Annotated in this window: 164 protein-coding genes and 4 pseudogenes (1 of these 168 only partly in view); 47 read left to right on the top strand and 121 right to left on the bottom strand. The window is 36.6% G+C overall.

Annotation, left to right across the window (positions count from 1 at the left end):
- Nucleotides 1-304 precede the first annotated feature (304 nt).
- The 4 genes from Q5760_RS03060 to Q5760_RS03045 all read right to left on the bottom strand — a co-directional run bounded on the left by Q5760_RS03060 (nucleotide 305) and on the right by Q5760_RS03045 (nucleotide 2,989).
- Nucleotides 305-682 carry a VOC family protein gene (locus Q5760_RS03060; protein WP_428910808.1) on the bottom strand — a complete coding sequence of 126 codons (378 nt, stop codon included), beginning with the start codon at nucleotides 680-682 and terminating at the stop codon, nucleotides 305-307.
- 81 nt (nucleotides 683-763) lie between these two features.
- Complete coding sequence (locus Q5760_RS03055) at nucleotides 764-2,035, bottom strand: FtsW/RodA/SpoVE family cell cycle protein (protein ID WP_428910807.1); 1,272 nt, start codon at nucleotides 2,033-2,035, stop codon at nucleotides 764-766.
- A gap of 7 nt (nucleotides 2,036-2,042) precedes the next feature.
- Nucleotides 2,043-2,450: a PadR family transcriptional regulator gene (locus Q5760_RS03050; RefSeq protein ID WP_428910806.1), complete on the bottom strand. Its 408-nt coding sequence runs from the start codon at nucleotides 2,448-2,450 to the stop codon at nucleotides 2,043-2,045.
- 5 nt (nucleotides 2,451-2,455) lie between these two features.
- Nucleotides 2,456-2,989, bottom strand: coding sequence for a sigma-70 family RNA polymerase sigma factor (locus Q5760_RS03045; protein WP_428910805.1), 534 nt, complete (start codon nucleotides 2,987-2,989; stop codon nucleotides 2,456-2,458).
- 284 nt (nucleotides 2,990-3,273) lie between these two features.
- Between Q5760_RS03045 and Q5760_RS03040 the strand changes: the two genes are divergently transcribed.
- From Q5760_RS03040 to Q5760_RS03020, 5 genes are all read left to right on the top strand, one after another.
- Nucleotides 3,274-3,735, top strand: coding sequence for a hypothetical protein (locus Q5760_RS03040; RefSeq protein ID WP_428910804.1), 462 nt, complete (start codon nucleotides 3,274-3,276; stop codon nucleotides 3,733-3,735).
- 98 nt (nucleotides 3,736-3,833) lie between these two features.
- Nucleotides 3,834-3,962 (top strand): hypothetical protein, encoded by a 129-nt coding sequence (locus Q5760_RS03035; protein ID WP_428910803.1) that lies wholly within the window; start codon nucleotides 3,834-3,836, stop codon nucleotides 3,960-3,962.
- A 300-nt stretch (nucleotides 3,963-4,262) separates the two neighbouring features.
- The gene (locus tag Q5760_RS03030; RefSeq protein WP_428910802.1) at nucleotides 4,263-4,658 is read left to right on the top strand and encodes a VOC family protein; all 396 of its coding nucleotides are present in this window, start codon (nucleotides 4,263-4,265) and stop codon (nucleotides 4,656-4,658) included.
- 72 nt (nucleotides 4,659-4,730) lie between these two features.
- Nucleotides 4,731-5,105 (top strand): nuclear transport factor 2 family protein, encoded by a 375-nt coding sequence (locus tag Q5760_RS03025; RefSeq protein ID WP_428910801.1) that lies wholly within the window; start codon nucleotides 4,731-4,733, stop codon nucleotides 5,103-5,105.
- Between the two features lie 140 nt (nucleotides 5,106-5,245).
- Complete coding sequence (locus Q5760_RS03020) at nucleotides 5,246-6,130, top strand: 50S ribosomal protein L11 methyltransferase (protein ID WP_428910800.1); 885 nt, start codon at nucleotides 5,246-5,248, stop codon at nucleotides 6,128-6,130.
- 127 nt (nucleotides 6,131-6,257) lie between these two features.
- Here the strand turns inward: Q5760_RS03020 and Q5760_RS03015 are convergent, their stop codons facing one another.
- From Q5760_RS03015 to Q5760_RS03005, 3 genes are all read right to left on the bottom strand, one after another.
- Entirely contained in the window at nucleotides 6,258-7,982 is a 1,725-nt protein-coding gene (locus tag Q5760_RS03015; RefSeq protein ID WP_428910799.1) for a glycine betaine ABC transporter substrate-binding protein, read from the bottom strand.
- A complete protein-coding gene (locus Q5760_RS03010; RefSeq protein WP_428910798.1) occupies nucleotides 7,983-9,191 on the bottom strand; it encodes a quaternary amine ABC transporter ATP-binding protein in 1,209 nt (402 codons plus the stop codon).
- A 260-nt stretch (nucleotides 9,192-9,451) separates the two neighbouring features.
- Nucleotides 9,452-11,734, bottom strand: a complete 2,283-nt coding sequence (locus Q5760_RS03005; RefSeq protein WP_428910797.1) for an MMPL family transporter — start codon at nucleotides 11,732-11,734, stop codon at nucleotides 9,452-9,454.
- Between the two features lie 313 nt (nucleotides 11,735-12,047).
- Between Q5760_RS03005 and Q5760_RS03000 the strand changes: the two genes are divergently transcribed.
- Nucleotides 12,048-12,734, top strand: a complete 687-nt coding sequence (locus tag Q5760_RS03000; protein WP_428910796.1) for a TetR/AcrR family transcriptional regulator — start codon at nucleotides 12,048-12,050, stop codon at nucleotides 12,732-12,734.
- Nucleotides 12,735-12,754: 20 nt separating this feature from the next.
- On the opposite strand, the gene Q5760_RS02995 is transcribed toward Q5760_RS03000, so the two are convergent.
- The 3 genes from Q5760_RS02995 to hisC form a co-directional block, all read right to left on the bottom strand.
- Nucleotides 12,755-13,609 carry an AraC family transcriptional regulator gene (locus tag Q5760_RS02995; protein WP_428910795.1) on the bottom strand — a complete coding sequence of 285 codons (855 nt, stop codon included), beginning with the start codon at nucleotides 13,607-13,609 and terminating at the stop codon, nucleotides 12,755-12,757.
- Nucleotides 13,610-13,771: 162 nt separating this feature from the next.
- Entirely contained in the window at nucleotides 13,772-14,350 is a 579-nt protein-coding gene (locus Q5760_RS02990; protein ID WP_428910794.1) for a DUF4256 domain-containing protein, read from the bottom strand.
- Nucleotides 14,351-14,826: 476 nt separating this feature from the next.
- Nucleotides 14,827-15,921 (bottom strand): histidinol-phosphate transaminase, encoded by a 1,095-nt coding sequence (hisC, locus tag Q5760_RS02985; RefSeq protein WP_428910793.1) that lies wholly within the window; start codon nucleotides 15,919-15,921, stop codon nucleotides 14,827-14,829.
- Between the two features lie 495 nt (nucleotides 15,922-16,416).
- Here hisC and Q5760_RS02980 point away from each other — a divergent pair, with 495 nt between their 5' ends.
- The 3 genes from Q5760_RS02980 (at nucleotide 16,417) to Q5760_RS02970 (ending at nucleotide 17,820) form a co-directional block, all read left to right on the top strand.
- Nucleotides 16,417-17,364, top strand: coding sequence for a bile acid:sodium symporter family protein (locus Q5760_RS02980; RefSeq protein ID WP_428910792.1), 948 nt, complete (start codon nucleotides 16,417-16,419; stop codon nucleotides 17,362-17,364).
- 178 nt (nucleotides 17,365-17,542) lie between these two features.
- Nucleotides 17,543-17,749, top strand: a complete 207-nt coding sequence (locus tag Q5760_RS02975; protein ID WP_428910791.1) for a hypothetical protein — start codon at nucleotides 17,543-17,545, stop codon at nucleotides 17,747-17,749.
- Nucleotides 17,737-17,820, top strand: coding sequence for an SHOCT domain-containing protein (locus tag Q5760_RS02970; protein WP_428912481.1), 84 nt, complete (start codon nucleotides 17,737-17,739; stop codon nucleotides 17,818-17,820). Before Q5760_RS02975 ends, Q5760_RS02970 begins: the two co-directional genes overlap by 13 nt.
- 78 nt (nucleotides 17,821-17,898) lie before the next feature.
- Here the strand turns inward: Q5760_RS02970 and Q5760_RS02965 are convergent, their stop codons facing one another.
- Nucleotides 17,899-19,632 carry a hypothetical protein gene (locus Q5760_RS02965; RefSeq protein ID WP_428910790.1) on the bottom strand — a complete coding sequence of 578 codons (1,734 nt, stop codon included), beginning with the start codon at nucleotides 19,630-19,632 and terminating at the stop codon, nucleotides 17,899-17,901.
- Between the two features lie 135 nt (nucleotides 19,633-19,767).
- Here Q5760_RS02965 and Q5760_RS02960 point away from each other — a divergent pair, with 135 nt between their 5' ends.
- Both Q5760_RS02960 and Q5760_RS02955 read left to right on the top strand, forming a co-directional pair.
- Nucleotides 19,768-21,024 (top strand): DNA cytosine methyltransferase, encoded by a 1,257-nt coding sequence (locus Q5760_RS02960; protein WP_428910789.1) that lies wholly within the window; start codon nucleotides 19,768-19,770, stop codon nucleotides 21,022-21,024.
- Nucleotides 21,025-21,278: 254 nt separating this feature from the next.
- Nucleotides 21,279-21,578 carry a hypothetical protein gene (locus Q5760_RS02955; RefSeq protein WP_428910788.1) on the top strand — a complete coding sequence of 100 codons (300 nt, stop codon included), beginning with the start codon at nucleotides 21,279-21,281 and terminating at the stop codon, nucleotides 21,576-21,578.
- 101 nt (nucleotides 21,579-21,679) lie between these two features.
- Here Q5760_RS02955 and Q5760_RS02950 read toward each other — a convergent pair whose 3' ends face one another.
- The 3 genes from Q5760_RS02950 to Q5760_RS02940 form a co-directional block, all read right to left on the bottom strand.
- Nucleotides 21,680-22,105, bottom strand: coding sequence for a DUF4275 family protein (locus tag Q5760_RS02950; protein WP_428912480.1), 426 nt, complete (start codon nucleotides 22,103-22,105; stop codon nucleotides 21,680-21,682).
- Nucleotides 22,106-22,203: 98 nt separating this feature from the next.
- A complete protein-coding gene (locus Q5760_RS02945; protein WP_428910787.1) occupies nucleotides 22,204-22,863 on the bottom strand; it encodes a hypothetical protein in 660 nt (219 codons plus the stop codon).
- Between the two features lie 233 nt (nucleotides 22,864-23,096).
- Nucleotides 23,097-25,028 carry an LTA synthase family protein gene (locus tag Q5760_RS02940; protein WP_428910786.1) on the bottom strand — a complete coding sequence of 644 codons (1,932 nt, stop codon included), beginning with the start codon at nucleotides 25,026-25,028 and terminating at the stop codon, nucleotides 23,097-23,099.
- Between the two features lie 544 nt (nucleotides 25,029-25,572).
- Between Q5760_RS02940 and Q5760_RS02935 the strand changes: the two genes are divergently transcribed.
- The gene (locus Q5760_RS02935; protein ID WP_428912479.1) at nucleotides 25,573-25,800 is read left to right on the top strand and encodes a SelT/SelW/SelH family (seleno)protein; all 228 of its coding nucleotides are present in this window, start codon (nucleotides 25,573-25,575) and stop codon (nucleotides 25,798-25,800) included.
- Nucleotides 25,801-25,962: 162 nt separating this feature from the next.
- Here Q5760_RS02935 and Q5760_RS02930 read toward each other — a convergent pair whose 3' ends face one another.
- The 3 genes from Q5760_RS02930 to Q5760_RS02920 all read right to left on the bottom strand — a co-directional run bounded on the left by Q5760_RS02930 (nucleotide 25,963) and on the right by Q5760_RS02920 (nucleotide 29,266).
- Nucleotides 25,963-26,922, bottom strand: a complete 960-nt coding sequence (locus Q5760_RS02930) for an ROK family glucokinase (RefSeq protein ID WP_428910785.1) — start codon at nucleotides 26,920-26,922, stop codon at nucleotides 25,963-25,965.
- A 495-nt stretch (nucleotides 26,923-27,417) separates the two neighbouring features.
- Nucleotides 27,418-28,233, bottom strand: coding sequence for a methyl-accepting chemotaxis protein (locus Q5760_RS02925; protein WP_428910784.1), 816 nt, complete (start codon nucleotides 28,231-28,233; stop codon nucleotides 27,418-27,420).
- On the bottom strand, nucleotides 28,220-29,266 hold the full coding sequence (locus Q5760_RS02920; protein WP_428910783.1) for an EAL domain-containing protein: 1,047 nt from the start codon (nucleotides 29,264-29,266) through the stop codon (nucleotides 28,220-28,222). Before Q5760_RS02920 ends, Q5760_RS02925 begins: the two co-directional genes overlap by 14 nt.
- 184 nt (nucleotides 29,267-29,450) lie before the next feature.
- Between Q5760_RS02920 and sda the strand changes: the two genes are divergently transcribed.
- Nucleotides 29,451-29,615, top strand: a complete 165-nt coding sequence (sda, locus tag Q5760_RS02915) for a sporulation histidine kinase inhibitor Sda (protein WP_428910782.1) — start codon at nucleotides 29,451-29,453, stop codon at nucleotides 29,613-29,615.
- Between the two features lie 86 nt (nucleotides 29,616-29,701).
- Here sda and Q5760_RS02910 read toward each other — a convergent pair whose 3' ends face one another.
- Together Q5760_RS02910 and Q5760_RS02905 are read right to left on the bottom strand one after the other, a co-directional pair.
- A complete protein-coding gene (locus Q5760_RS02910) occupies nucleotides 29,702-30,265 on the bottom strand; it encodes a cupin domain-containing protein (protein ID WP_428910781.1) in 564 nt (187 codons plus the stop codon).
- 71 nt (nucleotides 30,266-30,336) lie between these two features.
- Complete coding sequence (locus Q5760_RS02905; RefSeq protein WP_428910780.1) at nucleotides 30,337-30,534, bottom strand: hypothetical protein; 198 nt, start codon at nucleotides 30,532-30,534, stop codon at nucleotides 30,337-30,339.
- 342 nt (nucleotides 30,535-30,876) lie between these two features.
- Here Q5760_RS02905 and Q5760_RS02900 point away from each other — a divergent pair, with 342 nt between their 5' ends.
- Nucleotides 30,877-31,212, top strand: a complete 336-nt coding sequence (locus Q5760_RS02900) for a hypothetical protein (protein WP_428910779.1) — start codon at nucleotides 30,877-30,879, stop codon at nucleotides 31,210-31,212.
- Between the two features lie 259 nt (nucleotides 31,213-31,471).
- Here Q5760_RS02900 and Q5760_RS02895 read toward each other — a convergent pair whose 3' ends face one another.
- The 3 genes from Q5760_RS02895 to shc all read right to left on the bottom strand — a co-directional run bounded on the left by Q5760_RS02895 (nucleotide 31,472) and on the right by shc (nucleotide 36,613).
- Nucleotides 31,472-33,757 (bottom strand): EAL domain-containing protein, encoded by a 2,286-nt coding sequence (locus Q5760_RS02895; RefSeq protein WP_428910778.1) that lies wholly within the window; start codon nucleotides 33,755-33,757, stop codon nucleotides 31,472-31,474.
- A gap of 318 nt (nucleotides 33,758-34,075) precedes the next feature.
- Nucleotides 34,076-34,507 (bottom strand): hypothetical protein, encoded by a 432-nt coding sequence (locus tag Q5760_RS02890; RefSeq protein ID WP_428910777.1) that lies wholly within the window; start codon nucleotides 34,505-34,507, stop codon nucleotides 34,076-34,078.
- 216 nt (nucleotides 34,508-34,723) lie between these two features.
- Complete coding sequence (gene shc, locus Q5760_RS02885; RefSeq protein WP_428910776.1) at nucleotides 34,724-36,613, bottom strand: squalene--hopene cyclase; 1,890 nt, start codon at nucleotides 36,611-36,613, stop codon at nucleotides 34,724-34,726.
- An 82-nt stretch (nucleotides 36,614-36,695) separates the two neighbouring features.
- Here shc and Q5760_RS02880 point away from each other — a divergent pair, with 82 nt between their 5' ends.
- Nucleotides 36,696-37,835, top strand: coding sequence for a DUF2515 domain-containing protein (locus Q5760_RS02880; RefSeq protein ID WP_428910775.1), 1,140 nt, complete (start codon nucleotides 36,696-36,698; stop codon nucleotides 37,833-37,835).
- Nucleotides 37,836-38,024: 189 nt separating this feature from the next.
- On the opposite strand, the gene Q5760_RS02875 is transcribed toward Q5760_RS02880, so the two are convergent.
- The 3 genes from Q5760_RS02875 to Q5760_RS02865 all read right to left on the bottom strand — a co-directional run bounded on the left by Q5760_RS02875 (nucleotide 38,025) and on the right by Q5760_RS02865 (nucleotide 41,865).
- Nucleotides 38,025-38,249: a phage holin gene (locus tag Q5760_RS02875; protein WP_428910774.1), complete on the bottom strand. Its 225-nt coding sequence runs from the start codon at nucleotides 38,247-38,249 to the stop codon at nucleotides 38,025-38,027.
- A 131-nt stretch (nucleotides 38,250-38,380) separates the two neighbouring features.
- On the bottom strand, nucleotides 38,381-39,331 hold the full coding sequence (locus tag Q5760_RS02870) for a calcium/sodium antiporter (protein ID WP_428910773.1): 951 nt from the start codon (nucleotides 39,329-39,331) through the stop codon (nucleotides 38,381-38,383).
- A gap of 272 nt (nucleotides 39,332-39,603) precedes the next feature.
- The gene (locus Q5760_RS02865; RefSeq protein ID WP_428910772.1) at nucleotides 39,604-41,865 is read right to left on the bottom strand and encodes an ATP-binding cassette domain-containing protein; all 2,262 of its coding nucleotides are present in this window, start codon (nucleotides 41,863-41,865) and stop codon (nucleotides 39,604-39,606) included.
- Between the two features lie 685 nt (nucleotides 41,866-42,550).
- Here Q5760_RS02865 and Q5760_RS02860 point away from each other — a divergent pair.
- Nucleotides 42,551-42,877 carry a hypothetical protein gene (locus tag Q5760_RS02860; protein ID WP_428910771.1) on the top strand — a complete coding sequence of 109 codons (327 nt, stop codon included), beginning with the start codon at nucleotides 42,551-42,553 and terminating at the stop codon, nucleotides 42,875-42,877.
- A 54-nt stretch (nucleotides 42,878-42,931) separates the two neighbouring features.
- Here Q5760_RS02860 and Q5760_RS02855 read toward each other — a convergent pair whose 3' ends face one another.
- The 5 genes from Q5760_RS02855 to Q5760_RS02835 all read right to left on the bottom strand — a co-directional run bounded on the left by Q5760_RS02855 (nucleotide 42,932) and on the right by Q5760_RS02835 (nucleotide 47,142).
- Nucleotides 42,932-43,129, bottom strand: coding sequence for a hypothetical protein (locus tag Q5760_RS02855; RefSeq protein WP_428910770.1), 198 nt, complete (start codon nucleotides 43,127-43,129; stop codon nucleotides 42,932-42,934).
- A gap of 82 nt (nucleotides 43,130-43,211) precedes the next feature.
- Complete coding sequence (locus Q5760_RS02850) at nucleotides 43,212-44,507, bottom strand: TRAP transporter large permease (RefSeq protein ID WP_428910769.1); 1,296 nt, start codon at nucleotides 44,505-44,507, stop codon at nucleotides 43,212-43,214.
- 85 nt (nucleotides 44,508-44,592) lie between these two features.
- Entirely contained in the window at nucleotides 44,593-45,072 is a 480-nt protein-coding gene (locus Q5760_RS02845; RefSeq protein WP_428910768.1) for a TRAP transporter small permease, read from the bottom strand.
- A gap of 73 nt (nucleotides 45,073-45,145) precedes the next feature.
- Nucleotides 45,146-46,159, bottom strand: a complete 1,014-nt coding sequence (locus Q5760_RS02840) for a TRAP transporter substrate-binding protein (protein WP_428910767.1) — start codon at nucleotides 46,157-46,159, stop codon at nucleotides 45,146-45,148.
- A gap of 32 nt (nucleotides 46,160-46,191) precedes the next feature.
- Entirely contained in the window at nucleotides 46,192-47,142 is a 951-nt protein-coding gene (locus tag Q5760_RS02835) for a sugar kinase (protein WP_428910766.1), read from the bottom strand.
- A gap of 341 nt (nucleotides 47,143-47,483) precedes the next feature.
- Here Q5760_RS02835 and Q5760_RS02830 point away from each other — a divergent pair, with 341 nt between their 5' ends.
- Complete coding sequence (locus Q5760_RS02830) at nucleotides 47,484-48,503, top strand: LacI family DNA-binding transcriptional regulator (RefSeq protein WP_428910765.1); 1,020 nt, start codon at nucleotides 47,484-47,486, stop codon at nucleotides 48,501-48,503.
- Nucleotides 48,504-48,894: 391 nt separating this feature from the next.
- Here Q5760_RS02830 and Q5760_RS02825 read toward each other — a convergent pair whose 3' ends face one another.
- A complete protein-coding gene (locus Q5760_RS02825; protein WP_428910764.1) occupies nucleotides 48,895-49,491 on the bottom strand; it encodes an NADPH-dependent FMN reductase in 597 nt (198 codons plus the stop codon).
- Nucleotides 49,492-49,706: 215 nt separating this feature from the next.
- On the opposite strand from Q5760_RS02825, the gene Q5760_RS02820 reads away from it, so the two are divergent.
- On the top strand, nucleotides 49,707-50,111 hold the full coding sequence (locus tag Q5760_RS02820; protein WP_428910763.1) for a DUF1259 domain-containing protein: 405 nt from the start codon (nucleotides 49,707-49,709) through the stop codon (nucleotides 50,109-50,111).
- Between the two features lie 201 nt (nucleotides 50,112-50,312).
- On the opposite strand, the gene Q5760_RS02815 is transcribed toward Q5760_RS02820, so the two are convergent.
- From Q5760_RS02815 to Q5760_RS02770, 10 genes are all read right to left on the bottom strand, one after another.
- Nucleotides 50,313-51,122, bottom strand: coding sequence for an ABC transporter permease subunit (locus Q5760_RS02815; protein ID WP_428910762.1), 810 nt, complete (start codon nucleotides 51,120-51,122; stop codon nucleotides 50,313-50,315).
- On the bottom strand, nucleotides 51,119-51,994 hold the full coding sequence (locus Q5760_RS02810; protein WP_428910761.1) for an ABC transporter ATP-binding protein: 876 nt from the start codon (nucleotides 51,992-51,994) through the stop codon (nucleotides 51,119-51,121). Before Q5760_RS02810 ends, Q5760_RS02815 begins: the two co-directional genes overlap by 4 nt.
- Nucleotides 51,995-52,008: 14 nt before the next feature.
- Nucleotides 52,009-52,455, bottom strand: a complete 447-nt coding sequence (locus tag Q5760_RS02805) for a hypothetical protein (RefSeq protein ID WP_428910760.1) — start codon at nucleotides 52,453-52,455, stop codon at nucleotides 52,009-52,011.
- Between the two features lie 14 nt (nucleotides 52,456-52,469).
- Nucleotides 52,470-52,910, bottom strand: coding sequence for a LytTR family DNA-binding domain-containing protein (locus Q5760_RS02800; RefSeq protein ID WP_428910759.1), 441 nt, complete (start codon nucleotides 52,908-52,910; stop codon nucleotides 52,470-52,472).
- A 450-nt stretch (nucleotides 52,911-53,360) separates the two neighbouring features.
- On the bottom strand, nucleotides 53,361-54,176 hold the full coding sequence (locus tag Q5760_RS02795) for an inositol monophosphatase family protein (RefSeq protein ID WP_428910758.1): 816 nt from the start codon (nucleotides 54,174-54,176) through the stop codon (nucleotides 53,361-53,363).
- 34 nt (nucleotides 54,177-54,210) lie between these two features.
- On the bottom strand, nucleotides 54,211-55,155 hold the full coding sequence (locus Q5760_RS02790) for a ComEC/Rec2 family competence protein (RefSeq protein WP_428910757.1): 945 nt from the start codon (nucleotides 55,153-55,155) through the stop codon (nucleotides 54,211-54,213).
- Nucleotides 55,156-55,180: 25 nt separating this feature from the next.
- Complete coding sequence (locus Q5760_RS02785) at nucleotides 55,181-56,278, bottom strand: ABC transporter ATP-binding protein (protein ID WP_428910756.1); 1,098 nt, start codon at nucleotides 56,276-56,278, stop codon at nucleotides 55,181-55,183.
- Between the two features lie 11 nt (nucleotides 56,279-56,289).
- Complete coding sequence (locus Q5760_RS02780; RefSeq protein WP_428910755.1) at nucleotides 56,290-57,900, bottom strand: ABC transporter permease; 1,611 nt, start codon at nucleotides 57,898-57,900, stop codon at nucleotides 56,290-56,292.
- Between the two features lie 84 nt (nucleotides 57,901-57,984).
- Nucleotides 57,985-59,058, bottom strand: coding sequence for an ABC transporter substrate-binding protein (locus tag Q5760_RS02775; protein ID WP_428910754.1), 1,074 nt, complete (start codon nucleotides 59,056-59,058; stop codon nucleotides 57,985-57,987).
- Nucleotides 59,059-59,257: 199 nt separating this feature from the next.
- Nucleotides 59,258-59,971: a GntR family transcriptional regulator gene (locus tag Q5760_RS02770; protein WP_428910753.1), complete on the bottom strand. Its 714-nt coding sequence runs from the start codon at nucleotides 59,969-59,971 to the stop codon at nucleotides 59,258-59,260.
- 345 nt (nucleotides 59,972-60,316) lie between these two features.
- On the opposite strand from Q5760_RS02770, the gene Q5760_RS02765 reads away from it, so the two are divergent.
- On the top strand, nucleotides 60,317-61,666 hold the full coding sequence (locus tag Q5760_RS02765; protein WP_428910752.1) for a C2 domain-containing protein: 1,350 nt from the start codon (nucleotides 60,317-60,319) through the stop codon (nucleotides 61,664-61,666).
- A 177-nt stretch (nucleotides 61,667-61,843) separates the two neighbouring features.
- Here the strand turns inward: Q5760_RS02765 and Q5760_RS02760 are convergent, their stop codons facing one another.
- The 18 genes and pseudogenes from Q5760_RS02760 to Q5760_RS02675 all read right to left on the bottom strand — a co-directional run bounded on the left by Q5760_RS02760 (nucleotide 61,844) and on the right by Q5760_RS02675 (nucleotide 76,015).
- Complete coding sequence (locus Q5760_RS02760) at nucleotides 61,844-62,239, bottom strand: YidH family protein (RefSeq protein WP_428912478.1); 396 nt, start codon at nucleotides 62,237-62,239, stop codon at nucleotides 61,844-61,846.
- A 635-nt stretch (nucleotides 62,240-62,874) separates the two neighbouring features.
- Nucleotides 62,875-63,651, bottom strand: coding sequence for a sulfite exporter TauE/SafE family protein (locus Q5760_RS02755; RefSeq protein WP_428910751.1), 777 nt, complete (start codon nucleotides 63,649-63,651; stop codon nucleotides 62,875-62,877).
- A gap of 53 nt (nucleotides 63,652-63,704) precedes the next feature.
- A pseudogene (locus Q5760_RS02750) lies at nucleotides 63,705-63,930 on the bottom strand (sulfurtransferase TusA family protein).
- A 16-nt stretch (nucleotides 63,931-63,946) separates the two neighbouring features.
- Nucleotides 63,947-65,068 carry an MBL fold metallo-hydrolase gene (locus Q5760_RS02745; protein WP_428912477.1) on the bottom strand — a complete coding sequence of 374 codons (1,122 nt, stop codon included), beginning with the start codon at nucleotides 65,066-65,068 and terminating at the stop codon, nucleotides 63,947-63,949.
- 215 nt (nucleotides 65,069-65,283) lie between these two features.
- Entirely contained in the window at nucleotides 65,284-65,859 is a 576-nt protein-coding gene (locus tag Q5760_RS02740; RefSeq protein WP_428910750.1) for a sulfurtransferase TusA family protein, read from the bottom strand.
- Between the two features lie 50 nt (nucleotides 65,860-65,909).
- Nucleotides 65,910-66,206, bottom strand: a complete 297-nt coding sequence (locus tag Q5760_RS02735) for a rhodanese-like domain-containing protein (RefSeq protein WP_428910749.1) — start codon at nucleotides 66,204-66,206, stop codon at nucleotides 65,910-65,912.
- Between the two features lie 21 nt (nucleotides 66,207-66,227).
- Nucleotides 66,228-66,590 carry a rhodanese-like domain-containing protein gene (locus tag Q5760_RS02730; protein WP_428910748.1) on the bottom strand — a complete coding sequence of 121 codons (363 nt, stop codon included), beginning with the start codon at nucleotides 66,588-66,590 and terminating at the stop codon, nucleotides 66,228-66,230.
- A 47-nt stretch (nucleotides 66,591-66,637) separates the two neighbouring features.
- Nucleotides 66,638-67,117, bottom strand: coding sequence for a DsrE/DsrF/DrsH-like family protein (locus Q5760_RS02725; RefSeq protein ID WP_428910747.1), 480 nt, complete (start codon nucleotides 67,115-67,117; stop codon nucleotides 66,638-66,640).
- A 64-nt stretch (nucleotides 67,118-67,181) separates the two neighbouring features.
- Complete coding sequence (locus Q5760_RS02720) at nucleotides 67,182-67,409, bottom strand: sulfurtransferase TusA family protein (RefSeq protein ID WP_428910746.1); 228 nt, start codon at nucleotides 67,407-67,409, stop codon at nucleotides 67,182-67,184.
- An 84-nt stretch (nucleotides 67,410-67,493) separates the two neighbouring features.
- The gene (locus Q5760_RS02715) at nucleotides 67,494-67,757 is read right to left on the bottom strand and encodes a metal-sensitive transcriptional regulator (RefSeq protein WP_428910745.1); all 264 of its coding nucleotides are present in this window, start codon (nucleotides 67,755-67,757) and stop codon (nucleotides 67,494-67,496) included.
- Nucleotides 67,758-68,091: 334 nt separating this feature from the next.
- Nucleotides 68,092-68,475: a DUF302 domain-containing protein gene (locus tag Q5760_RS02710; RefSeq protein ID WP_428910744.1), complete on the bottom strand. Its 384-nt coding sequence runs from the start codon at nucleotides 68,473-68,475 to the stop codon at nucleotides 68,092-68,094.
- A gap of 127 nt (nucleotides 68,476-68,602) precedes the next feature.
- Nucleotides 68,603-69,295: a Na-translocating system protein MpsC family protein gene (locus Q5760_RS02705; protein ID WP_428910743.1), complete on the bottom strand. Its 693-nt coding sequence runs from the start codon at nucleotides 69,293-69,295 to the stop codon at nucleotides 68,603-68,605.
- 411 nt (nucleotides 69,296-69,706) lie between these two features.
- Nucleotides 69,707-70,363: a PAS domain S-box protein gene (locus tag Q5760_RS02700; RefSeq protein WP_428910742.1), complete on the bottom strand. Its 657-nt coding sequence runs from the start codon at nucleotides 70,361-70,363 to the stop codon at nucleotides 69,707-69,709.
- Nucleotides 70,364-70,734: 371 nt separating this feature from the next.
- Entirely contained in the window at nucleotides 70,735-71,835 is a 1,101-nt protein-coding gene (locus Q5760_RS02695; protein WP_428910741.1) for a GerAB/ArcD/ProY family transporter, read from the bottom strand.
- 28 nt (nucleotides 71,836-71,863) lie between these two features.
- Nucleotides 71,864-72,085: a hypothetical protein gene (locus tag Q5760_RS02690; protein WP_428910740.1), complete on the bottom strand. Its 222-nt coding sequence runs from the start codon at nucleotides 72,083-72,085 to the stop codon at nucleotides 71,864-71,866.
- Nucleotides 72,082-73,281 (bottom strand): Ger(x)C family spore germination protein, encoded by a 1,200-nt coding sequence (locus tag Q5760_RS02685; protein WP_428910739.1) that lies wholly within the window; start codon nucleotides 73,279-73,281, stop codon nucleotides 72,082-72,084. The genes Q5760_RS02690 and Q5760_RS02685 overlap by 4 nt, the downstream gene beginning before the upstream one ends.
- The gene (locus Q5760_RS02680; RefSeq protein ID WP_428910738.1) at nucleotides 73,278-74,855 is read right to left on the bottom strand and encodes a spore germination protein; all 1,578 of its coding nucleotides are present in this window, start codon (nucleotides 74,853-74,855) and stop codon (nucleotides 73,278-73,280) included. The genes Q5760_RS02685 and Q5760_RS02680 overlap by 4 nt, the downstream gene beginning before the upstream one ends.
- A gap of 341 nt (nucleotides 74,856-75,196) precedes the next feature.
- On the bottom strand, nucleotides 75,197-76,015 hold the full coding sequence (locus Q5760_RS02675; RefSeq protein WP_428912476.1) for an EcsC family protein: 819 nt from the start codon (nucleotides 76,013-76,015) through the stop codon (nucleotides 75,197-75,199).
- Nucleotides 76,016-76,489: 474 nt separating this feature from the next.
- Here Q5760_RS02675 and hpaB point away from each other — a divergent pair, with 474 nt between their 5' ends.
- The 3 genes from hpaB to corA all read left to right on the top strand — a co-directional run bounded on the left by hpaB (nucleotide 76,490) and on the right by corA (nucleotide 81,495).
- Nucleotides 76,490-77,932: a 4-hydroxyphenylacetate 3-monooxygenase, oxygenase component gene (gene hpaB, locus Q5760_RS02670; protein WP_428910737.1), complete on the top strand. Its 1,443-nt coding sequence runs from the start codon at nucleotides 76,490-76,492 to the stop codon at nucleotides 77,930-77,932.
- A 275-nt stretch (nucleotides 77,933-78,207) separates the two neighbouring features.
- Nucleotides 78,208-80,187, top strand: a complete 1,980-nt coding sequence (locus Q5760_RS02665) for a bifunctional 2',3'-cyclic-nucleotide 2'-phosphodiesterase/3'-nucleotidase (RefSeq protein WP_428910736.1) — start codon at nucleotides 78,208-78,210, stop codon at nucleotides 80,185-80,187.
- A gap of 348 nt (nucleotides 80,188-80,535) precedes the next feature.
- Nucleotides 80,536-81,495 (top strand): magnesium/cobalt transporter CorA, encoded by a 960-nt coding sequence (gene corA / locus Q5760_RS02660; RefSeq protein WP_428910735.1) that lies wholly within the window; start codon nucleotides 80,536-80,538, stop codon nucleotides 81,493-81,495.
- Nucleotides 81,496-81,695: 200 nt separating this feature from the next.
- Here the strand turns inward: corA and Q5760_RS02655 are convergent, their stop codons facing one another.
- From Q5760_RS02655 to Q5760_RS02640, 4 genes are all read right to left on the bottom strand, one after another.
- Nucleotides 81,696-82,664 carry a tRNA dihydrouridine synthase gene (locus Q5760_RS02655; protein WP_428912475.1) on the bottom strand — a complete coding sequence of 323 codons (969 nt, stop codon included), beginning with the start codon at nucleotides 82,662-82,664 and terminating at the stop codon, nucleotides 81,696-81,698.
- 436 nt (nucleotides 82,665-83,100) lie between these two features.
- A complete protein-coding gene (locus tag Q5760_RS02650; protein WP_428910734.1) occupies nucleotides 83,101-83,199 on the bottom strand; it encodes a YjcZ family sporulation protein in 99 nt (32 codons plus the stop codon).
- Between the two features lie 238 nt (nucleotides 83,200-83,437).
- On the bottom strand, nucleotides 83,438-83,569 hold the full coding sequence (locus Q5760_RS02645) for a hypothetical protein (RefSeq protein ID WP_428910733.1): 132 nt from the start codon (nucleotides 83,567-83,569) through the stop codon (nucleotides 83,438-83,440).
- 199 nt (nucleotides 83,570-83,768) lie between these two features.
- The gene (locus Q5760_RS02640) at nucleotides 83,769-84,476 is read right to left on the bottom strand and encodes a nucleotidyltransferase domain-containing protein (protein WP_428910732.1); all 708 of its coding nucleotides are present in this window, start codon (nucleotides 84,474-84,476) and stop codon (nucleotides 83,769-83,771) included.
- 514 nt (nucleotides 84,477-84,990) lie between these two features.
- On the opposite strand from Q5760_RS02640, the gene bglX reads away from it, so the two are divergent.
- The gene (gene bglX, locus Q5760_RS02635; protein WP_428910731.1) at nucleotides 84,991-87,165 is read left to right on the top strand and encodes a beta-glucosidase BglX; all 2,175 of its coding nucleotides are present in this window, start codon (nucleotides 84,991-84,993) and stop codon (nucleotides 87,163-87,165) included.
- Nucleotides 87,166-87,531: 366 nt separating this feature from the next.
- On the opposite strand, the gene Q5760_RS02630 is transcribed toward bglX, so the two are convergent.
- The 5 genes from Q5760_RS02630 to Q5760_RS02610 form a co-directional block, all read right to left on the bottom strand.
- Nucleotides 87,532-89,013: a GMC oxidoreductase gene (locus Q5760_RS02630; RefSeq protein ID WP_428910730.1), complete on the bottom strand. Its 1,482-nt coding sequence runs from the start codon at nucleotides 89,011-89,013 to the stop codon at nucleotides 87,532-87,534.
- A gap of 208 nt (nucleotides 89,014-89,221) precedes the next feature.
- Nucleotides 89,222-90,640 (bottom strand): MFS transporter, encoded by a 1,419-nt coding sequence (locus Q5760_RS02625; RefSeq protein WP_428910729.1) that lies wholly within the window; start codon nucleotides 90,638-90,640, stop codon nucleotides 89,222-89,224.
- A 438-nt stretch (nucleotides 90,641-91,078) separates the two neighbouring features.
- Nucleotides 91,079-91,822 (bottom strand): GntR family transcriptional regulator, encoded by a 744-nt coding sequence (locus tag Q5760_RS02620; protein WP_428910728.1) that lies wholly within the window; start codon nucleotides 91,820-91,822, stop codon nucleotides 91,079-91,081.
- A 394-nt stretch (nucleotides 91,823-92,216) separates the two neighbouring features.
- On the bottom strand, nucleotides 92,217-92,621 hold the full coding sequence (locus Q5760_RS02615; protein ID WP_428910727.1) for a hypothetical protein: 405 nt from the start codon (nucleotides 92,619-92,621) through the stop codon (nucleotides 92,217-92,219).
- 82 nt (nucleotides 92,622-92,703) lie between these two features.
- Nucleotides 92,704-93,417: a hypothetical protein gene (locus Q5760_RS02610; RefSeq protein ID WP_428910726.1), complete on the bottom strand. Its 714-nt coding sequence runs from the start codon at nucleotides 93,415-93,417 to the stop codon at nucleotides 92,704-92,706.
- A 302-nt stretch (nucleotides 93,418-93,719) separates the two neighbouring features.
- Between Q5760_RS02610 and treB the strand changes: the two genes are divergently transcribed.
- The 3 genes from treB to gltS all read left to right on the top strand — a co-directional run bounded on the left by treB (nucleotide 93,720) and on the right by gltS (nucleotide 97,620).
- Nucleotides 93,720-95,186, top strand: coding sequence for a PTS trehalose transporter subunit IIBC (gene treB, locus Q5760_RS02605; RefSeq protein ID WP_428910725.1), 1,467 nt, complete (start codon nucleotides 93,720-93,722; stop codon nucleotides 95,184-95,186).
- A 121-nt stretch (nucleotides 95,187-95,307) separates the two neighbouring features.
- The gene (gene treR, locus Q5760_RS02600; RefSeq protein ID WP_428910724.1) at nucleotides 95,308-96,021 is read left to right on the top strand and encodes a trehalose operon repressor; all 714 of its coding nucleotides are present in this window, start codon (nucleotides 95,308-95,310) and stop codon (nucleotides 96,019-96,021) included.
- A 387-nt stretch (nucleotides 96,022-96,408) separates the two neighbouring features.
- Entirely contained in the window at nucleotides 96,409-97,620 is a 1,212-nt protein-coding gene (gene gltS / locus Q5760_RS02595) for a sodium/glutamate symporter (RefSeq protein WP_428910723.1), read from the top strand.
- A 166-nt stretch (nucleotides 97,621-97,786) separates the two neighbouring features.
- Here gltS and Q5760_RS02590 read toward each other — a convergent pair whose 3' ends face one another.
- The 5 genes and pseudogenes from Q5760_RS02590 to Q5760_RS02570 form a co-directional block, all read right to left on the bottom strand.
- Nucleotides 97,787-97,957 (bottom strand): hypothetical protein, encoded by a 171-nt coding sequence (locus Q5760_RS02590; RefSeq protein WP_428910722.1) that lies wholly within the window; start codon nucleotides 97,955-97,957, stop codon nucleotides 97,787-97,789.
- Between the two features lie 57 nt (nucleotides 97,958-98,014).
- Nucleotides 98,015-98,224, bottom strand: a complete 210-nt coding sequence (locus Q5760_RS02585) for a hypothetical protein (RefSeq protein WP_428910721.1) — start codon at nucleotides 98,222-98,224, stop codon at nucleotides 98,015-98,017.
- Nucleotides 98,225-98,449: 225 nt separating this feature from the next.
- Complete coding sequence (speG, locus tag Q5760_RS02580) at nucleotides 98,450-98,965, bottom strand: spermidine N1-acetyltransferase (RefSeq protein WP_428912474.1); 516 nt, start codon at nucleotides 98,963-98,965, stop codon at nucleotides 98,450-98,452.
- Nucleotides 98,966-99,258: 293 nt separating this feature from the next.
- Nucleotides 99,259-100,032 (bottom strand): LysR substrate-binding domain-containing protein, encoded by a 774-nt coding sequence (locus Q5760_RS02575; RefSeq protein WP_428912473.1) that lies wholly within the window; start codon nucleotides 100,030-100,032, stop codon nucleotides 99,259-99,261.
- A gap of 39 nt (nucleotides 100,033-100,071) precedes the next feature.
- Nucleotides 100,072-100,122: pseudogene (locus tag Q5760_RS02570) on the bottom strand (hypothetical protein); the annotation flags it as partial.
- A 252-nt stretch (nucleotides 100,123-100,374) separates the two neighbouring features.
- Here Q5760_RS02570 and Q5760_RS02565 point away from each other — a divergent pair.
- On the top strand, nucleotides 100,375-101,406 hold the full coding sequence (locus tag Q5760_RS02565) for a YeiH family protein (RefSeq protein WP_428910720.1): 1,032 nt from the start codon (nucleotides 100,375-100,377) through the stop codon (nucleotides 101,404-101,406).
- A 552-nt stretch (nucleotides 101,407-101,958) separates the two neighbouring features.
- On the opposite strand, the gene Q5760_RS02560 is transcribed toward Q5760_RS02565, so the two are convergent.
- The 5 genes from Q5760_RS02560 to Q5760_RS02540 all read right to left on the bottom strand — a co-directional run bounded on the left by Q5760_RS02560 (nucleotide 101,959) and on the right by Q5760_RS02540 (nucleotide 106,705).
- Nucleotides 101,959-102,474 (bottom strand): hypothetical protein, encoded by a 516-nt coding sequence (locus Q5760_RS02560; protein WP_428910719.1) that lies wholly within the window; start codon nucleotides 102,472-102,474, stop codon nucleotides 101,959-101,961.
- Nucleotides 102,475-102,552: 78 nt separating this feature from the next.
- Entirely contained in the window at nucleotides 102,553-103,422 is an 870-nt protein-coding gene (locus Q5760_RS02555) for a hypothetical protein (RefSeq protein ID WP_428910718.1), read from the bottom strand.
- Between the two features lie 1,429 nt (nucleotides 103,423-104,851).
- Entirely contained in the window at nucleotides 104,852-105,316 is a 465-nt protein-coding gene (locus tag Q5760_RS02550; RefSeq protein WP_428910717.1) for a group I intron-associated PD-(D/E)XK endonuclease, read from the bottom strand.
- A 3-nt stretch (nucleotides 105,317-105,319) separates the two neighbouring features.
- The gene (locus Q5760_RS02545) at nucleotides 105,320-106,153 is read right to left on the bottom strand and encodes a group I intron-associated PD-(D/E)XK endonuclease (protein WP_428910716.1); all 834 of its coding nucleotides are present in this window, start codon (nucleotides 106,151-106,153) and stop codon (nucleotides 105,320-105,322) included.
- A 69-nt stretch (nucleotides 106,154-106,222) separates the two neighbouring features.
- Complete coding sequence (locus Q5760_RS02540; protein ID WP_428910715.1) at nucleotides 106,223-106,705, bottom strand: hypothetical protein; 483 nt, start codon at nucleotides 106,703-106,705, stop codon at nucleotides 106,223-106,225.
- 405 nt (nucleotides 106,706-107,110) lie between these two features.
- Between Q5760_RS02540 and Q5760_RS02535 the strand changes: the two genes are divergently transcribed.
- Nucleotides 107,111-107,371 (top strand): DUF3888 domain-containing protein, encoded by a 261-nt coding sequence (locus tag Q5760_RS02535; protein WP_428910714.1) that lies wholly within the window; start codon nucleotides 107,111-107,113, stop codon nucleotides 107,369-107,371.
- 1,603 nt (nucleotides 107,372-108,974) lie between these two features.
- On the opposite strand, the gene Q5760_RS02530 is transcribed toward Q5760_RS02535, so the two are convergent.
- Together Q5760_RS02530 and Q5760_RS02525 are read right to left on the bottom strand one after the other, a co-directional pair.
- Nucleotides 108,975-110,120: a RepB family plasmid replication initiator protein gene (locus Q5760_RS02530; RefSeq protein WP_428910713.1), complete on the bottom strand. Its 1,146-nt coding sequence runs from the start codon at nucleotides 110,118-110,120 to the stop codon at nucleotides 108,975-108,977.
- A gap of 766 nt (nucleotides 110,121-110,886) precedes the next feature.
- Nucleotides 110,887-111,048 carry a hypothetical protein gene (locus tag Q5760_RS02525; RefSeq protein ID WP_428910712.1) on the bottom strand — a complete coding sequence of 54 codons (162 nt, stop codon included), beginning with the start codon at nucleotides 111,046-111,048 and terminating at the stop codon, nucleotides 110,887-110,889.
- 911 nt (nucleotides 111,049-111,959) lie between these two features.
- Between Q5760_RS02525 and Q5760_RS02520 the strand changes: the two genes are divergently transcribed.
- From Q5760_RS02520 to Q5760_RS02510, 3 genes are read left to right on the top strand one after another with little or no spacing between them, the layout of a single operon-like run.
- Nucleotides 111,960-113,162 (top strand): ABC-three component system protein, encoded by a 1,203-nt coding sequence (locus Q5760_RS02520; protein WP_428910711.1) that lies wholly within the window; start codon nucleotides 111,960-111,962, stop codon nucleotides 113,160-113,162.
- Nucleotides 113,159-113,650 (top strand): three component ABC system middle component, encoded by a 492-nt coding sequence (locus Q5760_RS02515; RefSeq protein WP_428910710.1) that lies wholly within the window; start codon nucleotides 113,159-113,161, stop codon nucleotides 113,648-113,650. The genes Q5760_RS02520 and Q5760_RS02515 overlap by 4 nt, the downstream gene beginning before the upstream one ends.
- Complete coding sequence (locus Q5760_RS02510; protein ID WP_428910709.1) at nucleotides 113,647-115,587, top strand: DUF3732 domain-containing protein; 1,941 nt, start codon at nucleotides 113,647-113,649, stop codon at nucleotides 115,585-115,587. Before Q5760_RS02515 ends, Q5760_RS02510 begins: the two co-directional genes overlap by 4 nt.
- Nucleotides 115,588-116,800: 1,213 nt before the next feature.
- Here the strand turns inward: Q5760_RS02510 and Q5760_RS02505 are convergent.
- From Q5760_RS02505 to Q5760_RS02470, 8 genes are all read right to left on the bottom strand, one after another.
- Nucleotides 116,801-117,571, bottom strand: a complete 771-nt coding sequence (locus Q5760_RS02505) for a hypothetical protein (RefSeq protein WP_428910708.1) — start codon at nucleotides 117,569-117,571, stop codon at nucleotides 116,801-116,803.
- 418 nt (nucleotides 117,572-117,989) lie between these two features.
- Nucleotides 117,990-118,133: a hypothetical protein gene (locus tag Q5760_RS02500; RefSeq protein ID WP_428910707.1), complete on the bottom strand. Its 144-nt coding sequence runs from the start codon at nucleotides 118,131-118,133 to the stop codon at nucleotides 117,990-117,992.
- A gap of 16 nt (nucleotides 118,134-118,149) precedes the next feature.
- Complete coding sequence (locus tag Q5760_RS02495; RefSeq protein ID WP_428910706.1) at nucleotides 118,150-118,452, bottom strand: hypothetical protein; 303 nt, start codon at nucleotides 118,450-118,452, stop codon at nucleotides 118,150-118,152.
- Entirely contained in the window at nucleotides 118,428-118,646 is a 219-nt protein-coding gene (locus tag Q5760_RS02490) for a hypothetical protein (protein ID WP_428910705.1), read from the bottom strand. The genes Q5760_RS02495 and Q5760_RS02490 overlap by 25 nt, the downstream gene beginning before the upstream one ends.
- Nucleotides 118,647-118,951: 305 nt before the next feature.
- Nucleotides 118,952-120,616: a toxin-antitoxin system YwqK family antitoxin gene (locus Q5760_RS02485; RefSeq protein WP_428910704.1), complete on the bottom strand. Its 1,665-nt coding sequence runs from the start codon at nucleotides 120,614-120,616 to the stop codon at nucleotides 118,952-118,954.
- 458 nt (nucleotides 120,617-121,074) lie between these two features.
- On the bottom strand, nucleotides 121,075-124,419 hold the full coding sequence (locus tag Q5760_RS02480) for a DEAD/DEAH box helicase family protein (protein ID WP_428910703.1): 3,345 nt from the start codon (nucleotides 124,417-124,419) through the stop codon (nucleotides 121,075-121,077).
- A gap of 43 nt (nucleotides 124,420-124,462) precedes the next feature.
- A complete protein-coding gene (locus Q5760_RS02475) occupies nucleotides 124,463-125,608 on the bottom strand; it encodes a restriction endonuclease subunit S (RefSeq protein WP_428910702.1) in 1,146 nt (381 codons plus the stop codon).
- A 1-nt stretch (nucleotide 125,609) separates the two neighbouring features.
- Nucleotides 125,610-127,085, bottom strand: a complete 1,476-nt coding sequence (locus Q5760_RS02470; protein ID WP_428910701.1) for a type I restriction-modification system subunit M — start codon at nucleotides 127,083-127,085, stop codon at nucleotides 125,610-125,612.
- A 332-nt stretch (nucleotides 127,086-127,417) separates the two neighbouring features.
- Here Q5760_RS02470 and Q5760_RS02465 point away from each other — a divergent pair, with 332 nt between their 5' ends.
- The 7 genes from Q5760_RS02465 to Q5760_RS02435 all read left to right on the top strand — a co-directional run bounded on the left by Q5760_RS02465 (nucleotide 127,418) and on the right by Q5760_RS02435 (nucleotide 133,615).
- Nucleotides 127,418-127,543, top strand: a complete 126-nt coding sequence (locus Q5760_RS02465; protein ID WP_428910700.1) for a hypothetical protein — start codon at nucleotides 127,418-127,420, stop codon at nucleotides 127,541-127,543.
- Between the two features lie 176 nt (nucleotides 127,544-127,719).
- Entirely contained in the window at nucleotides 127,720-127,851 is a 132-nt protein-coding gene (locus tag Q5760_RS02460) for a hypothetical protein (RefSeq protein WP_428910699.1), read from the top strand.
- Between the two features lie 73 nt (nucleotides 127,852-127,924).
- A complete protein-coding gene (locus Q5760_RS02455; protein ID WP_428910698.1) occupies nucleotides 127,925-128,095 on the top strand; it encodes a hypothetical protein in 171 nt (56 codons plus the stop codon).
- Nucleotides 128,088-128,492 (top strand): recombinase family protein, encoded by a 405-nt coding sequence (locus tag Q5760_RS02450; protein ID WP_428910697.1) that lies wholly within the window; start codon nucleotides 128,088-128,090, stop codon nucleotides 128,490-128,492. The genes Q5760_RS02455 and Q5760_RS02450 overlap by 8 nt, the downstream gene beginning before the upstream one ends.
- 131 nt (nucleotides 128,493-128,623) lie before the next feature.
- On the top strand, nucleotides 128,624-130,036 hold the full coding sequence (locus Q5760_RS02445; RefSeq protein WP_428910696.1) for a recombinase family protein: 1,413 nt from the start codon (nucleotides 128,624-128,626) through the stop codon (nucleotides 130,034-130,036).
- Between the two features lie 284 nt (nucleotides 130,037-130,320).
- Nucleotides 130,321-131,790: a recombinase family protein gene (locus tag Q5760_RS02440; RefSeq protein ID WP_428910695.1), complete on the top strand. Its 1,470-nt coding sequence runs from the start codon at nucleotides 130,321-130,323 to the stop codon at nucleotides 131,788-131,790.
- A 235-nt stretch (nucleotides 131,791-132,025) separates the two neighbouring features.
- A complete protein-coding gene (locus Q5760_RS02435; RefSeq protein ID WP_428910694.1) occupies nucleotides 132,026-133,615 on the top strand; it encodes a recombinase family protein in 1,590 nt (529 codons plus the stop codon).
- On the opposite strand, the gene rlmD is transcribed toward Q5760_RS02435, so the two are convergent.
- Entirely contained in the window at nucleotides 133,574-135,019 is a 1,446-nt protein-coding gene (gene rlmD, locus Q5760_RS02430; RefSeq protein WP_428910693.1) for a 23S rRNA (uracil(1939)-C(5))-methyltransferase RlmD, read from the bottom strand. The two genes, Q5760_RS02435 and rlmD, sit on opposite strands and share 42 nt — an antisense overlap.
- Before the next feature lie 150 nt (nucleotides 135,020-135,169).
- Nucleotides 135,170-136,390 carry a hemolysin family protein gene (locus Q5760_RS02425; RefSeq protein WP_428910692.1) on the bottom strand — a complete coding sequence of 407 codons (1,221 nt, stop codon included), beginning with the start codon at nucleotides 136,388-136,390 and terminating at the stop codon, nucleotides 135,170-135,172.
- Between the two features lie 329 nt (nucleotides 136,391-136,719).
- Between Q5760_RS02425 and treP the strand changes: the two genes are divergently transcribed.
- From treP to Q5760_RS02395, 6 genes are all read left to right on the top strand, one after another.
- Entirely contained in the window at nucleotides 136,720-138,645 is a 1,926-nt protein-coding gene (gene treP / locus Q5760_RS02420) for a PTS system trehalose-specific EIIBC component (protein WP_428910691.1), read from the top strand.
- A gap of 93 nt (nucleotides 138,646-138,738) precedes the next feature.
- A complete protein-coding gene (gene treC / locus Q5760_RS02415; protein WP_428910690.1) occupies nucleotides 138,739-140,400 on the top strand; it encodes an alpha,alpha-phosphotrehalase in 1,662 nt (553 codons plus the stop codon).
- A gap of 12 nt (nucleotides 140,401-140,412) precedes the next feature.
- A complete protein-coding gene (treR, locus tag Q5760_RS02410; RefSeq protein ID WP_428910689.1) occupies nucleotides 140,413-141,120 on the top strand; it encodes a trehalose operon repressor in 708 nt (235 codons plus the stop codon).
- Between the two features lie 86 nt (nucleotides 141,121-141,206).
- Nucleotides 141,207-142,889, top strand: a complete 1,683-nt coding sequence (locus Q5760_RS02405) for a glycoside hydrolase family 13 protein (RefSeq protein ID WP_428910688.1) — start codon at nucleotides 141,207-141,209, stop codon at nucleotides 142,887-142,889.
- A 184-nt stretch (nucleotides 142,890-143,073) separates the two neighbouring features.
- A complete protein-coding gene (locus tag Q5760_RS02400) occupies nucleotides 143,074-143,451 on the top strand; it encodes an SET domain-containing protein (RefSeq protein WP_428910687.1) in 378 nt (125 codons plus the stop codon).
- A 349-nt stretch (nucleotides 143,452-143,800) separates the two neighbouring features.
- Nucleotides 143,801-144,388, top strand: coding sequence for a hypothetical protein (locus Q5760_RS02395; RefSeq protein ID WP_428910686.1), 588 nt, complete (start codon nucleotides 143,801-143,803; stop codon nucleotides 144,386-144,388).
- 60 nt (nucleotides 144,389-144,448) lie between these two features.
- Here the strand turns inward: Q5760_RS02395 and Q5760_RS02390 are convergent, their stop codons facing one another.
- Together Q5760_RS02390 and Q5760_RS02385 are read right to left on the bottom strand one after the other, a co-directional pair.
- Nucleotides 144,449-145,366, bottom strand: a complete 918-nt coding sequence (locus tag Q5760_RS02390) for a diacylglycerol kinase (RefSeq protein WP_428910685.1) — start codon at nucleotides 145,364-145,366, stop codon at nucleotides 144,449-144,451.
- A 428-nt stretch (nucleotides 145,367-145,794) separates the two neighbouring features.
- Nucleotides 145,795-147,138 (bottom strand): hemolysin family protein, encoded by a 1,344-nt coding sequence (locus Q5760_RS02385; RefSeq protein ID WP_428910684.1) that lies wholly within the window; start codon nucleotides 147,136-147,138, stop codon nucleotides 145,795-145,797.
- 268 nt (nucleotides 147,139-147,406) lie between these two features.
- Here Q5760_RS02385 and plsY point away from each other — a divergent pair, with 268 nt between their 5' ends.
- Entirely contained in the window at nucleotides 147,407-148,009 is a 603-nt protein-coding gene (gene plsY / locus Q5760_RS02380; protein WP_428910683.1) for a glycerol-3-phosphate 1-O-acyltransferase PlsY, read from the top strand.
- 64 nt (nucleotides 148,010-148,073) lie between these two features.
- On the opposite strand, the gene Q5760_RS02375 is transcribed toward plsY, so the two are convergent.
- Nucleotides 148,074-148,634: a thioredoxin family protein gene (locus Q5760_RS02375; RefSeq protein ID WP_428910682.1), complete on the bottom strand. Its 561-nt coding sequence runs from the start codon at nucleotides 148,632-148,634 to the stop codon at nucleotides 148,074-148,076.
- A 259-nt stretch (nucleotides 148,635-148,893) separates the two neighbouring features.
- On the opposite strand from Q5760_RS02375, the gene putP reads away from it, so the two are divergent.
- Entirely contained in the window at nucleotides 148,894-150,387 is a 1,494-nt protein-coding gene (putP, locus tag Q5760_RS02370; protein WP_428910681.1) for a sodium/proline symporter PutP, read from the top strand.
- A 350-nt stretch (nucleotides 150,388-150,737) separates the two neighbouring features.
- Here the strand turns inward: putP and gatB are convergent, their stop codons facing one another.
- The 15 genes and pseudogenes from gatB to Q5760_RS02295 all read right to left on the bottom strand — a co-directional run bounded on the left by gatB (nucleotide 150,738) and on the right by Q5760_RS02295 (nucleotide 168,906).
- Nucleotides 150,738-152,165, bottom strand: a complete 1,428-nt coding sequence (gene gatB, locus Q5760_RS02365; protein ID WP_428910680.1) for an Asp-tRNA(Asn)/Glu-tRNA(Gln) amidotransferase subunit GatB — start codon at nucleotides 152,163-152,165, stop codon at nucleotides 150,738-150,740.
- A gap of 12 nt (nucleotides 152,166-152,177) precedes the next feature.
- Nucleotides 152,178-153,635 (bottom strand): Asp-tRNA(Asn)/Glu-tRNA(Gln) amidotransferase subunit GatA, encoded by a 1,458-nt coding sequence (gene gatA, locus Q5760_RS02360; RefSeq protein ID WP_428910679.1) that lies wholly within the window; start codon nucleotides 153,633-153,635, stop codon nucleotides 152,178-152,180.
- Nucleotides 153,636-153,649: 14 nt separating this feature from the next.
- Nucleotides 153,650-153,940, bottom strand: coding sequence for an Asp-tRNA(Asn)/Glu-tRNA(Gln) amidotransferase subunit GatC (gatC, locus tag Q5760_RS02355; protein ID WP_428910678.1), 291 nt, complete (start codon nucleotides 153,938-153,940; stop codon nucleotides 153,650-153,652).
- A 361-nt stretch (nucleotides 153,941-154,301) separates the two neighbouring features.
- On the bottom strand, nucleotides 154,302-154,745 hold the full coding sequence (locus tag Q5760_RS02350) for a YueI family protein (RefSeq protein WP_428910677.1): 444 nt from the start codon (nucleotides 154,743-154,745) through the stop codon (nucleotides 154,302-154,304).
- A 97-nt stretch (nucleotides 154,746-154,842) separates the two neighbouring features.
- Nucleotides 154,843-155,091, bottom strand: coding sequence for a hypothetical protein (locus Q5760_RS02345; protein WP_428910676.1), 249 nt, complete (start codon nucleotides 155,089-155,091; stop codon nucleotides 154,843-154,845).
- Between the two features lie 32 nt (nucleotides 155,092-155,123).
- On the bottom strand, nucleotides 155,124-156,410 hold the full coding sequence (gene aceA / locus Q5760_RS02340; RefSeq protein ID WP_428910675.1) for an isocitrate lyase: 1,287 nt from the start codon (nucleotides 156,408-156,410) through the stop codon (nucleotides 155,124-155,126).
- Between the two features lie 65 nt (nucleotides 156,411-156,475).
- Complete coding sequence (aceB, locus tag Q5760_RS02335) at nucleotides 156,476-158,080, bottom strand: malate synthase A (protein WP_428910674.1); 1,605 nt, start codon at nucleotides 158,078-158,080, stop codon at nucleotides 156,476-156,478.
- A 379-nt stretch (nucleotides 158,081-158,459) separates the two neighbouring features.
- Nucleotides 158,460-159,617, bottom strand: coding sequence for a CamS family sex pheromone protein (locus tag Q5760_RS02330; RefSeq protein WP_428910673.1), 1,158 nt, complete (start codon nucleotides 159,615-159,617; stop codon nucleotides 158,460-158,462).
- A gap of 31 nt (nucleotides 159,618-159,648) precedes the next feature.
- Nucleotides 159,649-161,655 (bottom strand): NAD-dependent DNA ligase LigA, encoded by a 2,007-nt coding sequence (gene ligA, locus Q5760_RS02325; RefSeq protein WP_428910672.1) that lies wholly within the window; start codon nucleotides 161,653-161,655, stop codon nucleotides 159,649-159,651.
- 62 nt (nucleotides 161,656-161,717) lie between these two features.
- A pseudogene (locus Q5760_RS02320) lies at nucleotides 161,718-163,268 on the bottom strand (3'-5' exonuclease); the annotation flags it as partial.
- A 796-nt stretch (nucleotides 163,269-164,064) separates the two neighbouring features.
- Nucleotides 164,065-164,748 (bottom strand): annotated as a pseudogene (locus tag Q5760_RS02315) (UvrD-helicase domain-containing protein); the annotation flags it as partial.
- A gap of 54 nt (nucleotides 164,749-164,802) precedes the next feature.
- The gene (locus tag Q5760_RS02310) at nucleotides 164,803-165,501 is read right to left on the bottom strand and encodes a heptaprenylglyceryl phosphate synthase (protein ID WP_428910671.1); all 699 of its coding nucleotides are present in this window, start codon (nucleotides 165,499-165,501) and stop codon (nucleotides 164,803-164,805) included.
- 180 nt (nucleotides 165,502-165,681) lie between these two features.
- Nucleotides 165,682-166,002: a YerC/YecD family TrpR-related protein gene (locus Q5760_RS02305; protein WP_428910670.1), complete on the bottom strand. Its 321-nt coding sequence runs from the start codon at nucleotides 166,000-166,002 to the stop codon at nucleotides 165,682-165,684.
- 63 nt (nucleotides 166,003-166,065) lie between these two features.
- Entirely contained in the window at nucleotides 166,066-167,109 is a 1,044-nt protein-coding gene (locus Q5760_RS02300; protein ID WP_428910669.1) for a DUF3048 domain-containing protein, read from the bottom strand.
- 48 nt (nucleotides 167,110-167,157) lie between these two features.
- On the bottom strand, nucleotides 167,158-168,906 hold the full coding sequence (locus tag Q5760_RS02295; protein WP_428910668.1) for an adenine deaminase C-terminal domain-containing protein: 1,749 nt from the start codon (nucleotides 168,904-168,906) through the stop codon (nucleotides 167,158-167,160).
- Between the two features lie 134 nt (nucleotides 168,907-169,040).
- Here Q5760_RS02295 and Q5760_RS02290 point away from each other — a divergent pair, with 134 nt between their 5' ends.
- Nucleotides 169,041-169,325, top strand: coding sequence for a YgaP family membrane protein (locus Q5760_RS02290; protein ID WP_428910667.1), 285 nt, complete (start codon nucleotides 169,041-169,043; stop codon nucleotides 169,323-169,325).
- Between the two features lie 313 nt (nucleotides 169,326-169,638).
- On the opposite strand, the gene Q5760_RS02285 is transcribed toward Q5760_RS02290, so the two are convergent.
- The 13 genes from Q5760_RS02285 to purE all read right to left on the bottom strand — a co-directional run.
- On the bottom strand, nucleotides 169,639-169,785 hold the full coding sequence (locus tag Q5760_RS02285; protein ID WP_428910666.1) for a hypothetical protein: 147 nt from the start codon (nucleotides 169,783-169,785) through the stop codon (nucleotides 169,639-169,641).
- Between the two features lie 114 nt (nucleotides 169,786-169,899).
- A complete protein-coding gene (gene purD, locus Q5760_RS02280; protein ID WP_428910665.1) occupies nucleotides 169,900-171,177 on the bottom strand; it encodes a phosphoribosylamine--glycine ligase in 1,278 nt (425 codons plus the stop codon).
- A 118-nt stretch (nucleotides 171,178-171,295) separates the two neighbouring features.
- Nucleotides 171,296-172,831, bottom strand: a complete 1,536-nt coding sequence (gene purH / locus Q5760_RS02275) for a bifunctional phosphoribosylaminoimidazolecarboxamide formyltransferase/IMP cyclohydrolase (protein ID WP_428910664.1) — start codon at nucleotides 172,829-172,831, stop codon at nucleotides 171,296-171,298.
- A gap of 41 nt (nucleotides 172,832-172,872) precedes the next feature.
- Nucleotides 172,873-173,442, bottom strand: a complete 570-nt coding sequence (gene purN / locus Q5760_RS02270; RefSeq protein ID WP_428910663.1) for a phosphoribosylglycinamide formyltransferase — start codon at nucleotides 173,440-173,442, stop codon at nucleotides 172,873-172,875.
- A gap of 43 nt (nucleotides 173,443-173,485) precedes the next feature.
- Nucleotides 173,486-174,517, bottom strand: coding sequence for a phosphoribosylformylglycinamidine cyclo-ligase (gene purM, locus Q5760_RS02265; RefSeq protein WP_428910662.1), 1,032 nt, complete (start codon nucleotides 174,515-174,517; stop codon nucleotides 173,486-173,488).
- A 71-nt stretch (nucleotides 174,518-174,588) separates the two neighbouring features.
- Nucleotides 174,589-176,073 (bottom strand): amidophosphoribosyltransferase, encoded by a 1,485-nt coding sequence (gene purF, locus Q5760_RS02260; RefSeq protein WP_428910661.1) that lies wholly within the window; start codon nucleotides 176,071-176,073, stop codon nucleotides 174,589-174,591.
- On the bottom strand, nucleotides 176,055-178,274 hold the full coding sequence (gene purL / locus Q5760_RS02255; protein WP_428910660.1) for a phosphoribosylformylglycinamidine synthase subunit PurL: 2,220 nt from the start codon (nucleotides 178,272-178,274) through the stop codon (nucleotides 176,055-176,057). The genes purF and purL overlap by 19 nt, the downstream gene beginning before the upstream one ends.
- Complete coding sequence (gene purQ, locus Q5760_RS02250) at nucleotides 178,258-178,944, bottom strand: phosphoribosylformylglycinamidine synthase subunit PurQ (RefSeq protein ID WP_428910659.1); 687 nt, start codon at nucleotides 178,942-178,944, stop codon at nucleotides 178,258-178,260. Before purQ ends, purL begins: the two co-directional genes overlap by 17 nt.
- Nucleotides 178,941-179,195, bottom strand: coding sequence for a phosphoribosylformylglycinamidine synthase subunit PurS (gene purS / locus Q5760_RS02245; protein WP_428910658.1), 255 nt, complete (start codon nucleotides 179,193-179,195; stop codon nucleotides 178,941-178,943). Before purS ends, purQ begins: the two co-directional genes overlap by 4 nt.
- The gene (gene purC / locus Q5760_RS02240) at nucleotides 179,188-179,907 is read right to left on the bottom strand and encodes a phosphoribosylaminoimidazolesuccinocarboxamide synthase (protein ID WP_428910657.1); all 720 of its coding nucleotides are present in this window, start codon (nucleotides 179,905-179,907) and stop codon (nucleotides 179,188-179,190) included. The genes purS and purC overlap by 8 nt, the downstream gene beginning before the upstream one ends.
- A 91-nt stretch (nucleotides 179,908-179,998) precedes the next feature.
- Nucleotides 179,999-181,291, bottom strand: a complete 1,293-nt coding sequence (gene purB / locus Q5760_RS02235; RefSeq protein WP_428910656.1) for an adenylosuccinate lyase — start codon at nucleotides 181,289-181,291, stop codon at nucleotides 179,999-180,001.
- Between the two features lie 16 nt (nucleotides 181,292-181,307).
- Nucleotides 181,308-182,441, bottom strand: coding sequence for a 5-(carboxyamino)imidazole ribonucleotide synthase (gene purK, locus Q5760_RS02230; RefSeq protein WP_428910655.1), 1,134 nt, complete (start codon nucleotides 182,439-182,441; stop codon nucleotides 181,308-181,310).
- Nucleotides 182,434-182,500 carry the final stretch of a 5-(carboxyamino)imidazole ribonucleotide mutase gene (gene purE, locus Q5760_RS02225; RefSeq protein ID WP_428910654.1) on the bottom strand. 422 nt of this gene lie beyond the right edge of the window, so the window shows 67 of its 489 coding nt (coding positions 423-489); its start codon lies off the right edge, out of view — the gene reads right to left on this strand; its stop codon occupies nucleotides 182,434-182,436. The genes purK and purE overlap by 8 nt, the downstream gene beginning before the upstream one ends.

The following is a 182,500-nucleotide window of genomic DNA, read 5'->3' as shown; positions in this document are numbered from 1 at the left end:
CTTAACTGTTTGCTACTTTCATTGTATCCTTCTTCTTTTTTATTTTAACATTAATTTCTAACCAGAATACTAAATGTTATTTAGGAATACTAACACTCTACAACCTCTTATCGAATAAGGACCTCGTTTGCTAAGTCATTTTCTTCGTTTCTAGATTTTCGAATGGAATTGGTTCCCTTTTATTTTAAGCCGATCAAAAAGAGCCTAACGTTTATCGTCAGACTCTCTAATTAATTTCACTTTTAGAAACTGAAGAATAGTTCTTCTTGAGCTTCAGCCAGAAACAGGAGAACCGTCCCTATGTTCACCTTTTTTCCATAACCGCAAAGTAGTTATTTTCACTGTCTGCAAAATTAAATACTCTTCCTGAAGGCATATTTACTATCTCTCCGACAGTAACGTCTTTGTTTATTAAATTACTATGCAATTGTTCGAATTGATCTGTGAAAAACATTAAAGAAGGTGTACCAAGATTTAATTCAGGTGACATTTTAGCGACCACTTCTTTATTGTGTAGAATGATACTTGTCTCAGCATCCTTTGTTGGAGCAATTTCAATCCATCTCATTCCCTGTTCATTGACTTCTGCAATGACACTAAAGCCTACTTTTTCAGTCCAAAATTTCACTGTCTCATCTTGATTGTTTACATACAACATAATTTGACCTACTATATTAATCAAAATTTCCACCTCTTCTTTAGAATTACATAAACAGTTTCTTTTATATTTTTATCTAACAAAGTTCCTTTACGTATTCGAAATTTAGCTAAAACGACTTGAAATTAAATCTTTCCGACGATAGACACTCAAAACAGAGCCAATTATAAAGGCATTGAACAGGGTTGGCATGAGTCCATAGCTGATAAAAGGTAGGGATATAGAGGTAATCGGCAATAGTCCCAATACCATTCCAATATTATATATAAACTGAACTCCGAAAAGAGTGATTCCTCCAACCAACAGTAATTTCCCATAATGATCATTTACTTTATAGGATATGACGACCATTCTTATTACAATAAAGGATAGGATGAGGAAAAGAAGAATTGCAAACCCATATCCATAACTGTGAATCAAAGAAGCAAACACTAAGTCTGTATGAGCGGATGGAATAAACTCTTTATTTCCGGATATACCGAACCAACCTGCCTCTGAAATAATCTCTTTTAATCGCAAATAGATATAACCCGCACCATTTTCATCATTTTCTGGGTTTAAAAATCCCAATATTCTAGCCAACTGATATTCTTTAATAGAAGTTCGAAATAAAAGTCCTACGATAACAGCCATACAAATGGTTACAACGGTCATCATCAGGGCCTTCTTCCTTCCTATTTTACTCCACCAAAGCATAATAAATACCATTATCATGTAAATAAACGTTGTGGAAAGGGAAGGGATCCAGAGAAATAAATATAATGAAAATATAAATAAAAGTCCAAAATGCCATATTTTCAATGCAGCCTTATTGAAAAAGGACGTCCAAGCAATAAAAAAGAAGGGTACAGCCATAAAACTGTCGATCATAAGGGGACCAATTTGAATAAACGGTTGTCCATTAATGAAAATATTTGGAATAAAAATTAACATGAAGAGAATCATTACTCCGATTGTATAAAACAACCATCCTAGCTTCTCTAATTTTCGATAATCGATCAGCATCATTCCCATTACCGTTGCGGCACCAAGAATGACAAAAACGATTTTATTCATTAAAAAAGGACCATCATTGGCATAACCAAGCGCAAAGATAGGGAGGAAGCTCAACGCTAGCGTCACTCCTAATAAAATCACCATGAACCAATCGATTCTCGTCCGATGAAGTTTATTTAATTCATGACCAATTTGAATAGGATTCCCCAGTTGCTTAACGGCTTTTTCTTCTGCATCAAATTCATTAAATCCTTTCTCCATCCATCTATTTTTAGATCTTTTCAAATGGTATTCGAGTTCACTTGAAACAAATTTCTTTGCTTCCTTTGACCGAATTTGGTTCAATACTTCACTTAAAAAGGTATCCTTGTCTTTTCCCAACACCAGTTCACTCCTGTATTAATTCTTTTATCAAAAATTGTTTTTTTACCGAACTGTTTTCCATCTTTCGTAAAACTTTTGTCCCTTTTGGACAGATTTGATAATATTTCGTTTCTGATTGATCCCAATTTGATTGGATAAACCCATTCTGCTCTAATCGGTGTAAGACTATATATAAAAGACCTTCGTTATCTTCAAACTTTCGAATTCCCCTTGCCCGTAATAATTCTACTAATTCATATCCTGTCTTTTCTTGAATAAGAAGTTGTAATAATGCTAAAAGAATATCTTCCTCATGTTCATTGGATTGCTTTATTTTTTCATAAACTTGCAGGCGATGCTTCTTTGAAAAGGTTAGCTGTTTAAACGTTGTTTTCTCCATCGATTTTCGAAGCCCTTTTAATCGATCTTCCATTTGATTTATCCCTCCCATTCTTCCTTTAACAGTTCCTTAGCTCTTCTAAGCCTTGTTTTTACCGTATTTACCTTTACTTCTATAACCGCAGCAATCTCTTTAATTGGCATTTCTTCAAAATAAAAAAGATAGATCACTTCTCGATATTTGATTGGCAAATTCATAACGACAGAAGCTAACCTGTGATCTTCATCCTGCTGAATCACCGTATATTCTACACTATCTTGTGGAACCCCAGTATACGAGTATTCATGGTCGGTTATGATGACCTTTTGGTTATACCAGCTTTTCAAATAGTCTTTACAATGATTAATCGCCACTCTCCAAACCCATGTTCTAAGTTTGGATTTTCCTTTATATGTATGAATAGATTTATAACATTTGACAAAGATATCTTGTGCTAAGTCTTCAGCGATTTCTTTATTTTTGACATATGAGTATGCCAGCTGCAATACTTCTTGTCCATACTTGTTCATAATTTCATCTATAAGTTCTTCTTTATCTTCCATTTCAAAAACCTCTGCTGTTAATTCATCCACATTCGCTCCTCCTTTCTATTTATTAGACGAGCCACTTTATAAAAAAGTTTTTAAATTCAATAAGGTTACATTTCAATAATAAAGTCATTATATATGAGAAGAAATTATATTATTTGTATCGCTAGTAAAACTAATGATTCAACTCTACTAGGAATAATAAATGATGAAGGAGACTATGCTTTATTCCTATTTAACTAGAATCAAATTGAATTACATGATTCGTTAACATTTTTTCTGAGATTTTGGACATCCTCTTAATATGTAATCACTAAGGAGGAAAAACGATGACGAAAGAAAATCCAGATCACCCAGAAGTTAGGAATTTTGAAGTTGAAAATTTGCTTAGTGACCACCCCATGCATAAGAGGCACGAATTCTCTTTTACGGTTGATGAAAATGAATTTAGAGGTCATTTTCACGATGGTGAAATTAAATGGATGCATCCATATCCACAACAAGTTTTAGGTGAGGAAAAAAAAGCAAAAATTGAAAACAAAATCTGTGAATTGTTGGGACAACATGGGATTTCCGGTTCGATTGATGATATGGAAATGAAGCAAGTGTTTGAAGACAGACCACACGAGCGCCGCCAGGTCACACTTACGGTACAAGGTCACGAGTTCAAAGGATTTGTTCACGAAGGTGAAATTCATTGGTTTCATCCTCATCCACAACAAAAGCTTAATGAAGAGCATGTAGAAGCGATTGAAACAGAGATTCATGAAAAAGGAGAGGACCTTTCCTAAAGAGCTTCAAGACAACATACAAAGATTGTCATTATTATTATTGCCTTTTAAAAAGGTCACTTACCTGAGTAATGGGAGCGCCTTTTCTCATCACTATCATGACTATTATGCGATTTATTGGGAGATTTTTCCCTAGAATGGATCCGATGGCAAAGACCATTGTTTTAGCCTATTTATATGTTATTGCAGGATTTAGAGCATTGCATGGGGAATATTCTAATTTGTAGATAAAAATAAATGCTCAATTTAAAGGCTACCTAAAGGCGCTATTAAAACACTAAGGCACTTAGCTACTAAGTGCTTTTTTTATTACGAAGGATTATACCAAAAGATACGGTTAAAACAGACAAAGTGAGCAAAATCATAAAGTAAAGAAACCTTTTGGGAGTAAAAATTCATAAATTGGAAAAACTTTTTAGGTCTATGAATTGCCACTGCCACTAGTAATTTAATTTTGGTAATCACTATGCCAGGCAAATTGCCTATTAGTGAAAATACAAATTGCTTAATCCTTAGGAGGGGAAATAATGGGTCGAATAGTACATTTTGAAATTCATGTTGAGCATATGGAAAGGGCAAAAAGGTTTTATGGTGAGGTATTTGGTTGGACATTTGAGGACTGGAGTGAATATGCAGGTATGCCATATTTCGGAGCGGTGACTGGTACAGACAAGGAACCTGGTATTAATGGAGCATTGATGCAGCGTCAAAGTCCGCCTCCAGAACCAAACCAGGCTTTAAATGGCTATGCATGTACACTGGGAGTTGAAGATTACGATTCTATTGAAGCTAAAATTCTAGAGCTTGGTGGAAAGGTAGCATTGCCAAAATATGCCCTTCCAGGAATGGCATGGCAAGGATATTACACGGATACGGAAGGAAATATATTTGGTATTCATCAACCAGATAAAAATGCAAAATAGATCGGTATGGCATTCGAAGCAATCTATACGCAAATAAATTTACATCACACTTTAAAGAAAGGTTGATTGGCAATGACTGAATCTCCAAAAGAGAAGGCATTTTCATTTTTACAACTAGTTGCATCAGGTAAAGTAAGGGAAGCATTCGATAAATACATTGGCTCTGATTTTCTTCATCATAATCCCTATTTCCGCGGAGATACTGACTCTCTAAGGCTTGCAATGGAGGAGAATGCCGAAAAGAATCCTCACAAAACCCTTGATGTAAAACGCGTCATTGCAGATGGTGACTTAGTTGCCGTTCACTCCCATGTAAAGCAGAATAAAGATGATCTTGGGGGAGCAGTGGTCCATATCTTTCGCTTCCATAATGACCTCATCGTTGAAATGTGGGATATAGGGCAGCCCATACCAGAGAAATCTCCTAATGGGAATGGTACGTTTTGAAACATAGGGACGGTTCTGGCGTTTCATTTAAATGAGAATTGTATTTTGATTTAGGATTAATGTTATCCTACTGTTAGCATTACTGGAATACCGGTAATGTTCTTTCTTTTTTAAAAAAGTAGTCTTAAGGGTGATAAACGATGTTACATGAATTTACAGTAAAAATGCCTCTCTCAAACGTGGACGAGGCCATGGAAAAACTTACGATGAATGACTTCTATAATTTGTATTATGATCAACCCATAGAACAATTCCCAGAAGAAAACGGTTATGGCTTTACCGAGCTCCAAGATACCCACATTGAACTGAAGGTGATCGTAGAAGCAGGCAATGATCTAAATATTGAAGGAACCAAAAAGGAAGTTGCCTCTATTTTAGATATACCATTAGAAGATGTTCTTTATCAGTTGCTTGACGTTCAAGATTGGCAACAACCTTTTCCCGTTATTGATTTAAAAAATGGGTGGTTTATCCAACCTACTTTATCCACTGAATCGATTAGTGAAGGGAATGTGATTCACTTTGAGCCACCCAGAGCGTTTGGTTCTGGACTGCATCAAACGACTCAAGATTGCCTTCAGATCATTTTAAGCGAGGATTTGAGTGGCAAAAGAATCTTGGATATTGGGACAGGCGCTGGTTTATTAAGTATCGCGGCTGCTCTTTCAGGTGCAGAACAAATTGTAGCAACTGACATTGAAGATGTCGAAACAGAAGTTCTGTATAATGCTCGTTTAAATGATGTAGAAGACAAGATTACCGTGATCCAAGGTGATGCATTAAGTCCAAGCTTCTCTTTAGAGGGGGTCTTCGATTGGATCTTTATCAATATCGCTGCAAATGAAATCAGAGATTTAAAAGGCTTTGTGAACCAGTATCTTCTCCATAATGGCAAGCTAATCTTATCTGGTATGGTGGAATGGAATTATAAAGAAACGTTAGATCTTTATGAAAAACAAGGTTATTCTGTGCTTGATGTATCTCAGCTAGATGAATGGATAACGGCGTTGGTTAGAAAAGGATAGCAACCAAGCGTATAGCCTGAAACAGGGGAACAATTATTTTTGTTCTCCTAATTTTTATATGGAAAAAAGAGACAATTCTGGCGTTTCATAGATCATATCTATGAAACAGCAGAACCGTCCCCTTGTTTCACTTCAAGTCTTCAATTGAATGAATGTTGACATATTCTGGAACGACTAGTCCATTTTTTGTTCCACGAAGGTTTTCTCCTAGGTCAATAAAGTCGTTTTTGTAGGTATTATAAAATTCAACATGTGTCGTTGGGAGCCAGGCTCCGACCATTCCGTCAGCACTTCCGTTAGCCACACCAGCAAACATAGGTCCTACTTCAACTTGACTTAATGTCACATTATAACCATGATGTTCAAGAACCTGACCTACTACATAGGTACTGGCTATCTCTGTATCCCAAGCAACAAATACAAGATTGATCGGTTCACCGTTTCCTGAAGGTGCGCCATCTGTCCATTTAGAAACCTTGTCACCATTTGCTTGAATCCATTTATCAGCTGCTTTGCTCGGGTCCATTCCTTCTGTAATATCGACCATCACAGCCTCCATATCACTTGGTTCCCATGAAAATTGATCAAGGATTTTATAAGCACCAGGCACATCCTGTTCAAGCCCTTTTCTAACAATGGTATGGATACTCTCAGAACCACCAAATGTCCCTTTTGGATCATCAAGATATTTCAAATCAAATGAAGAGAACATCCAATGTGGAGACCAGCCTGTGACAATAATCGGTTTTTGACTCATATAAGCTTTTTGTAATTCAGCAACCATAGCAGCAGAGGAACCTTCGATTAATGTCCAATCATTTAACTCATATTCTTCTAATACTTTATTGGTCATTCCCATTAAACCTGCTCCAGGCTCAATTCCCACAATTTCATAATCTGTTTTAGCGCCAATCCCGCTACCACTTACAGGACCTTTATCTTCTGGAATGGATACGACAATCGCTGTTATCACAACAAGTAACGCTAAAATAGAAAAAATAATTCTAGGCTTCACTACATGACTATAGGCTGGTTTACGTAAGTTTTGCGTGATACGGTCAAGAATAATGGCGATGAAAACAATGGATAATCCCGCTTCAAAGCCTTGTCCAACGTCAATTTGACTAACTGCACGGTAAACGTCAGCCCCAAGTCCGGGTGCCCCAACCAATGACGCCGTCACAACCATTGATAAAGCAAGCATAATACTTTGGTTAATCCCTGCCATAATGGTTGGAGTCGCCAAAGGCAATTGAACCTTGAATAATTTTTGACTTGTAGTTGCACCAAAAGCATGGGTCGCCTCAATTAGATCTTTAGGCACTTTTTGAATACCAAGGTTCGTCATACGAATCGTTGGTGCAATCGCGAAAATGAAAGAAGCAATAATTCCTGGGACAACCCCAATCCCAAAAAATAAAATCGATGGTATTAAATACACAAAAGCAGGCATCGTCTGCATGAAGTCTAAAATAGGGGTCACGATATTTTGGACTGTTTTTCTTTGCGCACACCATATTCCCAATGGTACCCCAATAACGATTGTTAGTAATCCTGATAATAGAACAATGGCAAGGGTTTGAATACTTGATTCCCAATACCCAAGATTATCAATCAAGAGTAAACTAATTAATGTAAAAACTCCTAATGGCCATCTGCTTGTATAAGTAACTAAAAGCGTTAAAACGATAATTAAGACGATAGGTGGACCTACACTTAGTACGTCTACGATCAGATCTAATAGTCCATCGATTACATTGGTAATAAAAGTGAAAAGTCCTGCCCAAGCCACGGTTAACCAAACGACAAAAGAATCTACCCATTCTCCTAGAGGAATTTTAGGAATACCCATTTAATTGGTCACCTCCACATCATTCAAAGAATCTTTATTTCCTGCTAGTGCCCCAATAACGGCCCCACGTATCACAATACCTTTTAGTCGATTTTCCCCATCGACCACCGATATCGGCAAATTGGAAGTGGCAATCTCATCCATTAAATCGACAAGTAACGTATCCTCTGTTACCTTTGGAATATCCGTTGTCATCGCATCAGCAATTGTTTGATTTTGATCAATAGCTTGTCGAGCTTGCTCAGCAGTTAGGGCTCCTAGCAATTTATTTTTACGATCTACGATAAATATGCTGGAGTAGCCTTGATTTCTCATGATTTCCAACGCAACCCTTGGACCGCGATCAATTCCAATTTTTTCTCCTCGTTTCATCACATGTGAGGCAGTAATAACCTTAGATAAATCTACATCCTCAACAAACTTCTCAACAAATTCATTTGCGGGATTAATCATAATTTCTTCTGGGGTCCCAAGTTGGATAACACTGCCATCTTTCATCAGGGCAATCCGATCCCCGATTCGTAGTGCCTCATCTAAATCATGGGTGATAAAAATAATTGTTTTTTTGTATTGTTCTTGGATCCCAATTAATTCGTCTTGCATATCTTTACGAATTAAAGGGTCAAGGGCACTAAAGGCTTCGTCCATTAAAATAATATCAGTATCACTTGCTAAGGCTCTTGCAAGACCCACCCTTTGCTGCATTCCACCGCTCAATTGCGATGGGTATTGATGCTCGTAACCTTTTAACCCGACCGCTTCTAAAGCCTGCATCGCTTTTTCACGTCGCTCATCCTTATCGAATTTTTTAACTTCGAGACCAAATTCTGCATTTTCTAAGATCGTTTTATGAGGAAAAAGGGCAAAGTTTTGAAACACCATACTAATTCTTTTTTGTCTCGTTTCTCGTAATCTTGCGGCATTCATCTTAACGATATCTTCATTCTTTATGAGGATTTCGCCAATCGTAGGATCGATCAACCGGTTAAACATCCGAATTAGAGTGGACTTCCCACTCCCAGACAAACCCATAATAACAAAAATTTCACCAGGATAAATTTTAAAACTTACATTATTAACTCCAACTGTGAGTCCTGTTTCCTTCAAGATTTCCTTCTTTGATTTCCCCTGTTTTAATAAATCAATGGCCGCTTTCGGAGATTTTCCAAAAATCTTCGAGACATTCCTAACCTCTACGTATGGTTCCATCAAATATCACCTCATTGGTTAATTGTCTATGCTCGTATAGTTCCCTATTTCGAAACAGATATGAAGTCAATCTATGAAATATAAGGACGGATCTCCTCTTACCCTAATTTTTCCAGTTCATTTTAAAGTGACCAATTCACGAGATCATTTTGTTCTATAACCTGCTCTTTTTTGGTAAAAAAACCGGTTCATCCTTCAACTTTTCTAAAGCACAAATAAGAGGCTGTTAAATACAGCCTCTTATCATTGTTAAACAAGGATTAAACTCCTTCGACTTTTTCTATTTTACGTTTCGTGTTTTTCCTGAAGGGGAGCCACCAGTTTAAATCACCTAGTAGCTTCATCGATGCAGGTACTAAAATAAACCTTACAATGGTTGCATCGATGAATATGGCAACAGCCATTCCAAAGCCAAGCGTTTGAATAGGAAGAATTCCAGACAAAGCAAATCCTCCAAATACAGAAATCATTAACAAGGCAGCACCGGAAATCAACGGAGCTGTTGCACTCAAACCAATTGCAACGCTTTCTGTATTATTTTTACCATTTAAATACTCTTCCTTCACTCGATTGAGGACAAATACTTCATAATCCGTACTTAAGCCAAATAATAAGGCTAACAATAAAACAGGTACAAAGTTTTGAATGTATCCATTGGCCTCAATATTGAGTAACTGGGCGCCATTCCCTTGTGCAACCACAAAAACCAATACTCCATAAGTTGCGCCGACAGAAAGTAAATTCATGAGAATTGCTTTTAATGGAAGAAAAACGCTTTTAAAGGTAATAAACAAAATGATATAAATCATCATTAACATAACAAGTAAAACAGGAATGATACTATTTTCAATCACTGTATTAGCTTCATGCCCCTCTAATGTTTGTCCTCCAACATACACTTTGACACCTTCGGGAGGATTTGAATTTTTGATCATGTCATCTTTGATTTTATTAACCATTGCAAGACTCTCATCACTAGCTGCATACACACTTGTACCAACATCGATGATGGTCGTATCCTTCGCTTCATTTACATAACGATGAATCACAAGCTGATGTTCTTCAGGCAATTTGTCTAATCCCATAGAGAGGATTCTCCTGATTTCTTCTGAGTTCTGATTTTGAAAAACATCCAACAAGGAATAGACATTCGTTAGATGATCTAATTGTTGAAATTCCTGCGTCAGATTTGAGATATATTCTAAATCTTCAGTCTCTAAAATATTTCCGTCTTCTGCATGAATAACGACGGATATGGAATTGGTTGCTCCTACACCGAATGAATCTTCCATGATCTGAATCCCTTGTCTTACTGGGGATTCACTTGGCAAAACTCGTTCATCAGGTGTAAAAGTTGCCAGATCCTTAGCAGGGAGGGCTAATAGGAGCAGGACTCCCACGACAAGGATTATAGAGATAACAGGTCTTTTCATGACTGCATGCGTCCACTTATACCACCTTGAATCTACTTCCTCTCTTGGCTGCCGGATGAAAGGTACTTTTAACGCATTAATTCTATCCCCTAATAAAAGCAGAACAACAGGAAGCAGGGTCATACTGGTTAGAACAGCCATAAATACAACGAGGATGGCACCAAATGCAATCGATTTAATGGCTGATAATTCAACTATAAACAGTGCTGCCATCGCCGCCATGATGGTGATACCGGAAAATAACACGGTATGACCAGCAGTCTTCATGGTTTGAACGACGGCTTCTTTCTTATTCGCTCGCTTCAATAATTCCAGTTTAAACCGATGGATCATAATAAGTGAGTAGTCGATCCCAACACCAAGCCCTAGCATGATGACCGCATTATTAACAAATACAGATAACTCAAATTCCTGTGCCGTAAAATAGATGATTCCCATACTAGATGCAACCGAAACAATCGTTACAAGTAAGGCCGCAATGGTAGAGACAAAACTTCTAAAAATCACCAACAAAACCATAAAGATTAATGGTAATACAAGCAGTTCCGCCTGAGCTAACCCTTTTTGACTATATACCGCCACATCTCCCCAGAATGCAGGGGCTCCTATTAAATAAGCAGTGATCCCAATCTCTTCGCCCTTTTCCATTATTCGCTCTTGGATTTCAGGTAAAATATTGACTGCTTTACCTTCGTCCATCTTTAATCCAACAAATCCCACAGTGGTATAATGATCATTACCTTTCATCGTTCCCCTAACTTCCTTAGGGGCTTCTATCCAGGAGTAGACCGTTTCGATTTCGTCTTGATTTTTTATGTAATCGACTAGTTCTTTTAATTGATGACGATATTTTTCTGAACCCACTTTATATTCTTCATCTTGAACGATTAGCGTCAGGCTGGTACTTCCCCTTCCAACAAATCCTTCAGATGTTAGTTCCCTAGCGCTTTTCGATTCACCACCATCGACTTCCCAGCCTCCACCACTTAGCAAGGCAGGAAGCTTACCTCCAACTGAACCTCCAACTAAGACCATTAAGAGGAAAAACAAAATAATGAACCATCTAGATTTATACAAGAATGAAATCCACTTCTCACCAAAAGGATTCATGTATTCAACTCCCTATCTATTAAACTACATTCACCGTTTACCCCTTCTCTTTTGTAGCTTTTTTCACTCATTTAAATGGACCTTAAATACGTAACTCATTGCTTAAATCTACTATTTACGAAACACTTCTTAACCTTTCTCCACACCCCCTTTTTCAATAGATCGTTGATTAATTAACAACATGTTGTTTATAATTTCATTATAAATACCGTGCAGATGTATTCAATGAGCAAGATTCCTAGTTTTGTATGTTAAGCGACAACTGCACCAAAAATTGTCGCATATTTCACATCATTTAAAAGGTTGTGGAGAAATGGCCAAGAAAACGGATTTACGTGTATTGAAGACAAAAAAACTCATAAAAGATGCATTGATAACACTAATAGAAGAAAAGGGATTTGAAACGATCACCATTCAAAAAATTGCTGATGAGGCTATGATGAATCGAGCCACTTTTTATTTGCATTACCAAGATAAATATGACTTACTCCAACAAGTAACCAGCACCTATTTAAATGAATTAATGGATGCCATCAATATACCCTGTCATCTAAAAAAAGGTGAAGTTGATGTTAACCGATTTAAAATCACATTAAGTAAAGTAATCGAGCACATTGATCAGAACCGAAATTTTTATCGTGTCATGCTAGGTCCAAACGGAATTCCTAATTTTACGGAACGGGTTGAAAGTCTATTAGCAGATAAGTTTAAAAGCTCTTTCATTTCTATTTATGGGGAATTAAATCAACTCCAAGTTCCTGCTGATTTAATTCTCAGTTTTATTATCTCTGCGTATATTGGGGTCATCAAATGGTGGCTAAGCTCTGGCAGTCAGTATTCTACGGATTTTATAATGGAACAGCTCGCAAATCTCATCACGCAAGGACCCATGAATGCTATGGGATATAAAAATGGTTTTAAAAGAGGTAGACCAATAGGGGGAAGGAAATTAAAAAGAGAGGAACCGTTTTTGATCCCTCTACAAACTGTTCAACGCTAGGTACACGTTACATGTATTTCTTATTTTACTGCCAGCCAAATTTCATTTAATGCATTTGGATGATAGACGTCAGAATCGATATAAGCCTCAATGGAGGGAAGCTCAGCTATTTCATATCCATTGGAAGGAATCCATTCCGAATAGATTTGTTTCCACGCACTGACCATTGCCGTTGGTGCAGACCCGCGTACTTCAAAAACGATCCATTTAGATGGAGGAAATTCATAGCTTGATAAGCCTGATGGCACCTCTCCAGCATGTTCAACTGCAATCCAATAATCAATCGAATCTTTTTCTGGATTGTAATTGTCAGTCATTCCTAATACACCTTTTATTTCTCCATTGATATGTGGTACAAGCTTTTCGACCGTTCCATTTGCATTCACTTCATTCCAAAGTTCCGGAATTTCCTGACTTTTCGAGTCCCCACATGAACACTCTCGTTTTACCCCGATTACTTGGAAACCATCTCTTTCAATAATTTGATAGTTCATCGGTTCTGCTCCTTTCAATGTCACTTTTATCGTGATTCGGTTATACGACTGCAGCTTTCCAGCCCCTTTTCGTGCTTCACTCGGACTCATCCCATGTTGTTTGCGAAAAGCCTTTGAAAAAGCTTCGGGAGTTTCATAGCCATATTTGTATGCAATGTCGATAATTTTGCTTTCTGTACTGGTTAACTCTCGTGCTGCCAATGTTAATCGGCGACGACGAAGATAATCTCCAACTGATAGATCGGTCATAATCATAAAGGTACGCTGAAAATGATACGGTGATACATTTGCATGTTGGGATATATCCTCAATCGAAATTTGTTCTAGTAAATGTTCTTCCATGTAGTCAATTGCCTTTTGTAGAGATTCAACCAATGCCACTATGACTCCCCCCTAATCAAATAATAAAGAATTCATGAGCATCATTCCTGTTAATATGTGCTCTGTGTGGACAGGAATTTATATTTTCAATTATGTATGAACTTATTAAAGAGGTGACAGGCACCTTCCAATTTTTGGAAGGTGCCTGTCACCTCTTGCAGTCTATACTCTTAACGATCCTCGGAAACCTCTGGCACTATAATAGGAGTCTGCTCCATTGTGATACACGAAGACATGATCGTAACGACGATCACAGAACAGAGCACCACCGAGTTTTCTTATATCGGAGGGTGTTTGTACCCAGCTAGACGATTTTCTATCGAACTCACCTAGTTTCTGCAACTCACGATATTGTTCTTCTGTTAATAATTCAATCCCCATGGCTGTTGCCATATCCATGACGCTCGTTTCCGGTTTATGTTTCTTCCTTGACTCTAGCGCTTCACGGTCGTAACAAACGCTTCTGCGACCTTTTGGGGTTTCTGCTGAACAATCATAAAAAATATATTCTTCCTTCTCTGGATCATAGCCCACTACATCCGGTTCACCGCCAGTACGTTCCATCTCATTGAGTGACCACAGTTTGGCAGGATTTGCTTCTAGCTTTTCTAGAACTTTTGACCACTCCACTTCTTGATGACGGTCCATGTGTTTCTCAAAACGTTCTTTTAATGTATGTAGTAACTCCTCTTGATTTTCTAACGATAACTCATTTTTACTGTTATGTTCTCCCTTTGTCACGTTATTTCCTCCATACTGTAAATTACTTTTAATAAGCCCATTGTAAATCATTAAAAAACACTGGTATCCCCTTTAGTATTCTCACTAATCACTAATATTAGCAGATATTTACTGTTAAGTCTAAAAACACAAGAGTAGATCCATAGTAGAGTCACAGCAGACCGTCCACGTGTTTTCACCTTGGTGTGAAGTTCTCAAGGACTTTTTTCTCTTGGTTTCTTCCAAAAAGGTTCTTGAAAGAGACTCTAAAAACGGACTTTTTCTCTTGGTTTTCGTACAAAAATTCCTTAAGAAAATATCGAAGTAGTTCAGTGTTTATGGAGAAATCTATAAAATATCATATTAATTATGATATTAACGTACAAAATATCCATAAAAAGTTGAATCGTATCATTCGGGATTGAATCATAGTTATACCACACGTGTTCCTAAACCCACTCTATCCACGTCGTACGCTACCTATTTTTATCCTATTTTTAATTTTCAAGAACTTTTCTCAAGACTTCAATAAACTTCTGATTTTGCTCTGGTGTTCCTACGGTTACTCTGAAATGATTCGGATATCCAAAACTTGTACAAGGGCGGACAATGATTCCTTGTTTCATTAAATCTTGATACAAAGGTTCAATCTCTTTTCCTGTATCCACTAATAGAAAGTTTGCATAAGACTCAATCGTTGAAAAGCCCAACTTTTCTAATTCGTCACTTAAATAATCAAGACCCTTGCGATTTTCCGTTAAAATAAAATCTCGGTACTCCGGATCTTCTAATGAAGCAATCGCAGCAGCGTCAGACATTCTTGTGACTGGAAATGGTTCACGAACAGCCAAAATTGGCTTTAACAATTCCTTCGATGCAAAAGCAAATCCAACCCTTGCCGCTGCTAGACCATATAGTTTTGAGAATGTATGTACAGAAATGATATTATAGCCCTCTTTTACATACTGCACTCCCATTTTGTAGTTCTCAATCGAAATGAACTCCGCATATGCTTCATCTAATACGAGAATGACATGATCTGGTACCTTTTTTATAAAGCTTTCTAATTCATCCGAATCCACGACTGTACCCGTTGGATTATTTGGATTACACACATAAACTAATTTCGTCTTCTCATTGATTTTTTCTAAAATACCGTCCAAATCAAATTGATATTGGTCATTTAACGGGATTTCAATCGGTACGCCACCCATTAGCAATGTCGTTGATTTATATACAGAAAAGGTTGGAGAACAGAAGATCACTTCATCTCCTGGATTTAAAAAAGCTTGACTAATTAATAGAAGAATATTATCGGCCCCGTTTGAGACGACAATTTGTTCAGAGTCAATTCCATATTCCATGCCAAGTTTTTCTCTTAATTCTCTGTTTGATGGTTCCGGGTATAGTTGATTCATGCTAGCTGCTTCTTGAGCTGCAGCGATTGCCTTTGGTGAAGGACCATATGGATTTTCATTTGAGGCTAATTTGATAATTTCTGTTAATCCAAGTTCTTTTTGAACATCTTCTATTGGTTTTCCAGGTACATAAGGGGTTAATTTTTTTACGTTTTGATTCCATAAATGTTCCATTCTTGATAACTCCTTCTCATATTAGTTGTATATCGAATAGCACCCATACATGATCATGCCTATCTGTATCACGTTCACTCATTCTTTAATATGCTCTTTTTTCTCTAATAGATTTAACAGAAAAAGCAGCTTTTCTCTTTATTAAAAAGTAAAAACGGTCGGAACGATTAATCCAACCAACGATGCTATATTGGCTCCACCTAAGGCATTCGCAATCATTTCCTCATTCTTATATGAATATACTTTTCTCTTCTCTACCAAATTAACATTTTACCTATTTAATAAACTAAAGTATTATGAGAATAATTTACCAATTTTAACGATTTTGTCAAGAGAATTACTCACAAACACTAGAGAGGTCATTCATTAGTGTCCTTTCTAAAAACACAAAAGTACACCCCCTGTAAAAAAAGTGTTGAATAATACCTTTTTTGCAGTATAATGAATTTTATATTATTTTTATACTATTTTATCTATTTATTTAGGGGGAGAAAAATGAGAGCTTTAGAGAAAGCTAGTACGTTTGCGGGCAATACGTTTGCCTATTGGGTCATCCTTTTTGCCGCTTTGGCCTTATTATTTCCAGGAGGATTTACTTGGATTGGTTCTTATATAAGTTTATTACTAGGAATTATAATGTTCGGAATGGGAATGACTCTTTCTGCATCAGATTTCAAAGAAGTATTCAGTCATCCGAAAAAAGTGCTAATTGGGGTTATAGCTCAATTTACGATCATGCCTCTTTTAGCATTCGGCTTAGCGAAACTTCTCGGATTACCACCTGAAATTGCTGTTGGGGTCATTCTTGTTGGTTCATGCCCGGGAGGAACTTCTTCGAACGTCATGACCTTTTTAGCAAGAGGAAATACGGCTTTATCCGTTACGATTACATCTTGTACAACCCTTTTAGCCCCATTATTAACTCCTGCTATTACCCTTATGTTGGCAAGTCAATGGCTTCCGGTTTCAGCTGGAGCAATGTTTAAATCGGTTGTGACTATTGTTCTTTTACCAATCATTTTAGGATTAATTGCAAAGACTTTATTCAGCAAAACAGTTGAAAAAAGTGCAAAAGCACTACCTTTAGTATCTGTAATTGGGATTGTAGGAATTGTTGCAGCAGTTGTAAGTGGCAGTAAAGAGAAAATCCTTGAAAGTGGATTGCTTATTTTAGCGGTTGTTATCTTACACAATGCTCTAGGCTATTTAATTGGATTCTTTGCAGCAAAATTATTCAAGTTGGAATATGCAGACCAAAAAGCAGTATCCATTGAAGTCGGAATGCAAAACTCTGGCCTCGCAACAGCACTTGCAGTCGCACATTTTTCACCATTAGCTGCTGTACCAGGAGCCATCTTCAGTGTTTGGCATAATGTATCAGGTTCTTTCCTAGCAAATTATTGGGGAAAAAAAGCAAAAAAATTAGAAGAACAAAAAGAATAGAAAGCACAAGCGACAGGCACCTTCCATAAAATGGAAGGTGCCTGTCACCTGTTAAATTCTACCACCCCATAAATTGTCCATATAATCCCCATAATATCTTGATAAGTTCTTAACATTTTCTTTTTATAATGGAGATGTAAATGAGAAATGTAGTTTTAAGAAATGATGAGATAAAGGGATGATAAGAATGATGCATGGTTTTGGAATGTTGAATGGATTTGGTTCAATGGGTGGATTTGGTACGGTTGGAATTATCTTCTCCGTTTTACAATTACTGTTTTGGGTAGCTATTATCTATCTCATATATAAAGTGATCAAAAATCTAAACGTTAAGGATATCGCAAAAAACCTTCCCAAGACAGGGATAATAGCATCCAGATCTTAAAAGAGCGCTATGCTAGAGGGGAAATTAGCGAAGAAGAATATAAGCAAATGAAAGATGTTCTAGTTGATTAATGCATGCTTACCTATAAGAAAAAGGGTCTGACCCCCCACTGCGTTAATCCTTTAGCAGAATGGGAGTCAGGCCCCTTTTTAATGAAAGGGATCTAACTGGTATTCTGAAGTTAATTTAATGGAGGACCATCCATGCTGGTGTCCTTTACTGAATTTTACTCGCAAACTAATGGATTCGGAGTCATTACTCCATGTTAACGTATTTTGAATAGCAGATGGCGTCTTCGTATATACCCTTACTTCACTATCAATGGATGAATGCTCCTTGCAAAAGCTTATGTTTTCATTATAAATGGTAATAGCCATCATGGCTTTCCCTAGAAGATTTTCAAGCCCTTGTCTTAATTGTTCTTGTGTTGCCTGTTCAAGGGGTCCACCTATTGCTTCAGCAAGCCGTTCTAAACTCTCTGTATGATTGATTTCCTCTTTTATAAATGCAGCCTTAACCTCATTAACGTCAGAATTTAAATCATAATCTATATTAAAATAAGTTGGTCCAAGTATCGTACCAATGCCCGGGTTCTTTGTCGTAATTTTAGCATTCTTTTTAGCGATCGCTTTTAACGATATATTTTCTGCAACATAATCATCATGGACTCTAATAATGAGTTGAAGATCCCCTGTATCCAGTTTGTCGTTTAGATAACTATCAGGAACTAATTCAATGCTTTCAATTTGATAGGTCTGATATTTTTCATCTAACTTTTCTCGAATTACGGGAACGATCGTTGCGGTTGAAGAATATAAGTTTTCTAGTATTTTAGGTTTTACCAATGAATAATACTTCCTTAATAAATGGGCACATTCGTCAGCGTCAACTTGCGAAATCCTAGGATATTCCTTCAAAAAATAATAATAGGTAAGGGCTTCATGACATTTGCCAATCGCATTACTACTATTCTTAGTATCAGTATATTCATGATGATGAAGTAAATCGTGCATTTTTTGAATGGTACCCTTATTGATATCATCCATTTCAGATTCATCCGGAAAGCGATCGTAGCTGACAGCCAATTTAATAGATGAAGTGGTTCCACTTTCAAACTTAAATCGCAGTGTTAAAGCAACCTCACCAAATTTAATCCCTACTGTATTTTTGCCTGACTTATATAAACGAATATCATGAAACTGAGGAGTACCTGGATTAAATTGCTCTACAACTATGTCGTCTTCACTTCTACCATAACTTGTAATCAGATTAATGTCCTCTGTCATAAATAGAATATTAAACGCATGAAAAAAACCATTATTTTTATCATTGTAAAAATCTCTTAGTAAAAGAAAGCACCATTCACGTAAACGATATAAAAATTTATCCCTTGAAGGATTTATTTCCGGCGTAAACTTTTTAAAGGTACTCGATACGAGTTTTTTCAGTTCGGTTTTATTCGTGACATCGTGTGTGCCCACCCCAATGGTCACTAATTCCTTTAAAAATTCCAAGTAATTTTTTTCAAATTCTTTATTAAACATTTCCTGTAATCGTTCAGAAAGGAAATATTTAGAAAAAAAGCTTTTTGCTCCTAAGTTTTTGGGCTGTATTTTCCCACCTTTTTTAATCGAAAAAAGATTTATCGTAACGGGTTTTCCATCATCCAAAAATAAAGTAAGGTCTTTGTACTGATCTGGATTTGGATGATCGAATTTTGAAGAGACTGATTTTATATTTGGGTAGAGAGATTCTATAAAATGAACGGTTCTTATGACCGTAATTGGAAACTGGTTGATTTTTTGCCCATTGAATGATTTCAGTAGTGCCTCATAAACCAACTTAACATGTTGATCTCCTATAAGCCTCGGATTTTTTCTCACTCTATCACCTCTACTTCTTTCCTTTATCATAACCTAAAATGGACTGTTAATAATTGGTTCTAAGATAAAAAGCTGGCCAGTTGAGTCATTCGGTGATAAAATAATCTTATGATTTTAACTAGGGAGGTATCATTGGTGAAGTTAAACGAAAGAGGAAGAGCTAAATACCGACCTGTAGATAGTAACCCAGAGGAAGTGAAACAACTCTTACTAGAAAAAATTGCCGAAGAGGAAGAGTTGATTAGGGAGCTTGGATCTGATGAGGAAATACCTGAACTTGACTATCGTGAGGATAAAATAAATGTTATAAGCTTATTTTCAGGCTGTGGTGGACTAGACCTAGGCGTTGAATTGGCTGGACTTTCTGCCATGATCGGGGAAGAAAAAGCTCTTGAAGTATTTAAAGATAGAGATTTATTCAATGATTATAGAGAGAAAAGTATTTTTCACACAGTCTATGCAAATGATCTTTTTAAAGAAGCGAATGAATCCTATCGATTAAATTTTCCTAGAGTATTCCAACAGGAATTAGATATTCGAAAGGTTAAGAGTTTCCCAAAAGCCGATTTAGTTCTAGGAGGTTTTCCTTGTCCTGGATTTAGTGAAGCGGGTCCCCGTTTAATTGATGATGAGAGAAACTTCTTATATATCCACTTTATCCGTTGTCTTATGCAAGCAAAACCTTTTGCATTTGTTGCTGAAAATGTAAAAGGGATGCTGACATTAGGAAAAGGTGAAGTAATCAATCAAATTGTCCAAGATTTTACTTCTGCAGGCTACCATGTAAAATTTAAATTAGTAAATTCGCGTGACTATGGAGTGCCCCAATTACGGGAGCGTGTCTTTATCATCGGAATTCGTGATGATCTAAACTTTGATTATGAGTTTCCTGAACCTACACATGGTGAAGACCAAGATCAATACCCTTATGTAACGTTAAAAGAAGCCATTGGAGATCTGGAGTCAAATCCGGGTGATTGGTTTGAAGGCGGCTTTTCTCCTATTTACTTATCTCGTAATCGAAAAAAGGATTGGAATGACCAGAGCTTTACGATTCAAGCATCTGGCAGACAAGCACCCTTGCACCCTAGTGGACCACCAATGGTTAAATTAGAAAAAGACAAATGGGAGCTTCCTGACGACCCATCCTTACATCGTCGATTGTCTGTAAAAGAAATTGCTCGGATTCAAACATTCCCAGATTGGTTCCAGTTTTCAGATGGTGGAAATATGAGCGTTCAAAAAAATAATCGATTAAATAAAGTTTATAAACAAATTGGAAATGCGGTTCCTGTCCTGTTGGCAAAAGCCATGGCGATGCCTCTTGCAGAATGGGCTAAAAACCATATTGATCAAGCTAAACAAAATCATGAACAGCCCGTTTTAAAATGATCATGTAAACCTTACCTTTTATGGTAAGGTTTTTTATTGTTCTTAGGCTCTTATTCCATTTAATGAACGACACACCGTTCAAATTTCAAGAAACCTACGTTGCCATAAAAGCTAACGATCTAAAACTGGATGATCTGGTCACCAACCAATTGGATGATTACAAAAGCTTTTTTCTGCATTATCATAATAGTCAGATATTATTAGTTATAATTAAATCAATGTAACTAGAACAATACTAAGGAGGATTTCATCTAATGAGCAAACGCGAAACGATGCAAATGGTTTCTGACATGACAGATTTGTATTTTGGTTATACGGTAGAAGCAACAACCTATTTTGAAAGCTATGAAAAGGTCTTTAACTGGCTTTATTTATCAGAGGATAATCCTCATCGTACCCTGGATCCAATAGAATTAATAAAAATAATGTCTTCTATTACGATCGAAGATATGCAAGAGCTAGAGGCAGATACCCCGCTAGAATATATGGTGAAGGTCGATGATCACACCTTCATTACACCAAAAGGGATCGGATATTTGCGCATCACAAAATAATAAAGGGATTAGACCCCCACTTCGTTAATACTTTAACAAAAAGGGGTCAAATCCTTTTTCTCTTTTTCTAGAAGTCTCTCAAAACTTACAATATCATTTTATTAAGAGGACATTCTTTTCCGACAAAAATAGGGTCCAAACCAACCTGTTTCATGGGTTCTAACATATGTCCAATTAAATTCCTTATCCACGACATATACGTCTTCTTCGTTGAGAAAGTCGTCGGCAGCAAGTCCTGTAGCATTTTCAAGTATGAACGCTTCATCGGAATGTTGGTAAAATACATAACAGGATTTTTTTGATTCGTTATTGAAGGCTAGATCCGCCTTTTCTTTTTGCAAATACTCTCTTTTTTCATAGCTAAATACGTGCCATAAAAAACCATCTAGATAAATAGATTTCTTTTCATGAAGATCGAGATGATTGGCAAAGTGGTCTTCCCATTTTTTTCTTAAATAGGTTCCCCATTTAGGGATTTCCGTTACTTTTACTTTTTTATTTGCAAGGAGAGAAATCAAATCGACCATTTGGTTCAACAAAACACCCGCTTTCTACAAAGTGTAAATGATTGGGTCTTAAATACAATAAATAACGTTTAAACGATTCATTATATACATTATGCTACTTATAATTTCCTCGTCTTCCCCCCAGACTTAATAATGATATTTACACCTGTTGCACTGCCCTGTTGAACATGATTCTCTATATTAGAAACATCGATATCCGTCTCAATTTTCACGGTATTACTTTCATGACCATTCAATCTCACTTTATAAGGTCCATTGGTGTTCATGAGTGCAACCATTTGTATATCATGTTCAAAAAAGTATTCTTCATAAAATTCAATGGTGAATCTAACCTCATCATTACTATAATTTATAAGAGGTACCGCACATTCCCCATGCAATGTTTTGTCATCAATCATATTGAATTCGCAATTACTTAAATGACGTTCATAGGAAACAGCATATATACCTGTTGCAAAGGTTTTTTGGTAAGAACTGATAATGATAGATGGCGCAAAAATAGCGACCATAATAGCAAGTAAAACAGCACGACCATGATAGTTATTTATCGATTTCGTAAGGAAGTATAAACTAGCAATTAATAAAGCTAATGAAATCATTCCCACATAATGCAATCCATTAACCGACCTAATGGGAATATTAAATACAGATACAATGGTTTCACCAAAAGAATGATTATGCGGAAACGGCAAATTTAAGACAAGTGAAGCCACAAAAAGAAAAAGGGAGAGATATAATAACTTTTTACTTTTTATCAAAAAAACACATCCATCTATGCGTTATCTGTGATTGGTTTACTATTTATCTACGAACCTTAAATCGTTTTGGCCTCAATTATTTTAATTAATTTGATTTTCCCCTTTAAGATATTTAACTTTTGGAACAAGCCCAATTAGATTTTCAATTCGCAATTCGTATAATAAAAAAATCCCCCCAACGAGTACGTAGAGTTGGGAGGTTACCTAAAATATATAAAGTATGCTCTAAATTATTATTCTTCGGGCTTGTTGTAGTTAAATTGCGAACGATCAACAGGTGTAAACCCTTCAGGAGTATAAAAGCGGAGTAAATCTCCATTCACAACCCGATCAGAAAGTTGCAATTTATACTCTACTATTTCCTGGTATTTTTTTGCCTCATCTAGTTGGTCTTCTGATAACAGTAAACCTGTCTGAGAATCATAGAATTTCCCATCCACATAGGTTATCGTAGGGCTGACAAAATCACCGTTTCGGAATGGAACCACTTCATCATGATCTGCAGAAAATAAATCTGTGCCAAAATGGATATAGTCTTTTGTTTCGATCCCTAATAAGTGAAGAAGGGTAGGTAGAATATCGATTTGACCACTATATTCATGATTTACTCCACCTTCGATTCCTGGCACCCGAATGAACAAAGGTACACGCTGTAACTCAGCCTTACTTACAAATGGTGTGACTTCTTTACCTAAAACCTCTTCCATCGCTGCATTATGATTTTGTGAAATCCCGTAATGATCCCCATACATAATGATCATGGACCGATCATATAAACCAGATTCCTTTAAGTAAGTAAAAAATTGTTCCAACGCTTCATCTGCATAACGAGCGGTTTGGAAATAGTTGTTTACAGATTTACTACTCGTTGTATGGGGAGCAATCGTTGCCTCCTCCTGATTCATGGAGTACGGATAATGGTGCGTTACCGTAATAAATTTGGAATAGAAAGGTTCAGGCAATGATTCTAATAATGGAATCGATTGCTCATAGAACGGTTTATCCATAAGACCATAGTCTACTAGTTGTTCAGGATTCATGTCATAGTAACTAGAATCGAAGAAGTGATTATATCCAAATGATTTATAGATTTCATTTCGGTTCCAGAACGTTCCTGTATTCGGATGGAACACTGCTGATGTATATCCAAGCGGTCCTAAAATAGCTGGTGCTGCTTGGTATGTGTTTAACCCTTTCATCGTAAAAGCAGAGCCTTGTGGCATTCCGTATAAAGAGTTCGATAGGATAAACTCAGCATCCGCCGTTTTTCCCTGTGCCGTCTGATGGAAAAAGTTATCGAAATACACCGTATTCTCTTCTCTTGTTAACGAGTTTAAAAATGGTGTGACTTCTTCCCCATGTAACTCGTAATCAATGAGAAATTCTTGTATCGATTCAAGGTGCACTAAAATCACATTCATACCTTTAGCAGCTCCAAAATATTCTGGATTCGGCTCCGCATAGTTAGATTGAGTATAGTTAACGACTTCCGTGATTTCACTTCCATCTGCCAAAGCCCGTTGAGCCGAAGCTTTTGTACTTTGAACCGCATCATAGACGGTGTAGTTGTACATCCCTAAATACTTCACAATATAATTTCGATCAAAACCTCTTGTGAGTAACTGAGGGCGGTCTGATTCCGCTAAAGCCAAGTTAAAACCTGAAATCCCCAGACCCATTATTAATAACGCCAGTACGTTTCGAGGCTTCATGCCTTTTACATCAATTTTAACAAATTTAAATACAAGCAAACCAATTAACACAATGAGATCCACAAAAAATAAAAAGTCGTAGGGTCTTAAAAGAGTCGATACACTCCCACTTACGTCTCCAAAGTTTTGCGTCTGGAAAATGGTTGGCAATGTTAAGAAATCATTAAAAAAACGATAATACAATACATTGGCATATAAAAGAAAGGTCATAAAGAAATAAATAAAAAGCAACGAAATATATTTCTTTCTTCCGTTTAAAAAGCCAGCAAGTCCCAATAAAATGATTGCAGGACCTAAAGGATTTAAAAATAGGAGAAACTCTTGAAGGGAGTTGTCTACTCCTAATTGAAACTGCGTTACTTGAACAAAATATGTTTTTAGCCATAAAAAAATAACTGCCATTAAGAAAAAAACGGCATATTTACTCTGTGCCTTTTGAAAAACCTTATTCATAAATACCTCCACCCCAATTGTGGCATAATCAATCTGATTATCACTCTATCAAAGTATTATTTATATATTCATTCGTAGATGTTTCCATAGATTTGTAATATTCAGGAAAATAGACCCATTAAAATTTCCTCATAAAAAGGTTTATGGTCGTCCCATTGAGATTCCACATTGAAACACCTAATTTTCACTCTTACCTCATGCGTTTTGCTTGTCGGCTTTTCTTACATCAAAATCCCCTTAATAAATCCTTAACAAAAACTTAATAGAAAAAGTGTATCATGACTAGCCACAAAAATGAACCATTATGAAGACTTTTTAATAAATCCATTGGGATATGATCGTTAAAAACAAGGACAAACGGGGTTTTTTGGACAAAATAAGCAAATATGTTGAGGAGTAAAAGAAGTCTTTGTACACTAAAAGTAAAGGATAAGTACGGTAAAAAACATATACAAACAAAGCAGACCTCATCACCTATCAAACCACTATGGAACAAGGAGGACTTTTCGTGAGTAAAAAGCCAATTTCCATTGAATTTTGCACAATGTGAAATTACTATCCTAAAGCCGCCCGTGTGGCGGAAGAATTATTAAACCATTTCAAGGGGAGTATTTCTGAATTCACCTTGATCCCTTCAAGCGGAGGAGTTTTTGAAGTAATGGTGGATGGAAAACTTATCTTTTCCAAGAAACAGCTAGACCGTTTTCCTGAATATGAGGAAATCAGTAGAATCGTGAAGGATCTACAACTTTTAACACCATCTTCCGTTTAATTTAGAAACAGCAACTATGTTGAATACGAAAAAGCTCGTTTAATTAAAGGTTTGAGCGAGCTTTTTCATTTATCTTTTTTTAGAATACAGTACATTTGATTAATCACGATCATAATCGCATATTATGATCTTTTCGTGCTTACCTTTACTTCTAACAAATCGTTAGATGTAGTTTGCCTTTACTAACCAAGCAGCTCCAATGACTCCTGCATCATTTCCTAACTGGGCCAATTTCAATTTCGTACTTGTCTTTACTGGTGGAAATGCATATTGAAGAAAATATTTTTCTACATTTTCCCGAAGAATTTCTCCAGCTGCTGATACGCCTCCACCAATTACAATCGATTCAGGATTTAGAATACTCGCCATATTAGCACAAGCCACCCCTAGATAAATTGAAAATTGATCTACGACCTTAAGTGCTAATGGATCTCCTTGTTTCGCTAGATCAAACACGATCTTAGCCGTCACTTCTTTTCCATCGTCCACTAACCTCTTTATTTCTGATTCCTCCGAATCGGATTTAGAAAAATCGAGTGCTAAACGAACAACACCTGTTGCACTTGCCACCGTTTCCAAACAGCCACGATTGCCGCAAGTACATAAATAACCATTTGGATCTACATTAATATGACCTAATTCTCCTGCTGCTCCTGCTCCATGAATTAAGTTTCCTTCAACAATCACACCGCCGCCAACACCTGTACCAAGCGTCACGAAAATAACATTGTCTTCCCCTTCTCCGGCACCTTTCCATCGTTCTCCTAAGGCGGCAACATTGGCATCATTATCAATAAAAAAGGGTAGTCCTGTAGCTGCTTCGATCTGATCTTTTACTGGCTGCATCGTTTTCCAGCCTAGATTATAAGCACCGATGACCGTCCCTTTTTTAGAGTCAACAGCTCCAGGAGAGCCCATACCAATCCCCAAAACATCATTGGATGACAGACCATATACGTTTAGATTCTGAAGGATGGATTCAATTATGTTAGGAATAATATTTTTCCCATCATTCGTAACATCTGTTTTTATACTCCACTTTTGTTGAATCTCGCCTTCTAAAGTCAAAATCGCAAATTTGGCGGTTGTCCCACCTAAATCAATACCAAGTAATCTTTTCACCGTTTTCCCACCTTTTCTGAAATCAACTCTATCAACGCACAGTTTTTCAATTTGTCCAGAGTGTATGTGACAACACATGAGGTGTTGATGAGAAACATGCTAACTCCATTAATTTACCATACTTACCATTTTAATGAAAATCATGAGATGAAAAGGATTGCAAACAATGAAACATCTAGTTCATTAAGTGAAGTAGTTCAGTTTTAATAACGATTGTCATCTTCAAATTGGCATGTTTATAGTAGTAATGTTCTTTATGTGTAATGAATTGGACACTCGTTCCGTTATTTGCAACAATCATTGTGATTTCACATTTTTATTGGACATATGTTCCTCTATTTATCTAAAAGATTGTTATTTTTTCGTCATTTTTATCAAATAGCGTACCCAGTGTCCGAAGGATCTCAAAAATCGATTTATTTATGATAATAACGTACTCAATGTCCTAAAAAGTTGAAACGAATGGAAACCGTGTTTCTATTTTGCCAGGATTCACTAAATCGTAACATTTTCAAATTCGTTAATCGCATTTTCAAAGCCAGTTTGTTTTTCCTTAACAAGGCTTTGTAGATTTTCTGTAATACCCTTTACTCTATTCACTTCTAAAATGATATTTTCTACATTATGATTGACTTGATTAATAGATTCTGCTGCATTTCCCGCTAATTTTCGGACTTCATCTGCTACCACTTTAAATCCTTTTCCATGTATACCCGCATGTGCCGCTTCAATTGCTGCATTGATAGCCAACATATTTGTTTGAGCTGAGATTTTTCGTATTAATTGTGAAACTTCTCTAATTAACTCTGTTTGTGTTTTTAACGATTGTAACGCTTCTGTTTGCTGAATTGAATTCTCTACCACCAAATCAACTAATTCTTCCGGCATTTCTTTTAATCTTGTCACAATCTCTTCTGTTCTGTTTTCTCGTTCTGTTATATCAGTCGCTATTTTTAAAACAGCCTCTACTTTTCCTTGTTCATTCGTGATTGGAATATAGGTTGCCTCAAGCCACACTAAACCACCCCTTTTATTAACCCTTTGAATTTTCTCCTGAAACTTAAAGCCGTTTTGAAGATTGTCCCATAACTCTCGATAACCTCTACTATAAACAAAATCGTTCTTACAAAATTGCCGATGTGACATATTTATCATTTCATCTGCCCTATAACCTAAGGCATTTGCAAAGTTCTCATTTACCCAGATGACTTCTTTATTGAGATTAAATTCAATCATAGCTAAATGGGTTTCTAATGCAGACAAAACAGCCTCTTTGTTTAATACTTGTGTGCTACTTTTAATTTTTTCCATGACTTACACCTACTTGTCCGTATTGATCCGCAAAATGATAAGACTGGCTATTTTGTATGATCCTAGGGGTTGGCTTCCCAAATAGATAACCTTGAAATAATTGATATCCCATTTTCCTTAACCATAAAAAATCGTCTATTTCTTCAATTCCTTCCGCGAGTGGGATGGCACCTGTTTCGGTTGCTGCTTCTAAAAAGTTCTTTGCACTTTCCTGTTTACGCTTATCCTTTGAAACTCCCTGTACATACTTCATATCTAGCTTCATATAATGAGGATTTAATTCCTTTAACACATCCATTGAACTAAATCCTTGTCCAACATCATCTAAAGCATATTTAAAGCCTTTTTCTTGATAGTACATCAATATACTTTTCAGATGTTCTAGATCTTCCACTTGTTCTGTTTCAACTACTTCAAATACAAAATTGGATGGATCTATACCAAGTTGTTGAGCAAGTTGAACCGTAGACCTCAGACAGTGTTCTGGGGAATAAATAGAAGTTGGGACAAAATTAATAAACACCTTCTGATTGATGAAACTAGATTGTTGTACGGCATTCAAACGGCAGACCCGATCTAATGAATACATTCTATTTCTGAGTTTAGCCGCTTTGAATGCTTCTATTGGTGGGATAGGGTTTCCTAGTTCATCAAAAAATCTGGATAAAACTTCATAGCCGTATACGTTTCCCTCAACATCAACGATTGGTTGGTAGTAACAAGTTACGAGTTGTTCACGAATCACTTTATCAATCCATTGCGATTGGAATAATTCATCAACTTCTATAATCGGTCTCCATTTTCCGTTGTCCACTCGAAAACGTATTAAACTTGTATCTAAATGATCCCGAAAAAATTCATACAACTCTACTATTCCTGCCTCTTTAATAAAAAAGGAAGTTTTCCTATCCAATATGAGCACCTTTTGTCTCTTTAAGTGTTGTACGATATCAGGAATGTAGGATTGATTACGCTCACCTTCAATTAATATTTCATATTCAAGCTCTGTTGGAAAACAATTCTTACAAGTCATCAATAACTCCTCCCTTTGTTTTATCATATAATTTTATAATCATTTTGTATAATATTTTATTCAATATATTATACAAACTTTTGACAAACGATAAAAACCTTGTTATAACTATTAATAATATTCCAATACACTTCGTTCCTAGATTTTCAGGGTAATAAGAATCAAATATAATGGGGTGATTATAATGACCATTAAAACCATGCCTACTAAACTTTTAATGGAAACGTATCGGAAGGCTTTACGCTACAAATTAGATCATACTTTTATAGATTTATTAGTTGAGGAAATTATACGAAGAGATATTTTAACAAATGTGAGCTATTCTTATAAAATCAAAAACAGAGTATAGAAGAAATTTCTATACTCTGTTTTTCCAAATAAACGGTATTTGATTAACAGACTTTTTTAATCCTGATATAAAAGAATATGTCTACCTTATTCTGCAGCCATAGCATCTGCTTTTGTTACATGAACAGTACCGAATGGATGATTAGGCGGAGCATAGATAGAGTACAGTTTTAATGGAGTATTTCCAGTATTAATCACATTGTGCCATGTCCCGGCAGGTACCATGATGGCTGAATCATCTGTAACATTTCGTTCAAAGGTTAACTGATGTTGACTCTTCCCCATTTGAACCATCCCTCGACCTTGTTCAATTCGTAGGAATTGATCAACATGTGGATGCATTTCTAATCCAATATCTTCACCAACATTGATGCTCATTAACGTCACTTGCAAATGGGCTCCGGTCCACAAAGCAGTTCGATACGTATTGTTTTGCTTTGATGCCTCATTAATATTAACAACAAATGGTCTCCGTCCATAATCTTTTAATAAAATACCTTGAGGAGAGTGAGAAGAATCATACCCGTTTAGTAACTCTCTCTCATCAGGGTAAGGCCAGTTACCGTTATGTCTTCCATAATCATACATAGGGGCATTGTTATAATAAGGATAGTGATATTGATTTGTATACCCATATGGGCTATAGTACATTTTCCTCAACCCTTCCACAGTTTTCCAAGTATCCTATGCACACCTCTTCTGAAGTTGCACGTTCTCATGATTTAATAAAAAAATGGATATCCACCAAAACCACCATAAGGATAACCATAGCCATAACCATAGCCATAAGGTGCAATTAATGCACTACCTAATAAACCTCCTAAAACTCCTCCAAGAAATGGTCCTCCAAATCCATACCCGAATGGTCTGCCAAATAGTCTGCTATCCTGAAAACGAGCATTAGGAATGCTGTAATTCATGATCTGATCCTCCTTCAATCGTAAATATCTCTTTCTCTTTACCCTATATAAGATATGCTACGTTTCCTTAGTTGAATAGGTAGAACCCCAATTTTATTAAAGTGTAATTAAGGAAAGGAATACATAAATCCTAATTATCAATAATAAAAAGGTTTTTTTATTAACTTTGGAAGGCTTTGGATTGATCATGTATTATGGACGAGTAATTATATAACCAGTACAACAACCGGAGGCGCAGAGGATCAAAAAGACGTACTTGCTAGGCTTCTGAAAAATCAAGAGGATATTGGAAATGCAATAAAACCAGTATACGGAGAAAAAGTCGGAAACAAACTTACCGATTTGCTTAAGGAGTATATTGTCATTGCGGGAAAGATTGTAGATGGAGCAAAAAACGGAAATGAAGCCTTGGTGAATAGACTAAACAAAGAATGGTATAGAAACGCTGATGAAATAGCAGATTTCCTTAGCAAAGCTAACCCCAACTTAAACAATAAAGATCTAAAAAACCTGCTGTATATGCATCTAAAATTAGTGACGAATGATTTAACTTCAAGCTTAGCAAAAGATTGGAATGGGAGAATTGTATCCATTGATAAAGGAGTAACACATATCATCCTAATGGCAGATATCATCTCCACGGCAGTCGTAAAGCAATTTCCGGATAAGTTTAAATAATAATCTTAAAAAAGCTTCAAAAAGGATATTCAACAGAAAGTTCCCTTTTTGAAGCTTTAATGATAGTCCACGTTCTTTTTTGTTTTTCTTTTTCTGGCTTAGTTTGATTACTCCCACAGCTGAAACTGCTGGCTTTCCCGTTCGGAAGGTTCTATTGGAACGACGATGAGTTGAATCGAATATCACGTATTCCAAATATTTTATAGAAAGGGCATAACGATATAATTGGCTCTTTCTTGAACCCATTCTAATTCGAACTTTACAACGCTACCTCAATGGTCCTCATATAATTCTCAAAGTCTCCCACTTTTAATGGCCTACTATAATAGTATCCCTGTCCAAGTATATACCCATCCTTACTTAGTTCATCAACATGTTCTTTTAGTTCGACCCCTTCTGCAATGACATTTAATCCAATTGAATGCGCTAAATTGATGATCGCTTTCGCAATTTCCTTACTTTCTTTATTGGTATGAATATCCTTCACAAACGATTGGTCGATTTTTAATGTATCAATTGGCAGCTCTTTAATATAACTTAGCGAACTATACCCTGTTCCAAAATCATCAACAGAAATATGGATGCCTAGTTTTTGAATTTCCTTTAAAATCGAAATTGTACTTTTAACATTTGCCAAGACACTTTCCGTTATCTCTAATTCAAGCCGTTGTGGATCTAATCCGGTTTCATATAATATGGTTTTAACCTTATCGACAAAATGTAAGTCTTCCAACTGACGAACTGAAACATTTACAGATAAGATTAATGGTGAGAAGCCTTTGTTTAGCCATTCGTATGTTTGTCGGCAACTTTCTCTTAGGATCCATTCTCCTAGCGGAACAATTAATCCCGTTTCTTCAGCTAATGGAATAAATTTCCCTGGAGGAATGATTCCTAGATTTGGATGATTCCATCTGACTAACGCCTCCATCCCTATTAACTCATTCGTGGACATGTTCATTTTAGGTTGATACTCTAAGTAGAATTGTTGCTCTTTGATTCCTTGTCTTAGTGCATTTTCGAGTAAACGACGCTCTAATGATTGATGTTCCATGAGTTGATCGAATATCATAAAATCATTTTTCCCGCGTTCTTTTACATAATAAAGTGCAGTGTCTGCATTCTTAATCAAATCTTCCGGGGTTTCCCCGTGACTAGGATAATGTGCCACGCCTATACTGCAGGTAAGTGAATATTCTTGACCGGATTTGTTTATTGGGTTTTGAAACTGAACTAACAGCCTTTGAGCAATTGTGACCGCATCCTCTTCATCTTGCACATCCTTTAACAGGACAACAAATTCATCTCCGCCAAGTCTAGCTACTATATCTGTTGGACGAATAACGGATCGGATCTTGTTAGCTGCTTCTTTTAGTACAAGATCTCCTGTATCATGTCCCCATTGATCATTAATGGGCTTAAAATTATCCAAATCAATAAAAAGTACAGATAGTTTAGACCCTGAAAATTTTCGGTCCATGACTTCACTGCGCAGCTGATTCATAAACGAACGTCGATTTGGAAGATTCGTCAAGGGATCATGAAATGCTAATTGATAAATGGCTTTTTCTCCTTCTTTTCGGTCACTTATATCACGCATGACAACCAATATTAAATCATTTTCATTTTTTGAAAAAGAATGATGGTTAATCGTGGTGATATTTGCCTCCACACTAATATCATATCCTTCATCATGAAGAAGGCGAAATTCACTCTGTAATTCCCTTTTGATCGTTCGGCTAGAATAAGTGATGATCTCTCTTCTAAAGACATCCTGGTCATCTTGATGGACTTTTTCAAAAAAATTACTATTTTGAAGTAAAGAAAGGTCATATCCTAACATCGTTTTAAAGGATGGAGTGGCATATTGAATGACTCCGCTCCTATTCATAATCAGAACCAGATCCGTTATATTTTCAGCAATCATCTCGTGAATATCACTGCTTATTGCTTCATGATCAAAAGAATTATTTTCTTCAATAGATTGCTTCTCTATACTGTGTGCATTAGATAAGTCACTGTTTATCTGATTTAATTCTAGTTCAACTTTAATTTTAACCTCTTTACCAACAAGTACACCGCCAGTTTCTAATGCCACATTCCAGAGGAGACCAAAATCTTCACGATTAATAGTGGCTTCTGATTCATAACCAAAAACCTCTACTCCCCATTGGTTTATAGCTTTACCACCGTACTCAACATCAAATGTTACTGGTTTCGTTATCCCTTTAATCGTCATATCACCTGTTACTTTATAACGACCCCCATTTTTTGTAATGTTAGTAGATTTAAAATCGATAGTTGGATAATTTTCAATATCAAAGAAGTCACATGACTTTATGTGTTTATCTCGTTCTTGGTTACGAGTGTTGATGCTGTTTCCCTCTAATTTGAATACAATCTTTGCATTTGTTAAATCCGTTAAATCTTCAGCTTCTATATCGACTGTATAGGAATCAAATTGTCCCCTTACCTTTGATATCATCATATGTGTCACTTCAAATCCAACTATGGAATGCGCTTGGTCTACCATCCATTTTCCCATCTTTAGCATCCTTTCTAATTCTTAAAATCTCAACCTATATTTAACCTCACAAATTAAAATAATATGAATTGATTTATTTTTAATTCAAAGTAATAATCTAAAAAAATAGCAACATTCCAACTCCAAGTAATTAGTTTCATAATATCCTATTGTTAGGATAAATAGTTTTTAAGAAAATAGCAACAAACAAATACATACATATGTTATTGCTCTGCTCAAACTACATTCCTACAATATAAAGCTACCTCTTCTCATTCAAAAAGAAAGTCTCGTTTAAGCTAAGGGATTAAACGAGATTTTCCATATTTAAAGGAATTTCTAGTATTTCATTTTTTCTTGAATCTTCATCATTAATAATCCATTTTCGTCTTTGGAAGTGATATCAACCTTTACCTTTCCTCTGTATCCTTTTTCAAAATAGCCAATAAGTATATGTTTTTGAGTATATCCTCTGTTATCTTGATAATACAGAATCAGGCTATTTTCGCTAAAATCTTCGCTTGGATTTATATTAAGTTCGTATATCTTACCTGCCTGAATTTCTGGTAGTACGATATCCTTACTGATCCCCTTACAGGTTATGCCTAAACCCTTTATGCTTTCGCTTGTACTATTTTTGATTTCGATATCAAAGCCTATTTGCTTGTTTGAATATATTTTAAAACTAATAAAGCCTATGATTATCATTAATATGACTATGAAACTAATAACAACTTTTCTTTTCCCCCTCACAGACTCTTCCCCCCTCATCCTATCTACAGTATATACTAATTTCTTCCAATTCTAATTCATTTATATTAAACCAAATGATTACTTAAAGAGAAGGTTTTTATTAAAAATAAATAATCCGTCACCACCCTTTTTGGGAATAACGGATTGTCTTATGGCATTCGGTCTGGCAGAGTCACCAGTTGTTGTTGTAGTATGCCTTATAGGTCGATGCAATATTCCGTACCTTTTGATGAATTAGCTTAAAAATTTATTTTGGTAGTGGGATAATGCAAGAAGTGGAAAAATATATCGGTAACTATGGTAGTGGATATAAAAAGCACCTGCCATTCCCTGCCCTTTTGGATAGTCTGTTGTCCAATCATATCGATCTAAATGATCTAGTAAATACTGTATTCCTCTTTTGATCGACTTTGTTGGTTGATCATGCGCTGCAATAAGCGCGTCAACAGCCCAAGCCGTATGGGTCAATGTACTTTGGTTCAAAGGGACATACTGCTTTTGACTATCACTTTTACAGGATTCTCCCCATCCGCCATCTTCATTTTGTATGTTTTCCAGCCATCTCACCCCATTCATCATCGCACGATGACTTGATAACATCCCAACTGCTTTTAATCCTGTGATGGCGGCCCATGTCCCGTAGATATAACAAATTCCCCAGCGACCATACCACGAACCATCTTGTTCCTGATGAACGAGAAGCCAATTAACTCCCTTTCGAATCACAAAATCATTCGTTGAGAGATTGGTATAATTGCCCAAAAACTCTAACGTTCTTCCAGTTAAATCAGCTGACGAGGGATCTGTAACAAGGTATTCTCCCCCATCAATTGGTAAAAGGGATAACAATGCACTGTTTGTATTTTTTTCAAAAGCAGGCCAGCCACCGTCATCATTTTGCATGGATAATACCCACCGAACCCCTCTTTCCCACGGGTTCTGTAAGCGAATGTCATTCGGTACCGTTTGCGCGATACTTTTTAATGAAGTGGTTGAGTCATCTACATCTGGATGGATTGTATTACGATCAGCAAATCCCCATCCCCCTGGGAACGCACTGGGATTATGAACAATCCAATCGCCATACTTCATATGCTGACGACTTATTAGGTAATCAATTGATTTTGTAATCGTAGGATCTGTTGGAGAGATGCCAGCAATCTGTAGGGTTGAATTAATTAAGGAAGTATTCCAAACTGTAGCTGTTGTATATTGCATATGTGTGTAGCCATTTATTTTACATTGCATGGATTTTAGTCCATCTACAGCTTTTAAGATAAGAGGATCCTTTTTTGAATAACCGAGTGATAATAGCGCATAAATCATTAAAAAGGTTGAGCTAAAATACGTTAGGAACGTACCATCTGGTTCAATACGGTTTACCATATACATCTTTGCCTGCTGCATTGCTTGTTGATGGAGGTGAGCAGGGTACCCCAGTAACCTTTTTATTCCATTGTGAATCTCAGAAAAAAGTGAGCGATATACTTCTCGGTTCCTAAACGTAAAGATGCGCTCATTTTCGTCTAGATTTCTGCTCATCAAATCGTTTAATTCCCATTTATTATGTTCTTTTAAGCTGAATTTTTGTTGAGCTAAAATCATAATGGGGACTAAATTGGCTCTTCCATATGCCGAAAAATCATATAGATTGATTGGAAAGGTTGGAGGCAACAGCATCAGTTCAATGGGAATGGGGAAAAATGAAGGCCATTTGATGTGACCGGTTATAGCTAACATGATCTTTGTTAACGTATGTGATTTTTTCATACCCCCATGAGTTAAAATAAAGCGTTTGGCTGCAATCAATCTAGGATCAGTTTTCTCAAGAAGCCCTGAATACAAAAGGGCGACATACGCCTCCAATGTGGCTGATAGATTTCCGTCCCCTTCATCATAGAATAATTTCCATGCTCCATTTTTCTCCTGTTTACTTAAAATCCGTTCAGTCAAACTCTTTATTAAATTTTCATCATGAATATCTAATGACTTTAATAAAATGATCATATAACTATCTGTTGAGATTCCAATTTCAAATGGATAATTCCATGAACCATCGGGAGACTGTTCACTTCTAAGCTTATCAACGATTTGCTTGATGCCGTTTATCACTCCACTATTCATATTTAGCCACCCTCTCCCTAATAAAATGATCCTTACTATTCATATTCATTTTAAGGAAAGACATTCATGGAGGAGGAGCCCCATGGTTTTTAAATTCATCACGAACAAACAGCACCCCCTCTCTAAATCGCAAAAAACCATAAAAAGAATGTTACTCAGTAAAGAACTAGTTGCTAAAAGGGAGCTCTCTGTAGATGATTTGAAACTTATAAAAAAAATTAAAAATGAAACGGCTTTATTAAATAAAAATAATGTAACAAGAACTTTAGGCTATTTGGACTTTTATATCCGTCACCCCGAAATCCATTGGGCATTTTTAGCACATATGGTCTCAAGGAATGGAGGTTGGAATATGACGGATTTAAAAGGTGGATTCCTAACAAAATTATTTACTAAAAAAGAATCCCAAGCCTTTTTCAATTTTTTAGAACGGGGAAATTGGTTAATTTTTCAGGATGCATATCCGCAATTGTTAGTCTACGAGGAAAGCAAAAGAAAGAGGACCAACCTGTTCTACTTACTTCCGCATTTACATATCTCTTTCTTTATGGAAACGATTTGGAATTATTTTTGGAGGGAACCTGACAAACGGTTACTAACGATTGCCTTAATCATTAATGAACAAAACTATATAGAAAAACGGGTGGTGCAAAATTCTGCTTTTCAAAAGAATGTGCTGAATACATTAGAGTTTACGTTACAGGATATCCTTGCGTTAAATCATATTCTCTTTCCCTATGAAGCAAATGGAGGAATCCAATTAATTGGCCAAACCGTACATCATTTTAACAGTTTGCATGAGAGAATTCTTTTAGGAAAGCGATTATATTCAGTTTTGTTTCATGATTTAGAAAGGCTGCATTCTATTGAGAAATGGGCAAAGGAGTACCCTCATTCGGGTTCAAGAATGGATTATTGGCCACAACTCTTTCATTATGTAAACGAAGAAGTCCCAGGGATTAACCTAACCCCCAGAATTATATCCTGTTCTATTCCCCCTAGATCTCCTCGAATTTATAGCCCAAAACTAGAATACTCTTGGAAAGATCAGAAACATGATCCTGCAGAACGTGGAGATTGGTATAAGGATTGGAAAATTATTCATACCCTAACTGCTTCACATGATCATGTGGATGGAGAGATCAAGGATGACTATTGTAAAACCCTCGAAAAACTCGAACTTGCCACCATTACAAAGAAAGTCCTTTCCCCCTTCCAGTAAATTTAACATCAACTATTTACTAGCAACGATGATCGTATACTTTCTTTTTACTCTTTATGAATGGGTTCTATCAATGGCTAAATAGGAATAGATGAGCGAATCTATTCCTATTTAGTATTCCTATGGCTGTACGTTCCGAAGAAAACGAAGTAATCTAATGGGGGATAATCCTATAAGTTTCGTGTGGGCTTATTTGGTTAATCCTTCTTTTTGGAGTACTTCTTTTTGTTTCTTGCCTTTTGCCGTTATATAGTTATTTTTAAACCAAGTCCAAATGCTAACAATCATGGTTAACCCCAGTGCGATTTCTTCCTCACTTAAAAACGGAATTGTATTCAATCCTGCCTTTTCTAACCAAACATTCCCCCACACTAAAACAAGTGAAACCGTCCGTACGACTGTTCCATTATCCATCATATCCAACCTCCTCAAGATTATCTATTCACCAATGAGGTTGTTTAGAACTTTGAAACATGGGGACGGTTCTCACCGTTTCATTTTGAAGGATAATAGTTAACCAGTTGAATTATTAATAAATTTCCATATTAATTTCTAATGATTATGTAAATCATGTAGACAATGTAGGATGCAGCTAACAATCCACCTTCTATTCTCCCTACTTTATAATTGGATCTTGAAAAAACGAGTAAAATTACGGTCAATATAACCATCAAAAGGATATCTGTGAAGATTTTATGATCAACCGAGAGCGGAGATATAACAGACGATACTCCAAGTACAAATAAAATATTAAAAATATTGCTTCCAACAATATTTCCTAAAGCAATTTCGCTCTCTTTTTTTATGGCTGCTGTGATAGAAGTCATTAACTCAGGTAACGACGTACCGACTGCAACAATGGTTAAACCCACAAGAGTTTCACTCATTCCAAACGAAAGAGCAATATCTGTCGCGCTACTGACAACGAACTCTCCACCGAAAATAATGGCTGCTAGCCCCCCAACTGTCAAAAGGATATTTTTTCCCATTGGGGCTTTTGCTTGATTAACGGGTTCCTTTTGGTCACGGCCCTTTCTAGCAATTTCAAAAACATAGTAAAGGAAGATGGAAAAGAACAGTAAAAAGATAATCCCGTCACTTCTGGTTAGGAAATTTTCATTGAATCCCTGCAGACTACTATCACTTATCAGAATAAATAATGCGACGCTAGCCAGTAATGTAAAGGGAATTTCCTTTCTAATGGTTTCACTCTCGACCTTTAATGGGAAAATGAGTGCGGTCATTCCGACAACAAATGTTATATTGAAAATATTACTTCCAACAACGTTCCCAATGGAAACACCCGCATTATCTTCCAATGCTGCAAAAATACTTACCGTTGCCTCCGGAGAACTCGTCCCAAACGCTACAATCGTTAACCCAACTAGTAAAGGGGATACCCGAAGGGACATTGCAATCTTTGACGCCCCTTCCACAAAAAAATCTGCTCCTTTAATCAGCAAAGCAAAACCTAGAATTAACAAAATATAAGTCATATCTATACCTCTTTCTTACCTACTTACATTTATTATCCCTCACGACCCTTCTTCGAATACACATGAAACACGGGGACGGTTCTCGCGTTTCATTTTTGGGCTAATTTGGGTCCGCCCAACTGAATGCATCCCCTGAAGTATAGAAATTGTCCTCTAATCCCCCGAATAGTCCTGAAAAGATGATTCGTATATACAAAAGAACCTAAGTCATAGGATTAGGCTCTAGTTTACTTATATATATTCTAATTCGCATGAAGAAATGACCATGAATGTTATCTTACTCCATCCTTCAACCATTTCGCTGTCAATGTGTCTGCATGTAACATCTCTTCTGGTGTACCTTCAAATATGATTTGTCCGCCTTGTTTCCCTCCTCCTGGACCTAATTCGATTACCCAATCGCTCGCCGCTATAAAGTCTTGGTTGTGTTCGATGATAATGACTGAATTCCCTTTGTTTACGAGATTTTGAAAGACATCTAGGAGTTTCTCGTTATCCTCTATATGTAGTCCCAAGGATGGTTCGTCTAAAAGATAGATTTGTCCTTCTTTTTGTAAATGGCTTGCCAGTTTTAGGCGTTGGGCTTCTCCTCCGCTTAGGGAACTTGTCGTCTGTCCTAAGGTTAGATAGCCTAATCCTACGTCTTTCAGCTTTTGCACTCTTTTTATAATTTTTGGTGCTTTAAAATAGTTCATTGCCTCGTCTATCGTTAAATCTAAAATCTCTACGATATTTTTCTCTTGATATCGATAGGAAAGTGCTTCATTTGAATATCTCGTTCCGCCACATGCTTCACAAGGAACGGTTACCGGATCTGCAAAGGCTACATCTGGCGTGAAGACTCCTTTTCCTCTACAGACTGGACATGCTCCTAAAGAGTTAAAACTAAACAAACCTGCCCGTTGTCCAGTTTCTTTTGAAAAGATTGTGCGAATATCATCCATAATTCCCATGTAGGTGGCTAAGGTCGAACGATTGGAGATTCCAATGCTGCCATGACCCACTATGATGGTTTCTGGATATCTTTTAGCAAAAGCTTCTAACATTAAAGTACTTTTACCTGAACCGGAGACCCCACATATAGACACTAAGACATTTTTAGGAATATTTACGCTTATGTTTTTTAAGTTATTGTTAGTTGCTCTATCTATTGTAAAAAAACTGTTGATTTCCCTTGGATTTTGATTGATTTTTAGCTTGTGATTTAATGCTAATGCGGTCGGAGAGTTCTTAAGTCCTTCTAATTTACCTTGATAGACCACTTCTCCTCCGTTTACACCCGCTCCCGGTCCCATTTCTATAATTTCATCCGCTACTTTTATGACAGATAGATCGTGTTCGATGACGATTACCGTATTATGCTGGTCTTTTATTCCTTTTAGCATCCCTATTAATAGATCAACTTCCTCAGGATGGAGTCCAGCACTTGGTTCATCAAAAATGTATGTAATATTGTTTAAACTGCTCCCTAGATGTCGAGCGATTTTTACCCGTTGAGCTTCACCTCCGGACAGCGTCCCCATTTTTCTAGATAAACTCAAATATCCTAATCCCATGTCCACTAATTGTTTTACATGGGGGATGGCTTGTTGGGCGATTGATTCACCCATCGGATCTTTAATGTCCCTTAGTTCTTCAAGTAATTCGGTAAGTTCTAGTTGGTCGTACTCTGCGATATTGAGACTATTGATTTTACATTCTAATACTTTTGGGTTTAGTCCTGAACCTTGGCAGGTAGGGCACAATGATTGTGTTGTTACGGCTAATACGTCATCCTGAGTTACTTCTTTTAACTTTGAGACATCTCGATTGATATAAAGGCGCGTAAATCGAGGCAGTAATCCATCCCATTCATGAGGCTGAGGTCCGTTTTTTGTATGAAACGGTGCATAAATTTTTTCACCATCCCGAGGACCATATAAAAACAGATGGAGCTTTTCCTCTGAGTATTCCTTTATCGGCAAATCCGGATCGAATAATCCACCAGTCATCATCCATCTCCCTTGCCAACCTGAAGGTGATAATGGCTTGAATTTCACGGCATATTCCCGAAGTGACTTATCGAAATCGACCATCTTATTTAGGTCTGGCGCAATCACCTCCCCATATCCACCACATTTTGGACATCTCCCAAAGGAACTTTGGCTCGAAAAATCGGTTGCCGAACCAATCGATGGCTTTCCAATTCTCGAGAATAAAAGTCTAATTAATGGGTGTATATCCATATAGGTGCCTACTGTTGAACGGGTATTGCCGCTTATCGGTCTTTGCTCTACTACAATAACTGGGCTTAAGTTTTTCATAAGATCGGCGTGTGGTCTTTCGTACCTTGGCATTTGATTTCGAACATACGCCGGATAGTTCATCGTCATTTGCCTTCGACTTTCTGTTGCTAAAGTATCAAAAACGACAGAGCTCTTACCTGAGCCTGAAAGACCTGTAAATACGATGAATTTTTCCTTGGGCAGGTTTAAATCTATATTTTTTAAATTATTTTCTTTGAGTCCTCTTAAAATAATCTCATCTTTTGACATTTTTTCATCCTCCTTTCTGGTTGGAAATGGATATGTGTTATTTCGGATACTCGTTTTACGTTAGTTTATAAGAGATATGAGAAATAGCCTAATCAACTCGATTAGGCACTCGTTTATAAGAATATATTCTAGATGATATGTATAACCGACTTAACCTGTATATTTTCTACACCATTATAAACTATTTGTTCTACACACTCTAATTAATCAGAGTGTATAGAGTAAAACATGAGTTCAGGAGAATTTTCCACCTTCGAATTACCTTAATGAATAGGATCCATACCAAAACTAGTAAATCGCCTCTATTGGCGGGAAGAAGCGTTGATGTGCTGATTTTTTTTCAAACATGCACCCGTTTTTATCCAAAATTGAAGTTGAGGGATTCGTGTTGAGAATTACCGTTCACTTAAAGAAAACTTAGTTTAAGCATTTAGATTAGGTCTAATTTACTATCATTATTGATAGGCTAAATGAATATATATATTTTGGAAAAATTGATTGATTTTATTTCAATGGGGATAATCTTTATTTACGTCTATCCAGTTAATATTTGAAGGGGGTAACAAACGAAAACTTCTGTGCAGCCAATGAATATAAACATAGTTTTAATAGATTAGATTAAACACTTTAGAATTCCTACTCCTAACAAATTAATAAAACTATATTCGAAAAAGGTGAATAAGATTTGGCAAAGTCCTGGTTGAATGGTAATGTCCTCATCCGTATGATTGTCTCATTTGTTTTATCTTATTTTTTATTTCCTTTTTTGTATACATTTATTTTTAATGAACAACCTTATTTCTTTTCCCCTGTACTAATTTTCCCGATCCTTTATGGGATTGTGGGAATGGTTGTTTATAAATCTAGTTTAAAAGATTTCGTAAATGATTTAAAACTAGGATTAAAAGTATTGGTACCCGGATTAGTTTTTTCGCTTTATATTTCTGGTAGTATACTCTATTTGTTAACATTTTATTGGATCGCTATTAAGAAAAATAGTATAGAAAATTAATTAATAACTGATTAGTTCTCTAATTTTTTATAATATCTATAAAAAGTCTTTCATTTAAATCAAATTTGCGATGGTCATTTTTAGGATTTTTGGATATTGTCTAGATGAGAATTCCTTGGGTGGTATCGTCATATCCTCTTCATAGAAGTTTTCAAATCTTGCTATAGCAAAGTGGGGCAAATCTTCACTAATCGCAAGTAATTCACCGGTTATGTTTTGCGAGATGGGGACAACTTTTAATTGTAGATTCAAGCGCCGTTTGGTAATAGCGAAAGCAACACGCTGGATCCATATGGAAAAGCTGCCACATTTTTGTGACAGCTCTTCGTTAAATCTATAAACCTAGCAATCTAGGTAGCAATAGTGAGATTTCAGGAATAAACGTTACTAAAAGTAGCGCAACAATAATGGCTCCGTAGAATGGTAATAGGGATTTAATGACATCTTCTAATTCTAGTTTTGCTACACTAGCACCGGCAAATAACGCACTACCAACCGGAGGAGTAATATTACCAACACATAGGTTCATTACTAACATGATACCGAAGTGAACAGGATCCATGCCAAAACCAGTAACAATTGGTAAGAAAATCGGTGTAAAAATAAGGATGGCTGGTGTAATATCCATAAATGTTCCAACAAGCAGTAAGAAAAGGTTGATAATTAATAGAATAATAATTGGATTTGACGAAATTCCCATCAAGGCGTCACTAATCATTTGCGGGATGCCGGTGTACGACATTACCCATGACATCACTCCGGAAGCTGCAACAAGGAGCATAATCATACAAGTAAGGATAACGGATTCAGTCAAAATTTTTGGAAGATCCTTCACCTTTATGTTCTTATATGCGAATGATAAAATCAGTGAGTAAACAACCGCGATGGCGGCTGCTTCGGTAGCCGTAAAGATACCCGCTAAAATACCTCCAATCACGATGACAATCAGCATTAAACTTGGGATGGCATCCCAGAAGGTTTTAAGAGCGATCTTGAATGTAACCCGTTCGCTTAATGGATATTTATTACGCTTGGCAATAAACATGGCAACAACCATACATAATAATCCCCATAAAATCCCTGGCAGATAACCCGCGATAAACAAAGCTGCAATCGATGTTCCACCGCTGGCAAGAGAAAAAATGATTAACGATTGGCTTGGAGGGATCAATAATCCAGTTGGTGCAGAAGCGATATTGGCAGCTGCTGAAAATCTAGGATCATAACCTTCCTTTTTTTCCATCGGTCCCATCACACCGCCGATCGCAATTGCAGAAGCGACTGATGATCCGGAAATTGAACCGAATAACATATTCCCAACAATATTGGTGCTTGCTAAGGAACCAGGCATTCTTCCGACAAGCACTTTAGCGAAATTGACAAGACGTTCCGCAATTCCACCGTTCGTCATCAAGATTCCGGCCAGAATAAAGAAAGGAACCGCTAATAATGAAAAGTTATCAATACTTGTTACAAGTTTTTGCGCTGCTACAAAGATGGACAGGTCAAACGGTAGCTGTGTCAGGATTGTTGCAATAGAAGCGATTGCAATACTAATCGAAATCGGAACTCTTAAAATGAGTAATAGTAGAAAGACAATTAATAGGACTAGACCTGATTGAACGGCCATAAGGGTCACTCCTTTTTTGTATCGGAATTAGGCGAAAAGACTTCCATTCTTAGGCGATGTAGACGGAAGTATCCATCAATGGGAATTACTTTGTTTCTGCTGACTGCTTATTCTTTTTTGTTAACCCTGCAAGATTAAAGGCAGAATAGAACAAGAACAGTCCTCCTCCGACAGGAAGGCTTAGATAGTAATACTGCATTGGCATTTGTAATGCAGGAGAAACTTGTCCTACTGCATTTTGAACTGTATTCATCCCACCCATGATTAACATGACAATGGCAAAGATCATCACACTTGCTTCAACAAACAAGGCAATGAGCGGTTGGATTTTTTCAGGAAACTTTCGGGCGATAAAAACAATCGCTAAATGCTGGTTCTTTCCATAAACATAAGCTCCGCCGACCATTGTTAACCAAATAAGACCATATCGCAACATTTCTTCTGTTACTATACTAGGCGATTGCAAAACAAATCGGGTAAATACTTGCCAAACGGCGATAATCACCATGAAAGCCAATAACGAACCCGTAAGAATTTCTGTTATTCTATCAATAACCACTTTCATCGATATTTCCCTCTCCTTCAGGTCTCCAAACAATCATGCTAATCAACTGGTAAGAGACCGTTGTTTAAATTCCTTATTTCACATAGCTTTGAAAATCATCAAAATATCTTGCATTATCTTCATTTTTTGCTTTGAACTGTTCATGCAAAGGCTTAGCGGCATCAATAAACGGCTGTTTATCGATTTGATAGAATTGGACGCCCATATCTTCTGCTTCTTTTGTTGCTTCGATAACGGCTTTTTCCCATCGAACTTTATGACTTTCCGCAGACTCTACCGCAGATTCAATAATCACGTCCTTTTGTTCATCTGTTAAGCCTTCCCATGCCTCTGTACTCATAATCAAGACATCTGGCACATATTGGTGCTCTGTATACGTATAAGCTTTCGCTACTTCACCGTGTTTATTTGATGTTAGACCCATTTCATTATTTTCGGCACCATCAATAATTCCTTGCTGCAGGGACGTGTATACTTCACCAAAGGCCATTGGTGTTGGTGATCCCCCCATTGCTTTGATCATAGAAATGGATGTCGGGCTCTCCTGAACACGAATTTTCATCCCTTTCATATCCTCAGTAGATTCCACTTTTGTGTTAGCTGTATAAATACTTCTTTGTCCTCCGCTGTACCAGCCGATCGCAAACCAGCCTTGATCTTTTGTTTTTGTAAAAATATCATGAACCGCTTCACTGTTTTCCATTACATTATAGTAATGCTCTTCGCTTTGGAATACATATGGAAGTGAAAAGATGGAATAGCTTTTTTCAAAGCCTTCTAATGCACTGGCACTAACTTTTGCCATTTGAAGAGTACCCGATTTCACAAGCTCGATAACATCACGTTCACCGCCTAATAGTCCATTTGCGGCAACTTTTACCTCAACCTCTTGTCCGGATTTTTCATTTGCTAATTGGGCAAATTCCCGTAAAGAAGGAGTAACAGGATGTTCTTCTGGATGATTGGAAGCAAGGTGTAATGTGACTTTTTCGTTTCCGGCAGCCCCGATGGTGTTGTTGCATGCAGATAGCAAAGATAACGATAGCACTCCAACAGCTGCGGCTGATACGATTTTTCTTAAGTTCACGGAAATTCCTCCTAAAGTTAAATTCTTTGATTCTATCGTTCAATGAACTCAGTTTCACCTAAAAATGCTCGGACATCTTCTAGATAAGGAAGACCTTCATTATCTCCTTTTACACTGATGACCATTGCTCCAACTGCATTGGCAAAGTGAAGCGCTTTCTCAAACGACTGCCCTCTTAAAAGGCTTGTTACAAACCCAGCGCCAAATCCATCGCCGGCACCTACTGTATCCACGACCGCTCGTGCTTTCACCGGGGGCATGTGATAAATTTGTGTGCCATCTGATCCTGTCGAACCATCTGCACCTTTTTTAATGACAACCTTGGAGATGCCAATGTCATGGAATTTCTTTATATAGTTTTCTACAGAATCCCTTCCAAGAATCATTTCTGCCTCTTCTTCACCCGTTAATAATAGGTCAACATCCGGCAAAATTTCGTGAATAAATGTTTTTGCTTCTTCCTTTGACCATAATTTCAAACGAATATTCGGATCAAACGAAACGAGTAAACCGGTTTTCTTCGCCATTTTGACTGCTTTTTTAATGATTGCGCAGTTATTATCACTTATCGAAGGAAAGACTCCAGTTATATGCAATAGTTTTGCCTTTCGAAAATATTCCTCACGTAAATCGCTTTCTACCATCGTAGAGGTCGGTGATTTATCGCGATAATAAAAGGATCTTCCATTCCCATCTTCGAATATTTCTTTGAAATAAACGGAGGTTGGGTAATTAGTGACCAGCTCAACCTCTGAGGTGTCAATGCCCTCTCCTTTAGCACAATATAATATATATCTTCCAAATTCATCATTGCCGAGTCGGCTAATCCATCCTGTCTTTAAACCCAGTCGGGAACAGCCGATCGCAAAGTTAAGTTCAGCTCCGCCTATTTTTCTTTCATACATTTGCGAGAAACGAAGAGGACCCTTGGAAACCGGATTCATTGATATCATTCCATCGCCTATCGTAATAACGTCAAGCATAATGTGCACCACCTTTATCACTTAAATACTAGTATGCTACTAAATCGGTTTATGATTACATTGTATGCGCTTTCGTAAGCGATTACAATAGATAAATAAAAATATTTTTCTTTTTTATTGGAAAATGTACTAATTTCTACACATATTCAAGGTTTTGACACCATCTACTTTAATTATATTTGCAGGTTTTAATAGATTTACTAAACCGTTTAGTCTATTATTGTTATTGTAAGATGACGGTTCTATAATGAAAATTAGAATTAACAAGGTTAATTAGATAAAAGAAAGTTAGATAGAAGGTAGTCTACGATCTTATAAAACTTTCGTGGAGGGTTTGTTCTATGACAAAAACTAAAGCGGTTACAATTGGGGATGTCGCAAAAAATGCAGGTGTATCGAAAAGCACCGTTTCCCAATTTTTAAATAAAAGATATGAATATATGAGCCAAAGTACAAGGGAGAAAATTGAAAAGGTTATTGAAGAAATGAATTTCCAACCAAATCTCTTTGCCAGCAATTTAAAAAAGCAAAAAACCAAATTAGTTGGGATTATTGTGGCCAATATCCGCCACGTACTTTCAACCGAAGTGATTCGAGTTATTGAGCAGAGACTGCAACAAGAGGGAATCCAAGTCATTATATGTAATGCCGATGACGACCCTGTGAAGGAAATCGCCTATATTCAGATGTTGGCGGGAAGAAGCGTTGATGGGCTGATTATTTTTCCAACAGGCACCAATCATGCCGAATACAGCCGTTTAATCAACCATGAAACTCCTGTTGTGTTTATGGATCGAAAGATTGAGGGAATTCTTGTAGATACAGTCTTGCTCGATAACGAAGCAGCTTCTTTTTTGGCTGTCTCTACTTTAGTGGAGCGAGGCAGGACTCGAATTGCGATGCTGACACAACCGGTCTATCATCATATTTCCCCGCGAATTGAGCGGATTGAAGGGTATAAAAAGGCACTGGCGTTTCATAATTCAAATTCTGACTATGATTACCCTGAACTTCTGCGTTCCAATTCCCTTTCAGGGCTAAAAGAAGATCTAGAACAATTGTTTCTTTCTGATGAAAAGCCAAATGGCATCATTGCCGGAAACGACTTAGTCTTAAAGGAAGTACTCAGCTTTTTAAAGGAAAAAGGAATTTCCATTCCTAATGAAGTGGCTGTCATCAGCATTGATGATGTTTCCTATGCAGATATTTATCAGCCCTCTTTAACAACCATTGCACAGCCAATTAATGAAATGGGATTAAAGGCGGCCGGGATTATTTTAAGCCAAATTCAAGGAAATCATTCAAATGTACCCGTCGTATATCGTTTTTCTCCAGAATTGAAGTTGAGGGATTCATGTTGATGAAACATGGGGACGGTTCTCGTGTTTCATTTTTTGTTGTCTAGCTAAGAGGATGGCTTGAAGCAGAGATTTTCCCCTACGCTCCCTTTGACTTTTGTTTCGTATAAGAAAAAGCACCTAATCATTGTGATTAGGCACTATTTTACCTGAAGATATATGCTAGATGATGCCGACAACCGATTATCCTGTATAAATTCTGAATGATTTTGGAGATTTAGTTTTATACAGCGAGTTTAATAATTTAGGTTCATTCAGAGCTACTCCCATGGATATGGTTGATGGTCTGATCACTTGTACCTCTTTTTAAGCCTTCTTGACGGACTCTACTGCTAAAAGTACATTGAACTTTTTGTAGACAATGTTTGTTTCATGTAGACATGATCATAACGAATTATCGAACTGTTTTTAGTGCACCTGCCCAAGATACTAGTTGTTCTAACATCTCATTTACAGTACCTTCATGCATTTGAGCTGGTTTGAAGGTTTGACCATTTTCAAAATCCGTAAATAAACTTAAAGCTGGGTGTGTACGAACATGTGCAATCGATTGCTCTGAAAGAATTCCACGTAAATGTTCTGCAGCACGTGCTCCACCAACTGATCCGTAACTCACAATTCCCGCTGCCTTGTTAAACCATGCTTCACGTGCCATATCCATTGCATTTTTTAACGCCCCCGTAATACTATGGTTGTATTCTTGAACAATAAATACAAAACCATCTAAGCTACCGATTTTTTCATTCCATTTTGCAATTCCTGGCTCTGATCCATCCGTTGTACCCAAAAAAGGCAGGTCAAAATCTTTAAGATCTACGATTTCATAATTTGCATCACCGCGTTTTTCCGCAAGTGACTTTACCCATTCTCCAACTTGTGGACTAAGGCGACCTTCACGAGTACTCCCTAAAATAATTCCAATATTTAAGTTTGCCATCTGTTCTTCCTCCTTATTTGTTGAACTCCTAAATAGTTTGTCAAAAAAACCCATACTTTTGCCCACCTTAAAATGGAATATATGACAAATTAACTGTTACAAAATTAATATTTCCTATTGCTAATACGTTATTCCTAAAAATAGGAATTATTTTACTCCCCTGAGGGAAATACCCAAAGGCGGAAAATTGCAAGATAACGTAAGAGCACCTTTGAACATATAGCAATGTCCAATAACATACATTTTATTAGTGAAGGGAGGGAGTTTTAATGAATAATTTCGATTACATTTGTGAACAATTTGCTAGAATCCTTAAAGGGAAAAGTAACGTCCATCAAGGTAGTTGTTCCGTATCGTTACACCGCAATTTTAAGGTGCTGATTCAAGACTATCAGAGTAGTTCAGCTTTACCGGTAGGAATCTCATTTGAATCCCTTGATCAAAATGGAAATGCTTTAAACTTGGCTGAAATTGCTATTTTACAAGAAGAGATTCCTAGATTTATGTATTCGGTTGTCCAACAGGGATTGATTGTGAGTGCTTTACATAATCATTGGTTATTTACAAACCCTGTCGTCCTTTATATCCACATTCAATCCGTTGAGCCCCCCTTAAATTTCGCAAAAAAGATGGCACACTCCTTATCATTCTTACGTAGTTACCCAGTTTCCTGAAACACGGGGACGGTTCTCGGCGTTTCGTTTTTTCTAATTCGGATTTTGACCACCAAATAAGCATAGCTTTTTGTGGAATAATTTTATTTATATTCTTTTGAAACATCAGAACCGCCCCGGTGTTCCACTAACAGACTGAGAACACTCTTAATCAAAAAAAGTGGTGGTACGCGGTACGCGGTACTGATGCCCCCAACGTGTTTAACAGCGTAAGTCTTTTCTTTTATATCTCTCATGGGCAGAAATTAGACAAAGAACAATGACCAAAACCCCCATCAGCCATTCTTCTATTAAGATGCCATCAGTCAATAATTTCTGGGTTTTAATCCAGTCCATTGGGGATATATAAGTTAAAAATTGTAAGTCGTCGACTACTGTACCTAAAATCCCCAAAATAAAAGTACCAAATACAACGGCCATGACCATTCCAGCCGAACCTTTACTACTTTTTAATAGAACAGACAGAAGCATACCTATAGCCATAAACACAAGCCCTATATAGAAAATAGCACCATATAAGGCACCCACTTCCTTTATACTCTCTACAAGATTAAAATCGCTAAAGGAAAGATAACCAATAAACGTGACAAAGAATAGAATCAGTAACATCATTAGAAACGAAAGGACATTGGCCACCAGCTTCTGCCAAAGCAATGTACTTCTTGAAATCGGTTTGCTGTAAAGAAACTCAATCGTTCCATCCGTTTCCTCTTTTATCAGAGAATTCACTGCTATTTGCGAAACAAACACCATGATGGCTAACGTCAAGTATTGAAGAACATACCCAAAATAGTTCGTGACCACCGTAAAATCTGTTAATTCTGCTAACCCAAGGGCTTCAAGTAACGCGGGATCCACCCCCTCCATTTTGGCTCCTGCCAGTTCTTTCATAGACTCCGTTTGCATCGAAGGAAAAAAGGCAAGGAGGATAAAGGTAATGCCGCTAAGAGCAATGGTCCATTTCAATGTACTTTTCCATGTATTTTTTAACTCTAAACGAAACACATTCATTGCGGCTCATCCTTTCCGTATAGATCCATAAACTGCTCTTCTAAACTCTCATTTTCAACTGTAAAATCTTCTAGATTAGCATCGCGTAATAACTGAAGGAGTATATCACTGCCACCTTGGAAGCGATAGACACGTTTATCGTCCTTGTGATCCAACAGCTTTATGTTGGGATGGTCAATACCCTGACCTCCTCCCCAAGTAGTTACAATTTTATGAGGATGACGTATTTCCTTTAAATCCGTTACAGCAAGAATTTTCCCATTTTTGATAAAAGCCACTCGATCACAATATTCCTGGACTTCCCCCAGATTGTGACTTGATAGAAGGATTGACACCCCACTCTCCGCTTGCCTTTTTAATTCAGTAAATAATCGTTTCTGCATCATTGGGTCAAGTCCATTGGTTGGCTCATCTAAAATAATAACCCTAGGTCTTGCTGCCAGCGCACAAACGATGGCTGTCTTCTTTTTATTTCCCATCGATAATTCATAGAACTTTTTTGTATAGTCCAGTTCAAACAGTTTACTAAGGCGTTCGGCTTCTTCCTGATAGGAATGATCATAAAACCGATTGCTGGCATTCATGAGTTCCCTTACTGTCATATGCTCGTAAAATCGTACATCACTAGGAATATATCCTGTGAATCTTTTAATCTCGTCACTTTCCTTTACGACATCTTTGCCACATATTGTTGCATGACCGCCACTAGGAAAAATAAAATTCAGCAACATTTTAATGGTTGTCGACTTTCCCGCACCATTAGGACCGACGAAACCAAAGATTTCCCCCTCCTTTACGGAAAAAGATACATCTTCAACAGCTAGATGTTTTCGATAATTTTTCTTCAAATGGTTTATTTGTATGGTTACCATGGTCTATCCACCTCTCATCCAAGCTCATTTTTTTTATATTTAACAAGAGCATGATTCAATTCTTTCGTTTCTCGTTCTAGACGCCAATTAAGTGCCACCCAAAAGAAAAAAAATGAAATGGCTATAATACTATAAAATCCAAAGCTATACCATCGTGGATACATTTGAAACCATTGAAATCCTTCAGAAAAACCAACTGTTACCAAGAGTGCCCAAACTGCCCATATAATAATTCTAGGTAGCGATAAATGATTTTTCGGAAGAAAGATCCCCTGACCAACTCCAATAAGAAGACAGGCTAACATTATTTGCATAGAGGTCCAAAAATCAAGTGTGACCCAATAACGATCGTTTATGACCCCAAATACAAAATAGAAAAAAACAAACGCTACAAAATATATACATCCCGTTGTCTTTACATCAAACATAAATAAATAAAAATCTTGCCATTTCTTTTTCATTTAAATCCCTCCCATCAATGTTCTATTCCAAGTCTATTTTTAAAGGCAGGAACATAATGCCTTGATACAACGAGCCGGTCCCCACTCTCGAGTGTAATCTGTATCCGGCTGTTCATCATACTCTTTAATGTTTTAATATGATGGAGATTGGCTAACTGGGATTTTCCAATCCGAACGAGTCCCAAATTAGAATAGTGGGTTTCGAGATACAGCAATGAATCTTTTGATTCTAATACGGTATCCTTTGTGTATATAAATGTTTTATTATCGACTGAATCTACATAGTAAATTTCATGCGGCTGAAGCAAAAACGTCTCCTCATCCTTTTTGGCTGCAATCAGTTTGATCGACTTTTTGAGATACTCAAGAATTTCTTGCATTTCTGAATCAAGTTGTTGACATTTTACGATAATCTCATTTTCACCTGTAAGAACATGCTCTACGGTAATTTTCATGTCAACACCTCCCATCATTATTCGTTCCTTCATGTTTGAGTTTAAATGAATTATCAATACGACTCAATCGAATTCAGCTAAGGTGCACCATAAGATTGGTAAGTTACATGAAACACGGGGACGGTTCTCCGCGTTTCATTTTTTGCTATTATGTTTTAACAACCTAAGAGGCACTACAAAGAAAGTTCCCTATGCTCCCAAAATATGTTTCTAAGAATGGCATAACAACTGATTTATATATAAAAAAACCTAATCCATGCGATTAGGTTAAAGTTTTAATGGTAAAACATTGGGGTGGTTCTTGGGGGTTCATTTTTGCTCATTAGGGTTTTAAACGCCAAAGAAACCTAACTGACTTATAGAAAATTAATTTTTTATGTTCTTTTGAAACATTAGAACCGCCCCGGTGTTTCATTTTTTCGGTGGTTTCCCGACACTTTAGTCTTGCGTTCAGTTGTTGAGCACTGATACTAACGCTTCATGTATCCGTTTATTCGACGCCACTAATGTATGTTCGCCTAATTGATACTCATTTCCCTCACGATTCGTAACCAGTCCACCTGCTTCTTGAAGAATGATAATTCCTGCTGCGACATCCCATGGATGCAACCCATCATGAAAGAAACCCGTTAGTGCCCCAGTAGCTACCATACATAGATCAAGACTTGCAGCACCAATGATTCTGATACTCCTAGCTTTTCCAACAATTTTTTCAATATGTTTCATTAAATCAGAATTAGGCTTCCAATCATAAGCAGGAAACCCTGTCGCCAGCAAGGATTCGCTTATTTCCTTTTCCGCTCCAACTTGTATCCTTTCCCCGTTTAAAAAGGCACCCCCATTGATTTGGGCTGAGTATAAGTCCTTTTTCAAAGGATTATACACAACTCCACAAACAGGAAAACCGTCCTTGACAATCCCGACAGAAATGGCAAAATGAGGAATTCGATGAATAAAGTTTGTAGTCCCATCAATTGGATCAATAATCCACCCATACCCTTCAGGCGGCTGAATCAAATTATTAATATGTTCTTTATGACTATCTTCTTCAGATAAGATCCAGTGACTCGGATAATCTTCACGAATTAATCCGCACAAGTATTCCTCGATTTTTACATCAACCTCAGTTACAAGATCTGATTGATTTATTTTTTCTTTCATATGAATGGGTTTATCCATAAGATCGATAAGCCATTCTCCTGCATCTTTAACATATTGAATAGCCGAATTTAAAAGTATATTGACATTCTCATCTACATGATTCATTTACTTCCCTCTCTCTATTAGACTTACAAATGAGCTAATATCCTATTTGAACGTTTAATGACTTCCCATCGAATAGCTGAAAAGAATCTCCATTATGTATACTTCCAGTTAAATAAAAAGGAGCTTCAGTCAATAAACGAAGTTCATCCCAGTGAGTGTGCAAAAATGAAGATCGATCTTCACTAATAGGGATCACACAGTATTCTGGCTGAATTAGTTCGAGTACCTCTTTTGTAAAAGCATCTTTCATTCCGTGATGAGAAACCTTCCAAATTTGACTTTTCAATGAGGTACGTGAAGCCAATAATTTCCATCCCTTTTCTAGCTGATCTCCTCCGAAAAGAATATTTTCATCCGGATTTGAGTCTACTAATAGTCGATATACAGAGCAATCATCATTTGACTTTATAAAAAAATGTTCTAAAGCAGCAATCTCCTTATCGGAAATAGATTCTAGTCCTACTAAAAATTCTTGGAGAGTATGATAGGCGGGCAGTGGGTCACCTTCCCATGGGTAAATATGAGTTAGGACAAATCCATTTTCGGACCAAACAACAGAATCCTCTTTTGTTGCATATTCACTTCGCCACTTTATTGTTGTCCCTTGCTCTTCCAACAACGCAATAAAATCTAAATACCTTTTCAACATATTGAATACTCGTTGCGCTCCCTCATTTCCATTGAAATGAACCTCTTGTATATTTGGTAGATTAAAAGGTTTATAGGGAAGAATCGCCGTATGTACACTTTTTTGTTTCACAATGTCTACTAAACCATTAAGATGGTCTTCATGCAGATGAGTAAGAATCATTAAATCCAAATGATTAATCTGATTTCGATTCATCCATTTCAAAGGATGGTCTTGTTCATCTGTTAGAGCTCCATCTCCTCCATCCATTAACGTAATCTTTCCAGACGGTAGCTGAATGATATGAGAATCTCCCCACCCAACATTTAGAAAGTTAACATTTGCCTTCACATTTACAGCCTCCTATTTTAGCCGTTTATTCATCCTCTTTTTTAATTAGATGTACTTTTGATTGATCTAACGTCATTGTGATCTGCCCCTCAAGATGACCAGCTGTTTTCGGATTAAAATCATCTACGATCCATTGCATCGAATCATCGACTTTTACCCAATACCGAATCATCCGTCCAAGAAAGCTGCTTTTCACAATGTTTCCCTTTACTCCGTCTAATTGATTACGTTGAATATCGTCTTCTCTTGAAATGGAGATACACTCTGGTCGGACAACGAGGATGACTTCTTCACCAATTTTTACATCATAATCTTTTTGGGGCACAGTGATCACGGACTCATTAGACTTTACCTTAATAAACAGATCGTCGAACTCAATGACTACCCCTTCAACAAAATTGGCAGTCCCGACAAAATCTGCGACAAACTTTGTTTTTGGTTTAAAATAAATTTCTGCTGGAGTACCGACCTGACAAATCCTACCTTTATTAAATACTGCAATTCGATCAGAGATTGATAAAGCCTCGTCCTGATCATGTGTCACAAAAATAGCGGTAAAACCAAACTGCTGTTGCAACGCACGTAACTCATTCCTAACTTCAACCCTCATCTTCGCATCTAAATTACTCAAAGGTTCATCCATTAATAAAACGTTTTTGCCCATGACTAATGCCCTAGCAAATGCGACCCTTTGTTGTTGACCACCACTCAACTCTTTCGGAAAGCGATTCTCCATCCCAATTAACCCAAACATTTTCAACATTGAACCGACCCGTTGCTGTATCTCCTTTTTAGGTGTTTTTTTCAATTTCAGACCATAAGCGATATTCTCGTAAACATTCAAATGTGGAAACAGTGCATACTCTTGAAATACTAGTGGTGTATCACGCTTATATGCAGGGAGATCATTTAACTTCTTCTCTTCAAAATAAATCGTTCCACCATCCGGCTCATAAAACCCAGCAATTAGTCGCAGTAGAGTCGTTTTTCCACAACCACTTGGTCCTAATAATGTTAGAAAGCTTCCTTTTGGGATATCTAATGATATATGATCAATTGCTAAATAATTCCCGAATCTCTTAGATAAATTTTCAACTTTTATAATGATCTCTTCTGTATTCATAGAGGCCTCCACTAATAATCGTTAGAATTTCCTTTATTTCTTAAGAAAAGTTGTGATAACCCTAAGACAGCAAAAGCAATGGATATCAGGACTACCGTAAATGCTGATGCTTTTCCCCACTCACCATTTGAAACAAGACCTAAAATAGACACCGTACCAACAGAGGTTTCTGCAGAATAGATGAACACAATGACACTCAAGCACGTTACCGACCTTAAAAACGTTACAACCATCCCTAAAACAAAGGAGCCTTTTAATAATGGCAGCAAGACATGCCGAAAAGTTCTTCCACTGTTTCCACCTAAATTTTGAGATGCCTCTTCTAAAGAGTGACTAATCTGTTGGAGTCCAGCTAAGAGAGTGCTATAAAATGTTGGTAAATTCCATAAGGTTAAAGCAGCAACTATAATCACAGCTGTTCCCGTTAGCATAAGAGGTTCAGAATTAAATGCAATAGCATACCCTAATCCAAGGAAGACACCAGGAATGGCACCTGGAAGTACGGAAAGAAAATCGATAAAGCGATGTATTCCGATCTTCTTCCTTTGCACAATGAATGCAAGTGGAAACGAGAATAAGCCAGCTAATAACGATGAATAAACGGCAAATTGAATACTATTTGTTATTTCCCTACTTTTTGAAAAAACATAGTCAATATTTGAAAATGTTAGTGACCAGTTAAAGCCCCAAGTTGTTGTAAAAGCACCCAAAAATAAAACACCATATACCAACAACACAATCACAGTAATAAACATACAAAAAGAAAAAAGGCTCCATTTTATATAGGAAGGTATTGGATAATGATTTGTATATGATTCCTTTCCCGTCACGGTCGTATAGGAGCGATTGCCAACTAACTTCCTATTCAATATAAATAAACACAGTGCAGGAATTAAAAGAGTCGTCGATAGGATGGCTGCTGAAGGTAAATCAAACCAGCCAATCATTTGCATATATGCTTCGGTTGATAAAACTGTAAAGTTCCCACCGATAACCATTGGATTACCAAAGTCCGCTAATATACTCATAGCTGCAATTAATGCTCCCCCTGCGATTCCCGGCTTGCTTAGTGGAAGAACAATCTTTTTAAAAACTTGCCAATGCGTGGATCCCATATTATAAGCAGCATATTCTAGGCTTGGTGAACTTCTTTTTAATACACCATATATAACGGTATAGGCATACGGGAAAAAAGTAATGGTTTGGACAAGCCAAAGCCCATGCCAGCCATACACATCAACATTCAAATTCAATAACTGCTTTGACACAATCCCTTGTCTTCCAAACAACAAGATGTAAGACATTCCAACAATAAACGGTGGTGAAACAATGGGGAGGATCGTGATAAACTTGAACAACCTTTTAAACGGGACTTCTAATCTAGCAATTGTGTATGCAAAAATAAATGCAACAAATGTACAAGACAGAGTAGATATCACGGTCATAAACAATGAATTTAAAGCAGCTTGGGACCAGCGTGAATTTGTAAAAAGTTCCGAGATGTTTTCTAATTGAACAAAACTAACTACTTTTAGAATCGGCCAAATAACAAACGTAAAAAGTATGAATAATAGCAGTCCAATCCCTATGTACAATAAAATATTTCTTGATATATTTCTCATGATAGTAGAAGTCAATCCATACACACCCTTTAGTCAAAAATGAAAACCTTCTTTGTAATGGCAAAGAAGGCTTCATACAATTTTTTATTGACCAATCATTTCTGAAAATTGTTTTACTACATCTTCCTTCATTTCAGCTGCTTTTGTACGGTCATAGTTAACTAGTTTCACATCATCAACTGGAATCATGCCTTTTGGCGGCTCAACATCTGATCTCACAGAGTAACGATTCGAAATCTCCGTATTCATTTCACCTACTTCTTTTGTAAGCAACCAGTCAATAAATTTCTTCGCATTTTCCGTATTTTCTCCGCCTTTAATAATTCCAGCACCGCCGATTTCAAAGGCAGTTTCCTCTGGAACAATCACTTCAATCGGATAGCCCTGTTTAGCTACTTTCACAATATCATGTGCCCAAGACATACCTGCAACAAACTCACCAGTTGCTACTAAATTAATGGGGTCAACTGCTCCTGCTGTATAATGATGAACATTTTTATTTAAACCTTCTAGATATTCCCAGCCCTTTTCCTCTCCAAGACGGAATAACTGTGTAGCTGCGAAAATATATCCGCCACCTGCTGTAGCAGGATTAGAAGAGAGAAATAATCCTTTATAATTAGGATCTAGTAAATCATCCCAAGTTTTTGGCATTTCCAGACCTTTTGGTGCAAGTTCCTCTTCAAATCTTTCTTTGTTTACTACCATTCCAAGTACACCCATGTACCAGCCTTGCCAATAACCATTTGGATCGTTAAACTTGTCATCAATTTCAGAGGCATTTGGTGATGTATATTTTTCTAGAATCCCTTGGTCAGCAAGAGGTTGATAGAATTCTACAGATCCACCCACCATGATGTCTGCTTGCGGATTATCCTTTTCAGCTTGTACTCTTGTACTTGCTTCACCAGCTCCTCCTAGACGAATGTACTCCATATCAATCCCTGTATCAGCTTCAAACTTTTTCTCAATTTCTACGATATCTTCTTCATTTAATGCAGCGTAGACGACTAACCGATCAGTGGTTTGTTCTTCTTCTTTTTTTGCATCTTCATTACCTTCTCCGGAAACTGCTTCACTGCCTTCTGTAGCTCCACATGCAGCCAACATAAATAACATAGTCAATAATAACGGTACAAATTTGATGTGCTTTCTCATAATTATCCCTCCTATTTTCAGCTGTCTGACATCTAAAGAATAGTAGATGATTATGTACCATGTATAAATGGTAGATTAACTTACTGTAAATATTTTTAAAAAATTGCAAATAAAAAGATGCCCCAAAATGATATTTTAGACATCTCCTGTAACGAGTAAGAGAAAGAGTATATGTCACTTTAGTAAACTCTCCCTACCATTAGTCTCGTTTAATAGTTAATTTAAATATGCTCGTATTTAAATAATCTAGTGAATAGAATACTGGCTGATTCGCATTACTGTAGTGAAGTTGTTTTAATAAGATAATCTTATTTCCCAAAAGTTCAATAGCCTTTTGATCCCTTTCTATAGAAGGATCTACTGCACAAATTTCCGTTAAAGCTGACAAAATTTTAATGTTCGCCTCTTTTTCTAAGACATCAAATATAGCTCCTGAAAATCCATCATTAAAAACATCCCCAATCAGATGCTGAGGAAAAATATTATAGTAAAAAGCAACTTTATTTCCATCTGCTGTTCTTGTCCGCTCCAATATCGTAACCTGTTGGGACTCCTCCAACTGCAATTTTGTTTTCCATTCATCTTCTGGATTTATTTGATAGATTTTTATGTTCGTTTCTCCAGCCTCATAGCCAACATTTTGAATCATTTCCCCAATACTTTGTAATCGATTTAAAGGATTTTCTATGGAGTTCAGTTTAGTACTCACATATGTTCCTACTCCATTTTTGCTGATTAATAGACCTTCCCTCTGTAACATCCTTATAGCTTCTCGTAATGTGGACCTGCTGACATTAAACTTTTTTGCAAGCATTGGTTCCGAATCTAGCTTTTGACCAGGTAATAGCTCCTTATTTCTGATACTTTTTTCAATTTCCTCTTTGACTTGTAAGTATCGTAACTTTTTCACCATATCCTTTATTCTCCTCTATAAAATACTTCATAGCTGCTTATAAAATTCTCGAGTTCTAATCTGAAAAGTGAGTTATTCGTTGAAGTGGATTTTTTGCCATTCTATCTATTTTGATATATAATTTCAAACCTTTCCCCATATATCCTATTATAAGCAAATATTCATCGCATTGTTTATCCCCGAATATGTAGGCTCCTGCTAAAAAGCTGTTCTTCCGTTTTTACAGTTAATATTTTTTATTCAAACTATTTTTAATTCTTAATACAAAGTTTATACTCTCTTTATATTTATCTAATACTCTAATAATAGCTGTCTGACATCACTTTTACTATTGGAGGGATATTCTTGATTAAGAAAATGATAAGTTTAGCACTTACAGGAATAGTACTTATTAGTTTTGTTAGCACATTGAGTCCACAAAAGGCACAAGCAGCTGCTATGCAAGAAATTGCAGAATATTGGGCACCCGAGTTTTATCAAGATGTAAATAATACTTATGGGTATAGCGCTGACTATGTGACAAACTTTAACTTTGATGGGGATTGGGTCGGTAACAATAATTGGGAGAATTTAGGTAATCACCCTTTAAAATCCTATATCTATTATTCGGTTGTAGAAACTTTGAGTCATTATTTTATTGGTTATTATAATTATCATCCTCGTGATGATGGTCCAACAGTGTTTGATAAGCATGAGAACGACTTAGAGGGTGTTTTAGTTGTCATCCGCAAAGACGGAACCACATATGGTTCCTTTCAATTAATGGAAACTGTGGCACATAATCAATTTTATCAATATACTAATGATCCATCGATTACAACTGGGGCTGACAACATTGACGGAGGCGTATTGTTCAACGGTTCTCACCCAAAAGTGTTTATACAATCGAACGGACAAAGCCCTATTGGTGGTCACGGCAATTACGCCTATGATGGATCAGATGCCCCAGGAGGAGATGGAATTGTTTATTATTATGGTGATCGTGCAGATGTGGTTAACAATGCTTCAGGAAACTACACAAACAAATATAGCTATGACCTTATATCTTTTGATGAATTTTGGGATCGTAGAAATGATATAGGGGATGGACATACTTTTGGGAGCTGGGGCAAACTTGATGGAGACACACATCAAAAAGATTCAGCTGCTATGCCTTGGGTTTGGGATGATAGCGATGACAATGCAACATTCGCCGGCGATTTTTTAAGTGATCCCGCCCATATGGTGGATACGCATCTGAATGGACTCGGTTCTTTTTCACACACATATGTAAATCACCCTTATTATTCTCATAGGATTCAAATACATAGTGTGACAAGTCTTAAAAATCGCGATCCATTCGGCGGTAAAAGCGATATTTTTGTAAAAATTCGCGTAAACGGAAACGGAGTATCTGACGACCGATTGTGGAAGAAAAACGATGTTCCGACGAATACTCCTTATAATGTGGCTTGGGGGACAATGGATGCAACATTCAGTAATCAATACAGTGAGCACTATAACGATCGCTATGTTAACATTCCAGCGAATAGTCCAATTAACGTAGAAGTGTATGATTCTGACGGTGTTGATGGAAACGATGAAATGGGAATCCTAAGCGCTACCCCTGCAATTGGTCAAACTGTTGAATGGAATGAAACTATAACTTCAAATGGGAATGCAAAAGTTAACGCTAAAATTTGGGCGGTTCGATAAAGACAATTGAATGAAACACGGGGACGGTTCTCCGCGTTTCATTTTTTTTGCTATATACGTTTTTTCCTTCAAGAAGTTTAACTTATCAACATAAAGCAATTTATGTAAAATGATGTACGATTGAAACACCAGAACCGTCCCGGTGTTTCACCTTGAAATATGAGAACCGCCCCCACATTACAACATCATAAAATAAATTCCAAAAACGATGGCGATCATGATGACAAATACTCCAAGTGTAATAATAGTTGTTTTAGGTGTGCGAAATGTTTGATTGTTGATGGCATGAATTTTTTTCAGATAAGCGATTGTAGCCATAATGATGGTCAGAATCCCTAGTCCGACAGAAGAAAGTCCAATGATATTTGCTAGAAAATCTCCGGTTGGAGAGAGACTTGATTTCATTGTAAAATGTAGATTTGTCACAAGAAAACCTACACCAATAATCGCAATAGCGGTTCGTAGCCATGCTAAGAATGTACGTTCATTGGCTAAATGCTGCTGAATATATTTAGAATCGATGGTTTGGTCGGTATTCAATGATGTTTTAGCTTTATCTTCCATTGATATCATCACTCTCATATGCAAAGTAAGTATCGATATATCCAATCTTCCATTTTATTCAATATTTTAAGAGAAAATGGAAGATCGTATTTACTTCTTAATCAATCAAGTCTATACAGTTTTCAATAAAATTATGACTCCTACCAGGAACCAAATTAAAAAACCAGGTCATATCGGTGGTAAAAATTTTGACCGATTTTTTTACGATTACTTCCTCAAGTACCATTACTACAATTCAATATTTTTCCCCATAATAGTCTCCTTATGGTCAGTCCTATCAGTCATTAAACTTTGAGCACTTTGAATTGTCCGCCCCCAAATAAGGTCTTAATATAGTCAATTTTTGCATGTTCAAAATAAACCATATCTCTTTTATTTATTATAAAGTTAATTCCACTTTCTTCCGTGATTTTATCACTATCTAAAGCTGACTCCTCCAGAGTCAGACGAAGCTGTGGTCCACCTCAGCCAATCCCCATGGATAAACGAATGAATGGCTGCTTCCCTTCCTCAATAAGGTCTTTCACTTCGTTAGTCATTACGTTTATGGCTGCCTGCGTTATTTTTACCATACCATTTCCTCCTAAATTTAAAAATCCACATCCTTATTTTTATCCACTTGTCTTTTTAAAATTAAATGTAGATTATAGGATATCCATCCAAATCTTAATAGCCGTTCCCAAAATTAAAAAGGCTAAAATGACTTGTAAGATCTTAGTGTTTACCTTTTTCCCAGCCATTGCACCTAATGGCGATGCAATTAGACTTGCAACAATCATGATGACGGATGGCAAAAATTCGACTTGCCCCGTTGAAATTTTCCCTACTGTTGCACCAATGGATGAAAGAAATGTAATCGCTAATGATGAAGCGATCGTCATACGAGTAGGTATTTTTAATACTACGAGCATGATAGGAACTAATAAAAAGGCTCCCGCTGCTCCAACAATTCCAGAACCAACACCAACAATTAGGGCTAAGATGGCCGCAAGCCACTTATTAAACTTCACTTGATCTAGCGGAATATCGTCAATTCCATTTTTCGGCACAAACATCATGACAGCTGCAATTAATGCTAAAATCCCATAAACTAAATTAATTCCACCCTCTGTCATTAACCTCGAACCAAAACCACCGATAAAGCTACCGATTAAGATGGATGCTCCCATATACCCAATTAACGTTTTATTTAAATATCCCCCTTTACGGTATGCCCATACACCACCAATTGTCGCAAAAAACACTTGAACAGCACTTATGCCTGAAACTTCGTGGGCACTAAATGCTGCCAAACCAAATAGAGGTGGTATATATAAAAGCATTGGATATTTAATAATGGAACCACCAATCCCTAACATTCCCGAAATATATGAACCTATAAAGCCAATTAAGAAGATTGTAATGATAAAAGTAAAATCCATTGTTGTGTTCCTCCCTCTTTAAGGAAAGGGAACCCATTTGGTTCCTTTTTTTCTTACCCTTTTTTAATCCAAAACTTGAATACATCATCCTCCACTTCATGTTTCACTAATTCGTGACCACCTGAATTTGCCCAAGCAGCAAGGTCATTTTTGGCCCCTTTATCCGTAGCATGTATTTCCAAAACTTGACCACTTTCTAATTCGTTCATTGCTTTTTTTTTTTACAATTGGCATTGGGCAAGCTAAACCCTTTGCATCTAGTACTTTATTGACGTTCATATTTATTTACCTCCTATTATTCAGTGTGATGGACTGCACAACGGTTTGGTCCAATTTCCAACTCTTGCATTTTTTCGGAATCTACTTTTTCCACTCCTCGATTAATCGCAACAATTTCCTCGAAATTTGGCGGTTTAACGGAGCTTGCTGACTTCTCAACGCTATTGAGAAATTCATCTTTTGTAGCAGTAAACATATTTTCATTGCGTTTTCTAATCCGACCAAGTGTATCTCCAATATATCCATCACGGTTGATTTCAGTATCCAAGTCAGCATAGTGACCTGGAAGTACAATGACATCATCTGCAATTTCTGATACCTTGTTATGAACGGTATTAAATAAATCATTAGCCCATTCACGTACTTTATTTCCAAGGTCAGGACGACCTAACCCACTAATAAAAATCGTATCTCCTGAGAATAAGAGTCTATCATTTACCAAAAATGATACGCTACCAGGTGTATGTCCTGGCGTTTTGACCGCTAAGACCTCAAGCTGTACTTGCTGGAACTCAATCTTTTGGTAATTTTCTAGTGCCTCAAAGTTAAATACAGCACCTTCACTCTTCATGATGTAATAGTTGGCCCCTGTCATTTCCGCCAGCATATTTCCACCTGAAATATGATCAGCGTGCAAATGAGAATCAACAATGTGCGTAATTTTTGCTCCCTCTTCTTCTGCAGCTTTTACGTAAACATCTACAAAACGCGCGGGATCCACAATGAGAGCTTCCTCACCCGATACAACCATGTATGATAAGCAACCTTTTCCTACACGGATAAATTGAAATACTTTTATCTGATTGTCTTCATAAACCTTTACTCTTTCTAAGTATTGGCTCCAAGCTTGCATTCCGTCTTCTAACGTGTAAATACGATCAAATCCTGTATCCACTAATTGTTCTCCAACAAATACTGAAGAACCACCTTTGGCACAAATCACTACGACATCAAGATCTTTAGGGATTCTATCAACGATTGGTTCAATTCCATCAATTAACTCGAAATAAGGAACATTTACATAATGGAAATTCCTTCCTTCTACTTTCCAATCCTGAAAATCACTTTCATTGCGAACATCCAATATAAATAAATTTTCCTTATTTAAAACTTTTTCAGCCAGTTGTTGGGCGGTCATCTCTTTTAAACTCACACTAAATTACCCCCTGTAGTATTTTTTATTTTTAAAAAATATCTCAAGAAAAGGTGGTGTTACACCATCCTCTTTTGCAATTTGGAAATAATGGAACAGCATATACACTTTCAATTTCCTCAAGAAAGTCTTTTTTCTAATCTCATCCATGGCATTGATCATCTGTTAAATGTACCGCTTATTCTTTATCCTTGTTCCCATTAGTCAAGAATCCCCGTTGTTTTACCAGGCCATTCACTCATACCTGGGACCACGTTCTTCACATTGCTAAACCCTTTTTCCGCTAACTTTTGCGATGCTAGATCGCTACGGCTACCGGTGCGGCACACGACATAAATTTCACCTTGATTATTTAATTCACCTAGACGGTCTTCCAATTCACCTAAAGGAATAGAGATCGCATTTGGAATATGGTTAAAAGCATATTCTGCTACTTCTCTTACATCCAACACTACAATGTTTTCATTTTTCTCAAGTTTTTTTTCTAACTCATCATTATGAATGATGTGTGGGTGCTTTTTCTCTTGTGTCTCATCATCAGAAGATTTACGAAGAAAATGCTTTAGCACTTCACCCTCTTCGATTGTTCCTAAATATTGATGACCTGAGCTTTGGGCCCATGCTTTTAGATCTGATTTCGAACCTTTATCTGTCGCTTGAAATTCTAATACTTGCCCAGACTCTAAAGTGCTTATCGCCTTTTTGGTTTTCACAATCGGCATTGGACATGCTAATCCTTTTGCATCTAACACTACATTCGCTTTCACGATTTCCATTAAATCTCCTCCCATTATACCTAATAGGGTATAAAAGTATCTAAAAAAATTTATTCAATCTTACTTTCCCAAGAAAGCATTCCTCCAGCCATATTAATCACGTTAAGTCCATAGGCTTCAAGAAATTGCGTTGCTCTACCACTTCTAGCTCCTGAACGACAAACCATAATATATTCTGTTGCTTTATCTAATTCATGCATACGAAACTCTACTAACCCTAAAGGAATGTTGACCGCTCCTGGAATCTTTCCGCCTGCTACTTCGTCTACTTCACGCACATCAATGATATTTAACGTCTTACCTTCATTTAATAATGTTTCTACCTCTTTTGCTGTCATTTCTTTCATTTGTATGGTCCTCCTTTTATTTTAACTCCAGGCGCTCATGCCGCCTTTGACATTCGTTACTTTTGTAAATCCAGATTTTTTTAGAATCTTACTAGCCTTTTGACTTCTCATTCCACTTTGACAAATCACTACTACTTCTTTATCCTTTGATAGTTCTTTTTCACACTTTTGAGCAAGTTGATGAAGTGGCATATTTTGAAATTCTCTAATATGTTTGCCCTTATACTCTCCAGGTGATCGGACATCAACAAATTGCTTATTTTTATCTTTTAATTCATCTTTCAATTGCGCTGTTGATATATGTCTAACACCCTTTGTTGGCACTATACGTTGGATCAATAGGAAAAGAAAAAGTGCAATGATTACATAATTCACATATTCCAAGTCTTGTTCCTCCTGTTGTATAAGGGGATCATCCTCCCCTCTGGTTTCTAGATAAACAGATTAACATTTCCTTCTTGAGCATCTGCTAAATAGGCTGCAACTCCAGCATATTCGATTGTTTCTAGCAATTCCTCTTTTTGTAGACCTAATAAATCCATTGTCATTGTACAAGCTACTAATTTTATATCCTGTTCCTGAGCCATCTCGATTAATTGTGGAAGAGGCACTGCGTTGTGTTTTTTCATTACTTCCTTAATCATTTTAGGACCGAAGCCGGCAAAATTCATTTTGGAAAGACCCATTTTATCTACGCCTCTTGGCATCATTTTGCCAAACATTTTTTCCATAAACCCTTTCTTCACTTGGATGCTTTCATCTTTTCGAAGGGCGTTTAATCCCCAAAATGTATGAAAAATCGTTACTTCGTGATCATAAGCAGCAGCTCCATTTGCAATGATATATGCCGCCATTGCTTTATCATAATCCCCGCTAAATAAGATAATCGTTGTCTTTTTTTTCTCTGCCATAAGGACCTCCAATAACATTTGTAATTACATGTACCAGTATGGGTATATAAAGAGGTAAAAAAATTTATCCCTTTTTAATCCAAAATTTTAAAATATCATTTTCCACTTCGGATTTCAGCAACCCATGTCCACCAGATTTAGCCCATGCGGTAAGATCACTTTTTGCACCTTTATCTGTTGCATAAACTTCTAAAATCTCACCAGTTTGTAATTCATCCATGGCTTTTTTTGTTCTCACAATAGGCATTGGACAAGCTAAACCTTTCGCATCTAATACTTTCACTATATTCATGATTTCATTCCTCCTATTTGTTTATAATACCGTTACCACTATCGGTATAGTGTAATTTAAATAAAAAAAAGTGTCAATACTTTTTTATCGGCTTTTTACTAATAGATTAACAGCTTCTTTTACTAACTCTTCCGTGCTTAAATTATCCTGCTCGGAATCTTTTTGAACACATTCTACTAAATTAGCACTTACGACAACCCCAATGGTACGGTCTATCGCCGTTCTAGCTGCAGACAACTGAGTAATGACGTCCTTGCATTCCTTATTTTCTTCCATCATTCTTAAAATTCCTCTTAACTGCCCTTCAATGCGTTTTACCCTGTTTTTCATTTGATCATTATAGTTCATGTTTCTACCTCCTTAACCATTCGCCTCGACTTCTAAGGCATTTTCCTTTACTAGTAAAAATTGTCATTTCTAACCTCCATCAATTAAAGAATCAATTGATAACCTCATATTATACCCACAAGGGTATTTTGTCAACTGTATAATTCTGAAACAGGGGGACGGTTCTAGCGTTTCATTTTTGTTTTGGTTTTGACCTTTTTAAAATCTATTTGAATAACATATAGTATGTTTTTTGAGACATCAGAACCGGCCCCATGTTTCAATAAAATCGAAAAAGAGCACGACGAATGAATCGAGCTCCTACCTTTTTTAGCATTTCAGTTTGTTTATTATGTTACACACTATTTTTTATACATCCAATTAGCCGATCTTCAATGTCCTTAGCAAATTCCTTCAATTTTTCGTTATTTAAAAGACTGATTAGTGCAGAAGGTTTGGGCAGACCAATTTTCGTTTGTCCTTGATCTTCATACACCACTATTTTACATGGTAAAAAATAGCCGGCCATTTCATTTTCATTTAATATCCGGTAAGCTTCTTGTGGATTGCATACTTCCAGAACTTTGAACTCTTTTGTAAAATCCAACCCATTTTGCTGAAGTTTTTCCTTAATATCAAACTTCCACAAAACCCCAAATTTTTCTGCCTTTAAGCTTTCCTCCAAGCTTTGAATGGCTTCTTCAACATTATGATCAGTAACAACCGTATAATCAAACATGATTCGTCTTCCTTTTCCGGTTTACTGAAAAACGGGGACAGTTCTCACGCTTTGGAACATCAGAACCGTCCCCGTGTTTCACCCGAGCTTCACACCTTATCATGTCCAGGAAGTTGAACTTTTACTATTAGGGAGTAGGTCTCTTAAAGCTAAAAATCAAATAGTGTTTGCTTTGATTGCAATCCCACATCATATATATATCCTCAATCGATCGATTAAATAGGTCTTCAAATAATCTTTTATGCTGAATATATCCTTTTTTAATTTCTCTAGTATGGGTTAATAATAGGTCTTCGTTTCCTTTTTTTATAAGCAAGCGTTCCAATGGAAACATGATTTCTTTAGATTCAATTGCACAGCTATTCTCGGTATACTTAATGACTTTGAACTCGCTTGGAGTTTTATGGAACTGGGAGCCTACCATTCGAATTAATTGAAATAACTTCCTATTAAAATTTTCATCTAGCTTTATATCAGGATGAGGTCGATTATTAACTAATAGTAAAACACCTGAGTTTGTATGAAAGTTCCAATCTTGATACATAGAATCGAAGGAAATTTCTAACAATTGCGAGGCATCTTTTAATAATTCATTAGACAAAGCGGATATAACAGCAGACCGATATTTCATTACTAAATTATATTCCTTTTGGTTCATTAAAATTTCTTCTGCAGGTGTCATAAAATTACGTATATAAACATATAGTTGATTTGCATTTAGCACTGTATAACAGTTTTCTGGACCTTTTCCAATCCCTCGCTTGATGATTTTACTGAAAGAACTGTTAACAGCCAGTAAATCTTCTTGTACTACAACCATTCAATTCAAATCCTCCTTAAAAAAATAAAAAGGCCTAACTTCTCAAAAAAGAAGTTAGGCCACAGTTAAGACGACTATATAAAAATAGTTTCTACTATTTACCATCACAATGAATATATTAAAATTTTATTACTCTTCATCATCTAGTCTCTATCTAATGACGACATGACATTAGACAGATATAATCTTAACATTATTTTTACAAGTTAACAACTCCCACAGCAGAAAATTACCGTAGATAGAATAATTCCAATTTTACGAATAGGGTGGCGATTTTGCATAAATAGAGGTTCCAATCGATTCACTTACTATGTTTAGTTCTCCTTTTTGTTTCTTTATCATATGATGGCTGACCAGTGATGCTATTAAAGTACCAACCTACTCTATTTGAAGATTTGATCTTTCATCATTTCACTTAGCTTTATGATCATCTAATTCGTTTAGAATTCCTTCTATTCGATCAATTTCAGATTGAATGACTTCTAAATAGATCCCTTTTGGATTGTTGTCTGCCATGTACAATTGCAAAAAGCCCTTCATGATTATAATAGGATCGCGAATCTCATGTACAATTCCAGATGCAAGCTGTTCGGTAGTAGCTTGTTTTTCCGATAAGCAGGTTACATGATCTATTAAGAATTGATACTCTTTTTCACGTTCTATCGTTTGTTTTATCGATGTACGATTCTTTAAGACTAGATACGATCCGATACAATCCTTCTCAAAAAATATAGGAATTGAAGTCACATGAACATTGGAGATACTTCCATCCGACCATTGTACCTGCACATCAAAATCATCCAGTTTTTCCTGTTCTCTGCCTTTAAAAAAGGTATGCTTTTGATCTAAAAAGTCTGAGATAAACAGTTTATTTAATGCTAATAATTCTAAAGATTCCCTTGAATATCCCAATAATGATTCACAAGCGTGGCTAGCATATTCAATTTTCCCTTGCAAATTAATTACTATAAACGCATCATATCTTTTAGATAGAATCGAGAAGTCTTTATCCAAATTCGTATCTCTATGTACTTTTAAAAGAACACTTTTTCGTTCAGTCTCATGCATAACTATAAGGCAGATTCCCCTTTCTTCATTTAATACAAAAAACCACAATAAGAGCAGGTGACCCTACTTCTTATTGTGGCTTTAAAGTCTAGCGATGCTTCTAGAATTCGTTACCATTTAAGTTGAATGATTTCTCTCTAATTAACGATTAGAACAGAGCATTAACCCTATATCCATAATAAGGATATAGCATTTTTTCATTTTTGGCAATATAGCAACATTATTTTTTGAAAATAAATACTTCCAACTCCTTCGCTTCAAACCGCTATTTGACGTTGGAGTTAATTCCAACCTTCCCCTATTTTGTACGATTTCCCAATCGAAATTGACCGTTTTACTCCTTTGTGTAACCTTTTCCACCAATCAAAAAACTAAGGAGAGAACGACTTCGACATCTTCCCACGTATGATCGCAATAACTAAAAGGAAAATGGGAATAATTAGCTGAACCGTTAAGAAATAAAAAGGGACAGTTGTACCCATCCCTCGAATCATATCCTCAAACGAGGAAATGGACCAAGCCGAAAATAAAATAATTAAAAAACCAATGGGTAAAACAAATGGTTTATAACTGGGCAATGTCAGCCACTGTGAAGTACCAAGAACGAGTAAATAAAAAAAAGCGGACAGCTGCACGAAACCGCCAAGAACCCACACAGCAATGACAATGGACTCTACATGTTCAAAAAAGGAACCGACACTAATAAACCTTGCCGCTTCAAACACTGGAAAATGAAGATTGATAATGATTTTCCCAAATAAAAAAAGATTTCCGAGGTTAATAAAGACCATCGTCAAAACACTCGCAAAGACAGAAAACATTCCCCATTTCATCACCTTTTGCTGATTACTTAATAATGGTAGCAGAAACGACATTAAGGAAAATTGACTTAACCAGGCGTGCGGTGCCAGTGACCCTTTAATGGAAGGCATAATCCCATCAGACAGGATCGGCAACATATTTTTTACATTCAAATCTGGGATTAGAAAGAGATAAATCAAAATATAGGAAGCTAAAACAATTGGCAAAAAGATCGTTGCACATCGTCCAATGGTTTCAATCCCTCCATGGACAGCAACAGCGCAAGACAATGCAATACTTCCAGTAACAAAAATCATAGGGGTTTTATGCAAAAAAGCACTTTCGATGAATTCCCCATACTCTCTAAATGCAATGGCCGTATCGTGCAATAGAAAAAATAAGTATATGAACGCAATGATCTTGCCAATCGTCCGACCTAGAATAAGTTCACAATATTGAATTAATGTTTTTCCTGGAAAAAGCCTAGAGAGCTTTACAATTATGACAACAATTAAAAAGCCACTTAAAGAACCCCATAAGGGAGAAAGCCACAAATCACGGTTGGCTTGTTGTGCTGTAACATAAGGAATGTAAAGAATGGCTGTTGCAACAACGATTGAATACATTATGAGAGCTAGCTCTAAGTAGGAAATTCTACCTTTTTCGATCATGTTTATTCCTTCCTTTACTATAAAGAGTTCACCAAAATGGCTCAAATGACTTATAGATAAAATCAACCATCTGCCCGGGACCTGGCATTTCTGGAAAAATCACAAGTAAAACAGCCAGAAACCAGTTTACCAGTAGGATCGACAAAAAGGCTATCTTTAGCTTTTTTCCCTCTTTTTTCAATCCTGACCATTGTAACCAAAAGATGAGTACCAGTATAATGGTTATCCCGATGATTCTTACAAACATCATTGTTCGGCACCTCGTTTACGATTTCCAGTTCCTAGACCGAGTCTTTGGATTTTTACATCTGTCACAAAAGAAACCTGAACCTCTGGAAAAATGTCATCCCACTGGTCTTTCTTTTCCTTCCAAATTTGTGGATATTTCCTCTCGAATTCATCCGCAAAGCCGAAAATGTCTGTATTTAACCTTCCCTGTACTTTTGAAAAAACAAGCTTTTCCCTTTGTTCAATTTCATCTTCAACCTTTTTCTGGGCTTCTTTTATGACGTTTGAATCGAATAAGCTTAGTTGTGTCGTATTTTGAACCACTTCCATATCTGCGTGTGTGTTGATATGCATACTCCAAATTCCATTTTTGATAGAAGGGGTCAATTCAGTGTGACTCCTTAAAAGATTTAAAGAGATGTAGCCTTTCTCATTTTCAAAGGAAATCGTAATCACACCAGTTTCAATCTCATTTCGGGGCCATAGAATTCCTCTTGTCTCTTTATCATTAAATCTCCCTACCATTTTTCCTTCCTTAAAAATGGCCGCCCCGTTAATAATAGGAATGTCCTTGTTTGATTTATCCATTTGTGAGGGAGATAGGTTTTCAACCCATGGTAGTACAGCTGCATTTGGTTCATTAGCTAGCATTTGCGACAAATCTTTCACCGTTACTTTTACTCCGATATGCGTTTGAACTAGTTTACGAAGTTGTTTTGCGGCTTCTTGTTCCAATTCTGGCATTGCCTGTAAAACCGTCTTTGCCTTTCCCTTCGAAACAAAGACATCGGCTCTTATCCGAGGTTCCGAGTGCCGCATCCAAAAATCAATTTGGTCGCTTATCCCTTCCTTGGCTAATTTCTCTCCAATAAGAAGCACCTCATTATGCCCCCAAAAAATCTCCCTCGTAAGTGCTTCCTGTAGCCGTGACATCGCATCTGCTACCGTTTCTCCTTCAGCTGATCTTACAAAAGTCTTTCCGCTACTGCCCCCACCCGACATCCCAGACTCCTGTCCACTTTGTTGAGTGCTTGGAATATAAACGAGGACTGAGAGTTCGATATTATTTTCTGTACCTTTATCCATACCAGCCGCGAGAATAAGAGCTAAGTCATTTATTTCGGTCCGATCCCAACACCCTGTAGTAACTAGCGAGGTAAGGCAAATCAGAAGGAATAAATGAATCTTCGAATTTCTATCTCTATTCTTATCACTCAACTTTCATCGCCACCTTTGCTTGGTGAGGGCATTTGATTTTTGGATTCACGTCTTAGAGGACTAGCATCATTTGAATAAAATTCGGGTCGCGTTTCCATTGCCCACCACGGGGCACGGATCAAAATATCCTTCAAATTTCGTATCTTTAGCGGTGCTGCCGACTGAAGATAAGGTACACCGAATGATTTTAGGGTGCACAGATGAGCAACAATAGTGGTAATTCCAAGCATTACACCCAGTAGACCCATTACTCCCGATAAGATCATGATCGGAAAGCGAAGCATACGAATAGAAATGCCAATCGCATATCTCGGCATTAAAAATGAAGCGATACCGGTAATGGCGACGACCATAACCATCGGTGATGATACCAACCCTGCGGCTGTCGCTGCTTGTCCGATCACAAGCGCCCCGACAATACTCACGGCGGCTCCAACTTGTTTGGGCAATCTCACACCTGCTTCACGCAACGCCTCAAAAGTGATTTCCATAATAAATGCCTCAACCAAAGCCGGAAAGGGGATTTGTTCGCGACTTCCAGCGATGGTTAAAATCAGCGACGAGGGGAGCATTTCTTGATGAAAGGTTAAGAGTGCCACATACGCTGATGGTGCAAGCAAAGCGATAAAAAAGAAAATATAGCGAAGCCACCGAATAAAGGTGCTAATGTAAAATGGATTATAGAAATCTTCCGGTGCCTGCATTAGACTAGCAAACGTACAGGGAGCAATAAGGGTGATCGGGGTCCCGTCAATCAAAATAACCACCCGTCCTTCTAATAGACAGGCTGCCGCGACATCCGGACGTTCCGTATTTAAAAGCTGCGGGAAAGGAGACAACGGGGAATCTTGAATCATTTCCTCAATATATCCGCTTTCTAAAATACTATCGATCTTGATTCGCTTCAGTCTATTGGTAACCTCTTCAACTAAAGCGCTATCAGCTATTCCTTCAATATATGCTACGATGACCTGTGTTTCGGTGTATCCTCCTATATCCATTTGTTTCATCTTTAATAATGGATGACGAATTTTCCTACGCAATAGGGAGGTATTCACTCGTATTGTTTCAATAAAACCTTCTCTTGGTCCACGAATAACCGGTTCTGATTCAGGTTCTGCAATACTACGTTTTTCCCACTTCGGCAAACCGATTGAAATTCCCTTACTTTGTTCATCTATTAAAATGATGGTGTTGCCAATGGAAACTTGTTTAAAAACATCAGGGATCGTGTAAATTTCCTTGATATCTGAAACTGATATTTCCTTTTTCACGATTTCTAATATAGAATCGTATTCCAGGTCTTTCATCTGGATAAGCGGCATAAGCACATGCTGGTCGACCACTTCTGTATTTGATAGACCATCTATGTAAAGAAGGACAGCCTTCATCTCGCTGCTGCCAATACTAAAATCACGAAATACCACATCAGAGCAGTCTTGATATGCCGATTTCAGTATTTCTATATTTTCTTCCATTCTTGGACTTAGCGGTATTTCTGGAAATGAATTCATGGATTCATTAAATTGTTTGGGGAAATTCCCCCTCTTCTTCTTAATCCCCATATCTTTCATCATTAGACCCCTTGATACGATTTATGGGTATTTTTCACAAGTACTGTAATAATTATGCTGATATTCTAATTTTTGGATATATGGAAATTTGCAAATGCAATCTGGTCTTAAAGATTTCATACAAAAAGTCCAGTTTGTACCTAGGTCGGCTTAATTTAGTGCCTAGCTTAACCCGAACTTCACTCTAAATCACCTGATTTATTCATGTTTTTAGACTCCGCATCCATCCATTTATGTAAAAAGCATATTTTTTTATCTTGCTTTCCTTGGATACAAGTAAAGAAAAAACCTCTACCAATATGTGATAGAGGTTTAGAAGATATAAAAAACTCATCATTTTTCTAGGTTTCGCTAACGCTAGTGAGTACCTCGAGCTTCTCTTTAATCCGGCGTTTCTTATACAGCATTTTCCCCGTTTCCCCGATATCACGGATCATCGATTTATTCATAAAGGATCCAAAAATAATGCCTGCAATCGGAATCATCTGAAATAGCTTTTTCCAACCAAAATTGTCTCTGTAAGTCATAATTACCTCTCTCCAACCCTGGATCTGAGAAAGCGTTTCACCTTTGGTTTCAACTTCTCGGTCTGAATAAGTTGAAAGCTCCTTCAAAATAGCTTGCCTCCCCACTATATCTGCAGAAACAAACTGAAGGCATTTAACGATGAAAATACGCTCTTTTTTATCATTCGGATCATACCCATAGGTAACGGCAATGTCCTGAAGTGTCTTAAGTGAAATCCCCAGAAGTAACGGAATATCAATAGACAAAGTAAAAATCCCACCTATACCTGTCGCGGCTCCTTGTGTCATCGCTATGTTTTTCCTCGAACGAACTAATTCATCACTGATTTCATCCATCATGTAGATCGGTAAGTCAGAAATATCCTCTAGAGTGACACCATCAACTCCCGTTTTTTGAGTGTACCTTTTCAAAATATCCTTTTCATTTGTTAAATAACGTCCACCCGTTTGTAGATAACTCCCTAATTCATCAAGGGCTTGTCCAATTTTTTTGTGAATAAACTGTGGTGTAAGTCGGTCTAGAAGCTTAAATGGGAGGCGACCAAGCTTTTCCCAAAACCATAAGCCCTTTTGCTCCTTCTCCCAATTTTGAATAGCTTCTAACTCTTTTAACAGTTGATCTTTTGTTTCTATGATCTCCAAATGAGCTACTCTCCTTTATTTTATAACTCTTATTAAACACTACAAACCTATTGCAACTCCATAATAAGTAAATTAACTTAAATTTCTTCATCCCAAAAATTTTTGTGCCTGGCTCGAACGAAAGTTTACTAAATGATGTCGTAAAATGAATAGAATCAAGCCACTCAATTGTTTGTATATATACTAAAGCAAAAGGATCACTTTAAGCAAAGAGAAACGCTCTCGTTATTTAGTTAAAAATTAGTTTCGCCACAGACTCCACATACCTCTTCTTAAAAAACATAGCAGCTAGCTGTACCATACCGTTTGATCATCCCAGCATCATCCTAGGATTTCATTTATTATACATTTTCCCATTTTTTAAAGAGGCTTCTCCAATAGGAACAGCCAATTAAATTTTTCAATAAAATAAAACAAACTAAACTAGTACGATAGTTCAATGTCTACACAAAGGAGTAGCTAAAAATGGGGATCATTACCGGAAATGAATTTATTGAACGCTTAAATAGGCTGGAAAATGAAATATGGTTTGATGGGCAAAAAATCAAGGGACCTCTTTCAGAACATCCTGTTTTTAAAGGAGTACTAAGATCAAAGGCTGCTCTTTATGATTTACAGAGAGATTCCCTATTAATAGATGAAATGACTTATATGTCACCAGAAAAACAAGACCGTATTGGACTCTCCTATTTACAGCCTAAAACAAAAGAGGATTTGAGAAGAAGAAGAAGAATGATAGAACACTGGGCGCGATGCAGCAACGGAATGATGGGGAGAAGTCCTGACTACATGAACACGGCAATCATGAGCTTTGCTTCCTCAAAAGGGTTATTAGAGAATCGAACAAATTGTTTTCCAGAAAATATACAATCCCTTTATGAAAGAGCGATGGAACAAGACCTTTCATTTACACATACATTTATTACGCCTCAAGTGAATCGTTCACAAGACTATATAGAGGATACTAGTGAACCTATCTCTGCTAAAGTGATAGATCGAGTGGATGAAGGTATCGTGATCCAAGGAGCGCGCCTGCTTGCTACACAAGGTGGTTTGACGGATGAAGTATTGATTATTTCAACCCCGAAATCATTATTAAATCGTGATGAAGCGTTCGCTTTTTCGATCCCTTCAAACACGAAGGGCTTAAAGTTTATTTGCAGACAATCTTTTATTGGTGGGGAATCATCTTTTAATTATCCACTAAGCTCAAGGTACGAAGAAATGGATTCGGTTGTTGTCTTTGATCATGTATTGGTGCCATGGGATCGGATATTTTTTTATGATAATGTTGCAGCGGCAGTCGACTTTATGTCTCATAGCTCCTTTCACACATTTGCGAATCATCAAGTCATCACTAGACAAATTGTAAAAACAGAATTTATTTTAGGAATAACCGAGCTTTTAGTCGAAACCATAAATGTTGGCGAGTATCAGCATATACAGGAAAAACTTGCCGAAATCATCATGGGTCTTGAAACGATGATAGCCCTGCTGGAGAAATCGGAAAATGATGCTGAAATTGATCAATTTGGCTTGATGCGTCCAAGTGCGATCCCCCTCCAGGTTGCCGGAAACCTATTTCCAAGAATCTATCCTCGCTTTAGTGAAATGATCCAACTTATCGGTGCCAGTGGAATCATTACCCTGCCTACTGAAAAGGATTTTCATTCTGATATAAGGGTTCACTTAGACCGATATCTTCAAGGTGCTACTAAAACAGCCGAGGATCGGGTTAAAATTTTTTCTTTGGCTTGGGATCTCACAATGAGCTCATTTGGTACAAGACAAACCCAATATGAAAGATACTTCTTTGGTGACCCGATTCGTTTATCAAGTACATTATATAAAAACTATGACAAACATAAGTTTGTTGAAGAAGTTAATAATTTTTTAAATCAACAATAATAAGGTTTGCAAAAATATTATTAAAAAGGTTCTCCAACTCTCAGCCAGATCCTTGCCCCCCCACTGCGTGAAGGCTGAGCTGTTTCCTCCCTTGTTCAAAGAAACGGAGATGTAAGACCTTTTCTAACTCCATTCACAGGAATTTAGACTTAAATTTTTACACGCACTTTACAAACTCTTAGGAATACTCCGACCTTAGGACTCATTTATGCACAAGGAATTCTCTTTATAATTGAAATAGTTTGAAATACGTCAATGATAAGGAGTTGTTTCCATTGAAAAAAACGTTCGTTAAAGCTGGTAAGCAAATATCAGCAACAGCTTTGGCATTATCCGTCCTAGCTGCACCCCTTACGTATCAATCTGTGATGGCTGCCAAGCCGGATCAGACAGGAAAACACCAGGTATCCTTAAGGATTCTTGGGACGACAGATATTCACACAAATCTTTATAACTATGATTATTATAAGGATGCCCAAACACAGGAATTTGGCCTTGCCAAAACTGCTACCCTTATCAAGGAAGCGAGAGCGGAGGCAAAAAACACTCTCCTTTTTGACAATGGCGACCTGATTCAAGGGAACCCTCTTGGCGATTATAAAGCCAGAGTGGACAAGCTTGAGGACGGAGAACTTCATCCAGTTTTTCAAGCCATGAAGCAATTAGACTATGATGCTGCCACTCTCGGAAACCATGAGTTTAATTATGGACTAGAATTCCTCGATGAAGTACTCGACGATGCGCCAATGCCTTATGTCAGTGCGAATGTGTATAAGGATGACCACGATAACGACCCATCCAATGATGAACATTTCATCAACCCTTATACCATTTTAAAGAAGAAAGTTGTCGACGACCGTGGAAAAACACAGGTGATTAAAGTCGGTGTAGTCGGCGCAGTCGCCCCGCAAATTACTCAATGGGATAAAGCACATCTTGATGGGAAAGTAACCGCGAAAGATATTGTAAAATCAGTACAAGCACAAATCCCGAAAATGAAAGAAGAAGGTGCCGATTTAATCATTGCCCTAGCCCACTCGGGAATTGGCGATACAGAAGTCAGTGAGATGGAGGAGAATGCTGTCTACGACCTGACAAACGTTGAAGGCATCGATGCCATTATTTCTGGTCATAGCCATTCCACATTTCCTGGAAACGATCGAAATCTCCCAGGAGTAGATACAGAAAGAGGAACGATTAATGGAGTTCCTGTTGTTATGGCTGGGAGCTGGGGAAGCCACCTTGGTGTTATTGATTTAAAAATAGCGAAGGAAAAAGGAAAATGGGTGGTAAAGGATTCCGAGTCAGAATTACGAGCTATTTATGATAAAACAACGAAAACAGACTTGGCTGAGCCTGACAGCGAAGTATTAGAAGCGGTTAAAGAAGCACACGAACAAACCATTGATTATATCCGTGAGCCGGTGGGAACAACGACAGCTGATATTCACAGCTATTTTGCCCGTGTTCAGGATGACCCATCTATCCAGATTGTGACAAACGCTCAAAAGTGGTATGTGGAGAAAAAAGTGAAAGGTACCCCTGATGAAAACTTGCCAATTCTTTCTGCAGGCGCACCATTTAAAGCAGGAGGCGGCAGTAACTATACGTATATTCCAGAAGGAACGATTGCGATTAAAAATGTAGCAGACCTTTATTTATATCCAAACACGGTGGCAACTATTAAAGTGACAGGTGCCGATGTAAAAGAATGGCTTGAAATGTCCGCTGGGCAGTTTAATCAAATTGACCCAAATTCAGATAAAGAGCAACCATTGATTAATAGAAGCTATCCTGCCTTTAACTATGATGTTATAGATGGAGTCACTTATGAAATTGATGTAACAGAGCCAGCTAAGTATGACAGCAATGGTCATCTTGTGAATGCTGAAGCAAATCGTATTAAAAATTTACAATACAACGGCCAGCCCATTGATCTTGAACAGGAATTCCTTGTTGCAACAAACAACTACCGTGCAGGTGGCAATTTCCCTGGAGTCAGAAATCAAACAGCCGTAGAAATGTATCCAGATGAAAATCGCCAGGCGATCATTGATTATATTCAGGAACAAAAAACCATTGATCCGTCAGCAGATGGAAACTGGACCTTCGCCCCTGTTGCAAGCGAGGTAAATGTTGTATTTGACTCTTCTCTAGACGCACAAAATGCAATTTCACCTGAAAGTGGGATTACCTTTATAGGTGAAGCCACAAACGACACTGGCAAATATTCTATGAAATTACCGGTAGAATGAAACATGGGGACGGTTCTTGCCGTTTCATTTTAGCGGGGGTAAAGACCCTATCGGGTTTCGTGTGTTTAGAATAGGTAGATTAAAAACATTTCACCTCCATAAAAGGAGATATTCATCTTTTCTAATAAAGCAAATGAGCAGGCGATTTTTACGCCTGCTCATTTCTATTCTCTAATATAAAGTGATCATACTGGTAACCCTTCATCGGTTGACTTTGTGCCATCAATTAATTGTCATAGATCATTTTAATTAGAAAACACCACTTTGTGAAGAATTACACTTAAAATAACGGGCATAATACTCTAATAACTCTATGGTAAAATTATTAGGCTTTGAGGAGACTCTGATATGATTAGGTTTATTGGTATTACAAATGAAAATAAAGTAGAAACAAATTCCCATATAGATGATGCAAATTTCGCAAAATACAAATGGTTTTGGGTGGATTTTAATGAACCTACTAATGAAGAAATAGAACAATTATCGACTACTTTTCATTTTCATCCTCTTGCAATTGAGGATTGTGTAGAAAGATTACAAAGACCGAAACTAGACTATTATAAAGACTATACGTTTTATGTTACTCATTCAGTGCGTGTAGAAGAAAAAGAAATTACTAAAGAAGAGTTAGACTTTTTTGTCGGTGAAAATTATATTGTGAGTTTCCAGCGAATATCCACTATGGAAATTACTCAGGTTTGGGATCGGTTACTATCTGAAAAAGACATTGAAAAGTGGGACTCCTATTATGTCTTCTATCAAATTTTAGATAAGATTGTCGATAACTATTTCCCCATCATCTATAAAATTGAAGATGAATTAAATAGAATCGTGAACATCATAACACAACGCAATTCAATGTACGACTTAATGAGCGAATTGTTTGATACAAGATATATGTTACTCAATCTACGCCATACAGTTAATCCCATGCGGGACTTACTTTATAGAATGTTAAATTCACATCATTTGAATGAAATTAGGGAGGAAAGAGAATACTTTTCTAATATTTATGATCATCTTTTAAAATTATCCGATATGGTTATGTCCAACCGTGAAGTAACAGCTGATATAAGTGATAGTTATCTCTCCCTGAATTCTCATCAAACAAACAACGTCATGAAAGTCCTTACGATTATAACATCCATTTTTGCTCCGTTAACATTTATAGCTGGTATATATGGAATGAATTTTGAAAATATACCTGAATTAAGTTGGAAATATGGATACTTTCTCTCACTTGGTTTGATGGGGGTAATTGGGGTTTTCATGTACCTTTGGTTTAAAAGGAAAGGATGGTTTAAATAATCCTTGTTAATGGTACGTGGCACACCGTAGGTTTGCGGAATTTCGTCGAAAATTAATAAAAAGTTGTTAGTAAGAAAAAGGAGCCGTTTCCGTTTAGAAACAAGCTCACTTTAGTGCTTTTAAAATTCGTTTCAAATGCACTCTACATAATTAAGTAGTCATCAAAGAATATTGTTGTGGCAGCTTTACAACACATATGATTAATCATTCTCTAACATAAATTGATCAAGCATGGCACGCACTTCATCGGTTGACTTTGTGCTCATCAATTGATTGCGTAGTTCACTTGCGCCTTTAAAGCCTTTGACATAGATCTTAAAAAAGCGCTGAAGTGGTGTGAATCGACGTGGCTCTAATTCTTTTGAATATTGATCATGAAGATCAAGCTGCAATCTTAAGAGATCAAGTAATTCCTCACTACTATGCTCTCTTGGCTCTTTTTCAAAGGCAAATGGATTTTTAAAAATACCACGCCCAATCATAATCCCATCAACACCGTATCGATTAGCAAGCTCCAAGCCTGTTTGGCGGTCAGGAATATCCCCATTAATGGTTAAGAGTGTATCTGGTGCCACCTCATCACGAAGTTTCTTAATCTCCGGAATTAGTTCCCAATGCGCATCGACTTTGCTCATTTCCTCTCTTGTACGGAGATGAATGGAAAGATTCGCGATATCTTGTTTTAAGATGTGTGTTAGCCAATCACGCCATTCTTCTACATCCGTGAAACCAAGCCTTGTCTTCACACTTACAGGCAATCCTCCTGCTTTTGCTGCTTGGATTAAATCGGCTGCAACGTCCGGACGACAAATCAAACCGGCTCCCTTTCCATTCGAGGCCACATTCGGTACAGGACAGCCCATATTGATATCAATCCCTCGAAATCCTCGTTCAGCCATGCCAATACTCATTTTCCGAAAATTCTCAGGTTTATCTCCCCATATATGGGCCACCATCGGTTGTTCATCTTCTGTAAAAGCCAAACGCCCTCGCACGCTTTGCTGCCCCTCGGGGTGACAATAACTCTCAGAGTTTGTAAACTCTGTAAAAAACACATCCGGTCTAGCCGCTTTACTCACGACATGGCGGAAAACAACATCCGTCACATCCTCCATTGGTGCGAGTACAAAAAATGGCTTTGGTAAATCACGCCAAAAATTATCTTGCATATTTACATTCAAATCCTCTCATTATAGGACATACACATACTTGTCCCTACATCTAAAATTGCTAATAATCAAGAAATGATTAGATCATACTTCGAAATCGAAAATGTTTAGTTTAATTAGCCAACTAGTTTCTAACAAAACCAGATGTTCCTATTCTATATCGTTTTGATAAACCGTTTCAAGATATATTAACATTTAGCACCTTTAGGATTAGTTGCCTGTTTTAAAATATTGTGCAACATAGGGGACAAATAAACATTTGTATGGAGAAATATCATAATTAAAATAAAAGGAAAGAAGCTGATTCTCTACATATAGTAGGAAATCAACTTCTTTCCTTTTATTGGGCTTTTTTGAAATCTTGAAGAGTTCCAGGGTTTTCCTTAACTTTTGATAAGGAAAATAGGAGAATATGAGAGTCGTCTCCCTGTTTCTCTTAGTAGCCCATATAAGAAGCACCAACAATAATTAAAAGAATAAACAAAACAACAATTAACGCAAAACCTGATCCAGCTCCGTATCCAGATCCACCCATAATTTAGCACCTCCCCTTTATGAGTTACTAAATTATATGCATAGAGATAAATTGTGAGTGAGACAAGTATCCTTAGGAATGAACAATTTTTAAGGAAAAAATTTTTTTAAATGTATATTACAATAAATCGAAGCTTTAGAGTTTCATGCCTTAATAGCTATTTTATGAAGGGAATATATAAAACACCGCCATTAGTAGAAAACTTCTCAATACTTAGTTCAAAGAAAAGTGCCCACCATTAATAGAAAAATGGACCACGGCGATACCGAAAACCAGGACCACGACGAAAACGATAGCGAGTACCAAAAACGGGACCTCGACGGAAACGGTTACGAGGACCACCACCGAAACCACCTATGAAGAATGGCATAAAAAATCCTCCTTTATTGAATGATATTACAGGCTATGCCACAAAGGTGCTCGGAGACAGGGACATGTATGGAGAAATCTGAAATTTAAGAAAAGTATCTCGTATTTATTCTCCACTAATACCGGGTCTGCCATGAATAAAAGTATTCTATCCATTAAAAAAAGGGAATAACATTATTACTTCATCTGCAATTTTTCATCTATAAAAAGAATCCTTTATAACCAACAAACAATTCTCCACCATAATGATTAAGTGTAGATTGTATGAATGAGATGAGTTCAGTTTTATCATTAGTATTCATGTATGCTTTTGTATATTTAGCTAGCTTATCACACATATCTTCATCATATGATTTAAGGTTTCTAGCCACCCACTTTCCTTCACCGACCCAATTGCCATCTGCCCTTAAAATTAGTTCAGTTATCAAATTTATTAACTTATTTAAAATAAATAAGCTTTCTTCAAAGTCTTCTGAACTTCTAAAGTCTGATAAAAAATCGGTGATTTGATATCTTGCTTTATTAATTTTGTCCTCTTCCCAAAGTTGTGGACCCTGTTCATAAAGTATTTTCGCCTCTCTTTGGAGGTCCTTTCCATTCCCTTGTTTATCTTCTAGTAGAAGACCTTCGGCACACATTTTAAGGATAGTAGGCATCCCTGTATATCTAGCCGTTTGAAATTCAATTTGAAGAGTTAAAGGCGTATAAATAAATGATTCTATTTTCCATCCAAGAAAGTGATAACATTCAAGTCTTGGTGTTTCTTTTTCATCAATTATAATTAAGTCAATATCAGATTCTTTTGTTACATTTCCATAAACAGCACTTCCACCGATCCAGACGATATCTGCTTCAGGATAGTGGGAAACGATAAACTGTTGAGCTATTCGTTTGATCGATTCTCTCATAGGAAACACCCCCCACATCAGGATATTCATGCAAATAATTAGTGTTCCAGAACGTAGGAGCTATCTGTAAAATAATCCCTGACCATTTTTGCTATAGTTTTTTGCGTACCCTCGACTTTTCTTGGTCATCCCCTTTACCGCGGACTTCACCGTGAATCTTTTTCACTTTATGGTCGTGTACGAAAGACCGTATCCGAATGAGAAGATAGACTTCACGTTATTGATCTCGTACCAGCGGTATCCCATTTAAGGGTCTCTATGTGGGCAATTAGCTGGTCGGAACCGTCACCGTACGGACTAGGGTCTACTAACTTGCCCGTGTCTTGACTGGTTCCCTACCTAGGCTGTTATCTAATGGTTTCACCCCAATGACCGAACCGTTATGTTACTATGGCAGTCTTTTTTATTGAAACAGATAATTAAAACAAGATCATGAAGATCAAACCATGAATATACTTATAAGAACAACTTTGGATAAAATTTCAAATAGAATAGGGAGTACTGAAAGGAGGAAATGAAGATAAACGAAGAACAGCTTAACCATTTGCTTAACCAGATGACATTGGATGAAAAAATCGCTCAATGTATTCAATTGGCACCTAACTTTTATGAAGGATCCAAGGAAAAAGGAGATGTTACGGGTCCGATGGCGAAATTAGGGATCAGTGAAGAACTGGTACAAAACAGCGGTTCTTTGATTGGGGCTACAGGAGCAAAAGAAATGATAAGGATTCAAGAAACCTATCTAAAGAACAATCGCCTAAAAATTCCATTACTCTTTATGGCAGATATTGTTCATGGATGTAAAACGATTTTTCCAATTCCTTTGGCCATTGGATGTTCATGGGATTTGGAACTTGCTGAAAAGAGTGCTGAGATTGCTGCTTTGGAAGCATCAGTTTCTGGGATCCATGTGACGTTCGCTCCGATGGTCGATTTAGTCCGGGATCCACGCTGGGGGAGGGTGATGGAATCAACGGGTGAAGATCCATACTTAAATAGCAAGTTTGCAAAAGCTTTTGTTCGTGGTTTCCAAGGATCAGATTTAGAGGAAGACCCGTACCGAGTAGCAGCCTGCGTCAAGCACTTTGCTGGATATGGGGCTGTTGAAGGTGGACGTGAATATAATACGGTTGATATGTCAGAAAGACAGCTTCGGGAATATTATTTACCTGCTTATAAAGCTGCGATTGATGAAGGAGCCCAAATGCTCATGTCTTCGTTTAACACGGTAAACGGCATTCCTGCTACTGGAAATAGGAAACTTTTACGCGATTTACTTAGGGATGAATGGGGCTTTGAAGGTGTCGTTATTTCTGATTGGGGATCTGTAATGGAACTAATTCCCCACGGAGTTGCAGCGGACGAGGCTGACGCTGCCTATAAAGCGATTAGTGCTGGTATTGATATAGAGATGATGTCCTCAGCATATGTGAAAAATCTTTCGTCGTTAGTAGAAAATAAAATGGTTGATGAGGCTTTAATCGATGAAGCTGTCCTTCGAATTTTAAGACTAAAATCAAAATTGGGTTTGTTTGAACATCCTTATCGTGGTGCAGATGAAGAGTTAGAGAAAAGAATCATGATGAGTGAGTATTACCGCCACGTTTCCCACGAACTTGCGGTTAAATCGATCGTTCTTTTACAAAACAAAAATGGGATCCTTCCACTTCAAAAAGGGAAAAAGATTGCGATTATTGGTCCGTTTGCGAAGAGCCACGATCTATTAGGACCTTGGTCTTGGCTGGGTTCAAAAGAGGATGCCATATCCTTATATGATGGATTAAAAGAAAAAGCAGGGGCCCATTCCCTCCTGTATGCAGAAGGCTGTGGAATAGATACAGGAACAGAAGAGCAACTAAAGGATGCCATAAAAATCACCAATAAGGCAGATATTATTTTACTTGCACTTGGAGAAAGCTCTGAGATGAGTGGTGAGGCCGCAAGCAGAGCGGATATCCGTTTACCACAGGTCCAAATGGATTTAATGAAATTGTTAAAGAGAGCAGATAAGCCAATGATAGCTGTTCTTTTTAATGGTCGCCCGCTTGACCTTCGTGATGTAGTGGAGGTGACCAATGCCATACTTGAAGCCTGGTTTCCAGGAACGGAGGGTGGTGCAGCGATAGCTGATCTCCTGTTCGGTGATAAGAATCCATCTGCTAAATTAAGCATGTCCTTTCCCTATTCCGTTGGACAGATCCCTGTTTATTATAATCACTTTCGTACAGGCCGCCCCCAAAACGCGCTACCTAAAGTGGAGAAGTATGTTTCTAAGTACTTGGATATCCCAAATGATCCTTTATTTCCATTTGGATTTGGCTTGAGCTATACGACTTTTTCCTATGGAAATGCAAGGCTATCGGATCAAACAATGAATGTCGGAACTTCTTTAACCATTTCTGTTGATGTAACCAATGACGGGGAGGTACCGGGAGAGGAAATTGTTCAACTTTATATTCAAGATGTAGTAGGGGAAGTGGTTCGACCAGTTAAAGAATTGAAGGACTTCAAAAAGGTGCTGCTGTACCCTGGTGAAACAAAATCTATTTCGTTCACCATTACAGAGGAGAAGTTACGCTATCATCATTCCGATCTCCAATATAAAAGTGATCATGGTGCATTTATCGCATACATCGGTCCGAACAGCCGTGATGTTCAAGCATTATCTTTTCAATTAATACAATAGCCATTAGGAAGGGGACTATGTGAGATTTTGCCAGTCCTCGACAGAATTACTAATTAGGTTTGCACAATATGCTACTCTCCGCTAGCCATTCAGCTATAAAAACCTCTTGATTAACGAAATCTCAATACAAAACGCCTAACTTCTCAATGTAGTGCTAGGAAATTAGGCTTTTTGTAATTTCCGTTAAAACGATCTGTGCTACACACTCTACATATGTGAGGTATTGACGATATATATATTTATTATTGAGAGGCTGTTTGTTCATGTTTTTAAAATTGGACAAACCTTCTCCGAATAGATTATTTCTAAATCTGACAGCTCCCCAAGTTCATATGTTTATCACGTCTTGAAACATTTTCTTCCTTTCTACCTCGACTGACGCACAATATGATCCGTTACTCGAATGGCTAATGCCGTGTTAGAAAGTACTGGACCCGATGCGGTTAAGCTTGGAAGTGCGCTATTATCTGCAACATATAGACCACGAACTCCATGTATCTGTCCATCCCGATTTAATACTGAAGTATTGGGATTTGAACCCATTCTACATGTGCACGCCTCATGCATATCTGCCCCTGGGGGACGCAAGACCATACTCTCTTCAACTAGAGTGACTCCCATCGCTTTCGCAGAATCTCTAATCCCCTGTTCTACTTTTTGAGCCGTTTGGCGGTCTTTTTCACTTAACGAGTATTGAACCTGTTGTAATGGTACTCCGTATTCATCCAACCTAGAATCAAGATATACGCGATTTTCTGGTCTGGACTCTACTCTTCCAAACGCTGCATAAACAACCATCAACTGATTTTTCAACACCTTATCTTCAAATTGCTGATAGGACCAATATTGATCTGGACCAAGAATCTGGATTTGATAAGGGTCTTCTTCTGTTTCAAATTTTAAAATCGATAAATTTCCAAGTCGATCTGAAAACTGCTCTCTACCGATTGTTCCAATTCCAATCATGGATACGTGCCCTGTTAAATAACGACCAATCGCAGGCCCCTGTATATTAGAATTCAATAAGATTCGTGGTGTTTCTAAAGTACTAGCTGATATGACAACATTTTTTGCCCGTATCGTATAATTTGATTTCGTCTTCGTATCAATGACTTGAACACCAGATACTCTATTTCCTTGTGCCGTATTCACTTTATGAACAAAGGCATCTACAGCGAGATCATACGGCCTGTCTAACTGTCCCCTAGCCAGTGAATTAACCGAACTATACCATGCATTTGAATGGACCTCTCCTTGTCTTGAAGGTGTTAAATCAATGGCAAGTGGCATATTTTGGGCTTCCAAAATACCCGCTGCATGAAGCCTATTTAACATCCGCTCCTGCATGGATGACCCTTTTGCCCAATCCGTTGTGACATGTAATAACTCCTCAGCCATTCGATAATACACATCTAATTCTCTTCGATTAATGGGCCAGTTTCTCAGTTCTGTTTCAATCGGTCTCGGTGTTGCCGCATTCCAAAACAACGACCTTCCACCAAGAGCATAAACCATCGTAGCTCCAGAAAATTGAGGTAAGCGCTGACCGACAGGTGTAGTATTATTAGCAAGAAGTACATCACGTGAAGTATTTACATTTTGTGTAGGTATATTTTGTGCATGGGAATGAAATAATTTATCTCCTTTTTCAAGAATAGCAATCTTTTTTGCTCCTTGATGTTTCCACATTTCACAAAGTCTCTGTAAAACAGCACCCCCACCAGGTCCACTTCCCACAATAACCACATCGTATTCTGTATTGGTTAACTCAGAAATTGGTTTCGTATTAATCCAATTATTCTTATATCGTATAACCACACGGACACCCGCCTTTTCATCATTTATCAAGTCAATTCAATTTATGTTAAAAGGCTTCTCCATTATGTCAGAAGGGCAAAGAAAATAAAGGTTATTCATAATTCTTATATTTAAGTAGCAAAACTAAAAAAACTACACCTCCAATTGTTAGATTGTGTCCAACAATTGAGGTGCAGTTCACATCAATCACTTTTTTTACTGTATACTCATCGATCCGATCTCTTGAGCAAATACCAAGTTAACGAGTTGCTTCTCTTCTTTCAATTAGGCTTTGAGCAAGATCAGATACTCGTTTTTTATTAAGCGGATAAATAAAGACTAGAATTAAGAAAACAACTAGGAATGTCACCGCTGGAACTAATGTAGCTAATGTATAAATTCCATCCAGTACTTCCGGCGACTGCGTACTACTTCCAGAGTTATAACCGATTGCTGCAATAGCAAAACCACCGACACCACCTGCAATCGCTTGTCCTACTTTACGAGCAAAGGAATAAACTGCATATACGGTTGCATCTTCACGTACACCTGTCAAGTACTCATGATAGTCAATAACATCTGTTACGAACGCCCAAATGACTAAGTTGAAGAAGGCAAAGCCGAACATTCCAACGGTAAGCAATACTAGGTATGCTGTCATTGAAAGGTTTGGTATGAAATAAAGGACAAAATAGAATGCAGATGCAAGGATCATTCCAATGGAAGCGGTTTCCTTTTTGCCGAACTTTGCCACAAGAATCTTCAAAACCGGAATTGCTGCAAATACAGTCCCTGTTTGAATAAGTCCAACAATACTTAAAGCTGCCGCATTAGAAAAGTAATCCTTGAACAAATAGACATTAACTGCACCGATTAGCATCGTATTAATCATAAATAACAGTGATGCTATTAAAATAGTAATTAATGGTTTATTTTTTAATAAGGCCTTAAAGGTCTTTCCAATACTTCCTTTTTCCTCATTTGTCTTTTCTGGAAGCACAATCCGTTCTGTTGTTAAACGTACACATCCCATATAACTAGCAAGAGCAAGGAGACCGAATACAACGGCTACCATGAACATACGGTCAGCTTCCATTTTATTATCTACAAACACAACTAACGGTCCAAGTACATTGATGATTAAACTAGCTAACATCGCACCCATCGTTCTCCAAGTCGATAAAGCCGTTCTATCATTAGAATCTCCTGAAATAACAGCAGCCATAGATCCATAAGGGATATTTACTGTTGTATACATCAATCCCCATAAAATATACGTAACATAAGCATAGGCTAAATAAAATCCGTCAGACATACCTGGAATAGGAACAAACAATAACGTACTGGTAATCACAAGTGGAATTGACATTCTGAAAATCCAAGGTCGAAACTTACCAAGTTTTGTTGTTTTTCTAGAATCAATAAATCGACCCCATAGAACATCTGTAAAGGCATCAAATAGACGAGCAACTAAGAAAAGCGTACCTACTTGTGCTGCACTAATCCCTAAAACATCTGTATAAAACACCATTAAAAATGCCATGATCAGCATAAAAGAGAAATCGTTTCCAAAATCACCGAGTAAATAACCTACTTTATCTCGTATACCGAATGGTCGTATAGCCTTCCCACCAGGTCCATTTTCCGTTGATATTGGTTTAGGTTGTACGATACCCATTGTTGTTTCCTCCTAAATATGAAAGTATGATTGCAAATACAATAAAGCGCTTACATTTATATCAAATGAATAGGAGACTCTTTTACTTTTTATAAACCTATCTATTATAATACCTTTAACCTTTGTTTGGCTCACTACCCCTTTGACATACTAGTATACTAACACACTTGTATGCCCTTAACAATACTTTTTTGAAAACGTTATCAAATATTTTTTTTAACAAGAAAAGAACACTATATACGAGTAGGTTTGAATAGATTGCTCATATCAGAAACGTCTGTTGGAACCTCACTTTTACATGTCACGATCAATCATGGGACGTTACACTCTATTAAAAAATAAAACCCACTCTTACTTCTTCCCTCTACATGATCGGTTAATGGTAAAACTCCAAGATTATATAACACTACTATTGTATCTGCACACAATGCTACCATATTATTGACTAAAAAATTCTACTCTCCTATTTAATGGAATGCGCCCTTGATCTGAAAGGTCAAAGTATTGCGCGAAAGGACTGTCTCTTTGAAATAACTTTTCCCAGTGCTTAATCGGCTCAATAATATGTTCCCTTATAATACCATCAACACTGTCCATTTCTCTTTTTTCAATAATATCGATAATACGCTTATGTTGCATAACTGCTGCTTCGAAGCCATGATCCATTTCAGAAAATAGGCGAATCCGATTATAATGTGTACTTATGCGGGTAATCGCATTCCATATATTCTCCTTTTTCATCGCATGAAACATCAAATAGTGAAAATTCAAATCTAATTTGTGGAAGTCACGCTCCCTGCCTGTTTGACCGAGTAATTCTTCCTGAAGAAAAACATTTCGTTTTAAATCAAAAATTAGTTGTTTGGGAAAGGATTCACAAGCTAACTTTAAAATTTTTCTTTCTAATGTAAAGCGCATAAAAGCTGCTTCTTCTATTAATTGCATATTAATTTTTGATACATAACTCCCCACTTGAGGTAGTACTTCAACCAAATGGTCTTCTTTCAAATTCGTCATCACTTCCCTAATTGGCGTACGAGAGATTTGGAGTGCTTCAGCCAATTCAATTTCACTAAAGTGTTGACCTGGTTTTAATTCCAGTCCCATAATGGCTTCTTTAATCACTCTATACGAGTATTCTTTATTATTTTCACCAGGTAATCTTGCAGTTATTGTAAACATATACACAAATCTCCTAGAAATATTCTTAATGAAAGCGTTTTCCTATTCTCTAGTATAGCATGGAATTTTCGAGTATACAAGTATACTAGATTTTGGAATTTCTTTAAGAAGTGCCTGGCAACATGTTTAAACTGTGCCACAAAAAAACTCCACCTTTTTAGGTAGAGCTTCAATCTCAATGCAGGTTTTATCAAGGCGGGCATGATCCGCTTGGTATTCGTAGTAGTCTAATTAACCCAGATCATAAAATAGTCCGGCAAGTACACTATCTTTTTTAATTTTTTCATTACAATACATTTTCCTATATATTTTTACATTCTTATAACTCCATTACAGTTAAGTACATGTTTTTACAATCTTACGTTAAAAATTCATTAAATATAGTATAATAGACTTATGATTTTTCAGAGTCTATTATTTCATCAATAACGGCATATAAGCTTTGGTAGAAATTTCTTAGATTTCTCTCAGTGTAAGCAAATATAAAAGTATCTGTTGTTGCCACTACATAATGATCATCTAATCGTTCATTACTAACTCTATAAACGGCATTTTCCATATCAGATTTATCTACTATATAAACATAAATATGGTCATTTTCTACCTTGTAAAGCTTTTGTTCTTTCGCAATATCCAAAATATAACTATCTTCAACTAACTTAGAAGTATACGAAATATCATTTTTCATAAACAATTTTTCTACATCCTCTAAGGTTTCATATTCATCATCTTGAAAAAAACTTACAAGGATTATAAAGAAAGTAAATAAAATTATAATAACAATAAAATTTTTCTTCAAATTATTTAGACCTCTCACTTCAAGTATATTCCTTCACAAATTTGCATCCTTATTAAAAATGCTAAAGATCGTTTCAAGTGTACTACTCTGAATCGTTATCAATGTAAACAAATTTAGTTGTACCTATGTCTGTACTAAAATTCGAAGGACGGTCACTTCCGATTACTTGTAAGTTAAAGCCTGATGACAATGTTTTAGACCCTTCATTACTGATCTTTTGTATATTTGTATTCTCCAAAACATAATAATCGCCTTCTAATTCTCTAAATTCATTCCAACCAGATGAAACGATTAAACTGTATTCGAATCCTTTATGCTCAAAAAAATCTTTTTGATTTAACGCATCGAGTGCTGTAAAAAAGCTATCTGCATACACTAACTTATCATATTGCAGCCATTCATTTACTTTATTTTTGCTAATGTTTATTTTATTCTCTTCCTTTAATTCACAAGCATAACAGTTACTATAATGATAAATGGTAAATTCCTCATTGTCTTTATCCACTAAATCAAATTTAATAGAGTATATATTGTTTTTTTCATCAAGAATTAATTGGAAATTTTCTATTTTTGAATTTTCTTTAGAGATGTTTAATTCATTTCTAAATAATGTCCAACTGTCCTTGATGTTTACGGTATTAAAGTCAGTTTGTTGAAATAAAGGTACTTCTTTTACATCATTCTTACTTAAATAATAGATGGCACCGAGAATGACTACTATTAGCGAACTACTAATAACCCACTTCTTTATATTCAAACGATCTCCCCCTTTTTTTAGTTTACCATGATATCCCAACTTTCCTTCACCTTTAATTGAATATCCTCAACAAAAAAGTACACTTATCCTTTTTAGATCTATGCACCCATACGTGCAAAAACTTCGAAAATCATCAATGAATTCATTAGCTCAATTTAGATCCATCTCAAGATACGTTTTTGTTTTTTATGAAAGCGCTAAATAATTTCTCTTGACTAATTTGTATATACAAGTTAATATGAAAGCGTAACCAAAGGTTGTATATACAAGTTGTTACAAAAAAATTATAAATGTTAAATGACTAAGCGTTAGCTTATTTATAAGGGTTAGGAGGAGAAAAAATGAGTAAATATCAAAAACCCGCGAATGAACTTTTAGAACACATTGGTGGAAGCGATAACATTTCCGTTGTGACCCACTGTTCTACAAGAATGAGATTTGTACTAAATGATTCAAAAAAAGCAAATGTAGATCAAATAGAAAAGATCGACTTAGTAAAAGGGACTTTTACACAAGCTGGACAGTTTCAGGTTATTATCGGTAACGAAGTATCATCCTTTTACAATGAATTTATTCAACTTGCTGGTGTAAGTGACACCTCAAAAGATGAAGCAAAAGTAGCAGCTAAACAAAATATGAATTGGCTTCAAAAGGCCATCTCTCATTTAGCCGATATTTTTACCCCATTAATTCCGGCACTTGTGGTTGGGGGATTAATTCTCGGATTTAGAAATGTGATTGGGGATATCAAATTATTAGAAGATGGGACGAAAACGATTATTGAAACCTCCCAGTTTTGGACCGGTGTTCATTCCTTCCTATGGTTGATTGGTGAAGCAATCTTTCACTTCTTGCCTGTTGGAATTACCTGGGCAGTAGCAAGAAAAATGGGGGCTTCGCAAATCTTAGGGATTGTCCTTGGGATTACACTTGTATCTCCGCAGTTATTAAACGCTTATGGGGTGGCTACAGCGACAGAAATTCCTTATTGGGATTTTGGCTTTGCCCAAATTGACATGATTGGTTACCAGGCACAAGTCATTCCAGCGATCTTAGCAGGTCTGGTTTTCTCTTGGCTAGAACTTAAATTACGTAAAGTCGTTCCAAATTCAATTTCGATGATTGTCGTTCCATTTTTATCATTAGTACCAACTGTTTTACTTGCACACATCGTGTTAGGTCCTGTAGGGTGGGCAATTGGTTCTTGGGTATCTGATGTTGTTTATTCAGGCTTAACTTCAGGAATTGGCTGGTTATTTGCGGCAGTATTTGGTTTTGTCTACGCACCTCTTGTCATTACAGGTTTACACCATATGACTAATGCAATTGATTTACAGCTTATGACTAATGCAATTGATTTACAGCTTATGAGTGAGCTTCAGGGAACACCACTTTGGCCAATGATTGCTCTATCTAATATTGCCCAAGGTTCAGCTGTTCTGGCAATGATTTATATTAATCGCAAGAATGAAGCAGAAAAACAAGTTTCCATTCCAGCGGCGATTTCCTGTTACTTAGGAGTAACAGAACCAGCGATGTTTGGAATTAACCTAAAATATCGCTATCCATTTTTAGCAGCAATGACAGGTTCTTTAATTGCAGCAGTTATTTCGGTAGGAAGCGGCGTCATGGCGAACTCCATTGGGGTAGGTGGATTACCTGGAATTCTTTCCATCCAACCACAATTTATGCTTACATTTGCCATTGCGATGTTAGTAGCCATCATCGTTCCGTTTGTGTTAACCATTGTTTTTGCCAAAACAAATACAGGCAACATTTCGTTAAAATCATTTAAAAAAGCATCTTAAAATAGGTTGATCAAAGTGAGAGGGACATAGAGGTGTTCCTCTTTCCTTATCTCTATAATCCATACCTTAAAGTTGTTACCTCTAATTCAAGATTATAGGTATAATGGAAGCGGTGATCATTATGAGAAAAAATAAATTTGTAAAAATAAAAGAGGATCTTGCAGAAAAAATTAGAAATCAGCATTTTCAAGAAGGAGATCTATTGCCATCGGAAAATGAATTAGTCGATCTGTATTCAGCATCAAGGGAAACGATTCGAAAAGCATTGAACATGCTATCTGAAGATGGATATATTCATAAAGTACAAGGAAAAGGATCCATTGTCCTTGATGTATCAAGGTTTGATTTTCCTATTTCCGGATTAGTAAGCTTTAAAGAGTTAGCCCCCAAAATGGGCAACCGTGCAAAGACACATGTAGTTGAGTTTGAAAAAGAAATGGCTTCTTCTGATGTAATGAATAAGTTAAAGATGGACGATGAAGAAAGCATATGGCATGTGTACCGGGTTCGGGAGATTGACGGAGCAAGAATTATCCTCGATAAAGATTTTATTATTGAAAAATATGCGCCATCATTGACGAAAGAAATTTGTCAAGATTCGATTTATCAATATATCGAGGAGGTAGTGGGTCTTACGATTTCATTTGCGAAAAAGGAAATTACCATAGAAGTACCCACTGAAGAAGATCAACGCTATCTAGACTTGGACGGCTTCCACAGTGTCGTAGTTGTCAAAAACTATGTCTTCCTAGACGATGCCACTCAGTTCCAATATACAGAATCACGCCACCGCCCAGATAAATTTCGTTTTGTCGACTTTGCACGAAGGAAATAACATTTTAAACAGAAGCACAACCTCACTCACATAAAACAAGGTATAGAAATTTCTATACCTTGTTTTATGCATGATAAAAAAACGCCGCTGTGATAACTCTCTTACCCTATCAAATTTGCCCGTCGAATTTAAAAAACATAGACTTCCGCCGGAGATTTCACGTACCTCTACAAAAAAGGTTGTAATATTTGCAATTCTATTAGGATACTTGCCAAAAACACCATTATTAGTTCATAATTAAAAGTATTGCTTGTTGAATCTTGTCGATTCTTGTAACGAGTAACCTTAACTTACTAGATTTTAAGAATGCTAATTTTTTTCAGATTTATTAAAGAATAATGGTTGATCAACTTAAAAATAACAACACAAATGTATTGGAGGAAATTTATGTTTGAATTACAACTAGATATGTATCACACTGTGGGCTTAGCTGCTGTTGTTTTTTGGTTAGGTAATTTTTTAATTAAGAAAAGTGCCTTGTTAAGGAAATATTATATTCCTGCACCATTGGTGGGTGGACTCATATTTGCAATAATTAACACAATCCTTACAGCAAGTGGGACGATGACTATTTCACTAGACAAAACATTACAATCAATATTGATGACTGTTTTTTTCACGACGGTTGGTTTCTCTGCTAGTATCCCCCTAATTAAACGGGGCGGAAAACTAATTACACTCATTTTGTTTGTCTCAGTTGTTGTACTGACTATTCAAAATCTAATTGGGACAAGTATTGCTTCTCTATTTGGCATTGATCCGAGACTCGGTGTCGGGGTTGGCTCAATCGCACTAATGGGAGGACCAGGTACAGCCGCAGCATTTGGTGCGACGATGGAAAGCCCCATTTATGGTGTTGAGAGCGCGACTGCCGTCAGTCTAGCTGCCGCAACCTTTGGACTCGTGGCCGGTAGCTTGTTAGGTGGACCAACAATGCGTAAACGGATAAGCCAGCTCGAACAAAAGAATCAAATTGCCATGGATGAAGTCGCCGCTACGAAAGAAGAGGGGGCTAGTACGATAGAAGAAGAGAAGTTCGAAACGAATAGTACACGTTTCATTAATGCGGGGATGTTACTAGCGCTTGCTTTAGGGACAGGCGTCATCGTGTCCGAACTTTTAGCATCTACTGGGATTACATTCCCTGGCTACATGGGAGCCTTAGTGATGGGGGCTGTGATACGAAACATTGTCGAAGCAACTAGCCGCCAATATCCAGATTATGAATTAAACACGATTGGAGAAGTATCTCTTTCCTTATTCCTTGCCATGGCCATGATGGGACTAGAACTTTGGGTGTTAGCCGATTTAGCGATTCCAATCGTTGTGATTCTCATTGCTCAAGTTTTATTTATGTTTGTGTTTAGTTATTTTATTTTATTTAATGTATTAGGTAAAAATTATGATGCAGCCGTTCAGACTACAGGTTTCATTGGCTATGCAATGGGATCGACGTCTAACGCGATGGCAAATATGCAGACGATCACAAGAAAATACGGTCCTTCTCGAGCTGCGTATATCGCGATCCCAATCGGTGGGACATTTTCAGATTTCTTTAACGCCATCATCATTACAGCATTTTTAAACTTTTTTACTTGAGTAATATCGAATAAGTTTCAATCGGAATTGAACACAGACCTAGAATTTGTACATTTTTCACCAGATTTGCTTAGCATTCAAAGACTTCAATCAATACGGTGAATTCTTTGTTCGCTTTACCTGAAAAAAAGTAACTCATGCATTAAATCTAGGTAGAAAAACAGGATCAGCGTATAATGACACTCGCCTTATTTGCCATTATACGCTGACCTTTGGTTTTCTCAGCAAAAACTTCGCTTTCAACTTCTTTTTTATAGTCCTCTTTAAATCTAGAACTTCTCTCCTCAAGCTTTGTCACTTCTGCAATGATTTCAATTGATAATCCCTTTTTAAGCATTTCTAGAGCTATCTCCCGAACGAGACAACTCCAAAAGGTTCAAAATCTAGGAAGGAACTACGGAAGCATAGACAATTTCTTAGAATAACGCTCCTCATTAAACGGTACTTGCCTTTTTAAGATATGGTGCATCTCTTCTAATAGTACTCTACCGATTAATTCTTTTGACTCTTCTTCCGAAAAGCCTGTATTAACCAAGCGTTCCAAGGTTTCCTTCGTACATGTCGGGTTATTTATTTTTATTTGATTATCTACAATTTCTATCATTTTTGATTTTATTTTATTCTCTTCCACTTTCCTTGTCCTCTCTTATTTTATTTTAAAATAAGTTTTTCCAACACTTCCGTAGCTTGAGTAGTGATCGCGGACCATTATAACACTCCCAATATAGTCCTCCATGAATGTTTAGAAGTATAACAAAATTGATAAGGATGTGTTCTTCTTATAACATCCTCAAACCATCTTATAAGCATTGGTGAATACTGGACAATCTCAAGAGTCCCTACTAAAATATTGGTGTTGAAACATACACATTCTTATTGCATTATGATATTCACCGTCAACAAAAAACTCATCGATCAATTCTCCTTCAAATTGAAATCCAAGTTTTTTATAAATATGAATCGCTTTTTCATTCGCTTTATCAACGATTAAATATAACTTATACATATTTAATACAGAAAACGCGTAGTCCATTGCGAGATAGGTTGCAGACTTCGCATAACCATTTCCTTGATGTTTCGGATCAATTATAATTTGGAATTCAACCCGACGATGTATGTAATCAATCTCAACTAATTCAACCAGTCCCACCATTTCGGTGCCTTTTTCTACAATAAATCTTCTTTCACCCTGATCGTGAATATGTTTATCATACAAATCCTGCAATTCAACATAAGCCTCATAGGGCTCTTCAAACCAATACGACATAATGTTTGCGTTAATATTTAATTTATGAACAAATCCTAGGTCAATTCTTTCTAAAGGTCTTAATTTTACATCATTCATTTTTACATCATTCATTCCTATACATCCCTCCGAATCTAGCATTCAATCTATGGGTTATCCATTTAGATGTTTATCTTGGTTAAGGATTTTTATTTTATAAAACCATTTGAATTCTTTAAAAAGTATTATAATAGTAATAATAATAAAACAGTAAGGAATAAACAAGTTTATCTCATTTATGAAGGCTAGAGACATTATGGTTTGGTTAATTAATATTTAACACCTCCTGAACTTTATCCTCTATGAAAAGGATTTATAAGTATTAGAGATACAATCATGCCCTTCCATCTCCTTCATCCGGGAAGTTCGAATGAACCTTTGTTTTTTAAGGTTTCTTTTCCGTCTAATTCCTTCACTGTTTCTATAAGTGTTTCAATAAATGTTTTTAATGTTTTTGTTTGGTATATCGTGTCTGTGACAATGGAAAATGTCCGTTTGACTGGAAGCTCTAATACCGGGATCGTAGCGATGTAGCCATCCTTTAGTTCATTTTCAATCGCCCATTTTGATAACAATGATATACCCAATCCTTCCTCAACCGATTCCTTTATTAATTGATTACTTCCAAAGTCCATGATATTTTTTGGGGCCATGCTATACATTTCAAAAAGCTTTTCCGCCGCCTGCCTAGTTCCCGAACCTTTTTCCCTTAAAACCCACATTTCATCCCTTAAATCCGTGATAGATCTTATCTTGGTTGTATCAACAACTAAAGGATGATCTGTGGAAGCCACAACAAACATTTCATCATAGGAAATGGCTTCAGTATATAGCTTTTCATTATGAAAGTCGCCTTCAATGATCCCTATATCGATTTGGTGAGCCGCTACAAGCTCAATGATTTGTTGCGTATTTTGAATTTTAACGCTCGGCATAATCAGAGGATAATTTTTTCGAAGTTTCGCAATGATCCGAGGTAAAATGTATTCACCAAACGTATAGCTTGCCCCAATTGAAATAGGACCTCTAGCATGATTGGTGAGATCATCCAATGACGTCTGCATTTTTTCATAGAGTGCTACTATCTCCTTTGCATGACGATATACGATCTCGCCTGCCTGGTTCAAATATACATACCTGTTGCTCCTTTCCAGCAATCGGGTTCCAAGGGATTCCTCCAAGGCTTTTATATATTGACTGACTGCGGGCTGGGTCATATGAAGTTCTTCCCAGCCTTCGAAAAGTTCTGCTTCTCTACCACTTTTATAAATACCTCTAAATATTGATCCATTTTTTTATACTTCCCCTCAAAGGTTTTACAAATTCTTTAACACAAGCTTTATCCTTATCAAAAAAGTCAACAACTTCATGTATATCGTTTTACTTATCATTACCATTATATATATTTATTTTTCTAATAGTAAAATTTCTAGTAATCTACAATCAATAAGGCATTAGAGGTGACTACTTTGGAAAAGATCGAGATTCATCAGCACAGAGAACTTCCCGCTGCCTCAACAGTCAGTTTGTGGCTTGGCGGCGTAGGATTCACATTTATATTGTCTGTGCTCGGATATGGCTTGGCTACAATACCGGGATTCAATCGGGTCGGAGCCATGGCATGTGCCATTTTGTTGGCCATCCTTTACAGACAATTATTCGGATATCCCGAACGAATACGTTCAGGAATTCAATTTTCCTCCAAACAATTATTACGGTTTGCCATCATTTTATATGGCTTAAAATTAAATATCGAGGTCATTTTAAACCAAGGTTTAGGTTTGCTTGTCCGGGATGCACTGGTTATTGCCTTTGCCCTTTCAGCTATGATTTGGCTAGGAAAGCGACTAAAAGCAAACCCATCCATCACTTTCCTGCTTGGAGTGGGCACGGGAGTATGTGGTGCAGCAGCCATTGCTGTTGTTTCCTCGATTATGAAATCAAAAGAAGAGGATACTGCCATGTCAGTAGGAATCATCGCTTTAATGGGGACCCTTTTTTCCGTCACGTATACGATTTTACGCCCGATTCTGCCTTTATCACCGGTTGAATATGGGGTGTGGAGCGGGTTGAGTCTTCATGAAATCGCCCATGTGGCGTTAGCCGGTGCTCCTGCAGGACCGGATGGATTGGCCATGGCACTTGTGGCAAAATTGGGACGCGTATTACTCCTTGTCCCCCTATCACTGATTCTAATATATCGAATGAAAAGAAAACATGAGGACCAAGCCATGGATGCCAAGATTGATTATCCCTGGTTTTTGGTTGGGTTCATTTTGATGAGTTTATTTGGAAGTTATGTGTTAGGAAAATCCATCATTCCTTCTCAGGAAATAATGGACGGGGTTTCAACCGCCACAACTTTTCTCATGACTTCAGCCATGGTGGGACTCGGATTAAATGTCAGCTTGCTTGATCTCCGGAAAAAAGCACTACTTCCGATTACGATCATATTTGTTACTTCCATAGCCCTTTCCATTTTTACATTCTTTATGGTGTGACTACTTTAGTAAGCTTTCTGAAATTCGAGGGAAATGTTACTGTGACACCGAGAAATCTTAGGAATTATAAGGGCAGGTTTCCCCTATGAACATATAAAAGGAAAGTTCTTTGAGATGATAGAATCTCTGGAAACTTTCCTTTTTTGTTTTATCTCTTTTTTAATTTGGTGCATGGCATGACCCGAAACTATGTCTAAGGATTAATTGAATTAACAGATATTTCATCTGTTAATCTATATCCGAAAAAAAGAGCCGTTTCAGCTAAGAAACAAGCTCGTTTTGTTTATTTTAAAATGAGAGTTGTGCTACGCACTCAACGTGTGTGGACTGTAATTGGCAACACAATGGATGTTGGTGGGTTTATCAACATTCTTAAGACCTTTTTTCTCTCAGAAAACACTTTTCTTAAACTAAGGCACCCGTTACTTTAAGTAACTTGCTTCACAAACTCAATTAGTAATGGATTAAGCTTGTTAAAACTAGCTCTGTAATGAAAGCCAGTGTATCTATACAGGTAATAAAAACTCAATAAAGCCAATTACAGCAAAAATATTAAAAGCGTGGTTGATTTCCTTGTCTTCTAAGTTCATCATTTAACCATTCTCTTGAAAATAGATCTGTAATATAAAAGTTTCGTTCGAATATTCTATTAACTATATTAGTAACTTTTATCTTAGTTTCAACTTCGTCTTCTAACCTCCAAAAATGATGGACCAGTTCCTCGATAAAAGTAATAAAAGCAACTATTTCCCCTTGTATTGCTACTTTTTCTCTTATTCTTCCAATCGCATAAACAGCTAAACTGAAGTGTAATCCTAGAGCAACATTGTCTCCTTCATCCTCAAACTCAAAACCACCGTTTTCTGTAAAAATAACTGTTACTCTTGAAAAATCTACAGGTGATAAATTATCTACTTCTAATTCTTCAACAATTTTCTCTAATACAATGCTGAACTGCATTGCTTCATCATCTGTAATTGGAAAATTAGCTACAAACCTTATTTTGTCTGCTAATAATTCAGGTACTCTAGGACCAGGGCACTCAACCCAGTTTCGTAATGAACTCATATTTCCATTCCAGTCCTTTCAAAGATATTCGTCTATTAAATTTTAATTTCTTGTCTTTTCAGAGAAATTTCAAACATCTTACCACTTTCCAATATTTTCCTCATATTTTTGCTTAAATTGCTCTTTGTTCAATAAATGATCATAAAAAATAACATATTCTCTTGCCACTTTTAATGTCCCTTTGGACAAATCCCCTGTTATTACCTCAGTCGGAAAGTCACCATTTGCTATTTGATCATTAATTATTAGGGAAAGATATTTCTTTTTATTCTGGTCTTTCAGATACCATTTTGAAATAACTTTATTAATAAATTCATCTAAGGGGTACCATAGGTCAATGTTTATTCCATTACTCTGTAAAAACTCTTCTACAGTAGGGCCACCTGGGTTCACCACTTCAGTTTTTGCCCAAACCCTTCTATGCTGGTTAAGGTATCTAGCCCGATAAGTATATGTTTTAAATACCTCTGCCGTAAAATAACTGCTACGCTCATTAAAGAAAGGAAGTCTTAACAAAATAAAATATAGCTCATAGAAGTCCGTTATGGCTTTTTCATTTAATCCATTGTTGCTTTTCATTATTTTTTGTAATTTTTCAATTTCCGTAAATGCAGCATAGTTTGGATGATCGTTTTTCATCGTCTTTGCATCTTCTAATTCATACAGATCAACAGTATGAAAGTAACAACTATACGGTTCTGTATGCGTGTTCCCCTTGATATGATTAAGAACTCTCTTACCTAAATTATCTGCTCTTCCAATGTATAGGGGTGAGTCATTAAAATCATAATCATACCTTTTAATATCTTTGTCGTTATCAATAACGTACTTATCCCAAAAAACATATACTCCTATATTATTGTGTTCTGATATCTCATTCAATTGCCAAATCTTATAACTTTTCGTTGGGGTTATAAATGGGAGTAATGGTGTTTCATTATTGTTCATTAAGGTTTTCTCCTACTTCGAATTTTATAGTGAGACAATATTTCCTCTTTTTAACTTATCATATTTACCCTATCAATTTAATAGTTCTTTTAAATAACATTTAGACTTTTGACAAAAACAAAAATGATGCATTGTTGAAACAATTAAATTTTTCTTCTTCAACCTAAACTGCCAGTTATTCGAATAAGGAAAAGGCTGCCGCAACAGCCTAAACTAGTTTAACTACTTGCCCCCGTTATCTTTTAAGTGTTGGTATGTATACTTTACAAAATTGTTGATGGTTCTATATTTACTAACTTTTTAACTAACCTGATATGTGGTGGTGAAGCCCAGAATTCACCCTTCACTTTAAGGGTAGAATTCGGCATTAATAGAAAACTCCTGTTTTGCGTTTGGAGCCGCCGTTATTTTGTAGTACCAGCAGTGCATCAATGCACTTCTAAGTCGCCCAGGTCTCGCTTTACCAACCGTTTCACCACGAAACGTACTACAAAACCCACCTTGCAATTTGCAACGAGCACGGGATGTTTGGATCCTAATAACTAAAAATAGACGTATCTTGGATCAATCTGGGGACTTAATTCCCTTCTAACGGATGACATCACGATGGTAAGTCGTGAGCGAGGTTGACGGGAAACTCTAACAATTTTTTTACGTCTTTTTTTCATTATTCAATCGCCTACCGTTAGATGAATGAGCACACTGCCAGTTATATTAAATTATGGTTTGGATGTTCAATAACAAAAGCTAAAAAGGGGTTTGATTTTCTCTATAAAATTTAGTTGTTTCTCATCCTAATGTTAATTTCGAAAAAATTAATTGATCCCTTGCCGCATTAGATAATTTAATAAATATTTTTTGATCCTACTAGATTTGGATACCATATAACATTTTTGGGTATCTTCTCAGGAAATGGGAAAAACAAGAATGGTTCTTACGGTATATAATTACTACCGGATCTTTTACTTCCGCCGCGAAGGAATATGACGATGGATTTAATATTGAATAGATTGATGGAGTTAAACTTGTTCAGCTATGGAATAATAGTATGGTTAATATTGAAGAAAAAATTAAAAAATGACGCATAAATTTATTTAAATAGAAGCTTCACCGAGAGGATCTTTTTTTATAATGCATTTACTTCTTTTGCAAAATAAATGTTGTGACAATTAAACCACCAACTATAATTTAAATTTGATTGAACTTAGTAAAAAAGGGAAGAAAAATTTAGATAATCAAAAAACCACCCTTGCTTTTTTAGATTAGGGTGGGGGCATTGGTGAACACTAATGGATGTTGGGGGGTTCATCATTCTTTCTTAGATCACCACTTTCAATTATACAACTGAAAGTATCACACTTGTTTGGATTAAAGAGCAAAACTATGTCATAACTAATTTCCTTGTTTGCGAGGGAGAATCATTGATGTTTCAATGATTGGCTGGTTCTCCTAAAGGCGTGCGTAATAGGTGGAAAGCATTCCTATATGATTCATAATTTATACTGTTATTGGCCTTTTTTTCTCCGAATGGACTAAAGGATAGATACCTTGATTTTATGCTAACCTCAAATGGGATAATATAGAAAATATCATAACCATTCAACTTAATTACAAAAAAATCTACTTCGTTGTTGTTATACTTTCTTATTTGAATATAAAACAAATAATCTCCGGAGTCTTCCTTTTGAGAGAGTGTCGCAGTTTTAATTTGAATTTTAAGAGGAATGTCGTTTTGCAATATAACTAAATCTGTTCCTCGATCAACTGTACATATGAATAGATCAAAACCCTGTTCAGCTAGTTTAATCTTTACATATTCTTCTGTATTTTTGCCAATTGTTAAACGGTCTAGTCTTCCTGCATTTTGTACTTCATAAGTTGAATTATTTTCCACTATTCACTTCTCCCTCTGTTCTTGATAAGGTTGATTCATCTTTATTTTTTCCTCTATAAGTTCGAATGCATTTCTGTATATCTCAAAATCGACTTCTTTTTCCCGATATCGCTTATTCCTATGTGGAAATAAAAATAGAGATTTACCGTTTCCTTCTAAATAGGGGATTACATAAAATTCATTTATACCGCTACATTTGATTAAGAAGAAGTCCACATCCGACGATTCATAAGGAATGCGTTTTCCGTTACTATCCTTCGAGTCTAGGTTTACGCGATATACTTTTTCTTTTTTGAAATACATTCCAGTTTTCACTTGAATTTTTACTGTAGACCAGTCTTTTACCACCAAATAATCTACTTTATGATTCAACTTATAAGGTTTGTAAACATTATAACCCCGTTTAAGTAATTCTATTTCCACAAACAATTCGCTAATTTTACCTATTGTTAAATGATTTGTATTCACAAGTTCCTTTTCTCTGTTCATTAAATCACTATAATCATTTAGTTGAATTAATTCACTATCATCAAATAGTTTTGTTGAATTAAGTATGTATCCAAGTTCATCGGCTTTAGAATTAACTGAACCAATAGATCTTCCAAGAATAATGGCTATTATGTTATATGGACAATTGCTTTTTCTCAACCATTTTAAAGCGAGTATCTCACTGTCACTCCAAACTTGATGTGTTTGTTTCATCAATTCTAGTTTTTTTGCACGATAATATATTGAATTAATCGATCTGTTTTTTAAATAAGTGGCTTGTATTTCACGAACTGTCATCGTACCGTACACTCTTGTCAACACTTCGTCTTCAGTATCTGTCCATCTCATTGTTGCCCACTCCTTAGATATAAGTTCTCCGTTTCCGCTATTCTTTTCTGGAAGTATCCTTCAAATTCACTATCCTTCTCTGTCATTGTCATTCACCTCGGATAAGGGATTTAATCTAATTCGTTCTTGTTTATATTCGTCGAAATATAATTCCCTCTCAAATATATAATCAAATTTTTGTTTTACATATTGGATTGCAGCTTCCCAGTATTTAGATACCGATTGTTTTTCTAGGTTTACAAAAAGAGTTGCTAGTCCATCCGAAGTAACTTCAGCATTTAAATGATAAATGGCAAGCAATAAAACAGAACAAACTGGCAAGTCATAGTCCTCAACCCAGAACCGTCCCGTTTTGCACCAATCGGAATGATTAGCACGAAAATGAAATGTTTCGCAACTGGAACCAGGTTTTCCGTTGAACTGGATAAGTGTTTTTGTGATTTGAATACGATCCAAAATATTTATGTGTTCCATAATCACACTTGTTACATCAATAATGAATTCTTCTGGAAATACCTCAACATCATTACCAAAATAATGAACGTAGCCCATCGATAACTTTCCTTTCTTTAATATTCATCGTTATAGCTCCTTTTTACCACCACCGTTAATATCATTTCCATATAAACTTTTATTATTCCAAAATATTTATTTATGATTTTACTAATATATTTTTTTCTCTAGAAAAATATAAATAGGAAAAAACTTTTTATGAAAAAACATAAAAAAGGATACGAATGCTTTACTTTAAATTGATTAAAAAATGCTAAATTGTATTTGGCAATTAAAAATGGTGTTAATGACAATATCTTTTACGAATATAAAAAAACTAAATACGCAAGAAGACCATAAAAACTTGCATATTTACGCTCTTTAATTTTACCCATTAAAGTGTTAAAATCCCGCGGTTAGCTTAATAAGAATTCCTTTAATTGTTTATTATAAGAGAAACCCAGAATGTCGGATTTTTATAAAAAAAGCCTTTTAATATTGTTTGCCATCGTCACTCTTATATCTTATTCACCCGCAAAAGCTGATAGCGTAACTAAAAATGATGTACAGTTGCGTTATGACGTGATCATCATTTTATTAATTCCCTTTATTTATAAAGAAATAGAGAAACATTACGACGAACCTAAGCAGTTTTATAACCAAAGGATTCTCAAAATCAAAAGGTTAAGAGAGGGCAGCTACTTATTTAATATCACCTGGAGGTAACAACATTTGAGGGAGCTCATAATCTTCCATATGATTTAGTTACTATTACTTTTAGTAATAAGGTTTCCGAAGACTGGCGGGCTATTGATTTTAAAAGTAGAAGGTTGAAACCGAACGAAAATTAATGAAAGCATCCTTCGTTTACTTGATTAAGGAAAAAGCTTTACTTTATTTAAACAAAGCCCAGTTATCTTTTAAGTGTAGGTATGTATTTTAGGAAATAGGTGATGGTTCTTATTTGCTTTTTAACTACCCTGATATGTGGTGGTGAAGCCCAGAATTCACCCTTCACTTTAAGGGTAGAATTCGGCATTAATAGAAAACTCCTGTTTTGCGTTTGGAGCCGCCGTTATTTTGTAGTACCAGAAAGAGCATCAAATGCACTTCTGAGTCGCCCAGGTCTCGCTTTACCAACCGTTTCACCACGAAACGTACCACAAACCCACCTTGCAATTTGCAACGAGCACGGGATGTTTGGATCCTAATAACTAAAAAAATAGATGTATCTAGGATCAATCTGGGGACTTAATTCCCTTCTAACGGGATGACATCACGATGGTAAGTCGTGAGCGAGGTTGACGGGAAACTCTAACAATTTTTTTTCGTCTTTTTTGCATTATCCAATCGCCTACCGATAGATGAATGAGCACACTGCCAGTTATATTAAGTTATTTCTTGGATGTTAAATAAACAAGACCAAAAAGGCTTTTGATTTTCTCTATAAATTTTAATTATTTCTCATCCTAATGATAATTTAGAAAAAAATTAATTGTTCCCTTGCCGCATTAGATAATTTAAAAAGTATTTTTTAATCCTACTAGATTTGGATACCATATAACATTTTTGGGTATCTTCTCGGGAAATGGGAAAACCAAGAATGGTTCTTACGGTATATAATTACTACCGGATCTTTTACTTCCGCCGCGATGGAAATGCTGATGGAGTTAAACCTGTTCAGCTATGGAATATTGAAGAAAAATTAAAAAATGATGCATAAATTTATTTAAATAGAAGCTTCACCGAGAGGATCTTTTTTTATAATGCATTTACTTCTTTTGCAAAATAAATATACTAACTATTAAACCAACTACTATAAATCTGATTGAACTAAAAAAAGGAAGATAAATTTGGATCAACAAAAACCCACCCTTGTTTGTTTAGATTAGGGTGGGGTCATTGGTGAACACCAACGGATTTTCTACGGTTATTAGATCTCTGATCATATCTATTTATTCACAAGCTCTCTTTTTTAAAAATTACCCTCGTAATGTGTGGAATGTAATTGACAACACAAGAGATGTTGGTGGGTTTATCAACATTATAATGGTCTCTTTCCTTGCTGTAAAAGGCTTTTTAATAAACTGTACTCGGGGTTCTACCAAGTAACATACATTCCCTTTTTGGTTGGGGCTATTTTTGAAACACGTCTTCCCGGTCATAAAGTTTTAAGGACTTTTTTCAATTCGTGAACTAATTAAAGCGATTGAATTATTGAGTTTTGTTTAGAATGATTTTCTGATCATTATTTAACTAAAGCGTAGTACATAATTTCACAATGAGTTATTCTATTTAGTTAAAAACGACAATGTACATAATAAATATTTTAATTGATATTAAATAAAAGGGATTTAACTGCTCTGCCTTCTTTGCATTGAACGACTTCAAGATCGATACCAGCAAGTTCCTTTATTTCTTTTATAGCCGGATAGATAACACTTGATTTAAGATTTACATATCTTTTATAAATCCCCTCTTTACCTCCAGTTAATAAATCTTTAAAATCATCCAATGGGAAGTATGTCTCCATATTTTTTTCCCTATTATAAAGAATAATTCCATAAATCCGTAAAGAATACGTACTATGGAATTGCAAGACAGTTTTAATATCTAAAAATGTTTTATGATATTTACCTTTTTTTAGGTTCGTATATAAATCTTCGGATAATCTTAAATCGAAACGACCATTATTATACACACAATAGTCTATATAATTAATAACTCTCTTTTCGTTCGATAAACAAAAAGATTTTTTCGATAATTGGTTAATATTTTCTTTTACTGTTTCATAAATACGCCCACTAGAAGAACCTGTAAGGCGGCAAAAATCTAAAATAGAAAACGAAAATACTTCCCTGCCCGTTGCGTGATAATTCTTGAAAAGTAACAAATGCAAAATTTTCATTTCAACAAGTGTCAAAGAATGTGGATTTTGAACAAAAATTTCAGGCAACTGAAAAAAGGGGGTTTTTTCTGTATCTATTACAGATAATTGCGTACTCTTTATTAATGTTTTTTCATTAATTACGTTATTCCGTTGTTCCTTATAGTGTTTGCTACTAGGATTATTTATCCCATATTTTCTTGCATTTTGGTTTTCATTTTTAAACGGAATAAAATAATCTTTTCTTATTGATTTTAAAATATCCTCTGGAAAGTGGAAATTGAATATCTGTTGAACATCATTTTCATCCAAGATAAACCACTCTTTTTTACCCCCCTTTTCGGTTCTCTTGTCCTCGAAGTAACTATGCAATAGTTTTTCTGTTTTTAAGCACTCTTTACTTTGAAAACTATATAGAAGTTTCCCCTTAAAAGGTTGACTATTATCTATTTCACGGACTCTTTGTTCTGGTGTTTCTCCCCTTTGGGTATTTCCGATTTTTATTAAATAAAGTTCTTCTGGTATATACGGGATTCCAGATTGATAAAAGTACACAAAACCTTCATTACCATCCATCAATTTACTCATTTTAAAACCACCATTAAAAAGTTATATAGCAATTCTCTTTAGTTTTATTTTCTGAAAACTGAAGAACTTTATACATTTATAATTTGATATTGCCTGTGTTTAATATAAAAAAAATCTGGTACGCTACAAATATTGATATCCTTATGGAAATATTTATGTAGGAGTCTCTTTCATACTATTTAACACTATATTGACTAAAGTATATGCAACCGTCCGGCCGAGTAGGTTAATAATATAAAAACAGAAATCATCTTCTTTTTTAACCCTTCTACAGAAAAAAGCACCTAGCCAAAAGTGTTTAAAACTGCGAAAAGCTTTGGTTATAAATGGTAAGAGGTTGCTCAAATTGTAGGGTATTTTTTACTTAACGAAATATCTTTTGACGTTAACAACGCGGATGACAATTATTTTATAGATGATTATCAACATTTGGATATTAAACGAATTGCCTTTTATAGAGCAAGATATGGCGAAATTGAATACATAGACATATTATCTTTTGATAAAAAAATAATTGAAACAACTAAAAAGAAGCTTGCTGCCTATTTCGTTAAAAATCAAAACTTTCATAGAGCTACGATTGAAAATCTTTATATCTTTTAAGAATTAGCTAATGTAAAATAATAATCAAAAAAGATCAAGGTACTTTATCTCTTGATCTTTTTACATTTTATCTCATCTAATTCGGTGCTTTTAAGTTAACCAATCTTGTTTATTTTTTGGCCCTGTTAATGTTTGTTGTTGATATATTAGAATTATCGAACGATTAAAACTCGTTATTAACGAAATCAATCAGCTCCATATCATCATCTGACAAATTAAACTTTTCCCTAACCTCTTCTTCCGTGCGTCTTTTTTTTATCAGTTCAATTGCTTTTTTCAAGGTATCATCATCACTATAGTCGTATTCTTGTACTTCTTCGTTCATTTTTATTTCACCTCAACTAAAATCAACAATAAGTTAGAGCCTATTTTTTAAAATAAGATATTTAATATTTCAAATAATTTTTTCTTTTCGCTTTCCTTCAACTTTACACCATTCCAACAAATTAAGTTCTATTCCTTGAATATTCTATATAGGTCATAAACTTCTTCTCTATTGCTTCCGGGTGCTATAAATTCACGGGTTTCAGAAGATTCTTCTTCAAAAAAACACCCTACCGGAAGAATTAAATAAGTTTACCTTTAAAGTCTACACTTATATGACATTTCTTACCTTACTTTCCTTCTGATCTCCTTTGAATTTTTTTAGCAGCTATTCCCATTTTTATTCTTCTAGATATTAATATTTTCTCCTCTTTCTTTAGAAAGTCTATAACTAGAAAACGTTGTCAAGCTATTCTGCTGTCGAAAATTCCGCTTGTAGTTCATTTATACCTGCTTCTATTGCTCTTTTTTTTTAATGTTTGAATTCTTTATTTAAATGCACCTTTTTCTCCTCCATTAATGTTAAAACTTCAATATTGTTATTTAAAGTATTATATTTTTTAAACCCTAAAAAATTCAATAGTAGTGAAAAAGAATTATTTAATAGGCTTGAAACTTTTTAGAAAAGTTCCTGTGCTCGTTTTTTAAATATTTTATTTTCAATTAGCAAAATATTATATAAGACAATAACTTATTAAATTTCTCTGATTATCAAACAACTTAAAAGGGTACCACCTGTGGTTAGCCTTTCCCCAATTTACTGTTCAAATAAAAACTAGTTCCTATTTTCAGATATTTATTATGATATAATTATAATATTTACATTATTTTTCCATTACCTTATTACCATCAGAGTATAATTCCAACAATGATTCATTATAAATCTCTTTTAAAATTAAGGAGGACGGTTATGTGTCTAGTCAGTTCTCAGCTGGTAGCTCAGCAGTCGGTTACATATATCAAGTAAGATTTGCATTATATTTAATATTGAAAGACGAAAATCTTGATAAAGAAGTCTCAATTGAACGATTAGATGATGTAGCATTTGAAGAAAATGGAACACCTTCTGAATTAATTCAATTAAAACACCATATAAAGAAAACAGCAGCTTTGACAAATGGCTGTAGTGATTTATGGAAAACATTAAGAGTATGGAGTGAAGCGGTTAAGAATAAACAAATCCAATTACCAGGAGTAATTTTATCATTAATAACAACTGGTATAGCACCTGAAAACTCCGCTTCTTATTATCTGAAGGCAGATCAGTATAGATCTCCTGATAAAGCTAGGGATATTTTATTGCAATTTATTGATACCTCTAAAAGTGAAACAAATAAAGTTAACTATGAAGCTTTTCTTACTCTAACAGATGAGGAACAATTAGATCTGTTAAGGGCAATTTATATAATAGACAAGAGTCCAAATATTATTGAGATATCTGATTTAATTAAAAAACGTTTAACACTTTCAACTAGACGTATGTACGTAGGTGCCCTTTATGAAAGAATTGAAGGTTGGTGGTTTAATAAAATAATTGAGCATTTGGTTGCAAATTCCATTGGTTTTATTCCTGGATATGAGGTACAAGATGCAATTAATGATTTTGCGGAACAATTTAGACCAGATTCTTTACCAATTGATTATTATGATGAAACCCCAACAGACCGGGACTTTAATACTGTAAATGAGAATATGCTTTTTGTAGAACAACTCCACTTACTTGAATTAGATAATAAAAGTATTCATTTATCAATGAGAGATTATTATAGAGCATTTATACAGAGGTCTAGATGGGCAAAAGATGAACTTTTATTTGTTGGAGAATTACAAAGATACGAGAAAAAATTAGTAGAAGAGTGGGAAAGGCAATTTATCAGAGTTAATCGTTCAAAGAAATCTGTAGATGAGGAAGTTCTAATTGAAAGAGGTTTAGAACTCTTTGATTGGATGAATGACGCACAAATATATATTAGAAAAAACTGTACAGAACCTTATGTAATGAGAGGCAGTTATCATATGTTAGCAAATAAATCAAATCTTTGTTTAGGTTGGCATCCTAGATTTAAAGAAAGAATTAGTGAATTGCTAGAAAACTATAAGGAGAGAAGCATATGATTCCTTGGGATTCAAGACCACCTGAAGTAGCTTATTATTATAATCCTGCATATGTTGGACGGCTGTTGAAGGAATTTGTATCTTCGTATCAATCTAAAAGACCTGAAGGGGTGTCTTATGAACTTATTTTTGTAGCAATACCAATAATAATATTAAAATCTTTTAGAGATGCTCTTCCTAGATCTACTAAAACTCATTTACATAATTGGATTCAGGATAACGCTGATTACAAAATAGGTTTTGCAACAACAGTTAGAGAACTAATCCCATTCGTAAAAGAATCTTTAATTTTTTTATTACAAAGAAACATATTATCAATAAATGAAACTGGAAAATTATTATTAGGGACTTCAAAACTAAAAAAAAGACAATTAAAAGATACCGATGAAATCTTAGAAAGTATAAACAAAGCTAAATTCGTTGGAAGATGGTTTGCTAACTCTGGAGAAGTAGCAACTATTTATGCATTATGGGGGATTCGATTATGACAATGCAAATAAAAGAAATTACTCTATATAGTAATCAAGGGGATATTAGGACAATATCTTTTAAATCAGGTAAAGTTAATATTATTACTGGTAAATCTGGAACAGGTAAATCTGCTATTATATCAATAATTGATTATTGTTTAGGTAGATCTGATTTTAATATTCCGGATGGCGTTATAAGAGATTCTGTAGCGTGGTTCGCCATTAAACTTACTATAAATAATTCAGAAATATTCATTGCAAAACCTACACCAAAAGGAAATGCAGCAAGTCAAAGTACCGCATTTTTAAAAGTTGGATCAAAAGTAGAAACACCTAAAATTGATGATTTGATAATAAATAGTAATGATGATGCAATAAATGAGTATCTCTCTAGAATTGTTGGTATTGTCTCAAATATAAATGAGCCTCCTAAGAACCAAACAAGAGATTCTCTAGAAGCAAATTTTAAACACACCAAATATTACTTATTCCAAAATCAAAGTCTAGTGGCCAATGAACAAGTATTATTTCATCGTCAAAATGAAGCGTTTATGCCTCAAGCAATAAAAGATACCATTCCGTACTTTTTAGGTGCAGTTAGAGATGATACTTTAAATTTAAAAAAAGAGTTAAGAGCAAATAAAAGAAAACTAAAATCATTGCAAAAAAAAATTAATGAGGCTGAAATGTTAAGCGGAAAAGGAATTACCCAGGCTAGTGGTTTGTTAAAAGAAGCAAAAGCGGTTGATTTAATCGATAATGACATTTCTCCTACTACTAATGAGGAATTGGTAAATATTTTAAAAGGTGTCTTATTATGGGAACCAACTCCTGTAACACATACCGAAAATGATAAGTTGAATGACTTATTTGAAGAACGAAAGAAATTGTTAAAAGAATCAAAAAGTATTTCTGAAAAAATAAAACAAGTAATATCTTATGAAAAAATGATGAATTCTTATACAAAGGAAGTTGGAAATCAAGTTTCACGTCTTGAATCAATCGGGTTATATAATGAGGCTGAGAACGCACAAGTCTGTCCCTTATGTTCATCTAATCTAGTTAATGTCCAGCCTACTGTAAAGGAAATAATGAATTCGCTTTCTTCTCTATCCAAGAATCTTTCAACTGTTGATACAGGAAAAGCACATTTAGAGGGCCATTTAAACAAATTAAGTGAAAAGTTATCTGATATTAAAGAAGAATTGCAAGAAAAGGATCTAGAAATAGAAATGTTAAGTTCACTGGAGGATTCAATTAAGGATATTAAGGACGCTAATAATAAAAAGGCGATAGTAATTGGACGTATAAGCCTATTTCTAGAAAATATAAAACCTGAAAATGAAATGCTAATGGAGAAAAAAGAAATAGAAGAATTAGAATCTATAATAAGTGATATTACCGCGAGGTTAGACCGAGAAAATACTGAGGAACTTACAGACTCAATTTTAAATATAATTGGTACTCAAATGACTAAATGGGCCGAGTATCTTCAATTAGAGCATTCTAGCTTTCCCTATAGATTAGATTTAAAGAACCTAACTATTGTAGCAGACACCGACGAGAGACCTATCCCTATGTTTAGAATGGGGAGTGGAGAAAACTGGCTTGGATGTCATCTGATTGCACTTCTAGCTCTCCATAAATTCTTTATCAACAAATCGCGGCCAATCCCTGGTTTTCTAGTTCTTGACCAACCAACTCAGGTTTATTTTCCTCCTGAAATCTATAATAATCTTCAAGGTGATGTCACTGAAATAGCCGATGAAGACAGTATCGCTGTTAAGCGTATGTATGATTTATTGTTTGACGTATGTGAAGAACTATATCCAGATTTTCAAATTGTTGTGTTGGACCACGCAAACTTAAATGATATCAAATTCCAAAATTCACTTATAGAAGAACCTTGGAGAAATGGTAATGCATTGATACCTAGTAGTTGGTTAATTAAATAAAGTTTTATTTTACTTCTTCCAAAAATTCAAATCAATTCTATGCTTTGAATAAGTAACCCGTGCAACTGAGTATGATTATTAGCCTGATGTGCGGTGGTGAAGCCTAGAATTTACCCTTTACTTTAAGGGTAGAATTCGGCATTTAAAGAACTCCTGTTTAAGCGTTTGGAGCCGCCGTATTGTTGTGGTACCAGTCAGTGCTTCATAAGCATTACTGAATTGCCCAGGTCTCGCTTTACCAATAGTTTCACCACGAAACGTACCACAACCCACCTTGCAATTGCAACGAGCACGGGATGTTTGATCCTTAAACTAATAAAAAATTATGCACTAGGATCAATCTGGGAAATTAATGCCCATCTAACGGGCTGACATCACGAGGGTAAGTCGTGAGCGAGGTTGACGGGAAACTCTAACAATTCTTTTACGTCTTTTTTGCATTATCTATTCGCCTGCCGATAGATAAATGGGCACACTGCCAGTTATATTAATATATTTCTCGGATGTTAAATAACCAAAATCTAAAATGTTTTGATATAAAATTTTAATGATTTCTCATCCTATTGTTAATTTTAAATAAATTAATTGATTCCCTTGCCGTATTAGATAATAATTTTTTTTATTCCTACTAGATTTGGATACAATATAACATTTTTGGGTATCATCTAGGAAAAATAGAAAAAACTAGATTGGTTCGTACTCTATAATCCGCCGCGGAGGAATGTGCTGATGGATTTAATATTTAATTGATTGATGGAGTTAAACTTGTTCAGCCATAGAATCAAAATTGAAGAAGAAATTAACAAATGACGCAGGAATTTATTTAAATAGAAGCTTAGCCGAAAGGATCTTTTTTATAATGAATTGACTTCTATTGCAAAATAAATATAGTGAAAATTAAACCTCCTACTATTAATTAATTCTGATCGAATTAAGGAAGATAAATTCGGATCATCAAAGACCCCACCCTTGCTTGTTTAGGGTGGGGTCATTTGTGAACACGGATTTTCTACGACTATTAGATCTCTGGTCATACCGTTTATCACAAGCTCTCTTTTTAAAAAAATACCTTCGTAATTTGTGGAGTATAATTGACATCACAAGGATGTTGGTTGGTTTAGCAGCATTCTTATAAAAAATTAAAGTTTATAATCTATAATAACATTTAAACCTGATACTTCATAAAAGATCTCTCCTAGACAACTAGTACAAGTTACTTCTTTTCACTTTCTTGATTATCCTTACTTGAAGTTATAGATTCATCTAAGTTTAATAATTTTTCTAATTTCTTTAATTCAGGGCCCTGCTCAGAAACAGCTTTCCGGGCGTTATTTTCTGCATTACCAATTCCTTCTTCTACTTTTTCAATAGTACTTTTATACAAATTTTCTAACTCTCGATTAATCACGACATTTACAATGCTATTTTCTAGAAAAATAATAACTAAGTAAATTAATAATGTAGTTGTACCAATGAAAGCAGATACAATAGCAAACCACTCATAAATATACATTAAGTAAAAACTTAATAATGTAAATAGTAAAAAAATCAATGTGAATAAAAATCGTCCTTTAATAAACTTTTTATAAGAAATTAATGGTTTTAAAAAATTATAACCAGAAATTAAGATAACTATGACAGGAATAATAATTGGCCCTAAGAAATAAAAACTAAATTTTTCTATATAGTCAAAACCTGTAGCAGCAAAGATATAACCCAAAACAATTAAAATTATTCCCGTAATCGCATAAGCCAGTTCTCTAGTAAATTTTCTTAAATCGCTTGTATTTTTTATAATTTTAACCTTGTTGTCAATTTCTTTGGGTTGCTTCTCATTCCTGAAACCCGGTATAATAGCACGAATCCCTTGTATTGTATTTTGAAAGAGTCCTAAACTAGTTAAAATAGCTGTAATTAGGGTTAAAATAGCTCCTGCTAACTGTAAAATATTTGGAAGCATTGAAGATATCTCAACTGAATCCAACGTGTTGCCATTGAGCCACAATTGTTTAATAAATTGGCACATAAATCCTCCGTCTATAAACTTTTATCGAAAAATTATAAATCTATTACTTTATGATTGAATAATTTCACTTAACCCATCATAGGCAGTTATTAATGGATTAACTGTATATTTGATTTTTCTATATTCTTTTGTTTACTTTTTTACTAACTATATGAAGTTTTTCGTATATATGAATATTTTATTATTAGTTCTGTGGCATTGTTACCTAAATATTATTCTCAATTTCAAAATCATTTTATCCGAGGCTTACCTTCTAAGATAGGGAATTTTTCCCTTCATTGAATTCTCTTTATTCTTTGTCCTAATATTCTTTCAAGAGCATCTTTATTTCTTTTTTATTATTCATCAAATTCTACTTGTACCTGAAATAAATTGTTCAAATACTATCTATCAACTCTTTTATTGCTGAAGCTTTCCAAACCAAACCTAAATCCGATTCCTTACGATATGCAATAACTGGAGATCCTGACTGCCCTTGTCTACTTCTACAATGATCAATTAATAATAATGGTAAATCCATATAATTAATATCAGGTTCAAAACGCTACTGTTCCTGTTGGCCAAATTGCTGCATTGCTTCCTACCTGAATTCCAAATAGGAATCCAACTACACTTACTGCCTCAGTAACTCCAATTATGATATCTTCACCCAAATCTAAATAATAAGGATTTACCTGTACATCATTTAAATCTGTCAAGGGAAGAGCTACAAAATCCACTCTGAAACCAAGATTTGGATGTTCAATCCATTTAGGTGTTTCCCCATCTTCTAAATATAGATCTTCATATTTAATTATATTGAATCCTTTTGCATTTATCCTGTTATGATATATCTCCATTTGGGAATTGCTCCTGTAGGAAAGAAAGGTTTATTAGTTTCACTGTTTCTCCCAGTAATATTTTGCCTATTAGTTATTAAAAAATATCCCGAAGAAGATGTTACTATAAAAGCTGTTCCTGATGAAATTGAAGTTTCGTTATAATACATTCTAATAAATAGCGACATTAATGATTCCTCTGTTAAATTAGCCATTTTAAAAACCTCTTTTTTTAAAAACTCTTACCTCCTAAGAATTCGGTATATAAAATCTTAAATCCTTCTTAAGCTACTGCACCTTTAAATCAATAAGAAAAAGCTGCCAATTACGGCAGCCGGATTTCAAATTTAGACTCCTGTTACAAGACAATATGCCGTATCGAAGCTTGACTAACTTTCTCTGCTTATGCAAAAGGCAAAGGGGTGGAGAGTATTATATATTAGCTGTTTAAGGGCATATGTGACCAAACTTGATAAGATATTTCTATATGCAGATTTATCCAACATCACATTTACTATACCTACTGGTCTTGGGTAGTTCTTACTAAATTTGGGTTATAATATAAAATTTTATTTCTTTCTACATTTGTTCTTTCTTGCGAAATTCCATTTTTCCAATCTGTCTTTATATATTCCTCCCAGCCATAATATTCATCTCGTATTTGCTGGTTTTCAAATGCACGCTCGTCTTCTTCGTAATCTCTTTCTTGTTCTTCACTCATTTGGTCTATTTGGTCCTCATAATATGCATCTCTAACAAGCAATTCTTCTAAACTGTCTATTCCATCACCTGATTTAAATAACAATCCTTCTCCTTTATAAGGAATCCCTTCTTTTATCTCCCCTGTAAATGCTTTAACATATTCATTTGGAAAATCATATTTGTTCACATATCCATCCCACGGTTTACCATTAACAAATGTTCCTTCAAATCTAACTCTTCCATTTTTATATAATTTTCCCTTTATTCTTTCATTTGTTTCATATTTTCCTTCAAAAAATAGTTCACCATTAGAATCGAAAGTTTTTCCAATTCCGGATTTATAACCATCTTTCACTTCCCCCCAATATTTCATTTTGCCATCCTTATAAAACTTTAAAGTTATACCGTCTGTTATAGCACCATTGTAAAAAATACCTTTATAAAAATATTCATCCTCATTATTTGGATTTTTCAACTCTAATTCATTTTTTTCTCTAATTGAGTTGACAGTCTCATAATTTATAAAATAGATTCTTTTATTCGAACTTAAATAACCACTAACATTCCCCGATTTAAATACACCGTCAGATATATAACCTCTGGCCTTCTCCCATCCATTTGTAGTATATAGAATTGCCTCACCGTTATAGAGATCCCCAGAAATAAAACAGTAATGATTAGTACCATCTATAAGATATTTGTTACCATCTACAAATTCAATATCTTTATTAGAAAATGTAAGTCTATAAATCTTATGTAAAAGTATAAATATATCAATATCAACTAAATCCTCAGTACTTAATAAAGAAAATCGATCCATTAATTGTAGAGGGGGAAAATCAGAAAATATTTGGTTCGATAGATCATCTATAAACTTCCTTAATTCCTCACCTTTTACGTCATCAATATCTTTATCTACTTCAAGAAGATTTTTTATAGTATAAAAATCATTATAAATTTTATAAAGCTTACTAATATCATCATTTTCTAAATTACTTCTTAATGCAGCAACATTTTCAATCCAATTCTCACTGAAGAAAATTCGATTAAGTTTAGGTTTCTCCTCTTTTATAATCAGACTGATATATAATTCTCGAATGTAGGTTAATCCACGTTGTAAGTCATAATACACAATTAATGCTCGTTTTCGTCTATCCTCAAAGTCTCTATTTTTCTCTAGATTTTCAAGCTCTTCTGATATATATAAACTCCTCTTATTAATTTTCCAAACTAAATAACTGAAATATCCAGTGATCCCTATTGAATACACAGTAAGCAAAAATGTCCAGAGATCAGATAAGGAAGCTACTGCATCCGCCGTTTCCTGCGGTTTTCCTCTTAATTTATACATTTTGACCAAAGCTTCCCATAAGTTACCGTAGACTAAATATAATAAACATAAAAAAATTAACGCAGGAAAAACTACAAGTATTAAAATTATAAATTTATTACTTTTCCAAAATTTTGTACTGTTTTCTTTCAAACCAAGATTCCTCCCTCAGACGAAAAACAGACTACCTTACACTCTTTTACATTTTCCTTTTGTCATAGAAATCGTCTAATTTTTTTATCTTCTCCGCACGTATATTTTACGGACTGTTTGGCTTCCTGTTCTTGCAAAAGATTCATAATTTAAATTACGTAAAATTAAATAGCTATCGCATAAATCTTGGAAAACTGTCATTTATTTCCTTCAGTCTATTTTCAATTGTTTGAAGTCTACTCATAGGATTTTTTCCTTTCTAATTTTCAAAAATCATATGTACTTTGGTTAATACTTATATTGTGATTAAAAGATTGGCAAATACAGGAGGATTAAATAATCAATTAGTTGCTATACTATAGATACGACTAGTAGCAAGCAAGATTAATGGCCAAGATCTCGTTTGTTACGTAAAAAAGGACCAAATTGGTCCTTTTTTATATTTAATCACTAGACACTTAAGCCCCTTCATACTCCTCAACATTACGATTAATCGTATCAATAACTCGTATAATTGCTCTTACGTCATCAATATTATCTCTAAACAGCTCAGTTACGCTGCCTAGAGCCCGAAAAGGATCTTCTTGTAATACTTTTTTCTCTAGAGTACCGTTCTTCACAACATAATCGATGATGAGTTTAACGAATCGAAGTTGATTAACATTCAACTTTTCTTTATTTAAAAACTCTGAAAAAGCTTCATTAGCTGCCTGTTGATCAAGACCAACTATTTGTCTAACAAGTTTTGCAATCGGGGTATCACCAAATTCTTTTTTATAGTCATCCTGAGTTCCTAGTTCAGACCATAAAATCCCTTCAAGAGTTTCTACATCTTGTCTAGTCAGTGGCTTGTTATGTCGCAGCTTATAAATTGCTGTTTGATCTTGATGTTCTTTTAAATATTGATTAACCTTCTTGCGGTAATTTTGCAGGTCATTTGAGCCGTAAAAAGGTGCTTCACCTTCACCAATTAAAGTGAAGTTATCCTTGAAGTTCGTGTAATAATCTTTTTGGCTTTCTTTTTCTAAGAATTTAACTAACTCTCGTATTGCTTCACGTACTTCTTCAAGTTCAAAAATATTGGCTTCTTCCCAAAAAACATCTGTCTGTACCTTCAATAGAATGTCCCTTTGAGCATTAACTTGAGGGATAGTACTTAACTTAGATAACTCTTCAGCTGTCTGAACAACACTCTTTATAGGTCTAGTTGCATTCTTTGCAGTAAGCTTGGCAAGTTCAATGGAATACATTACACTATCAAATCGCTTTGCTAATTCATCATCGACCATTGAAATAATCAACGGGGAAATATGCTCTTGAATTTCACTAACGTTCGTTACGCTAAGGGCTCCCCAATTCTCCCGGTTTTTATATTTGTGCACGAACTGCAAATGCATTCTTACTTGGAAGTTTTCCTCATTTAGCCGGCTAATCTCTTGATAAACATCTTCAATTAGTTCTTTACGGTGCCGAATATAAAGTTCTTCTTGGAAATCAAGTGCTTGAAGCTCTTTAATAATATCTACTTTCAAATTAAAGATCCGTTCAGTTAATCCAACTGAAACTTTGCCTTCAATTCCTTTTTGATTTTCTCTAAAAAACTCAAAGTTTCTTAAATAATCAAAAATTAAAAAGTACTCTTTATCCTCACCGACTCCAAAGAGATTTGAACATAGGCGAGTACCTCGGCCAATCATCTGCCAGAACTTCGACTTTGAACGAACTTTTTTGAAAAATACCAGGTTGACCACTTCAGGAATATCTACCCCTGTATCTAACATATCGACAGATACTGCAATTTGCGGAAATTTATCCTTTGTTGAAAAATCGTCTATTAGAGTTTGTACATAATCGACTTTATAATCAATTTGAGCAGCAAATTTACCGTTGTATTGCGGATATATATGGTTAAAACGTTCAACGATACGTTTAGCGTGCTTGGAATTATTAGCAAAGATAATTGTCTTACCAAGCTTATCTCCACCCTCAACCTTAATTCCTTTCTCCATTAGGTCATTCAGTACTTGATCGATAGTATTGTCATTAAACAACCACTGGTTAACAGCAGAGTGGCCTATTTCTTCGCCTTCTTCTTCACCAAAAGTATCTTCAAATTGTTCTTTTTCTTCATCCGACAATTCATCATAACGGAGGCCATCATCCAGGATCTTAGAAGTTGACTCAATAGTTCGATACTCGACTAAATAACCATCTTTTACTGCCTGTTCAAGTTCATATGCATAAGTAGGGGCACCAGTTTCTAAGCCAAAAATATCATAAGTATTTTTATCGATTTCATCCTTTGGGGTCGCTGTTAGCCCTAAAAGGACACCATCAAAGTAATCAAAGATTTCCCGGTATTTTTTATAAATACTCCGGTGACTTTCATCTATAATGATTAAATCGAAATGACCTACTGTAAAAAGCTTATTACCGTCTTTTCGCTTAGTATCATCAATTGCATTCATCATCGTTGGATATGTCGAAAATACCATCCGGCTTAATTCTGGGTTATCTTTGTTATCAAGCAAATTACAAAGAGTCATACTTGGTAGGAGATTATTAAAGTTTTTCTTTGCTTGTAGAACTAGAGCAGTTCTGTCTGCCAAGAACAATACATTTTTCACCCAGTTGTGTCTTACTAAAACATCTACTAGGGATACTGCGGTTCTTGTTTTACCGCTTCCAGTAGCCATAACTAAGAGTGTTTTTCGTTGTTTTGATTGAATAGCCTCACAAACAGCAAGGATTGCTTCTTTTTGGTAATAACGGTTGGAGATCTCATCTTTAATTTCAATATCCACTAAGGGTCTTTGAATTGTTCGACGATCAATTAATAATTGAAGATCCGACTTTGTATAAAACCCAGATACTTTCCTCTCAGGGTAATTCACATCATCCCAAAGGCGAATATCGAATCCATTTGTGTAGAAGATAATTGGTCTTTGTCCGTGCATTTGTTCAATGCAATCAGCATATAATTTAGCTTGCTGCTTTCCTTTGTTTGCATCATACGAAGTTTTCTTTGCTTCAACTACAGCTATTGGCTTACCATTGTCACCAAGTAACACATAATCAACAAATCCAATACCTTGATTATTCGGCATACCTGTTACTTGATACTCTACAAGAACGTCTCGCCCAAACTCCCACCCTGCTAATTTAAGCTCCAGATCAATATAAATTTTTCGGGTGTTATATTCCGAGAGTTCATCTACTTGGAAATCGTATTGTTCTGTATTTTCTATTCGTTTTTCAGTTAAAACCTTCCTCAGTTTTTCATTTTCCTGCATCAAGTCTTCAAGTTTTCGATCCTTCGAGCTTAATTTCTCGTACAACTCTTTATATTCTTCAGGTCTTTTTCTTGACTCTTCTCCACTCAAAAGAACTTCTTCGTTGAATTCTGACTCTGAATAATTATCAGAATAACAATAATCTAACCAATCAATAAATTGATGAAGATTATGTAACGCTAACACTGCTTCATCTCGTGTAATGTTTGAGTTTGTGTGTACTGCCACGTTACCTAGTTTAATGATATATTTCATTAAAGGGAAAAGATCCTCATCAATGATTGATTTAAATGTTGGCTCGTGAATCAAACTTGACAAATTATCCTGATAAGGTACCTTTAGCTCACTATCGGAAGCATATAGCCATTTTACAGCTAATTCAAATGCACGACGAGTCAAAATTGCACAAGTAGCCGGACTCACTTGGAGGCTTTTCTCTGCCTCCAAGCAAGCATTTGCAAAACTATTAAATTGAGCTTTTTCTACTAAAAACTCAAAATTGCGTAACAAATCAATCCCCCCCTAAAACCGTTCTATTTTGCATATTAACTTATTAATTGCTAAATAATACTCCTTTAAACGCCTGTTGCATCAGGGAGTTAGATAAATCTTCAATGTTTATCAAATTCTTCTCTAATAAATTTTTTCGTTGCAATATTTCCTCAACTATTTTGGTATATTTAAGTTGAGTCTCTAATGGTGGAATTGGTAAAACAACATTCTTAATTTTTCCTAGACTTAAGAACTTTTGTGCTCCACCACTCGATGATGTTTCTATAATTGAGTTTTTCATTGGCACATAATTTAATAAAGACTCCAAATATCTAGATTCAACTAGACCTTTATTTATTTTTAATAAAGCGACGTTTTTCATACTAAATTCTTCAAGGATATCATTCATTACTGCTGTACCAAGATTCACACCGATATTTGTGTAAAGTATATCACCATACTCAGGGTTACATCTCGAATATATTATTTTATGGTCGTCTTCTGATACGTAATCCAAATTAGAATAATCTATTTGAAAAGGTCTAATATTCTTCCCTGTAATTAACATAACTCCTGAAGATAACCTTTTAGGAGTATCGTGGGTTCCGTCAGTAATTTTAGTACATATATCCTCAAGTTTATAAGTAGTCCATCCTTTGTTATTACAAACCGGGTCTCCAAAAATTTCCAAAAAAACACTTTGAGTAAGAGCTGTTAATGATGATATTTGAATTTTACGTTTTTCTACAAGAGCTTGAACTTTATCTAATACGTCAACAATTTTTTCTTGTGTTTCGAAAGATGGAAGTGGAATCTTAATATTTTCTAATACCTGTCTGGAAATATGAGGTATCGTTGCACCTGTACAATTATCTCTTAAAAATTGAGATTTAGATTGCAAAAATTTTGCTACATAAGCGATAGAAAAATCTTCTCTCCTCCTTTTTAATACTGCAAGGGTACTACCTATAGCACCTTCCAGACTATATCCAATAGTACCTGCATTAGCTCCGTCCCAAGCAATAATTACATCATTCTTCGTTGCGTATACATACTTTTCATCATTAGAACAATATTTTATATTATTGTTATTACGTAAATCATCTATTTGAATAAACCTAACTTTATTTATATTTTCGGGACTTATTTGCTCAACCTTTTTCCCTTTTGTTATTTTAAACAATTGCTTAACAGTAAATTCTTTCATATTATAAACTTCCTTCAATTAAACCTTTTAATTCTTTTAAACCAGTTTCAATTTCTACCTCAATAGCCAATAAATTTTTCATTATAACTTCAGGTTTGTCATAAACTACTTCTTCATATTCAATCTTTTTATATTTGTTAATAGATAAGTCATATCCATTATTCCGAATTTCATCTACTTGTACAAAAAAGGATTGTTCAGTACGCTTTCTTTCTTTCTCAGCAGCCAAATCATTAAACCTAGAAATTATATCTGGAATATCATTTTCTTTTACTGGAAGGCGTTTATCATCTAAAGAATAACCATCTGCTTTCATATCATAGAACCAAATTTTATCAGTTCCACCAACACCTGTTTTTGTAAAAATCATTATTGCAGTTGAAACCCCTGCGTAAGGTTTAAACACTCCTGATGGCATTGAAATAATTGCTTCTAATTTATGATTATCAACAATTACTTTTCGAATAGATTTATGTGCATTAGAACTACCAAAGAGAACACCATCTGGAACAATAACAGCAGCTCTTCCGCCTTTTTTAAGCATTCTAATAAATAATGCTAAGAATAATAACTCAGTCTTCTTTGTTTTTGTTATTTTTAGAAGATCATTAGATACGGAATCATAATCCAAAGAACCTTTAAAAGGTGGATTAGCTAGAACAAGAGTGTACTGCTCATTATCCTTATTTTGCTCGGATAAACTATCTCGGTAAGCAATATTAGGATTATCTACTCCGTGAAGCATCATATTCATTGCCCCAATACGAAGCATTGTTCCATCCATTTCAAATCCGTGGAACATTTTTTGGTTGAAATGCTCCCTCAGACTTTGAACTAGAAACATATCACTATGATTTTCTTTTAGATAGTCTCCTGCGGAAACAAGAAATCCTGCTGAACCAGCTGCCGGATCTACTATAATATCTTCAGGTGTTGGCTTCATCAATTTAACAATCATATCAATGATATGACGGGGAGTCCTGAATTGACCATTTGTTCCAGCAGTAGAAAGTTTAGAAAGTAAATACTCATATAAATCACCTAAAGTATCCTTTTTACCATCTGTATTACTGGCTTGCATTAACCCATTTATTCCTGCAACTACTCTTGCTAAGAGTGATGGTGTAGGAATTACGAAAATAGCATCCTTCATAAATTTAGAGTAAACAGATCCTTTCTCCCCCAGGTCTTTAATAAATGGGAAAACTTCCTGGGATACAACATTAAACATTTCATCCGGGCCCATATTTGAAAAAATAGACCAACGTAGCTGTGGCTTATCTTTTGGAAAGATGCCCTCGAAGTCAAGGCCTAATAGTTCCGCATCCATTTCTTTTTTCTTCTCGTTATCATCCAATGTTTTTATATATAAAAGATATGTAAACTGCTCAATAACAGTTAAAGGATTTGTTATTCCACCTGTCCAGAATGTTTCCCAGACTTTATCCACTTTGTTTTTTATTTCTCCAGTAATCATTGTTACACCCCATAAATGAAAATCATATATACATATGTAAGTTAATTATACTACAACAGCACTTGGAAATATAATGGTAATCCCTTCAAACAGAGTCTATGTTCACAGGACTTTTACCCTGTAAAAATAAAATAAATATTTTTTTGAACTTTTTTCTCTAAAAACTGGGTTTTAAAAAAATTAGAGAATATAATCCATTTGAAAATTTTTAAGCAATAAATTTGGAAGTAATTAAACCAATAATTTAACACTTACATACAAGAATCAGTATTGAGTTTTAGTTACATCCACTTTTCAGACATATTCATCACTAAAAAAAGGAGAGAGAGTTTTTGAAAGTTATACGCTGCTACGCTTCACAAGAAAATGCACTTAATGCAAGAACTATTATCCAAGATTTATTAGTTTCAGAATTAGAAAGAATGATAGATCAACCAGCGAATGAAAAAAAACAATAGATAAGAAAGAACAGTTAGGAAGTGAATGTGCTTGAGACATACAGATCAAGATTTTCCATTTACGAGATTAAATCAAAACACTTTAGTAGAAAAATTGGTAAGGCTTCAAGAGGAAGGCTTTTTATCCCCGTTCCTACTAGAGCAATTTCTAGCCAATAAATACGGGAGGATAAACAATGAAAGAAAAAACCATTAATTCTTTCCCCGGTCAGGAGAAAGGAATTATCCAAATACTTATTAAGCACACAGATACAGAGGAATCTGTTCAATTAAGATTTGATTTGAAATTTGACGATCAGAAACAATAAATAGTTAGTTATATTTGCTTAACCGTATAAAACACACCTCTTTCCGTCAAAGATGAAAAGCGGAGGTGTGTTTATGCGGAAGAGAATTAATATTAAAACGGATTCAGAGGTAAACCCTGTAGTTGATATTTGGATGCAACATTTAATCCAGCGAATAATTATTGAGCAATTAGATGTTCCTCATCGGCTACAGGCGAAGTTACTTTATCAAAACATAGTGAAGGGAAGAGAAAACAATGATTAAAACTAAAGAGGACATTACAAAGTATAAGGTGTTCTTTAGACGGGTTAATACTACCGGTAATATTCAATACCAAGAATTTGCAGATGCTATATACAGAGAAAATTATTTACCTAGTGAGATTTTAATTTTGAATGAGGATGGAGTTTCAGCTAACACAAATATTGAGAAGCGACCACAAATGAAAAGACTAATACAAATGATTATTAATGATCTGGTTGAGATCGTCTACGTTTATGATCGCTCAAGATTATTCAGAGACTTTTATGCATTCAATTACTTTGTTTTACTATGCCGACAACATAATGTGAATATATTTGATATCTCATCAAGAAATGGTAATCAAAAGCCAACACTTTTCGAACAGCTAATAAAAATTCAGAGTGAAGTTGAAGAATAAAAATTCTAAGAAAAACTTCTTTATATGATATTGGATACATTCTTGAACCTAGTAAAATTTTTTAGCAAAAAAGATGTATCTTCATCGGCTACAGGCAAGTTAACAAGAAACTGAAAAGGAAAGAAAAATTAATGAATCAAGCAAAAAAAAATCAGAACAAGTATAAGGTATTTTTTCGGAGAGTAAGTTCTACCAACCAGGATTTAGCTATGCAAGAATCGGCTGATGCATTGTATAGAGAGAAATACCTTCCTAGTGAAATTTTGATTTTGAATGAGGATGGTGTATCTGCTAACAAACTAAATATCGAGCAGCGGCCAGAAATGAAAAAGCTCATCCAATTAATTATTAATAATCAGGTTGATATCATCTTCGCTTTTGACCGTACAAGATTATTTCGTGACTTTTATGAAGGGAATTTCTTTGTAAATTTATGTAGGAAACATAATGTGAGGATTTTTTTCACATCAGCAGGTTATGGTCATCAACAAGCAACAGATAACATATTAGTCGAAGGAGTAATGAACATTGTAAGCGATGTTGAAGGGAAAAATATTGCTAGGAGAACCGAAGAAGCTCGGAAAAGATATCCTCCTCGCAAGCTTGGATATATAAAGCAAAAAGAGACCAAACAGTATAGTAAGGATCCTGCGAAGAAGGATGCTTTACTCCTATTTTTTTCGGAAATCAGAAAAATTACAACACACAGAGACTTGGAACATTCTTTAAAAGAATTTAGCAAGGTTCTTAAAACCACTCCAAATCAGTTATTAAAAATTGCAAAGGATCCTTTTTATGCTGGATATGATCTGACCACCGGAAAAAATAAACTTGCACACGTAGAACCTTATTTAAGCTATGAGGAATTTCAAAAATTGCAAGTTAACAATGCTGTAATTTTATCCTATCAAGAGATGGAGCAGTCTCTTAAAAATCAAGACATATACGATTTGTGTTGCGGCATTTGTAGAAATCCAATGAAATTTCACTTTAATGTCCTTGATAATAAAGCCTGGTACTCCTGCTCACGTAAGCATACAAAAAATTTAATAGCAACAGAAGATTTATTTCTGATTATTAATAGGTCTTTAGAGAAATTTATTGAGCACCTAGATACAGAACAACTTATTAAAGATTCAAGAAACTTTTTCCATTCAATGCGTAAAAACACTGAGGCAGAACTGAAAACATTGGAAATAAAGAAACATCACTTGATGGAAAAAATCATTTTAGAAACTAATGATTTTAGAAATTGGAGAGAGAACTCTCACTATGTTGAATTAACTGAATTAGAGAACAAACAAAAGGGGTTCCTTAATCAAGTAGAACAAAAAAAAGACCTTTTATTAGAAAATGAGAGCTTGGTAGGAATGGTAAAAGAATATTTACATAAAAGTAGGCAAGCAAATCCTTTTTTTCTTACTTCGTTGCTTATCCAGGAATTATATGTTTATCCAAATGAGGTAAACATTGAGGTTAGCAAATTGGACTACCTTTCAGATTTACAAACTCAATATGTATTAAAAGGAGACGAACTAATATGAAAAGAGGAATTGCAATTTATTTTAGGTTTAATACAAATGAGAAACTACTAAAATTCTTGGCATCATCCCCGAGAATCTGTGCACTATTTAAAGCTCAAGAATTTGTTCTTAATAATCCTAATCCACTCGCAATTCTTGAACCCATTCACCGAAAAAATTACGAAATTTTACTATATAAATACTGTGCTGACCAGAGATTTTATAAAAGATTCAACAAGAGATTTTAAAGAATTCTAAGTCCCCATCTATTTAACAACATAATACTTGAAAGGAGATAGTTAATTTTGGAACTTTCATTTGCTTATATTCGCCGTTCTTCGTATAAGCAACAAGAAAATAATAGCGTCGAAATTCAGAAACAGCATATTCAAGAGTTCGCTAAACGGAATAATCTTTTTGTCCCAAATGAACTGATTTACATTGAAGACGTTACGAGTGCTTATTCCAAACGTGCAGCCCAACGAAAACAACTAATGAGACTGGGTGAGAAAATGGTTGAAATGAATATACCAACTGTTATTTTTCACGATATTTCGCGAATGGATCGTACTGGTTATTCATTTACAATTGACTTTTATCGCCCAATGCTAGAAAAGCTACCGGAACTTAAAATCTACACAACGGATTCAAATAAACCACTTGATCCAGAAGATACTAGTATCAAAATGAATTTCTTGTTATTTCAACACGAATCTGAGGTAAAGTCCGAACGTGCAGTTGGTAACTTAACTGCTGATTTAGAAAACGAGGCAACATTTAGACCCGGATCAAGAACACCTTATGGATACAACCAGGTAAAAAAGCAGCTAGAACCAAACGAAAATGCAGACATTGTATCCTTCATTTTCTTTCTCTCTAGCTGGGGGAAATCTTTACACAAAATAGCCTCAATATTGAATGAAGCAAGGATTCTTTCCCCCAAGGGTGGTATCTGGCGGTCCAGTACAGTTGAAAACATACTTAAAAACCCTGTTTATACAGGTAAATTGATCTGGGATGTACCAAAAAGAAAAGATGATGGTCAGAAACAATTCATCTTTGATAAATCACATCAGCCTATCATTAGTAAATTCCACCTTCAATTAATTAAACAAAACAACAGTCTTCAAAAATCTTTTGGTCGTATAGATACACCTTTTTTATTTTTAAACAAAGTGAAATGCAGACATTGCAATCAGTTATTAAGTACACATAATGGCTCTACTAAACGAAATGGTGTCAATTATTACTATCATTACTATGTATGTAAAGATTGTGGATATAAAGTTGACATTCAAGAAGTTCACAACAGATTTATCCCAGAAATACTAAATCGTGTAAAGGAATTAATTTCAACAAAACAAATTACATCTAAGACACTGGCTTTTATTCACGAAATGAATATAGAAGTTGAACAAAGTATTGAGATTAAGAACAAACTTTTACAAGAACTCGAAGAAAAGCTAAAGATAGCAAGAGATCTAGAAGATCGAGAACTTGAGCTTAAAATAATCGAATTCATTCAACAACACAAAGACTCTATAAAAGAATACACAATTTGCAAAGAAAGTTTAAAGACAACCTATCAACTTGTGGAAACTGATAAATTCTTTTCCAGATTTAATGAAATATTAGATCATCAATTAGGTCTAGATGAGAAGAGACTCATCATCCTATATTTTGTGGACTGCCTTGTTCTCTGTACTGACCAGGAGCCACAATTACATTTGAAATCAAATATCTTCTCCAATCTGATTGATTCACCTATTGGATGAAGTATCGAAATGCAAAAGTTGATTAATGGACAAAGAACCGAACATTAAGCTGTCCGAAAATATCACCAACTTAAACGATAACCAGAACCCCTCTAACTAGGGGTTTCATTTGAGGCCTGTTCGGTACTTTATCCAGATTGGTATACCATTTTGGACGAAGTATCGAAAAATTATTATTAGTATGGACGAAGTACCGAAAATTATACATAGTTTAAAACATTAAGGAGACCTATCAATGAATTTAATTACAACTCAATTAAGACCTATAAATGTGGTCAATACTATACCTACAAACCCACCAACATCTCAATACTATACTACTTATGGTGGTGATCGTGTTTTGAGATGTGCAGTATATGCTCGTGTCTCCACAGAGATGGATTCACAAAAAACTTCTATCGAAAACCAGATAGATTTATTTCGAAATTACGCTGCTGCCCAAAATAATTGGGGGATTGTGGAAATTTATACTGACAAACAATCAGGAACAAAAGGAACCAGGCCTGGTTTAAAGGCACTAATTGAAGATGGAAAAGCCGGAAAATTTGATGTGATACTAGCTAAAGAACTGTCAAGACTAGCCCGTAATGGAAGATTATCGTATGAACTACGAGATATCTGCCTGTTGAATAATATTCATATTGTCTGCCTAGATAATTCAATTAATACGATTACCGGAGAAGTACATAACTTTGGTCTCTTCGCTTGGCTGTATGAAAATGAGTCAGCCACTAGCAGCCGGAGAAATAAGGAGGCCAAACGTACAAAAGCCAAAAGAGGATTATTTGTAGGTTCTAATCCACCTTATGGATATTATTCAGACAGCGGCAAGCTAAAAATTCGTGAGGATAATACACCGGAAATTGTTAGAAGAATATTTAGGGAGTATTTAGAGGGAAAAGGAATGGACTCAATAGCAAAAAGTTTCACAGCAGAAAAGATCCCTACACCCTCACAAATTGCTAATAAGTCTAACGCATCACCTTTATGGCACGCTTCTACAATTAAGAATATCTTAAACAATCAACATTATTGTGGTGATCTTGTTCAAAACAGAACTGAAACAGTTTCAGTAACAACAACAAAACGAAGAACTGTTGATGTAGACCAAGCTACGATTCAAGAAAACACGCACCAGCCTATCATCCCAAAGGAGACTTTTCAAGCTGTAAAAAAAATGCTTCAAACCAGAACTCGTACAACTACTGCTCCTAAAAAGCACCTGTTCACGAATGTACTGTTCTGTGAAAATTGTCAAAAAGGAATGTGGTTCAAAGCAAATCAAAAAGGATATAGATGCGGTGGAAACATTAAGTACGGCGATACTTTCTGCCTAAATAGAGTTGTTATCCGAGAGAAGGAACTAAAGAATCTTATTCTAGAGGATTTACAGGAATTATTCCAATCTATTCAAGATGATGAATTTATCCAGAGCTTGAAAAAAAGATTGGATCAAAAGAAGGTTTCGATTTTAAATGAAATAACAAAAATTGAAAACAAATCGAAAAGATTACGTTCAAGAAAGAAAGATTATCTTGATATGTATGCTGACGAAATTATTTCTCGAGATGAACTGGTAGAATATCGTAAACAAATTGACCAGGAAGTAGCGGAACTCGAAACGATAAAGATCGAGTACCAAGTAAAACTGGAAGAGTGCGAAAGTGAGAATTATGCAATTGATTTAGGTAAGAAGCTTAAAGAAGTTTCAATACTAAACGAGTTAACTCCTCAAGTCTTGCACTCACTGGTGAATAAAGTCACCTGTAGCATTGATGGTAATCTACGTATTCATTACAACTTCGTAAATCCTTTCAACGAATAACAAGAATAGGCAACAACCACAAGGGTTAGTGCCTTCTTTTAAAATGAGTTGCGAGATACATTCGACGTGCATAGTCTGCGGAAACATATCCACCGGCTGAACTTCAACCGTCTGATACCCACCATCTTCCAATATCCGTAAATCCCTTGCCAAAGTAGCCGGATTACAAGACACATAAACCACCTTTTTCGGTTTCATTTCAATGATCGTCTGCAACAGCTTTTCATCACAGCCTTTTCGCGGCGGATCAACGACTAACACATCCGCTACAACGCCCTTTTTATACCAACCAGGGATTACTTCTTCGGCTTCCCCTACTGCAAATTCTGCATTTGAAATGCCGTTTAGCTCTGCATTTCGTTTGGCATCTTCAATCGCTTCTGGAACAATTTCTACTCCGTAGACCTTCCGTGCTTTTTGAGCAAGGAAAAGGGAAATGGTGCCGATCCCACAATAAGCATCAATAACGGTCTCTTCACCTGTCAATCCAGCGAATTCCAATGCTTGATCATATAAGACTTTCGTTTGTTCCGGATTTACTTGGTAAAAGGATCTTGCTGAAATCGCAAATTGAATATCACCGATCGAATCGTAAATGACCTCTTCTCCCCAAAGCAACTTTGTTTCATCACCGAAAATGACATTGGTCTTTTTTGGATTTATATTTTGAACAATGGACTTTACACCTGGAATAGCTTCTACAATCTCCTCAACCACTTTCTTTTTATTCGTTAACTCATTCGTTCGAGTGATCAAGACTACCATGACCTCACCGCTTTTTAGACCATAACGAGCCATAATATGGCGAAGCTCTCCCTTATGTTTTGGTTCATCATAGGCACGAACTCCGTTGGCATGGCAAATTTCTTTTACCTTTTGAACCACTTCATCATTTTTCTCCTGCTGGATCAAACATGTTTGCATGTCAATGATTTGATGGCTGCGTTGTTGATAGAAGCCACCGATTAACCCGCCTTCATGCTCACCAATTGGTACTTGTGATTTATTTCGATATCTCCAAGGCTCTGCCATTCCCAGCACAGGATGTACTTTTACATCGGGCAGTTTTCCAATTCGTTGCAGCACATCTCTTACTTGTTTTTCTTTTGCGAGCAATTGACCTTCATAGCTCAAATGCTGTAACTGGCAGCCCCCACACTCCTTATATATGGAACACTCTGGTTCCACTCGATAAGGACTTGCTTCCGTAATTTCCATAAGACGACCGAATCCATAGCCTTTATTCACTTTGACTACTTTGATTTTACCCTTTTCACCTGGAAGTCCATTCGGCACAAACAGCGGATATCCATCCACCTTGGCAACTCCTGCTCCATCATGGGTTAAATCTTCAAATACAACTTCTATATAATCGTTCTTTTGAACAGGCAATATTTTGCTCATTAATTTCTTCCTTTACTCATTTTCTTTTTAACTCATTTTGCTACGGAAATTGTAACATAAAACTAGATGCAGCACGAAATAGTGATTGCAGGTTCTAATCAAAAATAAAGAGCCATTTCCTTTTTATAAGGAGATGACTCACCTGACCCTTTATTTAATAATTTGAACCTTTCTAATGGCTCTGTCTTCAACTTCTAGAATTTTAAACGTTAAATTATTTCGCTCTATGACTTGCCCCTCTTCCGGAAACTCAATTATTTCTTTTAACAGGTAGCCCGCAAGAACGTCTTCTTCTTCAGGAATTTCTGTATAAAAAATGGAATTTAAACGATAAAGAGGAATTTTACCATCACAAATGATTTCGGTTTCCGTTAATTTTTCAACCAATCCTTCACCTTCCAGATCGGTTTCATCTTCAATTTCAAACCCAAGCATGGCTTCAATAACATCTTCATGCGTTAGAATTCCTTCTGTTCCCCCGTACTCTTCTAACACAATCGCCATATGTTTTTTTTCTTTTGTCATTTTATTTAATACCCATTCAATCGAATGAAATTCATAGACGATCAAAGGATTCGTATCACAGAATGCTTCCAACGGTTTCTCCGGTTCTGTTGACCAAGAGATTAATTGTTTTGAATGAAAGACCGCAACTATGTCATCAATATTCTCATCATAAACGGGATATCTTGTAAACGGACTTTCCATGACAACCTCCCTTACTTCTTCAAAAGTAGCCGTACATGGGAAAGCAAAAATATCGACTCTTGGTGTCTTCAAAGCATCTTTTACATTTAAGCTGTAAAAATCTAGAACTCCCTTAATACGATGGGATTCTGCCTGATTAAACGTTCCTTCCAAATCAGCAATATCAACCATTGTACGTAGTTCTTCTTTCGATATCGATGCAGCGTTGACCTGACCTTTGGATAATGCTCTTGTAATAAAACCGGTTAACCAATTAAGAACGGTCGTGATCGGTTTAAAAACAATCACAAAGAATCGAATGATCGGATAAACAACAAAGGCAATCCGATCTGGAAACGCAGCTGCTACTGATTTAGGAATCACTTCAGAGAAAATGATAATCGTAATGGTTAGAATTGCAGAAGCAATCCCTACATTGAATCCGTACTGAATCGCAAGCGTTGTCACTAAGGTAGGAAGTAAAATATTAGCTATATTGTTTCCGATTAAAATAGTCGTAATAAATTCACTTGGTTGAGATACTAAATTTAATAGATTTTCCGCCTTTTTATCATTATTATTTGCCTTCGTTTGTAGTCTCATTTTATTAGTAGCTGTCAATGCCGTTTCACTTCCCGAAAAGAAAAATGAAACAAATAATAAAAAAATGATCGCAATGATCACAAAATTTCCTCCCTTTACCTATAAAAGATTTCATATTCAGTATGAATGAATTTTTTAACATTTTCAACTAAGAGCCTAGCTCGCCCAGCATTAGATTGATACGACAATGTTGGTTAGATTTTTTGTTAGATATACATTTTTCCCAAAAAATGAAAACATAAAGTAATTACTAATAGAAAATAACTATAATGATACGCTTAGATCGAGATGAAAATTATGCCAGATGAAAGCATTTGCAAAACTTGTATATACAAGTTATAATAAATGTACAACATGTATATACAAGATAAATAGAATAAGAACAGCAACTAGAAAGAGGGGGGTTACCTATGACTAACCAAAATTTGAAGGAAACCGTATTTGCGCCACTTACTGGTAAAGTGACAGCACTTGAGAATGTTCCGGATCCGACATTTTCTCAAAAAATGATGGGCGACGGTCTTGCGATTGAACCAACAGATGGAAAAGTCGTTTCTCCTGTGGATGGGGAAGTCATTTTAACATTTCCTACCAAACATGCAGTAGGGATAAGAAGTAAATCGGGTATTGAATTTTTAATTCATATAGGTCTAGAAACGGTAAACATGAATGGCGAGGGATTTGAAGTACACGTCGAACAAGGGGACAAAGTAAAAGTCGGTGATCCGCTTGTTACGTTTGACTTGCAATTAATCAAAGAAAAAGCAGCAAGCCATATCACGCCAATTATTATCACCAACGGAGATCGTGTTGCTTCATACGAAAAAACAACCGATAGCACCGTCATTGCTGGTGAGTCTACTTTATTAGAGCTTTCGCTTCAAGGTCAGAATACACCCGTTGACAACCCGGCTGAAAAGAAGAAAGATACTGGGATGCAATACAGCGAAGAAGCACAAAAAATTGTTGAGGCTGTTGGTGGCTTAGAAAACATCAATGCAGCGACACACTGTGTGACAAGACTTCGGTTTGCCTTATCTGACGAAGGAATCGTTGACAAGGAAGCACTTGATAACCTTGACGTCGTTAAAGGTACTTTCTCTGCCAACGGTCAATACCAGATTGTCATTGGGCAAGGAACCGTTGATAAGGTCTATAAAGCAATGGTACATGAAACCGGAATCCAGGAAGCATCAAAGGATGATGTGAAGGCTGCAGGTGGTAACAAGCTAAATCCACTACAGCGTGCCATTAAAACATTAGCTGATATCTTTATTCCAATCCTTCCTGCTATCGTAACAGCCGGTCTACTTCTTGGACTCAATAATATTTTAGTGAATCCTATTTTTACAGACGAATCGATTATCAAGATGTACCCTTCATGGGCGGGTGTGGCTGACATGATTAATGTCATCGCCAGCACAGCATTTACTTTCCTACCTGCATTAATCGGATGGTCTGCAGTGAAACGCTTTGGCGGTAACCCGTTATTAGGAATTGTATTAGGTTTAATCCTTGTTCACCCCGCCTTAATGCCTGCTGGTGATTATGCGATCGCAGCTGCAAAAGGCGAAGCGCCAACATGGAATCTATTCGGACTTGACGTTAATATGATGGGTTATCAAGGACAGGTGCTGCCTGTGTTAGTAGCAGCCTGGGTTTTGGCAACTATCGAAAAATGGCTGAAAAAACGTGTCATTGATTCCTTGCAATTATTAGTGGTTGCACCAATCGCACTCCTTGTGACAGGTTTCTTAGCTTTCATCATCATCGGTCCGGTTACATTTACAATCGGAAGCTGGATAACAGATGGTTTAGTAGCGATTTTTGAAGCAGCACCACTTATTGGTGGTCTTGTCTATGGCTCTTTATATGCACCATTGGTGATCACAGGAATGCACCATACCTTCCTTGCCGTTGATTTACAATTGATCGGAAGCACTGGAACAACATTCTTATGGCCAATTGTTGCGTTATCAAATATTGCTCAAGGTTCAGCTGTCTTCGCGATGTTCTTAGCAGCAAAAAATGAAAAGCTTAAAGGGTTAGCTGGAACGGCTGGAATTTCAGCTTGGTTAGGAGTAACAGAACCTGCTATGTTTGGTGTGAATATCCAATATCGCTATCCATTCATCGCGGCTCTAATTGGAACAGCGATTGCTGGAGCTTTTATTACCCTTAGTAATGTTCAAGCCTCTTCCATTGGTGTTGGGGGAATTCCTGCATTTCTATCCATCGCAAGCGGCATGACCGCCTTCTTGATAGGAATGGTAATTGTCATTGTGATCCCATTCATCATTACATTTTTGATCGCAAAACGAAAAATCAAGAATTAAATATTGTGGCATTCGCACAGTTCTCAGCGAATGCCTACGTCTACTTATATGAAAACTTATTACTTGAAAACATATATGGAGGAATGAAAACACATGAGTGAAGCATGGTGGAAGAAATCCGTCGTCTATCAGATTTACCCAAAAAGTTTTAATGATACAACCGGAAACGGTACCGGAGACATTCAAGGAATTATCTCAAAGTTAGACTATATCCAAAAATTAGGTGTAGATGTCATTTGGCTAACTCCTGTCTACAAATCCCCTCAAAATGATAACGGCTATGATATTAGCGATTATTATTCTATTGAACCGTCCTATGGAACGATGGAGGATTTCCAAGAACTACTCGATGAAACCCATAAACGCGGCATGAAACTCATCATGGACCTCGTAGTGAATCATACCTCTACCTATCATGAATGGTTCCAACAGGCCAAATCATCCAAGGACAACCCTTTCCGTGACTTCTATATTTGGAAGGATGGGACCCATGGTGAAGTCCCGAATAATTGGGTTTCCAAGTTCGGTGGTCCAGCATGGGAATACGATGACCAAACCGGACAATATTACTTACATTTATTCGATAAGACTCAAGCAGACTTAAACTGGGAAAATGAAAAACTGCGCCAAAAGATTTTTGACATGATGCGTTTCTGGGCAGAAAAGGGAATCGATGGATTTAGACTTGATGTCATTAACTTAATTTCGAAAAATCAAGAGTTCCCTAATGATGATATTGGAGATGGACGAAGATTTTATACGGATGGCCCAAGAATTCATGAATACCTACATGAAATGAACCAAAATGTATTTTCAAAATACGATATGCTTACAGTTGGAGAGATGTCTTCCACAACGCTGGACAACTGTGTGTTATACACCAATCCAGAACGAGAAGAATTATCGATGACCTTCCAATTTCATCATTTAAAAGTCGATTATCAGAATGGAGAAAAGTGGACAAAGGCACCGTTTGACTTTTTAAAATTAAAACAGATTCTTTCAGATTGGCAAGTGGGCATGCATGAGGGAAATGGCTGGAATGCCCTGTTTTTATGTAATCACGACCAACCACGAGCTATTTCCCGCTTTGGGGATGACAAGAAGTATCATAAAGAATCAGCCAAAATGCTGGCAACCACCATTCATATGATGCAAGGTACACCTTATATCTACCAAGGAGAAGAATTTGGAATGACCAACCCTAATTTCAACTCCATCGAGCAATATCGGGATGTGGAGTCTTTGAATGCGTACAAAGAAATGCAAGATAAAGGGATGACAGACGAAGAGATTATTGAGATTCTTCAGCAAAAATCACGTGATAATGGACGAACACCGATGCAGTGGTCTGCCGAACACCAAGCCGGATTTACAAGCGGAACACCTTGGTTAGGAGTAGTGGATAATTATCCTGATATAAATGCAGAAAAAGCATTGCAAGATCCCGAATCCATTTTTTATCATTATCAGAAGTTAGTGGATCTACGTAAAAAGTACGATGTAATCACCTACGGGGACTATCAGTTACTTTTTGAGGATCACCCTGAAGTTTTTGCTTATACAAGAAATTGGAATGAAGAAAAGCTATTGGTGATCAGTAATTTCTATGGCAAAGAGATCACAGTTGACTTAGATTTTGAAAACTCTATCTCTCAACCTGAAATTCTGTTATCCAATTATCCCGATTCTCCTAATGAATTAGGTCAAATTGTTCTAAGACCTTATGAATCCATTATTTATTATCTGAAATGATGTGAGAATTGAATGCAAAAGAAATATTTAACGATTTACAATGATTTAGTGAAAAAAATCCAAACCCATGTCTGGCCGGTTTCTTCGATGCTTCCATCCGAGAACGAATTAACCACTCAATACCAGACGTCGCGGGAAACGATTCGAAAAGCGTTGAACCTTTTATCTCAGAATGGATATATCCAAAAAATCCAAGGGAAAGGTTCAGTCGTCATCGATATTCATAAGTTTACTTTTCCCGTATCTGGAATTGAGAGTTATGCAGAACTGACGAAAAAACTAAATTTGAAAAGCAAGACCATTGTACATTCCATTGGCTACTTAGATTCTGAACATGAAATGCTGAATTTTAATTCAGCGGACACTGTTTGGAATGTTGTTCGGATTAGGGAAATAGATGGTGAGAAGATCATCTTGGATAAAGACTATTTTAATGAAACATACGTGCCGCGACTTTCAAAAGAAATCTGTGAGCATTCGATTTATGACTATATAGAGAATGAGTTAGGTCTGGTGATTGGCTTTGCCCAAAAAGAAATTGTCGTAGAGACCCCTACAGTTGAAGACCGTGAGCTACTCGATCTTGAAGGTTTCTCCAATATAGTGGTGATCAGAAGTCAGGTTTATTTGGATGACGCGAAGCTTTTTCAATTTACCGAATCAAGGCATAGACCTGATAAATTTCGCTTTGTGGACTTTGCAAGAAGAGTTAAAAACTAGAGGCTGTCTGAAAAGCAAAAGTGCTAAGCATCCTATTTTGCTTGGCACTTTTGAGATAGCCTCTTTGTGATGGAGGGAATTTTCCTATGGAGAAAAATTGGTGGAAAGAAAGTATCGTATATCAAATATACCCAAGAAGTTTTTATGATAGCAATGGAGATGGAATTGGCGATCTTAAAGGAATAACCAAAAAACTTGATTACCTAAAAGAATTGGGAATTGATGTGATCTGGCTCTCCCCCGTCTATCAATCACCCAATGATGATAATGGCTACGATATTTCTGACTACAAAAGGATTATGGATGAATTTGGAACGATGGATGATTGGGAAACCTTATTGGACGAAATTCATCAACGTGGCATGAAACTCATGATGGACCTTGTTGTCAATCACACCTCTGATGAGCATGAATGGTTCCAAGAATCACGAAAATCTAAAGACAATCCATATCGCGATTACTATATTTGGCGACCTGGCAAAAATGGCAAGGAGCCCAATAACTGGAGATCCTCTTTCGGGGGTTCAGCTTGGGAATATGATGAACATACCGATGAGTATTATTTGCATTTATTTAGTAAAAAACAACCTGATTTAAACTGGGAGAATCCTAAGCTACGACAGGAAATCTATGAAATGATGAGATGGTGGTTGGATAAGGGAATTGATGGTTTTCGCATGGATGTCATCAATTTAATTTCAAAAGTACCTGGCTTGCCTGATGGAGATCTTAAACCAGGGGAAACCTATGCATCCGGTAGTAAATTTTACAGAAACGGTCCGCGTATTCATGAGTTTTTACAAGAAATGAACAGAGAAGTATTGTCAAAATACGATATCATGACCGTTGGCGAAATGCCCGGCGTTGATGTAGAGGAAGCAAAAAAATATACGGGTTATGAGCGAAATGAATTACAGATGGTCTTTACTTTCGAACATATGGGATTAGATTCTGGAAAGAATGGTAAGTGGGACCTTAAACCATTAGCCTTAACAGATTTAAAAGAGAATTTGTCAAAATGGCAAAAGGGCTTGCATGGTACAGGATGGAACAGTCTTTATTGGAATAACCATGACCAACCACGAATTGTTTCCCGTTTTGGAAATGATCAGGAATATCGTGTAGAGTCTGCAAAAATGTTGGCAACTGCCCTCCATATGCTTCAAGGAACACCATACATTTATCAAGGTGAAGAATTCGGGATGACAAACGTCCGTTTTCCTTCGATTAAAGATTACAGAGATATTGAAACACTGAATATGTATCACGAAAAAGTGGTAGAAGAAAATGCCAATCACAATCAAGTGATGGAATCCATCTATGTCAAAAGTAGAGATAATGGACGGACCCCTTTCCAATGGAATGATCAGCCATCTTCAGGTTTCACAACGGGTGAGCCTTGGATAAAGGTAAATCCGAATTATAAAGAGATTAATGCTGATAAAGCCGTTAATGATGAAAACTCCATTTTTCATTATTATAGACAATTAATTAGGTTAAGAAAACAGCATCCTATTATCGTATATGGTGACTATCAGTTGATATTACCGGATCATGATCAAATTTTTGCCTACCTCCGTACGTACAAAAAAGAAAAATTATTGGTTATCACGAACTTCAGTGCAAAATCTGTTGTATTCCAAATACCAGAAAACATTGAGTTTTGTTCTAAAAAACAGTTAATTAGTAACTATAAAAAAGAGGACATTCCTCATGTAAATAACCTAACATTAAACCCATACGAAGCTATCGTTTATTTAGGGGAATGAAACAGGGGGACGGTTCTCTTTGTTTCACCCTATAATTGAAACGTGGGGGCGTTCCTCTTTGTTTCACCTAACCTTATGAAACAGGGAGAACCGTCCCCCTGTTTCATAAGGGTTGCATTTCTCGCTATTATAGTGCAAACTAAATCAAAAAGATTGAATGACGGAAGATTTAAGGAGATAAAATATGATCGAAGTAAAAACTTCAACAGTAAGTGACGGGGAATTGAATCGTGGGGTATTTGCAACGAAGGATATTGCCAAGGGGACACTTTTTCATCAGGCACCAGTAATTCCCTATCCAAACAAGGAACATGTTCATATCGAAAAAACACTACTTGCTGATTATGCATTTGAATATGGCAAAAACCATACAGCATTTGTGCTAGGTTACGGAATGCTATTCAACCATTCCTACACTCCTAATGCTACCTATGATATTAACTTTGAAAATCACAGCTTCGACTTTTTTGCTTATAAGGATATTAAAGCAGGAGAAGAAATTTTTATTAATTACAACGGAGATGTCGATGACCAAGAACCACTTTGGTTTAATCAAGAATAATTTTTAAGATTCATCTTAGCTTTCATCTACATGATGGAGGCTTTTTTTGACTCAAAATTAAGGTTTAGTGTCTTCACGCCACCATAATTGTCCATTATTTTGCAATAATGTAATTTAAGTCACTGTTATAAATACCCTACCTATTTTTGTCTTTTTTGCGAACGGTTTCATCCTTGATGTTAAAGGAAAAATTCCATTTTTGACAAATTTATGTTGTGAAATTATGAGCATTCTTTGAACACACTCCGAGTTATATTGATAAATCTTTCACAAATTATATAATTTATGTATAAGTTCTCACAACTTATAAAAATATAACTTTTTTTAAAAAAAAGGGAGATGTCAAGAGATGAAAAAATTTTTATCATTGGCTTTAGCATTAGGACTTGTTGGAGTATTTGCGGGCTGTTCAAACGATGATGGCGCAGCAGAAGATACTACAAAAGAAACTACTACTGAATCAACAGCAGCCCAGAGCACTGGTGAGGTTAAAATGGGCGTTATTAATGGTGCCCCACACGGTGACAAATCTTTCGGTATCGCAGCTGTAACATTAGAAGGAGATAAGATTGTATCCTCTTATGTCGATGAATTCCAATTTATGGATCCTGCTACTAGCAAAGGTGTTCCAAATGCTGATAAAACTTTCGGTGAAGCTTTTAAAGATTCTGGTAAAGTATTAGCTTCTAAAAATGAAAACGCTGAACAATATAGCAAAAACATGGCTGAAAAAGCCGGAGCTACTAACACTCTTGATGAGAACATGGCTGCTATCCATGAATTTGTAAAAGGCAAAACCGTTGCTGAATTAGAAGAAGTATTAAAAGAAAACGAAGCTAAACCTGAAGGAATGGTTGACGTTGTAAGTGGATCTACATTAGCTGATACTTATGGTTATGTTAAATTCATCGTTGAAGCTGCAAAAGCTGCAGAATAATAATTGCATACGGAAAAGGATCGAGCGGAAATGGTTCGATCCTTTTTATCTATCTATTGGTTAAAACTCAGGACGGTCTTCAGAACGAATTTTATCAATCGGTACAAAGCAATCTAAATGGCGGTATAAATTAACGAACTCTGCAGGTAATAACCCACCAAACTCACCATCCAAATTTAATTGAACCTTATCTTCAGATGTCACTTTAATACGATTCGCTTTCGTGTAGATGACCTTTGGATCATGAATATGCTCACCACGAAGAGCGAGGGTAGCAATTCGAATAAAGTCAGCTAAATTGGTTTGTTTTAATATAAGAAGTGAGAACATACCATCATTAATCGATGAATTAGGTGATAACTTTTCAAATCCACCAATGGAATTTGTTAAACCGACGAGAAAGAGCATGGTTTCTCCCTCAAAAAGCTTCCCATCATATTCAATTCGAAGTTGTGTAGCCTTAAGAGAAGGAAGCATTTCAATCCCTTTTAAATAATAGGCCAATTGACCAAGCATCGTTTTTAGTTTAATGGGAACATCGTACGTTAGCTCCGTTAGACGTCCTCCACCAGCAATATTAATAAAATATCGGTCATTCATTCGACCAATATCAATCGGGATTGTATCTCCTTTTGCAATCACTTCAGCAGCCCCAACGATATCTCGTGGGATTTGTAGTGCTCTAGCAAAATCATTGGTTGTCCCTACAGGAATGATTCCAATCTTCGGTCGATACTCTTGTTCAGCCAATCCGTTTACAACTTCATTAATCGTTCCATCTCCACCAGCGGCCACGACTAAATCATAGCGACGTTCAACCGCTAATCTAGCTTCCTCTGTCGCATCTCCAGCACCTGTTGTTGCATGGGCAGAGGTTTCATATCCTGCATTTTCGAGAATTTCAAGAACATCTGGTAAATTTCGCTTAATTGCCTCTCTTCCAGAAGTCGGATTATAAATAATTCTAGCCCTTTTCATACCCATCATCCTATATTGAACTTTATCAGTTACAACGTATTTTAATTACTAATTTCCCTTAATATCATAACGAAAAGAAACCAACTTAGCAATTTTTTGCACGTCTAATGGCTTAAATTTCCTTGTGATTTCTAGGTCTTTTAACTAATCAATCGTTTGTTTAAGATCTATGTTTGTGAGCACAACCATCTAATCAATCGTTTGATTAAAGGATATGTTCGACCTTTCAGGATTAATCAACTGTTTGTTTAAGGGCTCTGTTCGCCTTTATTGCTAATCTAACCTAAATATAAGGGAATTATTTCATTTAATTCTTAATCAAACGTTTGATTGATTGCTTTGTTCGGAATAACTTTTTAAAATAAAAAATCTTAACCACCCCTACTAAGGATTGATTAAGATTTATGTTGATTCTTCTATGATCGAATCTATGCTTTAACCTCTTCTTTTTCACTAGCGATATCTTCGTTATGTTCTTGTATCGTTACAAGTACCTGTTCAATTCGGTTTTCCGATACTTCTTTTACCTCAAAGAGTAGATCCTGATACGTAATAACTGGTCGTTCTTGAGTTGATGGGATATAACCTATTTCACTAATAAGAAAACCATTGAGTGTATCAAAATCGTCTATTGGTAAATCAACCTTTAAGATATCCTTTAATTTATATAGATTGGTAACACCCTCTATCGCATATTGATTAGGAGAGAGTTGTCTAATTTCCTCTTCATCAGGTCCGTCAATCTCACTAGAGATTTCCCCTACAATTTCCTCTATAACATCCTCAATCGTAATTAACCCTTCTGTACCGCCGTATTCATCCAAAACGATTGCAATATGAACATTATTCTTTTTCATATCTGTAAATAAAGTATCAATCGATTGTGTTTCAAGGACAAAATAGGGTTTACGAATTAGTTCTCTTAAATCAAAAGCTTTATCATTGTCCTTACTCATAAATTGAAATAAATATTTCACGTGAAAGATCCCAATGATATTATCTATATCCCCCTCATAAACGGGAAATCTCGTATACCTTTCTAAATTGACGATTTCCACCGTTTCTTCCAAGCTTGCATCAATAGGAAGGGCCACCATGTCCGTACGGTGTGTCACAATATCTGAAACCGATTTATCATTGAATTCAAAGATATTATGGATCATGAGCTTTTCTTCAGCTTGAATCGTCCCACGTTCGCTTCCGACATCAATCATCATTCGAATTTCCTCTTCTGTTGCTTCCTCACCTTTTGCATTGGGGTCCACACCGAACAAGCGAATAATCGAATTTGTAGAAAAGGTCAGAAATTTCACAACAGGTAAACATAGTTTGAATAATAAAGTCAGGGGTGGAGCCGCAAGGTTTGCGATCGATTCTGCCTTTTGCAAAGCAAGCTGCTTTGGTACTAGTTCCCCAAACACTAATGTAAAATAGGATAGCAAAATGGTAATCACAACTACAGATGCTGTTTGTAACACCGATAATTCAATTGGAACTCCTAAATCAAATAATGCTTGAGCAAGCGGACCCGCAAAGAAATCAGCCGCAAACGCACTGGCTAAAAACCCAGCTAATGTTATCCCAATTTGGATGGTACTCAAGAATCGGCTAGGTTCAGAAATGAGGTTATAGATTAATTTTGCTTTTTTGTCCCCCTCTTCAGCAAGTCGTTTTATTTTGTTATCATTTAATCCGACCAATGCCATTTCAGAAGCAGCAAAAAAGGCATTAAATAAAATTAATACAATCAGTGTAACAATCGCGATCGTCAAAAAAGGCCCCTCCATTATATAATCAGAATCTTACAAGTTATCAAAATCACATTAGTCATTTATAAAATTATATATTTAAACATATAGTTTAATCAATTAAAAAGGTGTGGGGGGGTAAAAAATGCGTGCCAGGCACCTTACATTATTTGGTAATTTGAGACTCCACACCTACATGAATTTGGAAAACGAGATTAGAAAAAATACTATTATTTTGCTTTTTTTCATATCATAATAGAATGGAACAAGCTAGATTGAAAGGGGGGAGCAAATGCTGCTTTATATTCTAGCCTACCTACTCGGATCGATTCCTACTGCTTTAATCATTGGAAGAGTCTTTTTTGGAATTGATATTCGTGAGCACGGCAGTAATAATCCGGGTGCAACCAATTCTCTAAGAGTATTAGGGAAAAAGGCAGGCATTGTCGTTCTACTAGTGGATGTAGGAAAAGGGGCACTTGCCGCTTCATTGCCACTTATCTTTGAAACAAATATCAGTCCACTTCACTTGGGACTAATAGCTGTAATCGGGCATTGTTTTCCAATTTTTGCGGGATTCAGAGGAGGAAAAGCGATTGCAACCATAGCTGGCGCTTTACTAGTCGCTAACCCTCCATTGTTTTTAATTGCGTATCTTTCATTTTTTCTCGTCATCTTAATCTCGAAATATGTATTCTTTGGCTCAATATCTGTCGGACTTATCCTATACTTATATACCATCATGAAGCCAGGTTCGGAGAATGATATTCTATTACTCCTATTCTTATTATTACTTATCTTTTTACATCGGACAAACATTCGAAATTTTATCCAACGCAAAGAACCTAAGATTACAGATAAGAACTTAATCAATGATCGAATTAAGCCGGTTTAAGGATACACGAAGAGAGGGACCTCATTTGCCATGATGGTCCCCCGTCCTTTGAGTCACTATATGATTATGAAATCTTCGATAATGTGCTCAGTATGCTATCGGCAACGGCATGCCATAATTCTTCCTCTACTTGGTAACGTTCACCTAATCCTTTGTATAATGCCATTTGCTTTTCTTTAAAATCCGGATCATCTTGACTTGGCAATTTACCAAGTTCACTTGTTACTAGTTCTTGCAATTTTGGCGCTCTTGGACCCCATACTGCTTTTTCTTCCCCATTTTCATTAATAAAAATAAAGATTGGAATCGATCTTGAAGTTCCATTTGTTAAATATTGGTCCATTAATTCAAGGTTTTGATCTCTCAGGATAAACCGAACGTCTATGTTGGCCTCTTCGGCAATTCGTAACAAGATTGGATTGTTTAACATGGCGTCCCCACACCAGTCCTCAGAAATGACAATGACTTTTAATCCGTGGTTTTTTAACGTTTGTGTACGTTCTCTTTCCGATTCATTTAAAGCAAATTGATTATAAATATGTTGCATTTTTTCCTTATTTACATTCATCCCCATAATATACTCATCTTTTGTTAACCCTTTTTCAAACCACTGCTTTAAATCCAAGATTTCCACATCCTTACTATTAATTAGTATTCATTCATTTCTATTTTGCCTGTTCTCACCGCCCAATATCAAATTTTCAGCCTAACAAAACATCTAGCCTATTTAGTGATTTTATACTATTATATAGAAATAACTATTTTCACATAATAAACAAGTAATTTCGCCATTTCTTTACTTATTTATAACGATTAAACGCATTCAAAAAAATCAGGAACTTATGATTTTTTTAACAATATCTAATAGTAAAAGGGGAAAGACGATGTCTGATGAAACATATCAATTAATATCGATTATTATTTATTTAGCCATTATGTTATATGTTGGTTGGTATTCATACAAAAAAACGAGCAATTTAACGGATTATATGCTTGGTGGACGTTCACTCGGACCTGCTGTAACCGCACTTAGTGCAGGGGCTGCAGATATGAGTGGATGGCTGCTAATGGGGTTACCAGGTGGAATTTATGTAACAGGTCTTGCTGATGCTTGGATTGCGGTCGGACTTACACTAGGTGCTTATGCGAACTGGTTCTTCGTTGCTCCTCGACTTCGTTCCTATACACAAGTAGCCAATGATTCTATTACCATTCCTAGCTATTTAGAAAATCGTTTCAAAGATTCAACAAAACTACTCAGAATCGTAGCTGGACTTGTCATTTTAATTTTCTTTACCTTCTACGTTTCATCAGGAATGGTTTCCGGTGGTGTATTCTTTGAATCTTCTTTCGGGGTTGATTACACAGTAGGTTTACTCATTGTTGCTGGCGTAACGATTGCCTATACTCTATTTGGCGGTTTCCTTGCGGTAAGTTATACCGACTTTCTTCAAGGGTTAATGATGTTAGTCGCTCTTATTCTAGTACCTTCTATTGCCATCTTCCATACAGGAGGACCTGCTGAAACTTTTAATACGATCCATACGATTGATCCAACATTACTTGATTTATTTAAAGGTACTACCTTTGTAGGGATTATTTCGGCTTTGGCATGGGGGCTTGGTTATTTTGGACAACCTCATATTATTGTACGGTTTATGGCCATTAAAACGATTAAAGAAACGAAAAGTGCTCGTCGAATCGGGATGGGTTGGATGATATTCTCTTTAATTGGAACAATGTTAACCGCTTTAGTTGGAATTGCCTTTTTTGAGAAAAATACGCAATACACTCTAGATAATCCTGAAGCTGTTTTCCTTACCTTAGGTCAAATTATTTTTCATCCTTTAATCGCTGGTTTCTTATTAGCTGCTGTTCTTGCTGCGATTATGAGTACGATTTCTTCCCAGTTAATCGTTACATCAAGTGCTCTTGTAGAAGATTTATATAAAGTCCTGTTAAGAAAAAACGGTACTGACAAAGAATATGTCTTTCTAGGGAGAATCGCCGTACTAGTTGTTGCTGTAGTTGCTTTTCTGCTAGCCCTTAATCCAGATAGTACGATTTTAGACCTTGTTGCTTATGCTTGGGCAGGTTTCGGTGGTTCGTTTGGTCCCATTATTCTTTTAAGTTTATTCTGGAGAAAAATGACCAGTTGGGGTGCCCTTTCTGGAATGGTCACTGGAGCTATAACCGTTATTGTATGGGCAAACTTAACCGAATCAGGTGTGATTCCATTTTCATTATATGAAATTGTACCAGGGTTCATCATCAATCTCGTATTCTCTATCGTCGTTAGTTTATTAACCTATAAACGTAATGAAACGATTGAACAAGAATTTGATGCCACTATTCGTTTGTTAAATAAAGAAAAATAATATAAACAAAAGCCGACATATTTGTCGGCTTTTGTTTGTCTTTTCCTGGGAAATTTATCGTTATTTTGTCGGAAATAAGAAAAGCGGAAGCGCCTTGCTCACCCCCGATAAAGAAAACTCTCCGAATGGCAAGCCTTTAGGCGAAGACAGAGGAGTAGTTGCACTTATGCCGGTACGGCCAAGCACAAGACGAGCCGGCATGAAGATTGTACTTTAATCTTCTTGACGGATTGTCTTGTGACCTCGAGGGGGTAGGCGCTGGAGCTAGACATTAATCTGACTAAAGAAGCATATACTTTCTACATTTTAAAGAAAAGCGCCAGGAAACAAAGTTTCCTAGCGCTTATTTTTTATAGCTTATCTAATTCTTCTACAATTATTTTATTAACCATTTGTGGGTTAGCTTGTCCTTTAGACGCCTTCATAACTTGGCCTACTAATGAACCTACCGCTTTCTTCTTCCCATTCTTATAGTCTTCAACTGATTTTGGATTATTGGCAATCGCTTCTGTTACCCATTGTAATAAGGCACCTTCGTCTGATACTTGAACAAGGCCTTTTTCTTTTACAATTTGTTCGGCATCTCCACCGTTTTCAATTAACTCTTTGAATACCGTTTTTGCGATTTTCGAAGAAATTGTACCATCCACAATTAATTTAATCATTCCTGCTAAACCTTCAGGCGTTAAAGCAACCTCGTCTAATTCCTTCTGCTCGGCATTCAGGTAGGCTGATACATCCCCCATAATCCAGTTCGATGCAAGTTTCGCATCTGCACCAGCTGCAACTGTTGCCTCAAAGAAATCAGACGTTTCTTTCGTTACCGTTAAAACAGCTGCATCATAAGCTGGTAATCCCAATTCTTCTACATAGCGCTTTTGGCGTGCATCTGGCAACTCTGGGATTTCTGCTTGTACACGAGCCTTCCACTCTTCATCAATAAAGATATCTAAAAGATCCGGCTCTGGGAAATAACGATAATCATCCGATCCTTCTTTGACACGCATTAAAATGGTTGTATTGCTTGCTTCATCAAAGCGACGTGTTTCTTGTTCAATCACACCGCCAGAACGAAGAACTTGGGCCTGTCTTTTTTCTTCATACTCTAGGCCTTTACGAACAAAGTTGAAAGAGTTCAAGTTCTTTAACTCGGTTTTGGTTCCGAATTCTTTTTGCCCAACAGGTCTTAAGGAAATATTCGCATCACAACGAAGAGATCCTTCTTCCATTTTACAATCAGATACACCTGTGTATTGAATAATCGACTTTAATTTTTCCAAATAGGCATAGGCTTCATTTGGTGTACGAATATCCGGCTCCGACACGATCTCGATTAACGGTGTTCCTTGGCGGTTATAATCACATAAGGAATATGTACCTTCGTGATTTAATTTACCCGCATCTTCTTCTAAGTGAATGCGCGTAATACCAATTTTCTTTTTATACCCGTCCACTTCAATTTCAATCCAACCATGTTCACCAATTGGCTTATCAAATTGTGAGATTTGATAAGCTTTTGGGTTATCTGGGTAAAAGTAATTTTTTCGGTCAAATTTCGTATGTGATGCCACTTGGCAATTTAACGCCATACATGCTTTCATTCCGAAATCAACAACTTTTTTATTTAACACAGGTAGTACACCTGGATAACCTAGTTCGATTACAGATGTGTTTGTATTAGGCTCTGCTCCAAATTGATTGGGGCTTGCTGAAAAGATTTTTGAGTCAGTTTTTAATTCAACGTGGACTTCAAGTCCAATGACAGTTTCAAATTCCAATGGTCTCCCCCCTTACAATCCAGGTTTTTGCTTATGATGATCCGTTGCTTGCTCAAATGCATGAGCCACACGGTAAACGGTACTTTCATCAAAGTGTTTTCCGATAATTTGTAATCCAAGTGGTAATCCATTCGCAAATCCACATGGTACAGAGATTCCTGGTACCCCTGCAAGGTTTACTGGAATCGTTAAAATATCATTCGCATACATCGTTAATGGATCTGAGACTTTTTCGCCAATCTTAAATGCCGGTGTTGGAGTTGTTGGGCCCACGATGACATCATATTTTTGGAAGACATCTTCAAAATCCTTTTTGATCAATGTACGAGCTTTTTGTGCCTTTTTATAATAAGCATCATAATATCCAGAGCTTAGTGCGAACGTTCCAAGCATAATTCTACGCTTTACTTCATCTCCAAAACCTTCTGCTCTTGAATTTTTATACAAGTCCATGAGGCTTTCAGAGTTTGGTGAACGATAGCCATAGCGAACTCCATCAAAACGAGCTAAGTTAGCAGATGCTTCTGAAGAAGAGAGTAAATAATAAGTGGCTAACGCATATTTTGAATGCGGCAGCGAAACTTCTTCCCACTCTGCTCCTAATTTTTCTAAAACTTTTAACGCCTCTAATACGGAATTTCGGGCTTCTTCTCCGACACCCTCACCTAAGTATTCTTTCGGTACGGCAATTTTTAAGCCTTTAATATCACCTGTTAGAGCATTAGTGAAATTTGGAACTTCTACATTTGCAGACGTAGAATCCATTGGATCTAGTCCGGAAATAGCTTGCAATAAGTAGGCATTGTCCTCAACTGTTCTTGTAATTGGACCAATTTGGTCTAATGAAGAAGCAAATGCCACTAACCCATATCGAGATACACGGCCATAAGTTGGTTTTAACCCAACTACACCACAAAATGCAGCCGGTTGTCGAATTGAACCGCCTGTATCAGAACCTAGTGAAAAAAGTACTTCCCCTGCTGCTACAGAAGCTGCAGAACCGCCCGAAGAACCACCTGGTACCGTTTCTAAATTCCAAGGGTTTTTTGTTTTTTGATAGTAAGAATTTTCTGTAGATGATCCCATGGCAAACTCGTCCATGTTTAATTTACCAATAGTAATCGTTTCTGCTTTATGTAAATGATCAACGACTGTTGCGTTATAAATAGGGTCAAAATTTTCAAGAATTCTGCTTGCACAAGTTGTTCTCAAATCTTTTGTAACAATATTATCTTTCACGCCAATCGGCATTCCAAATAATAGACCCTTTGATTCGTCGGTGCCAATCTTTTCGTCTAATTTCTTTGCTGCATTGCGTGCGTTTTCTTCGTCTAATGTTAAAAATGCCTGCACCTTGTCTTCTACCTCTTGAATTCGCTTATACGATTCATCAACAAGATCAGACACTGTGATTTCTTTTTTTTGTAACAGAGCATGTAAATCTGCTACCTTTTGATCAAACAAACTCACCGTGTCTCCTCCTCTTACTCAATAATGGCCGGAACTTTAATTTGCCCATTTTCATGATCTGGGGCATTTTTCAAGACTTCTTCTACTGGTAGACCTGGTTTTGGAACATCCTCACGGAAAACATTTTTCATATCTAAGACGTGTGAAGTCGGTTCTACGTTATCTGTATCCAGCTCATTCAGTTGTTCAGCAAATGTAATAATCGCATCCAGTTGCTGAGACATCTTTTCAGCCTCTTCCTCCGTAATCGCAAGTCTAGCTAAATTCGCAACATGCTTCACTTCATCGATTGTAATTCTAGTCATTATGGTCACCTCCAAAATTAAAAGCGTAAGCGCCTTGCCCAGCGACGTATGGACTAACTTGCACAGGATGTGCTGATACCGACGTTCGCAACAGGACGTTGCGGTTTTTAGTCGGCGTTTCTTCCCCCTCCTTGTAATACAGGAAACATGATGAACACAACAATGTGAATCGATACTGTTGCAATCGTGGAGGAAGGATGGGAGGTCCACTTTTTTGCGCTAGGCGCTGGAGCTAGATAACTATCTATGTTCAGTATAGTTAGTAATACACAATAATATTGATAATATCAAACTTTAAAGGGCTAAACAAGATTTAACGGCACTGAACCAACGTCAATGCCGGCAACTTTTTTTAGCAGGATTATTTACGTTTTTTAAAAAAGGAAAATAACCCTTTTTTCTTTTTCGGTTGTGGTTCTATATTTACCTTTATATCCTTTTTTGTAACATAAATTTCATCTTTATTAACCGCATCTTCATGTGTTAAGACAAGTCCGATTTCTGTTTGATGTTCTTGATTCCTTACAATGGTAAAGGGGATTTGATTTTGGTTGGCGATCCCAATATATTTTGATAAAAAGCGATAGTCGATCTCTCCATTTAATAATAACTGTAGCTTTGGATATCTTTTCATCGCCTGCTCTACTTCTTTATAGAGGTCTTTCTCCATCACTTGTGCCTTCGTTAAGGCTATTTCGATTCTTTCCCGTAAGGTCCCTAGAAATTGCCTTCGTTCGTCAGGATTGATTTCCTTAGGACCATACATCCCTTGGTTTAGATATTCCTCTAGCTTTGATTCACTCAAGACAACACCCCCTTCTCTCCTAATATTAAGTATATGATCAGTCCGAAACAAGTGATATGCGTAAAGAACTAGTTTTATATAACACTGAATTTTCATCCTATCTTATCATGTCCATTCGATTTCTGCTTATGGACTTTTTTGGTGAATTTTTCTGTTTTGTCCTTGAGAATTCATCTGAGACTTCTTTTAACAAAATCATCCGTTTTTGTCCTTGAGACCACTCATCAGAGACTTCTTTTAGCAAAATTATCCGTTTTTGTCCTTGAGACCCCTCATCAGAGACTTCTTCTAACAAAATCATCCCTTTTTGTCCTTGAGGATTCCCCTCATGGACAAAAAAATCCAAAACCCCCTCTTCAAAGAAAAGGGGGCTAAAGATTACTTAGAATCCGAAGAGAATTGTTCTGCTTCTGTTGAGCCTTCTAATGCCGTTGTAGAAGAAGTACCGCCTGTTACCACCATCGACACTTGGTCGAAGTAACCTGTTCCTACCTCACGTTGGTGTCTTGTTGCTGTATATCCGTATTTCTCACTGTCAAATTCAGCTTGCTGTAATTGCGAGTATGCAGCCATTCCGTAATCTTTATAGCCACGAGCAAGTTCAAACATGCCGTGATTTAAGGAATGGAACCCAGCAAGTGTAACGAATTGGAATTTATAACCCATCTTTGCAATTTCCTCTTGGAAAGTTGCAATCGTCTCCTCATCGAGCTTTTTCTTCCAGTTGAAAGACGGCGAGCAGTTATAAGCCAACATTTTCCCTGGGAACTTTTCATGAATCGCCTCAGCAAAACGTCTTGCCTCCTCAAGATTTGGCTCAGATGTTTCACACCAGATTAAATCTGCATATGGTGCATAAGCTAGACCGCGCGCGATTGCTTGGTCAAGTCCTGATTGTGTACGATAGAATCCTTCGGGTGTTCTTTCTCCTGTAATAAACGGTGCATCATATGGATCCACATCACTCGTAATTAAATCTGCTGCATTCGCATCAGTTCTAGCAATTAAGAGCGTTTGCGTTCCCATTACGTCTGCGGCAAGGCGAGCTGCGATTAAGTTTTTAACTGCCGTTTGCGTTGGTAAAAGAACCTTTCCACCAAGATGCCCACATTTCTTTTCAGAGGAAAGTTGGTCCTCAAAGTGAACCCCTGCTGCACCTGCTTCAATCATCCCCTTCATTAATTCGAAACAGTTTAACTGTCCTCCAAATCCAGCCTCTGCATCTGCTACAATCGGTTGGAACCAATCGATCGAATCATCGCCTTCAAGATGATGGATTTGGTCCGCTCGCTGCAAAGCTTGATTAATTCGCTTTACTACACTAGGCACACTGTTTGCTGGATACAAACTTTGGTCTGGATACATATGTCCGGATAGGTTTGCATCGGCTGCGACCTGCCAGCCACTTAAATAGATTGCTTTAAGACCAGCTTTTACTTGTTGAACGGCTTGATTTCCTGTTAACGCTCCAAGCGCCCGGACAAAATTCTCTTCATGAAGGTAATTCCAAAGCTTTTCTGCCCCTCTTTTTGCAAGTGTATGTTCAATATCAATAGAGCCTCTTAATCCAATCACATCTTCTGCACTGTATGGTCTTTCGATTCCTTTCCAGCGCTCGTCATGATTCCAGCTATTTGTTAACTCTTGAATTCTACGATTTGACATTGATATCCATCCCCTTTGTATTTTTTAAATGGACCATGCAAAAATCCCATGAGAGTTTCAAAGATCTATCTAACTTGAAGTCTTCCATAACCAGGTAAGGTTAGGAATTCTACAAATTCCTCTTGTATAATGAGCTCATCAAAAAGTCTAGATGCCTCTTCATATCGCCCTTTGTTAAAAGCTTCTGCACCAACCTCTTGCCTAATCTTCTCAAGTTCCTCGGCTTTTATATTTCTATACATGTCTAAAGTGACCTTTCTTCCATCATCCAATCTTCCATCTGGATGGCGGATCCATTGCCACAGCTGAGCCCGACTAATTTCCGCTGTCGCAGCATCTTCCATGAGATTGTTAAGCGGAACAGCTCCTCTTCCACAAAGCCAAGCCGCAATATATTGGATCCCAACATTAATATTCATTCGGACCCCTGCTTCGGTAATCGTGCCTTTAGGTACTTCTAATAGATCTGCAGCATTGACCTTTAATGATTGCTGTTTTCCTGAATTGATCTGATTGCTTTCAGGCATTTCACGATTAAACACTTCCATTGCCACTGGTACTAATCCTGGATGAGCCACCCATGTACCATCATGACCATCACGAGCCTCTCTTTCCTTATCAGCACGAACCTTCGCAAAGGCTTCCTCATTGGCCTTTTCATCCCCTCTGACAGGGATTTGTGCAGCCATACCTCCAATCGCAGGAGCCTTCCGTTTGTGACATGTTTGAATGGTAAGTAAGGAATACGATCTCATAAATGGAACGGTCATGGTTACTTGGGATCTGTCTGGTAAAATGACATTCTCTTGATTACGAAGTTTTTTAATGTAGCTGAAGATATAATCCCACCTACCACAGTTTAATCCAGCTGAATGTTCCTTTAACTCATAAAGGATTTCATCCATTTCAAAAGCAGCCATGATGGTTTCAATTAAAACAGTTGCCTTAATAGTCCCTTTCGGAATACCCATATATTCCTGTGCGAAAACAAAGATTTCATTCCATAGTCGGGCCTCAAGATGACTTTCTAGTTTTGGTAAATAAAAATAAGGTCCTGTTCCTCGGTCCAGCAATTCACGTACATTATGGAAAAAGTACAAACCAAAGTCTACGAAACTACCTGAAAGGGGGTTACCATTTAGTAACAGATTTTTTTCCTTCAAATGTAATCCTCTTGGACGTACAAGCAATACGGCGGTTTTATCATTTAAACGATAGTGTCTTCCGTCAGGATTTTGATAAGTAATCGTTCGATTTACGGCATCTCTTAAATTCAATTGTCCTTCTATAAGATTTTTCCATGAAGGAGATGTTGCATCTTCAAAATCCGCCATAAACACTTTAGCACCTGAGTTTAAGGCGTTGATGACCATTTTTCGGTCTGTGGGTCCAGTAATTTCTACACGCCGATCCTGAAGATCTTGAGGCAACGGCCATATCGTCCAGCTATTATCGTTACGTATCGATTCCGTTTCCTTTAGAAAATCGGGAAGCACACCACGGTCGATTTCCTTTTGTCTTACATGTCTTCTTTTTAATAGTTCTCTTCTTGTGGATCCAAATCTCGACTCTAACTGTTCTATAAATTGCAATGCCTCAGGGGTTAAAATTTCTTCAAAACCTTCAAACACTTCTCCAACAACTTGAATATTTGTTGAGCGTATAGTCAATATTTGAACCTCCTTTGTTATAATACATTATTTTATAATGTTACTCTATTATATAACACATTTCCAAAAATAGTCCCTATTTTTTCTAAGTTTTCCAAAAATTAGTTCGACATTTTTTTGTACATTATGATGTTCCTTGTAGAAAATTAGTTAGACTGATTATTAGGGTTAGCCAGATCCATGTTTTGATCACGATTAGAACGTTTTAAACTCTGACATTAAGCTTTTTGTTTCATTCATAAAATGGTACACGAAAAGACGCCCAACTTAGAGATATGCGGCTTTTATTCCACATATGTGTAAATTTTTACCACTCTAAGTTAAAGCGTCTATAGCATGTTATATTTTGTTGGTTGTATCGAGTCAATAAGACCCAGCACTATTTGTAAATATGAACAAACGGCTCCTTTTGATCGACATCTTTTACAATTAAACCTTCTGGACCTAAAACAGATGAGATATTAACTTGAACTGCAATATAATCAGGAAAATGCTCCATTACTTTACCAGTGACAAATTGTGTAAAGCCAATTGCCTCTGTTTTTCCATAAAATTGAATAGGGATATCGATATTTAGTTCCTGAAGATGCCCTCCCATGTAGAAGGCTCGTCCAACAACCCCATTAAAGTTCGGGAAATAGTCTTCTACATCCTGTTTGAAGTTTGAAAAAGATGTTACATCATCTCGATGCTGCTCGGTTGCTTCACTGGATGGGAACAGGACATATTTTTCATTAATATTTTTCCAATCACCTAAGTTGGAACTCCCTTTATTTGCATGGGCATAAGCAAAGAAGTTTCCTGGCACTACTGACGTTTTACTCTCTTGTTCAAATAAAGCAATGGTGATGGGAACTTCGCTAAGACCTTCAATGTTTCGTAAACGTTTGATGATCTCTTCTGCCATCTTTTTCCCTTCAGCTGCTAAAACATCGTGCTCTATTTTCGTTTCAAAGGTCGCGCCGTATTGTTCTTTTTGATAATAGTGTACAGAGTTTAGCGCTAGCCCAATGACGACTCCCCCTAGACTTACTTTTCCATTATCATTTTTCGTTAAATAATTATGCTCTAGGATATGGGCTAAATAAATTGGGCTTCTCTCATTACGTTCGTCGATACTTCCTTGCTCATTATCAATGGGATTAAGACCCAGATTCTCCTCTTCCTTTAGCTTTCTTTCTGCTAGTTGAGCAGGCGTATATTTTCGTCTCAACCAGGAAGTGACCGTTTCTTTATCTAAATATTGCCCTTCTTGAAACAAATACTTTTCTGTATCAAAATTGTGCGTAGCTACACGCATTAGTCCTGTTTCAAATTCATTTAGATTATATTTCGTACTTACGTTGTTAACGACCAATCCCCTAGACTCTGACTCTTTAAAGGGTAAAATCGTTCGGTAATACTCATCTGAAATCTTATACTTTGGAATAATCGCTGTTTCTTCTTCCTTAGAATCTTGATCCTGCACAATTTCTTCCTGCTTCTGAAAATTAGGGGCACACCCCGTTAGCAAAAGGACCATACCCAATGTAACCATTAAGATTTTCCGCACGTACTACACCTTCTTACTAAGATAATTCTTCAACCAATTTCTCCTCATTCCACACGGTTATTCCAAGTTCTTGAGCTTTCTTTAATTTGGAACCTGCATCTTCCCCTGCAATGACAAGATCTGTTTTTTTGCTGACGCTACCTGCTACATTTCCACCAAGCGCTTCGATTTTTTCCTTTGCTTCGTTACGCGTTAATTGTTCTAATTTTCCTGTTAATACGATGGTTTTACCGAAAAATACAGATTGGGATTCTTCCGCTGAAACAACAGGTCTAGTCCCAGTATAAACCATATTTAATCCTAAATCTTTTAATTCTTGAATAAGCTCGCTCACTTCTTCTTGTTGGAAAAAGGTCACAATGGAGTCTGCCATTTTTTCACCGATCTCATTAATTGCTGTTAATTCCTCCAATGTTGCTGCCGCAAGTCGATCCATCGTTTCAAACTGCATCGCTAATGTTTTGGCTGCTTTTGCACCTACATGTCGAATTCCTAGACCAAATAATAGTCGTTCCAACGAATTGCCTTTTGAATTTTCAATGGCTTGTAAAAGGTTAGAAACGGACTTTTCGCCCATTCGTTCTAAGCGAAGCAGTTGTTCTTTCTCCAATCGATACAAATCAGCTACATCTTCAACTAATTTTTCAGCAAATAATTGACTGATGACCTTCTCCCCTAGACCATCGATATTCATCGCATTTCTAGATACAAAGTGAATGAGTCCTTCACGAATCTGTGCTGGGCATTTCGGATTAATACAACGAAGGGCCACTTCTTCATCTAAACGAACGAGTTCACTTTCACATTCAGGGCAATGGGTCGGCATATGGAATTCTTCTTCTTCCCCTGTCCTTTGGTCAAGAATCACATTCACGACTTCTGGAATAATATCTCCGGCTTTTTTAATGACAACTTTATCACCAATCCGAATATCCTTCTCACGAATTAAATCCTCATTATGAAGAGTTGCTCGTCCAACCGTAGTTCCTGCTACTTTTACGGGCTGCAGGATGGCAGTTGGAGTCACGACACCTGTACGACCGACATTTAGTTCAATATCTAGTAATGTCGTGACCACCTCTTCAGCTGGAAATTTATAAGCAATCGACCAACGCGGACTTTTCACCGTTGTACCAAGAATCTCATGATGAGCGTATGAATTTACTTTTATCACGATTCCGTCAATCTCATATGGAAGGTGTGGGCGTTTCTCAACCCAACTGCTGATATATTCTAACACCTCATCCATGTTTGAACATGTTCTACGTTCCGGATTGGTTTTAAAACCTAGCGAATCTAACCAATCAAGGCCTTCACTATGAGATGTAATTTCAACTCCACCTGTGTTTGAGATGGAATAGAGGAAAATATCTAGCTTACGGGATGCAGCAATTTTTGGATCTAGTTGACGTAAAGAACCTGCTGCTGCATTCCGGGGATTAGCAAATGGCTCTTCTCCATTCTCCTCTTTTTGTTCATTCAGCTTGGAAAAAGATTGTTTCGGCATATAAGCCTCTCCACGTACTTCAATAGAGAGTGATTGTGGCAATCGTAACGGTATGGAGTGAATTGTTTTTAAATTTGCTGTAATATCCTCACCCGTCGTTCCATCTCCACGTGTAGAGCCTTGAACAAATAGTCCATTTTCATATTTTAATGAAACAGCTAAACCATCTATTTTTAGTTCGCAAACATACTCATACTGATCGCCAACCGCTTGTCTAACTTTACGATCAAAGTCTCGCATATCGGCCTCATTAAAGGCATTTCCAAGACTTAACATGGGAATTTCGTGCGTAACCTTTTGAAACATATCTAGAACCTGACCACCCACGCGTTGGGAAGGTGAGTCAGGGGTGATGAGATCTGGAAATTCCGCTTCTATTTGAATTAACTCGTTTAATAAACGATCATATTCAGAATCTGGAACAGATGGTTGGTCCAATACATAGTATTCATGACTGTATTGATTTAACAGATTTCGTAATTCCTCAATCCTATTTTCTGCTGTTTGACGGTCCATACAAACTTCCTTTCTAGTTAACCTGTTTTATTTTATTAAAAAGGAGTTTTCCTGCTTTATTATTATACTTTCGTAATCGGTGCAAATTTTGCTAATAATCGCTTCACGCCTGTCGGGCTTGGGAACGCAATATCAAGCTCTGTACTTTCTCCTTCGCCTTTGACACTTACGACGGTTCCAGTACCCCACTTTCCATGCTGAGCCTTATCGCCCACTTTCCAGCCAAGTTCATCTCCACCCGTATCTTTGATGGTTGGACGCATAACTGCTTTTCGTGAAGCGAATGGTTGTCTTGTGCTTTGGAATGAAGAACCTGAAGTCGATGCTTCTCGTTTCTTCGGTTGACTAGGTTTCATGCCTTCTATTAAATCTTGTGGAATTTCTTTAATAAAACGAGAAGGTGCATTCATGTTCGTTCGACCAAAGAGGGTTCGCATTTGTGCATTCGTGATGAATAATCGCTCTTCCGCTCTTGTCACGCCCACATACATCAACCGACGCTCTTCTTCCATTTCAGCAATTTCCATTAGAGAACGGCTATGTGGAAATACCCCTTCCTCTAGTCCAATTAAGAAAACAACTGGAAATTCAAGACCCTTTGCAGAGTGGAGAGTCATTAAGACAACGGCATCCGCTTGTTCACCATCATCATCCAGCTTATCAATATCCGCTACAAGAGCTAGGTCTGTTAAAAATCCAACTAAGCTTTTATCTTCGCTTTGTTCCTCAAAGTTCTTCGTTACGGATAAGAATTCTTCGATGTTTTCTAGTCTACTTTCGGATTCAAGAGTTTTTTCCGCTTTTAACATATCGCGATAACCTGACTTATCGAGAACCTCTTCTACTAATTCAGTCACCGATAAATACTCTTGCATTTGGGTATATCCACTGATTAAATCCCTAAACTCTGCCGCTGCTTTCGTGATTTTGGGACTTAGCCCTATGAGTTCTACTGAATCTAAGGCTTTGTATATCGAAATGTCGTGCATAGCAGCAAAATTGGCCATTTTATCAAAAGAAGTGGAGCCAATTCCCCGTTTTGGAACATTGATGATTCGTTGTAAACTGATATCATCGTCTGGATTCGCAATCAAACGAAGATACGCGAGAATATCCTTGATTTCTTTACGATCATAGAACTTTGTTCCGCCGACAATGGAATATTCAATATTGGATTTTAATAGAACTTCCTCCATCACACGGGACTGAGCATTGGTTCGATAAAGAATTGCCATATCAGATAATTTTCGGTTTTCTTGCTTCATGATTTCTTTGATTTTACTAACCACATACTGCGCTTCGCCTTGTTCACTATCAGCACGGAAGTATTCAATCTTATTTCCTTCCTGATTTTCCGTCCATAAATTCTTTTCTTTACGACCCTCATTATTAGAGATCACTTTATTCGCTGCTTGAAGGATTCGTTTTGTCGAACGATAATTTTGTTCAAGCAAAATGACTTGTGCTCTAGGATAGTCTTTTTCAAATGAAAGAATGTTGCCAATATCGGCACCACGCCAACGATATATGGATTGATCACTATCTCCTACTACACATAAATTCTGAAAACGAGCTGCCAGTAACTTAACAAGCATGTATTGGGATCTGTTCGATATGGATAGGTAAGCCTTTGAGGTGATCTCCAGCTTTTCCCCCCATTCACACCGTACGTGCGAGTTTCCCCGCATACGGCGTTCCATCAATTTGTTTCAAGTTACTACTTTAATATTTAAAAATGGAATTATTGCAATTAAATTAGTAAATCAACAAGTATTGTTGCTTTAACAAATTGACTAGTGGCTATCCCTCCATGATGTTTCCATCACTTCAACGGTACTGTGCCACCACTATCACTGACATAAAGATAAGTTATAGCCCTAGCTTTTCCTTATCACCGCTTCATTGGTTGGTAGGTCCTCAGGCGTTGTCAGCTTCCCACGTTCCGATGATTCTATCTGTACATACACTTTTAGGTGAATCCTCTAGCCCTGCTAGCTTGGTCGTGCCTGTAACACGACAAGGTGTTTCATAAAGACAACTCTTACTCCACCTCACTAGCACCACAATCCGTGGTAATACCATTTCTAGTATCTATACCTCTAGAGCCGTACATTCGGATTTTCGTCAGTTGGTTTTTACGCACCAACATTCTCACCATGAGTGTTTTATAGACCCCCGGCTTATCTGCTGCGCCTTCCACCTCTGGAAGGCTTTCGTCAACTTGACTTGTTACGGCAACATTCAGCCGACTTTACCGAGCTTATAACCCCAAGATTCTACCTATCTTGACGCTATTCGGAGGATCAGGGAGAGCCTTTCAGGGCGTTACCCCGTCATTCGACTCTTCAAATCATCAGTTCTCCTAGCTATTCCGCTAGTGACTAATCTTTTCAATTAGCAACGTGTCGCACTATCTTGGTACTCATCAACGTGAATGTATTGGAATTTTCGTTGGTAGTATTCGAGAACCTCAGGTACTCGTTGGAATAAATGAATGGTTGTCATAATGAGGTCATCGAAATCTAACGCTTGGTTTTTTCGTAAACGTTTTTGATATTCGGTGTAGACCTCACTAACGATGTTTTCAAAATAATCACCCGCGTTTTTCGCAAATTGCTCTGGGTCGATTAGTTCATTTTTTGCCGAGCTAATGCTGCCAAGGAGCGCTCGGGGATCGAATTTCTTTGGATCAATATTTTTATCCTTTAAGATTCCTTTAATGACTGAGAGTTGATCGGAAGTATCTAAAATCGTAAAGTTCCGATTAAATCCAAGTCGATCAATATCCCTTCGCAAAATCCGCACACACATAGAGTGGAACGTTGAAATCCATACTTGATCTGCCGTTCCACCCATCATCCTTTGAATCCGCTCCCTCATCTCGCGAGCAGCTTTATTGGTAAAGGTAATCGCCAAGATGTTATAAGGATTCACGTATTTTTCAACCATTAAATAAGCAATTCGGTGCGTGAGTACTCGTGTTTTACCACTCCCGGCACCCGCCATGATCAATAAGGGACCATCTGTTGTCTTAACAGCCCTTTGTTGTTCTGGGTTCAAGCCATTTAACAGTTTATTTGTTAAATAATTCATTTTCTTTCATCACCGCCATATCAAACGTATGTTCTATTTGTATTTTACCATAGTTTACTTATTCACACTATCTTTTACTGCTTTTACTGTAAGTAACGCTTCCTTTAGATCTTCATAAATAATATTTCCTACTACAACGACATCTGCTAAGACCGCCATTTCCTTCGCCTGAGTTTGAGATTTAATTCCACCTCCATAAAATAAAACGGTATTCTCTAACTCTTGTTTGGCTGCAGCAACGACTTCTGGATCGCCATATGCACCACTATATTCTAAATAGAAGATGGGTAGATGGAACATTTTTTCCGCCATTAACGCGTACGCCGCCACATCTTCCTTCGATAAATTTGTATCCGCATTTGTTAATTGAGCTGCTTTGCATTCGCTATTAAGAATACAATATCCTTCCACGACAAATTCTTCCCAATTCATGACATAGCCATATTCTTTTACAGCTTTTTGATGCAATCCTGTGATCCATTTAGGATCACGACTATTTAAGACTGTAGGAACAAAATATAAATCAAATCCCGGCGTAACTGTTTCAATCGATGATATTTCAAGGATACATGGAACGGTATAACGACGGACACGGGCCATTAAATCGAGCACATTTTCTAGTGTAACTCCATCTGAGCCCCCGATGAGAATCGCATCTGTTCCTGACTCACAAACCTTTTCTAGCTCTTCATCGGTAATCGGTTTATTGGGGTCTAGTTTAAAAACATGCCGCCAATCTCGGAAATCATACATGCAAACTTCCTCCATTCTTACATTTCCATTACACCATTATAGCATTAGAGATTTTAAATGAAAAAAGAAAATAGAAGTCCACCAAATTACTTATCCAAAATTAAAAAACAGAAAAAATGCACAAGAAACAAATCATGTGCATTTACCTGTTTTATTCAATTAAAAATTCCTTAAAGAGGATTATTCTGCTGTTTCACTTTCTGGAGCTTGCTCTTTCTTAATTCTCTCTAACGCCATTTCATACGCGTCGTTTCCATAGTTCAAACAACGTTTTACACGTGAAATCGTTGCCGTACTAGCCCCTGTTTCCGTTTCAATTGTGTGGTAAGTATTTCCTTCTCTTAACATTCTAGCAACCTCTAAACGCTGTGCTAGTGATTGAATTTCGTTTACAGTACATAAATCATCAAAGAATCGATAGCATTCCTCAAGATCCTTTAAAGAAAGAACGGCATTAAATAATTGGTCTAGCTCTTTTCCTCTTAGTTTATCAATTTGCATCATTCGTACTCCTTTTCAAGCTACATCATTAGGCAGGACCGTCCACTGATCGATCTGTGGAGATTATTCAAACGTAACAGATTGATCGAGACCTTGTTTGCTTGGAACTATATTAATCCAAGTTTTCCCTGGGACCAATCCAACTACTTCTCCATTTAAATATGGCAGAATTCTACCTTCAACATTTTTCCATTGGACCGATAAGATCTTCCCTCTTTGGAACAAATACCCATTCCCGCCACTTACTAAATCAATGTCACGCCTACCTGCGTTATCGATCACCTTATGCGGCGTTTCGATAACAAAAAGATTATCAATTAAAACGGGGTCATTCGATTGATAATCTACAGTCAGTTCTCCCGCACTATAACGCTTATATTTCTTTAAGTCTTCATCATATTCTAACTTTGAATCGAACGTTGAATCATAGTAGGCAACTTCGATTGATGTTGCCTTTTCCCCTGCCAAAGCTTCTATTTCCTCTTCCGATAGAAAAACTAACGAATCAGGTGCTTGATCCATCTTATAATTGTTCTTTTCTGCCCCTTTTACAATGTTGTTGAAGGAGATATAAGAATTATGAGGAGCTTTTCGAAAGTCCGCTCTCTTAAAGAGACTACCGTCGTATTGCATTCCGTTAATATTGTCAATAACTCCACGTTTTAGCATTTTTTCAGCGTCTGGGCTATAACCATGAGCAACAAAAAGACTGTCATACCCAGTAGCAAGCTCAATATAATATTCTCTTGCACTTCTAACAGGTCCGATATTGTTTGGTTCTTCACTTTGGAAAATAGCCAAGAATCTCGTTACATTACCCTCCGCTAAAACCTCATACACAATATCCGCTTGATTAAGACCTGATTGAGGTCTTGCCAACGGATGATTATTGACCATTACGGCAACGGCTCTTCCATCTGTTATCTCGTTACTCCCCATTCCTGTTAAAGGAAACTGATAAGGATATTCCTCTTGGGCTGGTGGGGGCGTTTCCTCCTCTTCCACAATCTCTTCTTCTGGTTGTTCCGGTTCTACAGCCTCTTCTTTATTACATCCCACTAATAGAAACAAAGCTGCAGCAGAAATGATTATCCATCTGTACCACATAGAAGCACCTCATTCATTATATCTATTTTACCATAATCCTTTCACATTTTAACGCATTATAGTCGGAAAGAGTACCATTTTCTTTTTCACATCATATAAACCTTGTTGTGTGACACGGATGTATGGTAAATGTGTAGTTGAAAGAAAAAGCAGGGTTTGGAACGGATCATCAAAATGATATCCTTTTTCTTTCATATATGCTCGAAATCCTTTATGGACTTCAATTAACTCTTCGATTGGTTTATCGGACATCAGCCCTTTTAAAGGAAGCTGCAGCTTTTTCACAACCTTCCCCTTTTCAGCGATGACAATACCTCCGCCGATTTCTTTTACTTCTTTAAAAGCAAGCAACATATCGTGTTTATTTTTTCCAATTAATATAATATCACCTGTTCGCGATAATGTACTAGCCAGTCCAGAAAGATTTTCAGCAAATCCTTTTAGAATCGTATTAATTCGCCATTTTCCATAACGATCAATAAAAACAAAGAACGATTCATCACGACTTTTTAATTCATCAAAAGATACATCACTTGAGATGGAATAAGGCTTTGTAATAACGGTGTTTTCAATTTCAATTCCAAATGGCATTGAAAATTGCAGATCATCCAATGTAAATTCAATGTCCCAATTCATTTCTACTGGATTTAAATCAAATTCACTCCATGGTAAAGATGTATAGTCGTCTAAATTTTGTTTGCCCTCCCGTTTTACCCAAATTCCTTTTGCCAAGACGGAAACGGGTTTAGGATCCAATTCATCTGTTAAAAAGTTTATATTTGCGACCCGACCCGTTGCAATGTTGCCATGTAAATAATCAATATTATAATAGCGAGCCACATTAATGGTTGCCATATTGTAAGCATCAATAATGGGAACTCCTTTATCAATCGCAATTTTAATCATATTGTCAATGAAACCCTTTTCATAAAAGTCAGCAGAAGCACCATCGGTTGTAAACATAAACCGATCATACGTATTGACGCCTAATTCATGAATTTCATCTAATAATCTTGGTAAATCTGGTCGGATACTTGAGTAGCGTAAGGAAACCATATAACCTTGCATAAGACGGTTATAAACTTCTTTTCCTGTAATCGCTTCATGGTCACTGTCCGCACCGAATAGAGTCATTTTCGCTAGTGTTTTTTCAGAAGCCCCTGGAAAATGACCTTCAATCTTCTTTCTCATTCGCTTTGCTTCTTGAACCCAATGGAGCATCATGTCATCCCCATCAAGCATCCTCGGCCACCCCGTTAGTTCTCCCCCTTGTAGTACAGCATCATGCTCAAGCCAAGATTTCACATGACTATGTGAAAAAGTTACTTCCTCATCTTGCATTTCAGTTTCAGCATCAAAGCGTGCCCACCAATACATCGTAGTTGGAATACGTCTCATCTCACGCAAAAAGGAAAACGCTTTCTTTTTTTCGATTTGTAAAAAAAGTTGTAAGTTATCATTAATCAATGTCGTTGTTCCAAACTGTGATGCATACGCCGCTATTGTTAGGGGATTATATAAACGAAACGGATGGGCATGCGGTTCCATATAGCCTGGAACAAGTAAATAATCGGTACAGTCAACGATTTCACAACCATCTAAACGTTGTGGTAATTTTTCACCCACATACACAATACGATCATCGTAAATCCAAATATTGGCTGTCATCCATTTGCGGAAGGTTTGATTTAAATAGCGAGCATTTTTTAATAAAATACTCGGAGATCGTTTCCCCTCGATCACATCAACATGTTCTCGCAATTGCTTGTTTTTCCATCGATAACGCTGTTCCAGCATGTATACGCCCCTCCCTTTATTGTTAAATTGTATGCCATGAATAAATGGTTATTCCTATAGTAACACACTTCACATTTTACCGCATTAAAGAGTTTTTTATAAGAGATAAAATATACTAAAACGAGGTATGATTGATGCTAAAATTGAAACCAAATGTCGGAATTCTAGGCGCTCTTATTCGAATCACTCTAGGATTAACCCTTCTTTCCTGTTCAACAGCCAAAATGGTTAGAAGACCTTATCGTATGAGTTATTGGTCGTTGGCATTTTTGGGGGCGATGCATGTAGCAGAGGGGATTGTTCGTTATTGTCCTTTGACAGCACTTTATCAGCAAACCAGTATGCCAAATATGGTTAAAAAAATGACTAATGATCACGATGAGTCTTCTGATTTTAGTGAGAAGTTGCCAGAAAGTTAAATGTAGTTTGGTCTTCATCTTCTTGATGAAGGCCATTTTGTTTCTGTCAAAGATATCACGGTTTACGCGGCAAAAATTCGGTTTATCCTTTCATTCTGCTGTGTAAATTTCAGTTACTTGGCAGAAATTCAGTCTCCTCTTAAATTCTGCTGTGTAAATTTCAGTTACTCAGCAGATTTCCTGCATATCATAAAATTCTGCCGCGTAAAGCTCTTTTTGGACCTTATTCTTCAGTCCAATTGACTATCTTCCCTAATAAACAAAAGACTGCCCAACCCTCGACCACAGGTTGGACAGCCTCAATAATATCACCTTATTTTGGGCTTTTCATCGCGCGTAACGCTTTTTTCTCAAGCCCATTGCCTCTTTCTTCAGCAAATTCTACATCGGCTTTTGGCAACGCCGTATGATTCTTTTTACTTTTCTTATCTTTACCCATCTTGATCACCCTTATCGTCATTTTCATGAAAGATGCCAATTTAGCATCCACTCTTCTAGTTTGCTTTCTTTTCGACAGTCTATGCCTCCAAAAAAAGACCCTGTTCGTAAAAACCAAACAGAGTCTTCATTACCATTATTTATTGTTTTCAACAAAATCAATCGCTTTATACCCAATATCTTTACGGTAAAAAACGCCATCACATTGCAAGTTCGCTAAGCCTTTATAAACCGCTTCTTGTGCTTCTTTAAGGGAACGAGCTTTTGCTCCTGCTAAAAGAACACGACCGCCATTTGTTTCGAACTCACCAGATTCGACTTTTTTCGTACCTGCATGGAACACAAATAAGTCTTCGCTCACCTGTTCCAAGCCACGAAGTATAGCTCCCTTTTCATACTGATCAGGATAGCCATTAGAAGCCACGACAACGCCAAGCATTGCTTGCTCATCCCACTGTATCTCTACCTTTTCGCCAGCAATAACGCGCTCTAATACATCCACTAAATCCGAAGTCATACGCGGTAAAATCACTTGTGTTTCCGGGTCACCAAAACGCGCATTAAATTCGATAACCTTTGGACCCACTTCAGTTTTAATTAAACCGGCATATAACACGCCACAGAAGTCACGTCCTTCGGCAATCATCGCTTGTGCTGTTGGTTTTAGAACCGTTTCAATTGCGATATCAACCGTTTCTTGACCAATATGTTCAACTGGTGAATAGGCTCCCATTCCTCCAGTATTTGGACCTTGATCCCCATCATAAGCACGCTTGTGATCTTGGGCAATCTCTAAAGGAATCACGTTTTCACCATTCACCAAAGCCATTAATGAAAATTCTTCCCCGCTCAAAAACTCTTCAATCACCACTTTTGAAGAGGCTTCGCCAAACTTAGCATCCACCATGTTTTCTTTCAAACTTTCAAGGGCTTCTTCTAACGTCATAGCGACAGTTACTCCTTTACCAGCAGCAAGTCCATCCGCTTTAATGACAATAGGTGCTCCCTTTTCTTTTACATAAGCTACAGCAGGCTCATATTCTGTAAATACTGCATATTCAGCCGTAGGAATACTATACTTTTGCATTAATTCTTTTGCGAATGATTTACTTCCTTCTATTTCAGCTGCCTTTTGCTTTGGACCAAATACCTTTAATCCTGCTTCTTCAAAACGATCAGCTAAACCAGCTAAGAGAGGTACCTCTGGTCCAATAATAGTAAGTCCCACATCATTTGCTTTCGCAAACTCAACAAGTTGATCTCCAGCACCTTCATCAATCGCAACTAATTCCGCTACATCTACCATTCCATCATTACCAGGGGCAACAAAAACTTTTTCAACCTTAGGGCTTTCCTTTACTTTACGGCAAATCGCATGTTCCCGACCACCACGGCCAATGACTAGTACGTTCATTCCGTTTCAGCTCCCATAAATTAATATTGATCTCTAGCATTAAAGAGCTTGTCACTTCTGACAAGCCCATAAATCTATTCAAATCTAGCTTCAGCGCCAAGGCGCTTCTGCCTTTCTATTAGTGTTTAAAATGACGAACTCCTGTAAATACCATGGCAATTCCGTATTCATTTGCTTTTTTAATAGAATCAGCATCTTTAATGGAGCCACCTGGTTGAATGATTGCTGTAATACCTGCCTGAGCTGCTGCTTCAACTGTATCATCCATTGGGAAGAAAGCATCTGATGCTAGTGCAGCTCCTTTAGCTCTTTCACCAGCTTGCTCAAGGGCAATTTTTGCCGAACCGACACGATTCATTTGTCCTGCACCAACGCCAAGAGTCATTTGTGAATCAGATACAACAATCGCATTTGACTTCACATGCTTAACCACTTTCCACCCTAACTTTAGCGCTTCCCATTCTTCTTCAGTTGGTTTACGATCTGTTGGATACGTAATATTAGCATCATCTAGCGAATATTCATCACGATCTTGAACCAATAAGCCACCCTCAATTGAAGTTAACTTGCTCTCAGTCTGTTCTTGGCCACCGAACGGGATCGTTAACAGGCGAATATTCTTCTTGCTTGTTAGAATCTCAATAGCATCCTTCGAGAACGAAGGTGCGATAATAATTTCTAAGAAAATTTCATGTAATTTCTCTGCTGTTTGTTTATCCACTTCTCGATTGAATGCGATAATTCCACCGAAAATTGATACTGGGTCTGCTTCAAACGCTTTACTGTATGCTTCAAAAGTATCTTTCCCAGTTCCAACACCGCATGGATTCATATGTTTAACAGCTACTGCTGCTGGTTCAGAGAACTCTTTAACAATTTGAAGAGCTGCATCGGCATCATTGATATTATTATAGGAAAGTTCTTTACCATGTAATTGTTGGGCATTGGCAATCGAAAACTTAGAACCTAAAGGCTTACGATAAAATGACGCTTTTTGATGTGGATTCTCACCATAACGTAAAGATTGTTTTAACTCGTACGTTACCGTTAATTTTTCTGGAGTTTCTAGACCTGTTAGTTCTGTCATATAGTTAGAAATAATTGAATCATAAGCTGCAGTATGACGGAACACTTTTGCCGCCAAAGCACGACGAGTTTCAAACTTTACTTCCCCTTCTTCTTTTAACTCATGAAGGACGGTTTTATAATCTGTTGGATCGACAACAACGGCAACATATTGATGGTTCTTAGCAGCTGAACGCAGCATCGTAGGACCACCAATATCAATGTTTTCAATCGCATCTTCGACCGTTACATCTGGCTTTTCAATCGTTTGCTGGAACGGATATAAATTCACACATACGATTTGAATTGGATCAATTTGGTGTTCATCCATTTGCGCTTTATGACTCTGATCGTCAAATTTCGCCAATAATCCACCATGAATGAGTGGATTTAACGTTTTTACACGTCCATCGAGAATTTCTGGAAAACCTGTTACATCACTAACACCAATAACGGGAATTCCAGCCTCATGGATGGCTTTTTTCGTACCGCCCGTTGAGATAATTTCAAATCCAAGCTCGACTAGACCCTTAGCAAAATCAACGACCCCTGTTTTATCTGAAACACTGATAAGTGCACGTTTTTTCATGAAGAAAATTCCTCCCTTATGTTTCTACGTAAATTGCCTACTTAGTTCTGTTGAAATAATCTTTGTAAAACAGCTGGATATAATTGATGTTCAACCATATGAATTTTTTCTTGAAGACTTTCAAGTGTTTCATTTTCATCAAGCTCGACTTCTTGTTGATCGATGATAGGACCTGTATCCATACCTTCATCTACAAAATGAATCGTAACCCCGCTCTTTTTGACCCCTGCCCTTATTGCTTGTCCAATTGCATCTTTCCCTGGAAAAGCAGGAAGGAGGGACGGATGAATATTAACGATTTTACCTTGAAATCCAGTTAACAAAGTAGGACCAATTAAACGCATATAGCCTGCTAGTACAATAAATTCAACATCTAACGTCTTCAATTGCTGCAGAATTTCTTGTTCATACGCTGCTTTATTTTCATATTGTTTGGCTGTAAATACAAAAGTAGGGATGTTTGCTTTCTCCGCACGTTGGATGCACAAAGCACCTTTTTTATCGCAAACTAAAAGCTCTACTTTACAGTCCAGCTTCCCATCTTGTATCGCATCTAAAATGGCTTGAAAATTGGTTCCGCTTCCTGAGGCAAACACAGCAATTTTTTTCATTGTATCTTTCCTCCGTTGTTCCGAAATAACGGCTTTAAGTTGTTTACGCTAATTCAATTTCTACCCCAGGTTGACCTGTTACAACTCCTATACGGTATGCTTTCTCTCCGATTTCATTGAAGAAGCGGATGATGTCCTCAGCTTCCGATTCGTTAACAGCCACTACCATTCCTGTTCCCATATTGAAAATATTATACATATCTAAACGGTCTAAACCACCTATTTTCTCCATGAGGGTAAAGACAGCTGGAACCTCCCAGTTTTTCTCTGATAATTCTACACCTAAACCTTCTGGAAGCATTCTCGGGATATTTTCAATAAAGCCACCGCCTGTAATATGTGCCAATCCTTTAATTGAAAATTTATCAAGTGCAGCTAAAACGGATTTGACATATATTTTGGTTGGACGTAATAACTCCTCACCTAGTGTGCAGCCAAGCTCGTCAACATGATCATTTAATGACATTTTAGCGTCTTGTAAAAATACTTTGCGTACAAGTGAATAACCGTTACTATGAATACCGCTTGAAGCTAATCCGATTAAAATATCACCTTGCTTGATTTCATTTCCTGTAATGATTTTACTTTTTTCTACTGCACCTACTGCAAATCCAGCAAGGTCATATTCTTCCTCACTGTACATTCCTGGCATCTCCGCCGTTTCACCGCCAACAAGCGCACAGCCTGCCTGTTCACAGCCTTCTGCAACACCTTTTACAATCGCTTCAATCCGTGCAGGTTCCTGTTTTCCACATGCAATATAATCAAGGAAGTAAATCGGCTCTGCTCCTTGGACAACTATATCATTCACACACATTGCGACGGCATCGATTCCAATTGTATCGTGACGGTCCATCATAAAAGCAAGCATCAGCTTTGTCCCAACACCATCTGTTCCAGACACTAATACAGGTTCCTTTAACTGTAAGGTCGATAAATCAAACATGCCGCCAAAACCACCTAAGCCCCCAAGAACTCCGGGTCTCATCGTTTTTTGTACATGCTTTTTCATTCTGGATACGGCCTCGTACCCTGCTTCAATGTTTACACCTGCTTGTTCATATGCTTTAGCCATTGAATAGAACCCCCAAAAATTTTTCAGGAGCTGGCATAAACCTAAGTTCATTCCAGCTCGCATTACTTGCATTATTTTTTAACAAGTTTTTCTTTTAATTCTTCTCGTTCAAGGTCATCATAAATTTCTGTTGGATAGTTACCCGTAAAGCAGGCCATACAATGACCGCCATATTCACCTTCACCACTACCACCAATCGCTTCGACTGTGCCTTCTACACTTAAAAATGTTAAAGTATCTGCGCCAATGATTTGTCTAATTTCTTCAATCGATTTGTCGTTCGCAATCAATTCTTCTCTTGTAGACGTATCAATCCCGTAGAAACAAGGATTCTCAATCGGTGGTGAACTAATCACCACATGTACTTCTGTTGCTCCAGCATCACGAAGCATGCGGACAATCCGTTTACTAGTTGTGCCTCGAACAATGGAATCATCGACCATAATGACTCTTTTCCCTTCAACGACTCCTCTAACAGGAGAAAGCTTCATTTTGACCCCTTGTTCTCGTAATGCCTGTGTCGGTTTGATAAATGTACGTCCTACATAACGATTTTTAATTAATCCTAGTTCATAAGGAATTCCAGATGCCTCGGCAAAACCAATTGCTGCTGAAATACTTGAGTCAGGAACACCTGTCACAACATCCGCTTCAATATTTACTTCTTGGGCTAATTTTCGACCAAGTCTTTTTCTTGCTGAATGAACATTATTTCCGTTAATATTACTATCTGGACGAGCAAAGTATACATATTCCATCATACACATCGCTTGATTGGAAGCACGAGCAAATACTTCAGATTTTAATCCTTCATCATCTATGATTAATAATTCACCTGGTAAAACATCACGAACATATTCAGCACCAACTACATCAAAAGCGCAAGTTTCAGATGCAACAACATAGGCATCACCCATTTTCCCAATGGATAAAGGACGCATTCCATTTGGATCAAGAGCCACCATTAGGCGTTTTTCTGTCATAATAAGAAAAGCATAAGCCCCTTTTAGCATGCTCAATGCATTTTTTACACGCTCTTTAAATGGAACATGACCACCACGTCTAATAAGATGGGCTAACACTTCTGTATCTGAGCTTGTTTGAAAAATACTTCCTTGCCCTTCAAGCTGACTCTTTAAATGAATGGCATTTACTAAATTTCCATTATGAGCTAGTGCAAGACTTCCTTGTTGAAAATGGAAAACGAGCGGCTGAACGTTTTCATAACCACTTCCACCAGCCGTTGCATAACGAACATGACCAATAGCTGACTTACCAAAAGAAAGTTCCTTCATGGCTTCTGCGTGAAAAATTTCAGTAACAAGACCTTCACCTTTCACACCTTTAACGATTTCTCCATCTGTTACAACGATTCCAGTACCTTCCTGTCCACGATGTTGAAGAGCATGAAGACCATAATAGGTGATTTGCGCTGCATCGGGATGACCCCAAATTCCAAATATCCCACATTCTTCATTTAACCCTTTTAATTCACCTAAACGTTTTAATTCAGAAAGCCCTTTTGATTTTGGGTTTTCTATAAATTTAGCAGGCATGGAATTGCTCCTCTCCAAGCACTCTCAAATTTTTCAACTGAAGAATTTACGACCGTTTCTCCATCATTCACGATTTGAAGATTCGGCTGCTCTGTTACTTCACCAATTAAAGTAGCACCTGTTAATTTTTCAAAATCTACTTGATGTTCCTTTTTTACTGTAAGTAAGAATCTTGATTGTGATTCACTGAATAGAGCTGTTACGGCATTACCAGTTGTATTAACCTTAGCCCCTAGACCCGTACCAAATGTACTTTCTGCTAAAGCAACACCTAGTCCACCTTCTGATACATCATGTGCCGATTGAACAAAACCAGCTCGAATGGCATCAAGAACAGCCTTCTGATGTGTTTTCTCTACCTCTAAGTCGATTTCAGGTGAGCGACCAAAAATCTTTCCTTCTTGTAATTTTTGAAGCTCACTACCACCAAATTCAGGTTTTGTTTCGCCTAATAGGAAAATCAAATCACCTGCAGCTTTAAACGATTGCGTTGTGATATGGTCATGGTCTTTGATAAGCCCAACCATTCCAATAACAGGCGTTGGGTAAATTGCTTCACCGCTCGTTTCATTATATAGAGAGACGTTTCCACCAATAACCGGTGCATTTAATTCTCTACATGCTTCTGACAATCCATCCGTTGCCTTTTCAATTTGCCAGAAAATTTCTGGGTTTTCAGGATTTCCAAAGTTTAAGTTATCTGTAATCGCTAGTGGCTCAGCACCTGAACATACAATATTTCTTGCTGCTTCTGCAACCGCAATTTTTCCGCCTGTTTCAGGGTCTAAGTAGATATAGCGTGAATTACAGTCTGTTGTCATGGCAAGGGCTTTACGTGTTCCACGAATACGAAGAACTGCAGCATCCGATCCTGGAGATACAACCGTATTTGTGCGTACCATATAGTCATATTGATTATAAACCCATTCTTTACTTGCAATGGTGGATTGTTTTAATAAGTTTTCAAGTGTTTCTTCGATATTTTCAACTTGTGGAACTTCAAGATCCATTGCTTGGAATTCACCGAAATAGGCTGGTTCAGAAGATGGTTTGTGGTAAACTGGTGCATCCTCGGCCAATCCATCTGCAGGAATTTCCGCCACTACTTCCCCTTTGTGGAATAGACGAAGCATTTTATCATCCGTTACTTTCCCAACGGCTACACAATCAAGGTCATACTTTTTGAAGATTTCTTGAATCTCAGCTTCACGTCCTACTTGAACAACAAGAAGCATACGTTCCTGTGATTCAGAAAGCATCATTTCGTAAGCCGTCATTCCTGTTTCACGCTGTGGTACTAAATCAAGGTTCATTTCGATTCCTGTACCTGCTTTACTTGCCATTTCAGCTGAAGAACTTGTAAGACCGGCTGCACCCATATCTTGAATCCCAACAAGCGCATCACATTTCACAACTTCTAGACAAGCTTCAAGTAGTAATTTTTCCATGAATGGGTCCCCAACTTGGACAGCTGGACGATCTTGTTCCGACTCCTCTGTTAACTCTTCAGAAGCAAATGTTGCTCCATGAATTCCATCACGACCTGTTTTTGCTCCTACATACATAACGGTATTTCCGATCCCTTTTGCTTGACCTTTTTGGATATCTTTATGGTCAATGAGACCAACACACATCGCATTAACAAGGGGGTTTCCTTCATATGTTGGTTCAAATTGGATTTCTCCACCAACTGTTGGAATTCCAATACAGTTTCCATAACCGGCAATACCTGCAACCACTTCTTTAAAAAGATAACGAACACGAGCAGATGAATCGAGTTCACCAAATCGTAATGAATTTAACATCGCAATCGGTCTTGCACCCATGGAGAATACGTCACGAATGATTCCGCCAACACCTGTTGCAGCCCCTTGATAGGGTTCAATTGCTGATGGGTGGTTATGACTTTCGATTTTGAACACAACCGCTTGCTCATCACCAATATCAACAATTCCTGCTCCTTCACCAGGACCTTGAAGCACTTGTGGTCCAGATGTAGGGAATTTTTTTAGTACGGGCTTCGAATTTTTATAACTACAGTGTTCTGACCACATAACCGCAAAAATTCCTGTTTCTGTATAGTTAGGAGTACGACCGAGAATCTTTTCTGCCAATGCAAATTCTTCAGAGGTCAAGCCCATTGTTTTGTAGATTTCTTCTTTTTTAATTTGTTGTGGGCTTGGTTCATGAGTTAACGACATTTGATTCCCTCCATTGTTTAACGATTGATTGGAATAATTTCAGTCCATCTGCTCCTCCGAGTAATTCATCAACAGCTCGTTCAGGGTGTGGCATCATTCCTAATACATTTCCTTTTTCATTCGTAATACCTGCAATATTTTCAAGACTTCCGTTCGGATTTATTCCTTCATAAGTGAAAACAACTTGATTGTTTTTCTTTAAATTTGCTAATGTTTCTTCATCACAATAGTAGTTTCCTTCACCATGCGCAATTGGAATCGTGATGATTTCATCCTTTTGATATTGATTAGAAAACATGGTTCCATTATTTTCTACTCTTAATCTAGTTGGTTTACAAATAAACTGTAAGCTTTCATTACGCTTCATTGCACCTGGTAAGAGACCTGCTTCAAGTAAAATTTGAAATCCGTTACATACTCCAAGTACCGGCTTTCCAGCTTCTGCAGCTTTAACAACTTCCTTCATGACATTACTAAACTGAGCAATCGCACCACAACGTAAGTAATCGCCATAAGAAAATCCGCCAGGAAGTAAAATTCCGTCAAATTCATCTAGACTTTCTGTTGTATGATAAACGTATTCTACTTCTTCCCCTAATTCATCTTTGATTGCATGAAACATATCTATATCGCAGTTTGATCCTGGGAAAACAATAACGGCAAACTTCACTGAGCAACAGCCTCCTCAATTTCGAAACGATAATCCTCAATAACTGGATTTGCAAGTAGTCGATCACATACTTCTTTAACAACCTCTTGTACTGGACGGTCTGACTTTTCTACCATTAATTCCATATATTTACCGATACGAACATCTGCAATTTCGTTATAATTCATAGAGTGTAAGGAGTGTTTCACTGCTGTTCCTTGTGGATCTAGTACGCTTTCTCTTAAGGTAACGAATACTTTTACTTTATACATGCTGGTTTCCTCCTAATTTGGCTAAAATAATTTCATATGCATCTGTAAGATTACCTAAATCACGGCGAAATAAGTCTTTATCGAGCTTTTGATTGGTTTCTTGATCCCAAAGGCGGCATGTATCAGGTGAAATTTCATCCGCTAATAAGATATTCCCTTGGGCGTCCTTCCCAAATTCAAGTTTAAAATCAATTAAGCGAATTCCAATCTTTGCAAAAATCTCTGCTAAGGCTTCGTTAACCTTAAGTGCTTTTGCTTTTATTTCATCTACTTCTTCCTTTGTAGCAATTCCAAGCACATCCACGTGTTCATCCGTTAATAATGGATCCCCAAGTGCATCGTCTTTATAATAAAGCTCCACAATCGGTCTCACTAAAAGGGTTCCTTCTTCAATCCCTAGCCGCTTTGAAAAATTTCCTGCTGCTGTATTCCGTACAACTGTTTCAAGCGGGATAATGGACACCTTTTTCACAAGTTGCTCTGTTTCGGAAACTTGCTTGATAAAATGGGACTCGATCCCTTTATCCTTTAATTTTTCAAAAATAAGACTTGTGATGATATTATTTAAGCGACCTTTTCCTAAAATGTCTGCTTTTTTCTCCCCATTAAAAGCTGTTGCAGAATCTTTGTACTCAACCCAAACAACTTGTTCATCATTCGTTGCATATATTTTTTTGGCTTTTCCTTCGTATAACTGATTACCTTTTTCCATTTGAAAAGGCCCCCTTTTATAAAGTTGGGAAGTAGAATGAACGTAACCGGTGAAATTTCCAATAAGACTATAAGAGCTATTTCTAACCTTTTTATAAACCTAGTTTTTCAAAAATATAATCTACGTTTTTCAAATGGTAATGGTAATCAAAGCAATCAGCAATCTCTTCTGGAGAGAGTTTTGATGTGATCTTCTCATCCCCCTCTACAAGGGTTCTGAATGGAACTTGTGTTTCCCATGATTCCATTGCCTTTGGCTGCACCGTATCATATGCTTCTTCTCTTGTAAGACCTTTATCAATTAACGCAAGTAGTACACGTTGTGAGTAAATTAATCCAAGCGTCCGATCCATATTCCGTTTCATATTTTCAGGGAATACAGTTAAGTTTTTCACGATATTGCCAAAGCGATTTAACATATAATTCAAAGCGATGGTTGCATCTGGTAGAATAATTCTCTCAGCAGATGAATGAGAGATATCTCGTTCATGCCAAAGTGGGACATTTTCAAAAGCGGTTAACATATAACCACGTATAACACGAGCCATACCGGTCATATTTTCTGAACCGATTGGATTTCGTTTATGTGGCATTGCCGATGAACCTTTTTGACCTTTAGCAAAGAATTCCTCTACTTCTCGCGTTTCGCTTTTTTGCAGGCCACGAATTTCAATGGCGAACTTTTCAATTGAAGTAGCAATTAAGGCAATGATGGACATATAATGCGCATGACGGTCCCGCTGTAATGTTTGCGTTGAAATGGGTGCGGGCTTAATTCCTAATTTTTCACAAACGTATTTTTCAACAAATGGATCTATGTTGGCATATGTTCCGACAGCACCTGAGATTTTTCCATATTGAATGCCTTCAGCAGCATGCTTAAAACGTTCTAAGTTGCGCTTCATTTCTTCATACCATAGTGCCATTTTTAAACCGAATGTTGTAGGTTCAGCATGGACCCCATGGGTACGCCCCATCATGACCGTATATTTATGTTCTTGTGCTTTTTCTTTTAGGATGGCAACAAATCGTTCAAGATCTTTTAAAAGAATCTCATTTGCTTGTTTTATTAAATAAGAGAGGGCCGTATCGACTACATCTGTTGATGTTAAACCGTAGTGAACCCATTTTCTTTCTTCACCCAATGTTTCTGAAACAGCACGGGTAAAAGCAACCACATCATGACGTGTTTCTTCTTCAATCTCTTTAATCCGATTCATATCAAAGGATGCCATTTCACGGATTTTTCTAACATCTTCCTTAGGAATTTCACCTAATTCCGCCCATGCTTCACATGCCAAAATTTCAACTTCTAACCAAGCATTAAAACGGTTTTCTTCTGTCCAAATGGCACCCATTTCTGGTCTTGTATAGCGCTCAATCATGATAAATGTCCTCCGTTCATTTCTCTAACGATTGCCAAATCCCACTTTCTTCTATCTCTTTTAATGCTTCTTCAACCGTCGATCGTAATAATGTCACATGCCCCATTTTTCGCTTTTCTTTAGCCTCTTTTTTGCCATATAAATGGATCTTCCAATCCTTTTTTACTGGAACATTCTCAATTATCTTCTTCATATGTTCACCGAGAACATTAACCATGACAACTGGTTTAAGAAGTTCGGTGCTTCCTAATGGTAGATTACAAACAGAACGTATATGCTGTTCAAATTGAGACGTTTCACACGCTTCTATGGAATAATGACCTGAATTATGAGGTCTTGGTGCCAATTCATTAACAAAAATTCCTTCTTTAGTCAAAAACATTTCAACCGCTAAAATCCCGACTAGTTGATTATGTTGGGCTAGTTTTTTAGCAATCTCTACTGCGCTTTCCTTTGCCTTATCACTGATTCTTGCAGGTACGATTGTTTCGTGCAGAATATTATCCCGGTGAATATTTTCACCTACTGGAAAAATGGCTGTTTCACCCTTTGCATTACGACAAACGATGACTGAAATTTCATTTTCATATGGGACCCATTTTTCTACCACACAAGTACCTGATTGTAATAGTTTTGCAGCTTCCTTTATCTCATCTTGTTGAGTGATGACAAACTGACCTTTGCCATCATAGCCACCCCGTGCTGTCTTTAATACGGCCGGATATCCTAGTTTGTTTAAACCTTCCTCAATATCCTTCTCATTCTCAACTACTACATACGGAGCAACTTCAACGCCTGCATCCACAATTGCTTGTTTTTCTGTCACGCGGTTTTGTGTAACTTCTAGTAATTTAACTCCTTGTGGAACATAAGCATTTTCAGATAACCACCGAAGACCATTGGCATCTATATTTTCAAATTCATATGTGATTACATCGCTTACTTCAGCTAATTTTTGAAGAGAATGAATATCACTATAAGGACCTGTTATGGAAATGTCTGCAACTTGTGCACAAGGGCAATCTTCGGTTGGGTCTAGAACCGCAATGCGGTATCCTTGGGCCTTAGCAGCTAACGCCATCATTCTTCCAAGCTGACCACCACCAATTATGCCGATTGTTTCTCCAGGTAAAATGACTCGATTAGACAAGTTGATCACTACTTTCTAAAGCTGCTTTTTTCATTTGTTCTCGATAGTTCTTCAATCTA

The organism is Niallia sp. Kr1 (assembly GCF_050389805.1).
Lineage (GTDB): Bacteria > Bacillota > Bacilli > Bacillales > Cytobacillaceae > Bacillus_BD.
This window is presented reverse-complemented; position numbering and strand designations above follow the sequence as displayed.

Bases quoted from the DNA above. Each gene is read 5' to 3' on its own strand.
- Q5760_RS02800 (WP_428910759.1), bottom strand. From the start codon at position 52,910: ATGAAAATTACCGTAGAGCATGTTCTTACAGGTGAAAATGAGATTATC.
- bglX (WP_428910731.1), top strand. From the start codon at position 84,991: ATGAAGATAAACGAAGAACAGCTTAACCATTTGCTTAACCAGATGACA.
- purH (WP_428910664.1), bottom strand. From the start codon at position 172,831: ATGAAAAAACGTGCACTTATCAGTGTTTCAGATAAAACAGGGGTCGTT.
- Q5760_RS02395 (WP_428910686.1), top strand. From the start codon at position 143,801: ATGAAAAAATTTTTATCATTGGCTTTAGCATTAGGACTTGTTGGAGTA.
- Q5760_RS02555 (WP_428910718.1), bottom strand. From the start codon at position 103,422: ATGAACAATAATGAAACACCATTACTCCCATTTATAACCCCAACGAAA.
- purF (WP_428910661.1), bottom strand. From the start codon at position 176,073: ATGCCTGCTAAATTTATAGAAAACCCAAAATCAAAAGGGCTTTCTGAA.
- treC (WP_428910690.1), top strand. From the start codon at position 138,739: ATGAGTGAAGCATGGTGGAAGAAATCCGTCGTCTATCAGATTTACCCA.
- Q5760_RS02705 (WP_428910743.1), bottom strand. From the start codon at position 69,295: ATGGTTGTAGTACAAGAAGATTTACTGGCTGTTAACAGTTCTTTCAGT.
- putP (WP_428910681.1), top strand. From the start codon at position 148,894: ATGTCTGATGAAACATATCAATTAATATCGATTATTATTTATTTAGCC.
- Q5760_RS02870 (WP_428910773.1), bottom strand. From the start codon at position 39,331: ATGACTTATATTTTGTTAATTCTAGGTTTTGCTTTGCTGATTAAAGGA.
- Q5760_RS02530 (WP_428910713.1), bottom strand. From the start codon at position 110,120: ATGAGTAAATTGATGGATGGTAATGAAGGTTTTGTGTACTTTTATCAA.
- Q5760_RS02820 (WP_428910763.1), top strand. From the start codon at position 49,707: ATGAATAATTTCGATTACATTTGTGAACAATTTGCTAGAATCCTTAAA.
- Q5760_RS03035 (WP_428910803.1), top strand. From the start codon at position 3,834: ATGACTATTATGCGATTTATTGGGAGATTTTTCCCTAGAATGGATCCG.
- Q5760_RS02645 (WP_428910733.1), bottom strand. From the start codon at position 83,569: ATGCCATTCTTCATAGGTGGTTTCGGTGGTGGTCCTCGTAACCGTTTC.
- Q5760_RS03030 (WP_428910802.1), top strand. From the start codon at position 4,263: ATGGGTCGAATAGTACATTTTGAAATTCATGTTGAGCATATGGAAAGG.
- Q5760_RS02305 (WP_428910670.1), bottom strand. From the start codon at position 166,002: ATGCAAATTGATAAACTAAGAGGAAAAGAGCTAGACCAATTATTTAAT.
- purS (WP_428910658.1), bottom strand. From the start codon at position 179,195: ATGTATAAAGTAAAAGTATTCGTTACCTTAAGAGAAAGCGTACTAGAT.
- purL (WP_428910660.1), bottom strand. From the start codon at position 178,274: ATGTCGTTAACTCATGAACCAAGCCCACAACAAATTAAAAAAGAAGAA.
- corA (WP_428910735.1), top strand. From the start codon at position 80,536: ATGATTAGGTTTATTGGTATTACAAATGAAAATAAAGTAGAAACAAAT.
- Q5760_RS03025 (WP_428910801.1), top strand. From the start codon at position 4,731: ATGACTGAATCTCCAAAAGAGAAGGCATTTTCATTTTTACAACTAGTT.
- Q5760_RS02825 (WP_428910764.1), bottom strand. From the start codon at position 49,491: ATGGGTTTTTTTGACAAACTATTTAGGAGTTCAACAAATAAGGAGGAA.
- Q5760_RS02715 (WP_428910745.1), bottom strand. From the start codon at position 67,757: ATGAACTATAATGATCAAATGAAAAACAGGGTAAAACGCATTGAAGGG.
- Q5760_RS02775 (WP_428910754.1), bottom strand. From the start codon at position 59,058: ATGAGAAAGCACATCAAATTTGTACCGTTATTATTGACTATGTTATTT.
- Q5760_RS02560 (WP_428910719.1), bottom strand. From the start codon at position 102,474: ATGAGTTCATTACGAAACTGGGTTGAGTGCCCTGGTCCTAGAGTACCT.
- Q5760_RS02760 (WP_428912478.1), bottom strand. From the start codon at position 62,239: ATGATATCAATGGAAGATAAAGCTAAAACATCATTGAATACCGACCAA.
- Q5760_RS02950 (WP_428912480.1), bottom strand. From the start codon at position 22,105: ATGGTCGATTTGATTTCTCTCCTTGCAAATAAAAAAGTAAAAGTAACG.
- Q5760_RS02740 (WP_428910750.1), bottom strand. From the start codon at position 65,859: ATGGAAATCGTGAAAGCGAATGTAGTGTTAGATGCAAAAGGATTAGCA.
- Q5760_RS02490 (WP_428910705.1), bottom strand. From the start codon at position 118,646: ATGGCTAATTTAACAGAGGAATCATTAATGTCGCTATTTATTAGAATG.
- hisC (WP_428910793.1), bottom strand. From the start codon at position 15,921: ATGGAACATTTATGGAATCAAAACGTAAAAAAATTAACCCCTTATGTA.
- Q5760_RS02940 (WP_428910786.1), bottom strand. From the start codon at position 25,028: ATGAATAAGGTTTTTCAAAAGGCACAGAGTAAATATGCCGTTTTTTTC.
- Q5760_RS02895 (WP_428910778.1), bottom strand. From the start codon at position 33,757: ATGGGAAAATGGATGGTAGACCAAGCGCATTCCATAGTTGGATTTGAA.
- Q5760_RS02910 (WP_428910781.1), bottom strand. From the start codon at position 30,265: ATGTACTATAGCCCATATGGGTATACAAATCAATATCACTATCCTTAT.
- Q5760_RS02720 (WP_428910746.1), bottom strand. From the start codon at position 67,409: ATGAATATAGTGAAAGTATTAGATGCGAAAGGTTTAGCTTGTCCAATG.
- purD (WP_428910665.1), bottom strand. From the start codon at position 171,177: ATGAACGTACTAGTCATTGGCCGTGGTGGTCGGGAACATGCGATTTGC.
- Q5760_RS02890 (WP_428910777.1), bottom strand. From the start codon at position 34,507: ATGAGGGGGGAAGAGTCTGTGAGGGGGAAAAGAAAAGTTGTTATTAGT.
- Q5760_RS03040 (WP_428910804.1), top strand. From the start codon at position 3,274: ATGACGAAAGAAAATCCAGATCACCCAGAAGTTAGGAATTTTGAAGTT.
- Q5760_RS02510 (WP_428910709.1), top strand. From the start codon at position 113,647: ATGACAATGCAAATAAAAGAAATTACTCTATATAGTAATCAAGGGGAT.
- Q5760_RS02725 (WP_428910747.1), bottom strand. From the start codon at position 67,117: ATGGCAGAGAAAAAAAAGACAACGATTATCTTATTTAGCGGGGATTAT.
- Q5760_RS02545 (WP_428910716.1), bottom strand. From the start codon at position 106,153: ATGAGATGGACAGATACTGAAGACGAAGTGTTGACAAGAGTGTACGGT.
- purB (WP_428910656.1), bottom strand. From the start codon at position 181,291: ATGATTGAGCGCTATACAAGACCAGAAATGGGTGCCATTTGGACAGAA.
- Q5760_RS02540 (WP_428910715.1), bottom strand. From the start codon at position 106,705: ATGGGCTACGTTCATTATTTTGGTAATGATGTTGAGGTATTTCCAGAA.
- Q5760_RS02735 (WP_428910749.1), bottom strand. From the start codon at position 66,206: ATGAAAGAAATGACAGCAAAAGAGGTAGAAACATTATTAAATGAAGGT.
- Q5760_RS02690 (WP_428910740.1), bottom strand. From the start codon at position 72,085: ATGATGTTTGTAAGAATCATCGGGATAACCATTATACTGGTACTCATC.
- speG (WP_428912474.1), bottom strand. From the start codon at position 98,965: ATGAATGATGTAAAATTAAGACCTTTAGAAAGAATTGACCTAGGATTT.
- purM (WP_428910662.1), bottom strand. From the start codon at position 174,517: ATGGCTAAAGCATATGAACAAGCAGGTGTAAACATTGAAGCAGGGTAC.
- Q5760_RS02845 (WP_428910768.1), bottom strand. From the start codon at position 45,072: ATGAAAGTGGTTATTGATAGAATAACAGAAATTCTTACGGGTTCGTTA.
- Q5760_RS02680 (WP_428910738.1), bottom strand. From the start codon at position 74,855: ATGAAAGATATGGGGATTAAGAAGAAGAGGGGGAATTTCCCCAAACAA.
- Q5760_RS02330 (WP_428910673.1), bottom strand. From the start codon at position 159,617: ATGGTTACATTGGGTATGGTCCTTTTGCTAACGGGGTGTGCCCCTAAT.
- Q5760_RS02500 (WP_428910707.1), bottom strand. From the start codon at position 118,133: ATGGATTTACCATTATTATTAATTGATCATTGTAGAAGTAGACAAGGG.
- sda (WP_428910782.1), top strand. From the start codon at position 29,451: ATGACCATTAAAACCATGCCTACTAAACTTTTAATGGAAACGTATCGG.
- Q5760_RS02835 (WP_428910766.1), bottom strand. From the start codon at position 47,142: ATGCTTGACGTTATTACGATAGGCGATGGAATGATATCAATGAATCCG.
- Q5760_RS02620 (WP_428910728.1), bottom strand. From the start codon at position 91,822: ATGTTTACAATAACTGCAAGATTACCTGGTGAAAATAATAAAGAATAC.
- Q5760_RS02455 (WP_428910698.1), top strand. From the start codon at position 127,925: ATGCGGAAGAGAATTAATATTAAAACGGATTCAGAGGTAAACCCTGTA.
- Q5760_RS02285 (WP_428910666.1), bottom strand. From the start codon at position 169,785: ATGACGATAAGGGTGATCAAGATGGGTAAAGATAAGAAAAGTAAAAAG.
- Q5760_RS02815 (WP_428910762.1), bottom strand. From the start codon at position 51,122: ATGAATGTGTTTCGTTTAGAGTTAAAAAATACATGGAAAAGTACATTG.
- Q5760_RS02695 (WP_428910741.1), bottom strand. From the start codon at position 71,835: ATGATCGAAAAAGGTAGAATTTCCTACTTAGAGCTAGCTCTCATAATG.
- Q5760_RS03050 (WP_428910806.1), bottom strand. From the start codon at position 2,450: ATGGAAGATCGATTAAAAGGGCTTCGAAAATCGATGGAGAAAACAACG.
- Q5760_RS02780 (WP_428910755.1), bottom strand. From the start codon at position 57,900: ATGAGAAATATATCAAGAAATATTTTATTGTACATAGGGATTGGACTG.
- Q5760_RS02400 (WP_428910687.1), top strand. From the start codon at position 143,074: ATGATCGAAGTAAAAACTTCAACAGTAAGTGACGGGGAATTGAATCGT.
- gatC (WP_428910678.1), bottom strand. From the start codon at position 153,940: ATGACTAGAATTACAATCGATGAAGTGAAGCATGTTGCGAATTTAGCT.
- treP (WP_428910691.1), top strand. From the start codon at position 136,720: ATGACTAACCAAAATTTGAAGGAAACCGTATTTGCGCCACTTACTGGT.
- Q5760_RS02525 (WP_428910712.1), bottom strand. From the start codon at position 111,048: ATGAACGAAGAAGTACAAGAATACGACTATAGTGATGATGATACCTTG.
- purN (WP_428910663.1), bottom strand. From the start codon at position 173,442: ATGAAAAAAATTGCTGTGTTTGCCTCAGGAAGCGGAACCAATTTTCAA.
- purC (WP_428910657.1), bottom strand. From the start codon at position 179,907: ATGGAAAAAGGTAATCAGTTATACGAAGGAAAAGCCAAAAAAATATAT.
- Q5760_RS02975 (WP_428910791.1), top strand. From the start codon at position 17,543: ATGATAAGAATGATGCATGGTTTTGGAATGTTGAATGGATTTGGTTCA.
- Q5760_RS02640 (WP_428910732.1), bottom strand. From the start codon at position 84,476: ATGAGAGAATCGATCAAACGAATAGCTCAACAGTTTATCGTTTCCCAC.
- Q5760_RS02745 (WP_428912477.1), bottom strand. From the start codon at position 65,068: ATGACCGCCCAACAACTGGCTGAAAAAGTTTTAAATAAGGAAAATTTA.
- Q5760_RS02770 (WP_428910753.1), bottom strand. From the start codon at position 59,971: ATGGTGAAAAAGTTACGATACTTACAAGTCAAAGAGGAAATTGAAAAA.
- treB (WP_428910725.1), top strand. From the start codon at position 93,720: ATGAGTAAATATCAAAAACCCGCGAATGAACTTTTAGAACACATTGGT.
- Q5760_RS02390 (WP_428910685.1), bottom strand. From the start codon at position 145,366: ATGAAAAGGGCTAGAATTATTTATAATCCGACTTCTGGAAGAGAGGCA.
- Q5760_RS03005 (WP_428910797.1), bottom strand. From the start codon at position 11,734: ATGAATCCTTTTGGTGAGAAGTGGATTTCATTCTTGTATAAATCTAGA.
- Q5760_RS02700 (WP_428910742.1), bottom strand. From the start codon at position 70,363: ATGCATGAGACTGAACGAAAAAGTGTTCTTTTAAAAGTACATAGAGAT.
- Q5760_RS03000 (WP_428910796.1), top strand. From the start codon at position 12,048: ATGGCCAAGAAAACGGATTTACGTGTATTGAAGACAAAAAAACTCATA.
- Q5760_RS02405 (WP_428910688.1), top strand. From the start codon at position 141,207: ATGGAGAAAAATTGGTGGAAAGAAAGTATCGTATATCAAATATACCCA.
- ligA (WP_428910672.1), bottom strand. From the start codon at position 161,655: ATGGACCGTCAAACAGCAGAAAATAGGATTGAGGAATTACGAAATCTG.
- Q5760_RS02585 (WP_428910721.1), bottom strand. From the start codon at position 98,224: ATGATAGAAATTGTAGATAATCAAATAAAAATAAATAACCCGACATGT.
- Q5760_RS02445 (WP_428910696.1), top strand. From the start codon at position 128,624: ATGAATCAAGCAAAAAAAAATCAGAACAAGTATAAGGTATTTTTTCGG.
- gltS (WP_428910723.1), top strand. From the start codon at position 96,409: ATGTTTGAATTACAACTAGATATGTATCACACTGTGGGCTTAGCTGCT.
- Q5760_RS03010 (WP_428910798.1), bottom strand. From the start codon at position 9,191: ATGGAACCATACGTAGAGGTTAGGAATGTCTCGAAGATTTTTGGAAAA.
- treR (WP_428910724.1), top strand. From the start codon at position 95,308: ATGAGAAAAAATAAATTTGTAAAAATAAAAGAGGATCTTGCAGAAAAA.
- Q5760_RS02865 (WP_428910772.1), bottom strand. From the start codon at position 41,865: ATGTCAAAAGATGAGATTATTTTAAGAGGACTCAAAGAAAATAATTTA.
- Q5760_RS02650 (WP_428910734.1), bottom strand. From the start codon at position 83,199: ATGGGTGGATCTGGATACGGAGCTGGATCAGGTTTTGCGTTAATTGTT.
- Q5760_RS03015 (WP_428910799.1), bottom strand. From the start codon at position 7,982: ATGGGTATTCCTAAAATTCCTCTAGGAGAATGGGTAGATTCTTTTGTC.
- Q5760_RS02920 (WP_428910783.1), bottom strand. From the start codon at position 29,266: ATGACTTGTAAGAATTGTTTTCCAACAGAGCTTGAATATGAAATATTA.
- Q5760_RS02290 (WP_428910667.1), top strand. From the start codon at position 169,041: ATGCTAAAATTGAAACCAAATGTCGGAATTCTAGGCGCTCTTATTCGA.
- Q5760_RS02535 (WP_428910714.1), top strand. From the start codon at position 107,111: ATGTCGGATTTTTATAAAAAAAGCCTTTTAATATTGTTTGCCATCGTC.
- Q5760_RS02435 (WP_428910694.1), top strand. From the start codon at position 132,026: ATGAATTTAATTACAACTCAATTAAGACCTATAAATGTGGTCAATACT.
- Q5760_RS02300 (WP_428910669.1), bottom strand. From the start codon at position 167,109: ATGTGGTACAGATGGATAATCATTTCTGCTGCAGCTTTGTTTCTATTA.
- aceA (WP_428910675.1), bottom strand. From the start codon at position 156,410: ATGTCAAATCGTAGAATTCAAGAGTTAACAAATAGCTGGAATCATGAC.
- Q5760_RS02495 (WP_428910706.1), bottom strand. From the start codon at position 118,452: ATGGAGATATATCATAACAGGATAAATGCAAAAGGATTCAATATAATT.
- Q5760_RS02515 (WP_428910710.1), top strand. From the start codon at position 113,159: ATGATTCCTTGGGATTCAAGACCACCTGAAGTAGCTTATTATTATAAT.
- rlmD (WP_428910693.1), bottom strand. From the start codon at position 135,019: ATGAGCAAAATATTGCCTGTTCAAAAGAACGATTATATAGAAGTTGTA.
- Q5760_RS02830 (WP_428910765.1), top strand. From the start codon at position 47,484: ATGACAAAAACTAAAGCGGTTACAATTGGGGATGTCGCAAAAAATGCA.
- Q5760_RS02655 (WP_428912475.1), bottom strand. From the start codon at position 82,664: ATGCAAGATAATTTTTGGCGTGATTTACCAAAGCCATTTTTTGTACTC.
- Q5760_RS02795 (WP_428910758.1), bottom strand. From the start codon at position 54,176: ATGAATCATGTAGATGAGAATGTCAATATACTTTTAAATTCGGCTATT.
- Q5760_RS02925 (WP_428910784.1), bottom strand. From the start codon at position 28,233: ATGGAAAAAATTAAAAGTAGCACACAAGTATTAAACAAAGAGGCTGTT.
- Q5760_RS02875 (WP_428910774.1), bottom strand. From the start codon at position 38,249: ATGGATAATGGAACAGTCGTACGGACGGTTTCACTTGTTTTAGTGTGG.
- Q5760_RS02295 (WP_428910668.1), bottom strand. From the start codon at position 168,906: ATGCTGGAACAGCGTTATCGATGGAAAAACAAGCAATTGCGAGAACAT.
- Q5760_RS02980 (WP_428910792.1), top strand. From the start codon at position 16,417: ATGAGAGCTTTAGAGAAAGCTAGTACGTTTGCGGGCAATACGTTTGCC.
- shc (WP_428910776.1), bottom strand. From the start codon at position 36,613: ATGAATAGTGGAGTGATAAACGGCATCAAGCAAATCGTTGATAAGCTT.
- Q5760_RS02625 (WP_428910729.1), bottom strand. From the start codon at position 90,640: ATGGGTATCGTACAACCTAAACCAATATCAACGGAAAATGGACCTGGT.
- Q5760_RS03020 (WP_428910800.1), top strand. From the start codon at position 5,246: ATGTTACATGAATTTACAGTAAAAATGCCTCTCTCAAACGTGGACGAG.
- Q5760_RS02850 (WP_428910769.1), bottom strand. From the start codon at position 44,507: ATGGCCGTTCAATCAGGTCTAGTCCTATTAATTGTCTTTCTACTATTA.
- Q5760_RS02475 (WP_428910702.1), bottom strand. From the start codon at position 125,608: ATGAAAGAATTTACTGTTAAGCAATTGTTTAAAATAACAAAAGGGAAA.
- hpaB (WP_428910737.1), top strand. From the start codon at position 76,490: ATGGGGATCATTACCGGAAATGAATTTATTGAACGCTTAAATAGGCTG.
- treR (WP_428910689.1), top strand. From the start codon at position 140,413: ATGCAAAAGAAATATTTAACGATTTACAATGATTTAGTGAAAAAAATC.
- Q5760_RS02460 (WP_428910699.1), top strand. From the start codon at position 127,720: ATGAAAGAAAAAACCATTAATTCTTTCCCCGGTCAGGAGAAAGGAATT.
- Q5760_RS02710 (WP_428910744.1), bottom strand. From the start codon at position 68,475: ATGTTTGATTATACGGTTGTTACTGATCATAATGTTGAAGAAGCCATT.
- Q5760_RS02785 (WP_428910756.1), bottom strand. From the start codon at position 56,278: ATGAATACAGAAGAGATCATTATAAAAGTTGAAAATTTATCTAAGAGA.
- Q5760_RS02955 (WP_428910788.1), top strand. From the start codon at position 21,279: ATGAGCAAACGCGAAACGATGCAAATGGTTTCTGACATGACAGATTTG.
- Q5760_RS02810 (WP_428910761.1), bottom strand. From the start codon at position 51,994: ATGGTAACCATACAAATAAACCATTTGAAGAAAAATTATCGAAAACAT.
- Q5760_RS02590 (WP_428910722.1), bottom strand. From the start codon at position 97,957: ATGCTTAAAAAGGGATTATCAATTGAAATCATTGCAGAAGTGACAAAG.
- Q5760_RS02450 (WP_428910697.1), top strand. From the start codon at position 128,088: ATGATTAAAACTAAAGAGGACATTACAAAGTATAAGGTGTTCTTTAGA.
- Q5760_RS02755 (WP_428910751.1), bottom strand. From the start codon at position 63,651: ATGGATTTTACTTTTATCATTACAATCTTCTTAATTGGCTTTATAGGT.
- Q5760_RS02310 (WP_428910671.1), bottom strand. From the start codon at position 165,501: ATGTATGATTTCCGAGATTGGCGGCATGTTTTTAAACTAGACCCCAAT.
- Q5760_RS02470 (WP_428910701.1), bottom strand. From the start codon at position 127,085: ATGATTACTGGAGAAATAAAAAACAAAGTGGATAAAGTCTGGGAAACA.
- Q5760_RS02880 (WP_428910775.1), top strand. From the start codon at position 36,696: ATGGTTTTTAAATTCATCACGAACAAACAGCACCCCCTCTCTAAATCG.
- plsY (WP_428910683.1), top strand. From the start codon at position 147,407: ATGCTGCTTTATATTCTAGCCTACCTACTCGGATCGATTCCTACTGCT.
- Q5760_RS02905 (WP_428910780.1), bottom strand. From the start codon at position 30,534: ATGAATTACAGCATTCCTAATGCTCGTTTTCAGGATAGCAGACTATTT.
- Q5760_RS02805 (WP_428910760.1), bottom strand. From the start codon at position 52,455: ATGAAAAAGAAATGGCAAGATTTTTATTTATTTATGTTTGATGTAAAG.